General features: G+C 32.9%; 207 protein-coding genes, 3 tRNA genes and 3 pseudogenes (1 of these 213 cut by a window edge). 120 read left to right on the top strand and 93 right to left on the bottom strand.

Annotated elements, in window-relative coordinates; genetic code table 11:
• From rplO to ABD816_RS05835, 15 genes are all read left to right on the top strand, one after another.
• Positions 1-341, top strand: partial view of a 50S ribosomal protein L15 gene (rplO, locus tag ABD816_RS05905; protein WP_344925544.1) — the 3' portion only. It extends 112 nt beyond the left edge of the window; 341 of the gene's 453 nt are visible here — the last part of the coding sequence; its start codon lies beyond the left edge, outside the window; it ends in the stop codon at positions 339-341.
• A 10-nt stretch (positions 342-351) separates the two neighbouring features.
• Positions 352-1,707, top strand: coding sequence for a preprotein translocase subunit SecY (gene secY, locus ABD816_RS05900; RefSeq protein WP_344925542.1), 1,356 nt, complete (start codon positions 352-354; stop codon positions 1,705-1,707).
• Positions 1,707-1,922: a translation initiation factor IF-1 gene (infA, locus tag ABD816_RS05895; protein WP_344925540.1), complete on the top strand. Its 216-nt coding sequence runs from the start codon at positions 1,707-1,709 to the stop codon at positions 1,920-1,922. Before secY ends, infA begins: the two co-directional genes overlap by 1 nt.
• A 205-nt stretch (positions 1,923-2,127) precedes the next feature.
• Positions 2,128-2,244 carry a type B 50S ribosomal protein L36 gene (ykgO, locus tag ABD816_RS05890; RefSeq protein WP_013621733.1) on the top strand — a complete coding sequence of 39 codons (117 nt, stop codon included), beginning with the start codon at positions 2,128-2,130 and terminating at the stop codon, positions 2,242-2,244.
• 2 nt (positions 2,245-2,246) lie between these two features.
• Positions 2,247-2,621 (top strand): 30S ribosomal protein S13, encoded by a 375-nt coding sequence (gene rpsM, locus ABD816_RS05885; protein WP_344925539.1) that lies wholly within the window; start codon positions 2,247-2,249, stop codon positions 2,619-2,621.
• Between the two features lie 8 nt (positions 2,622-2,629).
• Positions 2,630-3,013, top strand: coding sequence for a 30S ribosomal protein S11 (gene rpsK, locus ABD816_RS05880; protein ID WP_344925538.1), 384 nt, complete (start codon positions 2,630-2,632; stop codon positions 3,011-3,013).
• Between the two features lie 131 nt (positions 3,014-3,144).
• The gene (rpsD, locus tag ABD816_RS05875) at positions 3,145-3,750 is read left to right on the top strand and encodes a 30S ribosomal protein S4 (RefSeq protein WP_344925537.1); all 606 of its coding nucleotides are present in this window, start codon (positions 3,145-3,147) and stop codon (positions 3,748-3,750) included.
• Between the two features lie 23 nt (positions 3,751-3,773).
• Positions 3,774-4,766, top strand: a complete 993-nt coding sequence (locus ABD816_RS05870) for a DNA-directed RNA polymerase subunit alpha (RefSeq protein WP_344925536.1) — start codon at positions 3,774-3,776, stop codon at positions 4,764-4,766.
• A gap of 61 nt (positions 4,767-4,827) precedes the next feature.
• Entirely contained in the window at positions 4,828-5,307 is a 480-nt protein-coding gene (gene rplQ / locus ABD816_RS05865; protein WP_344925535.1) for a 50S ribosomal protein L17, read from the top strand.
• Positions 5,308-5,607: 300 nt separating this feature from the next.
• Positions 5,608-6,723, top strand: a complete 1,116-nt coding sequence (gene carA, locus ABD816_RS05860) for a glutamine-hydrolyzing carbamoyl-phosphate synthase small subunit (protein WP_344925534.1) — start codon at positions 5,608-5,610, stop codon at positions 6,721-6,723.
• A gap of 187 nt (positions 6,724-6,910) precedes the next feature.
• The gene (gene eno / locus ABD816_RS05855; RefSeq protein WP_344925533.1) at positions 6,911-8,200 is read left to right on the top strand and encodes a phosphopyruvate hydratase; all 1,290 of its coding nucleotides are present in this window, start codon (positions 6,911-6,913) and stop codon (positions 8,198-8,200) included.
• 323 nt (positions 8,201-8,523) lie between these two features.
• On the top strand, positions 8,524-9,810 hold the full coding sequence (locus ABD816_RS05850) for a citrate synthase (protein WP_344925532.1): 1,287 nt from the start codon (positions 8,524-8,526) through the stop codon (positions 9,808-9,810).
• Positions 9,811-10,019: 209 nt separating this feature from the next.
• Positions 10,020-10,937, top strand: a complete 918-nt coding sequence (locus ABD816_RS05845; RefSeq protein ID WP_344925531.1) for a dimethylarginine dimethylaminohydrolase family protein — start codon at positions 10,020-10,022, stop codon at positions 10,935-10,937.
• Positions 10,937-11,872: a citrulline utilization hydrolase CtlX gene (gene ctlX, locus ABD816_RS05840; protein ID WP_344925530.1), complete on the top strand. Its 936-nt coding sequence runs from the start codon at positions 10,937-10,939 to the stop codon at positions 11,870-11,872. The genes ABD816_RS05845 and ctlX overlap by 1 nt, the downstream gene beginning before the upstream one ends.
• A gap of 51 nt (positions 11,873-11,923) precedes the next feature.
• On the top strand, positions 11,924-12,334 hold the full coding sequence (locus ABD816_RS05835) for an RrF2 family transcriptional regulator (protein WP_344925529.1): 411 nt from the start codon (positions 11,924-11,926) through the stop codon (positions 12,332-12,334).
• Between the two features lie 65 nt (positions 12,335-12,399).
• Here the strand turns inward: ABD816_RS05835 and ABD816_RS05830 are convergent, their stop codons facing one another.
• Positions 12,400-13,023, bottom strand: a complete 624-nt coding sequence (locus ABD816_RS05830) for a chromophore lyase CpcT/CpeT (protein ID WP_344925528.1) — start codon at positions 13,021-13,023, stop codon at positions 12,400-12,402.
• Positions 13,024-13,105: 82 nt separating this feature from the next.
• Positions 13,106-14,533, bottom strand: coding sequence for an SDR family oxidoreductase (locus ABD816_RS05825; protein ID WP_344925527.1), 1,428 nt, complete (start codon positions 14,531-14,533; stop codon positions 13,106-13,108).
• 108 nt (positions 14,534-14,641) lie between these two features.
• Here ABD816_RS05825 and ABD816_RS05820 point away from each other — a divergent pair, with 108 nt between their 5' ends.
• From ABD816_RS05820 to ABD816_RS05810, 3 genes are all read left to right on the top strand, one after another.
• Entirely contained in the window at positions 14,642-15,565 is a 924-nt protein-coding gene (locus ABD816_RS05820) for a M28 family peptidase (RefSeq protein ID WP_344925526.1), read from the top strand.
• Positions 15,566-15,775: 210 nt separating this feature from the next.
• Entirely contained in the window at positions 15,776-17,554 is a 1,779-nt protein-coding gene (gene argS / locus ABD816_RS05815) for an arginine--tRNA ligase (protein ID WP_344925524.1), read from the top strand.
• A 198-nt stretch (positions 17,555-17,752) separates the two neighbouring features.
• Positions 17,753-18,220, top strand: a complete 468-nt coding sequence (locus tag ABD816_RS05810) for a GNAT family N-acetyltransferase (RefSeq protein WP_344925522.1) — start codon at positions 17,753-17,755, stop codon at positions 18,218-18,220.
• Here the strand turns inward: ABD816_RS05810 and ABD816_RS05805 are convergent.
• The 3 genes from ABD816_RS05805 to ABD816_RS05795 form a co-directional block, all read right to left on the bottom strand.
• Complete coding sequence (locus ABD816_RS05805) at positions 18,217-20,721, bottom strand: TonB-dependent receptor plug domain-containing protein (protein WP_344925520.1); 2,505 nt, start codon at positions 20,719-20,721, stop codon at positions 18,217-18,219. The two genes, ABD816_RS05810 and ABD816_RS05805, sit on opposite strands and share 4 nt — an antisense overlap.
• Positions 20,718-21,623, bottom strand: a complete 906-nt coding sequence (locus ABD816_RS05800; protein WP_344925518.1) for a FecR family protein — start codon at positions 21,621-21,623, stop codon at positions 20,718-20,720. Before ABD816_RS05800 ends, ABD816_RS05805 begins: the two co-directional genes overlap by 4 nt.
• A 169-nt stretch (positions 21,624-21,792) precedes the next feature.
• Positions 21,793-22,308 carry an RNA polymerase sigma factor gene (locus tag ABD816_RS05795; RefSeq protein WP_344925789.1) on the bottom strand — a complete coding sequence of 172 codons (516 nt, stop codon included), beginning with the start codon at positions 22,306-22,308 and terminating at the stop codon, positions 21,793-21,795.
• A gap of 246 nt (positions 22,309-22,554) precedes the next feature.
• On the opposite strand from ABD816_RS05795, the gene ABD816_RS05790 reads away from it, so the two are divergent.
• The 4 genes from ABD816_RS05790 to ABD816_RS05775 all read left to right on the top strand — a co-directional run bounded on the left by ABD816_RS05790 (position 22,555) and on the right by ABD816_RS05775 (position 28,250).
• Positions 22,555-23,229: a hypothetical protein gene (locus ABD816_RS05790; protein ID WP_344925516.1), complete on the top strand. Its 675-nt coding sequence runs from the start codon at positions 22,555-22,557 to the stop codon at positions 23,227-23,229.
• Positions 23,230-24,247: 1,018 nt separating this feature from the next.
• On the top strand, positions 24,248-25,621 hold the full coding sequence (locus tag ABD816_RS05785; protein ID WP_344925514.1) for a fasciclin domain-containing protein: 1,374 nt from the start codon (positions 24,248-24,250) through the stop codon (positions 25,619-25,621).
• 224 nt (positions 25,622-25,845) lie between these two features.
• Complete coding sequence (gene ffh / locus ABD816_RS05780; protein ID WP_344925512.1) at positions 25,846-27,174, top strand: signal recognition particle protein; 1,329 nt, start codon at positions 25,846-25,848, stop codon at positions 27,172-27,174.
• Positions 27,175-27,365: 191 nt separating this feature from the next.
• Positions 27,366-28,250, top strand: coding sequence for a bifunctional 5,10-methylenetetrahydrofolate dehydrogenase/5,10-methenyltetrahydrofolate cyclohydrolase (locus ABD816_RS05775; RefSeq protein ID WP_344925510.1), 885 nt, complete (start codon positions 27,366-27,368; stop codon positions 28,248-28,250).
• Between the two features lie 755 nt (positions 28,251-29,005).
• Here ABD816_RS05775 and ABD816_RS05770 read toward each other — a convergent pair.
• The 3 genes from ABD816_RS05770 to rho form a co-directional block, all read right to left on the bottom strand.
• The gene (locus tag ABD816_RS05770) at positions 29,006-30,136 is read right to left on the bottom strand and encodes an SH3 domain-containing protein (RefSeq protein WP_344925508.1); all 1,131 of its coding nucleotides are present in this window, start codon (positions 30,134-30,136) and stop codon (positions 29,006-29,008) included.
• Positions 30,137-30,920: 784 nt separating this feature from the next.
• Entirely contained in the window at positions 30,921-31,589 is a 669-nt protein-coding gene (msrA, locus tag ABD816_RS05765) for a peptide-methionine (S)-S-oxide reductase MsrA (protein WP_344925506.1), read from the bottom strand.
• Positions 31,590-32,047: 458 nt separating this feature from the next.
• A complete protein-coding gene (rho, locus tag ABD816_RS05760; protein ID WP_344925504.1) occupies positions 32,048-33,784 on the bottom strand; it encodes a transcription termination factor Rho in 1,737 nt (578 codons plus the stop codon).
• Between the two features lie 201 nt (positions 33,785-33,985).
• Here rho and ABD816_RS05755 point away from each other — a divergent pair, with 201 nt between their 5' ends.
• The 7 genes from ABD816_RS05755 (at position 33,986) to ABD816_RS05725 (ending at position 40,036) form a co-directional block, all read left to right on the top strand.
• On the top strand, positions 33,986-34,396 hold the full coding sequence (locus ABD816_RS05755) for a DUF4293 domain-containing protein (protein ID WP_344925502.1): 411 nt from the start codon (positions 33,986-33,988) through the stop codon (positions 34,394-34,396).
• A gap of 478 nt (positions 34,397-34,874) precedes the next feature.
• Positions 34,875-35,420, top strand: coding sequence for a DUF4178 domain-containing protein (locus ABD816_RS05750; RefSeq protein ID WP_344925500.1), 546 nt, complete (start codon positions 34,875-34,877; stop codon positions 35,418-35,420).
• A gap of 1 nt (position 35,421) precedes the next feature.
• Positions 35,422-36,243 carry a hypothetical protein gene (locus tag ABD816_RS05745; RefSeq protein WP_344925499.1) on the top strand — a complete coding sequence of 274 codons (822 nt, stop codon included), beginning with the start codon at positions 35,422-35,424 and terminating at the stop codon, positions 36,241-36,243.
• 10 nt (positions 36,244-36,253) lie between these two features.
• A complete protein-coding gene (locus tag ABD816_RS05740; protein WP_344925497.1) occupies positions 36,254-37,132 on the top strand; it encodes a DUF350 domain-containing protein in 879 nt (292 codons plus the stop codon).
• Positions 37,120-38,697 (top strand): polyamine aminopropyltransferase, encoded by a 1,578-nt coding sequence (locus ABD816_RS05735; protein ID WP_344925496.1) that lies wholly within the window; start codon positions 37,120-37,122, stop codon positions 38,695-38,697. Before ABD816_RS05740 ends, ABD816_RS05735 begins: the two co-directional genes overlap by 13 nt.
• 14 nt (positions 38,698-38,711) lie before the next feature.
• Positions 38,712-39,023 carry an S-adenosylmethionine decarboxylase gene (locus ABD816_RS05730; RefSeq protein WP_344925495.1) on the top strand — a complete coding sequence of 104 codons (312 nt, stop codon included), beginning with the start codon at positions 38,712-38,714 and terminating at the stop codon, positions 39,021-39,023.
• Positions 39,023-40,036, top strand: a complete 1,014-nt coding sequence (locus ABD816_RS05725; RefSeq protein ID WP_344925493.1) for a potassium channel family protein — start codon at positions 39,023-39,025, stop codon at positions 40,034-40,036. The genes ABD816_RS05730 and ABD816_RS05725 overlap by 1 nt, the downstream gene beginning before the upstream one ends.
• A gap of 53 nt (positions 40,037-40,089) precedes the next feature.
• Here ABD816_RS05725 and ABD816_RS05720 read toward each other — a convergent pair whose 3' ends face one another.
• Positions 40,090-40,584, bottom strand: a complete 495-nt coding sequence (locus tag ABD816_RS05720; RefSeq protein ID WP_344925492.1) for a metallophosphoesterase family protein — start codon at positions 40,582-40,584, stop codon at positions 40,090-40,092.
• Between the two features lie 225 nt (positions 40,585-40,809).
• On the opposite strand from ABD816_RS05720, the gene truA reads away from it, so the two are divergent.
• A complete protein-coding gene (truA, locus tag ABD816_RS05715; RefSeq protein ID WP_344925490.1) occupies positions 40,810-41,559 on the top strand; it encodes a tRNA pseudouridine(38-40) synthase TruA in 750 nt (249 codons plus the stop codon).
• 1 nt (position 41,560) lies between these two features.
• Positions 41,561-43,324 carry an ABC transporter ATP-binding protein gene (locus ABD816_RS05710; protein ID WP_344925489.1) on the top strand — a complete coding sequence of 588 codons (1,764 nt, stop codon included), beginning with the start codon at positions 41,561-41,563 and terminating at the stop codon, positions 43,322-43,324.
• A 27-nt stretch (positions 43,325-43,351) separates the two neighbouring features.
• Here ABD816_RS05710 and ABD816_RS05705 read toward each other — a convergent pair whose 3' ends face one another.
• The 3 genes from ABD816_RS05705 to folP all read right to left on the bottom strand — a co-directional run bounded on the left by ABD816_RS05705 (position 43,352) and on the right by folP (position 45,824).
• Positions 43,352-44,131 (bottom strand): DUF3667 domain-containing protein, encoded by a 780-nt coding sequence (locus tag ABD816_RS05705; RefSeq protein ID WP_344925488.1) that lies wholly within the window; start codon positions 44,129-44,131, stop codon positions 43,352-43,354.
• Positions 44,132-44,908: a diadenylate cyclase gene (locus tag ABD816_RS05700; protein ID WP_344925486.1), complete on the bottom strand. Its 777-nt coding sequence runs from the start codon at positions 44,906-44,908 to the stop codon at positions 44,132-44,134. It lies immediately after the preceding gene.
• A 73-nt stretch (positions 44,909-44,981) separates the two neighbouring features.
• Positions 44,982-45,824 (bottom strand): dihydropteroate synthase, encoded by an 843-nt coding sequence (folP, locus tag ABD816_RS05695; RefSeq protein ID WP_344925484.1) that lies wholly within the window; start codon positions 45,822-45,824, stop codon positions 44,982-44,984.
• A gap of 81 nt (positions 45,825-45,905) precedes the next feature.
• On the opposite strand from folP, the gene ABD816_RS05690 reads away from it, so the two are divergent.
• The 8 genes from ABD816_RS05690 (at position 45,906) to ABD816_RS05655 (ending at position 55,153) form a co-directional block, all read left to right on the top strand.
• Entirely contained in the window at positions 45,906-46,442 is a 537-nt protein-coding gene (locus ABD816_RS05690; protein ID WP_344925483.1) for a DUF1599 domain-containing protein, read from the top strand.
• 93 nt (positions 46,443-46,535) lie between these two features.
• Positions 46,536-48,200 carry a BT_3928 family protein gene (locus tag ABD816_RS05685; RefSeq protein ID WP_344925482.1) on the top strand — a complete coding sequence of 555 codons (1,665 nt, stop codon included), beginning with the start codon at positions 46,536-46,538 and terminating at the stop codon, positions 48,198-48,200.
• On the top strand, positions 48,200-49,279 hold the full coding sequence (locus tag ABD816_RS05680) for an ABC transporter permease (RefSeq protein WP_344925481.1): 1,080 nt from the start codon (positions 48,200-48,202) through the stop codon (positions 49,277-49,279). The genes ABD816_RS05685 and ABD816_RS05680 overlap by 1 nt, the downstream gene beginning before the upstream one ends.
• A gap of 35 nt (positions 49,280-49,314) precedes the next feature.
• A complete protein-coding gene (tpiA, locus tag ABD816_RS05675; protein WP_344925479.1) occupies positions 49,315-50,067 on the top strand; it encodes a triose-phosphate isomerase in 753 nt (250 codons plus the stop codon).
• 76 nt (positions 50,068-50,143) lie between these two features.
• Positions 50,144-50,983, top strand: a complete 840-nt coding sequence (gene prmA / locus ABD816_RS05670) for a 50S ribosomal protein L11 methyltransferase (RefSeq protein ID WP_344925478.1) — start codon at positions 50,144-50,146, stop codon at positions 50,981-50,983.
• A 57-nt stretch (positions 50,984-51,040) separates the two neighbouring features.
• The gene (locus ABD816_RS05665; protein ID WP_344925477.1) at positions 51,041-51,316 is read left to right on the top strand and encodes an ATP-dependent Clp protease adaptor ClpS; all 276 of its coding nucleotides are present in this window, start codon (positions 51,041-51,043) and stop codon (positions 51,314-51,316) included.
• An 897-nt stretch (positions 51,317-52,213) separates the two neighbouring features.
• Complete coding sequence (locus ABD816_RS05660; protein WP_344925476.1) at positions 52,214-53,056, top strand: M57 family metalloprotease; 843 nt, start codon at positions 52,214-52,216, stop codon at positions 53,054-53,056.
• Positions 53,057-53,866: 810 nt separating this feature from the next.
• On the top strand, positions 53,867-55,153 hold the full coding sequence (locus ABD816_RS05655) for a S8 family serine peptidase (RefSeq protein WP_344925475.1): 1,287 nt from the start codon (positions 53,867-53,869) through the stop codon (positions 55,151-55,153).
• A 305-nt stretch (positions 55,154-55,458) separates the two neighbouring features.
• Here the strand turns inward: ABD816_RS05655 and bamG are convergent, their stop codons facing one another.
• The gene (bamG, locus tag ABD816_RS05650; RefSeq protein ID WP_344925474.1) at positions 55,459-56,706 is read right to left on the bottom strand and encodes a BamG family beta-barrel-assembly machinery protein; all 1,248 of its coding nucleotides are present in this window, start codon (positions 56,704-56,706) and stop codon (positions 55,459-55,461) included.
• A complete protein-coding gene (locus ABD816_RS05645) occupies positions 56,699-58,030 on the bottom strand; it encodes a DUF4270 family protein (protein ID WP_344925473.1) in 1,332 nt (443 codons plus the stop codon). The genes bamG and ABD816_RS05645 overlap by 8 nt, the downstream gene beginning before the upstream one ends.
• 259 nt (positions 58,031-58,289) lie before the next feature.
• On the opposite strand from ABD816_RS05645, the gene ABD816_RS05640 reads away from it, so the two are divergent.
• The 5 genes from ABD816_RS05640 to ABD816_RS05620 all read left to right on the top strand — a co-directional run bounded on the left by ABD816_RS05640 (position 58,290) and on the right by ABD816_RS05620 (position 62,371).
• Positions 58,290-59,147: a DUF6268 family outer membrane beta-barrel protein gene (locus tag ABD816_RS05640; protein ID WP_344925472.1), complete on the top strand. Its 858-nt coding sequence runs from the start codon at positions 58,290-58,292 to the stop codon at positions 59,145-59,147.
• A 3-nt stretch (positions 59,148-59,150) separates the two neighbouring features.
• Positions 59,151-60,164 carry a Kelch repeat-containing protein gene (locus tag ABD816_RS05635; RefSeq protein ID WP_344925470.1) on the top strand — a complete coding sequence of 338 codons (1,014 nt, stop codon included), beginning with the start codon at positions 59,151-59,153 and terminating at the stop codon, positions 60,162-60,164.
• A 79-nt stretch (positions 60,165-60,243) separates the two neighbouring features.
• The gene (locus ABD816_RS05630; protein WP_344925468.1) at positions 60,244-60,594 is read left to right on the top strand and encodes a DUF4907 domain-containing protein; all 351 of its coding nucleotides are present in this window, start codon (positions 60,244-60,246) and stop codon (positions 60,592-60,594) included.
• 84 nt (positions 60,595-60,678) lie between these two features.
• Complete coding sequence (locus ABD816_RS05625; RefSeq protein ID WP_344925467.1) at positions 60,679-61,641, top strand: sensor histidine kinase; 963 nt, start codon at positions 60,679-60,681, stop codon at positions 61,639-61,641.
• Position 61,642: 1 nt separating this feature from the next.
• Complete coding sequence (locus tag ABD816_RS05620; RefSeq protein ID WP_344925466.1) at positions 61,643-62,371, top strand: LytR/AlgR family response regulator transcription factor; 729 nt, start codon at positions 61,643-61,645, stop codon at positions 62,369-62,371.
• Positions 62,372-62,417: 46 nt separating this feature from the next.
• Here the strand turns inward: ABD816_RS05620 and ABD816_RS05615 are convergent, their stop codons facing one another.
• The 3 genes from ABD816_RS05615 to ABD816_RS05605 form a co-directional block, all read right to left on the bottom strand.
• Complete coding sequence (locus tag ABD816_RS05615; RefSeq protein ID WP_344925464.1) at positions 62,418-63,185, bottom strand: patatin-like phospholipase family protein; 768 nt, start codon at positions 63,183-63,185, stop codon at positions 62,418-62,420.
• Positions 63,186-63,503: 318 nt separating this feature from the next.
• Positions 63,504-63,686 carry a hypothetical protein gene (locus tag ABD816_RS05610; RefSeq protein WP_344925463.1) on the bottom strand — a complete coding sequence of 61 codons (183 nt, stop codon included), beginning with the start codon at positions 63,684-63,686 and terminating at the stop codon, positions 63,504-63,506.
• Positions 63,683-63,967 (bottom strand): heavy-metal-associated domain-containing protein, encoded by a 285-nt coding sequence (locus tag ABD816_RS05605; RefSeq protein ID WP_344925462.1) that lies wholly within the window; start codon positions 63,965-63,967, stop codon positions 63,683-63,685. The genes ABD816_RS05610 and ABD816_RS05605 overlap by 4 nt, the downstream gene beginning before the upstream one ends.
• Before the next feature lie 152 nt (positions 63,968-64,119).
• Here ABD816_RS05605 and ABD816_RS05600 point away from each other — a divergent pair, with 152 nt between their 5' ends.
• From ABD816_RS05600 to ABD816_RS05585, 4 genes are all read left to right on the top strand, one after another.
• Positions 64,120-64,968 carry a universal stress protein gene (locus tag ABD816_RS05600; protein ID WP_344925459.1) on the top strand — a complete coding sequence of 283 codons (849 nt, stop codon included), beginning with the start codon at positions 64,120-64,122 and terminating at the stop codon, positions 64,966-64,968.
• Between the two features lie 115 nt (positions 64,969-65,083).
• The gene (hpf, locus tag ABD816_RS05595; RefSeq protein WP_344925458.1) at positions 65,084-65,386 is read left to right on the top strand and encodes a ribosome hibernation-promoting factor, HPF/YfiA family; all 303 of its coding nucleotides are present in this window, start codon (positions 65,084-65,086) and stop codon (positions 65,384-65,386) included.
• 290 nt (positions 65,387-65,676) lie between these two features.
• Positions 65,677-66,069 (top strand): DUF302 domain-containing protein, encoded by a 393-nt coding sequence (locus ABD816_RS05590; protein WP_344925457.1) that lies wholly within the window; start codon positions 65,677-65,679, stop codon positions 66,067-66,069.
• Between the two features lie 153 nt (positions 66,070-66,222).
• A complete protein-coding gene (locus tag ABD816_RS05585) occupies positions 66,223-66,678 on the top strand; it encodes a pyridoxamine 5'-phosphate oxidase family protein (protein WP_344925455.1) in 456 nt (151 codons plus the stop codon).
• Between the two features lie 36 nt (positions 66,679-66,714).
• On the opposite strand, the gene ABD816_RS05580 is transcribed toward ABD816_RS05585, so the two are convergent.
• Positions 66,715-67,596, bottom strand: coding sequence for a sterol desaturase family protein (locus ABD816_RS05580; protein ID WP_344925453.1), 882 nt, complete (start codon positions 67,594-67,596; stop codon positions 66,715-66,717).
• A 423-nt stretch (positions 67,597-68,019) separates the two neighbouring features.
• Between ABD816_RS05580 and ABD816_RS05575 the strand changes: the two genes are divergently transcribed.
• The gene (locus tag ABD816_RS05575) at positions 68,020-68,856 is read left to right on the top strand and encodes a universal stress protein (protein ID WP_344925451.1); all 837 of its coding nucleotides are present in this window, start codon (positions 68,020-68,022) and stop codon (positions 68,854-68,856) included.
• A 104-nt stretch (positions 68,857-68,960) separates the two neighbouring features.
• Here the strand turns inward: ABD816_RS05575 and trxA are convergent, their stop codons facing one another.
• The 6 genes from trxA to ABD816_RS05545 form a co-directional block, all read right to left on the bottom strand.
• On the bottom strand, positions 68,961-69,260 hold the full coding sequence (trxA, locus tag ABD816_RS05570) for a thioredoxin (protein WP_344925450.1): 300 nt from the start codon (positions 69,258-69,260) through the stop codon (positions 68,961-68,963).
• Positions 69,250-69,870 carry a DUF998 domain-containing protein gene (locus tag ABD816_RS05565; protein ID WP_344925449.1) on the bottom strand — a complete coding sequence of 207 codons (621 nt, stop codon included), beginning with the start codon at positions 69,868-69,870 and terminating at the stop codon, positions 69,250-69,252. Before ABD816_RS05565 ends, trxA begins: the two co-directional genes overlap by 11 nt.
• A 16-nt stretch (positions 69,871-69,886) precedes the next feature.
• Entirely contained in the window at positions 69,887-70,777 is an 891-nt protein-coding gene (locus ABD816_RS05560) for an RsiV family protein (protein WP_344925448.1), read from the bottom strand.
• Positions 70,778-70,859: 82 nt separating this feature from the next.
• The gene (locus ABD816_RS05555) at positions 70,860-71,156 is read right to left on the bottom strand and encodes a chaperone modulator CbpM (RefSeq protein WP_344925446.1); all 297 of its coding nucleotides are present in this window, start codon (positions 71,154-71,156) and stop codon (positions 70,860-70,862) included.
• A 14-nt stretch (positions 71,157-71,170) separates the two neighbouring features.
• Positions 71,171-72,055 (bottom strand): DnaJ C-terminal domain-containing protein, encoded by an 885-nt coding sequence (locus ABD816_RS05550; protein ID WP_344925444.1) that lies wholly within the window; start codon positions 72,053-72,055, stop codon positions 71,171-71,173.
• Positions 72,056-72,107: 52 nt separating this feature from the next.
• Complete coding sequence (locus tag ABD816_RS05545; RefSeq protein ID WP_344925443.1) at positions 72,108-72,512, bottom strand: hypothetical protein; 405 nt, start codon at positions 72,510-72,512, stop codon at positions 72,108-72,110.
• A gap of 101 nt (positions 72,513-72,613) precedes the next feature.
• On the opposite strand from ABD816_RS05545, the gene ABD816_RS05540 reads away from it, so the two are divergent.
• The 15 genes from ABD816_RS05540 to ABD816_RS05470 all read left to right on the top strand — a co-directional run bounded on the left by ABD816_RS05540 (position 72,614) and on the right by ABD816_RS05470 (position 85,731).
• On the top strand, positions 72,614-74,128 hold the full coding sequence (locus tag ABD816_RS05540) for a sensor histidine kinase (protein WP_344925441.1): 1,515 nt from the start codon (positions 72,614-72,616) through the stop codon (positions 74,126-74,128).
• A gap of 2 nt (positions 74,129-74,130) precedes the next feature.
• On the top strand, positions 74,131-75,186 hold the full coding sequence (locus ABD816_RS05535) for a response regulator (protein WP_344925787.1): 1,056 nt from the start codon (positions 74,131-74,133) through the stop codon (positions 75,184-75,186).
• A 93-nt stretch (positions 75,187-75,279) separates the two neighbouring features.
• A complete protein-coding gene (locus ABD816_RS05530) occupies positions 75,280-76,122 on the top strand; it encodes a universal stress protein (RefSeq protein WP_344925439.1) in 843 nt (280 codons plus the stop codon).
• Positions 76,123-76,576: 454 nt separating this feature from the next.
• Complete coding sequence (locus ABD816_RS05525) at positions 76,577-76,726, top strand: hypothetical protein (RefSeq protein ID WP_344925438.1); 150 nt, start codon at positions 76,577-76,579, stop codon at positions 76,724-76,726.
• Positions 76,727-76,946: 220 nt separating this feature from the next.
• On the top strand, positions 76,947-77,792 hold the full coding sequence (locus ABD816_RS05520; protein ID WP_344925437.1) for a universal stress protein: 846 nt from the start codon (positions 76,947-76,949) through the stop codon (positions 77,790-77,792).
• Complete coding sequence (locus ABD816_RS05515; RefSeq protein ID WP_344925436.1) at positions 77,789-78,688, top strand: universal stress protein; 900 nt, start codon at positions 77,789-77,791, stop codon at positions 78,686-78,688. Before ABD816_RS05520 ends, ABD816_RS05515 begins: the two co-directional genes overlap by 4 nt.
• A gap of 27 nt (positions 78,689-78,715) precedes the next feature.
• On the top strand, positions 78,716-79,567 hold the full coding sequence (locus tag ABD816_RS05510) for a universal stress protein (RefSeq protein WP_344925434.1): 852 nt from the start codon (positions 78,716-78,718) through the stop codon (positions 79,565-79,567).
• A 252-nt stretch (positions 79,568-79,819) separates the two neighbouring features.
• Positions 79,820-80,668: a universal stress protein gene (locus ABD816_RS05505; RefSeq protein WP_344925433.1), complete on the top strand. Its 849-nt coding sequence runs from the start codon at positions 79,820-79,822 to the stop codon at positions 80,666-80,668.
• Between the two features lie 62 nt (positions 80,669-80,730).
• Positions 80,731-81,582: a universal stress protein gene (locus ABD816_RS05500; RefSeq protein WP_344925431.1), complete on the top strand. Its 852-nt coding sequence runs from the start codon at positions 80,731-80,733 to the stop codon at positions 81,580-81,582.
• A 198-nt stretch (positions 81,583-81,780) separates the two neighbouring features.
• Positions 81,781-82,194, top strand: a complete 414-nt coding sequence (locus tag ABD816_RS05495; RefSeq protein ID WP_344925429.1) for a hypothetical protein — start codon at positions 81,781-81,783, stop codon at positions 82,192-82,194.
• 299 nt (positions 82,195-82,493) lie between these two features.
• Positions 82,494-82,937, top strand: a complete 444-nt coding sequence (locus ABD816_RS05490; RefSeq protein ID WP_344925426.1) for an Hsp20/alpha crystallin family protein — start codon at positions 82,494-82,496, stop codon at positions 82,935-82,937.
• A 181-nt stretch (positions 82,938-83,118) separates the two neighbouring features.
• Positions 83,119-83,562, top strand: coding sequence for a hypothetical protein (locus tag ABD816_RS05485; protein WP_344925425.1), 444 nt, complete (start codon positions 83,119-83,121; stop codon positions 83,560-83,562).
• 9 nt (positions 83,563-83,571) lie between these two features.
• Positions 83,572-84,078, top strand: a complete 507-nt coding sequence (locus ABD816_RS05480) for a hypothetical protein (RefSeq protein WP_344925423.1) — start codon at positions 83,572-83,574, stop codon at positions 84,076-84,078.
• Positions 84,075-84,734, top strand: coding sequence for a hypothetical protein (locus tag ABD816_RS05475; protein ID WP_344925421.1), 660 nt, complete (start codon positions 84,075-84,077; stop codon positions 84,732-84,734). Before ABD816_RS05480 ends, ABD816_RS05475 begins: the two co-directional genes overlap by 4 nt.
• Positions 84,715-85,731: a 2-hydroxyacid dehydrogenase gene (locus ABD816_RS05470; protein ID WP_344925420.1), complete on the top strand. Its 1,017-nt coding sequence runs from the start codon at positions 84,715-84,717 to the stop codon at positions 85,729-85,731. The genes ABD816_RS05475 and ABD816_RS05470 overlap by 20 nt, the downstream gene beginning before the upstream one ends.
• Before the next feature lie 4 nt (positions 85,732-85,735).
• Here the strand turns inward: ABD816_RS05470 and ABD816_RS05465 are convergent, their stop codons facing one another.
• The 4 genes from ABD816_RS05465 to ABD816_RS05450 form a co-directional block, all read right to left on the bottom strand.
• Positions 85,736-86,281, bottom strand: coding sequence for a phospholipase D-like domain-containing protein (locus ABD816_RS05465; RefSeq protein ID WP_344925419.1), 546 nt, complete (start codon positions 86,279-86,281; stop codon positions 85,736-85,738).
• Positions 86,282-86,343: 62 nt separating this feature from the next.
• Positions 86,344-87,156 (bottom strand): phospholipase D-like domain-containing protein, encoded by an 813-nt coding sequence (locus ABD816_RS05460; RefSeq protein ID WP_344925417.1) that lies wholly within the window; start codon positions 87,154-87,156, stop codon positions 86,344-86,346.
• Positions 87,157-87,183: 27 nt separating this feature from the next.
• Positions 87,184-88,020 carry a universal stress protein gene (locus ABD816_RS05455; protein WP_344925416.1) on the bottom strand — a complete coding sequence of 279 codons (837 nt, stop codon included), beginning with the start codon at positions 88,018-88,020 and terminating at the stop codon, positions 87,184-87,186.
• Positions 88,021-89,012: 992 nt separating this feature from the next.
• Entirely contained in the window at positions 89,013-90,200 is a 1,188-nt protein-coding gene (locus tag ABD816_RS05450; protein ID WP_344925414.1) for an OmpA family protein, read from the bottom strand.
• 143 nt (positions 90,201-90,343) lie between these two features.
• Here ABD816_RS05450 and tnpA point away from each other — a divergent pair, with 143 nt between their 5' ends.
• Entirely contained in the window at positions 90,344-90,781 is a 438-nt protein-coding gene (gene tnpA / locus ABD816_RS05445) for an IS200/IS605 family transposase (RefSeq protein ID WP_344925785.1), read from the top strand.
• Between the two features lie 131 nt (positions 90,782-90,912).
• On the opposite strand, the gene ABD816_RS05440 is transcribed toward tnpA, so the two are convergent.
• From ABD816_RS05440 to rimK, 13 genes and pseudogenes are all read right to left on the bottom strand, one after another.
• The gene (locus ABD816_RS05440) at positions 90,913-91,167 is read right to left on the bottom strand and encodes a hypothetical protein (protein ID WP_344925412.1); all 255 of its coding nucleotides are present in this window, start codon (positions 91,165-91,167) and stop codon (positions 90,913-90,915) included.
• Positions 91,168-91,414: 247 nt separating this feature from the next.
• Positions 91,415-92,005: an SET domain-containing protein gene (locus tag ABD816_RS05435; RefSeq protein WP_344925409.1), complete on the bottom strand. Its 591-nt coding sequence runs from the start codon at positions 92,003-92,005 to the stop codon at positions 91,415-91,417.
• 1 nt (position 92,006) lies between these two features.
• Complete coding sequence (locus ABD816_RS05430) at positions 92,007-93,539, bottom strand: carbon-nitrogen hydrolase family protein (protein ID WP_344925406.1); 1,533 nt, start codon at positions 93,537-93,539, stop codon at positions 92,007-92,009.
• A gap of 155 nt (positions 93,540-93,694) precedes the next feature.
• Complete coding sequence (locus ABD816_RS05425; RefSeq protein ID WP_344925404.1) at positions 93,695-94,057, bottom strand: VOC family protein; 363 nt, start codon at positions 94,055-94,057, stop codon at positions 93,695-93,697.
• Positions 94,058-94,392: 335 nt separating this feature from the next.
• Complete coding sequence (locus ABD816_RS05420; RefSeq protein ID WP_344925403.1) at positions 94,393-94,686, bottom strand: hypothetical protein; 294 nt, start codon at positions 94,684-94,686, stop codon at positions 94,393-94,395.
• Positions 94,687-94,690: 4 nt separating this feature from the next.
• Positions 94,691-95,671: a deoxyhypusine synthase family protein gene (locus tag ABD816_RS05415; protein WP_344925401.1), complete on the bottom strand. Its 981-nt coding sequence runs from the start codon at positions 95,669-95,671 to the stop codon at positions 94,691-94,693.
• Positions 95,655-96,603 (bottom strand): annotated as a pseudogene (gene speB / locus ABD816_RS05410) (agmatinase). The gene ABD816_RS05415 and the pseudogene speB overlap by 17 nt, the downstream one beginning before the upstream one ends.
• Before the next feature lie 26 nt (positions 96,604-96,629).
• A complete protein-coding gene (locus tag ABD816_RS05405) occupies positions 96,630-98,099 on the bottom strand; it encodes an arginine decarboxylase (protein ID WP_344925399.1) in 1,470 nt (489 codons plus the stop codon).
• 608 nt (positions 98,100-98,707) lie between these two features.
• Positions 98,708-99,574, bottom strand: a pseudogene (locus ABD816_RS05400) (cation:proton antiporter domain-containing protein).
• A gap of 220 nt (positions 99,575-99,794) precedes the next feature.
• A complete protein-coding gene (locus ABD816_RS05395) occupies positions 99,795-100,040 on the bottom strand; it encodes a hypothetical protein (RefSeq protein ID WP_344925397.1) in 246 nt (81 codons plus the stop codon).
• 260 nt (positions 100,041-100,300) lie between these two features.
• Positions 100,301-100,990 carry a hypothetical protein gene (locus ABD816_RS05390; protein WP_344925395.1) on the bottom strand — a complete coding sequence of 230 codons (690 nt, stop codon included), beginning with the start codon at positions 100,988-100,990 and terminating at the stop codon, positions 100,301-100,303.
• A gap of 92 nt (positions 100,991-101,082) precedes the next feature.
• Positions 101,083-102,054 (bottom strand): succinylglutamate desuccinylase/aspartoacylase family protein, encoded by a 972-nt coding sequence (locus tag ABD816_RS05385; RefSeq protein WP_344925393.1) that lies wholly within the window; start codon positions 102,052-102,054, stop codon positions 101,083-101,085.
• Complete coding sequence (gene rimK / locus ABD816_RS05380) at positions 102,044-102,919, bottom strand: 30S ribosomal protein S6--L-glutamate ligase (protein ID WP_344925391.1); 876 nt, start codon at positions 102,917-102,919, stop codon at positions 102,044-102,046. Before rimK ends, ABD816_RS05385 begins: the two co-directional genes overlap by 11 nt.
• 520 nt (positions 102,920-103,439) lie before the next feature.
• Between rimK and ABD816_RS05375 the strand changes: the two are divergent.
• A pseudogene (locus ABD816_RS05375) lies at positions 103,440-104,318 on the top strand (IS982 family transposase).
• Positions 104,319-104,653: 335 nt separating this feature from the next.
• Here the strand turns inward: ABD816_RS05375 and ABD816_RS05370 are convergent.
• Positions 104,654-104,727: transfer RNA gene (locus ABD816_RS05370), tRNA-Arg, on the bottom strand.
• 250 nt (positions 104,728-104,977) lie between these two features.
• On the opposite strand from ABD816_RS05370, the gene ABD816_RS05365 reads away from it, so the two are divergent.
• Complete coding sequence (locus ABD816_RS05365; RefSeq protein WP_344925390.1) at positions 104,978-105,490, top strand: adenine phosphoribosyltransferase; 513 nt, start codon at positions 104,978-104,980, stop codon at positions 105,488-105,490.
• A 67-nt stretch (positions 105,491-105,557) separates the two neighbouring features.
• Here the strand turns inward: ABD816_RS05365 and ABD816_RS05360 are convergent, their stop codons facing one another.
• Entirely contained in the window at positions 105,558-106,370 is an 813-nt protein-coding gene (locus tag ABD816_RS05360; RefSeq protein WP_344925388.1) for a hypothetical protein, read from the bottom strand.
• Positions 106,371-106,801: 431 nt separating this feature from the next.
• Here ABD816_RS05360 and ABD816_RS05355 point away from each other — a divergent pair, with 431 nt between their 5' ends.
• From ABD816_RS05355 to ABD816_RS05330, 6 genes are all read left to right on the top strand, one after another.
• Complete coding sequence (locus ABD816_RS05355; protein WP_344925386.1) at positions 106,802-107,758, top strand: calcium/sodium antiporter; 957 nt, start codon at positions 106,802-106,804, stop codon at positions 107,756-107,758.
• A gap of 350 nt (positions 107,759-108,108) precedes the next feature.
• Positions 108,109-108,432: a hypothetical protein gene (locus tag ABD816_RS05350; RefSeq protein ID WP_344925384.1), complete on the top strand. Its 324-nt coding sequence runs from the start codon at positions 108,109-108,111 to the stop codon at positions 108,430-108,432.
• Between the two features lie 206 nt (positions 108,433-108,638).
• A complete protein-coding gene (locus tag ABD816_RS05345; RefSeq protein WP_344925382.1) occupies positions 108,639-108,962 on the top strand; it encodes a hypothetical protein in 324 nt (107 codons plus the stop codon).
• 185 nt (positions 108,963-109,147) lie between these two features.
• A complete protein-coding gene (locus ABD816_RS05340) occupies positions 109,148-110,263 on the top strand; it encodes a sensor histidine kinase (protein WP_344925381.1) in 1,116 nt (371 codons plus the stop codon).
• Entirely contained in the window at positions 110,253-110,978 is a 726-nt protein-coding gene (locus ABD816_RS05335; RefSeq protein WP_344925379.1) for a LytR/AlgR family response regulator transcription factor, read from the top strand. The genes ABD816_RS05340 and ABD816_RS05335 overlap by 11 nt, the downstream gene beginning before the upstream one ends.
• Entirely contained in the window at positions 110,978-111,463 is a 486-nt protein-coding gene (locus tag ABD816_RS05330; protein ID WP_344925377.1) for a peptide-methionine (S)-S-oxide reductase, read from the top strand. The genes ABD816_RS05335 and ABD816_RS05330 overlap by 1 nt, the downstream gene beginning before the upstream one ends.
• A 77-nt stretch (positions 111,464-111,540) precedes the next feature.
• On the opposite strand, the gene ABD816_RS05325 is transcribed toward ABD816_RS05330, so the two are convergent.
• The 8 genes from ABD816_RS05325 to ABD816_RS05290 all read right to left on the bottom strand — a co-directional run bounded on the left by ABD816_RS05325 (position 111,541) and on the right by ABD816_RS05290 (position 121,238).
• Positions 111,541-112,719, bottom strand: coding sequence for an AIR synthase related protein (locus tag ABD816_RS05325; RefSeq protein WP_344925376.1), 1,179 nt, complete (start codon positions 112,717-112,719; stop codon positions 111,541-111,543).
• A gap of 78 nt (positions 112,720-112,797) precedes the next feature.
• Positions 112,798-114,294, bottom strand: a complete 1,497-nt coding sequence (locus ABD816_RS05320; protein ID WP_344925375.1) for a carboxypeptidase regulatory-like domain-containing protein — start codon at positions 114,292-114,294, stop codon at positions 112,798-112,800.
• 22 nt (positions 114,295-114,316) lie between these two features.
• Positions 114,317-115,792, bottom strand: coding sequence for a CsgG/HfaB family protein (locus ABD816_RS05315; protein WP_344925374.1), 1,476 nt, complete (start codon positions 115,790-115,792; stop codon positions 114,317-114,319).
• Between the two features lie 6 nt (positions 115,793-115,798).
• Positions 115,799-116,206 (bottom strand): curli production assembly/transport component CsgF, encoded by a 408-nt coding sequence (locus tag ABD816_RS05310; protein ID WP_344925372.1) that lies wholly within the window; start codon positions 116,204-116,206, stop codon positions 115,799-115,801.
• A 15-nt stretch (positions 116,207-116,221) separates the two neighbouring features.
• Positions 116,222-116,944, bottom strand: coding sequence for a CsgE family curli-type amyloid fiber assembly protein (locus ABD816_RS05305; RefSeq protein WP_344925371.1), 723 nt, complete (start codon positions 116,942-116,944; stop codon positions 116,222-116,224).
• Positions 116,945-116,947: 3 nt separating this feature from the next.
• Positions 116,948-117,463 carry a hypothetical protein gene (locus ABD816_RS05300; RefSeq protein WP_344925370.1) on the bottom strand — a complete coding sequence of 172 codons (516 nt, stop codon included), beginning with the start codon at positions 117,461-117,463 and terminating at the stop codon, positions 116,948-116,950.
• A 91-nt stretch (positions 117,464-117,554) separates the two neighbouring features.
• Positions 117,555-118,730, bottom strand: coding sequence for a hypothetical protein (locus tag ABD816_RS05295; protein WP_344925368.1), 1,176 nt, complete (start codon positions 118,728-118,730; stop codon positions 117,555-117,557).
• 324 nt (positions 118,731-119,054) lie between these two features.
• Positions 119,055-121,238 (bottom strand): glutamine synthetase III family protein, encoded by a 2,184-nt coding sequence (locus ABD816_RS05290; RefSeq protein WP_344925366.1) that lies wholly within the window; start codon positions 121,236-121,238, stop codon positions 119,055-119,057.
• 219 nt (positions 121,239-121,457) lie between these two features.
• On the opposite strand from ABD816_RS05290, the gene ABD816_RS05285 reads away from it, so the two are divergent.
• Complete coding sequence (locus ABD816_RS05285; protein ID WP_344925364.1) at positions 121,458-122,468, top strand: glutamine synthetase beta-grasp domain-containing protein; 1,011 nt, start codon at positions 121,458-121,460, stop codon at positions 122,466-122,468.
• A 90-nt stretch (positions 122,469-122,558) separates the two neighbouring features.
• On the opposite strand, the gene ABD816_RS05280 is transcribed toward ABD816_RS05285, so the two are convergent.
• On the bottom strand, positions 122,559-124,952 hold the full coding sequence (locus tag ABD816_RS05280) for a T9SS type A sorting domain-containing protein (RefSeq protein WP_344925363.1): 2,394 nt from the start codon (positions 124,950-124,952) through the stop codon (positions 122,559-122,561).
• A gap of 54 nt (positions 124,953-125,006) precedes the next feature.
• The gene (locus tag ABD816_RS05275; RefSeq protein WP_344925362.1) at positions 125,007-125,903 is read right to left on the bottom strand and encodes a hypothetical protein; all 897 of its coding nucleotides are present in this window, start codon (positions 125,901-125,903) and stop codon (positions 125,007-125,009) included.
• A gap of 297 nt (positions 125,904-126,200) precedes the next feature.
• On the opposite strand from ABD816_RS05275, the gene prfA reads away from it, so the two are divergent.
• A complete protein-coding gene (prfA, locus tag ABD816_RS05270) occupies positions 126,201-127,277 on the top strand; it encodes a peptide chain release factor 1 (RefSeq protein WP_344925361.1) in 1,077 nt (358 codons plus the stop codon).
• Positions 127,278-127,520: 243 nt separating this feature from the next.
• Here prfA and lgt read toward each other — a convergent pair whose 3' ends face one another.
• The 4 genes from lgt to folE all read right to left on the bottom strand — a co-directional run bounded on the left by lgt (position 127,521) and on the right by folE (position 131,149).
• Positions 127,521-128,456 (bottom strand): prolipoprotein diacylglyceryl transferase, encoded by a 936-nt coding sequence (gene lgt, locus ABD816_RS05265; protein WP_344925360.1) that lies wholly within the window; start codon positions 128,454-128,456, stop codon positions 127,521-127,523.
• A gap of 48 nt (positions 128,457-128,504) precedes the next feature.
• Positions 128,505-128,780, bottom strand: a complete 276-nt coding sequence (gene yidD / locus ABD816_RS05260) for a membrane protein insertion efficiency factor YidD (RefSeq protein ID WP_344925783.1) — start codon at positions 128,778-128,780, stop codon at positions 128,505-128,507.
• A gap of 18 nt (positions 128,781-128,798) precedes the next feature.
• Complete coding sequence (cysS, locus tag ABD816_RS05255) at positions 128,799-130,295, bottom strand: cysteine--tRNA ligase (protein ID WP_344925359.1); 1,497 nt, start codon at positions 130,293-130,295, stop codon at positions 128,799-128,801.
• A 185-nt stretch (positions 130,296-130,480) separates the two neighbouring features.
• A complete protein-coding gene (gene folE / locus ABD816_RS05250; RefSeq protein WP_344925358.1) occupies positions 130,481-131,149 on the bottom strand; it encodes a GTP cyclohydrolase I FolE in 669 nt (222 codons plus the stop codon).
• Between the two features lie 317 nt (positions 131,150-131,466).
• Here folE and ABD816_RS05245 point away from each other — a divergent pair, with 317 nt between their 5' ends.
• Positions 131,467-133,014: a T9SS type B sorting domain-containing protein gene (locus ABD816_RS05245; RefSeq protein WP_344925357.1), complete on the top strand. Its 1,548-nt coding sequence runs from the start codon at positions 131,467-131,469 to the stop codon at positions 133,012-133,014.
• A 113-nt stretch (positions 133,015-133,127) separates the two neighbouring features.
• Positions 133,128-133,658, top strand: a complete 531-nt coding sequence (locus tag ABD816_RS05240) for a hypothetical protein (RefSeq protein WP_344925355.1) — start codon at positions 133,128-133,130, stop codon at positions 133,656-133,658.
• A gap of 45 nt (positions 133,659-133,703) precedes the next feature.
• On the opposite strand, the gene ABD816_RS05235 is transcribed toward ABD816_RS05240, so the two are convergent.
• The gene (locus ABD816_RS05235; RefSeq protein WP_344925354.1) at positions 133,704-135,215 is read right to left on the bottom strand and encodes a transporter; all 1,512 of its coding nucleotides are present in this window, start codon (positions 135,213-135,215) and stop codon (positions 133,704-133,706) included.
• A gap of 36 nt (positions 135,216-135,251) precedes the next feature.
• On the bottom strand, positions 135,252-136,334 hold the full coding sequence (locus ABD816_RS05230) for a hypothetical protein (RefSeq protein ID WP_344925353.1): 1,083 nt from the start codon (positions 136,332-136,334) through the stop codon (positions 135,252-135,254).
• Positions 136,335-136,433: 99 nt separating this feature from the next.
• On the opposite strand from ABD816_RS05230, the gene proS reads away from it, so the two are divergent.
• From proS to ABD816_RS05205, 5 genes are all read left to right on the top strand, one after another.
• Positions 136,434-137,912 (top strand): proline--tRNA ligase, encoded by a 1,479-nt coding sequence (gene proS, locus ABD816_RS05225; protein ID WP_344925351.1) that lies wholly within the window; start codon positions 136,434-136,436, stop codon positions 137,910-137,912.
• An 80-nt stretch (positions 137,913-137,992) separates the two neighbouring features.
• Positions 137,993-138,064: transfer RNA gene (locus tag ABD816_RS05220), tRNA-Glu, on the top strand.
• A gap of 69 nt (positions 138,065-138,133) precedes the next feature.
• Positions 138,134-138,205: transfer RNA gene (locus ABD816_RS05215), tRNA-Glu, on the top strand.
• A 34-nt stretch (positions 138,206-138,239) separates the two neighbouring features.
• A complete protein-coding gene (rpsT, locus tag ABD816_RS05210) occupies positions 138,240-138,488 on the top strand; it encodes a 30S ribosomal protein S20 (RefSeq protein ID WP_344925350.1) in 249 nt (82 codons plus the stop codon).
• A 135-nt stretch (positions 138,489-138,623) separates the two neighbouring features.
• The gene (locus ABD816_RS05205; protein WP_344925348.1) at positions 138,624-139,139 is read left to right on the top strand and encodes a DUF4442 domain-containing protein; all 516 of its coding nucleotides are present in this window, start codon (positions 138,624-138,626) and stop codon (positions 139,137-139,139) included.
• Positions 139,140-139,160: 21 nt separating this feature from the next.
• Here the strand turns inward: ABD816_RS05205 and ABD816_RS05200 are convergent, their stop codons facing one another.
• Positions 139,161-140,747 (bottom strand): oleate hydratase, encoded by a 1,587-nt coding sequence (locus ABD816_RS05200; protein ID WP_344925346.1) that lies wholly within the window; start codon positions 140,745-140,747, stop codon positions 139,161-139,163.
• A 157-nt stretch (positions 140,748-140,904) separates the two neighbouring features.
• Positions 140,905-142,140 carry a glycosyltransferase family 4 protein gene (locus ABD816_RS05195; protein WP_344925345.1) on the bottom strand — a complete coding sequence of 412 codons (1,236 nt, stop codon included), beginning with the start codon at positions 142,138-142,140 and terminating at the stop codon, positions 140,905-140,907.
• Positions 142,141-142,558: 418 nt separating this feature from the next.
• Between ABD816_RS05195 and ABD816_RS05190 the strand changes: the two genes are divergently transcribed.
• Complete coding sequence (locus tag ABD816_RS05190) at positions 142,559-144,526, top strand: hypothetical protein (protein WP_344925344.1); 1,968 nt, start codon at positions 142,559-142,561, stop codon at positions 144,524-144,526.
• Between the two features lie 33 nt (positions 144,527-144,559).
• Positions 144,560-144,943 (top strand): hypothetical protein, encoded by a 384-nt coding sequence (locus ABD816_RS05185; protein ID WP_344925342.1) that lies wholly within the window; start codon positions 144,560-144,562, stop codon positions 144,941-144,943.
• Positions 144,944-145,337: 394 nt separating this feature from the next.
• Here ABD816_RS05185 and ABD816_RS05180 read toward each other — a convergent pair whose 3' ends face one another.
• Both ABD816_RS05180 and ABD816_RS05175 read right to left on the bottom strand, forming a co-directional pair.
• Positions 145,338-146,114, bottom strand: a complete 777-nt coding sequence (locus ABD816_RS05180) for a zinc ribbon domain-containing protein (RefSeq protein ID WP_344925340.1) — start codon at positions 146,112-146,114, stop codon at positions 145,338-145,340.
• Positions 146,115-146,117: 3 nt separating this feature from the next.
• A complete protein-coding gene (locus ABD816_RS05175; RefSeq protein WP_344925338.1) occupies positions 146,118-147,212 on the bottom strand; it encodes a Nif3-like dinuclear metal center hexameric protein in 1,095 nt (364 codons plus the stop codon).
• A 101-nt stretch (positions 147,213-147,313) separates the two neighbouring features.
• Here ABD816_RS05175 and lpxK point away from each other — a divergent pair, with 101 nt between their 5' ends.
• Complete coding sequence (lpxK, locus tag ABD816_RS05170) at positions 147,314-148,321, top strand: tetraacyldisaccharide 4'-kinase (RefSeq protein ID WP_344925336.1); 1,008 nt, start codon at positions 147,314-147,316, stop codon at positions 148,319-148,321.
• A gap of 85 nt (positions 148,322-148,406) precedes the next feature.
• On the opposite strand, the gene ABD816_RS05165 is transcribed toward lpxK, so the two are convergent.
• From ABD816_RS05165 to lipA, 3 genes are all read right to left on the bottom strand, one after another.
• The gene (locus ABD816_RS05165; protein WP_344925335.1) at positions 148,407-150,557 is read right to left on the bottom strand and encodes a tetratricopeptide repeat-containing hybrid sensor histidine kinase/response regulator; all 2,151 of its coding nucleotides are present in this window, start codon (positions 150,555-150,557) and stop codon (positions 148,407-148,409) included.
• Positions 150,558-150,638: 81 nt separating this feature from the next.
• On the bottom strand, positions 150,639-151,643 hold the full coding sequence (gap, locus tag ABD816_RS05160; RefSeq protein WP_344925333.1) for a type I glyceraldehyde-3-phosphate dehydrogenase: 1,005 nt from the start codon (positions 151,641-151,643) through the stop codon (positions 150,639-150,641).
• A 28-nt stretch (positions 151,644-151,671) separates the two neighbouring features.
• Positions 151,672-152,547 (bottom strand): lipoyl synthase, encoded by an 876-nt coding sequence (gene lipA, locus ABD816_RS05155; RefSeq protein ID WP_344925332.1) that lies wholly within the window; start codon positions 152,545-152,547, stop codon positions 151,672-151,674.
• Positions 152,548-153,033: 486 nt separating this feature from the next.
• Here lipA and ABD816_RS05150 point away from each other — a divergent pair, with 486 nt between their 5' ends.
• Entirely contained in the window at positions 153,034-153,255 is a 222-nt protein-coding gene (locus ABD816_RS05150) for a hypothetical protein (protein WP_344925331.1), read from the top strand.
• Between the two features lie 260 nt (positions 153,256-153,515).
• On the opposite strand, the gene ABD816_RS05145 is transcribed toward ABD816_RS05150, so the two are convergent.
• The 4 genes from ABD816_RS05145 to ABD816_RS05130 form a co-directional block, all read right to left on the bottom strand.
• Positions 153,516-154,088 carry an RNA polymerase sigma factor gene (locus ABD816_RS05145; RefSeq protein ID WP_344925328.1) on the bottom strand — a complete coding sequence of 191 codons (573 nt, stop codon included), beginning with the start codon at positions 154,086-154,088 and terminating at the stop codon, positions 153,516-153,518.
• A 32-nt stretch (positions 154,089-154,120) separates the two neighbouring features.
• Positions 154,121-154,327: a membrane or secreted protein gene (locus ABD816_RS05140; protein ID WP_344925327.1), complete on the bottom strand. Its 207-nt coding sequence runs from the start codon at positions 154,325-154,327 to the stop codon at positions 154,121-154,123.
• 83 nt (positions 154,328-154,410) lie between these two features.
• Entirely contained in the window at positions 154,411-155,424 is a 1,014-nt protein-coding gene (murB, locus tag ABD816_RS05135; protein ID WP_344925325.1) for a UDP-N-acetylmuramate dehydrogenase, read from the bottom strand.
• An 83-nt stretch (positions 155,425-155,507) separates the two neighbouring features.
• A complete protein-coding gene (locus ABD816_RS05130) occupies positions 155,508-156,737 on the bottom strand; it encodes a pyridoxal phosphate-dependent aminotransferase (RefSeq protein ID WP_344925324.1) in 1,230 nt (409 codons plus the stop codon).
• A 181-nt stretch (positions 156,738-156,918) separates the two neighbouring features.
• Between ABD816_RS05130 and ABD816_RS05125 the strand changes: the two genes are divergently transcribed.
• The gene (locus ABD816_RS05125; RefSeq protein WP_344925323.1) at positions 156,919-158,223 is read left to right on the top strand and encodes an aspartyl protease family protein; all 1,305 of its coding nucleotides are present in this window, start codon (positions 156,919-156,921) and stop codon (positions 158,221-158,223) included.
• A 104-nt stretch (positions 158,224-158,327) separates the two neighbouring features.
• Here ABD816_RS05125 and ABD816_RS05120 read toward each other — a convergent pair whose 3' ends face one another.
• Positions 158,328-158,723: a DUF1573 domain-containing protein gene (locus ABD816_RS05120; protein ID WP_344925321.1), complete on the bottom strand. Its 396-nt coding sequence runs from the start codon at positions 158,721-158,723 to the stop codon at positions 158,328-158,330.
• Positions 158,724-158,850: 127 nt separating this feature from the next.
• Between ABD816_RS05120 and ABD816_RS05115 the strand changes: the two genes are divergently transcribed.
• Entirely contained in the window at positions 158,851-161,481 is a 2,631-nt protein-coding gene (locus ABD816_RS05115; protein WP_344925320.1) for a valine--tRNA ligase, read from the top strand.
• A gap of 119 nt (positions 161,482-161,600) precedes the next feature.
• Here the strand turns inward: ABD816_RS05115 and ABD816_RS05110 are convergent, their stop codons facing one another.
• The 6 genes from ABD816_RS05110 to rsfS form a co-directional block, all read right to left on the bottom strand.
• Entirely contained in the window at positions 161,601-161,867 is a 267-nt protein-coding gene (locus tag ABD816_RS05110) for an acyl-CoA-binding protein (RefSeq protein ID WP_344925319.1), read from the bottom strand.
• 5 nt (positions 161,868-161,872) lie between these two features.
• A complete protein-coding gene (locus ABD816_RS05105) occupies positions 161,873-162,520 on the bottom strand; it encodes a phosphatidylserine decarboxylase family protein (protein WP_344925317.1) in 648 nt (215 codons plus the stop codon).
• Complete coding sequence (locus ABD816_RS05100) at positions 162,498-163,313, bottom strand: phosphatidate cytidylyltransferase (protein WP_344925316.1); 816 nt, start codon at positions 163,311-163,313, stop codon at positions 162,498-162,500. Before ABD816_RS05100 ends, ABD816_RS05105 begins: the two co-directional genes overlap by 23 nt.
• A 1-nt stretch (position 163,314) precedes the next feature.
• Positions 163,315-163,926 carry an LUD domain-containing protein gene (locus tag ABD816_RS05095; RefSeq protein ID WP_344925315.1) on the bottom strand — a complete coding sequence of 204 codons (612 nt, stop codon included), beginning with the start codon at positions 163,924-163,926 and terminating at the stop codon, positions 163,315-163,317.
• A 115-nt stretch (positions 163,927-164,041) separates the two neighbouring features.
• Complete coding sequence (gene ftsH / locus ABD816_RS05090; protein ID WP_344925312.1) at positions 164,042-165,991, bottom strand: ATP-dependent zinc metalloprotease FtsH; 1,950 nt, start codon at positions 165,989-165,991, stop codon at positions 164,042-164,044.
• 11 nt (positions 165,992-166,002) lie between these two features.
• Positions 166,003-166,374, bottom strand: a complete 372-nt coding sequence (gene rsfS, locus ABD816_RS05085) for a ribosome silencing factor (protein WP_344925311.1) — start codon at positions 166,372-166,374, stop codon at positions 166,003-166,005.
• 87 nt (positions 166,375-166,461) lie between these two features.
• Here rsfS and ABD816_RS05080 point away from each other — a divergent pair, with 87 nt between their 5' ends.
• The gene (locus ABD816_RS05080) at positions 166,462-167,193 is read left to right on the top strand and encodes a biotin--[acetyl-CoA-carboxylase] ligase (protein ID WP_344925309.1); all 732 of its coding nucleotides are present in this window, start codon (positions 166,462-166,464) and stop codon (positions 167,191-167,193) included.
• Between the two features lie 163 nt (positions 167,194-167,356).
• Here ABD816_RS05080 and ABD816_RS05075 read toward each other — a convergent pair whose 3' ends face one another.
• Positions 167,357-167,749 carry an SRPBCC family protein gene (locus ABD816_RS05075; protein ID WP_344925308.1) on the bottom strand — a complete coding sequence of 131 codons (393 nt, stop codon included), beginning with the start codon at positions 167,747-167,749 and terminating at the stop codon, positions 167,357-167,359.
• A gap of 13 nt (positions 167,750-167,762) precedes the next feature.
• Complete coding sequence (pyrE, locus tag ABD816_RS05070; protein WP_344925307.1) at positions 167,763-168,404, bottom strand: orotate phosphoribosyltransferase; 642 nt, start codon at positions 168,402-168,404, stop codon at positions 167,763-167,765.
• Positions 168,405-168,411: 7 nt separating this feature from the next.
• Between pyrE and ABD816_RS05065 the strand changes: the two genes are divergently transcribed.
• From ABD816_RS05065 to ABD816_RS05050, 4 genes are all read left to right on the top strand, one after another.
• A complete protein-coding gene (locus ABD816_RS05065; protein WP_344925305.1) occupies positions 168,412-169,020 on the top strand; it encodes an NUDIX hydrolase in 609 nt (202 codons plus the stop codon).
• 87 nt (positions 169,021-169,107) lie between these two features.
• On the top strand, positions 169,108-170,142 hold the full coding sequence (locus tag ABD816_RS05060) for a hypothetical protein (protein ID WP_344925304.1): 1,035 nt from the start codon (positions 169,108-169,110) through the stop codon (positions 170,140-170,142).
• A gap of 5 nt (positions 170,143-170,147) precedes the next feature.
• A complete protein-coding gene (locus ABD816_RS05055; RefSeq protein ID WP_344925303.1) occupies positions 170,148-171,065 on the top strand; it encodes a hypothetical protein in 918 nt (305 codons plus the stop codon).
• On the top strand, positions 171,062-171,742 hold the full coding sequence (locus ABD816_RS05050) for an ATP-binding cassette domain-containing protein (RefSeq protein WP_344925302.1): 681 nt from the start codon (positions 171,062-171,064) through the stop codon (positions 171,740-171,742). The genes ABD816_RS05055 and ABD816_RS05050 overlap by 4 nt, the downstream gene beginning before the upstream one ends.
• A gap of 2 nt (positions 171,743-171,744) precedes the next feature.
• Here ABD816_RS05050 and ABD816_RS05045 read toward each other — a convergent pair whose 3' ends face one another.
• A complete protein-coding gene (locus ABD816_RS05045) occupies positions 171,745-173,490 on the bottom strand; it encodes a M14 family metallopeptidase (RefSeq protein ID WP_344925301.1) in 1,746 nt (581 codons plus the stop codon).
• Positions 173,491-173,638: 148 nt separating this feature from the next.
• Here ABD816_RS05045 and ABD816_RS05040 point away from each other — a divergent pair, with 148 nt between their 5' ends.
• The 4 genes from ABD816_RS05040 (at position 173,639) to ABD816_RS05025 (ending at position 181,804) form a co-directional block, all read left to right on the top strand.
• Positions 173,639-175,267 carry a SulP family inorganic anion transporter gene (locus ABD816_RS05040; protein WP_344925300.1) on the top strand — a complete coding sequence of 543 codons (1,629 nt, stop codon included), beginning with the start codon at positions 173,639-173,641 and terminating at the stop codon, positions 175,265-175,267.
• 562 nt (positions 175,268-175,829) lie between these two features.
• Positions 175,830-179,039: a VPS10 domain-containing protein gene (locus tag ABD816_RS05035; RefSeq protein WP_344925299.1), complete on the top strand. Its 3,210-nt coding sequence runs from the start codon at positions 175,830-175,832 to the stop codon at positions 179,037-179,039.
• An 11-nt stretch (positions 179,040-179,050) separates the two neighbouring features.
• Positions 179,051-181,000: a S9 family peptidase gene (locus tag ABD816_RS05030; protein WP_344925297.1), complete on the top strand. Its 1,950-nt coding sequence runs from the start codon at positions 179,051-179,053 to the stop codon at positions 180,998-181,000.
• A gap of 123 nt (positions 181,001-181,123) precedes the next feature.
• Positions 181,124-181,804 carry a DUF2490 domain-containing protein gene (locus tag ABD816_RS05025; protein ID WP_344925295.1) on the top strand — a complete coding sequence of 227 codons (681 nt, stop codon included), beginning with the start codon at positions 181,124-181,126 and terminating at the stop codon, positions 181,802-181,804.
• A 154-nt stretch (positions 181,805-181,958) separates the two neighbouring features.
• Here ABD816_RS05025 and ABD816_RS05020 read toward each other — a convergent pair whose 3' ends face one another.
• From ABD816_RS05020 to ABD816_RS05005, 4 genes are all read right to left on the bottom strand, one after another.
• Positions 181,959-183,152: a DUF1501 domain-containing protein gene (locus ABD816_RS05020; protein ID WP_344925293.1), complete on the bottom strand. Its 1,194-nt coding sequence runs from the start codon at positions 183,150-183,152 to the stop codon at positions 181,959-181,961.
• A 12-nt stretch (positions 183,153-183,164) separates the two neighbouring features.
• Positions 183,165-184,562 (bottom strand): DUF1800 domain-containing protein, encoded by a 1,398-nt coding sequence (locus tag ABD816_RS05015; RefSeq protein WP_344925291.1) that lies wholly within the window; start codon positions 184,560-184,562, stop codon positions 183,165-183,167.
• Between the two features lie 137 nt (positions 184,563-184,699).
• Positions 184,700-185,167, bottom strand: coding sequence for a pantetheine-phosphate adenylyltransferase (gene coaD, locus ABD816_RS05010; protein WP_344925290.1), 468 nt, complete (start codon positions 185,165-185,167; stop codon positions 184,700-184,702).
• 80 nt (positions 185,168-185,247) lie between these two features.
• Positions 185,248-186,225, bottom strand: coding sequence for a D-alanine--D-alanine ligase (locus ABD816_RS05005; RefSeq protein ID WP_344925288.1), 978 nt, complete (start codon positions 186,223-186,225; stop codon positions 185,248-185,250).
• A gap of 93 nt (positions 186,226-186,318) precedes the next feature.
• Here ABD816_RS05005 and ABD816_RS05000 point away from each other — a divergent pair, with 93 nt between their 5' ends.
• The 5 genes from ABD816_RS05000 (at position 186,319) to yaaA (ending at position 190,023) form a co-directional block, all read left to right on the top strand.
• Positions 186,319-186,906 (top strand): PASTA domain-containing protein, encoded by a 588-nt coding sequence (locus tag ABD816_RS05000; RefSeq protein ID WP_344925286.1) that lies wholly within the window; start codon positions 186,319-186,321, stop codon positions 186,904-186,906.
• Positions 186,907-187,032: 126 nt separating this feature from the next.
• Complete coding sequence (locus ABD816_RS04995; RefSeq protein ID WP_344925284.1) at positions 187,033-188,079, top strand: RluA family pseudouridine synthase; 1,047 nt, start codon at positions 187,033-187,035, stop codon at positions 188,077-188,079.
• 195 nt (positions 188,080-188,274) lie between these two features.
• The gene (locus ABD816_RS04990) at positions 188,275-188,466 is read left to right on the top strand and encodes a cold-shock protein (protein ID WP_024770737.1); all 192 of its coding nucleotides are present in this window, start codon (positions 188,275-188,277) and stop codon (positions 188,464-188,466) included.
• Positions 188,467-188,607: 141 nt separating this feature from the next.
• Complete coding sequence (locus ABD816_RS04985; RefSeq protein WP_344925280.1) at positions 188,608-188,934, top strand: hypothetical protein; 327 nt, start codon at positions 188,608-188,610, stop codon at positions 188,932-188,934.
• A gap of 327 nt (positions 188,935-189,261) precedes the next feature.
• Positions 189,262-190,023 carry a peroxide stress protein YaaA gene (gene yaaA, locus ABD816_RS04980; protein ID WP_344925278.1) on the top strand — a complete coding sequence of 254 codons (762 nt, stop codon included), beginning with the start codon at positions 189,262-189,264 and terminating at the stop codon, positions 190,021-190,023.
• A gap of 97 nt (positions 190,024-190,120) precedes the next feature.
• Here the strand turns inward: yaaA and ABD816_RS04975 are convergent, their stop codons facing one another.
• The 5 genes from ABD816_RS04975 to ABD816_RS04955 all read right to left on the bottom strand — a co-directional run bounded on the left by ABD816_RS04975 (position 190,121) and on the right by ABD816_RS04955 (position 195,758).
• Entirely contained in the window at positions 190,121-191,542 is a 1,422-nt protein-coding gene (locus tag ABD816_RS04975; RefSeq protein ID WP_344925276.1) for a TolC family protein, read from the bottom strand.
• Positions 191,543-192,901 carry an HlyD family secretion protein gene (locus ABD816_RS04970; RefSeq protein ID WP_344925274.1) on the bottom strand — a complete coding sequence of 453 codons (1,359 nt, stop codon included), beginning with the start codon at positions 192,899-192,901 and terminating at the stop codon, positions 191,543-191,545.
• A complete protein-coding gene (locus tag ABD816_RS04965) occupies positions 192,901-194,571 on the bottom strand; it encodes a peptidase domain-containing ABC transporter (protein ID WP_344925272.1) in 1,671 nt (556 codons plus the stop codon). Before ABD816_RS04965 ends, ABD816_RS04970 begins: the two co-directional genes overlap by 1 nt.
• Positions 194,572-194,757: 186 nt before the next feature.
• Positions 194,758-195,090: a hypothetical protein gene (locus tag ABD816_RS04960; protein WP_344925270.1), complete on the bottom strand. Its 333-nt coding sequence runs from the start codon at positions 195,088-195,090 to the stop codon at positions 194,758-194,760.
• Positions 195,087-195,758 (bottom strand): TetR/AcrR family transcriptional regulator, encoded by a 672-nt coding sequence (locus tag ABD816_RS04955; protein WP_344925268.1) that lies wholly within the window; start codon positions 195,756-195,758, stop codon positions 195,087-195,089. The genes ABD816_RS04960 and ABD816_RS04955 overlap by 4 nt, the downstream gene beginning before the upstream one ends.
• Positions 195,759-195,892: 134 nt before the next feature.
• On the opposite strand from ABD816_RS04955, the gene ABD816_RS04950 reads away from it, so the two are divergent.
• Genes ABD816_RS04950 through ABD816_RS04940 form a run of 3 tightly spaced genes read left to right on the top strand, consistent with a single transcriptional unit; the run spans position 195,893 to position 198,908 of the window.
• Positions 195,893-196,393, top strand: a complete 501-nt coding sequence (locus ABD816_RS04950; RefSeq protein WP_344925266.1) for a TRAP transporter small permease subunit — start codon at positions 195,893-195,895, stop codon at positions 196,391-196,393.
• Positions 196,394-196,396: 3 nt separating this feature from the next.
• Positions 196,397-197,743, top strand: coding sequence for a TRAP transporter large permease (locus ABD816_RS04945; RefSeq protein WP_344925264.1), 1,347 nt, complete (start codon positions 196,397-196,399; stop codon positions 197,741-197,743).
• A gap of 34 nt (positions 197,744-197,777) precedes the next feature.
• A complete protein-coding gene (locus ABD816_RS04940) occupies positions 197,778-198,908 on the top strand; it encodes a TRAP transporter substrate-binding protein (protein ID WP_344925261.1) in 1,131 nt (376 codons plus the stop codon).
• A 104-nt stretch (positions 198,909-199,012) separates the two neighbouring features.
• Here ABD816_RS04940 and ABD816_RS04935 read toward each other — a convergent pair whose 3' ends face one another.
• Complete coding sequence (locus tag ABD816_RS04935; protein ID WP_344925260.1) at positions 199,013-199,198, bottom strand: CsbD family protein; 186 nt, start codon at positions 199,196-199,198, stop codon at positions 199,013-199,015.
• A 294-nt stretch (positions 199,199-199,492) separates the two neighbouring features.
• On the opposite strand from ABD816_RS04935, the gene ABD816_RS04930 reads away from it, so the two are divergent.
• From ABD816_RS04930 to ABD816_RS04915, 4 genes are all read left to right on the top strand, one after another.
• Positions 199,493-200,029, top strand: a complete 537-nt coding sequence (locus tag ABD816_RS04930) for a TlpA disulfide reductase family protein (RefSeq protein WP_344925259.1) — start codon at positions 199,493-199,495, stop codon at positions 200,027-200,029.
• A gap of 46 nt (positions 200,030-200,075) precedes the next feature.
• On the top strand, positions 200,076-200,825 hold the full coding sequence (locus ABD816_RS04925) for a thioredoxin family protein (RefSeq protein WP_344925257.1): 750 nt from the start codon (positions 200,076-200,078) through the stop codon (positions 200,823-200,825).
• 294 nt (positions 200,826-201,119) lie between these two features.
• Positions 201,120-204,572 (top strand): pyruvate carboxylase, encoded by a 3,453-nt coding sequence (locus tag ABD816_RS04920; RefSeq protein ID WP_344925255.1) that lies wholly within the window; start codon positions 201,120-201,122, stop codon positions 204,570-204,572.
• A 441-nt stretch (positions 204,573-205,013) separates the two neighbouring features.
• A complete protein-coding gene (locus tag ABD816_RS04915) occupies positions 205,014-205,574 on the top strand; it encodes a hypothetical protein (RefSeq protein WP_344925253.1) in 561 nt (186 codons plus the stop codon).
• A 47-nt stretch (positions 205,575-205,621) separates the two neighbouring features.
• On the opposite strand, the gene ABD816_RS04910 is transcribed toward ABD816_RS04915, so the two are convergent.
• Together ABD816_RS04910 and ABD816_RS04905 are read right to left on the bottom strand one after the other, a co-directional pair.
• The gene (locus tag ABD816_RS04910) at positions 205,622-206,170 is read right to left on the bottom strand and encodes a hypothetical protein (protein ID WP_344925251.1); all 549 of its coding nucleotides are present in this window, start codon (positions 206,168-206,170) and stop codon (positions 205,622-205,624) included.
• A 57-nt stretch (positions 206,171-206,227) separates the two neighbouring features.
• Positions 206,228-207,220, bottom strand: coding sequence for a YHYH protein (locus ABD816_RS04905; RefSeq protein ID WP_344925249.1), 993 nt, complete (start codon positions 207,218-207,220; stop codon positions 206,228-206,230).
• Positions 207,221-207,496: 276 nt separating this feature from the next.
• Here ABD816_RS04905 and ABD816_RS04900 point away from each other — a divergent pair, with 276 nt between their 5' ends.
• Genes ABD816_RS04900 through ABD816_RS04885 form a run of 4 tightly spaced genes read left to right on the top strand, consistent with a single transcriptional unit; the run spans position 207,497 to position 212,744 of the window.
• A complete protein-coding gene (locus ABD816_RS04900; RefSeq protein ID WP_344925248.1) occupies positions 207,497-209,017 on the top strand; it encodes an SGNH/GDSL hydrolase family protein in 1,521 nt (506 codons plus the stop codon).
• On the top strand, positions 209,004-210,287 hold the full coding sequence (locus tag ABD816_RS04895) for a GDSL-type esterase/lipase family protein (RefSeq protein WP_344925247.1): 1,284 nt from the start codon (positions 209,004-209,006) through the stop codon (positions 210,285-210,287). Before ABD816_RS04900 ends, ABD816_RS04895 begins: the two co-directional genes overlap by 14 nt.
• The gene (locus tag ABD816_RS04890) at positions 210,280-211,938 is read left to right on the top strand and encodes an MBOAT family O-acyltransferase (RefSeq protein ID WP_344925246.1); all 1,659 of its coding nucleotides are present in this window, start codon (positions 210,280-210,282) and stop codon (positions 211,936-211,938) included. The genes ABD816_RS04895 and ABD816_RS04890 overlap by 8 nt, the downstream gene beginning before the upstream one ends.
• A 59-nt stretch (positions 211,939-211,997) precedes the next feature.
• Positions 211,998-212,744: a hypothetical protein gene (locus ABD816_RS04885; RefSeq protein WP_344925245.1), complete on the top strand. Its 747-nt coding sequence runs from the start codon at positions 211,998-212,000 to the stop codon at positions 212,742-212,744.
• A 150-nt stretch (positions 212,745-212,894) separates the two neighbouring features.
• On the opposite strand, the gene ABD816_RS04880 is transcribed toward ABD816_RS04885, so the two are convergent.
• A complete protein-coding gene (locus ABD816_RS04880) occupies positions 212,895-216,860 on the bottom strand; it encodes a T9SS type A sorting domain-containing protein (RefSeq protein WP_344925244.1) in 3,966 nt (1,321 codons plus the stop codon).
• Positions 216,861-217,030: 170 nt separating this feature from the next.
• Between ABD816_RS04880 and ABD816_RS04875 the strand changes: the two genes are divergently transcribed.
• The 7 genes from ABD816_RS04875 to ABD816_RS04845 all read left to right on the top strand — a co-directional run.
• Entirely contained in the window at positions 217,031-217,684 is a 654-nt protein-coding gene (locus ABD816_RS04875) for a uracil-DNA glycosylase family protein (protein WP_344925243.1), read from the top strand.
• 398 nt (positions 217,685-218,082) lie between these two features.
• Positions 218,083-222,840, top strand: a complete 4,758-nt coding sequence (locus ABD816_RS04870) for a hypothetical protein (RefSeq protein WP_344925241.1) — start codon at positions 218,083-218,085, stop codon at positions 222,838-222,840.
• 59 nt (positions 222,841-222,899) lie between these two features.
• Positions 222,900-224,945 (top strand): fibronectin type III domain-containing protein, encoded by a 2,046-nt coding sequence (locus ABD816_RS04865; RefSeq protein ID WP_344925239.1) that lies wholly within the window; start codon positions 222,900-222,902, stop codon positions 224,943-224,945.
• Between the two features lie 2 nt (positions 224,946-224,947).
• Complete coding sequence (locus ABD816_RS04860) at positions 224,948-228,373, top strand: T9SS type A sorting domain-containing protein (RefSeq protein ID WP_344925237.1); 3,426 nt, start codon at positions 224,948-224,950, stop codon at positions 228,371-228,373.
• Between the two features lie 7 nt (positions 228,374-228,380).
• Positions 228,381-229,754: a PKD domain-containing protein gene (locus tag ABD816_RS04855; protein WP_344925235.1), complete on the top strand. Its 1,374-nt coding sequence runs from the start codon at positions 228,381-228,383 to the stop codon at positions 229,752-229,754.
• Positions 229,755-229,802: 48 nt separating this feature from the next.
• Positions 229,803-230,264, top strand: coding sequence for a lipocalin family protein (locus tag ABD816_RS04850; RefSeq protein WP_344925233.1), 462 nt, complete (start codon positions 229,803-229,805; stop codon positions 230,262-230,264).
• A gap of 64 nt (positions 230,265-230,328) precedes the next feature.
• On the top strand, positions 230,329-230,686 hold a 358-nt coding region (locus ABD816_RS04845), incomplete at its 3' end, for a hypothetical protein (RefSeq protein WP_344925232.1).

The following is a 230,686-nucleotide window of genomic DNA, read 5'->3' as shown; positions in this document are numbered from 1 at the left end:
GAGCAAAATCTCGTTCTGGGTATTCTAGAAAGATTGGTTTTGAAGGTGGACAAATGCCACTTCAAAGACGTGTACCCAAATTTGGTTTCACTAATATCAATAGAAAAGAATATCAGGGAATTAATTTAGATACATTGCAAAATTTAGTTGATGCTGGTAAAATAACTGATGCGGTGGATCTTGACGTACTATTAAGTACTCGTCTTGCAGGAAAGAATGATCTAGTTAAGATACTGGGTAGAGGTGAATTGAAGGCTAAACTAAAAGTCACAGCTCACAAATTTACAGCCACTGCTAAGGCAGCTATTGAAGCAGCAGGTGGTGAAGCAGTAACCTTATAATTCACACTCCATGAAATTCATTGATACAATAAAAAATATTTGGAAAATCGAAGAGCTAAAAAGTAGAATCCTAGTTACGCTAGGTTTACTTTTAGTATATCGTTTTGGGGCGCAAGTAGTGCTTCCTGGAGTAGATGTGAGTGCTTTGGGTGGATTACAGGGTAAAGCCGGTGAGGCTGGACTGCTTGGATTGCTTAATGCATTTACTGGAGGAGCTTTTGCTAACGCTTCAGTTTTCGCTTTAGGAATCATGCCATATATATCTGCATCTATTGTAGTTCAGTTAATGGGTATAGCAATACCATATCTTCAGAAACTACAAAAAGAAGGAGAAAGTGGCAGAAAGAAAATTAATCAAATTACTCGTTGGCTTACTATAGCTATATGTCTTATACAGGCACCAGGATATTTGGCTAGTTTGCCTTCTCTATCAGGAGTGGGTGGTATGAATGATTTATTAGTAGAAGGATTTTCATCTACTACCTTCATTATCTCTTCTGTTATTATTCTGGTCACAGGTTGTGTATTTGCAATGTGGTTAGGAGAAAAAATTACAGATAAAGGTATTGGTAATGGAATTTCATTGCTGATAATGGTTGGTATAATTGCGACACTACCGCAATCCTTTATACAGAATTTTATAGGAAGAACTTCAGGTGAAGGAGGAGATATTATTATGGTATTAATAGAGTTGGTGATATGGTTTGTGATTATTTTGTTATCAGTTTTATTGGTAATGGCTGTAAGACAAATTCCGGTTCAATATGCTAGAAGAACGGCAGATGGTGGGTACGAAAAGAATGTTTTTGGATCACGTCAGTATATCCCTTTAAAATTAAATGCTTCAGGGGTAATGCCAATTATATTTGCACAGGCAATTATGTTTGTTCCTGCTGCGGTTGCTAGTCTTTCAGAATCAGAGACTTCTCAAAGTATTGGTGCAGCGTTTAGTGATATATTTGGATTATGGTATAACTTAGTTTTCGGACTTCTAATTATCATATTTACTTTCTTCTATACAGCAATTACGGTTCCAACAAATAAAATGGCGGATGATCTTAAACGTAGTGGAGGTTTTATTCCTGGAATTAGACCTGGTAGTGAAACAGGAGAGTATCTTGATAAAATAATGTCACAGATTACTTTACCCGGATCTATATTCTTAGCTTTAATTGCGGTTTTTCCTGCGATTGCTGTAAAGGTTCTTGGAGTTCAGCAAGGATGGGCATTGTTTTTTGGAGGAACATCATTATTAATTATGGTGGGTGTAGCTATCGATACTATGCAGCAAATTAATTCCTATCTATTGAATAGACATTATGATGGGTTGATGAAAACAGGTAAAAATAGAAAAGCAGTAGCATAATGGCAAAACAACCAGCGATAGAACAAGATGGTAGAATTATAGAAGCATTGTCTAATGCAATGTTTCGAGTTGAACTTGAGAATGACCATGTGGTTACGGCTCACATTTCTGGAAAAATGCGTATGCATTATATAAAATTATTACCAGGTGATAAGGTGAAGTTAGAAATGAGTCCTTATGATTTAAGTAAAGCCAGAATAACATATAGATACTAATAAATTTTAATATTAGTTAATTAAGATTTTTTCTGTACTTTTGCAGGCTGAAAATTGTGTTAATTATTTCTGGGTATAGTTTAAAAATGCTTTGAAAAGTACATATAAGATAAAACTGACACAATTAGAACGATTTGTTAGTTATTAATAAATCGTTCTTAGAGTCAAATATAGCTGACAGAGGAAAAAAAATAAGAAAAAACAGATGAAAGTTAGAGCATCAATAAAGAAAAGAAGTGCCGAGTGCAAAATTGTGCGTAGAAAAGGACGACTTTACGTAATTAACAAAAAGAATCCTAGATTTAAACAAAGACAAGGGTAATTATGGCAAGAATTGCAGGGGTAGATATACCTAAACAAAAGCGAGGAGTTATAGCGTTAACCTATATCTTCGGAATTGGTAGAAGTAGAGCTAAAGAAATTTTAGATACTGCCAAAGTAGATGAGAACATTAAGGTTTCTGATTGGGATGATGATCAAATTGGTCGAATTCGGGATGCTGTAGGATCTTTCAAAATTGAAGGAGAATTACGTTCAGAGGTTCAGTTGAATATCAAACGTCTTATGGATATAGGATGTTATAGAGGTATCCGTCATAGAGCTGGTTTACCATTAAGAGGTCAACGTACTAAGAATAATTCTAGAACACGTAAAGGAAGAAGAAAAACAGTTGCTAACAAGAAAAAAGCAACTAAATAATAAGTAGTATGGCAAAGTCAACTTCAAAAAAGCGTAAAGTAATTGTTGAATCTGTAGGTGAAGCTCACGTAACTGCATCTTTTAACAATATTATTATTTCGTTAACTAATAAAAAGGGAGATGTAATTTCCTGGTCATCCGCTGGTAAAATGGGTTTTAGAGGTTCTAAAAAGAATACTCCATATGCTGCGCAATTAGCTGCGGAAGATGCTTCTAAGGTAGCTATAGAGGCTGGCCTTAAGAAAGTGAAGGTTTATGTTAAAGGACCTGGAAATGGTAGAGAATCTGCGATACGTTCACTTCATAATGTTGGTATAGAGGTTACAGAAATAATTGATGTAACTCCAATGCCTCATAACGGTTGTCGTCCTCCAAAGAGACGAAGAGTATAAGTGTTTTTATATATTCTTTTTTTAAGGATGTACTATCAAATAAGTAGTAAAGTAATCAAAAGAGGAACTACGATTATCGAAGGAAAGAGACCTTAATTCATAATCACCTCTAAAAAACTAAATAAGTAATAATGGCAAGATATACTGGTCCAAAAACTAAAATCGCTCGAAAGTTTGGAGAAGCGATATTCGGAGATGATAAATCTTTTGAAAAAAGAAATTACCCTCCTGGACAACATGGGAACAACAGACGTAGAGGTAAGAAGAGTGAATATGCTATCCAGTTAATGGAAAAGCAGAAAGCAAAATATACCTACGGAATTTTGGAACGTCAGTTTCGAAATATGTTTGAAAAAGCTACTCGTTCACAGGGAATAACTGGTGAAGTTTTACTTCAGTTGTGTGAATCTCGTTTGGATAATGTTGCTTATAGAATGGGATTGTCAAATTCTCGTAGTGGAGCTAGACAATTAGTTTCTCACAGGCATATTACGGTTAATGGTGGATTGGTTAATATTCCATCTTATCAGTTAAAGCCAGGAGATGTCGTAAGCGTAAGAGAAAAATCTAAATCGTTAGAAGTAATACAGAATTCACTTGCTAACAATAGCAAGGTGTATGAGTGGATTACTTTCAATAATGATACAAAAGAAGGTACATATGTATCTGTGCCGGCAAGAATTCAAATTCCGGAAAATATCAACGAACAATTCATCGTCGAATTATATTCTAAGTAATAACTCAAAGAAGAAACAATAATATGGCAATATTAAATTTTCAGAAGCCCGATAAAGTTATCATGATCGACTCTAGCGAGTTTGATGGTAAATTCGAATTTAGACCATTAGAACCAGGCTATGGATTGACAGTTGGTAACGCTTTACGAAGAGTTTTGCTATCTTCTTTAGAGGGATTCGCTATCACTTCATTAAGAATGGAAGGGGTGGATCATGAATTTTCTACTGTTTCAGGAGTTGTGGAAGATGTTACAGAAATCATTCTGAACCTTAAACAAGTACGTTTCAAGCGTCAGATAGAAGATATAGATAATGAATCCGTTACTATATCTATTTCTGGTCAAGAACAACTAAAAGCTGGAGATTTTCAGAAGTTTATTTCTGGTTTTCAAATCCTTAATCCAGATTTAGTAATCTGTAACATGGATAAGAAAGTAGCACTTAATCTTGAGATTTCAGTTGAAAAAGGAAGAGGTTATGTTCCTGCTGAAGAAAATAAAAAAGCAAATGCTCCTATCGGAACAATCTTTACCGATTCTATATACACTCCAATAAAGAATGTTAAATATAGTATTGAAAATTATCGTGTTGAACAAAAAACAGATTACGAAAAATTAGTTTTTGAGATCGTAACTGATGGTTCAATTCATCCTAAAGATGCATTAACAGAAGCTGCAAAAATATTGATTCATCATTTTATGTTATTTTCAGATGAGCGAATCACTTTAGAAGCTGATGAAATAGCACAAACTGAAACATATGATGAAGAATCATTGCATATGAGACAGTTGTTAAAAACTAAATTGATTGATATGGATCTTTCTGTGAGAGCATTGAATTGCTTGAAAGCCGCAGAAGTAGATACATTAGGTGATTTGGTTTCTTATAATAAAAATGACTTAATGAAGTTTCGTAACTTTGGTAAGAAATCTTTGACTGAGCTAGAAGAGCTTGTAAATGTAAAGGGACTTAACTTTGGTATGGATCTTTCTAAGTATAAACTAGATAAAGACTAATACATCATATTTTGCGCCTCAAAGAGAGTTGATGCAAGATGATGATTAAATTTTAAATGTCATGAGACACGGAAAAAAAGTAAATCACTTAGGTAGAAAAACTGCACATCGTAAAGCGATGTTAGCTAATATGGCTTGTTCTTTAATTGAACATAAAAGAATAAATACTACGGTAGCAAAAGCAAAAGCTTTAAAGCAGTTTGTTGAACCTTTAATCACAAAATCTAAAGAAGATACTACACATAATCGCCGTTTAGTCTTTAGTAGATTGCGTAATAAAATTGCAGTTACAGAATTATTTAGGGATGTAGCTGTTAAGATTGGTGATCGTCCTGGAGGATATACTCGAATTATCAAGTTAGGTAATCGACTTGGAGATAATGCTGATATGGCAATGATCGAATTAGTTGATTATAATGAACTTTATAATGCAGGGAAGCCAACTAAGAAAAAGTCAACCCGTAGAGGTAGAACGAAAAAAGCTGACGCTGCTCCAGTAGCACCGGCTGTAGAAACTTCTAGTTCTGAAGAAGAAGAATAAATGAAAAGTTATATTCTCAAATAAATTAAAAAGGATAGGCGTTTAACGTTTATCCTTTTTTTTTGAATAATTTTGGAAATTTAAATTAGTATCAGAATTGGACGGATAGTTTATTAGTCTCATTTAGTTGGATACGTTGTTTTTCTCAAAGAGAACAAAATTCTGATATAAGGATGAATGATTTAGTAAATCATTCATCAGAACTTTCTGGAACTTGGGTTACAAGTGAAGAAGAAATTAATAGAATTAAAAGTTTATAAAAATATCACTAGAAATACCATTATAAAATTTTAAAGTAAAATGAAATATCAATCGAAGAAAAAGGCTATAGTTTTGCTGGCAGATGGAACTATTTTTTACGGAAAGGCTGTTGGGAAAGAAGGTACCGCATTTGGTGAAGTATGTTTTAATACTGGAATGACAGGATATCAAGAAATTTTTACAGATCCATCTTATTATGGACAATTAATGGTGGCGACCAATGCTCATATAGGTAATTATGGAGCTAATAATGAAGAAGTAGAATCAGACTCTATTAAGATAGCTGGTCTTATTGTAAAGAATTTTAGTTATGAATTCTCTAGAGATAATGCACACAGCTCATTGCAGGAGTTTTTAGAGCAAAATAATCTTTTAGCTATTTCTGATGTGGACACTCGTGCACTTGTTAGTTATATCAGAGATCATGGTGCAATGAATGCTGTGATTTCTACAGAAGTAGATTCAATTGATAGGTTAAAAAAAGAATTATCCGCTATTCCTGATATGAAAGGTCTTGAGTTAGCCTCCAAGGTTTCAACAAAGGAACCTTATTTCTACGGTAATCCGGATGCAACGTATAAGATATCTGCTTTAGATATAGGAATTAAGAAAAATATACTTCGAAATCTTAGCTTACGAGATGCGTATATTAAAGTTTTTCCCTATAATACAACTTTTGAGGAAATGAGTGAATGGGGACCAGATGGATATTTTTTATCTAATGGCCCCGGAGATCCAGAACCATTAACAGAGGCAATTGAAACGACAAAAGAAATTATTAAAAGAGATCTTCCATTATTTGGAATTTGTTTAGGTCATCAGGTAATAGCCTTGGCAAATGGCATTAGTACATATAAGATGTACAATGGCCATCGCGGGATTAATCATCCAGTGAAGAATTTAATTACAGGAAAAGGTGAAATTACTTCGCAAAATCATGGATTTGCCATACAAAGAGAAGAAACTGAAAATCATTCTGATATAGAAATTACTCACATACATCTTAATGATAATACAGTAGCAGGTATACGTATGAAAAATAAGAATTGTTTTTCTGTACAGTATCATCCTGAAGCAAGTCCCGGACCTAATGATTCTGTGTATCTTTTTGATCAGTTTATAGAAAATATTAAAAATGTTACTGCAGCAGTATAATATTGGTAATTTTAGTAATGGTTTGTGGTTATATCAGTAAGTAATCTACTTATAACGTTATAGTTGATAACTTAACGTTTTGATAATCATTTAAGCAATAAATTAAGAGCTTTTAGCTAGTATTAGAATTTACCCGTTTCGTATATTGCGAACAATTTAAATTATCCAACAACATTAAATCAATAACATGAGTGTAATTATTAATATTCACGCAAGACAGATTTTAGATTCACGAGGTAACCCTACAGTAGAAGTAGATGTAGTTACAGAAAACGGAGTTTTAGGAAGAGCGGCAGTTCCGTCAGGAGCATCCACAGGAGAACACGAAGCAGTTGAGTTGCGAGATGGAGGTGCTGAGTATATGGGTAAGGGTGTTAGTAAAGCTGTTGAAAATGTGAACACAGTAATTGCTGAAGAATTATTAGGCTATTCTGTATTTGATCAGAATTTACTTGATTTAACTATGATTGAGTTGGATGGAACACCTAATAAATCTAAGTTAGGAGCTAATGCTATCTTAGGAGTTTCATTAGCGGCGGCAAAAGCGGCAGCTAATGAATTAAATATGCCATTATATCGATATATTGGTGGAGTAAGTGCAAATACACTTCCTGTTCCTATGATGAATATCATTAATGGAGGTTCTCATAGTGATGCGCCGATAGCATTTCAGGAGTTTATGGTGATGCCGGTAAAAGCTAAAAACTTTACACACGCTATGCAGATGGGTACTGAGATTTTTCACAATTTGAAAAAAGTATTACATGATAGAGGATTAAGCACTGCGGTAGGTGATGAAGGGGGATTTGCTCCAACATTAGATGGAACAGAGGATGCATTAGATTCTATTGCTTTAGCTGTAGAAAAAGCAGGATATAAACTTGGAGATGATGTTATGGTTGCATTAGATTGTGCTGCTGCAGAGTTTTATGTAGACGGAAAATATGACTATACCAAATTTGAGGGTGATACAGGAGTCATTAGAACCAGTGAAGAACAAGCAGATTATCTTGCAGAGTTAGCTTCTAAATATCCTATTATTTCTATAGAAGATGGTATGGATGAGAATGATTGGGAAGGATGGAAATATCTTACAGATAAAATTGGTAACAAAGTACAGCTTGTGGGCGATGATTTATTTGTTACAAATGTGGAAAGACTTTCCAGAGGAATTAAAAATGGAATCGCTAATTCGATACTTATCAAAGTAAATCAAATAGGGACGTTAACAGAGACTATAGCCGCGGTTAACATGGCGCATAATGCGGGATATACTTCAGTGATGTCTCACCGATCTGGCGAAACAGAAGATAATACCATTGCAGATTTAGCAGTAGCATTAAATACTGGACAAATTAAGACAGGGTCTGCATCTCGTAGTGATAGAATGGCAAAGTATAATCAATTGTTAAGAATAGAAGAAGAATTAGGAGTAGTAGCTTATTTTCCTCAAGAAAACGCGTTCAAAATAAAGTAACACGCCAAATGTTTTAAAGAAAGCTCACATTAGATTGTGGGCTTTTTTTGTTTTTCATCAGAAATGAGATGTAGCCTATTCTTAACTATTTTAGTATTGCTTACTCCGTTTTAATACTTTATTACTCTTTGATAATATATTGATTATCTATTTTAAAATAAATGTTATAATTTGAATAAGGATTTTCAATAAAACCGTATTTTTTTGCTAATAACCGTAAAGTGATGTGGGTTCGTAAAATAGATAGTATGATAACAGCTTCTTAACACTATATTTTGTAATTTAGCAACCCTTATGTTAATAGAAAAATTTTAAATAATCGCATGTCAAAAATAGCTACGTTAGAAATAGACGGTAATAAATATGAGTTCCCAATTATTGAAGGAACGGAGAAGGAATTAGGAATAGATATCAAAACCTTGCGTACAGCGACTGGTGGTGTAACTACCATTGATCCTGGATATAAAAACACAGGAAGTTGTGAAAGCGCCATTACATTTTTGGATGGAGAAAAAGGTATTTTGAGATATCGTGGGTATTCTATAGAAGAATTAGCAGAAAAAGCTGATTTTTTAGAAGTAGCATATTTATTAATTTTTGGCGAGTTGCCAACTGCCGCGCAGTTAGAGAAGTTTGATCAGGACATTAAAGAAGAATCTCATGTAGATGAAGACATGAAAAAAATTCTTGATGGGTTTCCTAAAAGTGCTCACCCTATGGGCGTGCTTTCTTCGCTTACAAGTGCTTTGATTGCATTTAATCCGGGGTCAGTTGATGTTGATTCAGAAGAAGAAATGTATGATGCTATCGTTAAGATTATGGCTAAGTTTCCTGTATTGGCAGCCTGGACTATGAGGAAAAGAAAAAGCCTGCCATTAGATTATGGAGATAGTTCTTTAGGGTATGTAGAGAATTTGCATAAAATGATGTTCTCAAGACCTAATAAGACGTATGAGCCAAATAAAATTGTATACGATGCATTAGATAAATTATTAATTCTACATGCAGATCACGAACAAAATTGTTCTACTTCTACTGTTAGAATTGTAGGGTCTTCACATGCAGGATTATTTGCTTCAATATCTGCAGGAATTTCTGCTTTATGGGGGCCATTACACGGGGGTGCCAATCAAGCTGTTATTGAAATGTTAGAAGCCATAAAGGCAGATGGAGGAGATACAGCACGATATATTAATAAAGCAAAAGATAAAAATGATCCTTTCCGTTTGATGGGATTCGGACATAGAGTATATAAAAACTTCGATCCAAGAGCTAAGATTATTAAGAAATCTGCGGATGAAGTATTAGGAGATCTAGGGATAGAGGATCCTGTTCTTGATATTGCAAAAGGTTTAGCTGAAGTAGCATTAGAAGATGAGTATTTCGTGCAGAGAAAACTATATCCTAATGTAGATTTTTATTCAGGAATTATCTATAGAGCTTTAGATATACCAACAGAAATGTTTACTGTAATGTTCGCGTTAGGAAGACTACCAGGTTGGATTGCACAATGGAGAGAAATGCGTCTACGTAAAGAGCCTATTGGACGACCAAGACAAATATATACTGGAGAAAATCATAGAGATTTTAAACCAGTTTCAGAACGTTAATATCTTAGATAAAGAAAGAAAGAATGGCATTGAAGAAATTCAATGCCATTTTTTTTATGAAATCATTAAAAAATATAATGTATTCTAGAGGTAATTTATGAATTTGACATTAATCTGATATTTTTTTTGAATAAAATTGGTATTTGCAGCAGCTGTCTTCCTATATTTGTTTTGTTCTAATTTTATTTAATACTACTAAGAAGAGACTATTGAAGCTAAATATTAAAAATGAAACATCGAGATTACGAGCGGTAATCTTAGGTAGTGCAGTGAGTAATGGACCTGTGCCGAGAATTGAGGAAGCTTATGATCCTAAATCTATTGAGCATATCAAAGCAGGGACATACCCTTTGGAGTCTGATATGATTTTAGAAATGGAAGCTGTAGCAAAAGTTTTAAAAAAATACAATGTTACCGTATATAGACCAGAAGAGATACAAGAATATAATCAAATTTTCGCACGAGATATTGCATTGGTAATTGAAGATAAATTTATTCAATCTAATATATTACCTCGAAGAGAAAAGGAGATTAAAGCTATTCAATATGTAATCGATCAAATACCTTCGGAAAATGTATTTAAAGCTCCTTCAGAGGAAATTCATTTTGAAGGAGGAGATATTATTGTGCATAATGATCATATTTTTATAGGTACTTATAAAGGAGAAGGGTATAGTAATTGTATTGTTGCAAGAACGAATATGAAAGGAGTTGATTATATAAAATCTCTTTTCCCCAATAAAATAGTTAAGGAGTTTGATCTGAATAAGTCAATGGAGAATGCGAGAGATAATGCATTACATCTTGATTGTTGTTTCCAGCCAGTAGGAAGCAATATGGCAATTATTCATAAAGAAGGATTTAGAGATGTAGAAGATTATCAATATTTAGTTGACTTTTTTGGGTACGAAAACCTTTTTCATATTGATAAAGAAGAAATGTATCAGATGAATTCTAATATTTTTTCTATTGCAGAAGATATCGTGATTTCAGAACAAAATTTTACAAGATTAAATACTTGGCTTCGTAGTTTAGGCATGAAGGTAGAGGAAGTTCCATATGCTCAAATAGCTAAACAGGAAGGACTTTTACGCTGTTCTACAATGCCATTGATAAGAGATAAATAATGAAACAAACAACCAATACGATTGTAATGATTCGTCCTGTGCAGTTTAGAATGAATGAACAAACTGCAGTAAATAATTATTATCAGAATGATGGTGCTATTAGTAGTAAGAATGCTAATAACCTTGCCAAGACAGAATTTGAAAATCTTGTATCTGTTTTAAGAGATGCTGGTATTGAGATGATCGTAATAGATGATGACCCTGCATTAGATACTCCCGATTCTATATTTCCAAATAATTGGATTTCTTTTCATGAGAATGGCACCGTAGGACTGTATCCAATGTTTGCTCATAATCGTAGAAAAGAAAGGCGCTCAGAAGTTTTGGAGAAAGTAGAGAGTAAAGGTTTTATTATTGAGCATGTACTAGATTATACTTCAGCAGAAGAGGATGATGTTTTTCTGGAAGGAACGGGTAGTATGGTGTTAGATAGAGCACATAGAAAAGCATATTGCGCTTTGTCTCCGAGAGCTAATGAGGAGCTTTTTATTGAGTTTTGTGAAGATTTTGAATACACTCCGGTAATTTTTAATGCATATCAAACTGTTGAAAATGAGCGATTATTGATTTACCACACAAACGTAATGATGAGTGTTGCTGAAACTTTCGCTATCATATGTCTGGAGTGTATTGATGATAAAAAAGAAAGAAAGAATGTAGTAAAACACTTGAAAGAGGATGGTAAGGAAATCATAGCTATAACGGAGCAGCAAGTAGCTAATTTTGCAGGAAATATGCTGCAAGTTATAGGGAGTGATAATCAGTCTTGTTTAGTAATGTCCAGTGCTGCATATCAAAGCCTACGAAAAGATCAAATTGCAAAAATAGAGAAGCATAGTAAAATAGTTCATAGTGATTTAACAACCATAGAAACTTTAGGAGGTGGAAGTGCTCGTTGTATGATGGCCGAAGTTTTTCTCCCAAAAAAGAATTAAATATGTATTTTTATAAAATGAATATTACACTTAATAACTCATAATTGTAGCGTGTTATCAAAGAAAACAAAATATGGATTAAAAGCACTAACTTATATTGCTAGAAAGCGATGTGATCATCCTGTTTTGATATCTGAGATAGCTAAAAGCGAAAATATTTCCCAAAAATTTTTAGAAAGTATTTTATTAACGCTTCGTAAGAATAGTGTTTTAGGATCTAAAAAAGGAAAGGGAGGAGGCTACTATTTAGTAAAGGAACCACAAGATATTTCTATGGCATCAATTATAAGAGTATTAGAAGGTCCTATTGCTATGCTACCGTGCGTAAGTTTAAATTTTTATGAGCGATGTGATGACTGTCCTGACGAAAACGCTTGTGCTGTACACGAATTAATGATTGAAGTGAGGGACAATACGTTGAAAGTATTGGAAAATAAGACGTTAGCAGATTTTATGATGTAAAAAACCATAGTTGTTATTTTATTCTTTGCATTTATGAGAAGGTAGTTAAATAGAATATTAGGAGTTTAATTAGTTATTCTTTTATACCTATAAGGTCCTTGTATCTTTCCCCAGACTTGCTTTCCCTGCATGCTGTATCCTCTATCCCAAGATGTAATTTTATCGGCACTAATTACTAAATGACTTGTAATATATGTAGGTTTATTTCCAGAAGAACTTATGCAATTTTTGTCTTTAGTTTTTCCTTGGTAAATAGAAGATGTTTTTTTTTCAAAATATACATCACATCCATCTCTGATTTGAAGACTGTCAATAGATAAAGTATCAAAAATCGAAATGTCTTTCCATCCATTACTATATTTTTTTTTATTTGGAATAACATAACTACTAGTACTAAAAAGAACGCTATCTACTTTCTTAATATTAATAATTCTTTGATAATAAATAACAGTTGGATTGTCCTCATTGTGTAGTTCTTGATAAAGCCAATGTCCAGGTTTATTTTTCCAAATAGGCACCCCTACAAAACATACTTTACTGTAACTAGAATCTTTTTTTGCCTGCTCACTAGAAGAGAATTTTCCAGACAATAATGAGATAAAGTCTTCAAGCTCGGAGTGTTTATTTTTCCTTGTGTTACATCCTAAAAGGAGTGTCACGGATATAAGAAATAATAATAACTTCTGCATAAAAGGCTTTTAGTAAAAATACTAATAATTTGTCTAAAAAATGTAATTTGTCGGTAAAATCAAACGTTTTGTCTTAGTGTAATTAATTTTTTGAGACTATGTTCCGGATCATACCTCCAAAAATGAAATAGTGAAAAGGGATCATTGAATACCAGTATAAGCGTCCCCAGATCCCTCTAGGTCTAAAGGTAGCTGTTTGATGAAGTACATTATTTTCGTCAATATCAAACTCTAACCAAGCTTCACCAGGAACTCTCATTTCAGCAAAAAGTAAAAGGCGTTTTTCCCCACGATCAGCTACTAGAACTCTCCAGAAATCCAAGGCATCACCAGAGTTTATTTTAACGGGATTCGTTCTTCCTCTCCGTAATCCAACTCCACCTACTAGTTTGTCTATATATCCTCGTATTTTCCACATCCAATCTCCGTAATACCATCCTGTTTTTCCTCCAATAGCCCAAATATTTTTAATTACCTGATCAGGGTTCTTAAGTTTCATTACTTTTTTATCAGTTAAACATCCATGTTTTGGTACCGTAACATATTTCTGAATATCTTTTTTAAAACGACCGCTGACCATAGAATCTTTCCAACTGGATACTACCTGATTCTGTTCAATTTTTATAAATGCTAATTCTAGCGCTTTCATATAAGTCATAGTTGAGATCTTCAGTATTTCCTGTAGCTCATTATTTCTTGCGACTACAGGAATTCTCATACTATCCACTAGGTTGAGTGCGAGTTTATAGGAAGTAGATGTAACAAAGTATAACCAGTAAGAAGAAAGTTTTGGAGTCATAACAGGAACCGTGAAAATATAAAGCTTAATACCTCTGGCTTTTGCATATAGTAAAAGCATTTGTTTATATGTTAGTACATTAGGTCCACTAATATCAAACGATTTATTAAAACAGGATTGATTGTCAATAACTTCAATCATAAAGTTAAGAACGTCTCTTATAGCAATAGGTTGCGTTTTGGTGTTAACCCATTTTGGAGTAATCATTACAGGCAACTTTTCACATAAATCTCTGATGATTTCAAAAGATGAACTCCCTGAGCCCACGATAATTCCCGACCGCAAAACAGTAAGTTTATAGTTCCCTTTGTATAATGTTTCTTCTACATTTTTTCGGGACCACAAGTGTTTAGATAGATTCTTTTCATTAACAATACCGCTTAGATAGATGACTTGTCTTATGTGAGTAGCATTGACATAAATGTTGAAATTTTGAGCCGAAATTTCTTCTTTTTGATCAAAGTCACTTGTAGAAGAGCTCATAGAATGTATAAGATAGTATGCAATATCTATGTCTTTGGGTAATAAACTAAGATTTGGAGAATTAAGAAAATCGATTTCTACTATAGTAACTTGCTTTCGCATATCGCGATCGATAGATAATCGATCTTTATCTCTCACACAACAAATAACGTCGTGGTTATCTTTTAGTAATAAAGGTAATAATCTCATACCAATATATCCATTAGCACCAGTAAGTAGAATACGCATTTTTTATTGATAAGTTACGAGAAATTTAGGATTAGAGACAACTATTTGGAGTAGTAATTTGTAAATTTAGAAAATGATTACATTTTTTTAACGAAAACAATCTGCCAAATGCGATTTTACCTGATCCTATGTATGTTATTAATAGTGATAACAAGCAGTGCTCAAGATATTAGGAAACCCAGTTCTTCATTAGCATCCATAGAAACACATTTGCAAGAAATCACAAAAACTGAGAAGAGTAGAAACTATAAAAATATAAAAACTTTAAACTATGTTGCGGATTATATCCATAAGGAGTTTTTAAAACATTGTGATACTGTTTATACGCAACCTTATTTAGTCAATGGAGTAACTTACAAAAATGTCATTGGGGTGCTACATCCAGATATCGATGAGCTGATTGTCATCGGTGCTCATTATGATGTTGCCGGAAGTCAGGAGGGAGCGGATGATAATGCCAGTGGTGTTACCGGACTTTTAGAACTCTCCAGGCTGCTGGCTAGAGAATCATTAAACCATAGAATTGAATTTGTAGCTTACACTTTAGAAGAGCCTCCTTTCTTTAGAACTAAACAAATGGGAAGTTACGTTCATGCTAAACATTTATTTGATAAAAAAAGTAAAGTTATAGGTATGATTTGTTTAGAAATGATTGGTTTTTTCAGGGATGAAGAAAATTCACAACAATACCCAATACCTTCGATGAAATCATTATATGGAAGTATAGGAAATTACATCACCGTAGTGCATAAAACGGATAACGGAACTTTTGGAAAGTATTTTATCAAAAGGACAAAAGAAAATCAACTCTTGGAAACAAAATCCTTTCTTGGAATTCCTGGTGTTTCTGGAGTAGATTTTTCTGACCACCTTAATTATTGGAATTTTGGATATAGTGCCATTATGATTACGGATACAGCTATGTTTCGTAATATGAATTATCATAGGGAATCAGATACAATGGAAACTTTGGATATTAATAAGATGAAGTTAGTAATCGATCAATTATATCTTACTGTAAAAAGTTTATAATTCAATAATTATACAATTTTCTCATGAATAAACACTTCAAATACTATTGTTCAGTTAACAATAGTATTTGTTCCTGCAATAGGATGTTATTAATTTTCTATACTACTAAGCAAATTTATCTCGACAACAAATAATCGATAACTTTTTAACAGCCTTAATATTTCCAGTATCTTTGCAGCCTGATTTTTTATATCACAAAAGATTTTTAAAATGATAGTACAACAAACCATTTCTGAACAAGTAAAAGTAGCTGTTAACAGATTATATCAAACAAATCTTGAATCGGTAGAACTACAGGATACGCGTAAGGATTTTGAAGGTGATATTACAGTAGTGATTTTTCCTATGCTACGAGCGATAAAAGGAAATCCAGTTACTATTGGAGAGGCTATAGGAGCCTATCTTGTTAATGAAGTAAAGGAAATTATTTCATGTAATGTGGTCAAAGGTTTTTTAAATCTTGTAATTTCCGATCAGTATTATCTGAACTTTTTTGCGGAAATTAAAGAAATTAAATCATACGGGTTTGTTGCTCCATCAAAAGAAGATAAATCAATACTAGTAGAATATTCTTCTCCTAATACTAATAAACCACTTCACTTAGGGCATATTAGAAATAACTTGTTAGGATATGCTGTGTCCGAAATTATCAAAGCGAGTGGAAAAAAAGTATATAAAACACAGATTATTAATGATAGAGGAATCCATATCTGTAAATCTATGCTTGCATGGCAAAAATTTGGACATGGAGAAACACCAGATTCTACTGGTATTAAAGGAGATAAACTGGTTGGTAATTATTATGTAAAATTTGATCAGGAATATAAAAAGCAAATAGCACAATTAAAAGTTGCAGGTAGAACGGAGGATGAAGCAAAAAAAGAAGCCCCTTTATTAATTGAGGCTCAGGAAATGCTTAGGAAATGGGAAGCAGGAGATAAAGATGTTGTTACACTGTGGAAAACTATGAATGGCTGGGTATATAAAGGTTTTGAAGAAACATATCAGGCACTTGGTGTTGATTTTGATACATATTATTATGAAAGTGACACCTATCTTCTAGGAAAAGATATTATAGAAGAAGGACTAACTAAAGGTGTTTTTTATAGAAAAGATGATGGATCAGTTTGGTGTGATCTTTCTCATGAAAATTTAGATGATAAACTAGTATTGCGAAGTGATGGTACCGCAGTGTATATGACACAAGACATTGGTACAGCTATACAACGGGTAAAGGATAACCCTGATGTAGGAGGGATGATTTATACGGTAGGGAATGAACAGGATCATCATTTTAAAGTATTGTTTGCGATACTAAAAAAATTAGGATATGATTGGTCTTCTAATTTACATCATTTAAGTTATGGGATGGTTGATTTACCAAGTGGTAAAATGAAAAGTAGAGAAGGGACAGTGGTGGATGCAGATGACTTAATTGTAGAAATGGCAAGTACAGCAGAAGATATCTCTAAAGAATTAGGAAAACTAGATGGTTATTCTGAAACAGAAAAGAGGGCAGTATATAATACTATAGGTTTAGGTGCATTAAAATATTTTATTCTAAAAGTTGATCCTAAAAAGAGAATTCTTTTTGATCCAAAAGATTCTGTGGATTTCCAAGGAAATACAGGACCATTTATCCAGTATGCTTACGCAAGAATTCAAGCAATTTTGCGTAAAGCATCTTTTGATTGGAATAAGCCAATTACTACTATTACCTTAGACATAAAGGAGAAGGAACTTATAAAAGTACTAGAAATTTATCCAGAAATTATCCAGCAAGCTGCTAAAGGTTTAAGTCCTGCCATAATTGCTAATTACACTTATGATTTAGTAAAGAGTTATAATTCTTTTTTTCAGACCGTATCTATTTTCGGAGCGGATACAGAGGAAGAGAAGATGTTTAGAGTACAACTTTCTGAGATGGTAGGAGTGACAATAAAATCCGCTTTTGGATTGCTAGGAATTCAAGTTCCGGATCGTATGTAACATACTAAGAAATAGTATCTAAGTTTTGTGAAAGAATGATAATATATGTTTTTTAATAAGCTCTATTTCTAAAGTAAATTTTATAGAATGTTAATAAATTAGTTCTTTTTTAACGTTAAGTTTACATTATCCTTTGATTTTAGTTTTTTTTTAACTAAAATAGTGGTTTGTAAAAAAGAATTTTCTCCTTGACTAAATATGAAGTATCAGATTTCTAAAGCTACTAGTGGTGATTTACCTTTAATGCAACGATTGTTTTACCAGACAGTCACTATGTACGGGGCTAAATTATTTACCAAAGATGAGGTTAAAATGTATTCCAAACTAGCAATCAATACTAAATATTGGGAGCAAAAATTTCTATATGATTTAGTATATAATGCGAAACTCAATGGAGAGGTTATAGGTTCTTTTTCTTTAACCAAAGAGGGTTTTATAGAATATATTTTCGTGCACCAGAATTATCAAGGAAAAGGAATAGCAAATAGCTTATATAAGGCATTAGAAAATGCTGCAAAAGAATCGGGTTTAGTACGATTAACTACTCGTGTCAATTCTTCAACAGGTACTTTTTTTAAAAAAAATGGTTTTGAGGTAGTAAAAGAGATCAAAAAGGTAGCTGGAGGCGAAGAGGTAGTACATATCGTGGGAACTAAAGAAATTTAAAAATTCAACCGAAATACTATATTTGGCGTAGTTCTTAAACCAGGTTGAGAAATTTCTTCTATTGTATTTTCATCCATGATTCTGTAATATTGATTGTAGATATTTTCTTGGTCTAAAATATTCCACGCAGAGATACCAATAAAAGCTTTGATTTTTTCATGAACTTTAAATTCATAAGTAGTTGAGATATCTGTTCTGATATAATTGTCTAATCTTGAGCTGTTTGGTTTTTGATAATTTATTTCGTTATTATTTGTAATAGCTTCATCAAAATCAGGTAGTGTTGTGGGTTTTCCGCTGTGCCAATTAATACCACACGATAGTTTAAAATTACCTAAACTATAAGATGCTACAAGGTTTATTTGATGCTTAATATCAACATTGTTAGGAAAGTTACGTTCTGGTAAATTATTAAATTCATAGTCATTATTTGCAAAAGAATAACTTAACCAAGTACTAAAATTTTTAAAACTTCTGTTTATTAATAAATCAATTCCAGTCACTGTGTAGCTACCATGGTCATTACTAAACTCGTATTGATTTTGGAAGCCTTGACTTCGTGTAATAATTCCATCTACATTTTTATAATAAAAATCGCTACTTATCAGCCAATTGGCATGATTATAACTTAGTCCCATAGATGCTTGTTGACTTTTGATAACAGGAATATCATCGTTGTTAGAAAGTATCCATCTTCTACTTTCTATGCCTAGAAAATCATTCTGAAGATCAATTATTTGTGAAGTGGTTTGACTTTTTATCTCTCCTAATAATTCTAATGAAAAATGATTTGCGAATCTTTTTTGAAAACTAATTCTTGGTTCCCATGAATATATATTAAATTTTTCAAAATAATTGAGACGAACACCTACATTCAAATGATTTTGATCATTCTTAGAGGTGTGTTCAATTTCAGAATAGAGACCATGTGTTCTGATAACTTCTTTTGTACGATCTCTAAAAGTAGGGTTATTAACATCCCGAAGATTAGAAATACCAGTTTCATTGAATTGATATCCATTTTTAAATATTGTATTAGGCTGAATCTTATATGAGGTCTTTACCTTTAATCCGTTCTCAAGTACATCATTTTCTTGTAAAAGACGTTGGTTATTTTCTATATCAGAATTTATAGCTTCTAGTCGGTAATTAGTTCCATATAATAATACATCACTCAGAAAAGCCGAGTTCCATTTTCTTTGATACGTAATACCACCAGAAGTGTTGCTTTGAGAAACCTTACTTTCTCTGGATACATTTGTTTGATCTACTTGCGAGTTTTCTTGAAAAACCAGATTATTACGCATTAATATGCCATTTACTTTTATAAAGTCCTTTGCTGATAATTGATATATCCATCTAATACTAGTGTCATAAAAGGAGAACCGTTCATCAGAATTAGAGCCGTTTATAACTTCAGAATTTTGAAATGCTCTATCAAAATATTGAGAGTAAGTAGGAGTCTCTATTAGATCATTTATCGAATGTCGAACTGCTAACTGCAATGAAGATTTTTCTCCAATTGCTGTATCAATATATCCATCAGCACTAATTAAATTAACTCCAATACTTCCATAAGTGTTTTTATTTACCTTGTCGTCTGTACGCATAGCTATTACACTAGAGACACCATCTCCATATTCACTTGAAGAACCGTTTTTAACAAGTTGTACGTCTTTAGTGAGATAAGGGTTGAATGCAGAAATGAGCCCAAAAAAATGACTGGATTGATATATCTTTATACCATCCCACATCATTAGATTTTGATCGTTAGTTCCTCCTCGTACGTTTAGATCAGAGACTGTTTCATTTACACTAACTATTCCAGGAAGTGATTGTAAGGTTTGTAATACGTCAGGTTCTGTTAAACCTGGTAAAATTCCAAAATTAGTGTAATCTATTTTTATAGATCCGTTACGTAATTTATGGATTCCTTTAATAAGATAACTTGGTAAAATAACCTCATTGAGGTATTCGACTTGAGGTTTTAATTTAATTTTTTTACAATTAGATGTATTAAAGTCTTTTGCTGACATTGTAATTGATACGTATCCTAAATAGTCTATAGAAATAGTATCGTCAGGAGAATTGAGCGCTAATTTAAATTCACCCTGCTGATTACTTATCGTTTTTTGACTGTTACTTTGAATTGAAGCATTGGAAATATTTTTATTGTCATGGTTTTTGATAATTCCACAAATTTCTAATACTTTATTTACAGTACTTATAGCAATTGTTTTTTCTTCAAGAAAAGTATATGTAAAAGATGTATATTCTTTTAAATGATCAATTGCCTCACCCAATGTTTTAACATTGGGAAGATCAGGTATTGTTTCTTCTGATAATTCGTTGTCGACATAAGAGAAATTATGTCCAAATTTTTTTTGTATTTTTTGTAGTACAAAAATAAGTGGTAATACGTCTTTCTCTGTTTGTCCATGTACTTGAAAAACGGAGTACGAAAATAAGATAAGGAATACGAGAATTTTTGTTTTGATCACTCTCTGTACAAGGTTATATTTTTGGTATCAATCTTATATTGCAAACGCATTGGTATTGTAATTGATTTTAATGCGGTTTCAATATCGGAATGTACAAAAATACCTGTAAAAAGTGTTGTTTTATCAATGTTTTTTGCAATAATAGTTACATTATATTGCCTTTCAAATTCTTCAATTATCTGAGAAAATGGAACGCTTGTAAACGAACTTCTGTTGTTTTTCCAATCCGGTAAAAGTAGGGTGGATGCAGTTTCTTCTATATTACCTTCTATCATTGTAAATCTGTTTCCGGCTGAGAGTTTACGTACTTTATCATTGTAAGAAACACTTACTAAACCTTCATAACAAGTAACCTCAAAATAGTCTTCTCTTTGTTTTACATTAAATTGCGTTCCTAAGACACTTACAGTGCCTGAGGTCGTTTCTACATCAAATTTTTCACCTTTGGCAACCTTAAAATAAGCTTCTCCATTCAATGCAATACTGCGTTGATCTACCCAATTCTTTTTGTTATATTTTATAGATGATTGAGCGTTTAATGCTACAATTGATGCATCAGGCAGTTGTATGGTAGTTTTCTCACCAGCTATTGTAGCGATGGTCGTAGTGTATTGATGGAAAAATGAAAAGTAAACGCCAATACCCAAAACGAATATTGCAGCTACTCTCATCAAATTAACTATAAAATAGTTCTTTTGATTCGTTGTTTTACGATCAGATAATCTAGACTTTAAATTCTCGAGATTTTCTTCCGTGTCGAAGCTTGGCGGTTTAATTTTTTTGGCAGTATCAGCAATTCTCCTATAGGAGTCAAAAGCATCCATTTGTTGAAATGCTTCTGACTCCTGCTTAGTGAGTTGCTCGTTATTAAGCCATTTTAATATAAGATCTTTCTTTTTCATAATCAGATTCTTAAATGTATAACAATTTGCTTTTAAAAAGTCCTACCCTTATGTTGCTTTTTAACATATATTTCTTTTCATAAGCTTTGTAGCTTTATTCAATATTTCCATCTTGAATTTTATAATTTTTCACTTATAACACTTTAAACTCCAAGTTTTCATTTTCGGATTAAATACCGTCTATATCTTTCTTTAATTTTTTTAAAGCTCCATATATTCTTTTTTCTACCGCTTTTTTAGAGATTCCTAATAGTTCTGCAATTTCTCTGTGCTTTTTACCTTCTATACGATTCAATAAAAATGCAACTCGCTGAGGTTCTGTTAAATTAGAAATAGCCCTTTGATATTTTTGTAAATATTCCTTTTCTTCTAAAATATATTCGGGAGTTTCATTAGTTCGATCTTTTATTTCTTGTTGTTGAAATTTTAATTTTACTTTATCGTGTTTGATTTCATTTAGTGTGAGATTGTTGGCTACTGTAAATAAAAAACTTTTCGCTTTAAGAAAAGTAACTTTTTTGCAATTGTCCCAAAGTTTGATAAATGCCTCCTGTACTTGATCCTTTGGATTGATGTGATCTCCATATTTGTAATAAATGAAGTCGTGTAGGTTTTTAGCATGCATTTTGAAAAGTTCAGAAAATAGTCTTTCCTCGCATACATCTTTGTGAAGATCTTCTGGCATTGAACTCATCTTGGTTTTTTGTTTTGGAAATGAAAATTATGATTTTATGCAATAATGAGCTATTTTTTTGATTTGATAACTTAATTATAAAGTTAAAAAAAATATAAAATTAATTTGTTTGTTTACGAGAAGTATAATTTTTGAAAAGGGTTTGAACTTGAATTGCAATTATTTTTTATTAAAAATATCACTTCCAGGTGGGAGTTTTTGCATTTAAATTGTTATACTATAAAGTAAAGTTGTGGTATGATTAAAATAATAAAGAATATAGGAATACAATGGATGGTAATACAAGTCGTTTTTTTATTAATCTCATGCCAGGAAGAGGAGCGTGAATTAATTGACCCTACGATCGATGATACAATCACTCAGGATTCTACCCTAGCTGGATTGATGAAAAATGTGGTGACTCACGACGGATCTTTTGATGATTTAGTTGATAAAGGAAATTGCTACAGCATTAATTTCCCTTATTTTATTTTGCATAATGGAAATTTAAAGGAAATAACACATACAGCTGATTATGCAGAAATTCTTGATTCAGATACTATTCAAATACAATTTCCAGTGACTGTAACTACTTATGAATACAAGGAGGAATTTATCGAGACTAGTACAGAATTAAATGCGTTAGCATCTTCTTGTTTATCAGACGACGAGGATATAGAGTGTATTGATTTTGTGTATCCATTTAACCTCTCTACCTTTAATGCTAACACAAATCTGTTAAATACAATAGAAGTACTTCACGATGCTCAGGTATATAAATTTATGGATGAAATGGACGATCAAACCGTTATGTCTATTAATTATCCTATTCAATTAGTATTGCACAATGGTGATCATACTACCTCTGGCCATAATGAACAATTAGTAGCTACCATTCTTGATTTTATAGAATCTTGTAATGAAAATGATTAAGGTGAAGCTCATTTTATTATTGATTATTTCACTCATTACATGGTAGTTACATAGAATAAACAATTTAATGGATAGAATTGCTAGGAGCTCTGTCTCTGGTGTAGCTCAAAAAATCAGGATAAAGGAGTCTTGTTTCCTGATTCTCATAGCTAAATGATCTTGTTGTTGATATCTGGTACTCTTATATCAACGATAGTTTATTAAAAGTTTTTAACGGTAGTATTTTTATTTCGTTTGTATATGAATGATATAAGTGTTAATAACAACAAGTCTTCTTTTATTTTTCTGAATGTATATTTTAGTTTTTAATACTTTCTTTTTGATGATTTGAACGATCTGTGTTTTTATTAATAGAGTTAATTATACTCATGATAACTCCACTTAGTTTTATCTCTTTATTTTTATTTATCTTTTTTTATTTCTAAGCATGTAAATAGCATTTTTATATAGATTATGTTTTTAAAGGATGTTAAGCACGGTTATTAGTTTTATAATATAGCAAAGTTTATGAAACCATTTATATAAGAACTTTGCTTTAGGTGTATTTGCTTTAAAGTTTCCCGTAAACATTTTGTCTTCTAAAGACTCTAAATAAAACTTGTACAAAAAAACTATCACTATGTGTAGAGTTTTGGATGATAATAGGCAACTTGATTTTTATTTTGAATACTCATAATTAAATATACTGTTACTCTGTAAAAAGTCTGTCAACGTTAGCGTAAAATAATTTCAATCGTATCTCCTTTTATTTTTGATATTAATATTTTTTCCGGTGCTAACATGACTTAAAAAATGATGTATGTTTATTGTCTGTTTTTTTGACTACTTTAAGAACTCATTTTAAACCATAAGGATGTATGAGTGTCCTAATGATACTTTAAGTTTTGTTTATGATTTTTATAAATAAGTAGAACAAAAAGTTAAAAATATCCTAAAGTAGGAGGGTAGGGTTAGAATTTTCTTTGTTGTGTTGTTTTATCAACAAACAAATTAATTATAAATAAACAAATCATTAGAAATGAAAAATTTTATCAAAAAAGCAGTCTTAGTAGTTTTAGTAGTTTTTGTCGCTTCTTGTAGTGATGATGACGATGGTACATTCACACCTGATTCCATGACAATCGCAGATTTTGTTGCTGGAGATGCGAATTATAGTTCATTATTAGCAGCATTGCAAAGAACAGAATTAGACGTAACCTTAAACGGAACTGGAACATTTACAGTATTTGCTCCTAATAATGCTGCTTTCGAAGAGTTTTTAGATGGTGCTGCGTTAGCAGATGTGCCAACAGATGTATTAAAACAAATTTTATTAAATCACGTTTTAGGAACTACAGTAACTTCATCAGAATTATCTACAGGATATACTACCAATCTTGCTACAGAAGAATCAAGTGGTGCTAATTTGAGTACTTACATTGATATATCAGATGGTGTTGTTATAAACGGTGTGTCCACTGTAACAACTGCAGATATCCAAACCGATAATGGAGTAATCCATGCTGTTAGTAAAGTAATACCATTACCTACCATGTTAACATTTGTAGCATTAGACCCTGATCTTTCTAGTTTAGCAGGTGTAGCTACTACAACTGAAGGTTTTACCACTGATTTTGGAGCTGTATTAAGTGCAGATGACAGTAATATTACATTATTAGCACCAGATAATGATGCTTTTGTAGATTTAGGTGATATTTCTGGATTAGAAGTCGCTTCACTGGAACAAATTCTGCTGAACCATGTAATAGGAGGGGTTAATGTTTCTTCTGACTTAACAACAAGTTATGCTAATACCTTAGCAACATATGGTGCTACAACTAATAATTTAAGTATCTATATCAATACAGATAGTGGTGTTTCTTTTAACGGAATCTCTGATGTTAATGAAGCAGATATCGTAGCAACTAATGGGGTTGTTCACAAAGTTAATGCGGTAATCACATTACCTACAGTCGTAACCTTTGCAACTGCAGATGCTACTTTTAGTAATTTGGTAGCAGCGCTTACCAGAGATGATCAGGCTGATCAAAATTATGTAGATATATTATCAACACCAAACGGAACATCTCCGGCTCCATTCACTGTTTTTGCACCAACAGATACCGCTTTTTCAGATTTATTAACAGAATTAAATGCATCTGAATTAGCAGATATAGATACAGCAACACTTACTGCAACATTGAACTTGCACGTGGTAGCTGGATCTAATGTTACTGCATCAGATCTTATGACTGGAGAAGTTGAAACACTGGGAGGTGATATTTCAGTAGATGCTACTGAAGCAACAATTACAGATGCAAATGATCGCGTGAGTAATATCATTGTTACTGATGTACAAGCTGCTAATGGAGTTATACATGCAATCGATACCGTGATTCTTCCTGAGTTATAGAAAGTCATATAAAATAGTAGTACATACATTTTATAAATGAAATTAGCTTTAAAAGCTTTTACATATACCCTTGGTGAGGTGTATTTGTAAAAGCTTTTTTGTATTTAGGACGGTGTTGATAGACTTTGATAATTCAATTCATCTTCCTTTATTAATACATTTCAAATCCTTAAATTTGCAGCTATCTATTAAAATAATGGATGTTCAAAACCTGAAGAAAGTATATGTTTGATAATTTAAGTGATAAGTTAGATAAGGCGTTACATATCCTAAAAGGCCACGGTCAGATAACTGAGGTAAATGTTGCAGAAACGCTTAAAGAAGTGCGTAGAGCATTAATCGATGCGGATGTAAATTATAAGATAGCTAAAGAATTTACGGCAAGAGTAAAGGAAAAAGCATTAGGCCAAAATGTTTTAAAAAGCCTGAAGCCAGGTCAGCTAATGGTTAAGCTCGTCAAAGATGAGTTGACAGAGCTTATGGGTGGAGAGGTCGTAGGGATTAATGTTTCTGGGAATCCTTCTGTGGTTTTGATGTCTGGATTACAAGGGTCTGGTAAGACCACTTTTTCAGGTAAATTAGCAAATTTTCTTAAGAATAAAAAAACAAAAAAACCACTTCTTGTTGCTTGTGATGTATACAGACCGGCAGCGATTGATCAATTACATATCGTAGGGGATCAAATAGGAGTAGAGGTTTTTAGTGATAAAGGGAATACTGATCCAGTAGCAATTGCTACCGCTGGAGTTGCTCATGCTAAAGCAAATGGATGTAATGTGGTGATCATTGATACAGCCGGTCGCCTTGCTGTGGATGAGGTGATGATGAATGAAATTGCAAATATTCACAAAGCGATTACTCCGCAAGAAACTTTGTTTGTTGTGGATTCTATGACAGGTCAGGATGCGGTAAATACTGCAAAAGCATTTAATGATATCCTTAATTTTGATGGTGTTATCCTTACAAAATTAGATGGTGATACTCGTGGTGGAGCTGCTATATCTATAAAATCAGTAGTAAATAAACCAATAAAGTTTATAGGTACTGGTGAAAAGATGGAAGAAATTGATGTTTTCTATCCATCTCGTATGGCGGATCGTATTTTAGGTATGGGAGATGTTGTGTCTCTGGTAGAGAGAGCTCAAGAACAGTTTGATGAAGAAGAGGCTAGAAAATTACAGAAAAAGATAGCTAAAAATCAGTTTGGTTTTGATGATTTCTTAAAACAAATCCAACAGGTTAAGAAAATGGGTAATATGAAAGATCTTATCAGAATGATTCCTGGTGCTGGTAAGATGATGAAGGATGTAGATATCGATGATGATGCTTTTAAGCATATAGAAGCAATTATACACTCTATGACACTTGCAGAAAGGTCAAAACCTCAGATTATAAATTCAAGTAGAAAAAAACGTATAGGAAAAGGGTCAGGTACATCTGTACAGCAAGTAAATCAATTGCTAAAACAGTTTGATCAAATGAGTAAGATGATGAAAATGATGCAAGGTGGTGGAGGTAAACGCATGATGCAGATGATGGGTAAAATGAAGTAAGCTCTTAGTGAGATTAACTTTGTTTATATATAGGTTTGGTGTGCTACTTCATTTATTAATATAGAATTTTTGTTTTATAAAGGACTATAAGTGGTGTTTGTAATTTCTTCATGATTATAAAATAATAATTATAGTTTTTTTATTTAAATATTGCCATAGTGTAATTCAATCACAGTAAAGTAATAGTCAGTATGAAAGTATTAGATGGGAAAAAAGTAAGTAATGACATAAAAAACGAGATCACTGAAGAGGTTCAGAAGATGAAGGATCGAGGAGAGAAGGTCCCACATCTTGCGGCAGTATTAGTGGGTAATGATGGAGCAAGTCTTACGTACGTAGGTAGTAAAGTTAGGGCTTGTGAACGTATAGGTTTTGAGTCTACATTAGTTAAAATGCCTAGTACAACTAGTGAGGTTGAGCTATTAGCTAAGATCAAGGAGCTTAATGACAATGATGATATTGATGGATTTATTGTTCAGCTTCCATTGCCTCCCCAAATTGACACACAAAAAGTATTATTAGCAGTGGATCCAGATAAAGATGTAGATGGTTTTCATCCAATGAATTTTGGAAAAATGGCACTGGATATGTCTACGTTTATTCCTGCAACACCCTTTGGAATCTTAGAGTTGTTAGAACGATATGATGTAGAGACTAAGGGAAAGCATACAGTAGTTATAGGTCGAAGTCATATTGTAGGGCGACCGATGAGTATTTTGATGGGTAGAAAAGGATGGCCGGGTAACTCTACTGTTACTTTAACTCATAGTCATACAAAAAATATTACACAGATTATTTCTCAGGCAGATATTGTGATTTCTGCATTAGGTGTTCCTAATTTCTTAAAAGCGGAAATGGTTAAGGATGATGCAGTTGTTATTGATGTTGGTATTACCAGAGTAGCAGATGAGTCCTTAGAAAAAGGATATAGGATAGTAGGAGATGTGGATTATGAGCATGTAAGTAAAAAAGCTTCTTTTATAACACCTGTACCTGGAGGTGTAGGACCTATGACCATAGCTATGCTTCTTAAAAATACATTACTGGCGCGTGAAAGACATCGCAGCAATAAATAGAATTTAATTTTACTATGTTATTTTGAAAAAAGCACTATAAATTTTTCTTATAGTGCTTTTTTTATGATCAATTTACTCATCATAAGTGGTAGTATGTAGTTGCCGCGTATCTACAGAACCTTTACTAACTATTATATAAAAAATAATATAAACTGAATGAATTCAGACGGGAGGAAAAAGTTAAATAGAGTGGATTGCTACCTTTTCTTTTATCTCGTAATATGCATAAGAAAAAATGATTCTAGTAAGTGATCTAATTACATAATAGTATTGTTGGGGTTTGATGGTAATGGCATTGAGTTATACAAAAACATCTATTTTAGTTGCTTTACTACGTAAGAATTTAACTTAGGTTAGTATTTAAAAATAAGTGGGCTCATTAAATATACCTTAGGTAGATATGATATTGCGAGGAGTATTATAATTAAGGAGTGCTCGATTATCCTCTGATTTATATATTGATTATATAGTGATTTATCATAGTTTGGTTTCGGTTACATTATTAACATTATAACTCTTGTGAATATATCATCTTACCAACCCAAATTTTTGTTAAGATAAAGGGGGCGAATTTAGAAGATATAATAGTAACAATCAAAATTAATCCTAAGATATTATACAAGAAAAAGAGACTGTCTTTTACAACAGTCTCTCTTCTTACATTTATTATTTGGTGATAATAAATTTTTTAATTTTTAAGATAATATCAATTAGTATACGTTTCAACCTAATCGATAATACCTAATGTCTATATCTTAGAACTTATTAAATGCACTTGGAGATATATCATCCGAGTAATTTTCATCCTGTAATGTTCCATTAGGAAGTAAATCTAAAGATAAGCTGTATGAAGGTACATTGATACCATCACTGGTTTTAATAGTGTAGAAGTTTAATACATCTTTACCTCTTTCATATAATGCATTTTTAGTAAATGTACCATTGTTTGTACCTGCTTCTTCTCTCCAGTCTTTACCGTAAGCGATTACACAGTAGTACTCTCCTTCAGGAATATTTCTAATGAACTGAGTTTGATTACTGTTGATATAAACAATTCTTACTGTCTCATCATCACTTGGAGTTTTTCCTTGCTTAACAAGTTTTACAACAACATCAGTATTTTTACCTACTTCAATTTTTAAGTAGTTATCTAACTTATATTCATACTTTCCTTTAAAGTTGAAGGATTTTGGTGTAGCACCATTCTTGTATGTCTTTTTAGTCCAAGAAGAATAATTATTTTCTCTTGTTACATTAGTAGGAGCAGCTTTAGCTTTGGGCTTGTTTGAGCTTCCAGCGTTAGAAGTGCTCTTATCTGGTACAGTACCACTTTGAGCTACATTACCTTGGTTCTTTCTTAAAGCTTCTTCAGTTGCTTGTAATTCAGCTAATCTTCTTTTCTCAGCAGCATTTAAGTCTTGCTTTGCTAAAAGTAATTCGCGCTCCGTTAACTTCACCTGAGTTTGCGCTTGCTCTTGTGCTAATTTTTCTAATCTTTCTGCTTCAGCAATCGCTTTTCTTGCATTTTCTTTAGCAACTGCGATGGCTTGTTGTGCAGCAAGCTGTGCTGCTTTAATCTTATCTTGAGCTTCTTTAAGCTTTCTTTCTTTTTCAGCAAGACTGTTATCTTCCTTTAAAAGATTAGTTAATACAAAACCATTTCCGTTTTTGTATTGAACTGTAGACCATTCTCCGTATCCGGAAGTAATAACATATACCTGAGTGCCCTGTGGGATCTCTCCGATAATATTATAATTTGCACCTGGTCCAGAACGAAGTTCAAGTTTTGCGGTGGATAGTAAATAACGCTCCAGCGTTTGTATTTGTGCAGTAGCTGTAGAACTACCTATCACCAAAAGTAGAATAAATGTAAAAATTGATTTCATAATATATATGTTTACGTATTTAAATTCAATATTAAGTTTTCTTAAAAACATATTAATTGTTTTTTACGGATTCGCTTTTGTCATTTTAAAGCTAAAATCTATATGTTTTTAAAAGAACGTATTAATCAGTAATATATTGTTTTTCAGTTAATTGGGGTTTTTTAGTTTAGTAAAACTTTAATTATTTTAATTAATCAACTGAACTGAAAACTTTTATATACTATACAAATGTAATATATTAATATGAATAACACAATAAGATTTCATTTTATTTTATCAAAAAGAAGGTTTTTTTTTCATGAATTTGTGTAATTCAACGAATTATTTGTGTCTTATGTCCGATTTACATGATGTTTGTGATTCATTTAGTCGGTTAGTTACAGGTTCAAAATCATGTCTTTTTAATTCAGATTATTTAAAGTCCTGAATTAGTGGTTTTTTGCACTTAATTTTATATGTTTTTTAACTTTGGATACTACTGAATTATATTGAGAAAAGGGAAAGTGGAAATGGTTAGCCTACAGTTTTACTGATGTTGGACTTTATTGAGGAGATATTTTTTGTTAACTAAATCCTAAATAGCTTTTTGCTATTTTTTATTAAATAAATGTTAATTGCTATAACGGATAGATGGTGTTAGAGGTGGAAAAAACCCTTTTTTATAAGGGCTTTTTTTACTAATTATGGTAAAAATAGATTTATTTTTAAAATTATTATGTACGAACTTACCTAGAATTCGATTGTTTAGGACTAGTATGCGTACTCATATGGTAAGAAAATGAAATTAGTGGTTTGTTTTTAATATTTCAGGGAATTTGGACTTGAATTTTTGTAATCTAGGAATGGATATATTTTGGATATAGCGATTTTGAGGATTTCTTTTTTCATAATCCTGATGATATTCTTCTGCTTTCCAAAATTTAATAAAAGGGGTTATTTCTGCTGCGATTGTTCTATTTAATTTTTTAGAGAGTGTTTTTTTCTTTTCTGTTATTATCTTTTTTTGGTCTTCATTTTGATAAAATATAATAGAGCGGTATTGGGATCCAGTGTCAGGGCCCTGACCATTTATTTGTGTAGGGTTCTGTGAGCCAAAATATGCATCTACGAGAGAGGAAAAAGATATAATTGAAGGGTTGTAATAAACCTCTACTGCTTCTGCATGACCAGTACGACCTGTGTTGCTTGATTCATAGGTTGGGTTTTCTGTATGACCTCCAGAGTATCCTGAGATAACTTCATCGACCCCTTCTATGCTTTCATAGATGGCTTCTACGCACCAAAAGCATCCGCTTGCAAAATATGCTCTTTCTAGTCCGTTTATAGGTTGAGTCTGTACCGGTGTTTCATCTTTCTTTTGATTGTTCTTTGATACTGAATTGGTTTGGCTATTGCCTTGACAACTTGTTAGAAGCAGGGATAGACTTAAAATACTGTATAATACTATTTTCATCTTTTTTTTAGGGTATTAGTCTTTATCTTTTAGGATTCCTTTCAGTGGTGTTGAAGTTCATTTGTAATTTTTGATTATGTTACAAAGATAAGAATAGATTGAAGTGATAGAGTAGTATTATCTTCTTTTAGGAAAAGTTGCTTGTTTGGGGAGGGCAAACGTTTCTATTGTCTAGGTTATTTTGTTGGTCTATTGAGTTGGCTTAATCTAATGTATAATGCTTGTTGTTTTTAGTTTCGTAAACTGAAGAGTTTGTTTGTTAAGTATAATTGCAAGATTGTAGAGGTGTATGTTTAGAATTATAATTAATGTCAATTTCGGTTATAAAAATGAACGAATACTTGAGCTTATTTTTAGTATAACTATAATAAGGTATGTTTTTAAGTTTTAAAAAAATAGCTATCATTATTTTGATAGCTATTTTCGTTGTGTTTATATATAATGTATTTAGTTTGTTTTTATCCATTCATAGATATAAGGAATTCATCATTGTTACGAGTTTGTTTAAATCGTTCATTAATAAATTCCATTGCTTCTACCGGATTCATATCAGAAAGGTATTTTCTCATAATCCACATTCTCTTTATTGTCACATCATCTAATAAAAGATCATCTCTTCTTGTGCTACTCGATATGAGGTCAATTGCAGGGAATATCCTTTTGTTAGATATACGACGATCTAATTGAAGTTCCATGTTACCTGTACCTTTGAATTCTTCAAATATAACTTCGTCCATTTTAGATCCGGTATCAGTTAAAGCAGTTGCGATAATTGATAATGATCCTCCACCTTCTATATTACGTGCAGCACCAAAGAAGCGCTTAGGTTTGTGTAAAGCATTCGCATCTACACCTCCACTTAGAATTTTACCACTGGCAGGTTGCACAGTATTGTATGCTCTTGCTAATCTTGTGATTGAATCTAGAAGAATAACTACATCATGTCCACATTCTACTAATCTTTTAGCTTTCTCTAATACTATATTTGCAACTTTAACGTGTTCGTTAGCTTCTTTGTCAAAAGTAGAAGCAATTACTTCACCTTTTACATTACGTTGCATGTCGGTTACTTCTTCTGGTCTTTCGTCAATAAGAAGTATCATTTGATACACTTCTGGGTGATTTGCAGCGATTGCATTAGCTACATCTTTAAGTAGCATGGTTTTACCAGTCTTGGGCTGTGATACGATCATTCCACGTTGTCCTTTGCCTATCGGGGCAAAAAGATCCATTATTCTTGTGGAGATTGTACTTTGTCTTTCGGCTAGTTTAAATTTTTCTTGCGGGAAAAGAGGGGTGAGGTGTTCAAAAGAAACTCTATCCCTTACAACCTGAGGGTCTAATCCGTTAATTTTATTTACTTTAATTAATGGAAAATATTTTTCACCTTCTTTAGGAGGTCTTACTTGTCCTAAAACGGTATCTCCTGTTTTTAGTCCAAAAAGTCTTATTTGAGATTGTGATACGTAAATGTCATCAGGAGAGGATAGGTAGTTATAATCACTGGATCTAAGGAAGCCATATCCATCTTGCATGGTATCTAGTACTCCTTCACTTTGGATAATAGCGTCAAATTCATAGTCCGGTTCTTTGTAGCGATTTCTGTTGTCTCTGTTTCCGCTATCTCTATTGTCCTTTTTATTGGTATTTCGGTTCTGATTTTTATTAGGCTGTTTGTCTGTATTTCTATTTCTATTGTCTTTTCTGTCTTCCGATTTTTCCTCTCTGTTTTTCTGCGGCTTTCTTTTTTCTTTATTTACTGAAGAAGGCGTATCGGTTTTTTTGTGTCCTTGTGCAGGTGTGCCACTCTTTTCCACATTTGTTTTCACCTCAGATTTTGGCTGCGTTTGAGGTTTATTTTGAGTTGTAGGGTTTTTTGTTTCCGCTTTAGATTGTTCACCAGTAATGTTAGGTGTGTTTGTAACTTTTTTAGCCCTGGGTCTTTTGTCTCTTGGCGTTGGTTTTGTTTTAGCGACCTTAGTTTCTGGTGTTTTGGTTTTAGCAGTTTTTGCTTCAGCAGGTGCGTCTTCAGTAATAATTTCTTTTACTTTATTAGGGTTTGCCGCTTGGTAATCAAGTATTTGATAAACCAAGTCCAGTTTTTTCATGGTACGAAATTTAGGTACATTTAAATTTTTCGCCATTTCCTGTAGCTCAGGAAGCTTTTTTGCTTTTAATTCAGAAATTTCTAACATTTAAATTTGTTATATAATTTGAGTTCTGGTGTTAATTTTCAAAAGAAGAATTCTAGGAAAATTTTATTTCGAAGGTAAGTATCCTAAAAAGAATAGGTTACAAATTTGTTTTGCAATGATACAACTTTATTTTTGATTTTTTGCATTTATTTGTAAAAAGAAACCCCTATTTTTGTCTTTTGCAAAAGTGTAAAGAGTGTAATGATACAAAGAATTCAAACTATTTATTTATTACTGGTAGCGGCTCTTTCTGGTGGAATTTCGTTCTTATTTCCATATGGGATAAGTCAATCAGGAGCAGTTTTATTTATTCAGGATAATATGACGGTCTTAGGAATATTTGTAGGTTCTGCTTTTTTATCTTTACTAACAATTTTTTTATTTAAAAATCGAAAGCTTCAATTTGTATTGGGGCGTATCAATATCTTATTAAACTTTATTTTACTAGGAGTATTTGTTTATTGGTTGCTACCTGTATCTGGAGAAACTCAGGTTTCAGAGAAAGATATTGGGATGTTCATTCCTGTTATTTCTATCGTTTTATTAGTGATAGCCAATAAGGCTATCAAAAAGGATGAAGATCTCGTAAAATCAGTAGACCGATTACGATAAACCTAAAATCTTAGTAGTATTAGTGCGTTAAAACCCGAAGTATGCCAACTTCGGGTTTTATTTTATATGTATGATATAGTGTTGTTTTATATTGAAAACAGGTATTGATTTAATTTGGTTTTTTTTCACTGAATATAGGGTGGGTTCTTTTTATTTTGTATGTTATATTTGTGTCCTTGTAATATAAGTTTTATGCTTGCTAGAAATAGGGTTTTAGAAACCAACGTAATAGTGGGGCAAACTTTTTAACTTTATTTGTAAGATGAAAGTAATCTGAATACGAGTGTGTGTTTTGCTTATTATTTTGGATATTGCATTTGCTAAAAATATAATACATATTTCTTCTATATAAATGAACGTTTATTTTGAGTTTATGTATTAATTAATAGAAAGACTCTATATATAGAACTTTTATTATGAATAATAATGTAACAAAATGTAAAATTTAGTTACCTATATATTATATATAAAACATACAATGGGATTATTTGATATTTTTAAAAAGAAAGAGGAGGAGCGTCATTATGATGCAACTAATATTAGAGTGGTTGATTTACAACCAAATTTTATTTTAGATTATGATCTGGATTCTTGGATTGTAAAGAAAATGTATGAATATGATTGGGGAGATAATTTTTTTACCAGAGAATTTTTAATAAATAATGGTAAGAGTAATTTATACCTACATATCGAAGAGGATGATGAATTAGAAATAGCGATCACTAAAAAAATTGGACTAAGGGTATTAGGAGAACATATTTCTGATGTCATTGAAGAGACTGGTAAACCTCCAAAAAAAATCACATATGATGATGAAATATATTATAGAGATTCTGAAGATATGGGATATGTAAGGAATGTTGAAGATGATAACTGGAGTGAGTTAATCAGTTGGACATACCTTACTAAAAATGAAGAAAAGTTAATTAATATAGAGCAAACTGGAGAAACTAATTTTGAAGCTTCGATAGGAGAATATATACAGGAGTTTAAAATAAGTAATATTTTGCCACAAAATAATTAGAATGAGAGAAATAAAAAAAAGTTTTTGTTATTCAGCATTGCTGTTACTATTGGTTTTGTTTGCTTCCTGTTCCTCAGAAAAGACCAAAGTGTATAAGAAAACACCAGTAGATGAATTTATTACAAAATATCTGGATGAACCAAATTTTAGCGTGATTCTGGCTGATATGGATTATAAAGAGGAAGATAAATCTTATTATCATAAATATCGTGTGCTGATTGAAAAACCTCAGGTTAAGGTGGATGCTTCTACTTTAAATGATTCAACTAAAGTAGCAGATGATGTAAAGGTAATAGACACAGAGTGGAGGAAGGTGAGTGATATTTTTTTTGATTCTAATATCAATAATCTGGGGATGACAATTGTTTCTAAGAAAAATGGTGTAGTTGATAAAGAAACATCTCCCGCAGGATATGATAATTATGTAGGTAATGAACGATACGGGAGTTGGAGGACCAATTCTTCTGGTGGATCTTTTTGGGCTTTTTATGGTCAGTATCATTTTATGAGTAGTTTGTTTTATGGATCTTCTCATAGGTATTATAGAAGTGATTATAGAAATTATGATACGAATTACAGAGGTAAAACAGGGTATTACGGATCGGGAACAAATAAATATGGTACTACCTCTACTACCAATACAAAATCTTCATGGAATAGTAAGCCTAATACTTTTAAAAGTAAGGTGCGAAATTCTGTAAGCAAAAGTGCAACTGCTAGTAGAAGTAAGTCTTATAACTCATCATCAAAAACTCAAAGAAACTCTTCTAGATATTCTAACTCCTCATCGAGTAGATCAAGATCAGGAGGATTCGGAAAATAATATACTTTTTATGGAATTTTTAGATAACAACCCGTTTGTATTGGATTTATTAATGTCTATCAGCTATGTGGTAGAAGCAATACTTGTTTTTGCAATTGGCAAATTTTTGTATCAGTTATTGAATTCAAAAATTAAAATAAATGAAGAACTGGTTATTAAGGATAATCTGGCATTCTCATTTACATATGTGTGCTACTTTGTAAGTTTATTAATCGTTATCGGCGCTTCAATTATTGGAGAATCCACGGGATGGGTAGATGATCTTTTGATTATCGCTTATTATAGCCTTATAGGTGTTGTTTTGTTGAATATTTCTGTTTGGATTAATAATAAAGTTATTTTAACAAAATTCAATATTAAAAAAGAGATTATAGAGGATCAAAATGTTGGAACTGGTGTAATAGAAGGAGCTATTCTGATTTCTACTGCATTGATTTTATATGGAGCTATTACAGGAGAAAGTACTGGTTTAATAGAAGGTACGATCACTGCAGTGGTATATTGGGTGTTGGGATTGGTAATTATGATTATTACCTCTAAACTATATAGTGCAGTTGTAGGATATGATGTCCATGATGAGATTGAAAAAGATAATGTGGCAGCTGGAGTAGCTTTTGCCGGAGCAATTCTTGCAATTTCAATCATTGTAATGAATGCATTGCTTGGAGAGTTTGAAGATTGGAAAACTACATTGCTAGACGTATGTGTCCAGACTATATTGGGGTTAATTGTGCTTCCTATAATGAGAGTAGTTGCAGATAAAATTTTGCTTCCCGGACAAAGACTTACTGATGAAATCGTAAATCAGGAGAAACCAAATGTTGGAGCAGGACTTGTAGAAGCTTTTGCATACGTAGGGTCGGCTATTTTAATTGCATGGAGTATTTAAATAAGAAATCCAGCAGGAATTCTACGATTCTTAAAATAGCAATATTTGCCACAGGTTTTGCTGGTATTGTGGCAGAATATGTACTATCTACATTAGCTACTTATTTTATTGGAAATTCTGTGCTTCAATGGACAATGATTGTGTCTCTAATGCTCTTTTTTATGGGTGTCGGGGCAAGATTAAGCCAGAGAATATCCAGAAATTTGCTAAGTAAATTCCTAATGTTTGAGGTAATCCTCTCATTGTTGGTTTCTTTTTCATCTATTTTGGTCTATACGGTAGCTGCTGTTAGTTCTTATTATGGTATAGTAATTTATTCTTTATGTATCATTATCGGACTATTGATTGGTTTGGAAATACCAATTGTTATGAGGATGAATGAAGAGTATGAAGAACTGAAAACCAATATATCTTCTGTTTTAGAAAAAGATTATTATGGTAGCCTGTTAGGAGGCGTTTTTTTTGGATTTATTGGATTGCCATTTTTAGGATTAACCTATACTCCTTTTGTATTAGGGTTTGTTAACCTTGGAGTTGCAGTTATCGTGGCTTATATGCTTTATAGTAAGTTAAGTCAAAATGAATCTAAAAAAGTAGTGGTAGCTATTAGTACTGTAGCTATAGTAATTTTCCTGGGATTATTTTATACGAATCCAATAGTTCAGTGGGGAGAACAACAAAAATATAAGGATAAGGTTGTTTTCTCTGATCAGACTAAGTATCAGAAAATTGTAATGACAGAATGGAAAGATGAACATTGGTTGTATCTCAATGGAAATCTTCAATTTTGTTCTTTGGATGAAGAGATGTATCATGAACCGCTGATACATCCGGCAATGGGTTTATATCCTAATGTAAAAGACGTATTGATACTAGGTGGTGGAGATGGATGTGCAGTGAGAGAATTGTTAAAATATTCTGGTATTGACAAGATAGATTTAGTGGATCTGGATCCTAAGATGACATCGCTAGGAAAAGAGAATCCAATATTATTAGAAATCAATAAAGGTTCTCTAAATGATAAAAAAGTCACTGTTTATAATGCAGATGCATATATTTTTTTAGAACAACAGCAGGCGCATCGTTTTTATGATATAATCATTGTCGACCTGCCGGATCCTAGAAACGTAGAATTAAGTCGTCTGTATAGTCATGAGTTTTATACAATTTGTAAAAGAAAGTTAAGGCCTAATGGCGTGCTAGTGACACAGGCAGGAAGTCCTTATTTTGCTACAAAAGCGTTTCAATGTATTGATAAAACCATGCAATCAGCAGGATTTATAACTGCACCCATGCATAATCAAGTGATTTCTATGGGAGAATGGGGATGGATTTTAGGTGTAAAAAGTCAGGAAATAAATAAGGAGCTATTAGTAAATAGATTACAATCTCTGCAATTTTCTGGTATTAAAACAAAATGGTTAAATACAGAAGCGATGAAATTAGTAACTTCGTTTGGAAAGCATAGTTTTTTAATATCCGCAGAAGATACAGTAGAGATTAATAAAATTCATAATCCGGTTTTGTATACTTATTATTTAAAAGGCAATTGGGATTTATATTAAGAAAGGATAATGATATGGAGGTACAAGCGAAAACAGTCAAGGCAAATATTTATAGCCATACATATTGGATAAGAGATACCGATGCTGATACTATTAGAAAAAGATGTCAAGATCAGTTGTTAAAATCTGGTTTTACCATCGTAAAGTTTGATGAGTATCATTTTCCGGTTAAGGGGTATACCTGTTTCTGGTTATTAGCAGAAAGTCATTTAGCAATACATACGTTTCCGGATGATGAACGTTCTTATGTAGAGTTGAGTAGCTGTAATCAGGAAAAGTTAGATTGTTTTGTATCTTTAATTAATCAAGAAGAACAGGTGAGTTGATGAAAAAGAGAGTTTTTATAGTAATTATTTTTTCAATTATATCGTACAATCTATCGGTATATTTATTATATATTTTTGAATCGACCTCTGCAGACGGTAATATTTTGAATCTTAGAGATTCTTATTGGTATTCGATCGTCACCTTAACTACAGTAGGGTATGGAGATTTTTATCCAGTTACGTTTTGGGGTAGGACTATTGGTTTTCTTTTTATATTAGGAAGCCTTGGGATTTTGGGACTATTGATTTCAGAATTAAGTTTAATTATTTCTAATTATAGACAAAAAAAGAAAGAAGGATATTTTGGTACAACTATGGAAAAACATTGTGTAATTATAGGTTGGGATGATTTTTCTCAAATGGTAGCGGAGCAAATTATAAATGCTAATAAAGAATTAGCAATCATTACTGATGATAAAGAGGATATTGATCGAATTAATTCTAAATTTCCTCAGGATCATTGTTTTGCTTATTTATCTAATTTGAAGAGTTATTCCAAATTTGAAAAAGTAAATATTGATAAAGCAGAAAGGGTATATCTTAATTTTAAAGATGATTCTGAAACGCTGGTTTATACTATAAATTTAAAAAAGGCCTATCCAAATGCTACTTTTGTAGTTGCTCTTAATAATATGGAGCTGGTGTCTACTTTTAATTATATGGGAGTAAATTTTGTAATCTCTAAAAATGAGATTGCTTCAAAATTGATTGCAAGTTATGTTTTTGAGCCTAATGTAGCATTATTTGCTGAAGATTTACTAAGTACATCAGAAGGAGAAGATGAATTGGATATTTGGGAGAAGGAAGTGCCAGAAGACAGTCTGCTTATTGGTCAGAATTATATTGATGTCTTTGTGGATTTAAAAAAGAAACTTAATATTATTTTATTAGGTGTTTGCAGAGATGGAGTGCAATATAAAAATCCTGATAACCTGTCCATAGAATATAATGATATTCTGGTTTTTATAGGTGGTAGTAGCTCTTATGCTGATCTTAATGAGTTTTTATATTAATACGCTGTCGATTATTAATTATCTGTGTAGCGAGTAATAAGCTAAAATCTTTTTTATTTTTTTCCTAATTCGATCATTTCTAAATTTTCGATTTTACCGGTATCTAGTGTAAATCTAAGCATAGTTCTTACCTTATGAAATCCGTGTGTTCCTGCAGCACCTGGATTCATATGTAATACTCCGTTTTTTTTATCCGGTATTACTTTAAGGATATGAGAATGCCCACAGATAAAAAGTTGAGGAGGATTGTTTTTGATTTCATCTCTGGTTTTCGTGTTATATTTTGGAGGATATCCGCCGATATGCGTCATCCATACAGAAACCCCTTCGCAAATAAACCGTTGGTGTAAGGGGAATGAAACTCTGGCTTTATCATCATCTATATTTCCATAAACAGCCCTTAATGGCTTTAATGCTTCGATAGAATCTGTAACACTTAGATCTCCTATATCGCCGGCATGCCAGACTTCATCAGCTTCTGCTACATAGTGTAGGATACGATCATTTATGTAGCTATGCGTGTCGCTAAGTAGTAATATCTTTTTCAAATGAGTAGTTGCAAGTGGTTTATGTTTTTATCTCTAATAGAAACTAAATATGATAGATCACATCTCTGTTATTAAAAGTATATTTGCACTTAAAATTTTGAGTAAAAATAAGTAAAGCTTTATAATAATACTATAGGTACTCAATTTTGATAGCGTTAATGTTTTGTTATGGAGATTAGAAAAGAAACCTAATGGTACTGGTTGCGCTGAGATAAAAATGATAGCATGCGATATTTTTTAGAACTTTCATATAATGGGGCTTCCTATCACGGTTGGCAAAGACAACCAAATGCGGTATCTGTACAAGAGGTGCTCGAAAATGCTTTGTCATTATTATTGAGGACTGATATCAATACTATCGGTGCAGGGAGAACAGATGCAGGAGTGCATGCACGACAAATTATGGTTCATTTTGATTTTTCTTCTTTTTTAGATACCGATCAATTTATCTATAAAATGAATGCCTTTTTGCCTGTTGATATTGCTGTACAAAATGTGCGACTAGTAAAAGAAACTGCGCATGCACGTTTTGATGCGCTAAGCAGGTCATATCAATATTTAATTAGTTGCCATAAGGATCCATTTAGTATCAATAGTGCTTATCATGTAAAAAAAGAACTAGATATAGATTTGATGAATGAGGCTGCTAAATTACTGTTAAACTACTCCAATTTTAAATGCTTTAGTAAGTCTAAAACCAATGTAAAAACGTATAATTGTACGATAACCAATGCCGTTTGGGAACAAACAGGAGAACTCTTGGTTTTCAATATTTCGGCTAATCGATTTCTAAGAAATATGGTGCGTGCGATTGTAGGAACGTTGATAGAAATAGGAACGCATAAGTTAAATATGGATGATTTAGTACGCATTGTTAAAAGTGAAGATCGCAGTGAGGCAGGCTATTCTGTTCCTGCGCATGGACTTTATTTAACAAAAGTTGATTACCCTAAAACAATATATTTGAACGTATAATATGGCAAAAAAAAGTGGTAACGCCTTTGATTTTGGATTGTTTAAAAGATTGGTCGGTTATACGAACCCGTATCGATTTACATTCTATTTTGTTGGATTAGCGGCAGTATTATTATCAATCTTTGCAGTGGCAAGACCTTATCTGTTACAACAGGCTATTGATACAGGTTTTGTGCCTAAAAATGAAAACCTGATATTAGAATATGTTGTTCTGATGCTCGTCGTTCTATTTTTAGAAGTTATTTTTCAGTTTTTATTTATTTATTTCGCTAACTGGCTAGGGCAGGAAGTAATTAGGGATATCCGAGTAAAACTTTTTGATCATATGATGTTGTTTAAAAAGCAATATTATGATCAATCTGCAGTAGGTAGATTAGTAACCAGAGCCGTTAGTGATATTGAAACCATTGCCAGTATTTTTAGTGAAGGACTCTTTATGATTTTTAGTGACTTACTAAAAATGATAGTTATTCTTGGTTTTATGACCTATAAGAGTTGGCAACTTACCTTAATTGTACTAGCAATACTCCCTTTAATCTTATATGCAACCAGAGTTTTTCAGAAGAAAATGAAAACCGCTTTTGAAGAGGTAAGAACACAGGTTTCTAACCTAAACTCATTTGTGCAAGAGCGTATCACAGGGATGAAAATCGTTCAGTTGTTTACCCGAGAAGAAACAGAATATACTAATTTTAGATCGATTAATGAAAAGCATAAAAAAGGATGGGTTAAAACGGTATGGTATAACTCTATATTTTTCCCAATTGCAGAAATGTCAAGTTCTGTTACTATCGGTTTGATTGTTTGGTTTGGAGGATTACGAGCAGCAGAAGGAGACGTGATAACATTAGGAGTAGTGATTGCTTTTATAGAACTGTCTCAAATGTTGTTTAGGCCATTACGTCAAATTGCAGACAAATTTAATACACTGCAGATGGGGATGGTAGCGGCTAGTCGTGTTTTTGCTATTTTGGATACAGATGCTAGAGTTGAAAATAAGGGAACAATACAGCTCAAAAATATAAGCGGAGCCATTGATTTTGATGAGGTACGTTTTAGTTATTTGGAGGGAGAAGAGGTGCTAAAAGGAGTTTCTTTTTCGGTTAATTCTGGAGATACTGTGGCTATCGTAGGGGCAACTGGAGCGGGTAAATCGACAATTATTAACCTGCTGAATAGGTTCTATGAAATCGATAGCGGTACCATTCTTATAGATGATAAGGATATTAACACGATTGATTTAAAATCTCTGCGTAGTCATATTGCAGTGGTGTTACAAGACGTGTTTTTATTCGCTGATACGATTCTAAATAATATAACGCTTAATAATCCGGATATCACAGAGCAACAAGTGACTGAGGCTGCTAAAGAAATAAAAATTCACGATTTTATTATGAGTTTGCCTGATGGATATCATTATAATGTAAAAGAAAGAGGAGCGATGCTTTCTTCCGGGCAACGGCAATTGATCTCATTTTTAAGAGCTTATGTAACCAATCCGGAAATTTTAGTATTAGATGAGGCTACCTCTTCTATTGATTCTCATAGTGAGCAGTTGATCCAAGATGCAACAGATAAGATTACAGAGGGCAGAACTTCTATGGTGATTGCACATAGATTAGCTACAATTAAAAATGCAGATAAAATAATTGTGATGGATCGTGGTTTGATTGTAGAACAGGGAACTCACACCGAATTATTAGAAATTGATAACGGATATTATAAGAACCTGTATGATGTACAGTTCTCTACAGTTACAGAATAAATAAAATGATTGTGAAATTCAGGTAGTTTAAGGTGAAGTAGGAATAGTATTGGTTAGTATCATCACTAAGGCTGTTATAATGCTAAAAACACAAAAAAGTACAAAACCTATTGTGAGAAATAATAAACTTTTTAATATTAATTGCAAAACAGTAAGTTCATACAATCTTTTTAAAACATAGCCATTGTAGATTATATAAATAATTGCTGGTGCAAAAGAAACAATCCATAAGTCATCAATCAAAAAAGATATAGGAAGTGTGAGTAGTGTTGTAAAAACAACAATATGCGAATATGCATATAAGTAAATCACAAAATGCTCTGTAAGATTATATTTTTTATAATTGTAAAAAACAATACGCGAGATAATGGCAATCAGCGGGATGAACAGAAAGCTGATTAAGGTTTGGTATTGACTGGTTATGTCAAATCCTACTTGTCGCGCTTTTAATTGTTCTTCCGGAAGTGAAGTGGCAACTAGTAATTCTTTATATCGATCTTTAATTAAAAACCAATAAATTCCTGTCACAGTTACCGATATTGCAAAATATCCAAAAGCATCAATATATCTTTTCCGTAGTCCATGGATATAGCCATCTATAACTTCTTCTGGTTTAGAAAATAGATGAAAAGCAGTTCTAAAAACAGAATTATCTAAATTCAAAAATCGATTCGTAAATTCTGCAAGTAAGTTCTTAAAAGTGATTCGTTTTGTGATTTTCTTGGCACCACAATTGGGACAGAAATTATAATGACCTATAGATTGAGTACAGTTTTTACAGACAAATGTAGATGGTATTTCGCTCATTTACACCAAATCTTTTTTAATTTTAATAATCAATTCCTCAAAAGTCTCATACATCACAAATTTACCATTTTTGATATAAGATAGCTTTCCCGTTTCTTCACTTAATACTAATGCTAATGCATCTGTTTTTTCAGTAATACCTACAGCAGCACGATGTCTAAGTCCAAACCGTAATGGGATATCGCGATCATTCGTTACGGGCAGTATAACTCTGGTGGCTACGACCCTATTATCCTCTATGATCATTGCACCATCATGTAATGGGCTGTTTTTATAAAAAATGCTTTCGAGTATTGGAGTTTTTATTAAGATGTCCTGAGTATCTCCAGAAGTCTTTACAAAATCAAGTGATGTATTTCTTTTGATGACAATGAGTGCACCTGTAAAGGTTTTCCCCATTTTTATACAAGCATCAATAACCGAAGCAACATCTGTAAGGCTATCTTCTGGTCGATCCCGAATAAATTTTAATTGCCTTAAAAAAGAACGTCTTCTACCAAAATTGGTAGAGCCAATAAGTAATAAAAATTTACGTATTTCTTGCTGAAATACAACAATCAAGGCAAACATTCCAACACCTATAAATTCACCTAATACGCTGCTTAGCATTTCCATAGCCAGAAACTGAGTTAGTTTCCAGACCAGATAAATCATGACAATCCCAATGAAGATATTGATAGCAGCTGTTCCCTTAACTAACTTATAAATATAGTATAGTAGCATAGCTACAAGTACAATATCTATAACATCTAATATTCTAAGATCAATTAAATCCAAGCGGAGTAAGTTTTTGTAAAAATAGGAAAATTAAGATAACACAGGAATTAAATTTACTCAATAGGATTAATGCTTATTGATTCTGTATAATTGGTGAAGAAAATCTATCTACTAGTTTGATGCATTCCATTGCTTCTTTTACATCATGAACTCTTAGAATCGAAGCTCCATTTAATAACGCTACTGTATTTAATACGGTTGTTCCATTTAAAGATTGCTCTGGTTGGATACCCAGCGTTTTGTAGATCATTGATTTTCTGGATATTCCAGCTAATATTGGTAACCCCTGTAATCCCAATAGCTCCATTTTTTGAAGTAATTCAAAGTTTTGATCTGTATGCTTAGCAAAGCCAAAACCAGGATCAATGATAATATCGTGAACCCCTTTTTTTCTGGCTTCTGCAACTTTTTTAGAAAAATATAATTGTATTTCATATAGTAGATCAGTGTATTGATCTAATGATTTCATTGTTTTGGGATTTCCTTTCATGTGCATCATAATGTAAGGAACTTGTAACTCTGCTACTGTTGTCATCATACGATCATCTAATGACCCTGCAGAAATATCATTAATTATTGCAGCACCGGCAAGGATACATTTTTCTGCTATCATACTCCTAAATGTATCAATTGATAAAATACTATCAGGAAACTGCGATAAGATCAACTTGATAACTGGTAGGATTCTTTTTTCTTCTTCTTGTTCTGTAATATGATCAGCACCAGGTCTGGAGGAATAAGCTCCTATATCTATTAAGGTAGCTCCTTCTGTGAGCATTTTTTCTACTTGTTTTAGAATTTGAGATTCATTTTTATACTTACCTCCATCATAAAAAGAATCAGGTGTAAGATTAAGAATTCCCATAACTTTTGGGGTAGAGAGGTCAATTAATGAGCCGGTACAATTGATCGTCATTGAGCAGTGAGATGTTTTTTTAGATTTTAATTGGTATAATTAACATAATAAAGCGAAATTTACGCAAAATTGAACAGTTCTATGCAAGATACGTCGATACAATATGACGCAGTCATCACTAAGTGCCGAAATCTTTTTATAAAAAAAATGAAAGATTATGGTAGTGCCTGGAGAATTCTAAGGCTTCCCTCTTTAACAGATCAGATTTTTATCAAAGCTCAGCGAATCCGTGGATTACAAGAAAATGATGTAAGAAAAGTAGATGAAGGAGAAGTTGCTGAGTTTATAGGGATTATTAATTATAGTATAATGGCATTGATCCAGATAGAACTTGGTATTGCAGAGCAACCTGATCTTTCTACTGATGAGGCGATAGATCTTTATGATAAGCATATAGAAATAACCAAGACATTAATGATGAATAAGAATCATGACTATGGAGAAGCTTGGAGAGATATGAGAGTAAGTTCATTAACTGATTTGATTCTTCAGAAATTGCTTAGAGTAAAGCAGATCGAAGATAATAAAGGAAAGACAATCGTGAGTGAAGGTATTGATGCTAATTATCAGGATATGATTAATTATGCAGTTTTTGCTATGATTCATTTGGGAGAATAAGCTATGAAGTTTTTATAAAATACTGTTAAACTAAAAGAAACAAGGTAAAACGATACTATCTTGTGGGAATACATTAAAACTCATATTAATATAATGAAAATACTTGTTGGCTTTTCTAGAATATTTGTTGCAGCACTTTTTCTTTTTTCGGGATTTATTAAGTTAAACGATCCAATAGGATTCTCATATAAGCTTTCAGAATATTTTGGTGAAGGTGTTTTGAATTTAGAATTCCTGATTCCATTTTCATTATTGATTGCTGTTTTTTTAGTGATTTTTGAAGTGATTGTAGGGATTACCTTAATACTCGGGTACTTGCCAAAATTTACTGTATGGTCTCTGCTATTAATGATTGGATTTTTTACTTTCCTTACTTTCTATTCAGCATATTTTAATAAGGTTACAGATTGCGGTTGTTTTGGCGATGCATTGCCATTAACACCTTGGGAGTCATTTACTAAGGATGTAATTTTATTAATATTGATATTACTATTGTTTTTTGGCAGAAAATATATCACTCCTATTTTACCCATTACAAGTCATAAGTGGATTGTCTTTGTTTGTTTTACCGGCTGTCTAGGTTTTGCGTATTATGTATTAATGCATCTACCGGTTTTTGATTTTAGAGCATATAAAATTGGCACCAATATACAAGAAGGTATGTCTGTTCCAGAGGGTGCTCCAGAAGCAATATTTGAATACAACTGGAAGTTTAAGGTCGATGGAAAAGAAACTATTGTAACGACTAATGGGGATTACCCTACCGTAGAAGGAACCTTTGTAGATGTGGAAACCAAGATGATTGATGAAGGGTATATCCCACCTATACACGATTTTGCAATAGAAAAAGATGGAGAAGACTTAACGGTAGAATTTCTTAACAAAGAAAACCTGATCCTGATTGTACAGTACAATTTATCTAAAAGTGAGTTAGAAGGAATGGGTGCGGTAAAAGCTTTGACTGATAAAGCTTTGGCTCAGGGATATGATGTTATAGGACTTACAGCATCATTACCTAAGGATATGTCAGAAATGAAGCAGCGTTTTGATCTTAATTTTGATTATTATAACACAGATGAGACTGCATTAAAAACAATATTGCGTTCTAATCCAGGTATTGTGCAAGTGAAGAAAGGTACTATTGTCGAAAAACTACATTATAATGATGCAGATCAATTAATACTTGAAAAGGTAGCGCCATCAAAACCAAGAATCAATATCCAATTAAAATCTGCCCTTGATAGTATTATGAAATTAGATCAAGCGGGAAGAAATGCAGGAGATATTTCATGGGAGGAACAACAAGTTATTGATAGTACTAATACATTGTTTATAGAAGAAGTGATTAAGAAATACGGATATCCTGGTAAGACATTGGTGGGAGAAAAAACGAGTAGAGCGGCTTGGTTAATTCTTCAACATTCTGACAAAATAGAAACATATTTGCCGCTAATTAAGGAGGCAGGAGCAAAAGCAGAGCTTCCTCTGACTTCTGTAGCTATGATGGAGGATCGCTATTTGATGCAGCAACACAAAGAACAGTTATATGGTACTCAAGGAAAAAAGCTCCATGCTGGTACAAAAGAAGAACTCCCAATTATTTGGCCTATACAAAATGCAGATTCTGTAAATGAGAGGAGAACTAAAGTCGGTTTTGAAGCTACAATAGAAGAATATTGTCAACATTTGCTGGGGGTTGAATACAAAAAATATACGCTAGATGAGATAACAAAGTTAGAAGCAAAGATTCCACAATAATGATCGGATATTTAAGTAAGTTTGGCTATGCATTAATTACATTATTTGGAGTAATTACGGTCATCTTTATGCTTTTTACCATCCTGCCAGGTGACCCAGCTCAGATGATGATGGGGCAGAATGAAAATAAAGAGCAGCTAGCTATTTTGTACAAGAAATATGGATTTGATTTACCTCTTACTACCCAATATAGATATTATCTTAATGATCTTTCACCTATATCTTTTCATAGTACTGAAGAAAATGATTTTTCATATTTTGATACTGAAAAATATTCAGGAATAAGATTATTTACCTTAGGTACTACGGTAACAGTTTTTAAATATCCATATTTACGTGAATCCTTTCAGAAAAATGGAAAAAAAGTAAGTGAAGTTATAAAGGAAACCTTACCTAATACGGCTGTATTGGCAATTTTTGCAATATTGATAGCGATTTTTCTAGGAGTTTCTATGGGAGTAGTTAGTGCACTAGCTAAGGATCGATGGCCAGATAAATTAATTCAGTTAGTAAGTACGATAGGTATGAGTGTACCTTCTTTTTTTAGTGCCATCATTTTTGCCTGGTTGTTTGGTTTTGTGTTACACGAATATACTGGTTTAAATATGACAGGAAGTTTATATGAGGTGGATGATTTTGGTGAAGGATCGTATATTCAATGGAAAAATTTAATACTACCAGCAGTTGTTTTAGGAATACGTCCTCTGGCAGTGATTACTCAATTGATGCGTAACTCATTATTAGAAGTTATGAGTCAGGATTATATAAGAACAGCAAAGGCAAAAGGTTTATCATTGTTTCAGGTGATCAGAAGGCATGCATTAAAGAATGCTTTAAATCCCGTAGTGACTGCTATTTCAGGATGGTTTGCTTCTATGTTAGCAGGTGCTGTATTTATTGAATATATTTTTGGATGGAATGGATTAGGAAAAGAGATTGTAGATGCTTTGAATACTAAAGATCTTCCGGTTATTATGGGAGCTGTTATTGTTATAGCTTCCTTATTTATAATCATCAATATACTGGTAGATGTCATTTATGGTTGGCTGGATCCTAGAATACGCGTTTCATCATCTTAATTTAAATATTAACCACACAACTAAATAAAATAATAATGAGAAAAAAAATTGTAGCAGGAAACTGGAAAATGAATAAAAATCTGGCAGACACAGGAGTTTTGCTTTCAGAATTAAAAGTAAAATTTAAAGAGCAGCCGACTGCAGAAATTATTGTAGCACCCACATTTACTAATTTATACTATGCTTTTGAAGAGTTAAAGCAATCCGGTATTAAGGTAGCTGCTCAAAATATGCATCAGGCAGAAAGTGGTGCATTCACAGGAGCGATTTCTGCGGATATGCTAAAGAGTATTGGTGTTCAAATTGTAATCTTAGGGCATAGTGAGCGCAGAGCTTATTTTGGAGAAACCGATGTATTATTAGCAGAAAAGGTAAAAACTGCATTAAAACATGAGATGACTATCATTTTCTGTTTTGGAGAGGAATTAGAAGACCGTAAAAGTGGTAATCATTTTAAGGTAGTTGAAAGTCAATTAAAAAATGCACTATTTGATCTTGATGCATCTGACTGGAAAGTAATTGTTTTGGCATACGAACCAGTATGGGCGATAGGAACGGGAGAGACAGCAAGCCCGGAGCAAGCTCAGGAAATGCATGCATTCATACGTAAAACTATTGCAGATACCTATAATACAGAAACAGCAGATGAGGTTTCTATTCTGTATGGTGGGAGCGTAAAACCTGCCAATGCTAAAGAAATTTTTGCTAAGCCTGATGTAGACGGTGGATTGATCGGAGGTGCAGCACTGGATGCAGAAAGTTTTGCAGCAATTGCCAATGCTTTTTAAATTTAGGTAGTAAAAAATATGTGAATACATACTCATAGAAAATCTAATTTTTATGTATTCACTCAAAATGTAAAAAATGTCTACACCCATCTATATTGGTTACTATTTTACCATTGACCCATTACAGCCAGCATCAGAGATTCTCATTGCAGAACTCGGATATGTAGGTTTTGAAAGTTTTGTAGAAACAGAGAAAGGAATTGAAGCATTTATTCAAAAAGACGATTGGAATGATCAAATTCTTGATGAAATACATGTGCTTACCTCAGGAGAGTTCGCTATCACATATACCACTAAAGAAATAGAGCAAGTAAATTGGAATACAGAGTGGGAAAAAAATTTTACTCCCATCATTGTAGACAATCTGTGTAGTGTGAGAGCTCCGTTTCATGAAAAACCAGACACTACCTATGATATTGTAATAGAACCAAAAATGTCATTTGGTACGGGACATCATGAAACAACACATATGATGATCCAGCATTTGTTAAAGAATAATCTACAGGATAAGAAAGTCCTGGATATGGGATGCGGAACGGGAGTTTTAGCAATTTTGGCAGAAATGAGAGGAGCCGGACCTATAGACGCGATTGACATCGATAATTGGTGCTATCTTAATACTATAGAAAATGTAACTCGCAATCATTGTAAAGAAATAACAGCTTATGAAGGTGAAGCATCTCTATTAGAGGGTAAATCTTATGACGTTGTTATTGCTAATATTAATAGGAATATATTATTAAATGATATTGCTAGCTATGCTAAGACACTAAAATCAGGAGGTATGCTGTTTTTGAGTGGGTTTTATAAAGAAGACCTGAACATAATTACAAAAGCATGTACAGGTAATAATTTAGAGTTTTCTGAGCATAAAGAACGAAATAATTGGATAGCAGCTTGTTACACGTTAAAATAATCTTAGATTGAATACAGATTTCTATTGTAAATATTATATTTGCATAAAATTAATAAGATGAGTACGCAGGAAGAAGTTTTAGAAAAAGTTTTAGAAAAGACAGTTGAGCAAGGTACGAGCGAAATTGTTTTATACAATGATGATGTCAATACTTTTGATCATGTGATTGAAACTTTAATATATACCTGTGAGCATACGCCGGTTCAGGCAGAACAATGTGCAATGCTTGTACATTATAAAGGAAAATGTACTGTTAAGACTGGTGTGTATGAAGAGTTAGTGCCTAGATGTTCTAAATTACTTCAGGCGGGGCTTAGCGCCGAGATAGTTTAATGATTTCTGAATTCTTTTAAGAATTATACAGTTTAAATTTTGATATTTACTAAAAAACCAATCTCAAGATTGGTTTTTTTATGGCGTTGAAAGTTGTTAATATTTTGTGTCTTTTTTTACTGTATAAAATTGTCAATAAAAATTCTGTATATGTGATTCTTTACAGGTAGAGTTTAAGGTTTTCAAGTACTTTTCATAAGTATATTCCTTTGTGTTTTGTTATATTTTTGTTTGGTTTTTTACTTTATTATTCAATAAAATTCAGGTAAATATTTTTTTAACACTACAGAAACATAAATTTATAATTTGTAAGAAAAGTACTTCATTTTTTTGATTTCATTCTTTCTAAATAATCTAGTCGCTTTTTTCTGAAATTTTGATGAAGCTAATGAAACGTTCTTTAGTAAATTCTTTTGTTTTATAGTGTTCTAATGCATAATTGATATTTCAATTTTTATAAAATAGTTTATTGATAAATAATCATTTTAAACTCGTAAGTTATTACGATAATGTTAAGAATTTGTCATATCTAATAATAGAGCTAACTTACAGTTGTTAGTAGCTAATTTGAAGCTGTTAACTTGTCTGATTATATGTATTTTAAATAACTTTTTTAAATACAGTAGTGCATTGTGTATTTTATCGATAATATTGAGTAATTTAAAGATAGACAATTGTTAATGTTTATTCATTTTTGTTAAATTTAGTGTAGTGGATATAACTAAACCATAAGAATAGTTTAAAGAATTAACTGATTTTTATAAATAATTATCATATCTTCATCCCGCTTAAAATTAAAAAGGTTCAAAGCTTTTTACTAAAAATAATTAAAATATAGTATATCATGTAGTAGGTATATTATACTAATAGTAACTACACAAACTCAACTTTTTAAAAATGAAAAAAATCAAATTCCTTGCGCTATGCGCTATCGCGGCTGGTGTTGTAACATCTTGCCAAAAAGACGAAATTTCTAACGAAGTACAGCCAGAATCATCTGCTGAAGTTACAGAATTACAAAAACAAGCTCTATTAGATGCAGGTGTTAATCCGGCTGGAGCAGAATTAGTTACCATAACACATCCTGGTGAGTCACCACAAGAATATTTAATGTCTGGAGACATATTATTACCTACAGATGTTAAAGAATTAGCAAAACAAGCTTTAGAAGATGCTGCTGATGGATTTAATAAGCAGTATAGAACATCAAATTTAGTATCAAGTAATAACTACAATATTTCTGTTATTGGATATACTGGTAGTGGATTTGCTCTTACAAGTACAATGCAAACTGCATTACAATGGGCAGTAAATAATTACAATAGATTAAACATAGGACTTAATTTTACGTTGAGTTATGCTGCTAGTACAAACGCAGATATGGTAGTATATAATAATGGTGCTTCTGGTGGTGGAGGTTCTGCTGGTTTCCCTAATGGAGGACAGCCTCATAAATTTATCCAGATCAATGCTGGTACGGATGCTTTTGGTACAAATGTAGTAGAGCACGTAATTACTCACGAAATGGGACACTCTGTAGGATTCCGTCATACAGATTATGCATCTCGTCAGAGTTGTGGATCTAACCAGAATGAAGGTCAAGCTGGAGTTGGAGCAATTTTAATTCCTGGAACTTCAGGATCTGATACTACTCCATCTATAATGTTAGCTTGTTTTGGTGGTAATGAGGATGGAGAATTCGAAAATTCTGATATCACTGCATTAGAATTTATGTACTAGTAAAATCTATAGTATGTAATAAGTAAGCTTTGAAACTTTATATAAATCAACCATCCCGTGACCGGGATGGTTTTTTTATGCGAATTTTTGAGATTAGAGATAAAAGTTATGCGTAAGTAAATAATTATATTAACCTAGACATGAAAATTTAATTATGATACAATGTATTTAGAGGATTAATTTTAGGTAAGGTGTATTGAATCTTCCTTTACATAATAATTACTTTAAGCCATATTTAAAAGCTGATGATGTTACCTTCTTTATGTTACTAAATTTTCTGAGACTATACCTTGTCTATTACGAACACCATAGTGCTATCTATAAAGAATCATAACTTTGATAGTAAATTTAAATGAGTATAGTCTTTTTTCTTAACTTTTGTAATGCAGTAATCCTTTATCAGATACTTCATAATATTTAGATCTAAGTAGCTCAGGATTTGATAAAGGTATAATTGGTAATTTAAAAAATTGATTTTGTTCCATTAAACATAAATGCACTAATGCATCTTTGTGGCTTTAGTCGATTAAAAGTGAATTTGGAAATTAAAGTAATGTTAAAAAATAAGGTTAATTAATTGCTTTTTTAACATTGTAAAAGGAACATGAAAATTTTAAATTTTATTAAAATTAGTTCTTTTTCATTTTCATCATCACTCACGCTGATTTTGAAGGGTTTTTTAAGATAAAACATATATTAAGATTTTATTAAGATTTCGTGTAAAGAAAATCGTACAAGTAAAAAACGATGATATTTTTGTGAATATTCTTTACTTACATTTGGGTTTACAAATCACAAACTCAATAATTTATGAAAAATTTAAAAAGCTTATCAGCATGTGTGCTGTTAACAGGATTGTTATTTACTTCTTGTCAAGATGACAAAGTTGAAAATGATGTAGTTGAATCTATCGTGTCACCTATCGAAATTGAAGGTGAGATTGTTCAGGGAAGCTATATCATTATGTTTGACGACAAACAAATCAAATCAACTTCTGAGCAATTAGTTAATAAATCGTTTACGGATAGAGCCTCTAAGGCTAAATCTTCCAGAGAGCTTGCGGGAGAATCTATAAAGAAAATTAATGCTACACTATCAGTTTCCGACTTTGATATGAACAAAGTTTCAGCGTATTATACTTCGCAGTTTGCAGGGATATCAGTTAAAGATCTTTCTGATCAGGAATTAGTTGAATTATCGAAAAACCCGTCTGTCGCTTCAATTCATTATGATCAGATTGTACCAAACCCTATTGACGATGTTATCGAGGAAGAAGGTGATACTAAAGGTTCTGTTGCTAATAAATTTGCTCAGCAAACTCCTTGTGGAATTCAGAATGCTGGCGGTTTTGTAGATAGTTCTGGTGCTGATTCATGGATATGGATTATTGATACAGGAATCGATTTAGATCACCCTGATCTTAATGTAGTTACTAATACTGATTATGCTAGATCCTTTATAGGAGGTACTCCTGATGATTGTAATGGTCATGGAACGCACGTGGCTGGTTCTGCCGCAGCTATCAATAATGGGGAAGGTGTTGTAGGTGTTTCTGCAGGTGCGCCTGTGGTTCCACTTAGAGTTTTCGGATGTAGTGGAGGAGCTTCTTCATCTTCTATCTTAAGTGCATTAAATCATGTAGGAGCAAATGATATTGCCGGAGATGTTGTGAATATGAGTTTAGGTGGATTCGCAGGATCACAATGTGCAACCTCTTCTCCGTATCGATCTGTTCTTTTATCACTAGGAAACAGTAATACCAGAATTGCATTGGCAGCTGGTAATTCTTCCAGAGATGCTTCGACAGATTCACCAGCTTGTATCAACGGTACGAATATCTATACGGTTTCTTCTATGACCTGTACGGGAGGTTTTTCTAGCTTTTCTAATTATGGTAGATCTACTGTGGATGTTATAGCTACAGGAAGTAGTGTGACTAGTACGTGGCTTAATGGTGGTTATAGAACTATCAGTGGTACTTCTATGGCCTCTCCTCATGTAGCAGGAATATTACATGCCAGAAATGGAGCTCCATTGACAGCAGGTTCAATATCTTTTAGAGGTGAAAGCTATCCAGTAGCTGTTGTTAGAAATTAATATTTCTAAAAAAAATGTAATGAGAGGGTCATTGATTTAATCAATGACCCTCTTACTTTGTTTTAACATTTCGAATTTATGATTACTTTCCAGATTTTAATATTTATTTACCAGTAATGTGTAGAGAGTAGTTTTATTACTTATTGTAACTATTTTCATCTTAGCATAGCAATGCACTTGTATCCACAATACAAAATATCATTAGTGAAGCTAAAAGATTTAAACAATAGGTTTAATTTAATTATGGTATGTATTTAGACTAAAAACAATTTGGAAATTTTTAGTAAACTTTTAATCCGTAAACTTTATTTAAAGAAGATTCTTTGAAACCAAGTATCTTTCAGACTTAGGTTTACATTTATTAGATTGTAGTTTTCCTGTAAAAGAAGCCCTGATACACTACCTCTTTGTCCTGTAGTATATGATATATTAAGCATAGAAGTACCTTTTCTGTTGATAGGAAGCCCTAGTCCGGCAGAAAAGCCATAATTATCAATGACTTTATTATTTACTTTTAAATATCCGGTATCATAATTGATTCCTGCTCTAAATTCTATATGTTGCCAGTATTTGAAGCCTCTTTCATTAGCTTTATATTGAGCACCCAAACTAACAATAGATTGATTTACAAATTGCCCAATGTTATCACTTTGTTCTGTTTGTCCCCACATATTCATTTTATAATCAGCATTAATAGTAATAGTATTGATAGGTTTTGCACGTATTCCAAAACCAATTTCTAATGGTAACTTAAAATTAGTTACAAACAAATCTTCTTCATTCTCTACTGTTATTAGCACATTATCCAATGTTTTTTCTACTAACCGATCCTGAGAACTATGTAATGAGGTAGGTAAATCTGTCGTAAGACCCATTGAATATGAATCATTAATATCAAATTGAAATCCTACACCTAATCGAAGACCATTATAATAATTTTCTTCAATAATATCTAGATAAGAATCTACTGTTGTAATATTTTCAGTTTCGAGAATAGACCCAAAAATATAGGAAGCACGTATGCCGACCCTCACATTATCAAATATGCGATACCCATAATTAATACGTATATCACTAAGTCCACCAGAACCTGTAATACTGCTAATGAATTCATCCTGTGAGCCTTCAATATTACTGGTGATACCCACTAGAGAATACCCAACATCAGTAAAGGGAACAATAGACACTCCTAATCCGGAGGAATCATTTATGCTAAAAGCAAAGGCAAGATTAGAGAAACTAGCAGCCAGTCTAGATTCATCACCATTACTATTAGAAATCGTATTGAATTCTCCTAAAAATCCAATATCAAGTAAAAAGCTTTGCTCAGGAATAGATGCAAAAGATGCAGGGTTATAATTGTTGATCATATTCTTACTTTCTAAAGCAATTCCTCCCTTTCCTAAAGCACTGTTTGTACCAATATTAGAGTTAGATTGAACTCCTAATCCAAACAGTGAATAAGGGGAGCGAGTTAATGTATTATCACTTGTTTGTGCAAATAATATACTACTCAAAAATAAAAAGGGTATGCATACTATATATCTATTCATTCTCATCATATATGGCGTAGGTAATAATCAATTCAGCTTCAAAATCATCACTGTTTTCTCCTTCTAGTACAATTTGGTCAACAGTGTTATTGAAATTTTGAGGGAAAATTGCAATAGCATTTTCAATTTCAGGGGTTTCAGATAATTCATCTTCTACGTAAACTCCTAAAGGGATTTCATAAACAATCTCATTAAACTCTTTATTGCTTTCATTGAGTAATGCATAAACTTCACCATTACCATTGATTAGTTGAGCTCCTATATCATTGTTTTGATCTATTGTATTGACAAATAGAGAATCTGATATTGGTTTAAGATCATCATATACCTGTGGAGGTGGTTTGATAGTTAATGCAGCACTCATCAGCGTTCCGGTTCCCGAGATTTGATAAATATTTTTAATAGAAGGAAGTTCGATTTTGGTAATTAATCCTACTCCTGCTTGTATATAGCTCCTATTGTTGGCATCAGAAGAAGGTAGATTTATTTCTTGATCAATTAGAGGTTCAAAATAGGTGCCTTCTGAAGCACTGCTAATCGCATTAAAATACGTGGGATACGTCTCACTAGAATTAATAATAAGATCATAAGTTTGCTCGTCTTCTTCAAACTCACTATCTACAATTGTATAAAAGAATCTAAGATAAGTTTCTTCATTACCAATACTAAAGCCAATTACAGAAGAATCATCCGTCTCCCCAGGAAGTAATGCTAAGCCTTTAAGCTCATTACGTAAATCTATGTCACTAGTAATGCTATTATCCCGTATTTGATTAAAAAGTTCTTGACCTAAGCCTATAGGTATAGAAATATGGAGTGAATCCTTACCATAGGGTCGCGGATAATAATTCACGGATGAGATTGGAACTTCTTCATATGCGATTGTACTGGTATTATAAAAAGCATCCTCCTCTGGTACTACTTCATCGCTTAATTTGTGTACGTGTATAGAAGATACTTTTGTGGTATCACTATAAAAATAACCATCATAGTTAAGTACTAATGCAATGCTATCCAGTTCTGCATCATCTGGAATATCATACTCTATTGGTGTAAATTCTAAATAACTACCTGATTTGACTGTGCCAAAAATAGCATCGGTGTATTGACCGATCAGAAGTCTGTTAGTTGATGAAGTAATAACACTGTCCAGCTTATATGTGGATAGTTCTACAGAGAATGTATCAATAGACATTACCCTGATATTAGAATTAGTAAAATCTTGACCTACTTCAATTACCGGAATACTTTCTTCTTCTGAAGAACAAGAAATAAATATGATCACAATACACACTATGGATACAAAACAAGCTATACTTTTCATTTCAGACTATCTAATTCGTAAAGAGTGCTACAAAAGAAATAGAGAGGCTCTTAGATTAAAAATATAGTATACATATGCTTATAAAGAATAGACTAAACCTGGTTTTTTCAAGATGAAAAAGATTCTTGTCAATTGGTAGATAAAAAAGATTGTTTTGTCTATACAGTTCAGTCTCTGGTATATCTTTTTTTCTGCCGCTCAGGTAACTGAATACTTTCATCAAAAAATTTGAATGCGAGATCATTTTAAACTCATTATTTTGATATTTAGTACAGTGAATATAGGATTAGGTCAGGATGTAGGTCAGGAACTTTTTGGGTTTGATTATTCTACTATACAAGGTATAGGAGATACTAGTATAGAAAAATATAGTATAGATACGTATTTGGATACTGATTATAAAAAAACGAATATAGGTTTTGGTTTTATATATGACAATTATAATTTTCTTTTTACCAATGCGCCGTTTTATACAGGATCAGAATTGTATACAGATTTACATACCATAGGAGCAAAACTATCATATACTTATTTAGTAAATGACACCTGGTCAGCTAATCTATTTGTTTTGCCAATGATATCATCTGATTTAGAACAAAAGATAACTAATGAGGATATAGTGATTAATGCTAAGGCAACAGTTACTAAAAAATGGGGGAGTGGGATGAATTCATCTAGTCTGCTATTGGGTATTGGTTATGATACCACTTTTGGAGTGCCTCAATTAATACCTCTTATTTCCTATCAGAAGCGGATAAATTTACAATGGGAGTACATCTTAGGTTTTCCAGAAACCTATATAAATTTTCATCATAATACAAGACATATTATATCTGCAGCTACAGCTATTACCGGACTATACGGTAATTTATCTTCGCCATTTTATGATGAAGATATCAGAATGATAAGCAATACAAAGTTGACATATAAAACAGCAGCTACTAGTTTAGAATATAAATATAGGATTCAGCCTCATTGGACCACTGTGGTTAAAGCAGGATATTCTTTCTACAATGAACTAGCCATTTTAGATAAGGATCATACCACTATATATGATTTTAATACGGATAGCTCATTTTTTATAACGATGGGATTAAAGTTTAATTTAAATAAATAACAAATGAAAATAAATAATAGACCAATACAATTAATGTTACCATATATCAAAAGTGCTTTATGTATTTTGATTACTATTAATCTATTGAGTTGTTCTGATGATGATGATGATGATGAGATAGGTAATTGGGTAGATAGCTCAGTTTTTGACGGCACTTCCAGAAGTGGTGCTATAGCTTTTACAATTGGTAATAAAGGGTATATGGGTACCGGGTATGATGGAGATGATTATCTAAATGATTTTTGGTCATACGACATAGAGGGTAACTATTGGAGTCAGTTAGCAGATTTCACAGGAGTTGCACGTAGCTCTGCAGTAGGTTTTACTGTTAATAATGTAGGATATGTTGGAACTGGTTTTGATGGGGATAATGAGTTAAATGATTTTTATAAATATGACCCCGCAACAAATAGTTGGGATGTAATTGCAGAGTTTGCAGGTACAGCCAGATATGGAGCTGTAGCATTTAATTCTGAAACCTCGGGATATGTAGGAACTGGTTTTGATGGAGATAATGATGGAAAAGATTTCTGGAAATATATTCCGCAAACTAATACTTGGGAAGAGCTAGTAGGTTTTGGAGGTGATAAGAGACGAGAAGCAATGACTTTTACCATCGGTGATAAAGTATATATGGGTACAGGAATATCTAATGGTTTGGATCTTGAAGATTTTTGGGTATTTGATACCACTACTGATGTATGGAGTTCATTAGAAAACCTGAATACAGATGATTATGATGTTACTCGCAGTAGTGCCGTTGGTTTTAGTATCGGCAATAAAGGGTATCTGGTAGGAGGATCCATAGGAGGAGGAGCTACGGGCACAGTATGGGAATATGATCCCATTACTGACGAATGGGATGAAAAAACAGCACTCGAAGGGGTAGGCAGGCAAGATCCAATTGCATTTTCTAATACATCCAGAGCATTTGTAGCGCTAGGAAGAAATGGCACCTTATATCTTGATGATAATTGGGAATTTTTTCCTCTTGATGAAGAAGACGAAGATGATTAATCACTTTTCTATCTAGTATAATTTCGTTAAGAATCAGTTAGCTCCTACACTTTTTTAATAAACATAAAATCAAGTATTAATGAGAATGAAAATGAATTATGTATTGATTTTTGGGATTATAACTTTTGGAGTTTTATTTGGAACCTGTTTTGTAAGTATGGGGCCGGGTTCTGATCCATATTCTAAATATTATAGTTTAGAAGTTAAGGAGCTTTCTGATCATTACGGATGGTATTATGAAATTTATATAGATGATACTTTACTTATTAAACAAAAAAATATTCCTGGAGCGTATGGTTATCAATTTTTTAAATCAAAAAAGGACGCTAAGAAAATAGCACTTTTGGTTGTAGATAAATTAGTGCAAGAAATAACACCTACGATTACCAAAGCAGAATTAGATAGTTGTAACATAGATTTTGTAAAGTAGTTATTATAAAAAAGAATTAAAACAGTAGATATCAAAAAAATTTGGATTCATATTATTTCTTGGATTTGCCTAATGTCATTTCCTATGGGATTCTCTCTTATTCAGATGGGAACGGTGCGGTTACATCCGGATTTTTTTATTCAGTTTTTGTTTAATCCTATTGTATTTTATGCTAATTATTCTTTCCTGGCACCCAAGCTACTTCTAAAAAAGAAGATGATACATTATATTATTGCATCTATTATTTTTTTGATAGCTATTAATTATTTGGTGAGTGAAATTCCTATAAAAAGTCCATTTAGAGAGGCACTGGATTCCATCAGATTTAAAAATGATTTTAATAGAGTACAGGATTTAAAAAATATGGTCCGAGGTATTTTTTTCTTTGCTTTTTTCTTATTGGGTGGTATCTTTTGTTTGATTTTTGATTTTTATAAGCGTGATAAGATTTCAAGTGAAACTGAAGTACAAAGAACAGAAACAGAACTCCAATTTCTCAAGGCACAACTAAACCCACATTTTTTATTTAATTCACTAAATAGCGTTTATTCTCTGGTGCGTACTAAATCGGATGATGCTGCAGAAGCAGTACTGACCTTATCAGAATTGATGAGGTATATGTTGTATGAAGCGAATCAAAAAATGGTGCCCTTATTAAAAGAAATAGATTACATTAAAAATTATGTTTCGTTACAAAGATTACGATTGTCCAATAGTGAAGATGTAACCTTATCTATAAAGGGAGAATATGAACACAAAAGTATGTATCCCTTGCTTCTTATTTCTTTTATAGAAAATGCTTTTAAATACGGAACGGATTATAAAGGTGTGACTGACATACAAATTAAAATAAAGGTCGAAGGAGACATACTTATGTTTACTGTAAGTAATATTATAGGAATTTATAAAAAGAATATTGATAATTCAGGAGTGGGCCTGACTAATATAAGAAAGCGACTAGAGCTTTTATACCCTAATCTACATATGCTGACCATAAAAGAGGGGCGTGAGCGATATGTAGTTGATTTAACTTTAACGCTTACATGATATGAGATGTATTATTATAGACGATGAACCGTTAGCGCTTGGTATTATAAAATCCTATTGTGAAGATATAGGTACTCTTAATGTGATAGGCGCATTTATGAATCCTCTAGAGGCCATATCGGTTTGTAATAAGACACAAGTAGATTTGATTTTTTCGGATATCGAAATGCCTCAAATTAGCGGAATCGATTTTATCAAATCCTTAAATCAGAAACCACTTTTTATTTTTACAACAGCATATTCTCAATATGCATTAGAAGGGTTTGAGATTAATGCAGTAGATTATTTAGTGAAGCCAATTCCTTTTCCCAGATTTATTCAAGCTGTAAATCGGGCAAAAGAGATATATGAGCTTAAAAAAGAACAAGTAAAGTTTTTTCGCTCTGCAGTATCAGATACAATCGTAACGACTGGAGGAGATAAGTTTATTTTTGTGAAATCAGAATATGGTACTGTAAAGATTAAGCTTAAAGATATTAAGTATATCCAAGGGCTAAAGGACTATCTAAAAATTCATATTGCTAATGAAAAACCATTATTAACACTCATGACTTTTAAAGAAATTCAGGAAAAACTACCTGAGCATCAATTTATGCGGGTACACAGATCTTACCTAATTAATGTAAGTGTAATAGATTCTATCCAGCGTAGTAAAATTGTGGTAGATACTACCAGAATTCCGATAGGAGATAGTTATAAAACAGAATTTCTAAGACGCATTGGGATGTAGTGTAATTGTTGTAATGTATTCTAATTGGTTAGCGTGGGATTTATGACTATTTAACAAATAGATCTAATTGTTTTTTTGCTTCCTGATACCCCACATCATATACTTTATCCAGATTGCTGCTACTAAAAAGACCGTAATTAATCAGTTCTTCAGGTTGGATGACAAGGTCACAATGTTTAAATTTTGCCATAGAATTGGGGGTAGCACGCAAGTAATATGCACGTAGCATTACATTATAGGAATGTTTGAAATCGGATATTTTGGGCTTTTTTAAAGGTGTAACATCAATACCGATAATAGTATCACAAGCTTCTTGTAGAGGTTCTATAGGAAAGTTGTTTAAAATTCCTCCGTCAGAATATAAGTGTCCATCGATCAATACAGGGGAGAACATACCAGGAAATGCGGCAGATGCCAATACTGATTTTATTAAATCTCCTTCACTAAATACTCTGGTAACGCCTTCAATAATATCTGTAGCAGTTACAAATAATTTTTTATGAAGACTCTCAAACGAATTTTCCGGGAAAAACCGTATGAGATCATCATAAAATTTTTCTGAATCCAAAAACCCTGCTTTTTTTCTTGTCAATCGATGAAAATTAAACAGTGATGTATTATTAAAAAAATCTTTGATTTCTTCAGCACTATGACCACCTGCATATAAGGCTCCTACAATAGAACCGGCACTAGTGCCAGAAATAATATCCGGAACAATGCCCGCTTCTTCGATAGCTTGTATGGCTCCAATATGAGCTACTCCTTTAAAACCTCCGCCAGAGAGTACCAAGCCTATTTTATGTGATGTATTCATAAGTGGATTTTTGCAGTATAGCTTTCGTGTGTTGCTAATACTAAAGTAATGAATGATTCTATCAAAACTTATAAAGTTTACTACCTAATATCAATTAGGCTATTAATTTAAACTAATTATACGATTCTTATACTCCTATTTCCTGTATAGAGCACCAAACCATATCCAAGGCAATATCTGAATTTTACACCTTGATTCAGAAAAAAATGAATTATTTAAGTCTGCAACAACAATAAAGTGATGTGATTGAATATATAATTTCATTGAGATTTTAGCGTATAGCGTATAGAATTATAATAAATGAGTCTTGTTTTTTATCTATGCTTTCAAAAATGTTAACGTTTCATATACCAGAAAAGTAGGCCAAACGAATGCTTTAAGAACTCCTAGTAGACCCATGCAAAAACCAGTGGCTTGACTTATAAAGTAAACCATTGCTCCAATAATTTCCAAGCCATAAATGAGATTTGAGGATGCTCTTTTTTGTACTTTTTCTTTCATTTTTGATGGTGTGATTTGTTAATCCTACCAATTGCACAGTTTAGATAAGATGTGATTTTTGTTCCAATCTTGTTCCTATTTCCTTCTAATGGATATCCTAATTTAGTAAGCTCTTTCTCTACGGTTTCGATTCCGTTATCGGTTTTATATGAAAAAGAGATGGTACAGTCATTTAAATTGACTGAGATATCACGAATTCCTTTTAGTTTGTTTAATCTTTTTGCAATAGTACTTTCACATCCTGCACATTTTAGATTTTGTACTGAAACGACTGTTTTCATATTTTCTTTATTTGTAAAATATAAAGGTACCTGTGTCATAATCATTGATCTATGATAATTATCAGTTCTGTGAAAAGTAAACCTGATTTAAATCATTTATAGTTATCCAATTATGAACTAGTTTTATTCTTAATGATTAAATCAATATACTCATGAAAACTATTCTTTATGCCACAGATTATACAGATCACTCGCTATCTGCTTTGCACTATGCCTATGACCTAAGTAGTAGAGTAGGGGCAAAACTTATCATTTTACATGTTTTTGATATCCCTTCTTTCTCTGGAACTACTATGATCAGTCCTTTGCGTAAAACAGTAAAACGTGCATACGTAGAGCAAAATGCTGTTTTAAAGGAATATTGTAAAAAACATCTGGGTAATGATTTAGAAAAGCTGAATGTACAAACTACTGTCGCAAAAAGTATTTCTATCTCAGAAGAAGTATTGGTACAAACAAAAAGATATAAAGTTGATTTGGTCATTGTAGGGGTTAAAGACAGTAATAGTAAAAGAGGATTTTTTGAGGGTGATATAGCAAAAACACTCTTAACTCAACTACCTTGTCCGCTATTAGTGGTTCCTGATCATAGCAGTGCTAAGAAAATAAATACGATTGTATATGCAACAGATTTTGAAGAAAGTGATGTCTTTGCTATTCAGGAATTGACAGCATTAGCTACTTGGTTTGAAGCGACTATACACGTAGTACATGTCTCAACTCAAAATGATACTGATGATAAAGAACAGATTGAATGGTTTAAGGAAATGGTGAGTCAAAAGGTAAGTTATTCTAATATAGAATATGATGTCTTATTGGCGGATGATGTGTATACCAAATTAATGAATTTCCTAAAAAGTATGGATGCAGATATGGTTGTTTTACTAGAGCGCGAAGAAAGAGGGTTACTTAAGAAATTATTTCATAAAGATTTGGTAAAGCAAGTAGAGGCTCATACATCCATACCATTGCTAAGCTTTAATAGTAAGAATCAAAAATGATAGATACTTTCATTTTAATAATAGCCTGTTTACGTTTGGTTAAATTTACATTGAGATAGAAGAAAAAAAGGATAGAAAGCAGAAAATATCTTTGATAATAATTAAAAATAGAATTATGAAAATAAACATTCAATTTGTACAAATGCCTACAAGCGAATCTATGGAGCGTTATGTAGATTCAAAATTAGAAAAATTATATAAAAAATATGACTGGATCATCAAAGCAGATGTCTTTTTTAAAAAAGAAAATGATCCTAAAGGAAATGGGAAAATCTGTGATGTAGAATTAAGTTTACCAGGGCCTAAAATATTTGCCACCTCTAACGAGAAAAATTATGAATTAGCTTTTAAGGAGACCCTTAGCGATCTGGAAAGGCAACTTAAGAAACGAAAACAAGAAATGAAACCTTATATTTAGATAATACAGTTTTAGGAGCTATGTTTAGAGATATAGCGTATATAATTAAAACATTTAGATTCAATAACTTGTGTAAAGCGGTCTTGTTTCTGATATCAATATTTTTGTATCCTGATAGTTCATACTAAATAATATTTGGGGTCTCTTATGAATCGTAAATTATTTATTTTCATAATTGGATCATTTGTTTTAGGTCGGGTATTTAAAACTGCTTTCTGATATTTATCATACTATAGTAGTCAAAAAGTATTTACATTCATAGCTGATTTTAATTAAAATATTTATCAGGTATGAAGTATTATTTTAATACCATCTTGAAGAATTTAACTTTTGATGAAGCTATCGCAAGAGTGATTCACGAACTAAAAAATGAGGGGTTTGGAATATTAACTGAGATAGATATACAATCTATTTTTAATATAAAACTACAAGTAGATTTTTACAATTATAAAATACTAGGTGCTTGTCATGCATCTTTTGCCTATAAAGCATTACAAGTGGAAGATAAAATTGGTACGATGCTTCCGTGTAATGTAATCGTACAAGAAAGAGAAAAAGGGGTAATCGAAGTTTCTGTAGTTGATCCATCGGCTTCTATGGCCTCTGTAGAAAATAAAGCGTTAGTAATTATTGCAGAACAGATACGAGTAAAGTTAAAAAAGATTATCAAGAATTTAGAATAATTCATCACTGTTTATGACCTCGTTTTCTACAAGTTTTGCTCACACTTCGATTAAAAGAATTCAGGTTTTTCCGATGTTGAATGATTGATATCATTTTTGATCTTATGAGTTTCGGATATATCTGGGATACAATCACTTTTTGAAACTATAATTATGATAAAAAATATAGAAATAACAGAGAGTATACAGTTACTAAGTGATAACTATATTGGTCGTTTGGCATTTATCTCAGCAGGAAGTCCTTATGTAATTCCGGTCACTTATCATTATAATAAAACCAATAATGCAATCATTAGTTATTCTGGGGTTGGTCATAAAATACAGGCAATGCGCAAAAATAATACTGTCGCTTTTGAGGTGGATGAAATTACTTCTCTAAGCAACTGGAAGTCTGTATTGATACAGGGTGTTTTTGAAGAGATTGTAGGAACGGATGCAAAATATATCTTACATGAATTTGCAGAAGGGGTGAAAAATAATATACATCGTAAAAAGCAGGAAGAACATAAGTTTCTACCTGAATTCTCAAGTAAAATAAAAACGAATAAAGCTCCGATAGTATATCAAATAAAGATTATAGAAGTCACCGGTAAGTTAAGGTATATATAAGTTTAGCCTGTCTTTATTAGGACAAGAATGTTTTTATTATGTATTCTGTTTTGATGGTCTAAAGCCATATATGAGCTGTCCAAAAAAGCTTTTAGGAACTTTTTTATCTCCAGGAAATCCTATTTCAATAGTACCACTATCTTCCGGAATATAATTGGTTTTGAAAATATAATCCCATATACTCAAGCTAATCCCAAAGTTAACACCATAAGAATTTTTAGGTAACACATACGCGTGATGATATAAGTGCATTACCGGATTATTAAAAATGTACTTTAACGGTCCCCAAGAAATCTTAATGTTAGCGTGATTAAAATGCCCAATTGTGATTGCAAGAAAATGTACAATATAAGCTTGTTCTGGTTCGAAACCACCTAGAATCATCACACCAATTGTTTTTAAAGGCTTATAAAATATATTTTCCATCCAGTGATACCGGAGATGTGCTGCAAACCCCATTTCTTTTACCGAATGATGAATCTTATGAAACCTCCATAAAAAAGAATATTTATGAAGAAGCACATGGGTAAACCATTGTACAAAATCTAATATAATAAAAAATATGATGAGCTGAGTCCACATAGGGAACCCTGAAATATCTATAATAGTAAAGCTTTTTGTATGCACTCCCACATTAGTAAAAAGAACTTCTAATAGTGTATAGAAACCCTTAATGATGATAGAAAAGACAAAGAAATTGAAAAACATATAGAATCCGTCTAACCAAAAATCCTTTCGAAAAATGGATTGTTCTTTTCTCCACGGAAAAACTATTTCTAAGCCCCAAACTAATAACGAAATAGTTATGAGACCCCAAAAATAATTACTGTACCAAGGTACTTCAAAAACTATAGAGTTCCATGTCCAATCTACAATACCTGTAAACGATTCTATAAAGGCTTCTATATATTTTTTCATACTTAATTATCGTTACTTACGATCTTATATAATAGTGCGGTTTATTAACTATTTAAGTGTTTGTTTTTATAACTATACTATAACTTATTCATTAGTCTCCGTTCGTAGATAATCTTACAAATTAAAGAAAGATATCTAAATTATATGTATTCAGAATTCTTTTAGTAAAGAAGCCTTATCTTAATTGCTAGATGATTTATCTAGGTTTCGCTATGTAGATGCTGCTTGTGGGTAGTTCTTACATGTATTTAAAATGATATCTACAAAGAGATGCAATCATCATTTTGTCTTTGTTAGTCATTCTCATAATTTGCGTTTAATTACTTAAATCTACTGAGGAGATCTTACATTTTCAATGATATATGTCATAGTTTTTAGATTGAATCTGTGGTACTTTTATAATTACTAAAAAGAAATTTACCTATGAAAAAAATTCTTGTACCTATTGATTTTTCTGAATATTCAGAATATGCATTAAAGGCATCAGCATTAATTGCTAAACAAATGAATTCAGAAATTATTGTATTACATATGCTTGGTTTATCTGAAGCAATTCTAACTAAAGATGAAACTCAGGAAACCAGAGAAGCAATTTATTATATGAAACTTGCAGAAAAAAGATTTGCTACTTTTCTGGATAAAGATTATCTAAAAGGTATTAAGGTCAAAGAAACTGTGCAGAATTATAAAATATTCAGTGAGATCAATGAAGTCGCACAAGAAAATGAAGCGGATCTAATTGTGATGGGGTCTCATGGTAGTAGTGGATTGAGCGAGGTTTTTGTTGGATCTAATACAGAAAAAGTAGTTCGCACATCCGATATACCTGTATTGGTAATCAAGAGACCTATAGACGAATTTAAGATTAAGGAAGTTGTATTTGCATGTGATTTTAAAATGGAAAATATTAAGCCTTACCACGAAGCTTTACAATTATTAGAATTATTTAAAGCAAAGATACATTTAGTATATATTAATCTTCCTGGGGAACGGTTTAGAAGCTCTTTACAAATAGAAGAAAGGATTAAGGAATTTCTTCTCAAAGCAACCTCAGGTAATGTAAAGAATTTTGATAAAGTGGCGATAGAAAATGATTATTCTGTAGAAAGTGGGATTTATAATTATAGCAAAAAAATAAATGCCGATATGATAGCGATCCCAACCCACGGTCGCAAAGGGTTATCCCATTTTTTTAATGGAAGTATTGGAGAAGATGTAGTTAATCATGCAAACAGACCTGTACTTACTTTTAAGATATAGTAATATTAGTGGTAATATAGCTCTGAATTTAAAAATGCCTTTTGGAAATGCTTGTTTCCAAAAGGCATTTTTTAAACATAAAACTCTTTAATTTTAATTATTTGCTATTGATGTGCATGTATGATTTCTACAATATCTGTTTTTTGTAACACTCCGGATTGACGCCAAAGAAGTTTTCCCTCTTTAAATAGTATCAAGGTAGGCACTCCTTTGACCTGATATTTATTAGCTAATGGTTGGTTCTTATCTACATCGATCTTTACAATCTTGATAGTGTCACCTAGCTCATTTTTTACCTCTTTCAGAATAGGGGCTAATACTTTACAAGGTCCGCACCAATCAGCAAAAAAATCAATTAATACAGGTGTTTTAGAGGCTATAATATTACTAAAGTTATCTTTCATTTTTCTTTTTATTAACCAGATTAAAATACTCTTTTTTTGAGAAAAGTAAGTCATAATACTTAAAAGAATATAAGATCCACCCAAATGCTATGATAAATATACCTCTTTGATATAATCCACTATATGGTGCATGTATAAACATAGAGTATGATAGGATAAAGGTCGTGATTCCTACTATAATTGCCAGTATTTTCTGTTTTCTCCAGCGAGCAATATAACTTATGACCAAACAATATATAAAAAAGCTAACCCCGGTAGTTGTAGAAAAAATAGAATGCATCTCATCTTGAAATGAATCAAAAGGCAGTCTGCGATAAATAGGTGCAGATAAATAGATGCCCGTTAATAATAAAGAAGTACAAAATATGAATAACACTATGATCTGTAATGGATGATTTCCTAAAATTTTGAAACCATGTATTAAAGTGATAAAACTTAATAAGATAAAAACAAAGTTCATCATCCAGTTGTTTGGCGTGTTTTGAGCACCCAATTCACTTAATGTATGCGATATTATAGAATATCCGGGAGCTGTATAAAAGGGTAAAAGAAAAGAAACTAATATTAGTACAATATATACAACCAATAAAAGAAAATAACTTGATTTCATACATGATGTTTTAATGTTAACCTATCAGGGGTTTATTATTATATTTTTTAATAAGATGCATTACTTTTTTAATTGGAATCTTAATCGAATAGGTTCCCGTGTACGACGGACAAATAATACAGTCATCAAAGTAGTACTCTACATGATCATCATTAATGACAAAATTATTTTTATATGCTTGAAAATCTCCTTGTGATAACTCCCAGCAATCCAGATAGAGTTCTCCAGAATTGATTTGCTCTCTCACTGTAGCATTGATAATTTCAAAAATCTCTTTTTCTGAACCAGGGATAAAGAAATCCTGAAAATGTTTAAAACCATACTTAGTAAGATCATAGTTGAGACATTCAAACATATAGGTAGAATGTTTCATGCCAGAATAATAATTTTCTTTGTAAAGTACCATACTAATTAGTTCCTCATTTACAGCATATATCTTGTAATCAATTATTCTTTTATCCATACACCTGCCCACGCCAATACTATCACAATACACATATTTATCTTCCAGAATTTCATTTTCTGTAGCCTCTATATTCAGGTAATTTTCTGTAAGAAAATTGTTGAAGCTAGTATATCCTTCATCTAGTTTTTCGTTAAGAAAAGGATATTTATAATCAAGGATATACATATCTTCTTCTTTATAAAATTCTTTAGCAATAACTAATGTAGAGAGCTGAAATTTGTCATCAGGAGCATTAATGAGTATCTGTTTTTTTAAAGGCTTGGTTTTTTCAGTAGTAAACTCAAGAGTTTCTTCATCTAAGAAAGCAACAGTGTCCAGGATTGTATCTTGTTGTGCCTTATTACTAGTTTCCTTATCGTGATGCAGTGAATTTGATTCTGATGATGGGTTTTTACAGCTTAGAACTAAAACTAAGCATAATAAGGATGTAAGAGTTCTCATAATATGATATTTAATATAGGGTAAAACTAACAGGATATTAAACGTTTAACTATGATGAAAATCAGTTTTTAAAAAAGATCGATCAGCCTCTTTCATAGAAACCAAGTTTGTTTCTGAGTATATTCATTTCTTCCTGGATTGTATTAACTTTTTTTAAAAGCCTCATAATTACCTCGACACCCTCCAGATTAATTTCCAGTTCTCGATGAAATAATAAAATTTGCTCCAGTTTTGGTAGTTCTTCATTTCTTATGAATGATGTTTGCTGAGATGAAATGATACTAATAAGTCCCATCTCACCTAGCGTATGTATAAATGAGAATTCTAGCTCATGATATACACAAAAATCTTTTAATGATATAAGATGTTCTTCAGTCATTATACTTTGTTTTTTTATAGTTTGGATAATTCGCTGAATAGCTCTTTTTGCTTTGCAGATAATTTTTTAGGAATGTTTACAGTATACATAATATATAAGTCTCCAAATTGTCCTGCGTGCTTGTATACAGGAAAACCTTTGCCTTTTAATTTCACCTTTGTATTATTTTGAGTTCCTGGTTTTACTTGTAATTTTACTTTTCCAGTAAGGGTGTTTACTATGATGTCACCACCTAAAACAGCTGTATATAAATCAATCTCTTTATGATGATATAGATCCGCTTTGTCTCTTCTAAAAGGTGTATTGTTTTCTATAGCAAAAGTGATATATAAATCACCATTGGGTCCACCACGACCTGTTCCTCCATGACCTTTTATTTTGATCGTTTGTCCGTTTTCTACTCCGGCAGGTATATTAATTCTTAATTTTTTGTTATTAACGGTTAATGTCCTTTTTTGAGTCCTATATACATCCATTAGACTAAGGCGTAATTCTGCATTATAATCTTCGCCTCTATATTTTACCTGACTACTTTTGTAGCCTCTACCAGACCTTCCAAACATGGATTCGAAAAAATCAGAAAAATCACTTTCAGTAAATTTTTCCTGATGATGCTGTCTATCTGATTCAGTATAATGATGCTGTGATTGTCTAGCTTTTTCAAAGTCTTCAGCATGTTTCCAATCCTTGCCATACTGATCATATTTTTTTCGATTTTCAGGATTACCTAATACCTCATGAGCTTCATTAATTTCTTTAAACTTTTCTTCTGCTTTCTTATCATTAGGGTTGAGATCAGGATGATATTTTCGAGCTAGTTTTCTATATGCCTTTTTGATATCATTATCTGTAGCATTTTTTGTGATCTCCAGTGTCTTATAATAGTCGATAAACTCCATATGAATAAATAGATTAACTTTTAAATTGTAGCTAGAATTGAGAATAATTATGTTAATCTTCAAAAATTAGTTGAAGTTTACCCAGTAGCATCAATTCAGATTTATTTTTACCAGAGAATGCATTCGCGATACTATTTGCTGTGTCCCAGATTAATTGTTTAAAAGACTTTGTAAAAAACTTTTTGTTTTCTTTATAATAGTTTTCAAATTCCTCAAAACAACCTGTTGCCTCAAGAGAGGAATGATCCAGCCAATCAAAGACGATTTCGATCTGAAAAGCAGCATCAACACCAAATTCATCTTCTAGATCATCAACAGCTAACCAGGATGTTTTTACTAGTTCCTTAAGTGTATTATATTCTGATGTACGAACCACTTTATCTGCTGCTGCAATGGCATAGAATAACTTTCCTAAACTCTGATAACATTCGATTTCTATTTTTTGTGTTTTACTCATAATAAGATACTTGATATGATGATAAAATTAACACATCATTTTAGAGATTTTTATGACATTTGTCAGTTTATAGAACGTGTCAAAATCATTACATTTGATTGATGAAGGTTTTTGAAAAAAACGAGAATATTTTTAAAATTCTTTCTGAAGCAATTTCAGAAGGAATTGTAGTGGTTAATAAAGAACAAACTATTGTAGCTACTAATGGATCTGCTAATGAAATTTTTGGATATGAAGTTGATGAATTAACAGGAGAACCGCTTCATAAATTAATTCCAGGACAATATCATAAGCAACATAAAACTCATTTTGACAACTTTGTAGATGATCAGGAGAAACGAACAATGGGGCAGGGTAGAGAACTGTATGGATTGTGTAAAGATGGCACAACATTTCCTGTAGAAGTAGGATTAAACCCTTTTACAATTTATGACAGTGATTATGTAATGGCATTAGTTATTGATATTTCTGAACGAAAACAATCAGAACAAGAATTAAAACATTGGGCAAAGATTTTTGATGAATCCCTCAATGAAATTTTCATATTTGATGCTCATTCTTTACAATTTTTGGATGTGAATAGTGGTGCGTTAAAAAATATAGGATACAGTCTGGAAGAAATTAGAAAAATGACTCCTCTGGATATCAAACCTAAATTTACAAAGATTAAATTCCTGGACTTAATAGAACCTTTATATCAACGAACCAAAGAAAAACTTCAGTTCGAGACGGTGCACGAGAGAAAAGATGGTTCTACCTATCCTGCAGAGATACATTTACAATTATCTGATATGGGAGCTGATCAAGTATTTGTAGCTATTATATTAGATATAACAGATAGAAAAAGTTATACAGAAAAATTAGAGAAAACGGTTCAGGAAAGAACAGAAAGATTACAGGAAGCCCTGGCAAAAGAAAAGGACTTAAATGAATTAAAAACTAAATTTCTTTCTCTGGTATCTCATGAATTTAAGACACCACTTAGTGGCATTCTTACTTCTGCTGCGTTGATAGAGAAGTATACAAAGGCTGATCAACAAGAGAAGAGAGATAAGCATCTGGCAACCATTAAGAATAAGGTAAAATACCTCACTAATATCCTTAATGATTTCTTGTCTGTAGAGCGTCTGGAGAGTGGTAATGTAAATTATAAGTTTACTAAATTTCCGCTAAGTAAAGTAATTAATGAGGTAATATATGATGCTAATATGTTACTTAAAGATGGTCAAAGAATAAAATATCCAAAGGATATCGGTGAATATATTATTGATTTTGATGAGAAAATATTAGAATTGGTGTTGACGAATTTAATTCGTAATGCTATAAAATATTCTGGAGAAAACACTACAATTGATCTACAGGTGAACTATATAGATGACTTGCTTACTTTTTCTATTATTGATGAAGGTATAGGGATTCCAGAAAAAGAGCAGGTATTTATTTTTAAACGATATTTTAGAGCAGAAAATGCTTTGTTAGATCAGGGAACAGGAATTGGACTTAATATTGTAAAAACTCATTTAGAAAATCTGGGAGGAACGATCACTTTTAGTAGTGAAGAGAATAAAGGGTCAACTTTTACAGTGCAAATACCAGTTACTAATATACATAGCTAATGATGAAAACGATTCTATTGATTGAAGATGATACCGTATTAAGAGAAAATACAACCGAACTTTTAGAGCTTTCTGATTATAGAGTTATTTCTTCGCCTAATGGAAAAATGGGGATTTCTAAAGCAAAAGAAGAAAAGCCCGATATTATAATCTGCGATATTATGATGCCTGAGATAGATGGTTATGGTGTGCTAGAAGCATTATCAATTAATCAGGATACCAATCAGATTCCGTTTATATTTTTATCAGCTAAAACAGAACATAAAGAGATTAGAAAAGGGATGGATCTTGGCGCAGATGACTATCTTACTAAGCCTTTTGATGAAGAAGAGTTGTTGAGTGCTATAGAAAGCCGTCTGGCAAAAGCACAGTTAGTTTCAAAAATTATTACTGAACAGACTTCTGGGGCAAATCAAGAAACTAAAAATAGTCTCCGGAATTTACATGAACTTAAGAATTTTTTTGATGATCATGGGGATTTTTTTCAATACAAAAAAGGAAGTGTAGTGTATCAAAAAGGCGATCATACCAATATGATCTATTTAATTTCAAAAGGTGTTGTGAAAACACATAAAATGGATGAAAGTGGTAAAGAACTGATTACGGCTTTATTTAAAGAAGATGATTTCTTAGGGTTTACTTCACTTACAGACAATACACCATATCAAGAATCGGCAACCGCTGTTGATGATGTAGAGCTATCAGGCATTGCTAAGAGTAAATTAAAAGATATATTGGAGAAAAGTAATACAATCTCTCTGGAACTAGTGGAACTACTAACCAATAATCTTTCTGAAATTAAAGAACAGTTATTACAGATGGCATATAGCTCTGTGCGAAAAAAAACAGCGCATACGATTTTACAGTTTGCTCAGGTTTTAAATAAAAAACCGGAAGAAAGTATTAAGATATCCAGAAATGATCTCGCTAGTGTGGCAGGAATCGCTACAGAAAGTTTAATACGTACATTATCCAGTTTTAAAAAGGATAAACTTATAGAAATTGAAGGACGTACGATTAAAATAATAGATCTTGATGGACTGCGATTAGTAGAATAAATCAGAGCTACTAAAAGATGAAATATCTAAACTGATTTTTATCATTCTTTTCATACATACATACTAATATATTTGTTTTATTAGAATGTATTAATGATGAAAAATATCCTGATTCCAACAGATTTTTCTGAAAATTCATGGAATGCTATTACCTATGCATTATCATTTTTTAACAGAGTAAGGTGTAATTTTTATTTTTTACATGTTTCTCCCTACAAAGAAATAATCAGGAATGATTCTTTGTATCATTCAGAGCATACGATTTCAGAAAAGATTAGAAATAATGCAGAAATGCAAATGCAATTATTACTTAAAAAAGTCGAAAAATTACCTCTTAATATAAAGCATCATTTTTTTAGTATGTACAAGCAGGTTTTTTTTATTGATACGATTAGAAAAAGTATCGAGGAAAAAAATATTGATTTCATAGTAATGGGAACTAAAGGAGCTTCTGGAGCAAAAAAGAAAACCATAGGAAGTAATACCGGAGATGTAATTACAAAGGTTAAATGTCCGGTATTGGTAATTCCTGAAAATGCTAAATACTCTAAGGTTCATGAGATTGCATTTCCTACAGATTATAATATCTATTATAAAAGTAATGTGCTAAAAACCATTCATGAAATTCTCTCTCTCAGTCATGCAGCATTACGCGTATTACATATTTCTAAAAAAAATCAAGAACTTACCGAACTACAAAATAATAATAAAAATTTTCTTAATGAGCACATAGCAGATACTATAGAGCATAGTTTTCACTTTTTATCAAGTTCTAATATCGAGGAGGCCGTACAATGTTTTGTAGAAAGTAGAGATATAGATATGATCACCATGATTGCTAAAAATCTTAATTTTTTCCAACGAATTTTATTTTATCCTACGGTAGAACAGATAAGTTATCACACAGATATCCCCTTTTTAATATTACACGAGTAGTCTAAAAATAGAATAAGTGTAATCCTATTTCATTGAATTACACGTTTAAGACATCTTTTTTGTTAAAATAAGTTAAAATAGTACCTTTTTATACATAGTACTGTAACGAAAGTTTAGTTCTCGTCGTCTAGTAGATATATAACAATCAAAAAACAGAAATTATGAGAACATTAGACAGTAATCAAATCACAAAAAAATCAGTAAACAGTAATGGGTATATCTGGAACTCTAAAAGAAGATACAGATAGAAACTTGAGCTATTCATTCATCACATCAAAAACAAAAATCATGAGAACATTAGACAACAATCAAATCACAAAAAAATCAATAAATAGTACCGGGTATATCTGGAATTCGAAAAGAAGATACAGATAAAATTTTAGAAAATACATCAATCAATCAAATCAAGCCTGTCTTCTATGGACAGGCTTATCAGATACATATAAAAGGAGTTATGAAAACACTAAGATCAATTAGAAAATCAAAACGAATAGCGGTTACAGAAAAATTGAACAGATTCCTCAACGTTACAGAATTGATTCGGGGAAATGAAGTAGGTATAGTTTCTTCTCGTAGACGGTATGGATATGAAATGGAATTTTAACAGTCGAGTACCGGTTTTTATTGTTCTAATATGAGTTTACTCATTTTTTGTAGTAGTATTAAACATTAGTGATCTCTTCTAATTGAAGATAAGTATATACAAATAGTGTAAACAAATCATAACAGGTAGTATCTAAAGAAAAGCTAACCTTTTAAGCTGATAAAAATCATAGTTTCCCATCTTTTTGCTAAGTAGCTTTGATAGATAGAAACTCAAGGCTATGCGAAAAATAATAATTCCAACAGATTTTTCTGAAAATGCGATGAATGCAATTCAATTTGCAGTGGAGCTGTTTAAATATGAGCGTAGCGAATTCTTATTAGTTCATGCTTATGCAGATGAAGTGTATGACCATGATACACTGGTTTCTCGTGAGGTTTTTGGGAAATTGAAAGCATCAGTTCTTAAATACTCTGATACAGAATTAGAAAATATACTGGATCAGATCCAAAAGATTTCTCCAAATCCAAAACATCAGTATAAAAAGCTTTCAGCATTCGGCACTCTGGTAGATGAAATCAATGATTTAGTAGATCTGGAAAATATTGATATCGTGGTGATGGGTACAAGAGGAAAGACAGATGATCGGACATTGACTTTTGGGAGCAATACATTACAGGTTCTTAAATATATAAAATGTCCTGTTTTGGCAATTCCAGCTACTTGCAGGTATAAACAACCTACACATATATTGTTTCCTACGGATTATCGTTTTCCTTATAAACGACGAGAACTAAAATTAGTGAATACTATGGCTCAAAGTTTTCGATCTACCATTACTACTATGTATTTATCCAATTTCACCACATTGTCAATCAGACAAGAGGATAATAAAGCATTTCTTACAGCATGTTTGCCAGATGCTACTTTAGCATTTAAAACGTTATCAGCTAATGACCTAACGACAGCTATCAACGAGTATGTACTAAACCATTCTATTGATATGTTAGTTATGATTAATTCCAGACATTCTTATGTAGAGAACATGTTATACCAATCTACAATTGATAAGATTGGTCTTCATATTACAATTCCATTTTTAATCCTTCAAAATTTAAACCGATGAAAAATATTTTGCTACCTACAGATTTTTCAGAAAATGCATACAATGCAATACGATATGCGGTACAATTTTATAAAAAAGAAAGGTGTACTTTTTATATGCTAAATACATTTACTCCTATCAGTTTCAATGCAGGATATATGATAGAAAACCCAATGCCTTACGGTATGGAGGATGTTGCGATGATCAATTCTAAGAAAGAAACAGAAGAACTGGAAGAAAAAATAAAAGAGGAGTTTAATAATCCTAGACATATCTTTAAGAGAATTTCGGTTTTTAATATGTTAATCCCTGAGATAAAAGATGCCGTAAAAAAATATCAAATAGATCTTATCATAATGGGAACCAAAGGAGCCACAGGAGCCCGCGAAATTTTTATAGGTACACATACTATGTACGTTATAAAGAAAGTAAATTGCCCCGTTCTGGCAGTTCCCTCTGGTTTCGAATTTGAAGAGCCAAAAGAAATATTATTCCCTACAGATTATCAATTTTCTGCAACCAATCCGTTTTTGTCATTTTTAAAAGAGATATGTACTCTTCATATCTCCAGAATTCATATACTCAATGCATATTATGGAGTTCCATTAACTACATATCAAGAAGAAATACGTGCATTTTTGGATATATATTTTGAGAAAAATGCACATATTTTTCATATAGCCGATGGGATGGATGTATTAGAAGCAATAGAAGATTTTCAGAAAAAAAATAATATTAATCTTCTTGTTATGGTTCATAATAAGCATTCTTTTTTCGAAAACTTATTGTTTAAACCAGTGATCAATCAGATAGCGTATCATACCAATGTTCCTTTTTTAGTGATTCCTTCAGAAAAAAGAATAGGAGAAACAATAGAAAAAAACATGGAGCAACATAGAGAAAAAGAGGTTGGTTAATGTTCTAGTTTTTAAAATGATAAACAGATGAAACGAATATTAATTCCCACAGATTTTTCGGATAATGCATGGAATGCCATACTTTATGCTATTGAATTATTTCATCATATTCCTTGTGAATTCTATATATTAAATGTCTATACCTTAACTTCAACATCATTAGTAACTACAATAAGTTCTCAAAAAGTAGGGCAGATGTATGATACGGTTAAAAAAGAATCAAAAAAAGGGTTGGTCAGTATACAGGAAAATCTTAAAAACTCAAAGGTATATTCACACCATCATTTTATCAGTGTTTCAAAACAAGGAGAACCTGTTGATGAAATCAGGCAGTTTGTGATAGAGAAACGGATGGATTTGATTATAATGGGTACACAGGGAGCCACAGGAGCAAAGGCTATTTTTTTAGGAAGTGTGACACACAAGGTAGTTAAAACCATTAAAAGTTGCCCTGTATTAGTGATACCCCAAGGCTTTTATTTTGATAGACTCAAAGCTGTAGGATTTGCTACTAATTTTAAAAGAATCTTTTATAAATCTGAGATAGATCCGATCATCAGTTTAGCAAATATGTATGGTGGAATTATAAGGATGATCGAAATATATAAGGAACCATCTTTAAGTCCTACACAAAATTATAATGCTAATTCTTTAGAACATTATTTTAAGAATAAACCGCATGAGTTTCACGTACTACCCGACTTTGATACTATAGAAAAAGGAATTCAGGCATTCATCGAGGAATTGGAAATCGATATGCTGGTCATGATCAATTATCAGCATAGCTTTATCGAACGATTAACAAGAGAGCCTGTGATCAAAAAAATGGTTTTTCGTACAAAAGTTCCGTTAATGGTAATTCCAGCAGATGAATATTAAATTTAATTCACAGAGTTATTAAGGCTCAACCTCAGATGTGGTTTATAGAATCAAGGCATGTAGACTTAAGAATCAGAATTGTATAGTTTTAAGTATAATATTGCAAGGTCATATAAGTAGAAACTATATTTTTTACTAATCAAGAATGATATGAAGATAGAGAGGCTTATTTGTTTTTAAATATGAGAAATATCATTGTACCGGTTCGGTATTCATTATAGTTTTAAGGGATCATCCTTAAAAAAGAAAATAATGAAACGAATACTAGTTCCTACAGATTTTTCTAATAATGCATATAGTGCTTTATTCTATGCCACATGCCTTTTTGGAGAAGAAGCATGTCAATTCTATATTCTACATACATATGAGGTAAATACCCCCGTGTTGACCAGTAGAATAGATACTGATAAAGGAAATCGATTGTATAAAAAACTAAAGGGATCTTCTGAAGAAAAACTTGCAGAAACGTTGCATGCTATTGTTAGAGATACAGAAGAACTGAAACATTCTTTTGAAACGATATCAATTTCTAAAAACTTACTGGATAGTATTAGAAAAACAATCAGAAAAAAGGAAATAGATGTAGTCGTAATGGGAACTAAAGGAGCTACGGGAGCTGCGGCTTTTTTTATGGGAAGCAATACAGTCCAGGTTATTCAGGAGATACACGAATGTCCCATATTACTAATACCAGATCAATATGTATATAGAAAGCCTTCAGAAATTGGGTTTTCAACAGATTTAAAACGTTTTTATCTTGAAAAAGAAATAAAACCATTGGTCGATTTTGCTACTAACCTTGATACTGCTATTCGTATTTTTCATATTAATGAGAAAGAAAAGCTAGATGAGATACAAGAATATAATTATACAATACTGTCCAGGTATCTTAAAGGTCTTAAGCATACCATACATTGGATATCAAAAATGGATTCAAAAACTAAGTTGATCCAGGATTTCATCGGTCACTATGATATTGATTTACTCGTAATGATTAATTATAAGCATAGTTTTATAGAAATGATAACCCATGAACCAATTATTAAAAAAATTGGATTTCAAGCAGCAATTCCTTTTCTGGTGATTCCTGATGCTAGCTGATAATAGTCATAGTTTTTTATAAGTTGCAATCCTACATTGTGTAAACGTTAAAAGCCTGAGTAATGAAAAAAAAGATATTAGTACCCACAGATTTTTCCAAAAATGCTTGGAATGCGCTAACCTATGCGACCAAGTTATATAAAAATGAATCATGTGATTTTTATATACTACATGCGTTTCATGCTACAGGATATGCATTAGAAAGTATGATGGTTCCGGAGCCTGGAGAGAAATTTTATGAAATAGCCAGAGAAGCTTCTGAAAAAGGGTTGGCAAAGATAATGACACAAGTATCATTGTTAGAGGAAAACGAAAATCATAGGTTTCATACAATTTCTAGTTTTAGTGGATTATTAGAAGCAATAAAAAATACTATTGAAAGAGTAGATATAGAAATGGTGATTATGGGGACTAAAGGAACCACAAACTCCAGTGATGTTATCTATGGAACGAATACCATATTGGTAATGGAAAAATCCAGAAATTGTCCTGTAATGGCAATTCCGGAAGGAGTATCCTATAAGGAGCCTAAAGAAATTGTTTTTCCTACAGATTACAGAATGAACATCAAGCGTAGAGAACTTCAATACGTAATTGAATTAGCCCGAATAAGTAATGCTACAGTATGTATTCTGTATATGTCTAAAGGAGATGAGCTGGATCGGGAACAGAAAGAAAATAAAAAACTTCTCGAAGAATATTTTGATGGTTTAGAATATTCCTTTCATACCCTGCATGATGTAGACGTAAAATCGGGACTAAGTAGTTTTGTAGAAAGCAGAGGAAGCGATTTAATAACTTTTATCAATAAAAAGCATAGTTTTTTTGGAAGTATATTTTCACGACCTATGGTTAAAAATCTGGGATACTATTCTAAAGTGCCAGTATTAGCTTTACATGATCTGAGAAACTAAAAACGAATTAATACTAAGCTAGAGAAATGAAGACGTCTTTTCAAAAAAGTATAGATTATTTTCTAATCTGAGGAGAATACTTTGATGGGTAAGATCTTTCTAGGTTTTTTAAAACCTTATGATTGTCATTTTATTAGCCTTAATTAAGGATTAGTTTAGAATGGCTGCATCTTTATATAAATTTAAACCTTCAAAGAAATGAAAATGACGTTAGATATTTCAGAAAAAAAAATAGAAGAAATTCATTTTGATAACCTTACTTGGAAATCTCATATTGATTTTATAGAAAAAGAATTGCAGTTTATAGAACGATTAATAAGCTCTTATGTTTTTGAACCCACTACTCCTAATCTTTTCGAACGATTACATGAATATAAGAACGATATTACTAATGTCAAAAATCAAATATATTCTTTACGAATGGATTTAATAAAACATGAAAACGATATGGGGGGCATTCTAGAATGTGATACAGTTTCGTGCGATACTTTTTTTTATCAGCAATATAAAAAAATGACACAAAAATTTGCTGATTTTCAAGTTGAATTTAGTAATCTAAAAAATAATGTGTTTAAGTATGCCGGAGGTGTGTTGAAGAAAAATAAGAAATAGTTTTAATGTATAACAGTTTAATTTTAAAAACTGATATGCCTCAAAAAAAGATTGATAGTTGCCTAAATGAATTCACAAGGACAATTTTTATCCATTTAATTCTGAAAAACCACACTAATCTGTATCATAAAATTTGCGTTACATGATTTTACTTCATACAAGCAAACGATATTTTTTTTGATCATTTCTTTAATAATACAAAACCTGTTATTAAAATCCTCAATAACTGATAATTATCATTTTTCCCTGTAAAAGAGTACTGTATTTTTAAGTATTAATAACCTTAAAATTATAGTATTATGTCATTAATTAAATTTAACAAAAACGGATTTCCATGGTTCAATGATAGAATTGCTAATTGGTTGTATACTGATAATTTTTTTGCGGATGATTTTTATGTAAGAGATAGGTTTTTACCAGCAATGAATGTGAAGGAAAATAAAGAAGACTTTGAAATAGAATTGGCTGTGCCTGGTTTTTCAAAAAAGGATATCGAAGTTTCTATGGAAAATGATGTATTGCATATCTGTGCAGAGCACAGTGAAGAAGATGCAAAAGATACTGATGCGTATACGCGTAGGGAGTTCAACTATAGTTCTTTTGATAGAAAAATGCAATTGCCAAAAACTGTGGATCAGACTAAAAAGGTGAAAGCTATTTATAAAGATGGAATTCTTTCTTTAAACCTAACCAAAAAAGAAGAAGCAAAAATTCCACCTAAAAAAGTGATTGAAATAGCGTAATCCTGGATTTTCTAACCTATAATCTGGGTCACCATTAAAAGGCAGAAAATTTTGGGGGTTTATTTTTTCTGCCTTTTACACTAGTAATATTAAAAAAATACCCCAGACTTAAGCTTATAAATCTGTCTAGGCTATTCAGGCCGGGTAATGTTAAATGCGATTATTAATAATATATAAATAGATGAAACCAATAACACCAAATACTAAATATATAGCATGGAGAAGCTCCGAAGAATTACATGAAGCTTGTCTTCAATGGATTTCTGAACTCAAATTTAGTAAAGATGAACAACACTTTCTTGATGAGTTGATCAAAGATTATACATTACCGTTAATCACCAATCAAAATTTTGAAAAAAGTAGTGAAATTATAAATCGGTTGTCTAAAAAGCAGCAGGAATTAGAACCATTGATTAAAAAAATTATTAGGCATCAAAATGAGCTAAATATTTTGATAGACGGGGTGGATCAACCTAAAGAAGAAAAAGAATATAAGAATATGCACAGCGCGCTGCTGATAGAGGTAAATCTATATTTTAATGAGTTTAAAAAAGTAAAGCGTGATATTTTTGATATGATTAGAAATAGTATGAAACAAAGCAAAAAAAAACGACTTTTAACTTAAAGCAATTCTATGAAATTGTTTAAAGGTTTACTAGTACTATTGATCATTATTTTTGCCAGTTTCTGGGCTTGGTATCAATATACATACAATATGGATACAGTAATTCCTCTTCATTTACATGATTCTGATGCTGACACAAAAGTTTTAATAGCTTCTCAAGGAAGCAGGTTTAAAGATTCTTTGGTTAAAGGAATTCTAAGGCATTATGAGCAGCAGGATACCATTTATTTTAAAGTTATTGATGCTTATACATTATTTACAACTAAAATTGATACCTGGGATGCTATCGTTATTATAAACTCCTGGGAGTATATACATCCTCCAAAAAATATAGTGACTTTTATTACTGATCATCCTGATAAGGTTGATAAACTCATTATTTTATCAACTGTAGGGAGTAGTAATAAAGCTTTACAGGATATTGATGTCATTTCTGGAGAATCCATTATAGAAAAAATACCGTATTATACAGAAATGGTGATTAAAAAACTGAATCAAATATTAACAAAAACATGAAAATTCTTTATACTTATATCATGATCCCTCTAATATTAAGCTGTTCTTCAAGCGAATTAGTAGAGAATTGGAAAAATCCCGAAATAGATACTTTTGAAGCACAAAAAGTCTTAGTTGTTGGGATTACTTCTGATGTTAAAGGGAGAAACATTTTTGAGAAAAAATTAACTACATCATTACAAAAAAATGGAGTATTAGCGATCAAAAGTCTTGATTTTTTTGATAATTCATTTACTACTTCTCCTAAAAGTGGAAAAGAATTACTAGCTATGGAGAGCAAGCTCATTGCAGCTGGTTTTGATGCTATCCTGATTTCTAAAATTGTAGGAGAAGAAGATCGAGTTTCTGTGGTGCAGGCATACAAAAATATGGATAAAACTTTTGGTAGTTTTAGAGAGGACTACTATAAAAATCAACGTATCTATTATGAGGATAATTATTATGAAAACTATACAGTATATCTTGCAGAGACTTCGCTTTATTGTATTTGTTCAGAAAAAGATCGTGAATTGATATGGAAAGGATCTATAGAAATTACAGAACCTGATAATGTTGCAAAAGCAGTAGGAGACTATGTAAAAGTATTGATCTGGGGACTTAGAGAACAACAATTATTAATTATAGAAGAAAAGCAAGATGAAGATATTGATTTATAGTGCTAAGGATTTTGAAATCCCTTTTTTAGAAAAAGCGAATAGTGATAGGTATGCGGTAAAATATTGTACAGATAGACTAACCGCAAAAACTGCTATGATGGCTATTGGATTTAATGCTATTTGCATATTTTCTGCTGATGAGGGATCCTCAAAAGTGTTAGAGCTTCTATGGGATTTTGGAGTTCGGTATATCGTATTGAGATCTACTGGTTACGATAACATACATCTCAGAACGGCTGAAAAACTGGGATTCAAAGTAGCAAATGCTCCGGATTATTCTCCTAATGCCATTGCAGAGCATGCCGTAACATTGATTCAGACAGTAAACAGAAAAATAATCAAAGCAAACAGTCAGGTTCATAACTATAATTTTTTATTGGATGATCTTATTGGATTTGATTTATTTAAAAAGAAAGTAGGCGTCATAGGAACCGGAAAAATCGGAAAGTTAATTGTGAAAATTATGTACGGTTTTGGTTGTGCAATCCTTGTTAATGATATAAAAGAAGATCGTTTTTTATCAGAGAAATATAATGCACAATATGTTAGTTTAGAAAAGCTATATGCAGAGAGTGATATTATTGTAATTGCAGCGCCATTAAATACTCAAACACATCATCTCATAAATGCCACTGCTATAAATTTTATGAAAAAAGAGGTGATTGTTGTTAATATTGCGAGAGGTGCTATAGTCAAAACAGAAGATATTATTACAGCATTAGAAAGAAAAAGAATAGGAGCATATGCTACAGATGTCTACGAATATGAGAATGGACTGTTTTTTTATGATCAGTCTAAAAATAAACGGGTGGATGAATTGCTAATAAAACTTATAAATCTACCTAATACCCTTATCACGCCACACCAGGCTTTTGCTACCCAAGAAGCACTTACTAATATTGCCAGAACGACATTTAATACTTTCCAAAATTGGAATTTAGGAAAATCATCCCCCTATGAACTGAATCAACAGCACATTAAAAAAACTACCTTTTAGAAGGTTACAAAACCGGACTCCATATTTTAGCCAATCCCTCTTTAATTTTATGCCACCACGGTCTATTGATAAATGTGTGATAATCTAATAGATTACCTCTATTAAAATCATGAAGTAGGTTATTCTTCAGTGCTATTGCAAAAGCATCATCATAGATTACCATATTCACTTCATAATTCTGTTCAAAACTACGAATATCAAGATTCGTTGTGCCTACGGTAGAAACGGTATCATCTGCCACAATTATTTTACTATGTAAAAAACCATCTGAAATTAAATATATTTTAACTCCGGCTTGCAATAGGGTTTCAAAATAAGATCGTACACACCAAGTAACAATATTATTGTCTGATTGATCAGAAAGTAATAACCTGACATCTACTCCGCTTAATGCTGATACTTGTAATGCTTCAATAATACTTTCTCCGGGTATAATATATGGGTTAGCAATATATACATATTCTTGGGCTTCATTGATCAGGGAAAAATAAAGTTGTTTGGTAGCAGAAAAGTCTTCATCGGGACCACTATGAACCGTTTGTACAGTCATGGCACCTTTGATATGAGGCGTGGTAAGAAAGAGTGCATCTAATATATTCTCTTTAGCACTGGTTAAATACCAGTCTTTAAAAAAATAGCCTGTAGACTATATACTGCCGGACCTTCTATCTGTAAATGCATGTCATGCCATATTCCCAGAGTGGGGTCTCCAATTACATATTTATCAGAAACATTGATTCCACCGGTGAATGCGATCTTATTATCGATAACAATAATTTTACGATGATTACGATAATTGACTGAGGATAAAAATTGTCCAAAACGGATAGGCAAAAAGCTGTAAATTTCTACACCTATTTTTTTAAGTTTTTTAATATAAGTTCTACTTAATGATCTACTGCCTATACCATCATAGAGAATGCGTATCATCACACCATCTTTTACTTTGTGTTTAAATAACTCCAGCAATTCATCGGCTAATTTTCCTTCTTCAAAAATATAATATTCTAAATGGATGAAATGCTTTGCCGCTTGTAATGCATTAAATATAGCAATGAAGGTAGCATAGCCATTTTTTAATAAAGTAACATTATTTTCTGTGCTTGGAGCAGAACCACAATTTTTTGTAATCATATGAATCAGTTTATTGTGTTCGTTATATTCTATGGAAGTTACGGGAGTATGTTGGTTTTCAATTTTCTTCAGGTATTCAGTGATTTCTTCGAATTTTTCACGACCATATAACTTCTGTTTTCGACGGTTTCTCCCTAATATTATATATAGTAATATACCACCAATAGGAATTGTAAAAATAGCAAGTAACCATGCCAGTGTCTTAGTAGGTCTTGCTCCATAGAGTATTAATTGAAAGATAATGAGCAATGCAATCAGAAAATAAAGTGTAAAAAAAATTATATAAATCATCACTGAGTGGATGCGTTGAGTATAATTTTATTTTCTAAGTATTAATAGAGGAACTCTGGTTCCATAACTGAGCTTAGAAGTATCTGATCTTTGAAAAAATCGATCCAAAAAGGTTTCTTTATGTACATATAAAGCATTCAAATCCACACCCATGATCTGGACAAAACTATCTATTGCGAGTGTAATAGGAACGTTTGTAATCATATGGAATGTATGATTGACATCTTTAAAAAAATGATTCATCTGTTTTTTATCATCAAATTCTGATACGGTAATTGTATCATCTTCTTTGATCTTAAGAATTTTTAGAGATGCTTTAAATTTTATTAATAAATCAGTCAAGGGTATGATGCCTTCTGTACTAAAATGATCATTGTCATCCAGTGTATACAGGATTTTTTTAGGAGTTGCAAATACATATTCTTGAGGAATTACAAGTATGGGACACTCTACATAACGAATTACATTAACAGTGTTACTGCCAAAAATTACTTCTTTTGCTCCAGTAGCTCCATTAGTACCCATAACGATGAGGTCAATATTTTTAGAAGTAACAGTTTGTTTAATCGCATCAGTAAACACATCGTAATCTGTAAGAGGGTGAAAGCTGTAATTTTCACCAATTGTTTCTTTTTCAAGCGCTTCAATTACCATTTTTAGTTTTTCTTTAGATTGACTGGTAACTGTTTGATGAATAGATCTGTTGGCTGGAGAAACAATTAAATCATCTGTGGTATAGCCAGTTGCTTTTTGTACATTCAATACATAAAAAGTACAAAGTTCATTTTTAAAAAGCTCCATAGCATAGGAGATAGCATTTCTGGAGTTTTTAGAAAAATCCGTAGGTAATAAAATATTTTTCATAATCACAGGTTTTGAAATCTAAAAGTAATGGAGAGTAGATTAGTAAACTATGATATTTATCAATCAAATTAGGGTAGGGGAACAGGCGATAAAGTTTTAGATGACTAAGAAGCTTCAAAATAATTATTAATCAGGAGTGAACTTACACGGGGTCTATTGGACGTCATTATATCAAAATAATTTTTTTGATATTTATGGTTCTATGGATATTTCTTTGGGTAATATTTTCACTTATGTAAAACCAGCTGTTAACTTTCGTTTAGGGAAATTTAATAGCGTATCCAGTAGTGTTGTATATCCAAATGCTATTCTTATTAATAAGTCAAATAAAGATTTTTTTTAGATGGTGGAATAGCTGTTAAATAGCTGCATTTAATGTTACTATTCAAGGAAATGAAATAGGTGAATTTAATTTTATAAATAGTGATATGATTAACAATCTCTTTTTTTATGTTCAGTTAGGATGGTGTTATGTATCAAATAAGTAAATGATTGGGGCAAAATATTGGTTTTCTAGTGGAGAATGAAAGGATAATGACCACCAGAGGTATGCGATGTTTACTTTTTTTGCTAAGTTTGATTAAATCCTATTGATTTGGATTATAAATAGTTCAATTTCCTTGTAAATCACTGAAAACTTACCGCAAAAGGTTTCTGATATTTTTCTTACTGAGCTCTATAAAACCTCTGCTGGTTTTCATAGAAAACTCCGAATATGATCTTAATTGATTCTTCTTGATGATATCTTATCTAGTGTTAATGTATTCTTTGAACACAAATTATATACAAATCAAATGAGTTACAGTGATTTGTTTCTGTAACTCATTTGATGACACTATCTGTTAATAAGATCTCAAAGAGAAATAATAAGAGTGGTAGTTTTTATTTTTTTAATAGTACTTGCTACTAATTGATTTAGTGTTTTTAAATCATACCATCCAGAGATTCAATTTTTTTTTGGTTAAAGTAATTAATTGAAAAAAAGGGTATAGTTACATCTTAGTAATAATAAATTCTGATCTTCTGTTAAGTTGATGATTCGATTCTGAACAAGGGACATTATTACTGCATGTATTGATCAATTGTGTTTCGCCATAACCTATAGCACTTTCTATTCGATCTGATACAATTCCTTGTGAAACAATATATGCTTTAGTTGATTTGGCTCTTCGATCCGAAAGTGCAAGATTATAATCTTCTGGCGATCTTGAATCCGTGTGAGATTCAATTTTAATAACCATGTTAGGATACTGTAACATTAATAAGACAATTTTATTAAGTTCTACGGAAGCATCATTTCTGACCGAAGATTTATCTAGATCAAAATATATAATCCCTATTTTAATTTTTAGTAATCCATTTTCTTCAACAATTAGTTCACTTACAGTATCAAGCCCTAACGGTACCTCTGTTTTACCTGTTTGTCTTGCCGTTTTAAATTCTTTGTCATTTGAACTGTAACCTTGTTTTTTAGCAACGATTTTATATTTTTCTGCACAATCAAACGGAGTAATAAAATTATAGTCTCCATTTATATCTGTAGTAGTTTCTTGTATTTGCTCTCCAGAGCTAGTAAATAAAAGTACTTTAACATCTGTAATTCGTTCGCCAGTTTTATTATTGGAAACATGACCAAAGACGTTTTGAGAACATTTTTCTATAGGAATTCTTTCAAATGAATAAATATCATCATCACCTTTTCCTTGTTTCCTATTGGAACAAACAAATCCAGTATTTTTATCTTCTTTTACTATAAAACCGAAATCATCTAATTTACTATTAAGTGGAGAACCTAAATTTACTGGAATTTCAAAATAATTATTAACCCTATAGTAAGATTCAAAGACATCTAATCCTCCAAGACCCAAATGTCCGTCTGATGCAAAATATAATTTTTCTTTAGTTATATAAGGAAACATTTCTCTACCATAAGTATTAATTTGGTTTCCAAGATTTCTGGGTTGGGAATATTCATCATTATCCAATATATCAACTACAAATATATCTGTGGCACCTATAGATCCAGGCATATCGGATACAAAATACAGTTGCTTTCCATCTGGGCTTACTGCTGGATGCCCCACAGAATAATCTTCACTGTTAAATGGTAATTCTTTAATATCTGTCCATACTTCTTTTCCTCTTTCCTCTTTTTTTAGAATAGCGCTATATAATTTCAAATGATTAACACCTTCCTCATCCCTTTCTAAATTTCCATTATAATTATTACGGGTAAAATAAATTTTATTGGTCTTAAAAATAGTTAAAACTATGCACTTTAGTGCATTTCGCTTTAGCTTCTAAAAACCATTATCTTTGGTTTATGGGAGATCAAAGGAGAAATGGACATACAGTTTCGAGATTGACAGCTCATTTGGTTTGGAGTACTAAGTATAGGTATTCAGTTCTTCAAGGAGATATTCAAATTCGCTGTCGTTCATTACTAATTCAAATATGCGAATCAGAAGATGTATTGATATTAAAAGGAGTTGTATCTAAAGGTCCTATTCATATGCATATCGAATATCGTCCAAGTTTGAGTCTAAGTTATCTTGTTAAAAAATTGAAAGGAAGAAGTTCTAGGAAATTACAGCAAGAGTTTCCCAATCCTAAGCAAAAGTACTGGGGTCGTCATTTTTGGGCTATTGGCTATGGTTGTTGGAGCAGTGGTAATATTACAGAAAAGATGATTAATGAATACTTGGAACATCATAGAAAGCCTGAAGATGGGGATTTAAGTAACTTCATTTTAGAGAAATGACCATTGGGTGACTTTAAGTCACGAGCTTGAAACTATGGACTTCAAGTCCATAGTGGTTCATTATATATATACTTAAAGAAATACTGTTTTCTAGTATTCTAAACTTTTGACACATAATTCGTAAAAATCTTTTATATCAGTTCTAATTTTTCAATCTTGTACGATACAAAATTTTCATCCTCATTTTCACTATATTCTGAATAAGTAATTTCAAAACTCTTATTGTGAAATTGGTTAGATTTAAGATCAATTCCTTTACTGGCTGATGGTGAAAGTTCTTCAAAAACTAACATATCTCCAGTATCCATTAAAAATTGAAAATAACCATCGTAGTATTTCTTAAATACTCCATATTCAACATTCTGATTAACAATAATACCCTTCATCTGTGTTGTTTTTAGTGATTAAACTTACAAAGTTTTAAAAGTCCTTTTTATCTAAATTGCTCAAGAATTTTAAAGAATACACCAAATAAATTAATACTCCCCGTTTTTATATACATAAATTTATGTTGTAAACCCAGTATTTAAAATATATCCTTAAAATCTAATAAATCATGATTTACCATTATGTTTTTTTACTTTTGAACTTTACTATTAATTGATGTGAAAAAACAGTATTTATTTCATTGATCTATTTTTCTTTTTGATAATAATTTAATAAGATTGATTCCATTGTTTTTTCTTCTTTACTAATCTTTACTGCTAATTGCCATCTTTCTTCATCTAACATACTTAGTAAGGGTTGATTTACTTTTGATATATATTTAAAAGCTTTTTGTAATTTTTTATCCCAGGATTTATGATATTTAAGCAAATCATCCGGATATACAATCTTTCTCCTAGTTCCTTCGTCTATTCCTCTAAAAGGTTTATCTATATTAAGATACCCATAATCATCTGTTAATTGTTCTCCTGGTAATATATCCCGTATTGCTAATTCAAAATTATAAGCCGTCGTAAGGCAATTTGCATTAAAACTGTGATTTACAAACCTAGCATTATCCCAACATAGTACAAGATTACCCAAGTTATTCTTGTAAGCATAAGTTTCTAATATGTTCTTATAAATTGGTTTTAAATCATAATACTGGCTTGGTGTAAATTCACGGTCAAATTCGTCTAGAACCCAGGTGATAGTTCCCTTTGGAATCAATTCTTTAGCGACTACACCATAACCAATCTCTTGGTTTATATATTTTATTTCGGTATTTGGGTGTATCATCTTATTTTACTTTCATTTTTAGTTCAAAAAGATCAGTCCTTCTGTCTTTAAGATTTTTAACCGCTCCAAATTGATTTAACTCTCTCAATAAATCGATATCTACATCTGCGATCAAAATCATTTCTGTATTAGGTGTAGCTTCAGCTTTGATTCCATTGGACGGAAATGAAAAGTCACAAGGAGTAAACACCATCGATTGGGCGAATTGGATATCCATGTTATGCACATTTGGTAAATTGCCTACACTACCCGCAATAGCTACATAACATTCATTTTCTATTGCTCTCGCTTGTGAACAGTTACGTACTCTGGAGTATCCATTTTGTGTATCAGTAAGAAATGGTATAAATAAAATATCCATTCCTTCATTTGCCAGCAGTCTACTTAATTCAGGAAATTCTGAATCATAACAGATTAAGATTCCTATTTTTCCACAATCTGTATCAAATGCTTTTAATTCATTACCTCCCTGCATACCCCAAACTTTTGCTTCATCTGGTGTTACATGAAGTTTTTCATATCGTTCGATTGTACCATCTCGTTTACATAAATACCCTACATTATAAAGTCTACCATCTTTAATTTCTGGCATACTACCAGAAATAATATTAATGTTATAGGAGATAGAAAACTCAGAAAATTTCTGAATTATAGCTTCTGTATGTTTTGCTAACTTTCGTATAGCATCTGGTTCGGACAAATGATTATCATCTGCCATTAATGGAGCATTAAAAAACTCTGGAAATAATGCAAAGTCTGAACGATACCCTGCAACTGCATCAATAAAATATTCTGCTTGTTGTAGTAGTTCCTCTAAGTTTTTATAAGGACGCATTTGCCATTGTATTAACCCCAGGCGGATAATTTTTTTCTTAGTAGCTGCTTTTTTACTCGGTTTTTCATAGTAAATATTATCCCACTCCATCAAGACCGCAAATTCATTTGAGGCTTTATCTCCTTCCAGATATCCTTTTAAAATTTTTGCAGGATGAAAATCGTTAGAAATCTGAAAATTTAATACAGAGTCATTGATCTCTTTTCGTTTAACCTTGTCTATATATTCTTTTGGGCTCAAAGTATCTGAAAATTTATGATATTCGGGAATTCTTCCACCAAAGGCTATACTTCTTAGATTTAATTTTTCGCAAAGTTCTTTCCTATAATCATATAAACGTCTTCCTAACCGTAAACCACGAAATTCTGGTTTAATAAAAACATCAATGCCATATAACACATCACCATCACTGGTGTGGGTTGAAAATGAGTAATTTCCCGTAATTTCTCTATACGTATGACTATTATCAAACTGATTATAATCCAGAATTAATGAGAGTGCGCAACCAGCAATCTGCCCGTTTACTTTAATAACAATCTGACCATCAGGAAATTTCTTTATTAAAGATTCAATCTGATCTTCTTTCCAATAGGCATTAGGCATCGTTGTATATGCTTGTATCATTGCTTCTTTGAGCTCTTGGTAATCAGTAAGGTCTAAAAATTTTAATTCTATATTTTCTATATCCTGTATATTCATATATTGATTCTCTAAAATGTTTTTCTATACTCTGTAAAGCAAAAAGGTATTACATTTAAAAATTTATATTATTTATAGTTAGCTTCTTAATTATTGTCATCATCGTTTTCAAAAACTTCATTTATATTCTTAAAGCTTTTGAACTCGACCATATATCAGTCTGGATCTTTAACAAAAAAAGAAAGATGTTCTCCGGTTTTATCGGGAAAATAGGTTGTTTCTGTTGTTACTTCCAGATCCATAGAGAATAACCTCGCATATAATTTTCCCCAGGTCTCTACATCTACAATTACACCATAGTGAAATGAGGGTAGCAACTGGCCATTTAAGCGATAATTCTTAAAATCAAAACTAAATGCACCCGCCTGAGTGAATGTAAGTTGATTACCATATAGATTAATATCAATCCACGCTTCTGTATTTCTTCCTTGTTTAGCTCCTAATATATACACATAAAAATCTTTGGTTTTTTGTATATCTTCACAAGGAAGTGCTAAGTGAAATTGTGCTTTTTTCATAACGTTACTTTAATTTTAGTAAAGATTTATTATTCTAAAAAGTGGTATAGCTATAATAATAAAAAATTCATATTCTTCATCAGATTCATTAACATCTGTTTCGATTCTATTAGTCACAACAAATATTTTATATATAATTAACTTCTAATAAGTTGTATTATTATGTTGTTTCATCCGCAATATGATCGAACTTATTACTTTTTTCTTTGTTATCAGTAACGAAATAAATTCCATCATGGTCAGCATCAACAGAAGCTTAAATAGTACTACATCCTAGTCAGTTTTAGTTGCTATAAATGAACTTAGTATAATTAAAAGAATTAAGATTGTTTTAATTATACTAAATCAGATTCTTCTGGTATTTCGTTCCCATCATCTCCATTACTATCTTCATCATAATCTTCCATCGCTGCAACTAAACGCTTACTTATTTTTACCAGATAGAAAGTGTCATCTGTTTTTACCTCAACACATTCTACGACTTCATTTTGCGCATTTCTAAACACTATAATATCATCTTCATTATATCCATCAGGATATTTTGCAACCAATAAATCCATAATAGTGTTTGTAAGCTTCTTGAAGTCTACAATAACCCTTTTCAAATTATTGTTTTTTGATGTTTTCATATTCTTACATATTTAATAAATAAGCAAATATTAATGGTGCAACAATTGTGGCATCAGACTCGATAATAAATTTTGGAGTATCAATATCCAATTTCCCCCAAGTAATTTTTTCATTAGGTATCGCCCCACTATATGACCCATAACTTGTTGTTGAGTCACTAATTTGACAAAAATAATTCCAGAAAGGGGTATTCGTGCGTTCCATATCCTGATAAAGCATGGGTACTACACATATTGGAAAATCCCCAGCAATACCGCCACCAATCTGGAAGAACCCGATACCGCTTTTAGAATTATCTGTATACCAATCTGCTAAAAAGGTCATATATTCAATACCAGATTTCATAGTACTGGCTTTTAATTCCCCTTTCAAAACATAACTGGCAAATATATTACCCATGGTACTGTCTTCCCATCCTGGGACAACCATTGGCAGATTAGCTTTTGCTGCAGCATACATCCAACTGTCTTTACTATCTATTTCATAGTACTGTTCTAACACTCCGGACAATAGCATTTTGTACATAAACTCGTGTGGAAAATAACGTTCGCCAGCATCTTCGGCATCTTTCCAGATCTTAAAAATATGTTGCTGTAATCTTCTAAACGCTTCTTCTTCTGGTATGCATGTATCTGTTACTCTATTTAATCCTTTTTCTAGTAAATCCCACTCTTGTTGTGGAGTAAGATCGCGGTAATTGGGTACTCGTTTATAATGACTATGAGCTACAAGGTTCATTATATCTTCTTCTAAGTTAGCGCCAGTACATGAGATAATGTGTACCTTACTCTGACGGATTATTTCTGCAAAAATTTTACCAATTTCTGCAGTACTCATTGCGCCTGCTAATGATACCAACATTTTTGATCCAGAGTTTATCTTTGATTCATATTCCTTAGCCGCATCAACAACTGTTGCCGCATTAAAATGCAAATAGTACTTTTCTATAAAGCTTGATATAACTCCTTTATCCTTCGTATTCATGGTCGTCAAATTTTAAGTGGTTAGGTTTGTTACTTTCCTCATTGGTATATAGATTTTCATTATCATCACCTACATCTTGTTTTCTGAACTTGTAGCTTAGCATTTTGTAATACAGTTTAGCTGCAGCAAAATCAGAAGATCTATCAACTTTATTTGGGCATAATTCTACAATATCAAATCCCACTACATTTTTTTTTTTCAAATATTTTTTTAAGGAACTCTAATGTTTCATACCACAATAATCCTCCGGGCTCTGGTGTTCCTGTAGAGGGGAGGATAGAGGGGTCTAATGCATCCAGATCAAAGGTGATATATACAGTATCAGTCATTAATTCGATCGCATTGTCCATCCAATAATTATCAATTACCATTTCGTGAGCAAAGAATACTTTTTCTTTATTCATTACTAATCTTTCTGAAGCATCCATACTTCTAATCCCAACCTGAATAAGATTGGTGTTTTGATTAGCTTCATACAATACACAAGCGTGATTGTACTTAGAACCTCCATATTCTTTCCTTAGATCGGCGTGCGCATCTATTTGCACCACCGTTAAATCCATGAAACATTCATTAAAAGCGCGTATAGCTCCTATAGAAATAGAATGTTCTCCCCCGAAAAGAGTTACAAACTTGTTACGCTTTATACTAGATTTGACAATATCATGGACTGTCTCCACCATAGTTTCTGGAGAGGCACTGTCTGTCACAGCTTCAGTAAGATAAATCCCCTGTTTGTATACTTCACTATCTGTTTCTATGTCAAATAGTTCCATGTTTTTGGAAGCCTGCAAAAATGCTTCTGGCCCCTTATCAGCTCCTTTACCCCGCGTACTAGTTCCATCATAGGGAACAGGGATAAGAACAATTTTTGATACTTCTAGGCTAGCATATTTTTGGTCGATGCCAGCGTATGTTTCAAGAATATTCATTATTAATATTTTGTTATTGATTAGATTTAGTAAGATTCTTTTATCGCTTCAGCTACTTCATTAGGTATCATTTTCGCTCTCTCTGAAGCAGTATTAATTCCATAATCATAACCCAGAATAGAAAGTAGTTGTTCAGATGTTTGCTGTTCTGCAAAAACAGAAGTAATTACATTTCCATTTTCGTCACGATCAATTAAAATATGTTTTGGTGTAGGGATAAGACAGTGTTGTAATCCTCCAAATCCGCCTATAGTCTCCTGATATGCTCCAGTATTAAAAAAACCAATATATAATGGCTTTTCTTTGGTGTATTTTGGAAGGTAAATACCATTCATATGTTGTTCACTGTTATAATAGTCATCACTATCGCAGGTAAGACCACCAAGTAAAACACGTTCGTATTCTTTTTGCCAACCATTTATCGCCAACATTACGAATCGTTTATTAATTGCCCAAGTGTCAGGCATGGTAGTAATGAATGATGAATTAATCATATTCCATTTTTCACGATCGTTTTGTTGTTTTTGATATAACACTTCGTAAATAGCACCGCCACTTTCACCTACTGTAAAGCTCCCAAATTCAGTAAAAATATTTGGCACATCAACATCCGCTTCATCACAAGTTTGCTTAATTTGACCAATAATTTCATTTACCATATAGGCATAATCATAATCGAAAGCAAGTGAGTTTTTTATTGGAAAACCGCCTCCAATGTTTAAGCTATCTAAGCTATTACATACTTTTTTAAGTTTTACATACACTTTCATGCACTTTAACAATTCGTTCCAATAATATGCTGTATCACGAATGCCGGTATTAATAAAAAAATGTAACATTTTTAATGTTACTTGTGGATTATCTTTGATTTCTTTGTTATAAAAAGGGATAATATTTTTATAACCTATTCCTAGTCGAGAAGTATAAAACTCAAACTTTGGTTCTTCTTCAGAAGCAATGCGGATACCTACTTGAAAATCTTTATTTATTACCTCGCTTAATAGGTTCAGTTCTTCGTAATTATCAATAATTGGGATGCAGTTATTATGTCCACTATTGATTAGCCTAGCAATGTTCTGAATATATTGATCACGCTTAAAACCATTACTAATAATAAATGTATCATTAGTAATTTTTCCCTGCATCTTCAAGTTTTCAACAATATTTATATCAAAAGCGGAAGAGGTTTCTATATGAATATCATTTTTAAGAGCTTCATCAAGTACATGCTTAAAATGAGAACTCTTTGTACAATAACAATAGTTATAGTTACCTTTGTAGTTATGTTCTTTTATTGCATCTGCAAACCAACCTTTTGCTCTGTTGATATTTTCAGATATTTTAGGAAGGTATGTGAATTTAAGTGGGGTTCCATATTCTTCTATAAGTGCTGTTAAATCAATTCCATGGAAGTGTAATTGATTGTTTTTTAATGTGAACTCTTCCTGTGGAAAATCAAAAGTCTGATCTATGAGATCAAAGTATTTTGTCTTCATTATTAGTGTATTTGAAAAATTTAAAAATAATTAGAATGTATATATATACGGGATAGTTATTGATTGTTTCAAATACGTCTAATAGCAGAAGTAGTAGAGACAATGATATTTTGTCCTAACAACAGTATACGTACATTAATTTCAGAAGTCAGCCTGAGAATTCGGTTCCCCATCCATGAGGTAGCTTTTGGAGTAGACTTCTTTATCCTCCTAAGCCCGAATCTGAAAAAAAAATTCATGTATGTAGGCAATGTGTTCTTTTAATAGAACACATCATCAATATATCAAATGTAATAAAAAAGTAATATCAAAAATAATAATAATAAAAAAGATATGAAGCTCTATTTTTTAGTAAACTCCTCTTGATTTTTACTAATCCCAGGATTGATAACTTTTTCTATTAGTACTATCCAAAAAGGACTTATAATTAATGTTAAAGAAATTAAGCTAATTGTAAATTTATAGACAAAATCGTTAATGATATCTAAGCTTAATGCCGCAAAGCTAATCAAAAAGCTCAATTCTCCAATCTGAGATAAAAGTGCTCCCCCTAATAATGCCTCTTTCCAGGTACACGAAAATGCTTTTAGAATTAAAGAATTGATAAACTAATTCGTTAGATATACCGTGAGAATAGTTAAAGAAATTACCCATAAATTCTCATAGATAAACAATAAATCCATCTGTAACCCGATACCTATAAAGAAAAAGGATACAAATAAGACCCTAAAGGATTGTAACGTATCGTGAATCCAGTGTGCTTCTCTCGCGGCATTTATGATAATACCTCCCGTAAAAGCTCCCAGTGCAGTGGAGAGTCCGAAAAAGGAAGTGAATAACGCTCCGGCGAAACATAAAAAAATTGCAATAAAAACCTGAAGTTCATGATCTCTTACAATTCGTTTGGCTAGAGGAAAAGATATAGTTCCTTTAAAATAAACATATAAGAGAACCAAAATTGTTACAATCGCCCCAAATGTCATCATCAAAATCTCAGAAGGGGTCTGTATTTTGCCCCCAAGTTGCGCTATAAAAATAAGCATCGGAACAAAGATAACATCTTACGTTAGTAATATGCTTAATACATTTTTTCCAACTTCGGTGTTAATTAGGTTTTTATCTTGTAATAATTTAATAACAACAGCAGAACTACTTAATGCAATCACGAACCCTATTACTATAGATCGAGCAAATGTCCAATCAAAAAAATGTCCAATCACAAAAACTATTAGGACACTGACAAGTAATTGAGTAAGTGTTCCTAAAAGCGCAATTTTCCATTGCTTCATAAAGTCGACTAAATTAATTTCCATTCCTATAAAAAACAATAATAGAATGACTCCTAACTCTCCAAAAAGATGTATCGATTCTGTATCTTCTATTATTTTGAGTCCATTCTGTCCCAAAACAATACCCACCAAAATATACCCTATGATATAGGTTTGGTTTAATTTTCTTAAAACTAAACTCAGCATAATTATAAAAATGGCTATTACCGAAACCATACTAATTATGGGATCTATTACAGAAATTAATAGCATAGAAAAATTTTGATAAATATAATTTATTAATATTTTAGATTGCTTTTAAAAGAAAAAAAATGACATATAAAAACCGAAAGGATGTGCTCTCGGTTTCACCGCTATATGCAGATAAAATTATTATGTTATTATCGTTTTCAACAGATGATTCTTTTTATAGATTACCAAATAACCATATTATTAGAAAAAGAGTAAACATAAGTACCAACAAGTAGGAAATAATATCCCAATATCTTTTAATAAAAATCATCAAATTAAGGTAAAAAACATTCGTTTTATAAAGCACATCATCCATATCATTTCCTGTAGGGTGTAATAATAACCCTGTTTTTAATCTCTTTTTAACCTTATTTGTAGTAATTGCTCCCGAGTAAGGCTTAAACACAGAAGTCTTATTCAAATTTTTTTTATTTAATGTTACCATAATGTTTTATTATCTTCATAATAGGGCCGTAAATAGAAGAATCAACGTAATGATGATGAATGAAATTACTATTTTATTAGTCTCAATAAAATTTCTCATCCAACTGTATCGTTCATTTGTATTTAACATAATATCGGTACCTGTACTTTTAATGGTATCGATAGAACCATCTTGAGAACTCTTATAGTAGTTATCTGTTCTCTTTTTATTCTTTTTGAGATATTTAATTTTATTCATTAAAGAGGGATCATATCAACAATTAGCTCTACATCAAAATTTGAAACGTGTTTAAAATCACGAAACCAATAAGTGGATGTAATTATTTCGAAAACAAGCGTATTTTTCTGAGTTTCCTTTGCAACCTGCCATAAAATATCTTTGGCTTCTTTAAACTCACCTCCTTTTAATTGATTGGAATACAATCTTTTAATCAGGGTGTTATCAGGCATTCCTTTAGTTAAGATACGAATTAAGGATGCCTCTGTATTATTTTTGAAAATTGAAAAATTATCCCTATCAGTAGTTGATGTTTTCACACTAAATTGTAACGCTTCCGGATGAGGGAATTTTCCGTTATACGCATTGTATAACAACTGATGGGCATTAAAAAAGTCCTCATGCATGGTAACATCCGCATATTCTTCCCACATTTTTTCATCCTGCATTTCGTGAGCAAGATTTTCAATTTGACCTATTGTTAATCTATCATTAAAAACATATGTTAAGACAATGGCTGCAGCTTCCTCAGGATCAAGATCCGATAATGCCATTAGGCACATATCTTCTAATTCTTCATTTGATATATCAGATACCTCATCATAATCCATTGCGATCAGCAAGTCCTTATATTTATTGCTATCCCAAGCATTTGGTAACACTTCAATAGTTTTGAACTTTAAAAGTTCAACGGTGAATTTTGTCTTCATAACCCAAAGAGTATTTAATTGTAATAAATAAGACACCAAAATTAGTATAAGTCACCACTATTTTTTTAAAAAAAGTAATAAAGCATACCGATTTAATTTTTCTCAAACGAAATATGAATGATGGCATCTCCCTGATTCACAATTGGAGATTGATTAATACATATTATATATCCTGAATATGAAGCTTTTATATATTTCTCAAAGTCTCCAAAAGGGTCAGAAATACTGCCTATGATAGTTCCTTTATGTATATAGCTTCCCAGTTTTATTTGGGAATGAAACATCCCAGAGTATTTTGCTCGTATCCATATAGAGTTAGAAATTAAAGTAGGTTTTATAAATGGGCTCTCGTTCTTTTCTAGTTCTTTGGGAAAATCTCTCATTCCGAGATGTTGCATGACTCTAAGTGCTCCAGCAACTCCTGCTTTTGTAATATCATCATCCAGAAACAAGGTTTTTCCTCCTTCAAAAAGCAATACTTTTTTTCCTAATTTCCGTAAGGTTTCTCTAAAAGATTTCTCCTTATTTTTGGATTGTAATATAAAAGGCGCTCCGAAAATTTCTGCCAGCTTCATGCTTTCATTATCCCCTTGACTGACCCGTATTTGCGGAGCATTGAAACGACTATCTCCACCAGTATGGTAATCTATACAATACTCTGCTAACGGTGCTATTTCTTTAATAATGTGATAGGCAAATCTGCTTGCCAAAGAGCCACGAACACTTCCCGGAAAAACTCGATTCAGATCTCTTCCATCCGGGAATTTTCTAGTTTGGTTTAAGAAGCCGAAAACATTTACTACCGGAATGCAAATAACCATTCCTCGTTCGGGCTTATTAAAGCCCTTGGCGACTAATTGGCGTACTATTTCTATTCCGTTAACCTCGTTCCCATGAATACCTCCTGTGATTAGTAATGTTGGACCATCTTTCTTAGCTCTTTCGACAATGATAGGAACTTCAATTTTGGTGCGGGTATGTAATTTGGCAATATCCAGATTCACTTGAACGCCTTTTCCGTTGGAAATAGCATGCCCTAATATTTTTATTTCATTATTCAGCATTTCTTTCTATGTATCGTATAATTTGATTGGCAATATCTTTTCCAGTAGCCGCTTCAATTCCCTCTAGTCCCGGAGATGAATTCACCTCTAATATCAGGGGACCACGTTCTGACTGCAGCATATCAACTCCTGCAATACCGAGTCCCATTACTTTTGCCGCTTTTAATGCCGCATTCTCTTCTTCATCCGTTAATTCTATAATATCAGCAGAACCACCTCGATGTAGATTTGATCTGAACTCGCCTTCTTTACCTTGCCTTTTCATAGCACCAACAACAACACCATCTACAATAAATACTCTGAGATCCGCACCTTTAGCCTCTTTTATAAATTCTTGTACAATCACACGGGCTTGTAAACCGTTAAAGGCTTCAAGAATAGACTCTGCCGAATTAGCATTATCGGCCAAAACAACTCCAATACCTTGTGTTCCTTCCAGGAGCTTAATTACTAGTGGTGCTCCTCCTACTTTATCTATAATACTACCAACATCTCTGGAATAATTACTGAAAACAGTTTTAGGTAATCCCAAACCAGCTCTGGATAGTATCTGTAGGCTTCTTAATTTATCTCTTGATCTTACTAATGCTTGCGATTCTGTAGCTGTAAAAACCTTCATCATCTCAAATTGCCGCACCACAGCAGTCCCAAAAAAAGTAACTGACGCTCCAATTCTTGGAATCACTCCGTGAACACCTATAATCTCCTCACCCTTATAAATAATACCTGGTTTCTTCTTTTCTATAACCAAATTGCATTTGGTATGATCAATGACCAACATTTCGTGACCTTTCTTTTTGCCGGCTTCTACCAGTCTTTTTGTAGAATATAATTTCGGATTTGCAGATAATACTACTAATTTCATTATTAAGAGTTTAAAAATTAAAAAATGTAATTGATATGTGTGATTCAGTATAAAAGTATTCCAGAACAAGAATAAATTCAGAGATATTAAAGACCGTAAAATTAACTTAATTTTGAACAATAGTATAGTATTCCAAAATAATAATTTGTCAGTCTATTTTTTGACACAAGAAAAGCTTTTTAGTCACTTTATTCTTTCCTTTCAAAGGATACTCAATTGGAATGTAATAATAAAGAAATTATTTAGTTTTCTTACTTTAGTAAAAAAATGGATTAGGCTCATAGGTAAATTTGAAACAATTTTAGTAATATTATTTATCCTATTAAGTATAAAATAAAAATAGTACGAGTAGTATACTACCTTTTTATGTATATATTAAGGAGATTTATAGAATCATTAAGAGACTTAACATCAATCTTAATGTTATAAAATTTTATTATGTATAACCCGTTGTGCATTTAGAAAAAGTTGTGCAAACTGCTAAAAGGCAGTAAATTGTAGTTACCACACTATAATTTATATGCACAACTTTCAAGCAAATTACGATAAAATACTCAAGGTTTTAAAAGAATTAGGTTCAGAAATGGATTATTTACATCAAATACGTAAACCTAAACTAAGAGATAAAGAACTTATTGCTATTGATTTAGCCTCAGAATATATGAGTATTGACAGTGAATGTCAGCTATTTCGAATTTTACCTGCTGATTTATCTGATAAAATAGAGCGTAGTGTTTACAATAGAAGAAAGCGCAAATTATTCCCTTTTAGAGAATCGCTTCGCAAAGAATTGGTATTGAGGTTGAATCGGTTTCTGCGCTGTTATAGTATTGACAGTATGCCTGTAGAAGTTTGTAAATTATCAAGAAGCTCCAGAAGTAAAATATGCAAAGATCAAGACTATAATTTACCTGAAAAAGGTTATTGTGCCAGTCAATCAAGCTATTAATATGGTTATAAACTTCACGCTGTTTGTTCTGTTCAAGGTGTTACAGAGAGTATGGATATTAGCTCTGCTTCTGTACACGATATTAACTATTTGAAGGATGAAAAACATCAATTAAAGGATTGTGTACTACTTGGTGATAGAGGGTATTAATTAGCACAATATCAACTAAACCTATTTGAACATCATAATATTAGACTTGAAACTCCTATGAGGGTTAATCAAAAGAATTATAAATAACAACCTTATATTTTCAAGAAATCCAGAAAACGTATTGAGACATTATTTTCTCAACTTTGTGATCAATTTATGATTCGAAGAAATTATGCTAAATCTTTTGAAGGGTTTAAAAATCGAATCTTATCTAAGATCACTGCAATGACAGTTATTCAATACATCAACAGGTTTGAATTCAATAGAAACATCAATAATTTGAAAATTAATATTGTCTAAATGCACAGCGGGTTTGAAATTCTATTATTTATTAAATGTAATTAGAGTTGTAAGGAGATTATTTAAGGGTAATTGATCAACTAATTTAAAACGACATTTCCGTGCAAATTTTGTACAAAAAAAAAGCGTTACAGTAATTTTTTATATAACAATTTGATTATCAAGTGACCTCGGCAGGATTTATTTTCCTTTTGAGCTCCCGCCTTGCAATAGCAAGTTCAATTGTTATCACAATTGTTTTCTATTTTCAATCCATTTACAAAAGCGGATGGCTTTTGACATTTCTTAAAAACAAAAAATCCATCCGCTTTGACGGATGGACTTGCTGCTCTAAGTGACCTCGGCAGGATTCAAACCTGCAACCTCTTGAGCCGTAATCAAGTGCACTATTCAGTTATGCTACGAGGCCGTTTTGCGGGTGCAAATATAGTCGTTTTTTATAATGTAGACAATATAAAGATTGTTTTTTATTTGTAATATTAACTCCATACTATATTTTAGAAATAAAATCTTAGAAATAGACCGTGCTACTGGATTAAATCATACTAAATTTATGTAATATTAACTGACTGATAGAACTTTTATCAGACTTTTCATTTGTTCAATAGTTTAGTAAAAACTTTTTGGTAAGATTCTTCGATTTTTATTTATTTGTGAATATGAATATAGAAAAACTGATAAGAGATGTTCCTGATTTTCCAAAAAAAGGAATTGTATTTAAAGATGTTACACCACTTTTAGCAAATAGAAAAGCATTGGTGCAATGTGCAGATCAATTGGCAGCATTAAGCCCTAATGATATAAAAATAGATAAAGTTATTGGAATAGAAGCAAGGGGTTTTATTCTGGGAGGAATGATTGCGGAACGGTTAGGAGCAGGTTTTGTTCCTGTCAGAAAAAAGGGAAAGTTACCATCAGAAGTAATTTCTAAGAAGTATGGATTAGAATACGGTGAAGATACATTACAAATTCATACTGATGCTATTGTAGCCGGGGAGCATATATTAATTCATGATGATGTTTTGGCGACAGGAGGTACGGCAAGTGCAGTATGCCAGTTGGTTGAAGAATTAGGAGGTATTGTAGTACAATGTAATTTTATTATGGAATTGGACTTTCTTAAAGGTAGAGATCATTTGATAACTAATGTTGCTTCCCTAATCAATTATTAGTTAATACATAAAGTGCTTTTCATATTATTGAAAAGCACTTTATGTATTAATTTGTGTAGTCTTACTTTTATTTTTTGGTAGTTGCAATAATGGCACCATCTTTTGCTTTTTCTCCATAAATACTAATTGCGGTATCTGATTTAAGAAAATCTACGGCTTCCAGACCATCTAAAATGGCTAACTCATTTAAAGTTTCAAAATCTGATTCTTCACCATCAATAATAATTAACTTCTCTATATCAGGATCGTTGATAAAGTTGAATTTTTTTGAATGATTTCTCTTAGGAGAAGATTGTTGCTTATTGAAATTAAAACTTCCATCCTCATCGCCCATAAACTGAAAAGATTTTAGTATCTGATCTCTTAACTGGTCGATATCCATATGCTCTCCATTAAAAAACATAGAATTATCCATATCATCAAAGCTAAAGGCGAAATGTTGCCCATTAAATATACTATCCATAGCAGCATTTGGACCACTAAAATTGCTTTGATTTTTCCAGGAATCAATATCAAACATTCCAGAGTTGGTGATGTAAAGATTACCATTTTTAAAACCTAGCTCTATATCAGGAATAGGTGAAGTAGACGAGGCAGAGTATTTACTTTTAGTAGTTCCTTTTTTTAAAGTAATACTTAATCCTGTAATCTCATTTGATTCATTGTATTTTAATCTATCAATTATAAATTCAATATCGTTTTTAGCAAAGTAGGCTTTGAGGTCTTCTAATTCTTTCTCTGTAGTATTTTTATCAAATACTGCAGTAATATCATTGTATTCTGTGTTATTTTGAAAGTAGTATGGATACGTCTTACTGGTAAATGCTGATAAGGTAAGAATACTAAGTATACATACTTTTAAAATGATCCATTTTTTCATATCAATCCGGGTACTAAAATTTTAATAAATACTACCGTAAAGACGAAAAACGTATAGAAGTGTTGCAAAAAAAAGTCTTTTTATCTATAAATTTATCCTAAAGCCTTTTTGGTTACATATAACCTCCAACCAAAAATTAATAGTTGTACTTTATTGGCCTTACTTAAGTCTAATTGTTTTTTTGAATAACTAGGTAAGATTAGTTTATTCAGTTTAGATAAGAAGATAAAAAATGTTTTTTGCATGAGGCAAAGATATTAAAAATTCAGAGTATCGATTCATATAAAGTTTTCAATAGATAAAGATGAATGGATATGTTTTTAATATATTGCTTTTGCTATCAATTTATTTTGGATTTCTTTTAAAAAAAAATACTACTATATGGACTTACGGGATACTTATTCTATATTCGCTAAATAAAAATTTAGTAAATGATTCAAAGTATAATTTTTGTTATTCTAGGGTTCGTACTTCTTGTAGTGGGAGGTGAGTTTTTAGTACGTTCATCAGTAGCATTATCTTTTAGGTTAAAGTTATCCAAAATGGTTATCGGTCTTACTGTCGTGTCATTTGCGACCTCTGCTCCAGAGTTGTTGGTAAGCCTTCAAGCTGCGTTAGAAGGCTCTGCAGATCTTTCTTTGAGTAATGTTATAGGTTCTAATATAGCAAATATAGGTATGGTGCTAGGAATTACAGCACTTATTGGTCCATTAGCTATTGATAAAGATTTTTATAAATTTAACTGGCCGGTAATGATATTATTATCATTGGCATTATATCTTTTTGTGGATAATGATGGTACCCTTACCAGGATGGAAGGAGGCATATTATTACTCTCTCTGTTAGTGTATCTATTTTTGTTATTAAAAAGAGCAAGAAAGCATACAGGTACTATAGTAGAGGAGGTGGATGATGCATTAGCAAAAGTTTCAAATTTTAAAATGATCCTTTGGCTGATTATAGGTGGGTCTGCGTTGTATTTTGGATCTGAATTATTAGTGTCAGGTGCAAAATTTATAGCAAAATCTGCTGGGATTAGTGAAGCCGTAATTGGTCTTACTATGGTAGCCGTGGGAACAAGTGTTCCTGAATTGGCAGCCTCTGTTATTGCGGCATTAAAACAAGAGAAAGCGATTTCTCTGGGAAATCTTATCGGTTCTAATATCTTTAATATCGCTTCTGTTTTAGGAGTAACTTCTTTGATTCAGCCCATTACTTTAAGCGATACCCGATTAATGGAGATTGATATTTTCTGGATGCTTGGTTTTGCATTGGTATTACTACCATTAGCTTTTATTCCTAAAAAGATGATATTGGGAAGAATAAAAGGGTTCTTTATTTTTGCAGCTTATTGCGTTTTTATAGCTTTAGTTTTTATTAAACAATAGTGATTAATTTTCAGGTAGTAGTATAAGTTAGTATCGATAATTGTTAACCGATAATAAAATTAGTATAATCTCTGTGACTTTTTATGTGCTAATACATTAGGTTGAAAGTACTACTTGATTTTATCTTCTTTGATTCTAAAATCATATCATATGATGAAGCCTGTTTCTGATACCTTGACGTTCTAAATTATAAAGTTGTATAGTTTTGAGACACTTTGTAACATATCATTGTATTTACCAAACCACTTATCATATCAATTTTACCGCTCATCATAATTTTAAATTTTGTAGTTGTCTTTCTGAATACTTTTACATCAGAAAATAAATATTAATTTAAAAAACAAGAGATTATGAAATATGCAGAATATATTATTGATGCTAATAAAGTAGAATTTTTTAATTCGGTTATTGGAGTGGAAGAAGTATTTATAAATAATGAAAAGATTTCTAGTAAATTCTCGCTTTTTGGAAAGCAACATTTTTTTACCATAGGAGATGATAATTATGGGGTTAACGCACAAATAGATTTGACAGGTATATCTGTTAAGGTTCATAAAAATGGAGTGCCTGTGGAGCTTAAAAACAAACATAAGATAGGTATTTTACCTCTTATTGCTCTGGGTATTTTTGGATTTGTAATAGGGATAGCAAGTGGTTATTTTTTAATGCATTAAAAATCTAAGTTTATGATTGTAGTTGTAAAAATTGTTATTCATTTTATGTTCAGTTTTATTACAGATATTCATGGGGCATTGAATCAATTATTCTAGATGCATGGTTCGTCTCAATCCATTAAGAAAAACCTTAAATATAAAATCATCTCTTATTCTGGTTTTTTTAATAGAAGATTTAAATTTTGATGATATATACTAATTTAATTATGAAATACGCTCAATATATAATAGCAAACGATAAAGTAGAAGTTTTTAATTCTATTACTGGTATGGAAGAGATCTATATCAATAATAAAAAAATTTCAAGTAAGTTTTCTGTCTTTGGAACTGAACATTTTTTTAGACTTAAAAATAATCAATATTTGATAAAATCGTATCTGGATTCAAATCTGATTGGAATGTCTTTTGAGGTCCGTAAAAATGGAGTGCCAATAGATTTAGAGAATAGGTGTAAAATAAAAACAATAGATAAAATAGGACGATTTCTACTAGCAATCATATTTGGTGTTGGACTTGCTTTTATTTTTTAATTATTTAATTGTTGATTGTATATCTTTGAAAAACAGTGTTTAGTTGTATGCTTCAATTGAGTTTCTATTGTTAATGTTTTTGAGGCTTCTTTTTTTAACTTTGATATTAAAATATTTTTTAGAATGTATAAACAATCAATTATTCTAGGTAGTTTTTTTACCAGGAATATATCTTCGGAACTTGTATGGTAGCTATAGAAAATTTTATTTTAAAACATAAATGGAACTTTATTTTCTGGAGCCTTCAGTTAGAATTCTGGAGTGTTTTTTGTACATCAGTATATTCAGTGAATATGATGGTCAATCAATTACTGGATAAACCAAATGAAACAGAACTGCTTCCTATTGTATATGCAATTGGTTTGACTGTTTTAACCGCTTTAGCAAGAGCTTTTATTAATAGAAAATTTTCTTTAGTAAATTCAGATTCCAAAAGCATATCAAGAATAGTTATTGGTATTGTGCTCGTAATTAGCTCTTCATTAATGCTGATTGGCTTCTGTGCAGGTTTTTTAGATGGTTTATTAGACGGTGATGGTATTAAGGTAAAATTGGAAAATGGATTGGAGTCTGATCATATGATTAAAGTTGTCAATGTACTCCAGGTTGTTAGTGGATTGTTTGCCATACTTTTATGGATAGGGGCTTATATTATTGCGAAAATTATTATTAATTATGTAGTAGATCAATTAAACAGATCTCGATTAAATGCCAATTTAAAACAAGCACAGCTTAATACATTAAAAGGACAGATTAATCCCCATTTTATGTTTAATAGTCTCAATAATATTCGTGGTTTAATGCTAGAAGATGTTCAGAAATCAAGAGAGATGATTACCAAACTATCAGAAGTACTTCGGTATTCACTTAATAGTCATAAGTTAGATACAATACCATTGCAAGAAGAAATTGAGACTATAAATAATTACATTCAGTTGTCAAAAATTCAGTTAGAAGATCATTTACAATATCAAGAAAATATTACTGCCGATGTATTAGATGTAGAGATTCCTCCAATGATAATACAGATGCTAATAGAAAATGCTATCAAACATGGTATTGCTGATCAGGTAAATGGAGGTAGGGTGATTTTGTCCATTCAGCAAAATCAAGATAGTTTGCATATTGTGGTGAATAATACCGGAAGGCTAAAAGAGCATACTACATCTTCTACTAAAATAGGAATAAAAAATATAAAAGAAAGATTACAACTACTGTATGGGGAACACGCATTCCTTACCTTAAAACAATTAGATGGTAGTGTGGAGGCTTCACTTAAAATACCTATATATGAAAACTAACACAGCGGTCATTGTAGAAGATTCACGTTTAGCACGTAATGAATTAAAAGAATTACTTAAAGCCCATCCTACTATAGAGATGATCGGCGAAGCAGAGAATGTGGACAAGGGTGTTGAATTAATTAAAAAAACACGCCCTGATATTCTATTTCTGGATATTAATATGCCAGAAAAAAATGGGTTTGATTTATTAGAGTTATTAGACGAAACGCCTCTGGTAGTTTTTACCACAGCCTATGATGAATATGCCATTAAGTCTTTTGAATACAATGCATTTGATTACCTTTTAAAACCAATACCTCAGGAACGATTTTCTAAAACAATAGAGAAAATAGAAAAAGAAATTGCACAGAAAAAAGTAGCAGAATCAGAAGAAAAACTATCAGAGACCAGTCAGATTTTTATAAAAGAGGATGAAAAATGCTGGTTAGTCACTATTGCGAAAATTAAACTTTTTGAAATCGTAGGAAATTATACCAGAGTATATTTTGATACAAATCAACCTTTAATTTATAAGTCACTGAATCAAATAGAAGGAAAATTACCTTCCAAAACATTTTTTAGAGTTAACAGGCAGCAAATCATTAACCTGAACGCTATTAAAAAAGTTACTCCGTGGTTCAATGGAAAACTAAAAGTTGAGTTAGAATCTAATTTAGAAATAGAAATATCAAGAAGACAATCTATAAAGTTCAAAGAACAGCTTGGATTGTAATGGGTATTTACAAGTTAGGATTAGGAGGGGGATGCCATTGGTGTACAGAGGCAGTTTTTCAATCATTACATGGAGTTCTCACAGTAGAGCAGGGGTATATTAGCAGTATTGATGAAAACATATCATTTTCTGAGGCAGTTATTATACATTATGAACCCAGTATCATAGTATTAAAAGATCTTATTGAAATTCATTTGTATACCCATCAAAGTACTACAAATCATAAGTTAAGAAAGCGATACAGAAGTGCTGTGTATTTTTTTTATGAAGATCAAAGACAGCAGAGTAAAGAAATTCTTCAAGAATTACAGCGTGATTTTGATAAGAAGATACTCACGCAAGTGCTTCCATTTAAAACATTTAAATCTTCAAGACCTGAACTTTTAGATTATTATAAAACGAATCCCGAAAGACCTTTTTGTAAAAGTTATATTCATCCTAAATTATTAATGCTAAGAGAAAAATATTCAGAAAAACTAAAGTAATTTTTACAAAACAGACGATTAAAGGCTGTTAGAAAAGACTCTTAGTTTTCAGTTGGTATAGTAGTTAAGAAATTAGCTTAATATATAAAAGTACCAAACTCAGAAATAATAGTAAGTTTCTTATCCTCTGAGGCCTCTACCTTACCTATAATCTGAGCGTCTACATCAAAACTTTTAGAAATCTCAATGATGTCATTTGCTACCTCGGGAGAAACATATAATTCCATACGATGTCCCATATTAAATACCTGATACATTTCTTTCCAATCAGTACCAGAGTTTTCCTGAATCAATTTAAACAATGGAGGGACATCAAATAAATTATCTTTAATAATATGTAACTGATCAATAAAATGTAAAATTTTAGTCTGTGCTCCACCACTACAATGCACCATACCATGAATCGTTTTACTATCAAACTGAGATAATATTTTCTTTATAATTGGGGCATATGTTCTTGTAGGTGATAAAACTAGTTTTCCTGCATCAATAGGTGCATCTTTTACAGGGTCAGTCAATTTAGTTTTACCAGAGTATACTAGTTCTGATGGTACTGCAGCATCAAAACTTTCTGGATATTTTTCTGCGAGAATTTTACTAAATACATCGTGTCTTGCAGAAGTAAGACCATTACTACCCATACCACCATTGTATGATGTTTCATAGCTTGCCTGACCAAAGGATGCTAAGCCTACGATCACATCTCCTGCTTTTATATTGGCATTATCAATGACTTCACTACGCTTCATTCTGGCGGTCACAGTAGAATCAACAATAATAGTTCGTACCAAATCGCCAACATCGGCGGTCTCGCCTCCTGTAGAATGAATGGTTACCCCAAAACTTTTTAACTCTGAGAGTAGCTCTTCAGTCCCATTAATAATAGCAGAAATCACTTCGCCAGGGATTACGTTTTTATTACGTCCTATGGTAGAAGATAACATGATATTATCAGTAGCTCCAATACATAATAAATCATCAATATTCATAATAAGTGCATCCTGAGCAATGCCTTTCCAAACAGAAATATCTCCAGTCTCTTTCCAATACATATAGGCCAGAGAGGATTTTGTTCCTGCACCATCAGCATGCATAATTAAGCAATACTCAGGATCACCAGTAAGGTAATCAGGTACAATTTTGCAAAAAGCTTTAGGAAAAAGTCCTTTGTCTATATTTTTGATGGCACTGTGTACATCTTCTTTAGATGCAGAAACTCCACGCTGAGCATAGCGTTTACTGATTTCTTGACTCATTATTCTATTATTATAGGTGGTAATAAGCAACAAATATAATCCAATTTCAGAACTCAGAATTCAGAATTCAGAATTATCTTATTCCCAATCTGCCATGGAGGCATTTTCTATTACAATTTCTCTGGTACTAGGTTCTGTTAACGATTGTGTTTGTATATTTTTTTGAGAAATACCATCATTTGACGTATTAGAAAAAATAACCCCAGCCTCGTTGGGTGAAAAACGAGCATCGAGATCATTAGTACCAGCAGGTTTTTCTGTGGAGAGATCTAATCTCGAACTGTCGCTAAAAGAATATACAAATAGATGTGTATCTAGTTGTCTATAAGTACTATTCTCAAAACCAGAAACATCATAAGAGTATAGTAATTTACCACCATCTACAGAGAGATTAATGCTACCAGCAGCTCCGGAGACACCGGATAAAACAGTTTCTATTACCACTCCAGAAGTGTTAATAGTGAAGATTTCTACATTATAACCGTTAAGATCATTTGTTTTTAATATTAAAGTACTGCTATTCTCATTTTTGTCAACCTCTGTAATTAAATTACCTGTTGTTGTTTGGTATAATAAAGAAAGACCACTACCATCCGTATTGATACTATATAATTTGTCTTGATTAGGGAATATTAATTTTGCGCCATTTTCTGCCCAGCAAAAATCAATTTCTTCCAGATTAAAACCAGCTACAGAAACAGAAGAAGTTACTTGTGCAATTTCAGAACCATCTTGATTCATGGTAAACAGATGAGTTTGTCCTCCTGTAGATTGTAAAAATGCAATTTTACCAGTATTAGTATTCCTTCTTGGTCTAAAACTGTTTTTAGCTGTAGAAGTAAGTTTGATTTCTGTTGTCCCATCCTCATCAGCAGAATACAGAACACTATTCCCTTCTACAGATCGTGCAAAAATAATTCTGTTGTTAGGAGGGCTTACTGTCTCAAAAACAAAAGGTGTACTATTAACAGCGTTATTAATACCATCAGAGCTGCTAACCTGCCATGTATAGGTTACATTATAGGATAAATTATTCAATGTAAAGGTGGTATCAACTATATTTTCAAAAATTTCGACAGTTGTATTCTTATCATTTCTGAGATTGATAGTATATGTGAGATCATCATTGTCGGGATCACTACTTCCTGTCCAGATAAGGTCTATATCTATAAGTTGGTCAATAGCATTGTCTGATGGTGACAGGAGAATAGCAGCTTCAGGTGGTCTGTTCCCTGCCGTTTCGACTTCCATTTCAAAAACAATCTCTATTTCTTTATCAGCAAGTACAGAAACTGCTTCAAATTGCGCTAATAAGCCTTCTTGTTGTGCAGAAAGAGAATAGTCGCCTACAGGAACATTATTCAGAATATACGCACCATTGTCATCGGTAAACACAGTACTTGTAGGAGGATTAGTTGCTATTTTAACATTTGGCAATGGTTCATTTGATCCGTCTGATACTACTGTACCTTTTATACTACCTAAACCTTCTAAATCAATAGTGTCCTCACTACATGCTATACTAAAAATAGTAGTGATAATATATATGAATGTTTTTATAATATGTTTCTTCATTTTTGCGAGAATTTTTTAGGTCTCAATTTTTTGGGATGTTGTCATTTTCTATGACCGCTCGGTTTCTTTTCCGCAATTTTTTAATTTCTTGCTCTTCTTGATGTTGTTGTTTTCTGAGTTTTTTATCCATTTTGATAGGATTTTTAAAATACCAGTTCAGTCCCAATGAAAAATTAAAATATTGATCATCTCTTTTTCCTTGGGCAACTCCGTCCAGCTCGTCATCGATAACGAGATTATGTGTAGCATTTAAAGAAATACCCAGTTGATCAGACAAAAGGTATTCTATGCCTCCTCCATATTGGAACTTAAAAAATGAATTTTTGAAGTCATCCGTATTTGCAGTTCCAACACCTCCAAAAAAGAAGGGTGTTAATTTTTCAAAAGGCAATAAAGTTAACTCTGCATTAACATCCACTGCATTAAAACCTTCAGAGAATGCTTCAGAATTAGTGAGTTCGAATTTACTTAAGCTTATATCGGCGTTTAGGTATGGATTCAAATACCATTTAGCTCCCATTTTTGCAAAATAAGATACATCTGCATTTGTATAGTCACCGCTGATAAGTGCAGTGCCTCCATGAGCAAAAACTCCAAATTTTCCTCGTCTTTCTTTAAAATAACGTTCATATAACCCAGTATTCTGAGCTTCATTTTTTTCAGAATTATATGTATCTACTAATGCGGTAACCTCTTCTGGCGCTGCTTTAGCACTCCATAACTTATCTTCTATTCCTTCTACGATTAATGAGGCTACTGCTTTTTCAATTGCATCAGAAATAGCAATTTGACCAGGTTCATTTTTAGTAAAACCGGTTTCTGCTTCTAACAATCGACTAAATTTAACATATCTAAAAAAACTTGCATCCAGTGCTTGAGATAGAATAGTTTTGGAGACATATACCGTTTTGAGAATTTTACCACTGGATGTTGAGACGGCACGTAAATATACAGTGATTCTATCTTGTCTGTATTGTGTAGACCCTCCAACACCAAAATACCTTGCACCCAATCCTCCTGTTATTATATTAGAATCATAAGATACAATGCCTCCTTCCAGAATAATACCTGCGTATAATAAAGGTGGTAACTGAGGTTCATTTGTATTATTGGTCTTTCTGTATTCTTTTCGTGTTGAACGTATGATGTTTCGTTCATTTAATAAATTACTTAAGTTCTCCCGCTCAATGGGTACAAACCACTTAGAATCTTCTAGTGCTTTTATTAATATGGTGGTAGCTCCCTGTGTCACCGCGGTACTAAAGGTGCTTCCTGATTCTGTGGGTTTATATTGACCTGTTTGATCTCTGAATTTATATACTCCAACCACCACGGGTTCTACAGGAGGAGGGAAGTTTTGTAAGATCTTTGTGGATTTAGTTTCTTCTCCAATTCGTGCTTGTTCTATGGTAATGGGCTGATTAAAATATGTACCGCATCCTGATAATAATAATGTAAAAGAAAATAATAGGATACCTTGATAAACCGTATGACGCATTAAAAATTAATTAGGAATTATTATTTGGGATTGATCTCCAGTACTAGTGTCTAAAATATCAATAACTAGACCTTCTCCTGATGGAAAAATCTCTATAAATAAGGTGCCGAAACTAAAGGTACCTTCTGTAAGTTCACCATCTCCGAATTGTTCTGTAAATAATGTTCTGGAGATCTGACTTAATAACTGACTGTTTAGGCTTTCGGTAAACCTTTCCAGGTCAGTGCGGTCATCAAGATTTGAATCAAAATCCTCAGTAAAAGTGTTTTGAGCCTCGGCAGAACTTAGTAACCATTGATAATTAAAAGTGTCACCTCCAAAAGCAGGATTTTTTGGTTGGTATACTAAATCTTGCCCATAGCTAACACTGTAACTCATAAAGACAAAAAGTATAATTGTAACTATTGATCTCATATTATATGTAAAATTTTAATACTGAAAAATATCATTTTTTTGGTTCTTAAGATTTTTAAAATACGCATACACTTTACGAATAGCTGTTTTAGACATCTGTTCGAGATATTCCTGATCTGGTTTTCCCAGAAATTCGATAATAAGCTGATCTTCTATTTTTACTTGTATGATAGTACTTCTTCCAAAACTAAGTTGCTCATACACACCTACTATTTTATTTCCATTAATCCTATTAAGTGTATAAGAATTATAAAAGAATTCATAAAAATCTTTCCCGGGTTTTGTTTTTGTTTCTTCAATCACAATGCCTCTTAATTCTATCCCATCACTAGTTGTGTTTTCCTCTTGCAACGGGTTCTCTTTTTCAATTTCATTAAAAGCAATACGATCTTTACTGATAATACTGTCTTCTTCATAAATTAATAATAGAATGACAATTTTATCACTTTCATCAATTGCCACAGAAACAGATGTAAGGCTTTTCTGTTCGTTTGCTTCTAATGTGAATCGGTCTTCCTGATTATTCTTTACCATATCACCATTCTCATCTGTTCTGAATACCGAAAGAGTGTATTTCAAACTCTTGTAAACTTCTGTTTCATTAATAGCTTCTGCAGTGATTACGGTAATATCATCTATAGTGGAGGTCTTAAGTTTAGCAATGATCTCTGTATTAGTTGTCTGACTTTGAGTGAATGATGAAATACATATAAAACAGATAGCCAATACCAATTTCATAACTTAAAAACTTCTGATGATAATAGAGCGATTACTTCCTGTCATTTTGAATTGTAAATTTTTTGATAATTCATTATTACCAAATCTTTCAAAATAGAGATTATTTCCTTCTTGTATAAGTTCTAGATTTGTAGATACATCAGGGTTAAAAGAGAAGTCAGTTACAGTATTGTAATTGCCACTCTGAATGATTATTTTTTCTATACCCTTAGCCGTTTCATTAATATCAATTAAGTTCTGTTCGCCGTTTTGTTGAATACTGATGTTTGATGATTGAGATGTTATTGAAGAGTAAGTGACATTATTGACGCCTGTCTGCTGTATAAAAATGGTACTCATTTCTGAAGGAGTATTTTCTCTTTTAATCTGAGTGATGTTGTTTTCTAACTGAGATAATGTAATTAACTTTTCCTGAATTTCTGAAGTTACCGATCTTTCATCTTCTGTGATTTGAGAAAACGTAGTTCCAAAAATAAATAAGCAACAAAGTATGCTATAGTATGAGTTATTTTTTTGCATCAATCAACAGTTTTACAAGCATTAAAAGAGTTATATCAAAAAAACAAATTTGATATAACTCTTTATGAGTATTATTATTTATGCGTTCATTCTAATTATTCTGAGTGACAATCGCAGCATTTCCATTTCCGCTTTGAAAAATTATGCTGTTATGAGACATTCCTGTTTGAGTGACAAAAGTAGTGTTAGCTGTTCCAAACTGAGTGTCTTCTGCTGTATTCGCATCACCTACTTGAAAAATATCACTGACATTACTAGCCCCATATTGCGAGCTTACAGCTACATTATCATTTCCTATCTGTCCTTGTAATACTACGTTATTTTCTGCAAATATACCCGTGTCACCCTCTTGTTCTGATGATGCAAGATTACCATTTCCTTCTTGATATTGTTCTGTATAATTGTTTCCTCCAAAGTACAGTAAATTTTGAGTTGCTCCAGCTTGATTACCATCACCTAATTGAGTTTGTATAATCGTGTTGTTTGCTTCCTCGTGTTGCGCGTATGCTAAGTTTTCTTCACCAGCTTGGTATTGATCTACAAATCCTTCAGTAGAATCAAAGAAAGAGCTACCTTGTAAAGAAATAGCTGTATTTCCATTACCTATTTGTGTTTGGAATAAGGTATTATTAGCTCCCCATTGTTCACCTTCTGCCATATTAGAATCTCCTGCTTGATCTTGTACAGAAAGATTAAGATCACCCACTTGTGCCATAGTTCCTGCGTTGAAGTTACCTGTCTGAAATAATAAACTAAAATTTTCTTCACCTCCTTGGGACGTAGATGCAGTATTTCCGTCACCTAACTGATATTGTCCAGCGTTATTTAAAATTCCATCCCCAAAAAATCCTGATCCTTCCTGAGAGATAATGGCTACATTGTTATTTCCTTCCTGGATTTGCTCAGCTATATTATCCCCACCAAAATTAAGTAAATTCTGAGTGGCAGAAGCATTATTTCCATCTCCAACCTGAGTTTGATAGACAGCATTTCTATCTTCCTCGTGTTGAGCAAACGCGATGTTTTTGTCTCCGGTTTGAGTTACTTCTACAATTCCATTTCTAGAAGCGAATGAAGCACTTCCTTCTATAATTTCTGCATTGTTTCCTGATCCTGATTGAACAGCAGTAGAAGAATTTTCTAATCCTACCTGAGTGACATTAGCTGCATTGGCATCTCCTGATTGCTCTACATTACTGATGTTTGATTGTGCAACGATAGTCGCTGCACTTAATAAAGTTGCTAGTGTGAAAATTACTTTTTTCATATGAATATCTATTAAAAAATTGATTAATAATTTTGATTTCAAAGAATTTTAAAAGTCTTTACAACACAATACAGTGCCAGACTATTTTAACAATATCTTAATTTTTTGGGGAAAAAATCTCTAGGGTAGATACCAATTGTATATTGATGAGGTAAATTTAATGAATTATAGAAGGTGTTTTTGCTGTATTTATGGGGATTCGATAAAATACACTGCGGAAAAACCGTAATATTTACGATTCTTGCAGTTGCTGCTTTGGTTTGAAAAATGTTATTATTTTGTTAAAAAAATGACAGTTAATGTTTTAGTAAGTGAATTCTTACCTTATCGGGTAAAAAGTAGTTCTCTATATTTAGTAAGTGGCCATAACTCATCATCAATTAATAGTTCTAAAGCATCACAGTTATATCTTATATCAGCAAATAATGGCTTTACTTTATTACAATAATTACTGGCTTTTTTCTCTATTGATAAAGTCTCAGCTTTCTTACGCTCTTCGATCATTTTATTGATGTAAGTATTGATATCACCAATATGTCTAGAAATGCTTTCTATGATTTCCATTTGTTCTTTAGCATATTTCTTGAAACCGGTACCATAAAGATTTTTTAATCCGGTAACATTATTAATCATCATATTCTGATACTTAATAGCAGTAGGGATTACATGATTTCTGGCAATATCTCCGAGTACACGTCCTTCTATCTGAATCCTAATTACATATTCTTCAATTTCTATTTCATATCGCGAGGTACATTCTGTTTCATTCATTACATTCATTTCGCTAAAAAGATCCAATGATTTTTTAGAGATTTTTGCTTTTAATGCCTCCGGAGTAGTTCTATTATTGCTTAGACCTCTTTTTTTAGCTTCTTTTTCCCATTCAATACCATAGCCGTTTCCGTCAAAAAGAATATTTTTTGATTTTTTGATATATTCTCTTAATATATTAAAAATTGCTTCATCTTTCTTAAGACTTTTTTTATCAATCAATTGATCAACTTCTATTTTAAACTCTTTGAGTTGTTTAGCAACAATAGTATTTAGAATGGTCATAGGATTAGCACAATTGGCTTTAGAACCCACGGCTCTAAACTCAAATTTGTTTCCTGTAAATGCAAAAGGAGAAGTTCTGTTACGATCAGTATTATCCAGTAATATTTCGGGTATTTTACCCACAACATTCAATTTAAGATCCGTTTTTTCTTCTGGAGATAGTTTCCCATCAGTAACACCTTCCAGTTCTCTAAGTACTTCTGTAAGTTGCCTCCCTATAAATACAGACATAATTGCTGGAGGAGCCTCATTAGCACCTAATCGATGATCATTACTGGCAGAAGCAATACCAGCGCGCATTAATTCTTCGTTTTCATTAATTGCTTTGATTGTATTAATAAAGAATGTTAAGAATTGGAGATTACTCATTGGCGTTTTACCTGGGCTCAAGAGATTGACTCCAGTACTGGTAGCTAGTGACCAGTTATTGTGTTTGCCAGATCCATTAACTCCTTCAAATGGTTTTTCGTGCAATAATACTTTTAGATGATGTCGTGAAGCAATTTTTTCCATTACATCCATTAATAAAGCATTATGATCAACAGCAAGATTAGTCTCCTCATGTATAGGTGCTAGCTCAAATTGATTGGGAGCTACTTCATTATGCCTGGTTTTTACAGGAATCCCTAATAACATACATTCTTTTTCTAGGTCCATCATAAAAGATAATGCTCTTTGAGGAATACTACCAAAATAATGATCGTCAAGTTGCTGCCCTTTTGCAGGAGAATGACCTAGTAAAGTTCTACCCGTAATAACCAGATCTGGTCTGGAGTTCACTAATGCTCTGTCAATTAAGAAATACTCTTGTTCCCACCCCAGAGAAGCATTTACTTTTTTAACATTTTTATCAAAATATTTAGCAACCGCTGTGGCTGAGGTATCTACTGCGTGTAATGCTCTTAGTAAAGGAGTTTTATAATCTAAGGCTTCTCCTGTATAGGCTACAAATACAGTGGGAATACACAAAGTAGTACCATAAATAAAAGCTGGAGAAGTTGGATCCCAGGCTGTATATCCTCGTGCCTCAAAAGTATTTCTAATGCCTCCATGTGGAAAAGAAGAGGCATCGGGTTCTTGTTGTACTAATTGATCTCCACCAAATTTTTCCATTCCTCGATCATTTCCGATGGTTTCAAAAAAGGCATCGTGCTTTTCTGCGGTGGCACCAGTCAATGGTTGAAACCAGTGTGTATAGTGAGTTACTCCTTTTGATAATGCCCATTCCTTCATGGCTGAAGCAATTTGATCAGCAATTTTTCGGTTAATTTTAGAACCATTTTCAATAGCATCAAGAACACTTACGTATGCATCCTTAGTAAGATATTGAAGCATCGTGTCATGATTAAAAACATTACTTCCAAAAAGTGTTGATCTTCGTTGCGTTTCTGTAACCTTAATTACATTTCGGTTTAAGGCTTCTTTTAACGCTTGGAATCTAATTGTGGACATAAACTCATTAATTTTAATGCAAATATACTAGAAGTTTTTTTTGTTGATAATAGGGTTAAGTACTTTAAAAATTAAAAAAAAGTAAAAATACCCTGTTAAAAAGTAGGTACTTCGCAAAAATTTGACTAAAAACTGTTTTTAACCCCTTGTTTTTTTTTGATATCATAAATTAAAATTATTTTTGGGAAATTAAGAGTTCAAAATTATAACGTATTAATTATGAGTAAAACTAAATTAGAATATATTTGGTTAGATGGGTATACTCCAACTTCCAATCTAAGAAGTAAAACAAAAGTAGAAGAAGATTTTGGAGGAAAACTAGAAGATTGTCCGGTTTGGTCATTTGATGGGAGTTCAACAAAGCAAGCTGAAGGAGGATCTTCTGATTGTCTTTTAAAGCCAGTTGCTATTTATCCGGATCCAACAAGGAGAGATGCATTTTTGGTAATGACCGAGGTTTTAAATGCTGACGGAACACCGCATGTGTCTAATGCAAGAGCTACCATCGATGATGATGATAATGATTTTTGGTTTGGTTTTGAGCAAGAATACTTTATAATGGACAAAAGGACAGAGTTGCCTCTTGGATTTCCTTTAGGAGGGTACCCTGGACCACAAGGTATGTACTATTGCTCTGTAGGAGGAAAAAATACACACGGTAGAGATTTTGTAGAAGAACATGCAGATCTTTGTATTGATGCCGGACTTAATTTTGAAGGAATTAATCAAGAGGTTGCAAGCGGACAATGGGAATTCCAATTGTTTGCTAAAGGAGCTAAAAAAGCAGGTGATGAAATTTGGATAGCACGTTATCTATTAGATCGTCTTACAGAAAAATATGGATTCTATATAGAATATCACCCAAAACCTATAAAAGGGGATTGGAATGGTTCAGGAATGCATGCTAACTTTTCTAATACAACACTTAGAACTTGTGGTTCTAAAGAGGTATATGAAACTATATGTGAAGCATTCAGACCCGTTACAAAAGAACACATTGCTGTGTATGGACAATATAATGATCAGCGATTAACAGGAGATCACGAAACTGCTTCTATCAATGATTTCAGTTATGGAGTATCTGATAGAGGAGCTTCTATTAGAATCCCAATTATTACCGTAGAGAAAGGATGGAAAGGATGGTTAGAAGATCGTCGTCCTGCATCTAATGGTGATCCATATAAAATTGCAGCAAGAATTGTGAAAACTGTTAAAACTGCAAAAGTTTAATTAGTACTTTTAAACACTTATACTAATTTTGTTAAACGCAAAAGCACCTCTGGAATTTAATTTTCAGAGGTGCTTTCTTATGATAAACTTTTAGTGTTTAATGACTCTTTGTGTTGCTAGTACTGTTCCTTTATCTGAGTAGATTTTTACAAAATAAATTCCAGATGCTTGGATACCCGGTTGAATCTTAATTGCAGTATCATTTTCATTCGTTGATAAAAGATGTTGATTGTAGACCATCTTACCACGAACATTATAAATGGCTACATCAAAATTAGTAAATCCTTCTGGAATATTAATATGTAATGTCATATCAAAAGGATTGGGATAAATCTCAAAGTTTGATTTTACATTAGTATTGTTTATACTCAGTGTTTTTGGACTATACGTGTATGTATAAACTAAACTGGGAGCGTATTCAGGACTAGAATCATAAGAATCTCCCACACGCTTAGCATCCGTACTTGTTAAACTAACTCCTGTACCTTCGATCATAAAAGCCATACTGTTTCCCGGAGTCCAGTCATTTTTATCTATTATTAATTGTAATAGTTCTTTAATGTCTGATGTTTGTTGTTCTATACCTGTTAAACCAGAATCAGTCCACGAATCAGGATTCCAAGCTACTGTAGTTTCCATTTTATCTCTACCAGAGATATTAGCGCTACTGCTGTTTTCAAAAGGAGCTGAATTGTTACTGTCTTCTACGGTGATTAAAAGTGCTGCCGCATCTGTATTGTCTTCATCAGATCTAAACTGAATATAAGCATTATCAATGGTGGCTCCTTGAGGTATGTTCACATTTTGGAAACGTAACCCTATTTTCTGAAATCCATTTTCAATGTCTGAGATATAGTCGTAACTATCATATGTCATTTCTAAATCACTACTATCAAAATATACTACACCTGTTTCAGTTTCTTCAATATCATCATTACCTTCAGCGATAGCTATAGATTCAGAAAAAGAATAATCTCCAACACTAATATATAATGTAGTTGCGTCAATTTGATTATCTGTAGTGGTTGCGATGGCTTCTATCTTATATGAGCCGCTAGCATAGGAGTCTGTTAAACTATACGGAGAATCAGTGTCTGTTTCTCTCAATACATCATTAACATAAAAATCAATGGTAGCAATTCCGTTTCCTTCGCTGATGACATCAATAGTAAGTGTAATTTCACCAGCTTCTTGATACTCTGTGGGTGTGCCTGATTCAAAATTAATTTCTGGAGCAACAATTTCAGTGCCAGGTAGAATTGTGATTACATCACCTTCAGATGGATTCCACACATCCAGATTAGCTGGTAATGTAAATGGATCTTCATTGGTTACAGATGCGACATCGGCAGCATTATCTACTGCAATTGTTCGTAATTCTATTTTGGAAGTCTCTACAAAAATTAATTTAAATTGATTAAATGATCCTGAGTTACGTGTCCATTCTTTATCATCATCATTAGATCTTAGTGGAGCTCCCCAGCACCCCTCTCCTGTATAGACAGTACCGTTTATATCATCTCTTATGAACCCTTCGTCATTTCCTGAAGCAGATGAGGGTTGTACTGGCCATGTGGTCTTTACCATATGCGAATCGCAATCAACTACTAAACGCACACCTTCCTCATAAAAAAGTTCAGCCCAGGCGTTATATTGTGAGTTGCCCTCAGATTTACTAGCCGTATGAGGTCGCATAGGTTTATGATATTGAGCTGCTTTCCATCGCACAGATGCATTAGCTGTTAAATCATTTTCTAACCAGGTTAATTGGTTTCCAGATACTGAAATTTCACTATTCAATGTGTATGTTCGAAAAAGATTATTTCCAAAGGTTACTGCATAATACGAATCATCAGTAGGGGTGTCAAATAGATTATAGATAACAGTTGCCCCTTCATGATTACCTCGTGTTGCTACAATAGGGAACATGCGTCCATCTGTAGCAGTGGTTAATTGCCAATCATCAAACCAATTTTGCCATTCACTATCACTATCATCATCTGTCATATCTCCACCAAATAATACTGCATGTGGCTTTAATTTGGAAACTAATAAATTAGCTTGTTGTCTGGGAGTTCTATTGTTTCTAGAGTCACCACCTGCTATGAAAGAGAGTCTGCTTTGATCATTAGGTGCTGTTTTAAACCAAAAGCGTTCACTTTCACCTTCACTATCGTGAATTACAAAGTAATACGCAGTATTTGGCAGTAAGTCCGTTAAGCGTGCAAATTGATTTTCCATTCCGCGATAAGAAACAGAACGATCCACAGTTTTAGAATTTTCATATTGGATATAGTCAGTTCCAAAATCGGTAGTACCATAGTATAAGATTGGATTAGTTCCTGTGATTTGATTCCAACCAATGGTAATGGTGGTAGCGGGATCGGTATTAATAATGAGTCGGTACTTATCTGTATTACCGTAACTTATTGAAAAAATACAGGTAAAAAATAAAACAAGGATAGTGTGTGTTGTGTGTTTCATTGGGTAATTTTTTTAATAGTTTTTGAATTTTAAAGTCATAAATTTATTTGATATTTATTGTGATCTTTTTAATAGTGGATTGTTCAATGGATCAGTTATGGGATGTAGAGCGCTACCTTTTTTAAAAGATTTGTACACGTAATCCAAATAATAAATTAGTAGCGGGATGACCCCATGTGGTATTCTATAAACTACCAAATAGAGTGATTGATGCAAAGATGAATCAATAAAGTCTACGTTAAAATTAGCAATAACTCTCGCTGAGGCGGTAATCAAGCCCCAGAAGCAGGCATAAATTAAAGCATATTTGGCTATTTTGGGAACAAAGATTAAGATAGAAAGGACAATATCAAGTATACCCACTATATATAGTAATAGTACAGCGTTATCTTCTGTAACTCCAATAGAATTAATTGTCATATCTATAAAAGTTCCTGGTACTGGGTAGTACCCTAGCGCATATAGACCGTGAGATGTAAAGGTAGTGGCTACTAATATTTTTAATACAAAGCTTACTTTTTTAATAGTATTTTCTTTTTTAATGGCAAAAAGTAAAACAAACGGAATCCCAAATTGTATAGCATGTTCAAAGAATTGTCCATAATGATAAAATTTTTCTTTAGCAGAAAGTAGAGAAAGCAGGATTAGTAGAACCCCAGAAATGAAAATAGGAAGTTTGAGGAATTTTATGTTTTTATGATGTATAGCGAGGCTGGAAATTGCTGAGAATAAAAAGAGTAATCCATTACATTGGATGATACGTTGAATCCAGATATTAACGGTAGGATTAGTCACATATTCATTCCAGGGGGTGTTGAATATGTTCTCTATAATGTCTTGTAGTAAACTCTCATCCCATAAAAATGCACGAAAAGGTGCATCAAAAAAAAGATACTGATAGGCTCTTCCAATAAAAACCAGAAAAACACATATTTTAAGAATTTTAGTCATTTGATAAAGATGTACAACAAAATGTTGAACTATTTGTTTTCAATTGATGGCTGAAATTTACTCAAAATAAAGGTACAAAGTATTGTAAGTGATTAAGTTAAGGTTAATAAAATTTTTGAAAAAATAACAATAATTAAACATGGAAATTGTAGGATGAATATATTTTAATTTGTAAATGTCTTTAAATAGGTCTCTTATAAAAGGTGTGTTTTTTATAAGAAGTTGAAAAGGTCCATTGCTGTTTTTTTGACAAAAAAGTGTACTTTTGTAGACTACACGGATAGGACAGATAGCACTATGATTGATAAATTAAATATTGTAAAGCAACGGTTTGATGAAGTAACTGATTTGATCATTCAGCCTGATATAATTTCGGATCAAAAAAGATACGTACAACTTAATAAGGAGTATAAGGATCTCAAAGCGATGATGGATGAGAGAGAGATTTATATCGAACTTACAGATAATCTTAAAGAAGCAGAGGAGATCATAGCCGATGGCAGCGATGAGGAGATGGTGGAAATGGCAAAAATGCAATTGGAGGAAGCTAAAGAAGAATTACCTAAGTTAGAGGAAAAAATACGATTTATGTTAGTGCCAAAAGATCCGGAAGACGCAAAGAATTGTGTGATGGAGATTAGAGCGGGAACAGGAGGGGATGAGGCCAGTATTTTTGCAGGAGATTTGTTTCGTATGTATACAAAATATTGTGAAGGTAGAGGTTGGAGTACTAGTGTAGTAGATCTTAATGAAGGAACCAGTGGTGGATATAAAGAAATTATTTTTGAGGTTAATGGAGAAGATGTATATGGTACTTTAAAGTTTGAAGCTGGTGTGCATCGTGTGCAACGTGTTCCTCAGACCGAAACTCAGGGACGTGTACATACCAGCGCGGCTACAGTAATTGTTTTGCCAGAGGCAGAAGAATTTGATGTAGAATTAGATATGACCGAGGTGCGTATCGAGCGTACTACTTCTACAGGGCCAGGTGGGCAATCCGTAAATACAACCTACTCTGCCATAAAACTGCATCATGAACCCACAGGAATGATTGTAAGTTGTCAAGATCAGAAATCTTCTCATAAAAACTTAGAAAAAGCGCTTAAAGTATTGCGCTCTCGCTTATATGATATAGAATTAGAAAAAAAGCAAGCAGCTGATTCTGAAAAACGTAAAAGTATGGTTTCTTCTGGAGACCGCTCTGCAAAAATAAGAACCTACAATTATTCGCAAGGTCGCGTTACAGACCATCGTATTGGTTTAACCTTATACGATTTAAGTAATATTATCAATGGTGATATTCAGAAAATTGTTGATGAACTTCAGTTAGTTGCTAATACTGAGAAGCTAACGGATTCTGGAGAGGTATTCTAAGTTCTAAAAAAACAATACTAAAGCTTAAAAAAGATGAGGCAGACTTTACTAAAGTCTGCCTCATCTTTTAGAGCAATAATTACAGTAATTTTATTCTAGAAAAGTTATACTCATTTACTTTTTGATACAAGTATGATCATATGATCCTTTTCATCATAATGAAAAGATAGTAATCATTTTTGAATACATACAATTACTTAAGATATCAATAAACTGAGTTATCTTTTAAAAAGTAAGCTTCAATTATGATGATTTTTCGGTAACTTTTTTAGCAGTTACGATAAAATAGACACCAACTAATACAAATGGGATGCTCAACCATTGACCTGTAGATAGCATTTCTCCTAGTGAATCCTCAAATCCTCCCTGACTTTTCTTAACATATTCTACGATAAAGCGAACAATGAATATTAAAGCTAGGTAACATCCAAATAGAAAACCTCTATTGTTTCGTTTGTCCGTTTTCCAATAGAGAAATAATAGTATAAAAGAGACAAATATATATCCAAACGCTTCATACAATTGAGATGGATGACGATATGGAATGGATTCCAGTATATTCGAAAATTGAGGATTGTCCACTATAGCAGCGTATGCATCATTTACATTTTTAATTCCTGTTTCTCTAACGGCTTCTCCCTTACTCAATCCTTCACGTACAAATCGCACACCAAATGGAGAATCTCCCGATTCTTTACCAATAATTTCAGAATTAAAGAAATTACCTAATCTAACAAATATACCTCCGAATGCTGCAGGAATAGTCACTCTATCCATAATCCATAAGGGGTGCTTATGTAGTACTTTTTTAGAGTAATAATACATAGCAATAATAAATGCAATAGCGGCGCCATGACTTGCTAATCCTTGAAAACCTATAAATTCAAACGTTGGATTAAATCGGATAGGGAGTAAAATTTCGAGAAGATTATTTTTGTAATAATCCCAATCATAAAAAATGACATGTCCTAATCTGGCACCCAATAATGTTCCTACAACCGCATATATGAAAACAGAATCTAATTTTTCTAAAGAAATTTTTTCCCGGATATAAATCTTTTTCATTAAAAACCAACCCAAAGAAAATGCTACAACAAACATTAAGCTATAAAACCGGATCATAAAAAAGCCAAGATCTATTCCTTCTACTGGATTCCAGGTAATTTTTGAGAATATCATGTGAAAAATTATTTTTTTAGGTAGTAAATATAGGTATTAATCAGTGATTTAATGTTTCATTTCTTCATTGTTTCGCTTCCCCATTATTTCGTCAGTACGAGGCACTGGATCGTACCCACTACCTCCCCATGGGTGACAACTACCTATACGTTTGATAGCCAGCCATCCTCCTCTCCATAACCCATGTTTTTCTAATGCTTCCACTGTGTAATGAGAACAGGTGGGTTGATATCGACAGGTGGCAGGAGTCAATGGTGAAATTATTTTTTGATACAGTTTCACTAAACCAACGAATGGCAAAATCAATACTTTTTTTAAAGTCAATCTTGAGCCCAAAATAAATTAATTGAGTGTAAAACTAGTGCCTTCACGACTATCCTTTAATTGAATACCAATAGATTGTAGTTCATCTCTGATTTTATCACTGGTAGCAAAATCTTTGTTAGCTCTGGCTTCTTTTCTGAGCTTAATAAGTAGCTCTAGTGCTCCAGAAAGCTTATCGCTAATGTCAGAGGAAGCTTCATTGATATTGACTAATCCTAGCACGTCAAAAACAAACTCGTGGATCGTTGTAGTGAGTAGTTGATGATCAGTAGTGGATACTATAGCATTGCCTTCTTTTACTGTGTTAATAAATTTTACAGCTTCAAATAATTTTGCGATTAGAATTGGGCTGTTAAAATCATCATTCATTGCATCGTAACACTCCTGTTTCCAGTTTTGTATATTGAAGCCGCTGGTAGTCTTATCAGTCTTTAGGTTTTCTAGCGTTTGGATAGCTTCCATAAGCTTATAAAAACCTTTTTCTGAAGCCTCTAATGCGTCGTTAGAAAAATCTAGAACACTTCTGTAATGTGCCTGTAGCATAAAGAAACGAGTTACAGAAGGAGCAAAAGCTTTGCTTAGAATTGTGTTTTTACCTGTGAATATTTCTGCCGGAGATATACTATTTCCAGTAGATTTAGCCATTTTTTTACCATTTAAGGTAAGCATATTGGCATGCATCCAATAATTTACAGGTGTTTTTCCACAAGCTGCCTCTCCTTGTGCTATTTCACATTCATGGTGTGGAAACTTTAGATCCATACCACCACCGTGAATATCAAATTGTTCACCGAGATATTTAGTACTCATTGCCGTGCATTCCAGATGCCATCCGGGAAATCCATCGCTCCATGGAGAAGGCCAACGCATGATATGTTGTGGTTCTGCTTTTTTCCATAAAGCAAAATCTTGTGGGTTCTTCTTATCACTTTGCGCAGCTAATTCTCTTGTATTGGCAATCATATCCTCGAGATTGCGACCGCTTAGCTTACCATACTGATTATTTTCATTAAATTTTTTAACATCAAAATAAACAGAACCGTTGGCTTGATACGCAAATCCATTGTCAATGATCGTTTTAATGATTTCGATTTGTTCCACAATATGTCCCGTTGCTGTAGGTTCAATACTAGGAGGGATGTTATTGAATTTTGATAAGATGTTATGAAAATCAAGTGTATATCGCTGTACAATTTCCATAGGTTCGAGTTCTTCCAGCCTTGCTTTTTTTGCAACTTTATCTTCACCTTCTTCTGCATCATTTTCCAGATGACCAGCGTCTGTAATATTACGCACATACCGAACTTTATATCCTAAATGAATTAGATATCTGTATATTAAGTCAAAAGAAATAAAAGTGCGACAATTTCCTAAGTGAACGTTGCTATATACAGTAGGACCACAAACATACATCCCGATATTACCCTCAATAATGGGGATGAAAGGTTCTTTTTTTCCTGCAATAGAATTGTAAATTTTTAGTTCCTGAGTTTTGTGCAAGGGCGCTACAGCCATAATATAATGAATGCTAAGAATTAGTAAAATGGTGTCTGTGTCAATTCAGTATAACACAATACCTGCTTAAAAGAGTTTGAATTCCATCTCTCAAACATTAAATAAAGAGATCTTGCAAACATAAATCGAGAGGTATTAGTATGCTAAGAAATTTAGAGCACCAGTTGTCAAATGTAAAGATAAAATTAAAAAGTAGTATCTAATTTAATATAATCAAGAAATTCCCTTCTTACTGCGTTTTCTTTGAATTTTCCACCAAATTCACTGGTTACTGTACTGCTTTCTATATCACGGATTCCTCTGGAATTGACACATAAGTGCTTTGCATCAATTACACAAGCGACATCTTTAGTACCTAATACAATCTGAAGATCTTGTACAATCTGCATCGTTAATCGCTCTTGTACTTGTGGTCTTTTAGCATAGTAGTCCACGATACGATTCATTTTTGATAGTCCTACTACAGTGCCATTTGAAATATAAGCAACATGCGCACGACCTACGATAGGAAGTAAATGATGTTCACAAGTAGAATATAATGTGATATTCTTCTCAACTAACATTTCTCCATATTTGTAGTTATTGCTAAATGTAGAAGCATCTGGCTTTCTCTCTGGATGTAATCCGGAAAAGATTTCGTTTACAAACATTTTAGCTACACGTTGTGGAGTTCCTTTAAGACTATCATCTGTCAGATCAAGTCCCAGTGTTTCCATAATGTGCTTTATATCTTCTCTGATTGATGCAATTTTTTCTTTGTCAGTTAATATAAAAGCATCTTTTCGTAGTGGGGTTGTTGCACTGGTAGATACATGATTATCACCAATTGCTTCAATAGCCTTGTCTGTCTTCACAAGTTTTAATTTTTGTAATTATAACACTTTATGGGTATTCATTATAGTATGAATATTCCACCTTTATTCTTTTTATTAAATTTGAAAGTAACTTTATGTACAAGAAGCTTTCTATTTTTTCTTTCCAAAAATTACCAATAACAAATTTTATAGCTAAATCATATAAAAATTGATAGGTAATGGGGTGCAAAGATAAGGTTTTGTCTTTTTACAGGGCACAAGCTACATAACTATTATACATAATACGATTTCATTTACTATATTAGTCCAAATTAAAGTACAGATAAGAAAATAGATTAACTTACGTTATACAATATATGACAAAATTACTGCCTCGAATTTCGTTATTTTTTGTTTTGATTTTTTTTCAAAACACATGTTTTTATGCTCAGGATTTTGATACCGCCTGTCAGACTACCCAACCCTTTTGTTCAGATGCTTCTGAGGATCTAACATTTCCTAATACTACTGGAGATATTGATGGCCTAGGCGAAGTAGGTTGTTTAAATACCACACCTAATCCTGCTTGGTATTTTATTTTAATTGATGAGCCTGGTCAGTTGGTTTTTGATATAAAACAATGGGTGGATGAGGATGGAGATAATCGTAGAGATAGCAGAGAGCGCTTACTGGACGTGGATTTTATTGCTTGGGGACCTTTTCCTACTTCTTATATAATTGATTGTGGTGATCAGTTATCAAGAGGATGTGATCTTAATGCAGATGGCGATAATATTCGTCCGGCAGAATGTGTTAATAATGCAGATGAACCGGATTTTTATATTGACGATTTGGATAATACAAACATAGTAGATTGTAGTTATGCCAGAGCCATGTTAGACGATGATACAAATAAAATCGAGACATTTACCCTGCCAGAAGCACAATCAGAAGAATATTATATTATTCTTATCACCAATTTTTCTGATGAAGCAGGAGTAATCCAATTAGAGCAAACGAATGTAGGTGAGGATGGCGCGGGTACTACAAACTGCAGTGTTTTAGAACCGGGGATCGCACAAGATAGAATTGCGGTCTGTGGTCCTGGTTCTTATCCAATAACTGTAGAAGGAAGATTTCCTGGTTCTGCAGGACCACCAGAAGTATTAGCGGCAGTTGATTTTCAATGGTCCAGAGCAGATTTAGGTAGTGATACATTTACACCATTGCCTGGAGAAACACTTCCTTTTTTAGAAGTAAATGGAAATGGAGTCTATCGTCTACAAGGTTTTGATAATACAGGAGCAGAAGTGCCTAATTCTCCAGATCAGGTTTCAGTGCTTGATGTGACTGGTATCACCTATGAGATTGGATATAGTATAGCAGAATCTTCGTTTTCTGGGAGTTACACAATAACTGCAGAGGTTACCACAGATCCGATTACGGAGTCAGAAGGGTTCACTGATTTTGAGTATAGTCTTTATAGGGATCTTAATAATGGGAATGGATTTTTTGAATATCTGCCTTATCAATCATCACCTGTTTTTGAGGATGTTCCTCCTGGGGATTATCAGATTATAGCAAGATATGCTAATTGCCCTGATAGTGAATTAGAGGATGACGAAATTATTATGATTCTTGGATATCCTAAGTTTTTTACGCCTAATGGAGATAGTTTTCACGATACCTGGGATATTATAAACCCAGAAGATCAACCCACTGCTGCAATTGTATACATATTTGATCGATACGGAAAATTATTAAAACAAATTATTCCGGGTGGTTCCGGATGGGATGGCACCTATAATGGAAGTCCTATGCCTTCTTCTCAGTATTGGTTTAGGGTAGAATTTAACGAGCAAGAAGATCGGGATGTAGAACGTACCAGAAGAGTATTTAAGGGAAGTTTTTCATTGATTAGATAAAGTTTTGTAGAATTTTAACCGGGATGCATACTGGGTTTTATAGTGTTGGTTTTTTTGGACGGTTAAATAAATGATTTTATTATCATATAAGATTAAAAAATGAATTCTTTTTTATGAGAAATACTTTTGTTGTCATAGTATCAATTTTGATACTTACTGCTGTAAATGCTCAATCCCCACTTATGACAGATGAATTCTCACATATCCCGAATGCAGAATACGCAATAGTAACTTATGATTCAGCTATAAAAGCAACTGTTTTAAGTTATCATTACCACGATTTATGGGATATAGACAATGATGGTATAAAAGATGTCATTTCTTTTGTAGGTAATGGTGCAGCTCATACATATTATCAATTTCAGGTTCGTTTAAGTTCCAGTGATACTTGGTATATTTATCCAACATTTCAATTGGATATGCCTTACTATCAGGGAAATAAAAATATTAAGGAATTAAAAGAATCGCATCCTCAATTTTTGGTTTCTGATTTTGACCATGATCAGGTTGATGAGATATATCTTAATCTCGAAAATCCATTTGGTTCCATTCCCGAAGAACTGACTGCAAAAGGGGTATTGTCCAAACGTATTCTTATCGAGTTTGAAAATGAAAAATTAATAATTAGGGACTTTAATGGGTGAATAATATGTAAAATTAGATAGTATTGTCTATTTAAATTAGTTAGATCAAAGATTTAATCCTAAAGTAAAAGTTAAGTTATCCCTGTAACTATCGATTGCTACCGCATTAGAAAAACCAGAATTAGGAAAAAACTGATCGCTACGTTCTTGATAAGAAGTATCATAAGCAACATCAAATCTTGCTTTTCCAAAATTATATCCAATACCAAAAGACAATCCTACCGTATCACTCAATATTTGATCATTTTTATAGGGGCTTTCTACATAGCTACCACCGGTTCTAAAACTCCAGTTACCATTTCTTAATTCTCCTCCAATTTTGATAGTCGATGCACCTTGTAGATTGTTTGTTATTGCTTCATTTTGATTAGAAAAATCAATACCTTCAAATGAGCTGAACTCTGTAGTGCTATAATCCTTGTATGAATAATCAATACTAATCAACCCGCGTTGACCAAATAGAATAGCAGCACTACCTGTAGCTTTTGCTGGTGTTTTTAATTCATATTCTGGAAAGATATTGATGACATTTGGAGCTACTAAAAATTCTCCATCCGCATTGCTAAAAGTTTCTATAGCCTGTGTAGTTTCCTCTTGTATAGAATACCATGTAGGTGACTCTAAGGAGATTCCTAAACGAAACATTTCAGATACCTTTGCAATCATACCAATTTGAGCAGAAAATCCAGCACCAATAGTGGATAGCGTATTACTAAATACTACTTCATTAATATAACTGCCAGCATTATTGTTAAATTCTAAGAAATCTGTGGTTCTATCGTAATTAATAAAATGTGAGTTAATGTTAACGCCTATGAAGAAATCATTATGAATCTGAGCTCCCAGATTTACAGAAAATTTACCGTTAAGACCTGTGCTTTCATAATAATATTCCTGATCAAAAGAGCCAGAAGCTACATTAGAAAAATAACTAGTATTATCAAGGTCATTAAGATCATTAGCTTCTATAAGAAGAGATTCGTGACCCAAAAATGCTTGTTGAGTTCCATATCCCTCAGAGTTTCCTAAAAAATTATATAGAGAACTATTACTCTCTCCCGATCTCCGCGTAATAAGATCTAACGGAACCCCTTGCGCTTCTGAAAGAAAATAGGAATCAATAGAATTCGTACTTCTGCCAAAAGCAGTAAAAGAATCTACATTATCTGTAGTTTGATCATAAGTAACTCCAAAAGAAATTTTATTTAATAATGAAGCTTCATTATAGCTGTCATAGACAAATACAGTTCCTAATTGATTTAAATTAAAATTGCTGGACGAAGTAGTTGTAAGATCATTAAAATAACTCGCTTCATTATCAATAGAAGCGTTAGAAAGTGTGAGTGATCCAGAAGAATTTGCAAAAACCGCTGATCCTGCAGGATTAATGTGTAGGGCAGAAATGTCTCCTCCCAGGGCTCCAAACGCGCCACTCATTCCTCTGTAACGGGCTGTACCTAAAATATCCTGTTGGCTATATCTAAGAGCATCTGTAAGATCCTGAGCGCTCAAAAAAGACATAGATAAGACACCTATGAATAAAAACAACTTTTTCATATTATACTGTGTATTCTATTAAACAAAATGATTTTTTTAGCCTCTTCCTCTACTACTGCTACTACGAGAAGAAGATCTGCTACTTCCACTACTGGATCGGGATCCACCACTACTTCTACTATAACTGCTACTCCCAGAGCTTCTGCTTCTTGAACCAGAATAGTTCCCTGAACTAGATCTACTACTACTAGATCTTGAGCTATTTCCATAAGATCTAGAACTACGACTGCTGGATGAACCTGATCTGGAATAGTTACCACTATTAGAAGATCTGTTTCTTGTGGAATAATTAGAAGATCTGGTTCTGCTATTATTGCCGGCAGAGATACGATTTCTGTTGCTATAAGCACTAGTTCTGGATCTGCTATTGTACGCGCTACTTCTTGACCTACTATAGTTACCACTATTTCCTGATCGATTTACAGATGCAGTACGACCTCTGGAATTGAAGTATGCATTTCTGTTTCCTCTATTATATGCAAAGCCTCTGTTTACACCTCTAAAGTTATTGAAAGGAGGGCAGTAAAAGCCTCCGTAAAATCCATATCTACCAAATCCATTAAAATAAGCATTGTTCCAAAATGGTCCTCCTCCAAAACCAAAGCCCCAACCATTACCATAGAATCCACCGCCCCAGCCTCTGCCATAGAATCCGCCACCCCAGAATGGGTCATAGAATCCACCGCCCCAGAATGGGTCATAAAATCCACCGCCCCAAAAAGGTTGGTTCCATCCATTATTATAAACATTTACTGCAACTTCATCGTAATCGCTTCCCCAGGCAGGTTGACCGGTATTATAATCAAAAGCTACATCTGTAGAATCATTCTGAACATAATCATCACTAGCATAAGAGTCAATATCTGTAAATACTTCTCCCTGCTCGGCAATGTTGTCATATTGTGCCGATTTCTCAGCAAAATAACTGGAATAATATCCCTGATTATCATCTTGAACAGGAGTTGGAGCTTCCTGATTCGTTTGTCGACCAGATTCACCATAGATTCCATCTTCATAACGTACATACTCATAGGAGCCACAAGATGTCAACATAAGTAGACTAGCTATGAGAGAAACTCCAATAGTATTTTTTTTCTGAATATAATTTTTAAGTCGCATATCTCCTTATTTTATTGTTGAACAATACAAATTTAGTTAGTTTTGCGCTAACTATTTTTTATTTAACATAGTCACAAATTTTGTGCCAAATAGCAGTATATGAGTAAAAATCTAACAAAACGTAGTGAAGATTATTCCAAATGGTATAATGAACTGGTGGTCAAGGCTGATTTAGCTGAGAATTCGGCAGTAAGAGGATGTATGGTGATCAAGCCTTATGGGTATGCTATTTGGGAAAAAATGCAGGCAGAATTAGATAGGAAATTTAAGGAAACAGGTCATCAGAATGCTTATTTTCCTCTTTTTGTTCCTAAAAGCTTATTTGAAGCTGAAGAAAAAAACGCAGAAGGTTTTGCTAAAGAGTGTGCGGTGGTTACTCATTATAGATTAAAGACAGATCCCAATGATTCTTCTAAATTAATTGTAGATCCAAAAGCAAAATTAGAAGAGGAGTTAATTGTTCGTCCTACTTCTGAGGCTATTATATGGAGTACTTATAAAGGATGGATTCAATCATATAGAGATTTACCTATTCTAATTAATCAATGGGCAAATGTTGTGCGATGGGAGATGAGAACACGACTGTTTCTTAGAACAGCAGAGTTTTTATGGCAAGAAGGGCATACTGCGCATGCAAATAGACAAGAGGCAATTGCAGAAACAGAGCAAATGAATAATGTATATGCTGATTTTGTAGAAGATTTTATGGCTATCCCTGTTATCAAAGGGAGAAAAACAGAAAGCGAACGGTTTGCAGGTGCAGAGGACACCTATTGTATAGAAGCATTAATGCAGGATGGAAAAGCATTGCAGGCAGGAACTTCTCATTTTTTAGGACAGAATTTTGCAAAGGCTTTTGATGTGAAGTTTACCTCAAAAGAAGGAAAGCAAGACTATGTATGGGCTACTTCCTGGGGGGTATCTACACGATTGATGGGGGCTCTGGTAATGACTCATAGTGATGACAAAGGATTGGTTTTACCGCCTAAACTGGCTCCAATTCAGGTAGTGATTGTGCCAATTTATAAAGGACAGGAGCAACTGGATCAAATAGCAGAAGTGGCAGATGAGTTAGTAAAGGATTTAAGAGCTAAAGGGATATCTGTAAAGTTTGATAATCGTGATACACATAGGCCTGGTGCTAAATTTGCACAATATGAATTGCAAGGAGTTCCATTGCGAATTGCTATAGGACCTAAAGATCTGGAAAAAGGTACTGTAGAACTTGCTCGCAGGGATACCCTGACAAAAGAGTTTGTAGAGAAAGATAATGTAGTTGCTGTCATTGATTCTTTGTTAATTGAAATTCAGGAAAGCTTGCATCAAAAAGCAACTCGATATAGAGATGAACATACAACTGAGGTTGCTTCCTTTGAAGAATTTAAAGAAGTTTTAGAAAATAAAGGAGGCTTTATATCAGCACATTGGGATGGTACTGGAGAAACAGAGCAAAAAATAAAGGAAATAACGAAAGCAACAATACGTTGTATTCCTTTTGATGGTGCAGAAGAAGAAGGAAGCTGTGTATATAGTGGTAAACCTTCTAAAATGAGAGTGTTATTCGCAAAGGCATATTAAGTTTTAAAAAAAATAAAATAACACTTGCGCCATTGAAAAATAGTTGTATTTTTGCATCCGCAATTAGGTAAGCAACTAATGGCCCGTTCGTCTATCGGCTAGGACGCCAGGTTTTCATCCTGGTAAGAGGGGTTCGATTCCCCTACGGGCTACTAAGTAGGAAAAAATTATTGCAGATTTAAAGTGAAAGCTATAGATTTGCAATTCCTTAAAAAGGAAATGGCCCGTTCGTCTATCGGCTAGGACGCCAGGTTTTCATCCTGGTAAGAGGGGTTCGATTCCCCTACGGGCTACAAACGGATAGTAAAAAATTTAATTAAAGTAAAGATGGCAAATCATAAGTCAGCATTAAAGAGAATTAGAAGTACAGAGACAAAGCGTCTTAGAAATAAATATCAGCATAAAACTACACGTAATGCTATAAAAAAATTACGTGAGTCTGATAAGAAAGAGGCTGAAACATTGTTTCCTTCTGTAGTTTCTATGATCGATAGATTAGCAAAGCGTAATATTATCCATGATAATAAAGCTGCTAACCTGAAGTCTAAGTTAGCTAAACATGTAGCTGCTCTTTAATAAAGATCATTTATTATAAAAGAAAGCTTCTTCACAACAGTGGAGAAGCTTTCTTTGTTATGTTGATTTAAAAAATCCGTGTTCCTAAAATAAATTGTAACTTCAGGTTTAGTATCGTTAGTATAGTATCACATTATGAAATGGTTTGTAAATTTTATTAAGACTCAATTTAAAAACCCTTGGTTTTTTAAATGGGCTTTTAATATCTCGCCAATGTATCGAAGATCCGTTGGGAGGATTCTTAGTGTTTCAAAAGATCTGCATATTGTCAAAATTAAAATTCCTTTAAATTATAAAAATAGAAATTATGCAGGTTCTATTTTTGGGGGTAGTCTGTTTTCTGCAACTGATCCAATTTTAATGATTCAATTGATTCAGATTCTTGGTGATGATTATGTAGTTTGGGATAAAGAAGCTACGATAAAGTATAAAATTCCGGCAAGAGAGAAGGTGTATGCTATATTTAAGCTAGAAACACAAGAAATAACTGAGATTAAAGAATTAGTGAGTGAACAGAATGAGATTGATTTTATAAAGAAAATTAATATTCAAAACAAAAGTTCTAAAGTATATGCAGAAGTCACTAAGGTAATGTACATAGCTAAGAAGACACATTATTTAGAAAAAATGAAGAGAAGATCACTTCGCTAATTCCCTATATGATGTTGATGCTTAGTTAGATTGTCTTTTAGCAAACCTGCTAGGATATTCCTGATTAACTTTTTGAGGTATCGAGAATTCATCAAAAATATTTTGTACCACCGCTTTGGCGGTTTCACTTGTTAGTTCTAATGTCGGAGTCTTTATATAGGAGTACTCTGTTTTAACAGCTTCTCCACAGAGATAGATATGCTTGCACTTTGTCGTTTGATCTAGCGGAGGTGTCTCAGGAGATGCCGTATATATGGGAGCATATAATCTCCATCGGTAATCCTCCTTGTTTTTGGGTCCATACAGTGAGAATTTATCTTCTGTAGATTCATTTACATATTCAAGATTGTCACAAAACTTTGCATTAGAGATTATATCTGGAATTTCATTTTTATGAATTCCGATTTGTGTCAAAATTTCATTTAGAGCATCTTGAGGGTTGCATTCGAAGAACGTTTTATCAGTAGTTCCCTTTTTATCTAACCTACTAGCTACTACTTCTAAAAAATAATTATATTCTTTAGGAAAAGTGATGTCATTACTCCATAACCCTCCATCGCTTTCTTTACACCAAATGACAAAAACTATTGCCCATTCAGAATCCATTACCGCAGTAACGGATTTTTTAGAGATTTTTTCCAAAGATTTAGGAATAGATGTTATAGGGAAAATAACACCAATAGACCATTCGTTATTAAGAGGTTGATGTGTGCGTCCAAAACCCAGATTTTCAATAACTTTATTATTTAAAGCAAGGATATGTGCATCAGCCTCAACCTCTATATGTTCATTTAGTTTAGCTATTGTTTTATCTCCCTGAGTTTTTTTGAACCCGGATAACCTTGAGTTGGTATGTAAATGGACATTCCGTTTTTGTAATTCTGCTATAAATGGAGGGATTAATCTATCTCCTAAGGGGCCATCAATTACCCAACTTCTGAATTGTATATACTGATTTTCTTGAAGATGGTTCGATCGATGGGTTCCAATAAACATTTTAGACATTAAATCCATGCCCATACTTGCCATAGAATCAGCTCTGGCTGCAACTGTAATTCCTAGATATGTGAATAAGAAATCCTTTGCTTTGTCTGATAGATTATATTTTTCAAAATATTCTTTGATAGAAACACGCTTTTCTTCCAGGTCTTTAATTTCATCCTCGTTAAGAATTCTGAATGCCTTTATGGCTTTTGCTACTTTTATAATATCTTTTAGGCGTAGGCGGAATGTAAATAAAGCAGCTCTCAATAATTGTATATTCCCAATAAAACTTTTATTTATTTTTCGATGAACCTTATGAACTTTGTTTTTGGATGTGGATGAAAAATTAAAATAATAAATGGGTGACCACCTGTCCAGAAGCGTTTTGTTATCAACCGTTGGGATTCTACTACATACATCAGCAAAAGCAGGGTAGTATTCAGATATTAGTCGAATAGCATGGGTAGAAATTTTATCTTTTTCAGAAACCGTTCCTGATACTTTACCTCCAAAATTAGTAGAGGATTCATATAAATGTACTTCACAATCACTGGATTCACTAGCTTCTAACGCGGCTGTAAGCCCAGACCATCCTCCTCCCCAAATGCATATTTTCTTTTTCATAATTCAATATAGTTATTAGATGTATGTATGTTAGGTCTCTTTGGTATTAATGTTATTTGGTAGGATAGGCTGATCTAATTTAATGATTTAATTTAAAATTAAAAAGAGAACAATTCCCTTTACTGCTCGTTTTGTTAATTAGTCAAAATTTATAGGGCTATTTGTTTTTTTCTTCAATCCATCGAGACATATATTCTGTGCTTTTGAGGGTGTGATGTTGTAGCATAGCTCCTATAAAATTTTTGGATCGATGTTCTTGGAGGTTTTCTTTTATTATACATATACAATCGATTAAGTCTTGATTGAATTTTTCTTTTTGAAAACGAGTGTTTATAATTTCTATTCCTTTTTGTTGCGCTTGTTGCCAGATAGATTGGTTTTTATATAATTTCAAGGCATTTTCTGCAAATTTCTTGGGGTCGTCTGTGACAAATCCATTCCAGTCTGATTCTTTACTACACATGCCTTCAATACCAATTGTTGTGGTGATGCTGGGAGTTCCGTTACACATTGCTTCTGCAAGTTTTCCTTTGATTCCTGCACCAAAACGTAGTGGAGCTAAACAGATACGGGCTTCTTTCATAACTTTTGTAGCATCCTTTGCCCATCCTTTGATATGAAAACCTTGCTTAGGATTGTGTAGTTGCGTGGCTTTAGGAGGGGGATAGGCTCCGTAGATGTGAAGTTCGACATCAGGAAGCTGTTTTCTGATGAGAGGCCAGATAGTTGTTTTAAGATATAAAACACTGTCCCAGTTAGGCTCATGACGAAAATTTCCTATAGTAATGAAATGATTGCGAAGATTATAATCAGGCCAATTCTCTGTTGTTTTTGATGTGATAGGGTCAAATAAAAATGGAAGATAGAATAATTGTTCATTATCTATTTTGATATGTTTATTTAACAGACGAATTTCAAAATCCGAAATCATAAGAGAGATATCAGAACGGTATATACTGGCAATTTCTCTCTTTGCTATGTCACTCTGTAATAAATCCTGTATCTGAAACTCTTTTCCTGATTTTACTATTTCTTGTCTTGTTTTGCGTAAGCTATGGAGATCTTCGGTATTTAGAATTTTTAATGCTTGGGGACAGTGATTGGTAACTCTCCATCCAAACTGTTCCTCGGTCATAAATCGGTCAAACATCACGATATCCGGTTGTAGTTGTTTGATAAATTCGTCAAAACTAGGGTGGTTTAGTTGAATAGTAATTCTGGAAACTCCTAAAGATTCAATATCATACATATGATTGCTGTCAACCGCTGCACAAGCAAAGGTAATTCTCCATTTTTGGGATCTGAAAAATTGAATTAATTGAAGCATTCTACTTCCTGCGGCAGAGGAGTTTGGTTCTGGCCACACATTTCCTATAATTAAAATATGATTCATGAATTACTCATTTTTTTAGATCTATGATAGATTTTACATATATGTATTACAGGTCTGTAAAATTATATTAAGTGATGATCATTAATCGCTTATCAAATGTAATGATAATAGTGAGTTTTTGTAACCAGATTCTTAGTAGTACTTCTAAAAAAAGTCTTAATGTATATCCATGTGAAATGCTTATTTTAAAGAAATTTCCAAGTTCACCGTATCATATTTCAACTATAATAGTATTATAAGAAACAAGAATCAGGATAATGGGATTCTTATTTCTTGATTCGTGCAGCGAAGCGATCTTATTTTAGCTACCTGCGTACCATTTGATAGTGATTGTTTATGAACACTATCTAAGCAAATAGATTTGTAGTAGGGTGTAATAATTTTTTAAAATTGATACGACATCTAGTATCTTTGAACTATGAAAAAAAATGTTCTAATCCATAGTTTTATATTTGTGTTACTACCCATGCTTGTACTGGGTCAAAAACCAAAACAAAAGATTTTTTATTCTTATTCTTGGAATTTTCCGACGGTATTAACATCACAATCCAAATTAGGAATTCTTATTGATGAGACATTAGTACCTATAACTGTTATGTCTGAAGGGGTTTCTAATGGTATAGACGGTCAGTATGCTGAAATGTTTACTAAAATTGAGATTGCATCCAATACTTTTATGGAGCAGTTAGATATTAGGAGTTTTGAAATTGTTCCCATCGAGCAAGCAGAAATAAGATTAAATATTATTCCAAAACCAGGTTTGTTTAAGATCTACGCAGAAGAGTTTAATAGTGGAACTCCAACTTCACCGATTAAAGCATTTTCAGGAAATATTCAATATTCTTATGGAGTAGAAATTAAGATAGAGAATGCTGAAAATGAAATTGTTTTTGAAAAAAAGATTACTAAAAAATCAAATTTATTAAAAATTGAAAGATATAATAAAGCGTTGATACCGTCCGCAAATCAAGCCTTATCGCTTGCTAAGCAGGCTTTTTTATCTAGCCCTACTAATTATGTTCAAAGTGGTAATGGCGAATTTAAAACCATGCTGTATGATGATGTTATAGAGGAAATTCATCAGGCACTGGATGTTCGATATGAGCGCGAAAAATTCTATTTGTATTCATTTAACAAAAAGAAAGGATTTGAACTGGAAGGCATAGCTGCTTCAATTGAAGAATTAGAGGTTATTAATGATTGGAAAGAATCAGAGGATTATGAACAAAAATTACGGGAGATTTTATTGCCTAAAATAGAATTTTGGACACAGGAATCTGCAAAATATAATCCTCAGGATAAAAAGGGGAAAAAAGTTTATTGGGGATTGATGGCAAATATTTCCGGAGCTTATTATGCGCTTGGAGAGTTTCAGAAAGCATTGGATATATATGAAAAACTTAGTGTGGTATCTTACAGGAATGATTATTTATATCTAAAAGAATTTCCTGAAGATAAATCGATTAATAAGAAAAATTATATAGCAAAGGATCAAAATTTTTATAAAAACTATAAAAAGATAGATTTTAGAGGGAATCATAACCCGGATTTTATTGCATATGTAGATAGGAATGAAAACGGCGAAAAAATTGAAAAACAGCAAAAGACAACTGAAGAGCTGGAGATTATAAACAAGAAAATCAAAGTAATATCACAAATCATTACATTAGATTACTATTTCAAGCTATTGGCAGGATCGATACAAAAATTTACTGATGAAAATAAAGAAGGAGTAGGATTTGTTGAAAAAGATGCTTTTTACGTAGAGTTGATAAATCGAGTTTTTGAAGAAACAGAAAAACTAAAAGTAACAGATATTAGTTTTTATGATATGGATGAAAAAATTCTGGTAACTGAAACTATTGAAGCCTTAGTAGAAAGAGCTGAACCGTTGCAAAGAGAATTGGCTATAGAGGATGCAGCTGCTGATCTGTCTACCAAAAATACATTTGAACTACTAGATATGCTTATCGTATCAGTGTCTAAAAATATAGATACAGAAACTCAATTAGTAGCAATATTAGAAAAAAATATCCCTTTATTAACAAAAAAAATCTTCAGACTCTATCCGGATGGTGTCGCAAGGCTATGCTATATGGAGATGTTAGTAGACGAACTTACGACAGGGGGTAAGCTTACATATGCTGATAATACAAAGCTTTATAAGCACGTTTTTAAAGAGTTTAAGAGAACCTATACCTCTCTTTCTTCTTATAAGCAATCTCTTACTAGATATTTACATCACAGTGATGAATATAAGTTAGATAAATTCTTAAAAGTGTACGCAAGTATGTATTTTGAAGATGTTGAGAATATCAATACTAAGTTTAAAAATTCACACGATGAAAAAAGAGTTCTGGATATTTTAAACTTATTCATCAAATAAACTTACTGTCAAATGAAAAAAATAAGTATTATCATGCTTCTGCTTGGAATGATTAGTTGTGGGTCATATGTATACCAGGGAGGTAATAATTATAGTCAAATAGGTAAACCTAATCCTATTATCGAAAAATTTGACTTAGAGGTTCGTGTCTTGAAAATAGAAGAAATAAAGTCAGGTCAAAATAATAAAATTAAAGTTGACTATGAAGTTATTAATAATTCAGAATTATTATTTGAAAAGCCTAAAAAAAGGCATAATATTTTTTTTACGATAACAACAAAGTCTAATAAGGAAATTGGTCATACAGAAAGAATTTATGGAAGAATACCAGCCGGAACATCAATGATAAAAAAAGAAACTATCGATTTATCTATTTATGAATATGCCAGTATTTCTGCTTCTATCTATACGGACTGATTGCATGTAAATTATCATTATTTATGATATTATCTTTTGATAGATTTTATTATGAATGAATTACTTTTATTGTATTATAAACAAATCTGTTAATTCGTGAAGTGAGGTTTTATGTTGTATGTTAATAATAGAAATAATATGTGGCACTAATTCTACTATTAATTTAAGCCCATATTCTCGATGCTTTTTATACTATTTTTTCATTATAAAATAAAATCATAATTATAGCTAACTAAATCTATGCTTGAATTTTATGATTTTAACTAGTAAAAAATTGTTAAAATTATGTAAGTCGATACCAAAAATAGAACAGCTATACGTAGAAGTTCTTGAAGTTTTGAGAATAAAAAAGCCTTAGCAATCGCTAAGGCTTGTATTTTGTGGTAAACAGATGTTATAATTTAGCGAACATGGTTTCCATTTTTTCCTTTTGCTCTTGTGCAAGCTCTTGATCTACTAAAATACGACCACTGTGTTCATCTGTAATAATTTTTTTACGAGAAGCAATTTCCATCTGAACTTGTGGTGGAATTGTAAAGAAAGAACCTCCTGATGCACCACGCTCAATAGGAACGACTGCCAGTCCATTCTTTACATTATTTCGGATTCTTTTGTAGGCAGCGACTAATCTATCTTCTATCTCGTTTTGATAATCTTCTGATTTAGCTAATAAAGCTTTTTCTTCTTTTTCAGTTTCAGCAAGAATATCATCCAGTTCTCCTTTTTTGTGAGAAAGGTGCTTATTTCTTTCTCCAAGACGATCTTTTGTTTGAGTGATGATTTCGTTTTTCTGAATAATCTGAGCCTTAAATTCTTTGATGTGCTTATCCGCCAATTCAATTTCTAATTCCTGAAATTCCATTTCCTTGCTTAGAGAATTGTATTCACGATTATTTCGTACGTTTTTCTGTTGCTCTCCGTATTTTTTAATAAGTACTTTAGCCTCTTCGATTAGATTTTTCTTAGCTTTGATACTTTCATCAATAGTTTCCAGATCTGTATCTAATTTTTCTAATCTTTTATTTAATCCGGCTACTTCGTCTTCAAGATCTTCTACTTCTAATGGTAGTTCTCCGCGTACATTTCTGATCTCATCAACTCTAGAGTCAATTAATTGCAAATCATATAATGCTCTTAATTTTTTCTCAACAGTAACTTCTTTCTTTGCCATGTTTTATATGTATTGAATGGGATTGGTGTTTTTATCCGATAAAATGATTGCAAAATTACTGATTTTTTTTCTAAGATAACTAACAATTAAATTTTTTGTGTACTGTTCGCTCTCATAATGTCCAATATCTGCTAAGATTAGACTTCCTTCTGCTTCATAAAATTGATGATATTTTAGATCAGAAGTAATAAAAACATCTGCTTTTTCTAACTGGGCATTTTTAATAGCAAAACTCCCACTACCTCCTAATACAGCAATTCTTTGGATAGGTTTGCCAAGTAGTGCAGAATGTTTTACACATCCGGTTTTAAAAACTTTTTTTATATGTTTTAAAAAATCGATTTCATCCATCGGCTCCGTAAGATCGCCTACCATACCCATACCAATGTTTTGATTTTTATTTTCTAATGTGATGATTTCATAAGCTACTTCTTCGTAAGAATGGTTTTCAAATAGTGCTTTAAGTACCATACGCTCTGTATGCTTTGGGTAGGTTACCTGTATTTGTATTTCTTCTTCTTGATGTACTTTACCAATTTCTCCAATAGAAGGGGTTGCTTTTTCTGAGGCTCTAAACGTTCCGGTTCCTTTTGAAGAAAAACTACAGTTGTCATAATTCCCGATACTTCCTGCTCCGGCTTCAAATAATTTTGATAATAAGTTATCTGCTTCCGCGATAGGAGCATAAGTGGTTAGTTTTTTTATAGTACCCGATTGAGGAATTAGAATTTTACGATTTATAAGTGACAATTGCTCACACATCATATCATTTACTCCATGCAGCGCATTATCTAAAGCGGTATGAATAGCAAAAATGGCAATATCATGTTTAATAGCTTTTATCACTACCCGTTCTACATAGTTACTACCATTAAATTTTTTGATCCCTTTAAATACGATAGGGTGAAAGCTTACAATAAGGTTGCAATTCTTTTCTATTGCTTCATCTACAACGCTTTCTAATGTATCTAATGTTACCAGAATACCAGTTACTTCTGTATTTTTATTTCCTACTAATAACCCGATATTATCAAAACCTTCTGCGTAAATAGATGGAGCGAGTAATTCTAGGTGTTTTATGACTTCTTTTATTTGCATATATACTTTTGTTTTAAGCTAAATGGAATGTAAAAAAACTTTTGCCAATAATCAAAGTTTCGTTTTATACATTTGTAATTAAGAATACTAATTAATCTGCATTGAATTTATTAAGAAAAATACTCTTACCCTTTGTTCCTTTATATTACTTTGTAACGTGGATCCGAAATCAATTATATGATTTTGGTTTTAAAAAGTCAATATCATATGAGTTTCCGGTAATAGCGGTTGGGAATTTAAGTGTGGGAGGAACCGGAAAATCACCAATGATAGAATATCTGATCAGATTGCTTCGTGAGAAAACAAGATTAGCTACTTTGAGCAGAGGGTATAAAAGGGAGACTAAGGGGTTTCAACTGGCAGATATTCGTTCTACGGTAAAAGAAATAGGGGATGAACCATTACAGTTTAAAGTCAAGTATACAGATGTACTGGTCGGAGTAGACTCTGATAGGCGTAATGGGATAGATAGGTTAAGAAAGCAGAATCCTATGCCTGATGTAATCCTATTAGACGATGCATATCAACATCGTAAAGTAAAAGCGGGTTTGTATATTTTACTAACCGCTTACTATGATCTATATAGTGATGATATTATGTTACCAACAGGTAATTTAAGAGAACCAAAATCCGGAGCCATCAGAGCTGATATTATAGTGGTAACTAAATGTCCAAAAGATATAACGATTCAGAATCAAAATGAAATAGTTAATAAACTAAATATACAACCAAATCAGCAGTTGTTTTTCTCCACTATTGAGTACGGTCAGCAACTGATGAATACATCAGGTAAACTATCTATAGATAGTTTACAGCAAACTCCATTTGTATTAGTCACTGGTATTGCGAATCCATCTTCATTAGTATCATATTATACTTCTTTAGGACTTAATTTTAATCACATAGAATACCCTGATCACTATAATTTTACTAAAAAGGATCTAGAGTCTTTACAAAAGCATTCTTTAATTATAACCACCGAGAAAGATTATATGCGACTAGCTTCTGATTTTTCTGATCAGGTTTTGTGGTATCAACCTATAGAGATGAAGTTTATTGATCAGCAGATGGCATTTGATACTAAAATTATGGAGTTTGTGGAGTGTTAATAAGAAACAGTGTTTAATAAAGAGGCAAGTTTAATTAGCGATATTTTACAGAGCCAGATAAAAGCTAATAAAAATGTAGAGTGTTTTATGAAAGCGCTTTATGTAATTTAGTAAAGAATTCCTCTGTCTTATAAGGTTTTGGTATAATGTCATTAAAGCCATTAGTGTAAAACTCATCTAAGTTGTCATCTAAGGTTACTGCTGTAAGTGCTACAATTGGAATTTCTTTGTCAAATTCCCGAATTAGCTTTGTTGCTTCTATACCGCTGATTCCAGGCATATGAATATCCATAAGAATTAAATCAAATGTATTATTCTTAGCCTTGTTAACTGCCATATCTCCATTGTCAGCAACATCACAGATCATTTTACTTTTTTCTAATATTTTTCTGGTAATCAATTGATTTATCTTATTGTCTTCGACAACGAGTATTCGTTTGTCTACCATGACATCATAATTAATCTTTTTAGCTTCCTCCTGATAGTTAGAAGATTGATCTTTAAAAATTTCAAATTTAAGATCAAAGCTAAATTTAGATCCCTGACCCAATTGGCTTTCCAATTTAATTTCACTATCCATTAATGAAAGTAAATTTTTAACGATGGATAAACCAAGACCTGTACCCCCAAATTTTCTGTTTATTTGAATAGAACCTTGAGTAAAGTTTTCAAAAATACTTTGTTGTTTTTTGTCAGAAATACCTACTCCATTATCTTGAATTTCAAAATTAAGGAATACTTTATTTTCTATTATATTAATAAGTTTTACACGTATCCATATATCTCCATTTTGTGTGAATTTTATGGAATTTCCAATGAGATTAATGAGAATTTGCGAAATTTTTAGCGGATCACCTTTTAGCTTAGATGGAATAGACTTATCAAATTCATAGTGCAACTTATTATTTCTGTCTTTTACAGACTTTCCTAATGCAATTAAAACATCATTAATTCTTTTTTGTAAATTAAATGAGGTATTTTCTATTTCTACCTTATTTGCTTCCAGTTTATTAAGATCAAGAATATTATTAATTAAGGAGAGTAAATATTCACCTGAAAATTTTAGAGAATTAAGATGTTCTTTTTGATTAGGGGTTGGGCTTTCTTCCAGTAAAAGATGTGTAAGTCCGGTTACCGCATATAATGGTGTTCTTAGTTCGTGTGTAATTGTTGATAAAAATTGAACCTTTGCAGCACTTGCTCTTTCAGCATTTTCTTTTGCTAGCATAAGTTCATTGTTTTTATTCTGTAGTAATTCATTTGCTCTGGCCCGTAAGTTATTGTTTTTGTATAATGATAACGTAAGAAGTGATAATATGGTAATTAGTGCAATACTTAAAATAGTGGTTAATCGCCCTAATTTTAATGATTGTTGTTGTTGTTTGTTCTCTTCAGTTAGTTCCTCTATAATAACTTTATTTTCACCTACATTTAGTTTACCCTTCGCGTCCTGAGCAATGATTGTCTTATTAATTTTAGATAAAGAATCCTTAAATCGTTGATGTGATTTCAGATTTTGGAGTGAGGTTTCAAATTCCTTCTTTTTTTCATAAATTTTACTAAATAATTTGAAGCTTTCTGATTGTATCTCAAAATATCTATTTTTTTTACTAATTTCCATAGCAACCTCATTTGTAACGATCGATTCGTCTAAAAGGTTCAATTTCATTTGAGCTATCGCCTTATTGTTGAATAATTTGGCTTTATAATAGAATTGATTAAGGGAGTCAATAGTAGGTAATCCATTATCAAAATATTCAATTGCTTTTTTGGGATCGTCCATAGAAAGTGCTAAGATTCCCAGATTGAGTTTTACAGGACCTTCTAAATCTTTAAGGCTATTTTTTTTAACGATTGTATTAGCTTTATTCAGATAATTCTCTGCAGATTCAAAATTCTTATTCTTAATAGAAATGTACCCAAGTATATTTAATGAATTAGCTAATGCAATATCATCATTTTCTGCCTGTTGTATACTGATAGCATTTGCAATTTGTTCCTTTGCACTTTTTAAATCACCAAGTTCTGTATATAATTCTGCTAATACCTGATTTGTTTTAGCAATATAGATTCTGCTCTGTGCTTGTTGCGTTAGCTCTTTGGCCAGGGTAATATTTTCTAATGCTTGTGCTAATCTGGCTTTGTTTAAAGATTCTGAAGCCTTATTCAGGTATGATTGGATAGAGTCATTTAACAATGTATCCCTAGCAATCTCTTTTGTTTGTGCAGAAATCATTAGGCTACATCCTAGAAGGATTGAAATTATGAAATGTCTGATCTGGATCAAAGTTTTTGGGTTAAATCTCAACTAATATAGTTATTTCTTACAAATGTTACTCATTAAATCAATTATTCTGGTACTATAGGCAGCTTCGTTATCATACCAACCTATAATTTTTACCATTTTACCAATAACGGATGTCATCAGTGAATCAAAAATACAAGAATGAGGGTTGCCTATAATATCTACAGATACTATGGGATCTTCTGTATATGATAAAATTCCTTTTAAATATGATGCTGAAGCTTGTTTAAAAGCATTATTAATTTCTGTTATAGAGGTTTCTCGTTGAACATTAAAAGTAATATCTGTTAGTGATCCATTAGGTACAGGTACTCTGATACCACATCCTCCAATAACATCACTAAGCGTTGGAAAAATTTTAGTTAATGCTTTTGCTGCTCCCGTAGTTGTGGGTACAATTGATTGTCCGGCTGCTCTGGCGCGTCTTAGATCACGATGAGGTTGATCGTGTAGGCTTTGATCTGTGGTGTAACTATGTATAGTAGTTATATATGCTTGTTCTATACCACATAGGTCATTAACAACCTTAATCATAGGCGCCGCATTGTTTGTAGTACAGGAAGCATTGGAGATAATCGTCTCTGATCCATCTAGCATATCATTATTTACGCCCATCACAATTGTTTGTATGCTGTCCTCTAGAGGAGGAGCAGAAAGAATTACTTTTTTTGCCCCAGCATTGATATGTTTTTGAGCGGTCTCTCTGGTCTTAAACTTACCAGTAGCTTCTATTACAATATCAATATTGTATTTTTTCCATTTACAATCTTCAGGTTTCTTATCGTTTAATAGAGGAATTTTTTTGGTGTTGACAACTATAGAGTCTTGGGTATAAGATACATCATGTGTCAATACTCCATGGATACTATCATATTTAAGAAGATGGCTAAGCGTTTTAGCGTCTGCAAGATCATTGATGGCAACTACTTCAATGGTTGGGTGGTTAATCAATAGTCGAAAGAGTGTACGACCTATTCTTCCAAAACCATTTATGGCAATTCTTAGAGGTGTGTCCATTAAAAAGTACTTAATTTATAGATAGTAATTAGGTAAGGTGTTTTTGAGCCTTGTATGATGAGCGTACCAAAGCTCCACTTTCTACATGTCTAAACCCCATCTCAAGCCCTATTTTCTCATATTTCTGAAATTGATCCGGAGTAATAAATTCTTTAACAGGTAAATGTTTTTTACTAGGTTGAAGATATTGACCGATAGTAATAATATCTAATTTGATAGCTCTTAAGTCCTCCATAGTTTTAATAACTTCTTCTTCTTTTTCTCCAAGCCCTAACATTATACCACTTTTAGTTCTTTCAATTCCGTTGTCTTTAAGATATTTAAGAACTTGTAAACTTTGTTCGTATTTTGCTTGTATACGTACTTCTCTGGTTAATCTTTTCACAGTTTCCATATTATGAGAAACAACCTCCGGTTTTACAGCTATAATTCGATCTATATTTTTGATCTTTCCCTGAAAGTCAGGAATAAGAGTTTCTAATGTAGTATTAGGATTCATTCTTCTAATAGCCTGAATCGTTTCTGCCCATATAATAGAACCTCCATCAGCTAAGTCATCTCTGTCTACAGAGGTGACAACGGCATGTTTGATATTCATAAGTTTAATGGATCTGGCAACTTTTTCTGGTTCTTCCCAGTCCACCGTTTCCGGTCGTCCGGTTTTTACTCCACAAAAACCACAAGATCTGGTGCAAATATTACCTAATATCATAAAGGTAGCAGTACCTTCGCTCCAGCATTCACCCATATTAGGACAGCTACCAGATGTACATATAGTATGAAGGTTATATTTGTCTACTAAGCCTCGTAGTTCTGTGTATTTTTTTCCAGTAGGTAATTTAACACGTAACCATTTTGGTTTCCCTTTAGAGATAGTTGTTGTTTGCTGGATATCCGTATTCATATTCAGTGCTTTTTTAGCAAAAATACGAAGAAAGCATCTATTAGTAAGAAGTTTTATGTAAACTTAAAACATTATGATAGCTCACGGGAATAGTTTTTTTAAAAATCGTCGATTTTTGCATGATTAATTAGGGTATGCTCCCTTTGTGTGGTTCGTTTATTCCCTGATATCTTAGTTTAAAAGGGTGAAATAATTGATTTTACTAATGGTATAGTAATTATTTTTCTCAGTATGAAGAGGATGTGTGTTTTGTTTTAAATATTTGATTTACAAATAGTTATTTTGTTTTCTAAGGCTGATTATATTTATGTTTAAAATAAAATTACGGTATAACCGTATTTTTATTAAGGTTTTTGTATTGTTATTATGATTTCTTTTATTATTTTTGACTTATATACTTATAAGCACATATGCTTTAGGGAATTATCAAAGTTAACGTAACCCCATTTTTTTTATTATTTAGAAAAAAGTTAAAAGTTAAAAATCATGTCAACAGATCAGAAACAATTAGAGAAAAGTAGAAAAAGAGTAGAGAAGTGGTTAATGAATAACAAAGCATTCATTAATATCACAGGAATTGAAAAACATATATCCGCTCCAAAAGGATTGGTGCAAAAGTTTATCAAATATGATAAAAAAATTAATGATAAGTGGATAGAGCCTTTACACGGAGTTATAAAAGAAATCTCCTCTTTTAGTCTAAGATAATTATAAAATTTTAGAGTAAGGATTTCATTCTTTTTAAAGTTGTTATTCAGGGCTTAATGTATTCTTAAAACATTATAACTATTATGTGTTTAAGTGAGAAGTGTCGCAAGATGTAAGTTTTGCGGCATTTTTTTTACCTAAATATTTGTAGAATTTCAGTAGTCTTGATAATAATTATTTTGGCTTTACTTAAGTTTTGTTTTTATTTAAAACGGAACCAGACTGGTATATGAGAATTAATTTTTGTGTAAGATTGATATTTAGTTAGCCTTTTTGTTTGTGATTATTTCTGATAGTAATTTTCTAGCTCTTAATAGTTTTATTTTTACATTATTCATAGGCTCATCAAGCACTTCAGCAATTTCTTTATAGCTTAATTCCTGAAAATATCTAAGGTTAATTATTTCTTGATAATGTGGTTTTAGTTGTTTAATGTATCTAAGTAATTGAGCAAGATTTTGTTCTGTAATTAATTTGTCTTCCGGAGTAGGAGTGTCATCTATTATCTTATATACTGTGTCATCAACTACCAAAGTGGTTTTAGAGCGTATAGAGGCATTCTTTTTTCTTAGTAAATCAATATGGATATTTTTAGAAATCTGAATTATCCAGGTTTTAAACGTGTATTTTTCGTCAAAACTATCTATTTTGTCAAATGCTCTGGAGAAGCTTTGGATAGTAATATCTTCTGCTTCATATTCATTTTTAGTCCTTTTTAATTGAAAATTATAAACGTCGTTCCAAAAAGTATCTAATAAATAGTTGAAAGAAGACTGTTTACCTTGCTTGGCTAAAGTTATATGTTCTAATAAGGATGTAGGCTCTTTTTCCAATAGATTACTGTTGAAGTATAAGTAAATACTTCTTAGTTAGCGTGTTCATCTTCATTACAATTAGCATATTGATCAGGAGTTTTGCCGCATAGAGAACAGGATTCTCCTTCCGTATTTAAAAATGGACTTTGGCTAGCGCAGGTGCCAGCAAATTTTCCATCTTTTTTTGCCCATATTTTAATGGCAATTCCCGCAACGGCAAGTAATAAAAGAATTATAGTAAATAATATCAGTTTCATGGCGTACTATATCTAAAATTTATGCAAAGATACAAAGAAAATATTGGTGTAATGAAAGCATGCAAAATCGTATGGGAAAACATTTATATAATATTGACTTCGATTTCTAAAGTAATATTAAATTTCTCCAGAATGGTTTTTTGAATTTTTTTAGAAAGTTCTAAGAGTTCATTGCCTGTAGCATTATTGTAATTTACCAGAACCAGTGCTTGTTTGGCGTGCACACCAGCATCTCCCCATCGTTTTCCTTTAAAACCACATTGCTCAATTAACCAGCCAGCAGGTACTTTGATAGTTTCTTTATCTATTTTATAAGAAGGAATATCTGGATAAGATGCTTGTAATACTGAAAATGCCTGAGCAGAAATGACAGGATTTTTAAAAAAACTCCCACTATTCCCTATTTCTGATGGATCCGGAAGTTTACTTTTTCTTATACCAATAACAGTATCGGCAATATCCTTAATTGTTGGATTTATAATATTTTTATCAGTTAGTGCTTTTTCAATTGCACCATACTGGGTATTTAGGATGTGGTTTTGAGTAGTGAGTCTAAAGGTAACTTTGGAAATAATGTATTTTCCTTTTACCTCGTTTTTGAAGATTGAATTACGGTATCCAAAGTTGCAGTCTGCATTAGAAAATATTACTTTATTACCTGATTGTATATCAAGTGCCTCGCAACTTACAAAGGTGTCTTTAAGTTCAGTACCATAGGCACCTATATTTTGAATAGGAGCACTCCCTACATAACCAGGGATTAAAGATAAGTTTTCTAAACCTCCATAATTATGTTGTATACAGAATTGCACAAATTCATGCCAGTTTTCACCGGCATTAGCAGTTACAAGCACTGTTGTGTCAGATTCTAATTCTGTAGAGATTCCTTTGATCGCAATATGGACTACTAACTTGTCAAGATTTTTAGTTAGCAACATATTGCTCCCTCCGCTTAGCACAAAGATTTCCTGACTTCGAGAAGAGCTTAAAACATTAATAAGTTCTGCTTCTGAGGTAATCGTGTTAAATTCTGAAGCGATTACGTCGATTCCAAAAGTATTATAAGCTTTGAGAGATTTTTGATACTCTGTTTTCAAATGAATTGATTTAGGTTATCATTAATTTTTAAATAGTGTGATACAAATTTAAGATTTCTAATTTATGCTGATTGTGATCATTTTTATGTAAGTAATGTGCTCTGTGTTGTTACAGTAGATTCCTGGAGGGTATATTTTTCTAACCCTAGTTTTAATATATGAACTGCTTTTTTAAGATCTCTTCTGTTTAAAACATAAGCAATCCTTACTTGATTCAACCCTACATTCGCACTGGAATAGAATCCAGAAGCTGGAGCAACCATAACAGTCTGTTTATCCACATCAAAATCATCTAATAACCATTTTGCAAAATGATCCGCGTTTGATACAGGTAATTGTGCTATGCAATAGAATGCCCCTTTTGGCATAGCTACTTTTACACCAGGGATTTGTCTTAATTCTTGCACGAGGGTGTTTCTTCTTTCTTTGTATTTGTCTATAGTGTCCGTATAATAAGAATCTGGAGCTTCCAGAGCAGCCTCACTTGCAATTTGTGCAAAGGTAGGAGGGCTTAGTCTTGCCTGAGCGAATTTCATAGCTGTTTCCATGACACTTTTGTTTTTACTAACCAGGCAACCAATTCTTGCACCACACATACTATATCGCTTAGATACAGAATCGACTACTATCGCATGATCATCTAATTCTGTCTCTTGTAGTATAGAATAATGTTCTGAACCGTCATATACGAATTCTCGATATACTTCATCAGATATTAAGAATACATCATGCTTAATGGCTAATGCTGCTAATTGCTTAATCTCATCCTTACTATATAGGTACCCAGTAGGATTGCCAGGATTACAAATTAATATGGCTTTTGTTTTTGGAGTAATTAATTTTTCGAAATTCTTTATTGGAGGTAATGCAAAATCATCTTCAATTTTAGAAATAACAGGAACCACTGTTATAGTTGATTGTGTTGAAAAACTATAGTAATTTGCATAAAAAGGTTCTGGGACAATGATTTCATCTCCTGGATCAGTGATACTGCCCATAGTAAAAATCAATGCTTCACTACCACCTGTAGTAACTAAAATATCATCTGATGAAATAGTGATATCATGTTTAGCATAATAGCCAGCAAGCTTATCTCTGAAACTTTCAAAACCGGCTGAATGACTATAAGCAAGTACTTCTAATTTGTGATTTCTCACAGCTTCCATCGCTTCTGTAGGTGTTTTTATATCAGGTTGACCGATATTAAGATGATAGATGTGTTTGCCTTCTCTTACGGCTTTTTCTGCAAAAGGAGCTAATTTACGAATCGGCGATTCGGGCATTGCTTTACCTTTTCTTGATACAACAGGCATTCGTTAGTTTTTAAAAATTTCAAAATAGTGACAAATTTCCAAAATAATTTAGTATTTAAGTTTATTATTCTCAGGAATTTTCAACTATTTTTTTATATTTAGTATAATGAAGATTTTATACTTGAATTTTTATCATTTTCTTAAGACAAACACCTTTATTCTATTTTTAATGATCTCTTTTATGTGTTATACACAAAAAGGATTCGAATTTCAAGAGAAGATAAGGAAGGATAGGTTTAAATTTACATTGGTCAATAATCTAATTATTATTCCGGTTACTCTCAATGGCTTGGAGTTATCCTTCATTTTAGATACAGGCGTAGGTGGTACTATTTTATTCAGCTTAGATAAAAAGGAGTCTTTAGAATTAAATAATGTATCAAAAATATTTATAAGAGGGTTTGGGAATGATGATCCTGTAGAAGCTATCAAATCAACAAATAACAGATTAAGTATTGGAAATGCGATTAGCAGTAATCATACCGTGTATATGGTTTTTGATGATTCTATTAATTTTTCATCCCAGATGGGGTTTCCTGTTCACGGTATTATTGGATATGATTTTTTTAAGGATTTTGTTGTTGATATTAACTATACAAAGAAATTAATCAAAATCCATGACCCTGAAACTTATACTTATAAACCTTGTAAAAAATGTTATGACACAGGCTTAGATCTTACTCACGGAAGAAAAAGACCTTTAATACAGATGAGGTGTAAAACGAATGAAGGTATTACAGATGTAAACCTCTTATTAGACTCTGGTTCTGGTTCTGCATTGTGGTTATTCGAAAACAAAAAAAGAGGTATTCATATCCCAAAAAAATCTTTTGATGATTTCTTAGGGAAAGGTTTTAATGGAGATATATATGGTAAAAAAACAAAGATAGACCGTTTTTATATTGGTGATTTTGAGCTTAAAGAAGTGACAACTTCTTTTCCTGATTCTCTTTATACTAACGGTGTTTATTTACACAATCGCCATGGTTCTATAGGAGGAAGTCTTCTAAAAAGGTTCAACCTGATCATCGATTACCCTAACAGTAAAATTTCATTTAGAAAGAATAGTGGCTTTTCTAAGCCATTTTATTATAATATGAGTGGATTAACAATAGAGCATAGTGGAGTAAGGGTATTAAAAGATTATAATATCCGTAAAGCTACCTCACGCCCATCATTAGAATTTCTTAATAAAGAGGAGGGTAAAATAATAAAAGAAGTACTCAAGGCAGATGTAGGAGGTTTTATATATGCATTGCATCCAACATATAAAGTATCAGATGTAAGACCGGATTCTCCTGCTGATATTGCAGGTCTAAAAGAAGATGATGAAATTTTGGAAATAAACGGTAAAGCATCTCATCATTATACATTATCCGCTATAAATGATCTTTTTTATTCTGAAGCAGGAAAAAGGATTAAAATAAAAGTTCAACGATTAGGAGTAATCATTAATTATACATTTAGATTAAAAAAAGTGATATAAATAAATCAATGGTATGTCAACTTATTTCAGGATGGGACATAATGATATAAAAAAAAGTCTTACCGGCTGCAGTAAGACTTTTTCTATAAATTTCTAAGTACGCTTTAATTCTTTTTTTCTAGTACACTTTTACTATCTAAAATAGTTCCCTTAATCTTAAGAGCTAAGGTTTCTTCTGATGCATTAGAGTATACAGATATTGTTTTACGTATAGGACCTACTCGTTTTGTGTCATATTTTACTTCTATAACTCCACTTTTACCTGGTGCTATAGGTCCTTCGGGCTTTTTAGGAATTGTGCATCCACAGCTGGAATATACTCTAGAAATAATTAAAGGAGCATCTCCTGTATTGGTGAATTCGAATTGACGAACACCATTACTACCTTTAGCAATCTCGCCATAATCTACTACTTCTGATTTAAATTCTATTTTAGCTTTCTGAGCATTTATAGTAGCTCCAAGAAGACCTATACATAAAATCATCATAATTTTTTTCATAACCATCGGTTTTAAATAAAGTGTAAAAGTACTACTTTTTATCCAACTGCAAAATTGCAAAAGACTTTCACGTTGTCGGATATAATAATTACTTTTGCCTTTTAAAAATCAAAAACCAGACCAAAGTATGGGGTTAGAAGGAAAATACGATTCGCAATCGGTAGAAGAAAAGTGGTATAAATACTGGATGGAAAATAATTATTTTCATTCTGAAGTAGATGATAGAGAAGCGTATACAATAGTCATTCCTCCTCCTAATGTTACTGGTGTTTTGCATATGGGTCATATGCTTAATAATACAATTCAGGATGTATTAATAAGAAAAGCACGACTTAAGGGATTTAATGCTTGCTGGGTGCCAGGAACGGATCATGCTTCTATTGCTACAGAGGCTAAAGTAGTAGCCAAATTAAAAGAAGATGGTATTGATAAGAATGATCTTACCCGAGAGGAATTTTTGGAACATGCATGGGAATGGACTCATAAACATGGTGGGATTATTCTGGAACAGCTTAAGAAACTAGGAGCATCTTGTGATTGGGATCGAACGGCGTTTACTATGGATGACAATCTGTCTGCATCTGTAATAAAAGTATTTGTAGATTTGTATAAAAAAGGGCTGATTTATAGAGGTTACCGCATGGTGAACTGGGATCCTGAAGCAAAAACTACATTGTCTGATGAAGAAGTTATCTATGAGGAGAAACAAGGCAATCTTTATTACTTAAAATACAAAATAGAAGGAAGTGATGATACGTTAACAATTGCAACGACGCGTCCTGAGACTATCATGGGAGATACTGCGATATGTATTAATCCTAATGATGAACGTTTTACTCATCTTAAAGGTAAAAAGGCGATAGTACCAATTGTAAATCGTTCTATCCCGATTATAGAAGATGAATATGTGGATATTGAGTTTGGTACAGGTTGTCTTAAAGTTACTCCTGCTCATGATATAAATGATAAAACATTAGGTGATAAGCACGGGTTAGAAGTTATTGATATTTTTAATGAAGATGCAACGCTTAATTCTTTTGGGATGCATTATGAAGGTAAAGATCGCTTTGTAGTTCGTAAGGAGATTGTAAAGGAATTAAAAGAGATAGGAGTATTAGAAAAAACCGAAACGCATCTTAATAAAGTAGGAACCAGTGAACGTACTAAAGCCGTAATTGAACCTAGATTAAGTGATCAATGGTTCTTAAAAATGAAAGATTTAGCACAGCCAGCACTAGATGCTGTTCTGGAGCAAGACGTTCGTTTAGTTCCGGAAAAATTTATAAGTACGTATCGGTATTGGATGGAAAATGTGAGAGATTGGAATATCTCACGTCAGCTATGGTGGGGACATCAGATTCCAGCTTATTTCTATGGAGATGGCAAAGAAGATTTTGTAGTTGCAGAAAGCCGATCAGAAGCTTTGCAATTAGCAAAAGAAAAAACTAATAATGCTGCCTTGACAGATGCAGACCTGATACAGGATGCGGATGCGCTGGATACGTGGTTCTCTTCCTGGTTATGGCCAATGAGTGTTTTTAACGGAATTCTGGAACCTGATAATAAAGAGATTAATTATTACTATCCAACAAATGATTTGGTAACCGCTCCCGAGATTTTATTCTTTTGGGTGGCACGTATGATTATCGCTGGTTATGAATATAGAAAAGAGAAACCTTTTACTAATGTATATCTAACAGGTATTGTAAGGGATAAGCAACGACGTAAAATGTCTAAATCTCTGGGCAATTCTCCAGATCCATTAGATCTGATAGCTCAATATGGCGCAGATGGTATCCGCGTAGGTATGTTATTGAGTTCTCCAGCAGGAAATGACCTGATGTTTGATGAGGACCTCTGTAAGCAGGGGAGTGCTTTTGTAAATAAGATATTTAATGCTGCAAAGCTAATTACCGGATGGGAAGTAGATAATACAATAAAACAGCCTACGTCTTCTGCAATTGCTATTACTTGGTATAAGGCTAGATTCCAACAAGCTTTAGTAGCTCTGGAGGATAATTATGATAAATATCGCATCAGTGATGCTTTAATGATTACATATAAGCTAATATGGGATGATTTTTGTAGTTGGTTTCTGGAGATGATCAAACCAGCGTATCAAGCTCCGATTGATGCTACATCATATCAAGAAGTACTTGCAATTTTAGAAGATAATTTAAAAATTTTACATCCCTTTGTCCCTTTTATTTCAGAAGAAATCTGGCAACACATTGATGATCGTACGACAGAAGAAGCATTGATCATTTCCAGTTGGCCGAAAAAAGCTGTGATAGAAGAGGAGTTTATTCAAGAATTTACGATAGCTGCAGATGTTATTTCTGGAATTAGGACGATCAGAAAAGAGAAGAATATTTCGTTTAAAGAAACTATAGAATTATCTGTGTTAAATCACGATAATACAAATGATAGATTTGATCCAATTATTACTAAACTTGGGAATCTTTCATCTTTGGATTATGTAGAAAAAAAGGTAGAGGGAGCACTTTCTTTTAGGGTAAAATCTAATGAATATTTTATTCCAATTACGGGTGCTATAAATGTAGAGGAAGAAATCGAAAAACTGACTAAAGAATTAGTTCGGGCAGAAGGATTTTTAAAATCGGTACAAAAGAAATTACAGAATGAACGTTTTGTAAATAATGCACCAGAGCAGGTAATTACTTTAGAGCGAAAAAAACAATCAGATGCTGAAGCTACCATAGAAACATTAAAATCTAGTTTAGCGAGTCTTAAGTAACTGATGTTTTAAAGTTGCAAAGTTGAGAGCGTTTTTTTAAAGACTCTTGATTTTGCGGCTTTATTCATATGGTTTAGCAATTAAGGTTGTCTAAAACGCTATGATTCTGATAACTGGATCTAGTCGGTAATGTATTGATTGACAAGCTCAATGTATTTAAGCTTGGCCTCGTCTGGAGTAAGGTTTTTTACCTGTAGTAAGGCATTAAGCTTAAAAGCATTTCTAAGTTCTATATTTCCTGATGGGGTATAGAAATCTTCTGTATGAGTGCCATGTTTATAATATGCATAGAAATGAAGCATAATATCAGGAGGTAATTCAATAGCAGTATTGCTCGCTTTTTCGAAAGCTTTTAGGAATTCGATATGTAGTTCCTCTTTGTTCATACATATTATATACTAGCAATAATGCTTTCTCCTCCTTTTACTTTTTGATGCAGAGCTACTTTTATTTCTGTCCCTATGGGTAAAAACACGTCAACTCTGGAGCCAAATTTGATAAAACCACTATCCGCTCCTTGAATTACTTTCTGACCTTCCTGAGCATAATTCACAATTCTTTTGGCAAGTGCTCCTGCTATTTGTCTGTATAGAATTTCTACTTTGTTGTTTTTTACAACTACGGTAGTTCTCTCGTTTTCTTCAGAGGCTTTAGGATGCCAGGCAACTAAATATTTGCCAGGATGGTATTTGCTGAATTTTACTTCTCCAGCTATAGGGTGTCTGGTCACGTGTACATTAAGTGGCGACATAAAGACGGATACCTGAATCATTTCTTTTTTAAAAAATTCTTTTTCAAACACCTCTTCAATTACAACTACTTTGCCATCTACTGGTGATACTACGGTAGCTTCATTTGTGTTTGTTTCCCTTTTAGGATTTCTAAAAAATTGTAAAATAAGTATCAGAAAAGCTAGTGTGATCAGAAAAATCGAAAAAATCCAGTAATCTAATTGAATAGCGACATAAGAAGCCACATTAATACCTAAAAAAAGTACTATTGCAATTGATATTATTTTATAACCTTCCTTGTGAAACATACGTAATTATTAGTAAAAATAAATATAGAAACGGACTTGCAAATATAATGCTATCTAATCTGTCAAAGATACCACCGTGTCCTGGCATTATTGATCCGCTATCTTTAACTCCTGCTTGTCTTTTAAATTTAGATTGTATAAGATCGCCTAGTGTACCAAAAATACTCATAATTAAGCTTATAATCAACCAAATTGGTATGGATAATGAATCTGTGTAGAGAGCAATAAGATAACCTGCTATTAATGTGAAGCATAAGCCCCCTACAAACCCTTCTATAGTTTTCTTGGGAGATATCCGTTCTAATAATTTATGTTTTCCAAAGTTTTTGCCAACCAAATAAGCAAAAGAATCATTAATCCAAATCATAAATAGGGCTGTTACAATAATAGTCCGATCGTATACTCCATTATAAAAAGGGATTAATGTCAAAAATACAATAGAAGTCATCAGGAAAAATATACTTGTTAGGTATTTCCTTTTTTCAAACATAGGGATGATCCTGATGGTTACCAGATCTCTGACTAAAAATAATTGTGTAATGATTGTAAATGCGAGTAATATAATCGTTACAAATAAAGGTACCTTTACTAGATGAAAAAGCGCTAAAAATCCAAGAAAAACACCGTACAGCCATAATTTTTTAAGATGTATTAGTTTCTGAAATTCATATATACATAGAATACCAAATAATAAGAATACTATTATAAAAGTATATTCTGATAGGTATATGGACGTAAGTAAAATCGTGATGTAAAGTAATCCCGATAAAGATCTTGTAAGCAGTTCCTTCATATTATAAGTCTTCCAGCAGGAGCAAATATAGATTTTTTGAGGTACTTCCATAACTTAAGAAGTCTTTTTCTTTCTGTGGCTCGAAGTTTTTAATGGTGGTAATGTTTGAAGGAATGGAGTTCTTGTTTTTCTCTTTGATACCCTTGAGTCCCTCCCCGATATTACTAACTATTTGACTAGTTCCCGCCAGGATAATAAAACTGTCCGGGAGTTCTGTTAGTTTTTTTTCACGAAGTTGATTAGAAGATATAAGAATAGACCCGCTGTCTGCAATTAAATATTCGCAGGTAGCAAGGAAAAAAGAGGCTGAATTGTTTTTAATGTAAGTAAGGTTGAATCCAGAGAATTTATGCTCTAGCCCTATGTCAAAGCAACAGACGTCTTTTTCATACCAATCATTTTCAAGAAGAATCTTATCAAAAGAATCAAGAATTTCTTCATCGGTATCACAGTATAAAAATTTACCACCGTTGCGTTTGAAATTAATCATAAAACTTTCATCAACCGGTAAGTTGATTTCTGGCATATATTTACTACGGTCATCCGAGTGACGCTCCTTACTCTTTTGGTCTGATTTAGATTTTGAGGAAAATAATCTTCTAAATAGACTCATTTTTTATTTTCAATTGGGGATTATGTATTCACATTACCTACAAAGGTAAAAAATCTTCACCTAATATAGTTGTTAGATGAAGATTTTTTTGGTATACTCTTAGGAAACTGATTCTCTATGATGGCTCTATTAACGTCTCTTCTTGTTTTCCAAAAGGTCGTTTTCCAAAAATCTTTTCCAGGTTATCTTTAAAAATAACCTCTTTTTCTAATAAGACTTCTGCAAGCTCGGTTAGTTTATCCTTATTTTTCTCTAACAAATCGATAGCTCTTATATATTGTTGCTCTATTATGTTAGAAATTTCTTTATCAATAAGTTCACTGGTCTGTTCGCTGTAAGGTTTTGTAAAACCATATTCATTTTGACCTGAAGAATCATAATAAGTTAAATTCCCTATCTTGTCATTTAGTCCGTAAACAGTAACCATAGCACGGGCTTGTTTTGTTACTTTTTCTAGATCACTTAGAGCTCCTGTAGATATTTCATTGAATATTACTTTTTCTGCTGCTCTACCTCCTAGGGTAGCACACATTTCATCCAGCATCTGATTAGGTCTTACGATTAACCTCTCTTCTGGAAGGTACCAAGCTGCACCCAGGGATTGCCCTCTGGGAACAATAGTAACCTTGATAAGAGGTGCTGCGTGTTCTAGCATCCAGCTTACTGTAGCGTGACCCGCTTCATGAAATGCGATGGCTCGTTTCTCATCTGGAGTGATAATTTTATTTTTTTTCTCCAGTCCACCTACAATTCTATCTACTGCATCCAGAAAATCTTGTTTTCCTACCGCTTTTTTATCTTTTCTTGCAGCAATAAGTGCCGCCTCATTACATACATTGGCAATATCTGCACCAGAAAATCCCGGAGTTTGTTTAGCCATAAACTCTGTGTCTAGTTCGTTTTCTACTTTTTTCAGAGGTTTTAAATGTACTTCAAAAATCTCTTTACGCTCACGAATATCTGGTAGATCTACATAAATTTGACGATCAAAACGTCCTGCACGAAGTAATGCTTTATCCAGTACATCTGCACGGTTCGTTGCAGCGATCACTATAACATTTGTGTTAGTTCCAAAACCATCCATTTCTGTAAGAAGCTGGTTTAGTGTGTTTTCTCTTTCGTCATTAGATCCTGAGAAATTACTTTTACCTCTGGCTCTACCTACCGCATCAATTTCATCAATAAATATGATAGCAGGTGATTTTTCTTTGGCCTGCTTAAACAGGTCACGTACACGTGAGGCTCCAACTCCCACAAACATTTCAACAAAATCAGAACCTGATAAAGAGAAGAAAGGTACCTTTGCTTCACCAGCAACTGCTTTTGCAAGTAAGGTCTTACCTGTTCCCGGAGGACCTACTAATAAAGCTCCTTTTGGTATTTTACCTCCTAAAGAAGTATATTTTTCAGGGTTTTTTAAGAAATCTACAATTTCCTGTACTTCTTCTTTAGCGCCTTCAAGTCCAGCAACATTCTCAAAAGAAACTTTTACCTCTGTATTCTGGTCAAACAACTTGGCTTTAGATTTTCCAATATTAAAAATCTGTCCACCTGCACCGCCACCAGCGCCGCCACTCATACGTCTCATTATAAATATCCAAACACCTATAATCAAAGCAAACGGTAGTAAGGTAATCAAAATATCTCCCCACATGTTGCTTTCTGTATCATAACCTACTTCCGTTGATAATCCATTTGCATCTTTAATTCTGGCGATTTCATTTTCAAAATTCTGCAAATCACCAAATTCAAACTCATAATCCGGGTCATTAGGACTTTTAGGTAAAATAGAATTGCTTTTGCTCTTTTTATGCTTTTCCTGTGCCTTTGCTTCAGAAGTAAGAAAAACCTGAGCTTTACGTCTGTTAATAATTAAGATACGTTGTACCTCACCATTACTTAAAAATTTATTGAAATCAGAGGGGTTAGTTTCTGGTGCATTACCTATACCACTTCCTCCTATAAAATTTAAAACTAAGAATCCAACAATGATAATACCATAAATCCAATAGGAGCTGAATTTCGGTTTTTTGTTTGGGTCTGTCTTTTTATCTTCTTTAGCCATCTATGCTTTTTTTAATAATTTGTTTCGATCGTTGTTGTTTTTGCATCTCCCCATAATTCTTCTATATCATAGAATTCTCTAATATGCTTTTGGAAAACATGGACAACTACATTTACGTAATCAATTAAGACCCATTCTGCATTTTCACTACCTTCTGTATGCCAGGGCTTATCTTTAAGTGCTTTACTAACTGTCTTTTGAATAGAACTAACAATTGCATTTACTTGTGTATTAGAAGTTCCGTTACAGATTACAAAATAACTACATACCGTATTTTCGATTTCTCTTAAATCAAGAATAGTTATATCATTACCCTTTACTTCTTCAATACCTTTTATAATTTGCGTTATTAATTGATCATTATCGATTTCTTTTTTTATCATGCATTTTTTTAATTTGCGTAAAGTTATTACTTTTTATGAGTATAATGTTCGTATTTACGGACATTTGTAAAAACTTTCATATCGTTTATGCATATAATCAAAGTTAATGCCATTGACTCCACAAATTCTTTTCTTAGAAATTGGAATCGTGAGAAATATTTAACCACTCCTGTTTGCGTGGTTGCTAAAGAGCAACTAACTGGTAAGGGACAAATGGGAACCACCTGGCAAAGCAATGCGAATGAAAACCTTACCTGTAGCGTGTTTATGCCAATTAATTCTATAGAAGTAATGGATCAATTTTACATTTCTATAGCGGTATCCTTAGCGGTTTATGATACATTGAATTCTCTGATATTACCTAAATTATCTATAAAATGGCCTAACGACATTCTGTCAGATAGATACAAGGTATGTGGAATTTTAATAGAAAATATATTAAATAGTGGCAGATTAAGGGGTGTCATTATTGGAATCGGAATTAATGTAAACCAATTAGAGTTTGATAATCTTCCTTTTGCGGGATCGATAAAACAACTTACGGGTAAAAATTTTGATATTGATGAGGTCTTGCAAGTGTTATTGTCAAAATTAAAAAATCGGTTTTCTGAGTTAAGTCAAGAAAATTTTGATGTATTAAAAGAGGAATATGAGTCTCTTTTGTTTAGAAAAGATAAACCCTCAACATTTGTAGATGTAAAGGGTGATTCTTTTGTAGGTATTATTAAAAAAGTAAGCAATTCTGGGAAACTTCAAATCTTATTAGAAGATGAAGTTATCGGAGACTTTGATCTTAAAGAGATTAAATTATTGTACTAATTTAATCAATAGAATTCCCTGAGGCCATGACTTGGTAGCACATAAAATCAAGGGAAAAAAGTCTTGTTTCCCGTTCTTTAAGCGAAGAGGTCATGTTCTTTTGACACCTATTACCTCATAATTTGAGGTAGTTCATTTAGTGAGTTTATGCTCCACGTACTAATTATAGTTTGCTAATGTTTTCGCTTAGGGTATTAATGAAATTCTGGATTGGATTTTTGATCATCATTCCTACCATCGCATTAAATTCTCCTTTAAATAATAATTGAGTAGTGCATTTTTTATCACCTATATCTACAATGTCAGCAGTTAGTGTAAAGGGAAGTTTTTCACTGGCAGCTCCAAGTACTACTTTGTTATAGGCTGTTTGGTCTTTTTGTTCTAACACAATTTCTGGCATCCCTTTTAATTGAAAAAGAAATCGAGCATCATTTATTTTTTCAAACTTTTGTTTGCTCTCCGGCATTAATTGTTCAAAGTTTTCCACTTTGGTTAAAAATTCAAATACTTCTTGTTGAGTTTTTTCTACAGTTACTGTAGTGCTTTCTAAATTCATCGAGATATTGGGTTTATTGATTCCAAGTTGCTGGATTTGTTCTCCAGTCTTTTAATGTAGTTTCTTCTTTTTGAGTTATATAATTGGTGTCCAAAGCTTGCTCTAAAAGGTTCTCATAATTACTTAAAGTATGTAGGGATAGCGATGCTTCCTTAAAGTTCTCTGTAGCAATATCAAAGCCATAATCAAAAATAGCCACCATACCTTTTATAGTAGCTTCTGCTTCTCTAAGCGCTTTTACTGCATTAAGGCTACTTTTACCAGTGCTGATAAGATCTTCTACGACTACTACATTTTTTCCTTTAGGAATAATGCCTTCTATTTGGTTTTTTCTTCCATGAGATTTGGCTTCTGGTCTTACGTATATGAAAGGTAAGTTTAATTGCTCTGCAACCAGCATTCCAATGCCTATAGCCCCAGTGGCTACACCTGCAATTACATCTGGCTTACCATAGGTTTCTTCAATAAATTTGGCTAGGTTTTCTCTTAGATAATTCCTAATGACTGGATATGAAAGCGTGATACGGTTATCACAGTATATTGGAGATTTCCATCCAGATGCCCAATTAAAAGGTTCTTGCGGTTGTAATTTAATTGCATTAATTTGCAAAAGTAACTCAGCAGTTTTTTTTGCTGTATTTTTATCAAAAATCATAGTGCAAATGTATAAAGTTTTTGTGAATAATACGCCAATTATTCTCTCTACAAAAAAGAGTATTGATGAATTTGAAACAATTCATATTAAAGAGGTGGAATTTTCCACAGTGATAAAAGATATATTAAAAAAAGAAGATCAGGGAAAGGAAGCAAAATATCATTTTTATCATAAGTCAGAAGAAAAACTTCTAGAGCACTTGTACTCTAAGTTACCTGTCGTGATCGCTGGAGGGGGTAAGGTATATAATGCTAATAAAGAGATTCTTTTTATTAAAAGAAATGGAAAATGGGATTTGCCTAAGGGTAAAGTTGAGAAAAAAGAAGATATAGAATCAACTGCTATACGTGAAGTGGAAGAGGAAACAGGGGTAAGCAATTTAGAAATCACTAAATTCTTGTACAAATCTTATCATGTTTTTAAAAGGAATGGGCAATTTAAACTTAAGGTAACCTACTGGTTCGAAATGAAAACTGATTATAGTGGAGCGTTGATTCCTCAAAAAGAAGAAGGGATTATGAAGGTAAAATGGAAAGATACTCAGAAATCAAAAAAGGCATTAAAAGACTCTTATGCTAATATCAGACAACTGTTTTCTCATAAATATTTATCTTAAAAATGTAACTTTTTTACTCCAATTTTGTCTTATTAATAGATGAATCTGAAGGAAAGCGTTCTTCTTCATTAATTTGATTATGATATTTTGAAATTAAATACAGTATTTATACTATACCTTACATTGATATATACTGTAAGTGGACAGTCATATAAAGAGTATCCTCCGGTAATTGAAGATATTAATAAAGACAGTGTCCTTGATACATTGTTTTCTTTTTACGAAAGCGGTAGCACTTTTGGTGGAACTGATTTAAAAATTAGGAATGGTAAAACCAAAGAGGTTTTTAAGTTTAGTACATATCGCTGCTATTGTGGCATACAAAATGTATTTTTAGTTCCTACTGCATTGAATGCTGTAGAAAACAAGTTTTTCTTAAGAAGAATACAAAAAGAATTATTTCCTAAAATGAAAGATACACCCGATCCTTCTTTACAATGGATTATCAGTGGTTATTTTTCAAATAAAAAAATTAAAGGAAACACTTATTTTGAAACGTTAATTTATCCAGATATACCTTGGGATACCGTTAAAGTGGAAATGCCTGATAATTATTCACTCCTCATTAAAGGAGATACCTTAAAAACATTGTATAATACTAATGAATCTGATACTGATACGTTTCAGATTGTTGAAAAAAGTAATGCATTTTTACTTTATTGCGGTTCTTGCGTTTCATATAATAATAGTTCTTTTGATGTTACTATTTCTAATGATTTATATAAAGTATATAGAACTTCTCATGGAATATATATCGCTAAAGGAGAACTTCAAAAATGGATTTTCATTAGTGATTGGGGTCTTACAGGGAGTCCGGAGAAGTTACGGTGGGATTCTATAGGAGAAATAATTCTGAGAGGTTCTTATCTGATTTTTCAACATCAAGTTCCTCCAGATACAGAGGATAATGTATTTGTAGTAAATTTAGAATCAGGTGTCTTAGGAAAATTAAAGTATCAATTTGATCGTGTTAATTATAATGTAAAAGCAGATTACTTATTAGATGACCGTCTTCAGTTTATCACTGGATATAAGGATGAAGATCCGATTATTATATTGTATGAGGATCTGTTTTTAGAATTAGAGAAACTATATAAAGAATTGATACATCAAAGGGATTAACTGCTATGAAGTTTTATTTTTTGCTACAATATAGACGCTTACATAGACATATTAAGGACTTTGGAGTGTCACCTATCATTGCTTATTTGATAATTTCAATTTTGTTTTATTGGGCGTCTACTTCTTTTTATAATAAGGTGATGCAGCCAAATTACTTTTATCCTGCAATCGCCGTTTTGGTACTGTTTTTTATGGGCTCTAGAAAACATTCGATGCTAATAAAACAGCATTTTTCTACTTCGGATTATAGAAAGATTATATGTGCTAACCATGTATTATTAGCAATCCCTTTTTTACTATTTATGTTGTATAAAAGCAATTATACAGAAAGTTTATCAGTATTGATTGCGGCTGTTGTACTTTCTTTTATAAAAAAAACCAATACATTTAATTTTGTACTACCAACTCCTTTTTACACGTGGCCGTTTGAGTTTGCCATTGGATTCCGTAAGACATTTTGGGTGTTCTTATTAGCATATGGATTGGCAATAATTGCTGTTTATGTGAATAATTTTAATTTAGGGATCTTTTCTGTTATACTAAGTTCTTTAATCTGTTCTGGTTTTTATGGTACATCAGATCCGTTATACTATATATGGATTCATAATATGAAGCCAAAAGAGTTTCTGATATATAAAATGAAAATTGCTGTGATTTATAGTTTTTTATTAGCCTTACCTATTATTTTGATCTTAGCTGTGGCATTTTGGAATCAATTATTTATAGCCATGGGATTTGAAATTTTAGGAATTATCTTTGTGTTGTTGTATGTATTATTAAAATATGCCTTTCACGGAGAAGGAGTAATACTATTACAAGGATTAGTTGGAGTATTGTGTTTACTTTTTCCTCCAGCCTTATTGATTGTGGTTCCTTACTTTTATACAAAGGCGATACGTAATTTAAATACGATATTAATATGATTAGTGTAAATCTAATTAGTAAATCATATGGCGCTAAGCAAGTTCTGAACGCTATTAATGTATCTTTTAAACCGGGAGAAATTAATGGAGTTGTGGGAGAAAATGGTGCTGGTAAAACGACTTTGTTTTCTTGTATTGCAGGATTAGAAGCATACAAAGGACAGATTGATTATAATCAGGTCTCTATAAAGAGCCGTGTGGGTTTTTTACCTACTAATCCACATTTTTTATCTAAAATTACCGGAAAAGAATATCTGCAATTAGTTTGTAATGCCAGAAAGGTTAAACTTACTGATTTTAAAGAGCAAAATATTTTTGATCTTCCATTACAACAATATGCAGAAACATATTCTACAGGTATGAAAAAGAAACTAGCACTTACCGGTATTCTTTTACAACGTAACGATATTTTTATTCTGGACGAACCTTTTAATGGTGTTGATATCCATAGTAACATTATGATTAATCAGATAGTAATGAGATTAAAGGCGTTAAATAAGATAGTCGTATTGTCCTCTCATATTTTTTCGACACTTCATGAAACTTGTGATTACCTTCATTACTTAAAACAAGGAAGTATCATCAAAAGTGTAGATAAAACAGCATTTGATACAATCGAAAAAGATATGAAATCATCTGGAATTGATGCCAGAATTGATGCACTAAATTTGAAGTGAAGTTATTTCATCAATCGATACACAGGGTATCTCATATGCGCGTTTTCATAATGATCAGATTGTTTGTGTAACCAATCTAATTGCGCATATTCATTTTTAGAAAAAGCCGGATCTTTTTTCTTTTCTTCAAATTCGTTTCTTACTTCTGAATTCTCTTGTAGTAATTCATATGCTTTATCCTCCCATACATAGGGAGAAAAGCCTTCTTTTTGTTGTAGAATAGTATCAAAAAAATTCCAATTAAAGAAAGAATCAGTTGCCTGAGGTTCTAGGGTTTCCATCAAGTACCTAAAGCCACTTTGATCCGTAGGGATTAAAAAATCTCCTTTCTTACATACTATTTGTCGGGTACTTTTCTTTATTTCTGTTTCCTGATGTATATAATGCCCTTCAAAAGGTTCTTTTTTACTTTTAAAATTGTGAATACGATATTCTTCAACAGTGAATGTGGTATCTTTTTGCAATACTTTATAAGTAATTTGATTCAATTGAAGCTTTTTGATGATACGCCACCATCCTTGCGGGATGATATAGGCCTTTGGTATGGTAATTTTTGTGCTTGAGGTAAAATAATTCTGATAAGACACTTCTCTTGTGTATGGCTTGTTTGAATCATATTTTAATCGTTTTCCTCCCGTTATTTGACTGTTTATATACTCGCCTTCATATCCTTTAAAATTAAATGTAGTAATATTGGTAGTATCAACTTTCCAATGGATTTCATATGTCTTTTGTTTGGGAAGTTCTGAAAAAGATTTTTCTCTGAGAGACCGTATTTTTTTTCCATCTTTTTCTGTAATTTCAATCATTGATTTTAAGAGTTCATATGTTCCTTCTACTCTTTGTTTATAGGGTTTGAGCATATGTGTTTCTATCATCATTCCTAAGGTATTCCATAGGGTAGTGTATCCTGTGGAGTATCGGGGAGAATCCATAAATTGTTCCCAGCCTTTATCAGGTGTAGTACCCCAGACATTAACGTACGGTGTGATATCCCAGTTTTTTTTAGATAACAGGTTTTCTAATTGTGGCTGCAATTCTGTATGTAAATAGGTACCTAGTGCACCACCTAATTTATTGTGTTGAGTGAAAAGGTGGGTCAATGTATACTGGTAATCTGCCCCATTACTTACATGTGTATCAATAAAAACATCCGGTTGAATGGTATGAAAAGCTTTTGTGAAAGCTTCAGCATTTTTAGTATCGTTTTTGATAAAATCACGGTTGAGGTCATAGTTACGGGCGTTACCACGGAATCCATAGGATAAAGGACCATTCTGATTGGTTCGTGTTCCTGAGTTACGATTCAAAGCACCTCCTATATTATATACCGGAATTGTGACAAGGACTGTATTTTCTGATGCATTAATTACTCCGGTAGCAAGATCTCTGAATAGGAGCATTGTGGCATCGATACCATCGCTTTCGCCAGGATGAATTCCATTATTGATCAGTACAATTCTTTTGTCTTTTCTAATAGTTTTAAAATCAAATTCTCTATCAGGATTTAGCGTTACAATATGTAATGGATACCCACTATCTGTGGTTCCTACTTCCTGGATATTAATTTCTGGAAATGCTATGGCAAGTTGTTGGTAATAGAGAATGACTTCTTTATATACAGGAGTTTCTTTACCATTACTTTTTTCAAAAACTGTAGTGAAATCAAAATTTGAACTATCGGTTTTTTGAGCAAGAACAACGATGTTTATTAATAAAGTGCTGATAATTAAAGGGATGGTGCGCATGTGAAAGCTTTTAGCGTATAAATATACTAATATCAATGATGTAAACATCCTATAACGTTGTAGTTTGTAATTCAGCTCTGATTCTGGTCCTATTTACTTGTCAGGCTTTAAAATAACTGTATTTTTGCAGCCTGAAAATAGATTGATTATGACTGAGTTTGTAAGAAAAATTATTCCGAATGCTAAGGATGATGTATTAGCTGGTATTACAGTATCATTAGCTATGATACCAGAAGTAGTGGCTTTTGCATTTGTTGCTCAGATAGATCCTTTGATGGCATTATCCGGAGCTTTTATCATAGGGCTGATTGCGGCAATTTTTGGAGGTAGACCTGGTTTGATATCAGGAGCCGCTGGAGCTGTAGCAGTAATTTTTGTACATATGATTTCAGAGGGACATGCAAAAGGATTAGCATTTGATACGCCCATAGATAATATGGGTTTTTATTACTTATTTGCAACTGTAATCTTGATGGGGATTATTCAGATAGGAGCAGGGGTTTTAAAATTAGGAAGGTTCGTAAGATTAATTCCGCATTCTGTGATGATGGGTTTTGTAAATGGATTGGCGATTGTAATTTTTATAGCACAAATAAAGATGTTCTCTCATAAGAAGTTAGAAATAACTGATGGAGTTAAAAAATACCTGACAATACCTATGGAGGGGTCTGAATTGTATTTGATGATAGGATTGGTTTTGTTAACCATGGCAATTGTTTGGTTATTGCCTAAATTAACAACAAAAATTCCTGCTGCTCTTACAGCAATATTGGTAACTACAGCGGTTGTGGTTATAGGAAAATTACCGGCAAGTACTGTAGGTTCTTATATTAGAGAAGGTGGAGGAAAAGGACTTTCTGGAGAGTTCCCTACGCCAAATCTGGAATTGTGGGAATATCTGCCTTTTACAACTGATACGCTTACTTTTATTTTGCCATATGCTTTTTTAGCAGCTTCTGTAGGGTTAATAGAGTCTTTAATGACGATGAATTTAGTTGATGAACTTACAGAATCCAGAGGAAATGGTAATAGAGAGTGTGTTGCGCAAGGGTTTGGAAATGTATTAAGTGGTTTGTGTGGAGGTACTGGTGGCTGCGGTATGATAGGTCAAACAGTTATTAATATCAATGCAGGAGGTAGGGGTCGACTTTCTGGAGTGATGATGGCATTGACGTTACTGACATTTATTTTATTTGCAGATACTTATATAGAGCAAGTTCCTATTGCTGCATTAGTGGGAGTTATGTTTATGATGGTCATAGAAACCTTTGCTTGGTCGAGTTTCAGAATTCTTAGAAAAATTCCAAAAGCAGATGCAGCCGTATTAATTATTGTTTCTGCGGTTACCGTTATTTATGATTTAGCAATTGCAGTATTCGTAGGTGTAATTATTTCAGCCTTAGTTTTTGCATGGGAAAATGCAAAAAAGATACGTGCGAGAAAACATATTAAAGAAGATGGAACTAAAGTATACGAGATCTGGGGTCCCTTGTTTTTTGGGAGTATACAGGCATTTAATAATAAATTTGATGTAACTAATGATCCAGAAAGTGTAGAGATTGATTTTATGGAGTCTCGTGTAAGTGATCACTCTGCACTAGAAGCGATCTTCAATTTAGTGGGTAAATATGAAGAAGCAGGGAAAAGGATCAGGATTAAGCATCTTAGTGAAGAATGTCAGGGGCTAATGATTAAAGCTTCACCCAGATTAGCAAATGTAATTGAACATGCAGTAGATGATCCACGATATCATGTAATGGCTAAAGTGATGAAATAACCATTGTTTACAGCTTTATACATGTTTACACTAAAGTACCGTTGTACTTTTAAAATCAAGCTTTCTGATTTACTTCCGGAGGAAAAACATGCCGTTTATTTTTTTCCAATTAAAATGACCATCTTGTATTAGATAAGTAGCTCGATTCTTTTCTATTATTAAATATGCAATTGAATAGCTGTCTTAAAAGTGTAGTATGATAATCCTTTAATTTATTAATGCGAGTTCTTCAGCGTATTATCATATTTCTTCCTCCTTTTACCTTAACACCCCTTTAAGAGTTTCGTACTTGCATTTTCTTAACTTTAGGCTCACAATCAGGTAATCAATCAAAAAATGTTAAAAAATGATTTTCTTTTTAACACAGCTATTTCTTAGAATCTTTGACTTTTTTCAAAAGAAATTATCTTTCATACATACGGGGAATATGGGTGTTTGTATTGCGCGTGAACAATCTTATGTTCTGATTGATAGATTGTATACTTCATTTGGTGATGATCATCTTTTTCAGTCATCGACATTAATTCACAAATACAATTATATTTAATCGACTTATCACAAAATGAAAAGATTACTATTTCTAATAACTTTAATGTTATCGTCAATTATTTTGGCTCAGGAGTTTTCCATGGATCTTGTAAAAAATATGAATCCACGTAATATTGGTCCTGGTGGAATGAGTGGGCGAGTAACATCTATAGATGTCGTTACTGCAGATCCTGATATTATCTATGCAGGAACTGCGTCTGGCGGATTGTGGAAATCTACTTCTGGAGGTATTACCTGGAACCCTGTTTTTGACAAAGAAGTTACTGCATCGATAGGTGCTGTAGCCATTCAGCAATCTAACCCTTCTGTTATCTGGGTAGGAACAGGAGAGGGAAATCCTAGAAATAGTTTGAATGGAGGCTATGGAATTTATAAATCCTTAGATGGAGGTAAAAATTGGAAATTAATGGGGTTAGAAAAAACCCGGCATATACATAGAGTCATTATAGATCCTACAGATGCTAACACGGTATATGTAGCAGCAATCGGTTCGCCATGGGGAGAGCATCCAGAAAGAGGGGTTTTTAAGACTACAGATGGTGGAGAAACCTGGAGCAAAATACTCTTCGCTAATACTAAAACTGGTGCCGCTGATCTGGTAATGGATCCTACTAATCCTAATAAATTGATTGCTGCTTTGTGGGAACATAAACGTGACCCCTGGTTTTTTAAATCCGGCGGTAAGGGTTCTGGATTATTTATTACTCATGATGGAGGAAAAACCTGGAAAGAAAGAACAGATAAAGATGGATTACCTGAAGGAGAGCTGGGGCGCATGGGAATTGCAATCTCTCGACATAAACCCAACATCATATATGCATTAATTGAAGCTAAGAAAAATGCATTGTATAAATCTGAGGATGGTGGGTTTAACTGGAAAAAAATAAATGATAAAAAAGATATTGGTAATCGCCCATTCTATTATTCTGAAATATATGTTGATCCTCAAAATGAAAACAGAGTGTATTCGGTTTTCACTTATGTGAACGTTTCGGAAGACGGCGGTAAGAATTTTAAACAATTAATGCCTGCTTATGGAGTGGATAATGGCGTGCATCCTGATCATCACGCCTGGTGGATACATCCACAAGATGGAGATTTTATGATTGATGGTAATGATGGAGGACTAAATATCACACGCGACGGAGGAAAAACGTGGAGATTTATTGGTAATCTGCCTGTTGCACAATTCTATCATATAAATGTCGATAATGAATATCCTTATCATGTTTATGGTGGTATGCAAGATAATGGTAGCTGGCGTGGTCCGGCATATGTGTGGAAAGCTCAGGGAATTAGAAATTCTTATTGGCAAGAAATTTCTTTTGGTGATGGATTTGATGTAGTGCCAGATAAAGATGATGCCAGATATGGGTGGTCTATGAGTCAGCAAGGATTTGTAAGTCGTTATGATTGGATGACAGGTAATAATTATACCGTTAAACCAACACATCCAGATCCAACAGTAAAACTTCGCTTTAACTGGAATGCTGCGATCAATATAGATCCTTTTGATAATAAAACCCTGTATTTTGGAAGTCAATTTGTGCATAAAAGTAAGGACAAGGGGCTAACCTGGGAAATCATCTCTTCTGATTTATCTACAAATAACCCTGAAAAATTGAAGCAAGCAGAAAGCGGGGGATTAACTATGGATGCAACTGGAGCAGAAAATCATTGTACTGTTTTAGTGATAGAACCTTCCCCATTAGAACAAAATATGCTATGGGCAGGAACTGATGATGGCCGTGTGCATATGACTCAAAATGGAGGAACGAGCTGGACTGATGTTTCTAAAAATATAAAAGGTTTACCTACAGGTAGTTGGATTGTGCAGATCAAAGCTTCTAATAAGAAAAAAGGAGAAGCATTATTAGTAGCTAATGATTATAGAAGGTTTAATTATACCCCATATGCCTATAGAACCATTGATTATGGTAAAACGTGGCAACGTATTGTAGATGCTAATGATGTAAAGAGCTATGCGCTTAGTATTGTAGAAGACCCAATAGAAAAAAACTTATTGTTTTTAGGAACAGACGATGGACTATATATTTCTCTGGATGCTGGAAATAAGTGGATAAAATGGACCTCAGGTTTTCCTACAGTTTCTGTAAAAGATCTGGTGATTCAACCGAGAGAGCATGACTTAGTGATCGGCACTTTTGGCAGAGCTGCTTGGGTATTAGATGATATTAAGCCATTGCGGGCATTAGCAAAAAACAAAAGTATTTTGAATCAAAAAATACATGTTTTTAGCCCTCCCGTAGCTTATCAGGCAGCCTATCAACAACCTACTGGCAGTCGTTTTGGTGGTGATGCTTTGTATAATGGAGAAAACCGTGAGTTTGGAGCACATATTTCTTATTTTGTGACTATAGAGGAAAAGAAAAAAGAGGAACCTAAAAAAAATGAAGACGAAGATGAGGAAGATGAAGAACGTGAAGAAGGTGAAAACAAAATAAAATGGGATTCTATTCATTTAAAAATTTATGATAACACTCGATTGATCAGAACATTGAAACAAAAAGCACCAGATTCTACAGGAATTCATAAAATGCAATGGCTTATGGATGAAAAAGGAGCAGATCGTCCATCCAGAACAATCCAAAAATCTAAAGAAGAGCCAGGAGGAGTGCCAGTTAAACCAGGATTTTATAAAGTGGTTGTGGAGTATGGAGATCAAAGATCTGAAACTAACATCGAAATACAATCGGATCCCAGATTACAAATTTCTCAGCAAAATATTGATGAAATCTATACTGCTTCTAAAAACCTGGAATTGATGATGCAGACTGTCGCAGATGCTGTAAAACAATTGGCAGAAAGTAAAGAAGTTGCTCTAAAATATAAGAAAGAACTAAAAATACTGGATAAAGAGAAGTTTAAGAACGAAATAAAATCTTCTAAGGAAATTGTTAAAAAAATTGATTCTACTGCAGCTATGTTTATAGGAAAAGAAGATAAAAGACAAGGGATTACGCGCAATCCAGAGGTGACTATCATGCAACGATTGAGTACTGCAGAAAGATATGTTAGTAGTCGCCAAACAGGGTTGACCGCTACTGAAAAAACTTTGATAAAGCAAGTGGAAGATGCTTTAACAGATGCATTGGAGAAAACTAATAGTTTCTTTAGTGATGACTGGAAACTTTATCAATCTACGATAGAAAAATTAGAATCATCCCCTTTCAAAGAAATAAAGAAGTTCACAATCAAATAAAACAGTCGCACATGAAAAAACTAATTATTTTAGGACTTGGAGTATTTATATTCTATGCCTGCAAAAAGGAAAAGAAAGAAGAAATCCCTCAATCAGTTGCAATAGCAGAATATTCTATTGAACAATTTATGGATAATGAAAACGCATTTGCCAATGGTTTTTCTAATGATAAATCCAAAGTGTTGATGACCAGTAATCGTTCTGGTATCTATAATGTATATACAACATCGGCTAAGGGTGGAGAACTTATCCCGGTGACTAAATCGGATAGTTCTTCCGTTTTTGGGATTTCATATTTTCCAGAAGATGATAGAATTCTATTTAGAATGGATGGTAATGGTGACGAAATATTTAAAATCTTTCTCAAAGATAGTTCTGGGATTAAATGTCTGACTCCAGAGAAAGATGTGAGAGCCTTGTTCAGAGGGTGGTCAAAAGACGGTAAAAGCTTTTTTTATGGTAGTAATGAAAGAGATCCGAAATATATGGATCATTATGAATTAAATATAGCTGATTTTACATCTAAAATGATCTATCAGAATACTGAAGGAATGAATTTTGGTGGAATGTCTGATGACAGAAAATATATTGCACTAATCAAATCAGTAACGACTAATGATGATGATCTATATCTTTTGAACACAGAAACAAAAGAAAAAATCAAAATAAATGATACCATAAGCGGTAATTCTCCAGAAGATTTTTCTCCGGATAATGCAGCATTTTATTATACTACAGATCATAATGCTGAGTTTAGTTATTTAATGAAATACAATCTTGCTGATGGGACCAAAGAAAAGGTGATAGCAAAAGATTGGGATATTACTTCATTTTACTTTACCAGAAACGGAAAATATCAGGTAATGTTTACTAATGAAGATGCTAAAACGGTAATGGATGTAAAAGAGGTAGCTACTGGAAAAAATATTGTTTTTCCTGAGATAAAGGATCAAACAATCAATCGTGCCAGGTTCTCAAGAGATGAATCTATGGCTCTTCTCAATATTGCAGGATCAAGTACACCTACAAATGTATATTCGTATGATCTTAGTTCAAAAGAGCACCATCAACTAACCGATGTACTTAATAAAGATATCAATGCAGATCATTTGGTAGCATCTGAGGTGGTACGTTTTAAATCATTTGATGGATTAGAGGTGCCAGCTATATATTACAAACCAAAACAGGCTACTGCTGACCATAAAGTTCCTGCGTTGGTTTGGGTACACGGTGGTCCCGGAGGGCAATCAAGACAAGGATTTAGCTCCCAAATTCAATATTATGTAAATCATGGATATGCTATCCTGGCCGTCAACAATAGAGGTAGTAGTGGTTATGGAAAAACATTTTATAAAATGGATGATCAAAACCATGGAGACAAGGACTTAAAAGATTGTATTGCTGGAAAAGATTGGTTGGCACAACAAGATATAATTGACGCTGATAAAATCGGAATCATTGGAGGTTCTTATGGTGGCTATATGACTATGGCAGCACTTACTTATGCACCAGAAGATTTTAAAGTAGGTGTAAATATATATGGAGTAACTAACTGGTTAAGAACATTAAAAAGCATACCACCATGGTGGGAATCATTTAAAGAAGCTTTGTATATAGAAATGGGAAACCCCAATACGATTGATTCAGTTAGACTTCGTAAGATTTCTCCATTATTTCATACAGAAAAAGTGACAAAACCATTAATTGTATTACAAGGAGCTCAAGATCCACGTGTATTAAAAGTGGAATCAGATGAAATTGTAGCAGGAGTTAAGAAAAATGGTGTACCTGTAGAGTATGTCTTATTTGAAGATGAAGGTCATGGTTTTGTAAAAAAGGAAAATCAACTTGAAGCATACAGTAGAATTCTAAAATTCTTAGATACTTATCTAAAAGGATCTGGATCAGAAATCATCAAGGACCAAAAAGCCGAAACTAAACCAGAAGAAACAACACCATAAAACAAAAATCAATTCACCCTTATGCATATATGCTGAAACTTAGTTCTTATCACAAAATTCTAACAGAATTTTACTAAGACTAACGATTTTTGGTCTAATTGCATACAGGGTGGTTATTATACTATGAAAAGAATTATTCTAGTTATTGCGATTCTAATATCGGTTACACATACCAATGCTCAAGAAACAGGTGAAAATGATCCAGGTGCTTGGTATATGTATTTTGGTACGAATCAAATCTCAGATAAATTAAGTATTCATTCTGAAGCGCAATTTAGGTTTTATGAAATGGTCAATACTTTTAATCAGCTATTATTACGAACAGGTTTAAATTATCATCTTAATGAAAATGCGATTGCTACCATGGGATATGGATATATTAATACCGATGGAACTTTTGAAGATATTTCTGGAGAAGAAAACACTAATGAACATAGATTATTTGAGCAATTCATTCTTAAGAATATTTTAGGTAAAATAAAATTTGAACATCGATATCGACTGGAACAACGTTATATCAGTACACAGCTGGATGATTTTGTAGAACATAGAGCACGTTATAGATTGCAACTAACATATCCATTAAATAATAAATGGTTTCTAAATGTATATGATGAAGTTTTTATCAATCTACAAGAACCTATTTTTGGTCAGAACAGATTATATGGAGCAGTTGGTTATCTGGCAAAATCAAATTTAAGTATTCAACTAGGGTATCTGAAAAATCATTTTACTGGACAAAATTTTGATAGATTACAGTTGGGCATTATTTTTAATACAGATTTCAGAAAAGACAAATTTTAATTATAATAGTGTCAAAAAAGGACCACTCAGTTCATCCTGTTGTATCGGGTTCAGAAGGATTTAAGGATATTGTACGTCAATATGATGACGCATTATTCTTAAATGAATATTGAGATAAACCAGAGAGAAAACATTTCATCAATTTTTGAATTATTCATATAAATTGTAACTTCTCAAAGCTCTTATTCAGTACTGTTTTGTCATTTACTTTTAACCAATTAGAAAGAATAGTTGCATAGACACTTCTAAAATCAATACTATATTTTAGATCACCATTTTGATCTAAGTCAGACAAATTAGGTAATTCATTATAAACTCCTGCTTTTTTTAAAGAGCCTCCTATAGCAATTATATTATTAGCAGATCCATGATCTGTACCACGACTTCCATTTTGTTTTACTCTACGTCCAAATTCTGTAAATGTGAGAATTAATGTATCTTTAAAACGATCGTTTTTTTTGAGATCTTTTACTAAAGCACCAACACCCTCAGCATAAATACCCAGTAATCGATCCTGACTATTAAGTTGGTTTACATGGCTGTCAAAACCACCCAGAGAACTATAATAAATTCTTGTTTTAAGGCCAGAAATAATAAAATCGGCAATAGTTTTTAGATTTTTAGCAAATGCTGATTTCGGATATACCGTATTTGTTTCGTAAATTTTAGAAGTTTCTTGAATATAGGATGCGGAAGAATAAGTTTCTAGCATCGTTTTATAGAGATACCCTTGATTATTTTCGTCAAGCATTTCTTCATTAGTTTGATTAACTATAGAATTAAAAAAAGGTTCACGAGTAGTACGATATAATTGGTTAGGGTCAGAAACAGCAATTCCGTTTTTAATATTTCCTTTTAGTGATAGTGATAAGGAGCTGTCTACCTCTATAGCTTCATATGGATTTTGACAATTGGCATCCAGATATCGGCCTATCCATCCTGTGGCAAGATACTCGTTAGTGTTACTTGCTGTCTGCCAAATGTCAGCGCTTCTGAAATGGGATCTATTGGGATTAGGGTATCCTACATTATTAATAATACTGACTTCGCCTTGATCATATAATTCTTTTATGGCCTTTAGGTTATTATTAAAAGCCAGATCATTTGTGATTTTTAAGGTTTGATCCGTTTTCTTTGCAATCGTTGGGCGCAGACTGTGATAAATATCATTGCTGATTGGTATGATCGTATTAAGTCCGTCATTACCTCCTGATAATTGGATGATGATTACATTTCTATATCCGGATAGTTGATCAGGAGTGAGTAATTCCATACCTTTTAAAAAAGAAGGGACTAAGGTTACTCCAGATGCAAATATTGATTGTTTTAAAAAATTTCTTCTGTCCATCTTCTACATGTTTTAACAAAGTTGATATTCTGGTAGGCTTAGTAGTTCTATTGTTAGATCTTTGGTGTTAGTCTCACCTAATTGAGCAATGACAGTTGTCGCTCCATTAGATAACTGAGGTTGTATTAAAAACTCAATTAATGCGTTTTTGTCTTTCTGTTCCAGTAGAGTTATAAATTGTTGCCAATCAGGAGTAGCTTTTACTTTTTTCTCTATTTGGGATTTCATTTTTTTATTGAATTCCATTTTCATTAATGTATCTTCTGGCATATCTCCTTTGTCAGTCCATTCGATCACTCCTTTATTAAGAGTTACAGATGCTAGTTTAAGGCGTAACATTAATGTAGAGTTATCAATCCAGTATGTACCTCCTGGCCACCCCGCAACATTAGGAGGGTAAAATAATGTTTGATTAAGCTTACGTTGTAAGTATAATAAAACTTTAGGGTTTTCATAGGTCACATAAAACTGTCTGCTAATACCCGTTATTAATTCAATCGGAGATTTTATTTTTACTCCTATATTAGACGCTTTGTAAAACCAATCACTAGAAAATAATGTTTTGAATAGTTGTTCTAAGCTATAATTGGAGGTATAGAAAATGTCCGTTAGTTTTTCAATATGCTTTGTGTCTGGAGTGTCATTTACAAAATGAGTATACACTTTTTCTGTAATGTATCTGGCAGTTTGCTTTTCTTCTAATAAAATTTTAATAATATCCTCACCTCTAAAATTCCCGGTTTTTCCTAAAACAGTTTTGCTTCCATCATCGTGCTGATTTTTTTTAAATACAAAGGCTCCTGTTTTGTCAAAATTCCATCCTGTAAATGCTCGCGCAGCCTCTTTGATGTCTTTTTCTGTATATCCATTATCTCTTCCCAGAGTGAAAAGTTCCATAACCTCTCGTGCAAAATTTTCATTGGGACTGTTTTTTCTGTTTTGCCTATTGTTTAAAAAAATAAGCATGGCAGGAGATTTAGAGACTTCCATAAGCATGTCTCCAAAATTTCCCAAGGCATGTTCACGAACTACATTATTAAGGTGCAGGCAGGCTCTTGGATTTTTTAGACGAACGGCAAAATGATTATGAAAAAACAGTACAATCTTTTCTCGAAGTACCTGTTTAGTGTTAATTAGTTGTTCAATCCATAAGATATTGAGATCATATAATTTTTGATTCCGTACTTTTCTAAATTGTTTTTTTTCTTCTTGTGTTAGTTCTTTTTGATTTTTTTCAAGCATGGATAAATCCATTGACAAAGGGGTACTTTGTTTGCTTTCATAAAATAATTGATCAATGATTTTTTCTTTAGAGAAGGTTCTGATAGACGCTAATTCTTTTGAAGTTATGCCAAAACCAGCTCTCCAATAAAGGTGTTGTATTTGCTTATCGCTTAGGCTTTTCGTCATCTTTCTAGTCTTTATTATTAGACTAAAATAAGCAGAAAAGGTTTAATTTTTACCTATAAGGATATATGATATAAGTTAAAATTAATTAAAAAGTAAGAAATTATTGAATATTCAGTTAATATCGATTCTGAGAATATCTATTTTAAGAATGGTTTTACCTTAACAGTATCGGGAACAAGTCCTGTGTAATTACCGCCATTTCGGATCACATCGCGAACGATAGAAGAGGAAATGTAACTTTTTCCTGATGAGGTTAATAAAAATACAGTCTCTATCTCGGATAATTTTCTATTGGTATGTGCGATGGCTTTCTCAAACTCAAAATCTCCTGGATTTCTTAATCCTCTTAAAATGAACTGTGCATTTTGCTGTTGACAAAAATCCACTGTTAGACCTTTATAAGTCATTACTTTTATTCTTTCCTCATTTTTAAAAGCTTCTTTGATAAAATGAGTTCGCTCTTCCAGAGAAAACATGTATTTTTTTTCTGCATTTACACCAATAGCTAAGATAACCTCATCAAAAAGAGTGAGTCCTCTTTCGATAATATCGTAGTGTCCTAAGGTAATAGGATCAAATGAACCCGGAAAGACAGCTCTTCTCATAAGTATATGAATTTAGTAAGATACAAATATAGAATTCATAATCTATAATCAAGAATTCTGTATAATGAATTTCAATACACTTATTTGGTAATACATTCCTCAATTGTATTAGTCAGTAATTCCTGCAAGCTGATTCCAGCTGCAATTGCTTGTTGCGGTAAAATACTGGCTTCACTAAATCCGGGATTGGTATTCATTTCTACAAAATGAGGTTCACCATTATGAAAAATATATTCACTTCTTGAAAATCCTTTCATCTTTAAAAGTTGATACACTTTTAGTGCCAGCTTTTTTACTTTTTCGGTATCTTCTTTTGATAATCTTGCGGGAGTAATTTCCTGAGATTTCCCTAAATATTTAGCTTCATAATCAAAAAATTCATTTTCAGAAACAATTTCAGTAATTGGCAGGACAATATCTTCTCCTTTATAAGTGATCACACCCACAGATACTTCTGTTCCACTAAGAAAAGATTCGATAATAATTTCGTCATCTTCCTTAAAGGCTATGTCTATAGCAGGTTGTAATTCTTCTATCTTCTTTACTTTAGATACACCATAGCTGCTCCCAGCTTTGTTTGCTTTTACAAAACAAGGTAACCCAACTATTTCTAATATAGCTTCCGGATCGACATGATCTCCTTCATTTAGAAAATAGTTAGTAGCAGTTAGAATTCCATAAGGTCTTAATGTGCTGATACAATCTCGTTTATTAAACGTTAGAGCAGCAGGATAGAAGTCACAAGCGGTTTGCGGAATACCGATTAACTCAAAATATGCTTGAAGCAGTCCATCTTCACCAGGCGTGCCGTGTACAATATTAAAAGCAGCATCAAAAATGATTTTAGATTCATTAATGGTTAAAGAGAAATCGTTTTTATCAATAGGATGATGGTTACCTTCTTCATCAACATAAAACCATGCTTCTTTGGTAATATGTACTCTAAAAGGTAGGTATTTGTCTTTATCCAGATGTTTGTAAACGACATTACCACTTTTAATAGAAATATCAAATTCACTGGAGTATCCCCCCATAAGGATGGCAATATTTTTTTTCATTACTGTGGTTTACAAACAAAAATATCATTTATTGAATAACAAAAGCTAAAAACTTTCCGTTTTTATATATTTGCGTAAACTATTAATTGATTCATGGATTTTATCAAGAACTTATTTAGATTTATTTGGAGTAAGATGTTTCTTATTCAATTAGTAATTGCTGTAGCCCTTACCGCTATCTTTTGCTTTGTTGCCTTACAGTGGTTAAATAGTTCTACAAACCATGATCAACGTATTGTGGTTCCTAGTTTGAGTAAAAAAACGTTAGATGAAGTAGCTACAATACTTGAGGATAAAAGTTTACGATTCGAAGTTCAGGATTCTACTAATTTTAATCCGGATTATCCTAAGTATTCTGTTATAGAACAAAACCCTGTAGCGGGTAATATGGTCAAAGAAAATCGTAAAATCTATGTAACATTAAATCCTTCAGGTTATAGAAAAGTAGAAGTTCCTAATGTAGTAATGAGAACGCAACGGCAAGCAGAACCAAAATTGAAAGCACTTGGTTTTAAAATAGGTACTATTACTAAAGTGCCCGATATGTCTAGTTTGGTTTTAGAACTTAGATATAAAGGAAAAAAAATAAAACCAGGAGACAAGCTTACCAAAACATCAACAATTGATTTAGTAGTAGGTGATGAGAGTGGAAGCCGGGTTAATCTTTCATCGGATAATTAATAAGATACAAAATACAATAGTTTTAAAAGTTGTAAACTAATGATTGTGTCTATTTCTATAATTGTATAGTATCTTTTGCATACTCATTTAATTATAACTTGATATACACTAACAATTCATATTTTTTTGGAAGAGAACATAGATAACAGAAACGATGATCGTAATGAAGATGATCTATACGAGCACCATAATATTATAGCAAAACCGGGGCAAGTTCCGCTTAGGGTAGATAAGTTTTTGATGAATTTTATCGAAAATGCAACTCGAAATAAGATACAACAGGCTGCAAAAGACGGAAGTGTTTTTGTAAATGATGTTGCGGTAAAATCTAATTATAAAGTAAAACCCAATGATGTAGTTCGTGTTTTATTTGCACATCCGCCTTATGAAAACCTATTGACTCCAGAGAATATTCCGTTAGATATTGTATATGAGGATGATGCTTTATTAGTGGTGAATAAACCAGCGGGCATGGTGGTGCATCCTGGTCATGGTAATTATTCTGGCACATTAATTAATGCATTGATATATCATTTTGATAATTTACCTAATAATAGTAGTGATCGTCCTGGATTAGTACATCGTATTGATAAAGATACCAGTGGATTATTAGTTGTGGCCAAAACGGAGGAGGCAATGACCCATTTGTCCAGACAGTTTTTTAACAAAACATCACAACGAGAATATCTGGCAATTGTTTGGGGTGCTATGTCAGAAAATGAAGGTACTATAGAAGGAAATATAGGAAGACATCCTCAAAACAGGTTACAAAACACAGTTTTTGTAGGAGATGAAGCTGATAGAGGGAAACCAGCAGTAACTCATTATAAGGTTTTAGAACAGTTAGGATATGTTACCTTAGCTTCCTGTAGATTAGAAACAGGGCGTACACATCAGATCCGTGTACATATGAAATATATTGGTCATACTTTATTTAATGATGCTCGTTATGGAGGTGATAGAATTTTAAAAGGAACTACATTTACTAAGTATAAACAATTTGTGGATAATTGTTTTAAAGTACTACCCAGACAAGCATTGCATGCCAGAACATTAGGTTTTATACATCCGGTAACTGGAGAGAAATTGTTTTTTGAAGCTCCAATACCAGAGGATATGCAGCAATGTATCGAGCGCTGGAGGAAGTATGCTAAAAACCAATTAGAATCCTGATTTTTGAGTATAATTCATAAAAGAATACTGTAGAAATAAATACAACAATAAGTAAGCGAAGTGCTGATCAATGCTTTCCGATAAGTTGTTTTAATCCAGGTAAAGTATTAAATTAATGTTATTAAATACTTTATTTTTTTAAAATCTGCGGATACTAACATAAATAATATTATCTTCGCCCTTTAATTATTTACAATGAACAAAGGAACAGTAAAATTTTTTAATGACTCCAAAGGATTTGGATTCATCACAGAAGAAGGATCAAACAAAGATCATTTCGTACACATCTCAGGATTAATCGACGAGGTTCGCGAAGGCGACGAAGTAGAGTTTGATTTACAAGAAGGTAAAAAAGGATTGAACGCGGTAAACGTGAAAGTATTATAATATACATTTGACTCTTTTAAAAACACAAGCCCGTGCATTAGCATGGGCTTTTTTTTATTAGAACATTTTATTTGTTTTGTAACTAAGTTACAGATCAGGTTATTTTAAAAAAACGATACATTTAATGATATTTTTACCGCTATGATAGGTTTTTGGCAAACGCTCATATTACTCATACTAATTCTTTCAGTTTTTGTTTTCCCAATGTTTTTGGTCTTATATAAAAGAGAAGAACCATCACATGAGATTCCGTGGTGGGCAAAAATCATTTTGATAGTTTCCTCGCTTACATGGATCGGACTCCTAACCAGCTCTTATATAATTTTTAGAAAGAAAGAATACGAGAATGATAAAATGTATAAATTCAGTAAACCAACAAGATATTATGGGATTTTTCTTTTTGTGTTAAGTGTTTTGTCCAGCTTATTCTGGTTGCTAATTGGATATTATGGAGGAAATCAAGGATGAGTTTCCAAGGGTTGATATACACAAAACCAATTTCAATAGAATTTCCAGTGACTTTGTCTCGAGTGTAGCGCATAGCATTAACATAATTAGACCCAAGAATTAAGGTAATGAAGTCTTGTTTACTGATTTTTATAGTGAAACGATCTTATTTTTGATACCTCGTATACTTGGGGCAGGGTAGTTCATTCCTAAGTAATTTATACAAGTAGTTATTTTTAAATTAATATGATATAAATTTTTAAAATACCTGCATAAAAAAGAAATACATTGGCTCATTTTATTTGTCAAATTGCTATTGTATTTTTGAAAATCTAAAAGTAATAAAAAATGAAAATTGTAGTATCTCCTGCCAAGTCATTGGATTTTGAAACCACATTGCCAACTAAACAATATACAGAACCTGTTTTTTTATCATCGTCTGAGAAATTGAATACTGTTTTGCAGAAAAAAAGCCCTAAAAAGCTTTCTGAATTAATGAGTATTAGTGATAAGCTGGCGCAATTAAACTGGCAGCGTAATCAAGATTGGAAATTACCTTTTAATCCAGAAAATGCGAGACCAGCTGTTTATGCTTTTAATGGAGATGTGTATACCGGATTGGATAGTTATACTATCCCATCTGACAAATTGCCGATTCTACAAGATACGCTACGAATACTTTCTGGATTATATGGAATTCTCAAGCCATTAGATTTGATCCAAGCGTATAGATTAGAAATGGGAACAAAGTTAAAAGTAGGAAGTAAAATCAACTTATATGAGTTTTGGAAAAAAGATGTAACAGAATATCTCAATGATGAAATGGAAGCTGATGAGTTATTCATAAACCTGGCGAGTAATGAATATTTTAGTGTCATTGATAAGAAAACATTGAAAGTACCGGTAATCACTCCACAGTTTAAGGATTGGAAAGGAGATAAATTAAAGATTATAAGCTTCTTTGCAAAAAAGGCAAGAGGTATGATGGTGCGTTATATTGTTGATACAGGAGCTAAAACCGTGGATGACTTAAAAGGTTTTAACTATGATGGATACGGATTTAGTGAGGAGCATACAGTTAAAGCTAACGAATTGGTTTTTGTCAGGTAAGAAATAGAAATATATAGAATCTGAATTAAAAATTTTATGGATGAGGTTAAAATCGTATGACCAAATTTATTTTTGTTCGATAACTAAGGGTTTATAATCAATTCACCGTTAGATCTTCTGTAAGTCCTAAAGCATTGTATAAACCGGCATTAGAAGTCAATAATTTTACCTGAAGCTGATTTTCTTTGAGCTGAGCGTCTATTAATTTCCCTTCTCTACTATTGATAAGGAATAAGGAGCTTTCTCCTAGTGCAAATTTTCTTTCTTCTGCCATAACTAGTGCTGTATAATTTTGCACAACAGCATCAACTAAGTCATTTTGAAGTTCTAGCGAAGCTATTTCTGCATTCATAGCTTCTATTTTGTTCTGTATAGTTAATGCTTCAGAAGCACGCTGAAAATTAGCATCCTGTATCTTTAAATTAGATAATTTTAAATCTCCACGTTCTTTTCGTAAAAATAGAGGCACACTAAATGTGAGTGCTGCTTTATAGTTAGCTGTATTAAAAGTGCTTATTTGGTCATACTCTGTATTTAGGAAATTATATTGTAAGTCCAGACGTGGTAACAATTTGTTTCTTTTGAGAGATCGGTCTACATTCAGGCTTTCTATTTTATTATCCATTGCTCTTAACTTTGGATGATTTTCCAAAAAAGATGCTGTATTTGTAATACCCGTTAACTTTAAGGAAGATTCTAATATAGCTTGATCTGGAATCACAGGAGTAACATACTCCTGGATCTCCATAGGAATATTATTGATCCATAAGTAATTACTTGCTTTGAGTGTAGCTTTTCTTCTTTTTAATCGAGCTGCTTCTAGACTAAGCCGGCGGTTCTGGAATGTTATTTTGGCTTCAACAGAATCAATAGCTGCTTTGTCACCAACTTCTACACTACGTTTGATTGCGATAAATCTTTGATTAGCATTAGCGAGAAAAGTTTCATAAATACGTTGCTCATTGGTTGCTTCTAACCATTCAAAATAGACTTTACTAGCTTCAAAAATTAAGGTGTTAACTTGTAAATCACGCTCTGCTTTTGTTTGCTCTCTAAAGAATTTTGCCTTTTTTAATGTCGCCATACGGTCATTCATAAGAAATCCCTGAGCTAATGAAAAGGATACACCAGCACTGTATAAACCGTCATCGGGTACCGTAAGATTTGGATTTAAAAATGTTCCTGAGTTTTCTTCAAAATTGGCTTTGAATTCAATTCCGTACCAAGTTGGGATTTTGAAAGCCGCATTTAGCTCATCATAATATTCTGTGCCTTTAAATTTCTTTCGATCATAATCTACTTCAATTTTTGGATCAAAGCCACCTCTGGCTTTTAAAAGATTTGCTTCTCCTACACTTAGTGTTAATTCAGCCTGTTTAATTAATGGATGCTGTTGTTTCACATATCCCAGATATTCTTCAAATGATAATATTTCTTCCTGCAGTATAGCTTCAGATTGTCCATATCCAGAAATAGAGAGTATCAGTAATAATATCAAATATTGAATTCTTATATTCATTTATTTCTTTTCTTTAGTTGCCACATTTTTTTTATCATCTGGTGTATAATAATCTGGTGGGAAGCCATTAAGACGTCTCCAAAGCTCATACCAGATAGGAACATCTTTTAATAGAGAGATAGTATATGCTCCAGAACCTACTCTAATGTTTTCTGGCCATTCGTTTTCAGACTTGTCTGGAGCAATAAGGATTCTAAATTTTCCATTGTCGCTAATAAAGGTTTCTATGGCTACTACTTTACCACCATAAGTTCCAAAAGAAGCATTAGGCCATCCACTAAAAAATATTGCGGGCCAACCATCAAACTGAATTCTCGTGCGTTCTCCCAGGTGGATTAAAGGCAGATCTATTGGATCCACAAAAGTTTCTACAGCAAGTTCATAATTAGTTGGCATGATCTTAACTAATTTTTCACCTTCTTTAAAAGTTTCTCCGAGCCCACCAATTAATGCTTTATTAATAAACCCATCTTGTGGTGCTTTTATGTAATATAATGCATTTCGCATTTCATAATTAGTAGATTGATTGTCTAGCTTAGAAACTTGCGCTTCTGTATCATACTGATTAGATTCTGCACTGAATTTATCACTTTGTCCTTTGGCAATCTTGTCTGCATATTGCGCAGAGATTCTATTAATTTCTATAGTAGCATTCAACACTTCATTTTTGCTGGCTAACAATTTATTTTCCTGGGATATTAACTTAGCTTGCATTTCCTGAAGTTTTAATCGTTTTTCTTCTACATCAGTGATTGCTTTTAATCCTTCTTGTTGTAAAGTTGCTGTTCGATCATATTGCAATTGTGCAATATTAAAATTAGTTTTTACAGCTTCCAGATCAATACTGTCACTTGTCACTTTTAAGTAAGCTTGTTTCAGCTTGTTTTCACTTTGTTCTAATTTTAATATTCGCTCGCGGGATAATGCAGCAATCTGACCGTTCAAAGCTTTTACTTTTTCCTGATACGAAGTAACGGATCGGCTTTTGGCATCTCGCTGTATTTGAGTTCGCTCTAGTAAGAGTGGATCCTGATATTCATTTTTAATTTCTGAGATAAAGAGAATAGTATCTCCTTCTTTTACAAAATCTCCTTCCTGTACATACCATTTCTCAATACGTCCCGGAATTCTGGATTGTATAGTCTGTGGTCTTTGATCCGGTTTTAAAGTAGTTATAAAACCATTACCTGTTACATTTTGTGTCCAGGGCAGAAATAAAGTAATGAAGGCTAAAATTGCAAAAACAGCTAAAAAGCGATTAAAAAATTTATAGTGATTAGAAGTAAAAGCTTTCTTGAAAGCATCATATCCATCCAGCGTCACTTTCTGATTAAGTTTATTATTAGAGATATTAAGCATTACACGTTGTCTTTTATGGTTATGATACCTTCATTCAAATGAATTGTCCTATTAATGTCTATTTCCCAACATTCGTTTCTACTGGATACAATGATTCCCCACGGTCTTTCTGGAGAAGTCAGGAAATTAATGATTTCCTGCGCCTCTTCTTTTTCAAAATGATCTAAAGGATCCTTCAGAAGTAGTAGTTTAGGGGTATGTATAATTGCTCTGGCAAGAATGATTCGTTTACTGATTGTATATGGGATCTGTTGCCCTTCAGGATATAGTATTGTTTTTAGACCTAAAGGTTGTTTTTTTACAAAATTTAATAGTCCAAGATTTTTTAACACCCAATGAATTTGATCTTGTGGAATATCTTCTTTGCCAAATGTGATGTTTTCTAAGATTGTTCCTTCAAAAGGAGTTTGATCAGGAAGTACTTGTCCTATTTCTGCTCGGTATGCATTAGGCATAATACCTTTTAATGCAATGTCATTTACATACATAGCTCCATGAGTCGGGCTAATTAGACCAGAAATAATTTTGAGTAATGTTGTTTTTCCAGATCCTGAAGGTCCAGTTAATAAAATTCTATCTTTTATAGTGATAGTAAAACTAACATCTTCTAAAATTGTGTTTTGATCAGCAGTAATATACGTTATATCGTCTAATTCTACTCTGAAACTGTTTTTAGTATTAAAAGGATCGATACCTGTTTGTACGTCTAAATCTTTATCTACTACCTGACCTATTTTTTCTAAAGAAGTAAGTACATCATAAAATGATTCTAACCCTGCAATTAATTTTTCAACAGATCCAATTACTAATAATATAATAATTTCTGCGGCTACAAATTGCCCGATATTCATTTGTTGATTCAATACCAGTAATCCTCCGATGACCAAAAGCCCTGCAGTAACTAAAATCTTAAATACAATCATCAAACTAAATTGCTGTAATAAAATTCTAAAGTGATTTTCTCTAGCATTTAGATATGCTGTAGTGAGTTCATCATTGCGTGACATAGCGAGTTTAGTTTTTCCAGAAAGTTTAAAACTAATTAGAGAACGAGCAATTTCCTGAATCCAATGGGCTACTCGGTACTTACTTTTAGATTCTTTTAAACTGGTATCTAACCCTTTTTTTGCAGTATATTTAAATACGATATAGATCAATATGATCAATAGAAGTCCATAAATAATGAAAAATGGATGGTAAAAAGAGAGAAGCGCAAGTCCGAAGATGATTTGTAAAATGGCAGCCGGAAAATCAATAAGAATCTTTGATAATCCCTTTTGTACAGTTAGTGTATCAAAAAAACGATTCGCTAATTCTGGGGGATAATAATTGCGTAATTCAGACATTTTGATCTTAGGAAACCGGTAAGCAAACTCAAAAGAAGAACGTGTAAATATTTTTTGCTGAACGTTTTCCAGAATACGTTTTTGCATGATTTGTAAAGCACCTTGAAACCCAACTCCAAAAGTAACAAGAATGACGAGAATAATCCAGGAAGAGGATACTTGTGCACCCTGAATTAAATTGATAATTGCTTGTATTCCTAAAGGAAGCGATAGTGCTACAAGTCCTGCAAAGATGGCATAATAGAATATTTGCTTAATATCTTTTTTGTCCAGTTTTAAAAGACCTATAAATCGTTGCCAGGATGATAGAATGGTAGTATTCATTTAATTGGATGTTAAACGTGTTAAGGTTTTTGGTCTAATGTGAAATTCTATTGATTCTCAATTTTAAAATTAGTGATCTATTAACGCAAAACTGAAAGCCTTTTTTTAATAGAAAATAATAATACCAAACTAAATTTCTTTTTTTATTGACTTTGTCATTGTTTGGTATAGAAACTTAATTGATATTTATACGTAAAATGAACAGGAATGTTCTGGCGGTGGGATATGATTTTTTCTTCTAAAACCCTTATAATTGATATCACGATCAAAAAATGATGCTCGCTTATAATAATTACCTATATATAAAAATAATGGAGAAACAGGGTGTAATTCTATGTTTTGCAGATCGTTTTCTAGATTTTCAGAGATATCATTTTCTCCTTCTGTATCGTAATATTCAACTTCTGATTGTGAGTCCAAAGAAAAATCGAAAATAGGCTGTATAAAGATAGCAGCCGTTAAAAGAACAAGGATGATATGTCCTAAATGTTGACGTAAGTATTTGCTATCATCTCTCATGATGCAATTGTTTTAAACGTTAAATCGTTGTAAAATTGTATAATATTTTCTTTTCCTTTTTCATAATCCGTTAGTGCAGGTAAATGCTCTGAGAAATAACGCTGCTGATGAGATCCTTCTATTATGGTAGAGATCAACATATGAGGAAATTTGAAATCAGGGTTTATATCAATTACAAAATCGCTTACACGCTGCACTACACGTTTATAAGGTTTAAAAAAACCTTTTTTATTTTGTTCATCTACATCTTTTGTATGATATGCTTTAGACGATTCAGCTATAATAATACGATGTAATACAACTTCGTTGATATAGGAAAAAGCATTATCCTCCATTACTTTTTGCGTTAATATTCTAATAGCGGTTTGTAGTTTATCTTTTGCCTCAGGAATATTATTTGTTGCAAAAACCATTTTATACTCTACCCAACTCCAATACCAACACATTAAATAAATTAATAATTTGTGTTTGCTTTCAAAATATCTATAAATAGAGCTTTCATTAGAATTAATGCGTTGACCCAATTTTTTGAAAGTAAAAGCTTCAAAGCCTAATTCATCAATCATCTCAATACTATGAGAGACTATTCTACGTCCTAAATCAGAAGATTCCGGATTCTTAGTATAGAATTCTGATTCAATAGTGATCTGTATATTTAAGTTTTTCATATTTAGATTGCAAATTTAATAGTAATACTATCACATCCTAATAGTTTATGTTTTAATTAACAATTGTCAATTCTTATTTTAGGTGTATCAATTTTAGTATCTTCCCTTTCTAATTGACGCTTTATACCACGTGGATGCAAAAAATAATTAATTTTCTGGATTGGACTGGAGAGAAAATAGGTTCTGTAATTAGTTGGATTGCTTTGATTTTAGCAGTTTTGATTGGTATTGATGTTATCATCCGGTATGTGTTTCAGTTTACTTTTATTTGGATGATAGAATCCGAGATTTATCTATTCGGAATGTTGTTTTTGTTAGGTTCAGGATATACTTTTAAATATGGAACCCATGTTCGTGTAGATGTATTTTATGCTAAGATGTCTTTAAAAGGAAAAGCTTGGATAGATTTATTAGGAGGACTATTTTTATTGATCCCTTGGTGTTATGTTGTGATAGTAACTTCTTGGTATTATGGATTGGCATCTTTTATGATCCGTGAAAAATCTCCTCAACCTGGTGGATTGCCAGCACTATATGTACTTAAATTTAGTATTACAATAGGTTTTGTGTTCTTGTTGATACAAGGAGTGTCGCAGATACTTAAATCAATTCAGGTTATTTTTAATCAAAAATAGAGAATGGAATTTTTAGCAATTATATTATTTATTGTCATTTTTATTCTGATTCTCAAGGGGTATCCTGTGGCTTTTACACTAGGAGGTATTTCTGTTGCTTTTGCATTTGGTGTTTCTATCTTTTCTCCGGAATCTTTTACAATGTCTACCTTTTATTTATTACCCTCAAGAATTATGGGAGTTGTTAATAATTATGTATTGATGGCGGTTCCTTTATTTATTTTTATGGGCATTATGTTAGAGAAATCGGGATTAGCTCAGAGTTTATTAGAAACCATGGCAATGATGTTTGGTCGTATCCGTGGTGGTTTAGCAATTTCTGTAGTAATAGTAGGAGCCTTGCTGGCAGCATCTACCGGCATTGTAGGAGCTACAGTTGTCACTATGGGATTAATTAGTTTACCAACAATGCTTAAAAGAGGGTATAAAACAGAATTAGCAACGGGTGTCATAGCAGCATCAGGAACCTTAGGACAGATTATTCCACCTTCCATTGTATTGGTATTACTGGCTGATACTATTAATAGTGCTTCTAGAGGCGGTGCATCTGTAGATGTAGGAATGCTCTTTTCTGCAGCCATGCTTCCCGGATTATTATTAGTGGGGTTGTATATTCTATATATATTAATAAAAGCATATTTCTATAAGGAAGATGCACCGGGTATACCTACAGAAGAAATTAAAGCATTTAGAGGGGGTGATTTTGTAGGAAAGATTCTAAAAGCTTTGTTTCTGCCTGTGTTACTTATTGTCATTGTTTTAGGATCTATTTTTACAGGAATTGCTTCTCCTACAGAAGCTTCTGCAATAGGAGCAATTGGTGCCACCATATTAACAATATTACAACATAAATTTTCATTGAAGATAGTAAAAGAAGTAATACAAGAAACGACACGACTCACATCAATGGTGTTCTTTATTTTATTAGGAGCTACTACTTTTACCTTAGTATTTAGAACACTGGGAGGAGATCAATATCTACAGGAATTAATTGTGTTTTCTCAGCTAACACCACTGATGTTTTTATTGCTCGTAATGTTAGTAATTTTTATCACTGGTTTTTTTATTGATTTTATTGAGATTATTTTTATTATAGTACCTGTAGTAACACCTGTTTTTAATGCCTTGGATATTAATATGCTCTGGGTAGGTATTTTGATGGCGTTAAATTTACAAACTTCTTTTCTGACACCTCCTTTTGGGTTCGCTTTATTTTATCTAAAGGGTGTCGCACCAGAAGGAGTAGAAACACACCAAATATACAGAGGAATCATTCCGTTTATTCTTATTCAGTTACTTGTGGTAAGTTTAGTCTTGTTTTTTCCGGAGATTATCTTTATTTCTAGTTAAAGTTAAAATGTCATATCTATAAAAATAGGGTATAATGAGTTGTAAAAATATATATAAATATCAGGTCTTAAAAAGAAGTGTTCTTACATTGATATTATTCTTGATGGTTTCTTGTCTCGGAGATCCCCCGGCTGGTATGAATCCTGCTACCTATGCTGTTAAGAAACCTGATCAGGTTTTTTATTGGAAAATGACAACCACCTGGCCGCCTGATTTTCCTGTGGTAGGAGAAGTAGCGGAGAAATATGCTGCGTGGGTTGATGAGTTATCCAATGGTCAAATAAAAATTAAAGTATATGGTGGTGGAGAATTAGTGCCACCGCTAGAAGCATTTGATGCGGTCTCACAAGGTAGTATTGAGATGGGATGTGGCGCAGCCTATTATTGGGCAGGGAAAACTCCTGCAGCACAATTTTTTGCCGCAGTTCCTTTTGGGATGAATGCACAACAAATTAATTCTTGGTTAGAAGTGGGAGGTGGTTATGAATTATGGAAAAAAGCATATGCTAAATTTAATTTAGTGCCTTTTATGGGAGGTAATACAGGTGTACAAATGGGTGGATGGTTCAACCGGGAAATCAATACTATAGAAGATTTTAAAGGTTTAAAAATGCGATTACCCGGAATTGGAGGAAAAGTACTAGAAAAAGCAGGTGGAGCACCAATTTTAGTTGCCGGAAGCGAAATTTATACAAGTTTAGAACGAGGTGTCATTGATGCAACAGAATGGATCGGTCCTTATCATGATTATAAGATGGGTTTTCATAAAATAGCTGACTATTATTATACTCCAGGATGGCATGAAACAGGATCTCAGTTAGAATTCTTTATTAATAAGAACCTTCACGATAGCTTACCACCGCACTTACAAGCTGTATTGATGGCGGCTTCTAAAAGAGCACAGGTATGGGTACTGGCAGAATTTGACAAACAAAATGGAATTTATCTGGATAAACTGGTACAAGAAGAAAAAGTAGAAATCCGGGAGTTTTCTAAAGAAACGTTGGATATTTTAAGAGGGTATACGAATGAAGTATTACAAGAAATGATCGGAGAGGATCCGTTATCCAAAGAGGTATATGAGAGTTATGCTGCTTTTCAAAACAAAATGAATGCTTGGTCCAAAGTTACAGAAAAAGCATATTACAATAAGATAATGGATTGATATTTTGGGTCAATTGTAATATAATGAAAAAAGGTATTTCGGATTTTATTCCGAAATACCTTTTTTCTTAAGATACTAAAAGTTTCTATAGGAATCTCATTTAATTACATAGCATCGATCTCGTCTTTTAACTGCTCCTTTGTTTTACCTGTTTTTTCTTGTAGTTTTCCAAGCATTTCATCAAACTTGCCTTCTGCATAAGTGACATCATCGTCTGTGAGATCCCCATATTTTTGTTTGAATGTCCCTTTTATCTGTTTCCACTTTCCTTCTAATTGATCACTATTCATGACTATTGTTTTTTGTGTGTTAAACTTGTTTTTGATAATAACAAGATAGGTATAGAAAATCATTCGATTTAATCCTTTTGAACAGAATAATATCGTAAAAAAATAAAATAAACATAAATAAATGTGAAAATGATTCTATTAATTAAACCTTCTTCTAAAAGAACAGTTAAAAGAGGTATGTTTCTACATAAAAAGAAATAATTTTAGCGTAATAAAGCTATTATTTTATAGTCTTTATAAAAAAGGAACTTAATTAAAAAAAATAACATCGTGTTTTATAGAGTCTATGTACTAATGCTAGTTGTGATATGTTTCAGTTGTAAAAAAGAAACAACAGAAACAACAGAAACCGCAACAACCAACCAAACGATTACAGCTTCGGATCATGAGAAAAGTAATAAAGCTGAGATTCCTGTTTATAATTTTGAAGAATTCGAACCATTATTGTATACAGATACAGATACTACCTACATCATTAATTTTTGGGCAATGTGGTGCGCTCCCTGCGTAAAAGAATTACCTTATTTTGAAACTTTTAGTGAAAAGAATAAGGATAAAAAAGTAAAAGTTATTTTAGTAAGCCTTGATTTTCCTGATACGATTGATAGCAAACTTATCCCTTTCCTGAAAAAGAAAAATATACAATCAGAGGTTGTTTTACTGGATGCTCCTGATCAGAATAGCTGGATTAATAAAGTAAATCCTGATTGGTCGGGTTCTATACCTTATACTATCGTATTTAATCATAAAAACAGAGCACATTTTGAGCGCTCTTTTGAAAACCTGCAAGATCTGGAAAATGTAATTGCAGAAACGATAAATAATGAATAACAAATTTTTAAAAATTAAATTATAAACCCTTAATCACATATCAAAAATGAAAAAAGTAAGTTTTTTAATTATGATGATTGTACTATCTGCAAGTACCTTTGTTTCTTGCAAAAACAATCCAGAAGCGTCTAAAGAAAAAGTAGATGAGAGTTCTTCTGTTGCAGGAGAACACCCAGAAAGAAAAGGACCACCTCCCGGAGGTGATAGAAAAGGACCACCTTCGGGAGATAGAGCCCAGCAAACAAAAACCTTAGAAGAAATTGGTGGATATAAGATAGGAGATGTTGCTACAGATTTCAGTCTTAAAAATGTTGATGGCTCTATGGTATCCCTTGCATCTGTAGAGAATGCAAAAGGTTATATAGTAACATTTACCTGTAATGAATGTCCGTTTGCCAAAATGTATGAAGACAGACTTATAGCGTTGCACACTACCTATGCACCAAAAGGATATGCAGTTATTGCTATTAACCCTAATGTTTCTGTGGGAGGTAAAGAAAGTTTTGAAGCAATGGTAACAAGAGCAGAGGAAAAGAGTTTCCCTTTTCCATATCTGGCAGATGAGAAACAAGAGATATATCCACAGTATGGTGCTGTAAGAACTCCTCATATCTTTTTACTGGATAAAGAGCGAAAAGTACAATATATTGGTACTATAGATGATAATGCTAAATCTCCGGAAGATGTAAAGGTTAAATACCTCGAAAATGCAATAGAGGCATTAGAAAAAGGAGAAAAACCTAATCCTGATTTTACAAAGGCAATTGGTTGTCCTATAAAAGCTAAGAAAGCATAATACAACACATTAAAAGATGTATCACTAATACGTTTTTGATTCCTATCTTCCGTTTTTGGGAGATAGGAATCTTTTTTTTTAAATGTAAACTGTATTACTGACATTACATTTCGCACATCCTAATATCTAAGATAATTTACGTTTTTATTAGTTTTTTCCTAAGGATACATTCAAAAATCAGATAATAATCCTGTTTCTTTAAATAAAAAATAATAACTTCTTAGCAAACCTGTTGCAAGAAATCTGTCATATCTATATCTTGGGAGCTAAACGCAAAATAGCAAAAATAATATGATGAAGATCAAAAAAGTTTTAGTAGCCAATAGAGGAGAAATAGCCATTCGGATTTTCAGAGCATGTACAGAAATTGGTATTGAGACGGTAGGCGTTTATACTTATGAAGATCGGTATTCATTACATCGCTATAAAGCAGATGAAGCATATCAGATAGGCGCTAATAATGAGCCATTAAAGCCATATTTAAATATGGATGCCATTATTAAGGTTGCAAAAAAGAATGGTGTAGACGCTATTCATCCCGGTTATGGTTTTTTATCAGAAAATGCAGAATTTGCTAAAAAGTGTGGGGAAAGTGGAATCATTTTTATTGGCCCTAAAGTATCTGTATTGCAGTCTCTGGGTGATAAGATTATGGCAAAAGAAGTGGCTATTGCTAATGATATTCCCATTATACAAAGTAATAGTGTTGATCTTACCGATGTCAAAATTGCAATAAAAGAAGCTAAGAAAATAGGGTTTCCAGTCATGTTAAAAGCAGCTTCTGGTGGAGGAGGAAGAGGAATGAGAGTGATCAGAAGTGTCGAAGCCTTAGAAAAAGCGTATCCTGAGTCTCAACGGGAAGCACTCAATGCGTTTGGTGATGATACTGTATTCTTAGAGAAATTTGTAGAAAACCCTAAGCATATTGAAGTACAGATTGTTGCCGATCATCACGGTAATATGGTACATCTTTTTGAACGGGATTGTTCTGTACAACGACGTTATCAAAAAGTAATTGAATATGCTCCTTCTTTTGGAGTAGAAGAAGAGATTAAACAGCATTTATATGAATATGCTATAAAAATATGTAAAGCAGTAGATTATAACAATATAGGTACAGTAGAGTTTCTGGTGGATGAGGATGATAGTATTTATTTTATAGAAGTTAACCCACGAGTGCAGGTTGAACATACGGTAACTGAGGTTGTGACAGGTGTAGATTTAATTAAAGCGCAGATTTTTATTGCCGGAGGATATAAATTATCTGATGAGCAGATAAAAATCGGAAGTCAGGAAAGCTTATCAACTAATGGATTTGCATTACAATGTAGAATTACGACAGAAGATCCTGAGAATGATTTTAAACCAGATTATGGAACCATTACGACCTATCGTAGTGCATCGGGATTCGGAATCCGATTAGATGCTGGTAGCGTATATCAGGGAGTAACGATTTCACCTTTCTTTGATTCTATGCTGGTTAAAATATCTGCTAATAGTAGAACACTGGACGGGGCATGCAGAAAAATGCGGAGAGCACTTTCAGAATTTAGAATCCGCGGTGTAAAAACAAATATGCCATTTCTGGATAATATATTACAACATGATACTTTTAGAAAAGGTGCAGTAACTGTCAATTTTATTCGGGATACCAAGTCGTTATTTACCATAAAAGAATCACGTAACAGGGCAACAAAGTTGGTGAATTTTTTAGGAGATGTGATTGTCAATGGTAATGTAGATGTAAAAAAAGTTGATATACATAAAAAGTTTGTTACACCTGTAATTCCTGCATTCAATGAAGATGAGGCCTATACAAAAGGGACAAAAAATTTATTAACAGAGTTAGGACCGGAGAAGTTTTCAGCATGGCTAAAAAATGAAAAGAAAGTTCATTTTACAGATACTACGATGCGTGATGCACATCAGAGTTTGCTGGCAACACGGATGCGGAGCTATGATATGCTAAAAGTAGCAGAAGGATTTGCTAAAAATCATCCAGAAGTATTTAGTATGGAAGTATGGGGAGGAGCCACCTTTGATGTATGCCTTCGGTTTTTGAGAGAAAATCCGTGGGAACGATTACGGTCATTGCGAGTTGCTATGCCTAATCTCTTATTACAAATGCTGATTCGTGGATCTAATGGAGTAGGATATACTGCCTATCCCGATAATCTTATTGGCAAATTTGTAGAGCAGTCCTGGGAAAATGGTGTAGATGTATTCCGTATTTTTGATTCGCTTAACTGGATGAAGTCATTAGCCCCGTGTATAGAACATGTGAGAACACGTACCCAGGGTTTAGCTGAAGGTTCTATCTGTTATACAGGTGATATTTTAGATCCAAAACGAACAAAGTATACCTTACCATATTATATACAATTAGCCAAAGATATTGAGAATGCCGGAGCCCATATTCTGGGGATTAAGGATATGGCTGGTTTATTAAAGCCATATGCAGCATATGAGTTAGTTTCAGCGTTAAAATCAGAAATAAATATTCCGATACATTTACATACGCATGATACTTCTTCTGTGCAATCCGCTACCTATCTAAAAGCTATTGAAGCCGGGGTGGATGTCATTGATGTTGCACTAGGAGGACTTTCTGGATTAACCTCACAACCTAACTTTAATTCTATAGTAGAGATGATGAGGTTTCATGAACGAGAGAATAAGATGGATATTACCAAATTAAATGAGTATTCTAATTATTGGGAATCTGTACGTGAATACTATTATGCATTTGAATCTGGTCTAAAAGCCGGAACAGGTGATATATATCAACACGAGATCCCTGGTGGACAATATTCTAATTTAAAACCACAGGCAGAGGGACTAGGATTGGCAGATCGTTTTCATGAAATTACAAAGATGTATGGAGAGGTAAATGAGCTTTTTGGAGATATCGTAAAAGTAACACCTAGCTCTAAAGTAGTAGGAGACATGGCGCAGTATCTGGTGAGTAATAACCTAACTATTCAGGATGTAAAAGAAAGAGGAGATACCATTTCATTTCCATCCTCTGTAGTCAATTTATTTAAAGGTGAATTAGGACAGCCCGTAGGAGGATTCCCTAAAGCTTTACAGAATTCTATCCTCAGAGGACAACAACCATTTACAGATCGACCTAATGCCCATTTAGAACCCGTGGATTTTGAAGAAGCGTATAAGGATTTTGTAAAAGTCTTTAAAAAAGGAATGGGAAGAGAACTGGATATTACTGATTTTCTTTCTTATAAATTATATCCACAAGTATTTACCGGGGCTTATAATCACCATATCAAATATGGGAATGTGATGAATATCCCTACCAAAAACTTCTTCTATGGAATGGAGCCGGAAGAAGAGATCATTATAGAGTTAGATCAGGGTAAAATCTTATTAGTGGAGTTGATCTCTGTAGGAGAACCTAATGATGAAGGAAAAGTAACTGTTTTCTTTAAGGTAAATGGCCAGACACGTAATGTAGAGATACAGGATAGTTCTGTTAAAGTAACAAAAGTTGTTCATGCAAAAATAGAAAAAACTGATACTAAGCAGATTGGAGCACCTCTACAGGGATCACTATCTTCTATATTAGTAAAAACTGGTCAGGAAGTAAAAAAGAATGAACCACTTTTTATCATAGAAGCAATGAAGATGGAAACGACTATTACTGCGAATGAAGATGCTATTATTAAGAAAATAGTATTAAAACCGGGTACAATGGTAGAGGCTGATGATTTAGTAATCACATTAAAATAGGTGTAAAAAAGTTTGATGAATTTTAGGATTAGAAATAGAAACTAGATCATTTTTTTGTAGTGACAGCTGTTAAAGTGGTCTTGTTTTTTTAGGAAAGATATAATTTATCTTGCCAGAAAATTCTACAGTAATCTTACTGCTTACGGGTATGCTATTTTATTAGATTCTAAACTTTTGAAACAAGTAGGATTTCCTTTCTTTTGGTAGACGATGTGATATTTGTTTAAAACAAAAAGGATGAATCACTAATCATTTCTTTTTGCCTACTTTTACCAAATGTATTACTACTATCTGATAATTGCCTTACAAGGTTTCTGTATTTATCACGTGATAAAAAATAAAAATGAATATTACTGGTATTTTGTAATTTTCTTCTTACCCCTTATAGGGTGTATTATTTATCTGTTTACACAGGTATATAGTAAAAAAGATCTTGATGTCGTGCAAAATGAAATTGTACATGTATTGAATCCAGGTAAGAAGGTAAAAGATGCTCAGGAGCGAGTGGCATTTGCTGATACTTTTCAGAACCGGGTACTACTAGGAGATACGTTCTTTGAGATACGAGAGTATCAAGCAGGTATTGCTGAATATGAAACTGCATTACAAGGTAATTATACTCAGGATGTAGGAGTCGTTAAAAAATTAATAGAGGGCTACTATAATATCAATCAATATGAAAAAGTAATTATTTGCGCTGAGAAAATTAAAGATAAACAGGGGTTTAATGGTTCCAGAGGGCAATTTTTATATGGGCTATCCTTAGAAGAACAAGGTAGATCAGAAGAAGCAGAAGAGAACCTGAAACCTATTGATAAGCGATATTCTAATTATGAAGAACGTTATATTTTAGCGCAGTTTTTGATTAAAAATGATAAAAAGAAGGAAGCAGAAGAGATTCTAATGGATATTATTGTAGAATCTGATCATATGTCAAAGCCTAATCGAATTGCATATAAAAATGTGGTAGCGGATGTGAAAAAGCTGGTAAGTACATTGTGATTTTACTACTGACTCTTAAAGTTTTCATATTTTAAAGAAGAAATAAACTATCTTTTTCTCTTCTTTAATTGATAAACCAATACTAATAAGACAAATATAATAATAGTTCCGCCGATTAAATAGTATATCAAAGGTGTACTATTTTTTTTAATTTCTAAGTTAAATACCGGTGACTGAATGTTCGTAATGAACTTTGTTTCTTTGCCCTTAGGATTGGAATAGGTATGATAATTTTGTTGAGATTGTAGATGTTCTAATAGTATTAAGTTAGATATTTTAACAACATCTGTACCTTCAAATATCAATGTGTAATTTGTAGAATGACTATGATCCGGGTTTTTAGTAAGTATCACTTTTAATAAAGGTAAAACCTTTCCTTCAGCATTGAAAAGCTTTAATTTATCTTGTATATAGTTAAAGAATATGAGATTAATATCTTCTTCTGTTTTTGCATTTTTAAAAGAGTAATCATAATTGATTAATGCATTGCGTATGCTCCACGAAAATTCTGCCTGTATGATGGTAGTTTTTTTCTCAGTTATGATGTTAAAATAGGCTTTATCAGCATCATGTGCATATCCTACAGACAGGCACATGAAGACTAACAGTTTTATCACAAACGGGTGCATATAGGGGGAGTATAAAAAAATATTTTAATTAGGGCCACCGTTTCCGCCACCTAATGTAAAATCATCAGAAGGGGTTCCAACAAAATACCTAGGGATACTTGGGAATTCATCACCATCGGTTAATATATAATAATATGTTCCTTCTGGAAATTCTGGAGTAACTCCTGTCCTTCCATTTGCTTCATCTAAGGTGCCTTGCCCTTCAATATATTCAAAATCGGCAGCATAAGCTCCATTATATTCTGAGCATGGAGCGGTCACACCATCACCAGGTCTATCTCCTTCTTTTAGTTCATAGCTCGAACTCATAGCGACAACCTCAGAACTACTATCATCAGCTGTACTATAGGCATATTTGTAGTAAATAGGAAACCCATCTGCAGCCCATCCAATATGAACCATTTCACTACCATCTGCATTTGCTATAAGATCATATAAGGTAGCAGCTCCATGATAATGATATTGCCCGGTAGGCTGAACGTGCCCGTAATTACAATCCAGCCCAATTCGCACATTTAAAGCTTCTAAGTTCCAGTTCCAGTTAACATCCGGATCCATAATTCCTAAATCGCTATGCGGCCAGGGCTCTGCGGCTATGGGGTCCAATTCGACACCATTTAATAATATACCAAACCTGTATACGGGGCCGGTATCACTTTGTAAAGATATTAGATTACCAGTTTCTTCCGGACTTGTAGTAATGGTGTACCTTTCATCCTGTGCAGATACATCAGCATTTGGGAATGTGCCTACCATATGTTCAGGAATGTTATTTGCTGTAATGACTCTATTCTCTCCTTCAATAAGGATTAGGAATTCTGGAGCGATATCAAGTGTTGTATTACAAGTTCCTGGACCGTCAATTACTTCATACTGTTCACAATCTACAGTACCACTGTCATCATCATCAGACGAGTCATCTGTATCATCAGTTCCACAAGATTGCAATCCATGAAAAAGAAAAATGGACAGGAAAAGTATTATGACTGGTAATGATTTATTTGCTGGTTTCATCATAATTAACGTTTTAAATATGTGATCTGTTATACTCAAAGTTAAGTAAGTATTATTAAAACGAGTAGGCTTAAGATTATATTTTAAGGGAAACCTCTTTAATTTTCAGTTAAATAGTGCTAATGAATGGGTAAATGTCTAATATTTGACTTTGGAGAGGAGATGTTTTATGAATTTTTTATTGTAAAAAAGAGATCTTACTACTATAAGAATATAAAAAACTTTGGATTTCAAAGAATCTTTCTATTTTTACAAAGAACAAATCTTTTTCTATTTATCTTGAAAATCAAACCGATCCAAATAGCATTATTCTTACTACTTATTCTAGGAGTTTTATTTGGAATTATGTTTATCAGTGAAAAAGGAGGAATCAAAAAAGCGCAAACAGAGGAAGATGGTTTTTCATATGAAGGACTTTCTATTAAATACCCTACATATAGAAGGTTTTTGCAGTTAGACAAGGATACAACCTTGTCTAAACAGGATTTTCTACAAGTGACACAGACTGTAACTCCATTAGCAGAAGAAACTGAAGGCGAACAGGCAAAGACTGATGTTTCTGATACATTGATACAACCAGAGATCCAACAAAGACCTGATTTTTCTAAAATAGATACGACACAATTAGTAAGAATACGATATCCCGATAGCAATCCTAATTTTGCTAATGAGTTAAAAAAGAAACTTTCTTCCAGATCCTGTAGAATTATTCATTACGGCGATTCACAATTAGAAGGAGATAGAATTACAGGATATTTAAGAAATCGTTTACAACGGATGTATGGAGGTAGTGGTCCTGGGTTTATTCCTGTAAAACCAGTATATAATCAAATCAGTGCCCTGGTAACCCCTAGCGAAAATTGGTTGAGGTATGCAAAATTTGATCCTACACAAGCTAAGTTTTCGCATAAAAAGTATGGAGCATATATGTCAGTTTCCCGATTTACAGAGTATAATGCACAAGTATTAGATAGCACAAAAGTAGATTCTTTACCAATAGTAAAGGCATCCGTAACGATTAGTAAATCAGATAAAACATATGCTAAATTCAGGCAATTTACCCGTATAGGATTACATTATGGTCATTGTAATTTTCCAATAAAAATATCGGTTTATAATGATGGAGCATTGATCCAGCAGGATAGTCTAATATCCGATGGTAAATATCATCATTATAAGATTAAAACCGTTACCTCACCAACCAATCTGAAAATCGAATTAGAAGGAAAAGTAAGTGCAGATTTTTATGGATTAACATTAGATGGAGGATCAAAAGTACAGATAGATAATGTAGCAATGAGAGGCTCATCGGGTACTATTTTTTCTGGAACCAGTGCTACTACCTATAGTCGCATGATGGCAAATCTTAAACCTAAGATTGTCATTATGCAATATGGAGGGAATACGATTCCATATCTAAAGGATTCTACAGAAGTAGATAACTATGCTAGATATGTGGTAGGCCAGATCAAATGGATGAGACGTCGTGCTAAGAATGTTAATTTCGTATTTATCGGTCCTACAGATATGTGTATTCCGGTAAACGGTAAGATGGAAACTTATCCCTTGTTACCTTACCTCAATGAGAAATTAATGGAGACCTGTCTGGCGAATGATGTAGCATATTGGAGTATGTATGATGCCATGGGAGGGAAGGGTTCTATGGAATTTTGGGTAGAGGAAAAGCTGGCAGGTAATGATTATACTCATTTTACACGCAGTGGAACTAAAATTATTTCAGAATTATTTTTTACAGCCCTATACCTTGATCTTAAAGAAAATATAAATGACGATACATAAACTAGTAACTTTTTGCTTTGCCTTGATTAGTTTTTCCTCGATGGCACAGGACTATACATTATTGGATAGTATACAATCCAGATATCCTTTTATTAATTGGAAGGCAAACGAAATTAAGTTTGCAGAAGATGCACCCTCTTTTAAAAAATTGTATCAAAAATTAGATGCTATTGCTAATGGAGAAGAAGAAGATGTACATATTTTTCATATCGGTGGATCGCATATACAGGCAGATATCTATTCTAATAGATTACGTACCTATTTACAACATATGAATGCTACAGCCAAAGGACAACGTGGATTTGTTTATCCCTTTAAGCTGGCGGGAACAAATAATCCCAGTAACTACAGTATAACAGCTGATGGTGCATGGAAAGGATATCGTTGTTCAATCAAAAAGGATAGTGTTGCATGGGGATTAGCAGGGATTTCAGCTGTTTTTAAAGATTCTGTATCTAATATTTCTGTAAAAGCAAATCATAGAGGGTATGATCAACAACAGTATGATTTTAATAGAATTCGGGTTTTTTATGATGATTGGAGTACGGATTACGAAATATCATTTAAGGAAGCCTCATTAATAGCGGATATCATCGTTAATAAAGAGGCACATTATATTGAATATGCATTGACTAAAACAGTAAAAGAAATTGATTTTTGTGTAAAACGGATGACTGATGCTCCGGAATCAGAGTTTTTAATGATGGGACTGGAGTTAATGAATGATAACCATGGGGTTGAATATACATCGATTGGAGTCAATGGAGCTAGTTTTAATTTTTATAATAGATGTCGATATTTTAATGATCAACTGATGTTATATACACCAGATCTGTTCATCGTTTCTGTAGGCACTAATGATGCCTATCATCCGGATTTTGATCCAGAAGCGTATGAGATGTTTTATGAAAAACTTATGATGGATGTACAGAAGGCAAACCCTGACTGTGCAATTTTATTAACTGTACCTAATGATTCTTATTATAAAAGAAAAACACCCAACCCCCGAACCAGAGTAATGCAAAAAATTATTTACAAGCTGGCAAAAAAACATCATATGGCAGTTTGGGATTTTTATGAAATCATGGGAGGATTTAATTCTTCTATGGATTGGTATAAGCATAAATTGATGCCATCGGATCGAATCCATTTTAAACAATTAGGATATCGCATTAAAGCTGATCTTTTATTACAAGCATTAGCTAATTCCTGGGAACAATCATTAGGATTAGAACATAACACTGTTTTGAATCGTATTATTCATGAATAGATTACAAGACATATTTGCTTTTTCTGAAGATTTCCCTTTGGTGTTTACGCAAGCAGATTTTTGGATTTTCTTTGCTGTATTATATTTTATGTATGCGATTGTATATCGTAAAAAAAGTGTGCGAAGTGCATATCTTTTTGCAGTCAGCCTACTGTTTTACTATAAAACAAGTGGTCTTTTTATAGGTATTTTGTTATTTAGTACAGTCAATGATTTCTTTCTGGGAAAAGCCATTTATCAAAGTTCTTCTCAACTGGTGAAGAAAACATTAGTTTCTATTAGCGTTATTATCAACTTGGGAACACTTTGTTATTTTAAGTATGCCTATTTCTTTACAGATTCTTATAATAGTCTTTTTGATACAAAATATGAAGTAGTTAATTATCTTGCTCAATGGGCAAATACTTGGGGATCGGTTGATTACTTTACGGTAGATGCGATTATTTTGCCAGTGGGTATTTCTTTTTATACGTTTCAGACGATTAGTTATAGTGTAGATATTTATAGAAAGCAACTAAAGCCACTGGATTCGATCATTGATTTTGGGTTTTTTGTAAGTTTCTTTCCACAGTTAGTAGCAGGTCCTATAGTGCGTGCTGCTGATTTTATTCCGCAAATACATAAGGAGATTCATATTACCAAAGCGCAGTTTGGCAATGCCACTTTTATGATACTGAAAGGCTTGATAAAAAAAATGCTATTTGCAGATTTTATTGCTATGAATTTTATGGATCGGGTTTTTGATATGCCTGAGATGTTCTCTGGATTTACCAATATTATGGCATTATTTGGATATTCATTACAGATCTATGGCGATTTTTCCGGATATACTGATATTGCTATAGGGTTAGCATTGCTTTTAGGTTATAAGTTACCTGTTAACTTTAATTCGCCTTATAAGGCTATTCATTGTGGGGATTTCTGGAAACGATGGCATATATCACTGTCTAGTTGGTTAAAAGATTATTTGTATATTCCTATTGGGGGTAACCGTAATGGAACCGTTTTTTCTTATGTCTTTGTTTTGGTTTTTGTTTTTCTGGGGAGCTATGCAGCCCTGGGGTATGCCATTGCATTCTATATTGCGGTAACCATGGCAATATTACTTATAGTTACTTTATTCTCTCCTAAACTTGCATGGCATTTTAATAGGAATATTAATATTATGATTACCATGCTTATAGGGGGGCTATGGCACGGTGCTTCCTGGAAATTTGTTATTTGGGGAGGATTGAATGGTTTGGGTGTCGTAGCGTATAAATATTGGAGAAAGATCAGTCCTTATGAACATGCAACCGTTTGGTTAGCGACTGTATGGAAGATTGCAGTCACATTTTTATTCATCACTTTTACACGTATTTATTTTAGAGGAAATAGTATGGATCATATTGATCGGTTTTATCATGCTGTACTAACCAATATGGATTGGACAAATGCACTCATTGTATTATGGGAATATCGACTGGTATTTATCGTGATGTTGATTGGATATATTACCCATTGGTTACCATATAGAACCAAAGATTGGTTAGAAACTCAATTTACAAATAGTCATATTGTGATTAAAGGTTTAATATCTGTCATTGTAGCAATTATTTGTTATCAAACATATGCGGCAGACTTTCAGCCCTTTATTTATTTTCAGTTTTAAATAATTATATAGTTTACTTATAACCATTTGCTAAAAGCTAATACATAGATAAAAGATTCTTGAGAGTTTTAAAAAGTATTGAAGTGTATGCCAATCATGAAGTATCGGCAAAGAATATAAATACGTTACTCCCGGATCAACTTATTCAATATAATCGGGAAAAAAGGAGAAATGGAGAAGATTGGATGGAAATTTTTCTTGAGAATAATAAGAAGGCGTATATCAAAAAAGATACAAGCGCATTCAGTGTATGTGATAAAGTAATACTCGATGATGATAGTGCTTTAGGGTTTGGTTATAGTCAAAAAACAGAACCGCAACTATCTATTGATAAACTGTTTTTTCCACAGGGTTATTTGACTTCTTCGGATCATGAAATTGGAACGGTTGAAATGAAAACTGTTGAAAATTTTGAAGAAAAAAAAATGATATCTATTCATCTTGAATATCTGGAAGAAGTTGTAGATGTTAAAAGAATTTTCTTTGTAAAAGAAGAAGAGTTTTACATTATCAATCGATTTTCTCCATTCATAGAGGTAGACAATTTGAAAGGTAAAAAAGGATTGTTATTAGATAAAACGAATAGCTCAAGTGCATACGACAAATTTATTCAGAATGTTGCAATTATTATTGCCATAGTAACTGTTTTGGCGATTTTTCTTGGATTTCTGGCAAATGGTTGGATTGTAATTAGTAAGCTGATGGTTATTGCTGGATTTGTGGTAGCCATAGTAGCTATTTTTATTCTGCAAGCTATACTGATGGCTTTCAAAGAAATCTTTGAACAGATCCGCAAACGATTTTAAAAATAAGTTTTTTTTAAAGTTATATAAAATTATGAATCTATCAGACATAGGTAATGTGTTCCTATATCTTATAGATTCATAACATTTTGGATACATCAACGATGTTCTTTCTGGATTGGATATTTGCTAACATCCTTTTAATTAGATACCTTATTCTTTAATTACTTTTTCAACTAGAACTTGCTGTTCGTTTACAATTTTAACAAAGTAAATTCCGGATTCTAGTGTATTAAAATTTAAAGTATTATTTCCACTTTTAATAGCCGATTTAAATACAATTTGCCCCGCAGTATTGATTACTCTGGCTTCTGCATCTTTTGATCCGTAAAAATCAATAGTCAATATGTTAGAAACAGGGTTTGGATAGATCACCACTTCTGATGTATCATTTAAGGAGGATACCTTATTAGAGTTATCAGTTAATCTCCATTGAGACCAAGTTCCTTTCCAATTGGTTGTGCCCACGGATATCTCATTTGTTCCACTAGATAATCTTGAACTATGTGCTTTATTATCTATATAATAATAATTACCAATTTTAGATAATTCCCATTTTACCCAATCACCAGTATTAGTGTTATCTACAATTTTAACACCTGCTTCACCAGATTGACCTGTTCCTTTCAATTTCATGTTATTTGCTACATTTTCTATATAAAAATAACCATCGCCGGTATCCGTAAATTCCCAAAGACCTCTCCAGCCTGAATCACTAGTATTAGCGTCTATTACATCAGTATTTGATGCATTCGTTTTTAGACGCCTATTAGCACCCACATTATCTACATAGTATTTTGAACCCTTAAGTTCTTCTACCAATGAATTAGTTAATGTCCATTGCGCCCATGTTCCCGTCCAATTTGTAGAACCAGCAGTAATTTCATCCGCAGTATTATAAAGCCTAATATTATGCGCTTTATTATCTATATAATAATTATTACCAATTTTAGTTAATTTCCACTGTACCCAATCTCCATCAAAAGTATCGGCAACAATTTTAACTCCTTCAGAGCCACTTGAACCGTTAGCGTGTAATCTCATAGAATTGGCGACATTTTCTATGTAATAATAGCCATTACCTGCATCTATTAATTCCCATTTGCCTAGCCAACCCAGGTCAGTAGGTCTTTGAGCAGGTTCAATATCTGTACCTCCTGAATTTGATTTTATTCGATTATTAGTAGCTACATTATTTATGTAATACGCAGTATTGTTAGAAGTAATATTCTCTAAATTAATTTTGAATGTATCAGTGGTAGTAACTCCGTTAGTAGTATATTTTACCGTATAGGTTCCCGCATCTGCAGCACTTACATTATTAATTCTTATAACACGCCCCGACTGGCTAAAATCGTTAGGTCCGGTCCAACTCCATTTGTTTTCGACACCAGTACCAGTAATTCCATTTTCTTTAATTTGTGGAGCTAAAATTATTAAATCGTCATCTTCGGGTTCTAATACATCATCTGTAGTATATGGGTTGTCTCCTAATTTTGATTGAAGTACAATAGATAGTTCAGTCACTGCAATATTATTTCCTAGTCTATAGCTTATGGTAGCCGTTTCATCATCAGTAATATCTTGATTCACATTATAAATCAAATCAAATAATCCCGTTTTTGGGTTGTTATATATTTGCCAAAAATCTTTTCCGTGGAAGGACTGATTAACAGTTTCCCATGTACTGCCGTCTACAGATTTATAAAGTATTGGATTTGTAATATTAGTAAGTCCACTAAATACTAAAGGAATATATCCAGCTCCTCCAGTAATGGTTACCATACCAGAATTCCCTATGGTTTCTACAGTTAGTGGATAATCTGTAGATATATTATTTGTGGTCGATGTAGCATTAATTTCATTTTTAACCGCTTCACGGTATAATATTTCCCAAGAATTTTCATTCAAAGCCAAAGCATTTTTAAAATTGGTATTTGGACCATAATAGTCTCCGGCTCTACGAGGAAAAATCATCGCTTCTATGGTGAATTCAACAACATCTCCCGCGGCAAGGTTGTTCACATCCGGAGGAGGAACTAAGCAGTAGGATACTGGGTTGTTTCCTGATCCAGCACCAGTAGAAGGTCTTTCTCTAAAATAAGGTGTGTTCTTTCTAACTCCTCCAAAAGTAGCTTTATAATCTCGTATGATAAAAGCTGTATTTGCTCTGGTTTCTTTGTTAGCATAATTCTGTCTAAAAGGTTCGCCATCACCTGCCCACACCCATGGATTTTTGCCGGTTAGTGGTATTGGATCTGTTGTGTAGCTACTTAATACATTAGTATGCGTAGCATCAAATTTACCTGTTAAACCTTCGCTGTTGCCATAGGCTACATCATGCGTTAGGTTTTTGGCATACTGATCACTACCTAATTGAAAAAAATCATAACGATTGAACGAGGCAGTTTGTAAGGCTTCTATTTTTACTTTATAATATGTTCGCATAAAGTCATCAGATCTGTTCAAAAAATAAGTATAAGTAGTACGTATTTTTCTGTCAGCAGAATAAAAACTTACACTTGTTTCTGTTAAATTAGGCCCATATTTATCAAAATTAGTTTTCACTTCACTTTGATAACTTTTTCGTCCAGAAGAATTAAAATAGTTAGAAAAATCGATGCCTCCCACATTACCCGTCCATCCACATCTATTTGAAGAACCTCCATAATAACTATTTGTTGTAAGGAAAGGTCTCCAATCAGTACCATTAGCCATTCCATACAGGTAATCTGGAGAATGACATATATTTTCACCAAAACCTCCTAAACTCGCTTGTAGCCACCCCATACTATCCCAGCCTTCAATACCTACAAGACTTAATTGATGTGAAGAGGCTGCATAAGTTTCTCCCCATTTAGCTCCTACTTTTGTATAGTCAAAAATTATGGTAGATTGTGCAGGTACTATAATTTCGGTATATTCCTGTAATTGATTCCCACCAAATTGTTGTACAGCTGAGTTTCCGTGCCAGTTTTTAGATATTTGTAGTATATGACCAGATGGATCTCCATTGTTATTACGAAGCATCCCAGTAAAACCAATATGACTAGAACTATTAAATTGTTGAAAGCAAAGTCTCACCTTTTTATCAATAGAGGTAGTGTTCGCTAATTTCATATCAACATTTTGCAAAACATTTGACTTTGTACAATTATTGTACCCCTGTGCATATCTAGGAGTTTCTAAATAATAAATTCCCTCATCACTGTCATAATTTACAGCTATACTTTGTGAGTCTGGAGCACTTTGCGCTGCTGTAACGGTTACCTCACCTTCTTCTGCATCTGCTGTTTTATATTTGTTTTCGATATTACTATCAATAGGGTAAAAAATTAAACTTAGTTTATAGGAGTTATTAGCTACCAGGTTTGTTTGGTTTGTTTTGATAGTTATAGTGTTTCCACTAACATTTACTGAACCAACAGTTGTACCTGCTTTTAATGCAAACCCTTTGTTTGAACTATCGGCAAAACTATACATAGTTCCATTATTTAATTTATTAGAATATTCATCAGGCATTTCTATCGCAAGTTGTAACTGTCCATTAGTAATAGTAACAGTGGGTCTTACATGAAATGTAACCTTAAAACGATCATGCCAATTGGTAAATTCAATTCCTGTAAAATTATCTTTAGTAGGAGCATTATTTGTAAAACCAAGATGATCTATCATTCGACGATTACACCAAGTTCCAAATTCTGGTAATTGTGTATATGAGGCTCCTTTATCGGTTAATCCCATTCTTGTAGTTGGCTTTTTATGGATTACAGCACCGTTTTTTAAAATAGCATAACTAATGTTGCCTGATTTTGGATTTGCAAATAGTTCAGAATCTTTTTTGAGGTAAGCATCTGCAGGCGATAAATTTGTTTCATTTATACTTAGTGAATGAAAAGAAATCGTTTCATAATTTACAGACATTAAATATTTTTCTGTATAATTATTAAATCGTAAATCGGATGCAGTTATAGTTTTATAATTATCGTTCCAATTAGTATAATTGTAAGAATTTTTAGAATTGTCATAAGATTCTTTATTTATCTTATATGTTGTGGATTGTGCGATTAATACTGCATTTATAAAAATTACACTAAGTAGGGAAATAATTTTTTTCATAGTTGTTGGCTGTAAATTGGGTTTACTGAATGATAATTTTTTTTAATTTTCCAGATTTTTAATTATGACGTGCCAAATATAAAAATGGTCGATTAACTTTGGTGAATACTTCTAGTAAGTGTAGGAAATCAAATAGAATTCGAAATATAAAAAACAATGAATTATAACTTATGTTTTTACATACACATCCATACGAAACTTTTTTTCCAAAAGGAGCTACAAAATTGATAGTTGGAACCCTCCCGCCACCACGTTTTACATCAGGTCAATTAAAAAAAGGAGATGTTAATTTCTGTTATGGTAGTATTAGTGGTTTATTATGGCCAGTATTAGATCGGATTTTTAATTTAAATCTGAAATTCGAAACTACGCAGCAAGCAGTAGATCAACGAAAGCATTTTCTTGCTTCTCGCAACATAGGAATTTGCGATATTGTACATAGTTGCGAACGAGAAAAAATAGATGCATCCGATCTGGGAATGCAAAATGTACAGCTTAGAGATATTATTTTTTATCTTACTAAATACCCTAACATAGATACGATACTTTTTACAGGTGGTAATAGTAAAAATGGTCCGGAATATTTCTTTAGGAAGCATCTTAAGACATATGGATTGTCCCTGGAATTGGTTTCTAATGAGATTCCAAGAATACATCGGTTTCAGCTAGGACAGAGAAGTATCAAAACTGTATCACTAACAGCACCTTCAGGAGCAGCAAATCGTGCTATAGGCAGTTTGCAAAAATATAAAGATTTAAAAAATGTAAACCCCAAATTTAATACGATTGATTTTAGGGTATTGCAGTATCAGGAATTTTTTTGATAATTATAGGATAAAGTTAAATTTTGATGTGTTTTAGTGGTAGTAATTAAAAAAAATCAAATAAATAGGGTAACAAAATGTCAACTACTGACACTATAAGGTAGAAACATATAACTGAGATGAATAATTCTGGTAACCAATTCTGGGGTTTTAAAAACTACGTAACAGACCAAAGTAAGTAGGGGAGTATACCAATTATAGGGATGTCGCTTTGTCGACATTCTAAAAGATCGTTAGTTAGAAACAATATAAGGAGTGTGTTTTGAAACAGTCGTATGGAAAAAGAATCATAGATTTTCAATAAATTTACTGTAATTCAGTATTTTAACATTGTTAAAATTATGCTAATACAAATTTTGTATGTATTTTTGCGCTCCCTAAGTCTCAAAATAAAACCTATGCAAATAAAACTACTTTTTGCTCTTTTTTTTAATTTTATTTATGTGTTTGGTTCTACAACTGAACCTACAGATTCATTGCAGGTGGATACTAAAAAAACCACAGAAGCAAAATACGTTTTTCTCCCCGAATTGGATAATAAATTTCCCATTCCCACCTCAAAAAAGGCAATTTCTTATGCAGAATTCACTTTTGACAGACTTGCAAAAGAATTTCCAGCTACCCCTACTTATATAAATGATTCGAAAGCAGAAGCAGAAGCTGGTTTTAGAGAGATTGATAGCACAGGGCGATGGATTGGTTCTTTTCGTAATGAGGATATTCAGGTATTACCCGTGGGGATTAAAAAGGAAATCAGTGGTGTAGAATATCAATTGGGATTTACCAAAGCACGTTTTAGTAAAGATTATACGGAGTTGACAGTATTTGTCAAAATCATTTTACCACAATCAGATGAACAAGGAAAGCCTATAGAATTATTCTTTGGGGCTAATAATGTAAAACTATCACATCAGGGGGGAATCATAGGAGATGCTAATCTGGTATTGCTTGGTGATATGTTTATTCCTTTTAATGGAGGAAATTGGCTTTTAATTTTAAAAGGAGGTTTTGATTATAAAACAGGCAATACGGCTAATAGAACTTTTGTAAATATTACCTGTAATGGGGTTAAAGAAATGGGTATTGAAGGCGAACTTCAATTTTCAAGAAATATAATTTTACCAGTAGGAGCAGTAGGAGAAACCCTACCAGAAACCAGAACGTATCAAGGAGCATTAAAAGAACCTATTCAAATACCTAATCGGGTGAGTGGAGCATTTAGAGCGACGGCTTCTGATTGGAATGATATGATCGTAGAGATCAATCTAACACCTTTTGTTATTGCTAGTCAGCCGGATAAATTTATGTTTTCTGTAAATCAAGCGATTTTTGATTTTAGTGATCTCCGAACAGAAAATGTCCAGTTTCCTCAGTATTACCACGATCAGGGATTATTATTACCTAATGCAGAAACCTGGAGAGGGGTCTACGTGCAATCTCTTGATGTTAGCTTGCCGCAAGAATTTAAAACAGAAGAAAGTATATCAACTAATGGAAGAGTATCTTTTCAAGCGGCTAATTTATTGATAGATAGTTATGGAGTGTCAGGTTTTTTTTCTGCAACAAATGTAATTCCGTTAGAGTCCGGTCGGACTTCAAAATCTAAAGCGTGGGCATTTTCATTAGATAAAATAGAAATAGAGGTAGCTGCCAATCGATTAATAGGTGCAGGATTCGATGGAAGATTAGTGTTGCCTGTTTCTAGTTTAGAAACTACTAATGATTCTGGTAAGCTCGGTCTGGGATATACCGGGATTATCTCAGAAGAAGAATATTCATTAACTGTATCCACCTTAGATACCATTAATTTTGATGTCTTTAAAGCAAAAGCACAGTTATTACCTAACTCGGGAGTTCAGCTTGCGGTAGTAGATGGTAATTTTTTGCCTAAAGCTGTCTTAAATGGCAGATTGGCTATTACTGCCAATCAAAAGGAAAGTCTGGAGAATGAGGGAAGCCGTGATGATGAAAAAACAATTCAATTTAAAGGAATAGAATTTCAGAATTTAACGATACAAACAGTATCCCCTATTGTTGATGTAGATTATTTTGGATATAAGGATGAGGTAAAGCTAGCTAATTTCCCTGTATCTATTGCCGATATGGAATTGATTTTCAATGATCAGGAAGCGGGATTAGCATTTGATCTTGCTATTAATTTAATGAGTGAAGATAGCAAAGGTTTTGGAGCAAGTGCACGGTTGGGGATTTTTGGTAAGTTTAGTGAAGAAGGATATCGACAAAATTGGAAATATGATCGTATCGATATTAGTGCGATTGGCATAGAAGCAAAATTAGGAAAAGTAGGTTTTTCAGGTAGGGTTGAAATTTTTGAAGACGATGTAATCTATAATGATGGTTTTACAGGGCAATTATCTTTGGATCTCTTTGATGTAGAAGGATTAGTTGATGCTAAAGGATTGTTCGGTAATAAAGATGGGTATCGTTATTTTTATGTGGATTTTATAGGAATTTTGCCTGCTACTGTGCCCATCGCACCACCGGTAGGATTAAATGCCATAGGAGGAGGGTTATCCTATAATATGGAACGCGTATCCAATGATTTTGTGCAAACAGCACAGGGTAATGCCGCTATAGATAATAAGGGATTATCATTATCTGGTATTGTGTACGAACCAAATAATGAAATAGGGTTAGATTTGCGAGCTGTTGGGTTTTTAGGTATACAAGGGTCACAAGCATTTACAGGTAAAATTATGTTAAGTATGCTCTTTGATAAAGAGACCGGTAGAATTGATAATATCAGTTTTGATGGGTATGCGGAGCTAATGGTATCTGCCAATCTTGACCTCTCTGTTAGTCTGGATCTCGAAGCTCTAAAAGAGATGCTGGGAGTACCTCAGTTTTTATCTAAAATAACGCCTAATGAAGTCGAACTGTTTCAGGTAGGTTTAAAAGAAGAATTTGCTAAATCCAGTGTAAAAGGTGACTTGAGTATTGTATATGATTTTGAAAATAAAACACTTCATGGGGAGTCTAATATTTATATTTCATTAGTAGATGGTATAGTTCGTGGAATTGGTGCAGAAGATCGCGCTGGTTGGATGGTGTTTCATGTATCACCAGATGAGTGGTATCTTCACCTTGGTTCCCCTACAGATCGCTTAGGACTCAAAATGGGAATAGGTTCTTTTAGCTTAGAGACAGGTGCTTACTTTATGATGGGAAGCCGCATCCCCGGGAGTCCTGCTCCACCACAAGAAGTAGCAGATATTCTAGGAGTAGAATTAGATCAACTTGATTATATGAGAGATCTTAATGCGCTGGGAGACGGAAAAGGATTTGCCTTTGGCGCAGATTTCAAAATTGATACTGGTGATCTTAACTTTTTAATTTTATATGCTCGTTTTCAGGCAGGGGTTGGTTTTGATATTATGTTAAAAGATTACGGAGATGCCAGTTGTGTCAATACAGGTAAAAAGGTAGGAATCAATGGTTGGTATGCTAACGGGCAATCGTATGCATATTTACAAGGTGAATTAGGGATCAATATCAAACTCTTTTTTGTTAGAAAGAAAATACCAATTATTAAAGGAGGAGCTGCCATCTTATTACAAGGTAAAGGACCTAATCCTTTTTGGTTTAGAGGGTATGCAGGTGGATATTATGACCTGTTAGGAGGATTGGTCAAAGGAAGTTATCGCATGAAAGTAGTGATAGGAGAAGAATGTGAACTAGATAATGCATCTCCGCTAGGAGGCATCAAAATGATCACGGATCTTTCCCCTAGAGATGGAGATACAAATATCGATGTTTTTGCTGCACCACAGGCAGCCTTTGCTATGAAAATTAATCAGCCTATCATCATTCCTGAGGATGATGGTGATAAGACATATAAGGTGATTTTGGAGCGCTTTCAGGTAGTTGATGCATCACAAAAAGAAATTATTGGGGAGTTAGAGTGGGGACAGATGAATGACCGTGCTACTTTTATTTCAGAAGATATATTACCACCGGATACGAAACTGACGGTAACCGTAGAAGTGAGTTTTCAGGAAAAAGTGAATGGCAGTTTTAAAACTATCTTAGAAGACGGACAAAAAGCGATAGAAAAAGAAGAACGGACCTTTACTACTGGTGGAGCACCGGATTATATACCATTACATAATATACAGTATGCATACCCTGTGGTAGATCAACAGCTATTTTATCCGGATGAATATGACACGGGATATATACAATTGCAACGTGGACAGGATTATCTTTTTGATAATACACAATGGAAAAGTACCGTAAAATATATCAGTGAAACGGGAGCTTCAGAAGAATCCGTTTTTTCATATAATACATCTGATAATAAAGTAAGCTATGCATTGCCAGACGTAGATACTGAGACTGCTTATATGATGACAATTGTAAGTGCATCAAAAGCAGCGGGGAGCACTTCTACAGGAGAGACAACCAGAACAACACAAAATTATGATGATGAGAATACATCAGAAATCAGACAAAATCAAGCAGAAAATGTAGTAAATGAAGGAGAAATTGAGCGTCTTAGTTATGAGTTTACATCCAGTGAGCATAAAACATTTCGAGCTAAAATAAGAGACCTTAATGTAAGTGATCATTTATGGGGATATATTAATTCTACAGTTGTTTTCCTTTCTTCAAAAGTGGAGTCGAATGAAGGTTTTGATTTAGTAGAACTGGTTGGGAATACATATACAGAAAATACACCATTAGTCATACCAGAATCTGATCTCGAAGATAAATACTTTGGTACTGATATTAATCCTGTTATTTATCAAAAATATCAACTCGGGAGTACATATAGTATTTCCAGAGACCCATCAGTCTATGGGTATGTTCCAAAAAGAGCGTTGCCTATTATATCCAGTTATATTACTAACCTTGAAAATAGTACTAATTTGAATTTAATCGCTACCCGTTTTCCTTTTAGGTATAATTTACCAGATATTTATTATAAAGACTATTTGGATGTGAGAGATCGAGTTATAAATGATCGTGCCAAAGGTGTTTTAGGAGCTAATGCTCCAGAGTTAAGCATTGTTTCAAAACCATATGAATTTATGCGTTATGGAGATTATACCATCAAATTAATTTATACACTACCAGGGGGAATTAAGGGTACAACTGGATTATATCAATATAAAAACACTATAAATATTAGATAATATTGTTAAGTTTTATGTACAATAAGAAGAGCATTACATACTTTCTAAAATATATACTCTTGTTTTTTGGGGGAGTTCAGTTTTCCATTGCACAAGACGCGACTGTAATAACTAATGAAATAAAAGTAATTACCAGAGTACAAGAGGATGCTATTCTTTTGCGATGGGCGGCAACTACACCTGTATCTTGGCTGAAAGGAAATAACTTTGGATATCAAATTGAACGATTTACTATTTCTAGAGATGGAATGATGTTACAAACTCCAGAAAAAAAAGTACTTACTCAGACACCTTTAAAACCAGCTTCATTAGAAAACTGGGAAAATATGGTTAATGATAATGACTATGCAGCCATTCTTGCGCAAGCATTATATGGAGAAACATTTGCTGTAGAGCAGACACAAGGAGGATTAGCTCAAATTATAAATACAGCTAAAGAAATCGATCAACGGTTTGCCTTTGCTTTATTTGCTGCAGATATGAATTTTGAGGCAGCAAAAAAAGCAGCCATGGCATATACCGATAGTAATATTGTAGCCAATGAAGAATATTTATACACTATAACTTCACAAATTCCAGAGGAGATTTTAAGTGTTAAGCCTGGGTTGGTAACTGTTAAGGTTACAAAACCAGAACCGTTACCTGTACCTTTAGATTTATTTGCAGTGCCAAAAGATAAAAATATCCTACTTACCTGGGAATATCACTTATTTAAAGGCGTATTTACCTCTTATTATATAGAACGTTCAGAAAATGAAATCGATTTTAAGCGATTAGGAGATACCCCTTTGGTTAATATGAATGATAAGCCAAATGCTCCAGCTAGAAGAATGTTTTATATAGATACCATTGCTCAAAACGATACCACCTATTCGTATAGAGTACAAGGGATTTCTCCATTTGGAGAATTAAGTCCTTATTCTGAGGTTGTTTCTGCAGCGGGGATAAAAAAGTTAGAGGCGGTTGCTCATATTAGCGGACATTCATTTGATGATATTGGCGGGGTTGATATCACCTGGGAATTTCCGAAGGAAGCAGAGCAGGAGATCACAGAATTTCAATTGCTAAGAGCACCACAGGATCAGGGACCTTATAGTATCGTGGCAAAAGAGATTGCACCAGATGTACGTACTATCAATTGTCAGGAACTATATCCTTCTAATTATTTTAAAATAACAGCGATCGGAAAGGGGAAAGAAAAAACCACTTCATTTTCCTCTTTTGTACAGGCTATTGATTCTATTCCGCCTATTGCTCCTGTTGGGATGACAGGTACTGTGGACACCTTGGGTATAGTAAGGGTAACATGGCAACATAATCCAGAAAAAGATTTGTTAGGATATAGGGTATTTCGTGGTAATCTGGCAAAGGAAGAGTTTATACAGTTGACCGTTGCTCCTATAGAAAAAGCCTCCTTTATTGATACAGTGCAGGTAAAATCATTGAATGCTCAGGTGTATTATAAAATAGTAGCTGTAGATAAACGATATAATATGTCTCCCTATTCTGAAGTATTAACGCTTAAAAAACCAGATGTAATACCTCCTTCTTCTCCCATTTTTAGGACCTACAATGTGAGTACAGAGGGTATATTATTACAATGGATTAATAGTAGTAGTGAGGATGTATCCACTCATCAGTTATACAGGCAACAAACAAAGGATGTGTCTAGAGGATGGTTGCCTATATTTACTACAGATACTGTCAGTAGCTATATAGATAAGGCTATCATACCAGAAACCTCCTATCGCTATGCCATTTTTGCAGAAGATCAGAGTGGATTGCAATCCAGTCCTTCTACGCCAATTACCGTGACCAGCCAGCAAACTAAAGAAGAAGGAGTAAAAAGATTAAATACTATAGTGGATAGAGTACAAGGAAGTATTACCCTTTCCTGGAAACTACCCGCAGATGATATTGTAGAAATTAGCATCTATAAATCTAAAAAAGAGGAGCCACCTGTATTGTTTAAGCAATTACCAGGTACGATAAAAGAAGTAATAGATACAGCGGTATCACCTAATAACACCTATATATATCAGATAAAAACTGTGACCAAAGGGGGAGGTCACAGTTCTATACAAACTAAAGAAGTAATTTTTTGAATATGAAGAAGATTTATAGTGTCTTAGTGTTTTTAATAGTATCAGTTTCTTTGTTTGCCCAAGGGTCTAAAGTGGAGATAACGAACCTTAAATTCAATATTTGGGGGGACGAAGCTATATGCAGTAATGTTATACAGCTTGACGTTAATTTTACTGATGGGAGTTTTGAACAGATATTTTATGAAGATGAAAAAGGGGTGCCTTCTCCTTTTGGAGGATTTTATTGGGATGATGGCGATTATTTCTATGATGATATTACTGTTTATTACACAAATAAGGTAATACGATCGATTCGTGCCAGAGTAAATACACATGAAAAAAGAGACGGTAGGCGATGCAGTAGCGGAACAGGAAGTTTTATATCACAAGATTCACAAGAAGATGGACCTATAATCATAAGCTATGACCCTTGTGACTTTGGTTTTTACGATGAATTCAGGAGAAATGGAGGAGAAAAGGAAGTAGAACATACTTTGTCTTTTAATTGGAGAGTATCGCCTACCCCTGTTGTATCCAGAATAGGTTCAGGTATTGCAGGCTATTCTCATAACCTTAGGGCAATAGCAAATGGTAATTTTAATGACTCCGTATATGGATGGGAATATCAAATTACCGATTTTGGAAGTACGCCTAATGCTAGTTCATGGAATACAATTCCTGGAGCTTCTAATGATAAAGAACTCTCAGTTCGATTAGATTCTTTTTTACCAGTTTCTGTGGTAGGCAAATCAATTCACGTTAGAGTAAAATCTTGTTTTTATGCAGAACCGAGTGATTCCAGAGATTATCTGATTCGATATTCTGCACCTAATATTATCAAAGCACAAACTGCAACTACGGATGTAAGTTGCTATGATAACGAAGACGGTGTGTTAGTACTTACCTTTGACCGGGCATTAGACCGATCCAGAGATTTGTTCGATTATTCTATTCTAGACCTAAGTGAAGGGATAGTCATAGCAACTGCTCAAGTACCAATTACCACTTTTGAGACCGGAAACAGATTAACGATTACAGGTTTGCCTCCAAGTAAAACTGCATTTCGATTTAATATTCTAGGGAGCTATAATGGAGAGGTTTACTTTACAGAAGGAGTAGATCATACTGATGAGTTTTCTATTGGTAGAAATGACTATGTCCGTTTTATTGGCGAACCTCAGGACAATGTAGTGAATGTATGGTGTCATAATGGAGAAGATGGGGAGATAAACTTAGAAGCTTATGGTGGTATCGGTAATTATGAATATCTAATCAAGAAGAAAGAAGATGTCTGGTCAGATGATTGGCAACCATTTGATAATGGTACTAATCATACCATTAGAGGACAAAAAAAGGGAACCTATCTTATTAAAATAAGGGATGTTAATAATGGAGTGTTTTGCGTGGCTAAAAAAGCCACTATGGGTGCTGATGGAGAAACTGTGTTAGGTATTGAGGTAGAAAAAGAAGTAACCATCACAGAGCCTGAGTTCCCAGTTTCGGTTGAGGTTAACCTCGTTAATGAACCCAGAGCTTATGACTTTGAGGATGGAAGAATTCAGGCAACGATCCGCGGAGGTACCGCTTATGCTGATGGGAGTTATATCTTTGAGTGGGTGGATAAATCTTTGAATCCAGTGACAACAACTAGTACTTCCTACAATGACGATGGTGATTTTGTAGTAGCTCTACATAGTATTGGACAAGGTGAATATACCATTATAGTGAAAGATGCTAATTTTGATAGTGCAATAACAGAAGAAGGATGTACCACGACCAGCGCATCATATACCTTAAATCATCCCGAGCCAATTACTGTTAGGATTGAAGTACTTAACGAAATATCTTGTCATCGGGATAATTCATATTCTAATGGGATTGATGATCAGCTTCCTTTTAATGAACCAGATCAGTTTCAGGATGGAGTATTGGTCGCGTATGTGAGTGGGGGCGTATCATTTGCCGAAACTCTTGCAGAAAATGATGAGTGTAGGGCTAATTTCATGCCTTATTGCTACCGTTGGACAAAAAACGTAGCAGGTGTTTGGCAGGACCTTGCGATCAATGATAGTATCATCAGTAATCAAAGCGAAGGTACTTATGCCCTCAATATAGAAGATCAAAACGGGATTGTATTAGGAACTTATCTTCCAGTAAGTACACCTACCGGGCAAGAGTATGTGTTGGAGCAAGCTATCGATAGTACACTATATCTTGCACAACCCGATCAGCTGTTAGTATCATTTAATAGTACCGCAGTAACTTGTGACAGTGGCGCTAATGGATCAGCGACCGCCATCGTATCGGGTGGAACACCTCCATACACTTATCAATGGAATACCAGTGCGACGACCGCAGAGATCACAGATTTATTAGCTGGAAAATATACTGTGGAGATTATTGATGCTAAAGGTTGTGAAGTGAAGGGAACAATTACTATTAACCAACCTAATGGATTGGAGATAGAAGCAGTAACATACATTGCTCCCACATGTTTTCAGGGAAATGACGGACAGATCGAACTAGCGATTCAGGGAGGAGTACCTCCCTATTCACTTGCCTGGGATACAGGAGATACTTCAGCAACACTCACAGCACTAACAGCAGGAATCTATAGTGTAGAAGTAACGGATGCACAAGGATGTAAAGCGGTGAAAGAATTTATTTTGAACGATCCTGATCCCATTGTAGTGATACTAGAAGAAAAAAGGGCAATTTGTGGCGATCAATCCTTATTATTAGATATCACAATTAATGATCCGGGTGCTACTTATGAGTGGTCTTCTGTAAACGGGTTTACAAGTAGAAACAGTAAGGTAGAAATTACAGAGGCAGGACAATATACAGCAACCATCACGAGTAGCCTGGGCTGTATAGGTACGGGTACGATTGATGTGGATGTGTTTACGACTCCTATTGATGCTGATTTTTTATTGACCACACAGGCATATACTAATGAAGAAGTCATTTTAGTAAATGTAAGCGCTCCTATGGGTGAACGTGTGGTATGGACGATACCCGAAGGAGCAACACTGGTTTCAGAATCAGATGAGCAATTAATTCTGATGTTCGAAAAAGAAGGCCCATATGATGTATTGCTTACATCACTGCAAGGGGATTGTTATGAAGAATATGTTAAAACCATCTTAGTGCAGCCAGCAATAGAAACCGCAGCAATCAATATATCTTCCTCCAATTTTATAGAAGAGTTTATTGTTTATCCTAATCCAGCTAGTGCTAGTTTTAAAGCAAAAGTGACCTTAGCAGAAGATGCTAATGTGACGCTAAAAATTGTAAATTTAGTTACAGGAGTTACGATGAATGAGCAGACAGGAGATGGCAATAGAGAATACTTGATGGAGTATACAATGCAGCTACCTACAGGTATATATTTGATGATGCTGGAAACGATACAAGGAACGGATACCCGTAAATTAGTGATTGAATAAAAGAGTTATGCAGATAAAAGATTTCAGACACTTACCCTATCCAATGATAGCACTACTTTTTTTACTAGGCTGTGCCAGAGAAGAAGCAGTGCCAGTTAGTGTAGACTTTGATTATGAGGTGTTTAATGAAGACTTCTCGATCCCAGTACAACTCGTGTTTTTTAATAAAACAGAAGGAGCAGATGAGTATGAGTGGATTTTTGAAGGAGCCACCCCTTCACGCTCCGTCAATCGTAGTCCTGGTGTAATAGAATACACAGAAAAAGGGATTTATGCGATTACCCTTTCTGCGAACAATCAGGATGGAGAACAAGATACGATGACGGTAGAGATTCAGATTGATGCTCCTGTACTAGTCGATTTTGAAGTAACCAACCTGATCGATACTTTTTCGCCAGCTACCTATACAATACAAAACAATTCGTCAGGTGCCGATCGTTTTTCATGGATTTTTGAAGGAGGAACACCAGCAACATCATCACAAGAATCCCCTGGTGATATTATTTTCGCACAGCCCGGAGAACACCTGATTACCTTAGAAATCAGCAATGGAAGAGAAACCTATACACAGCAAAAAACGATTACAGTTGCGCCCTTTTTAATGCCAGATTTTGACTATGAGGTGGCGTTTATAGACAATGATTTTCAGGTGCCGGTAACCATACAATTTCAGAATAACTCTGTAAGTGCTACCGGATATCAATGGAGTTTTGAAGGATCTCCCATGAGTACTTCTATAGAAGAACATCCAGAGGTCACTTTTACCACCCCGGGAACCCATAATATCTTGCTAGTAGCAACTAACGGTAAAGAAACGCAACGTATCCAAAAAGAGATTACTTTTTTTACAGACACCAATCTACGGGTGTTAGAAGATATAAAACTAGGGATCAATACTGCACATACCGCTAGTAGTGTTGGTAGCTTTTATGATCTGACCCATCGTGTAGTATACACTGCTGCAGATATAGAAGCAAATCCATCGTTAGGAAGGACTATAGAGTTGGTATTTTATGGATTAAGTAATGCTTTTACTACCAATAGTTTCGTTAGTCCTGATGATTTAAGTGAAACAGCTTTTTTAGAATTGGAAAACGCTCAACAAACAATTGTTATCAATTCACAGGAATTATGCAACTGTTCAGCTTCTTTAACCGTCGCACAGTTTGATGAGATGCAGGAGGATAGTCCGCTGGATGTATTGACGATAGAAGAAACGGCAGGAGGAATACAGGATTTTGATAACACGATGATGCCAAGAGTGGTTCTTTTTCAAACGGAAGCGGGGAAAAAAGGAGCAATTAAAATCAAAGAATTTGTGATCGATGGACAAAATTCTTATATATTAGTCGATATCAAGGTTCAGAAAGTTGAATCGTAAAAATTAATAATTTAATTTAAATCAATTTAATATTTAAAACTCAAAACAATGAAAAAACTATTTTTAACCAGCTTAGTAATCGTATTGTCAATAACAACTATAAGTTGTGGTGATGACGATGGAGGAAGTGTAGAAGAAACACTAACAGGTGGCACGTGGAAATTAGTCAGTTTAGAAGTTAATGGAAATGATGTGACCGCTACAGAACTTGATGCATGTGATCTGGAGGAAACCTATGTGTTTAATAATGACAATACATTTGTGTTTACATCAAATCGAACTGATGACAGCACTGACACTTGTGTTGAGAGTACGGTAATTGGGGCATGGGAAGTCAAACCTTCTAATAATACCACTGAATTTATCGCAGCTTATGATGGTGATGATATTACTAATGAAGATGATCAATTAGATTTTAGAATTGAAGATCAGACTTTAGTAGAGATTATCGAAGAACCTGTTGCTAGTGGGGGTTCTGATAGTTATAGATATCGTTATGAAAAACAATAATATATAATAAAAAGGATTGGCAGGCTTTTTTAAACAATAGCCTGCCTTTAGTACTTAAGACTATATGAAAAAACATTATTTTAAAAATAACAGGAATACCTTGATAGTAAGGATACTAACATTCTTTTTATTGGGTACACTTTATGTTCATTCACAGGTATTTCCTGTTAATGTTACCCCACAGGTAGTACCACCTTATAGTCTAAAATTATCAGAATACAATACCGCTGTTACAAATAAACTGGTTCTTAATTTATTGCTCACAGATATTACAGAAGCGAACCGACAGGTACGGCTTAAGTTTTATCTGGAGAATAATTCGGGAGTATCCGTACAGAGTAGTGATGTAGTGATAGGCGCAAATCCTATATTTCTGGATGGTGGCATCCCTACACGACTCACCAATCTGGACCTGCAGGCTT

The sequence above is a fragment of the Aquimarina addita genome (assembly GCF_039539305.1).
Taxonomy (GTDB): Bacteria; Bacteroidota; Bacteroidia; order Flavobacteriales; family Flavobacteriaceae; genus Aquimarina; species Aquimarina addita.
The sequence above is the reverse complement of the archived record's forward strand: the minus strand, read 5'-3'. Positions and strand labels throughout refer to the sequence as shown.

What these genes read in the sequence shown, in the direction of transcription:
- ABD816_RS04940 (WP_344925261.1), top strand. Translation starts at nt 197,778, where the DNA reads ATGAGTTGTAAAAATATATATAAATATCAGGTCTTAAAAAGAAGTGTT.
- carA (WP_344925534.1), top strand. Translation starts at nt 5,608, where the DNA reads ATGAAATATCAATCGAAGAAAAAGGCTATAGTTTTGCTGGCAGATGGA.
- bamG (WP_344925474.1), bottom strand. Translation starts at nt 56,706, where the DNA reads ATGAATAGATATATAGTATGCATACCCTTTTTATTTTTGAGTAGTATA.
- ABD816_RS05550 (WP_344925444.1), bottom strand. Translation starts at nt 72,055, where the DNA reads ATGGAGTTTATCGACTATTATAAGACACTGGAGATCACAAAAAATGCT.
- ABD816_RS05125 (WP_344925323.1), top strand. Translation starts at nt 156,919, where the DNA reads ATGTGTTATACACAAAAAGGATTCGAATTTCAAGAGAAGATAAGGAAG.
- ABD816_RS05320 (WP_344925375.1), bottom strand. Translation starts at nt 114,294, where the DNA reads ATGAAGAAACATATTATAAAAACATTCATATATATTATCACTACTATT.
- ABD816_RS05245 (WP_344925357.1), top strand. Translation starts at nt 131,467, where the DNA reads ATGACAAAATTACTGCCTCGAATTTCGTTATTTTTTGTTTTGATTTTT.
- ABD816_RS04955 (WP_344925268.1), bottom strand. Translation starts at nt 195,758, where the DNA reads ATGAAAAACTTAAATATACAGATCACTATTGAATCAGAATTCTATACT.
- ABD816_RS05065 (WP_344925305.1), top strand. Translation starts at nt 168,412, where the DNA reads ATGTATAAAGTTTTTGTGAATAATACGCCAATTATTCTCTCTACAAAA.
- ABD816_RS05625 (WP_344925467.1), top strand. Translation starts at nt 60,679, where the DNA reads ATGGGATTCTCTCTTATTCAGATGGGAACGGTGCGGTTACATCCGGAT.
- ABD816_RS04990 (WP_024770737.1), top strand. Translation starts at nt 188,275, where the DNA reads ATGAACAAAGGAACAGTAAAATTTTTTAATGACTCCAAAGGATTTGGA.
- ABD816_RS05200 (WP_344925346.1), bottom strand. Translation starts at nt 140,747, where the DNA reads ATGAAAAAGAAAATATGCATTTGGGGAGGAGGATGGTCTGGGCTTACA.
- ABD816_RS04905 (WP_344925249.1), bottom strand. Translation starts at nt 207,220, where the DNA reads ATGATGAAACCAGCAAATAAATCATTACCAGTCATAATACTTTTCCTG.
- ABD816_RS04975 (WP_344925276.1), bottom strand. Translation starts at nt 191,542, where the DNA reads ATGAATATAAGAATTCAATATTTGATATTATTACTGATACTCTCTATT.
- ABD816_RS05480 (WP_344925423.1), top strand. Translation starts at nt 83,572, where the DNA reads ATGAAATTGTTTAAAGGTTTACTAGTACTATTGATCATTATTTTTGCC.
- lipA (WP_344925332.1), bottom strand. Translation starts at nt 152,547, where the DNA reads ATGAATACGGATATCCAGCAAACAACAACTATCTCTAAAGGGAAACCA.
- ABD816_RS05545 (WP_344925443.1), bottom strand. Translation starts at nt 72,512, where the DNA reads ATGAGTAAAACACAAAAAATAGAAATCGAATGTTATCAGAGTTTAGGA.
- ABD816_RS05635 (WP_344925470.1), top strand. Translation starts at nt 59,151, where the DNA reads ATGAAAATAAATAATAGACCAATACAATTAATGTTACCATATATCAAA.
- ABD816_RS05360 (WP_344925388.1), bottom strand. Translation starts at nt 106,370, where the DNA reads ATGAAAAAATGGATCATTTTAAAAGTATGTATACTTAGTATTCTTACC.
- ABD816_RS05580 (WP_344925453.1), bottom strand. Translation starts at nt 67,596, where the DNA reads ATGAAAAAATATATAGAAGCCTTTATAGAATCGTTTACAGGTATTGTA.
- ABD816_RS05095 (WP_344925315.1), bottom strand. Translation starts at nt 163,926, where the DNA reads ATGAGTCTATTTAGAAGATTATTTTCCTCAAAATCTAAATCAGACCAA.
- ABD816_RS05735 (WP_344925496.1), top strand. Translation starts at nt 37,120, where the DNA reads ATGGAGTATTTAAATAAGAAATCCAGCAGGAATTCTACGATTCTTAAA.
- ABD816_RS05555 (WP_344925446.1), bottom strand. Translation starts at nt 71,156, where the DNA reads ATGACTGAAGAACATCTTATATCATTAAAAGATTTTTGTGTATATCAT.
- ABD816_RS05180 (WP_344925340.1), bottom strand. Translation starts at nt 146,114, where the DNA reads ATGGCAAAGAAAGAAGTTACTGTTGAGAAAAAATTAAGAGCATTATAT.
- yaaA (WP_344925278.1), top strand. Translation starts at nt 189,262, where the DNA reads ATGAAAATTGTAGTATCTCCTGCCAAGTCATTGGATTTTGAAACCACA.
- ABD816_RS05470 (WP_344925420.1), top strand. Translation starts at nt 84,715, where the DNA reads ATGAAGATATTGATTTATAGTGCTAAGGATTTTGAAATCCCTTTTTTA.
- argS (WP_344925524.1), top strand. Translation starts at nt 15,776, where the DNA reads ATGATAGTACAACAAACCATTTCTGAACAAGTAAAAGTAGCTGTTAAC.
- ABD816_RS05680 (WP_344925481.1), top strand. Translation starts at nt 48,200, where the DNA reads ATGATCGGATATTTAAGTAAGTTTGGCTATGCATTAATTACATTATTT.
- ABD816_RS04925 (WP_344925257.1), top strand. Translation starts at nt 200,076, where the DNA reads ATGAAAAAAGTAAGTTTTTTAATTATGATGATTGTACTATCTGCAAGT.
- ABD816_RS05605 (WP_344925462.1), bottom strand. Translation starts at nt 63,967, where the DNA reads ATGAAAACAGTCGTTTCAGTACAAAATCTAAAATGTGCAGGATGTGAA.
- ABD816_RS05665 (WP_344925477.1), top strand. Translation starts at nt 51,041, where the DNA reads ATGAGTACGCAGGAAGAAGTTTTAGAAAAAGTTTTAGAAAAGACAGTT.
- coaD (WP_344925290.1), bottom strand. Translation starts at nt 185,167, where the DNA reads ATGAGAAGAGCTGTCTTTCCGGGTTCATTTGATCCTATTACCTTAGGA.
- ABD816_RS05020 (WP_344925293.1), bottom strand. Translation starts at nt 183,152, where the DNA reads ATGGACAGAAGAAATTTTTTAAAACAATCAATATTTGCATCTGGAGTA.
- ABD816_RS05335 (WP_344925379.1), top strand. Translation starts at nt 110,253, where the DNA reads ATGAAAACTAACACAGCGGTCATTGTAGAAGATTCACGTTTAGCACGT.
- rplQ (WP_344925535.1), top strand. Translation starts at nt 4,828, where the DNA reads ATGAGACACGGAAAAAAAGTAAATCACTTAGGTAGAAAAACTGCACAT.
- ABD816_RS05740 (WP_344925497.1), top strand. Translation starts at nt 36,254, where the DNA reads ATGGAATTTTTAGATAACAACCCGTTTGTATTGGATTTATTAATGTCT.
- cysS (WP_344925359.1), bottom strand. Translation starts at nt 130,295, where the DNA reads ATGGCTGTAGCGCCCTTGCACAAAACTCAGGAACTAAAAATTTACAAT.
- ABD816_RS05795 (WP_344925789.1), bottom strand. Translation starts at nt 22,308, where the DNA reads ATGCCAGAAGATCTTCACAAAGATGTATGCGAGGAAAGACTATTTTCT.
- ABD816_RS04895 (WP_344925247.1), top strand. Translation starts at nt 209,004, where the DNA reads ATGACGATACATAAACTAGTAACTTTTTGCTTTGCCTTGATTAGTTTT.
- ABD816_RS05035 (WP_344925299.1), top strand. Translation starts at nt 175,830, where the DNA reads ATGAAAAGATTACTATTTCTAATAACTTTAATGTTATCGTCAATTATT.
- ABD816_RS05195 (WP_344925345.1), bottom strand. Translation starts at nt 142,140, where the DNA reads ATGAATCATATTTTAATTATAGGAAATGTGTGGCCAGAACCAAACTCC.
- ABD816_RS05420 (WP_344925403.1), bottom strand. Translation starts at nt 94,686, where the DNA reads ATGAAAACATCAAAAAACAATAATTTGAAAAGGGTTATTGTAGACTTC.
- ABD816_RS04855 (WP_344925235.1), top strand. Translation starts at nt 228,381, where the DNA reads ATGCAGATAAAAGATTTCAGACACTTACCCTATCCAATGATAGCACTA.
- ABD816_RS05560 (WP_344925448.1), bottom strand. Translation starts at nt 70,777, where the DNA reads ATGAGAACTCTTACATCCTTATTATGCTTAGTTTTAGTTCTAAGCTGT.
- ABD816_RS05435 (WP_344925409.1), bottom strand. Translation starts at nt 92,005, where the DNA reads ATGATACACCCAAATACCGAAATAAAATATATAAACCAAGAGATTGGT.
- ABD816_RS05475 (WP_344925421.1), top strand. Translation starts at nt 84,075, where the DNA reads ATGAAAATTCTTTATACTTATATCATGATCCCTCTAATATTAAGCTGT.
- ABD816_RS05310 (WP_344925372.1), bottom strand. Translation starts at nt 116,206, where the DNA reads ATGAGATCAATAGTTACAATTATACTTTTTGTCTTTATGAGTTACAGT.
- ABD816_RS05585 (WP_344925455.1), top strand. Translation starts at nt 66,223, where the DNA reads ATGATAAAAAATATAGAAATAACAGAGAGTATACAGTTACTAAGTGAT.
- ABD816_RS05190 (WP_344925344.1), top strand. Translation starts at nt 142,559, where the DNA reads ATGAAAAAAAATGTTCTAATCCATAGTTTTATATTTGTGTTACTACCC.
- ABD816_RS05115 (WP_344925320.1), top strand. Translation starts at nt 158,851, where the DNA reads ATGGGGTTAGAAGGAAAATACGATTCGCAATCGGTAGAAGAAAAGTGG.
- rpsM (WP_344925539.1), top strand. Translation starts at nt 2,247, where the DNA reads ATGGCAAGAATTGCAGGGGTAGATATACCTAAACAAAAGCGAGGAGTT.
- tnpA (WP_344925785.1), top strand. Translation starts at nt 90,344, where the DNA reads ATGGGAGATCAAAGGAGAAATGGACATACAGTTTCGAGATTGACAGCT.
- ABD816_RS05750 (WP_344925500.1), top strand. Translation starts at nt 34,875, where the DNA reads ATGGGATTATTTGATATTTTTAAAAAGAAAGAGGAGGAGCGTCATTAT.
- ABD816_RS05775 (WP_344925510.1), top strand. Translation starts at nt 27,366, where the DNA reads ATGAAAGTATTAGATGGGAAAAAAGTAAGTAATGACATAAAAAACGAG.
- ABD816_RS05105 (WP_344925317.1), bottom strand. Translation starts at nt 162,520, where the DNA reads ATGTTTCACAAGGAAGGTTATAAAATAATATCAATTGCAATAGTACTT.
- rpsK (WP_344925538.1), top strand. Translation starts at nt 2,630, where the DNA reads ATGGCAAAGTCAACTTCAAAAAAGCGTAAAGTAATTGTTGAATCTGTA.
- ABD816_RS05525 (WP_344925438.1), top strand. Translation starts at nt 76,577, where the DNA reads ATGAAAACACTAAGATCAATTAGAAAATCAAAACGAATAGCGGTTACA.
- ABD816_RS05465 (WP_344925419.1), bottom strand. Translation starts at nt 86,281, where the DNA reads ATGACTGTACAAACGGTTCATAGTGGTCCCGATGAAGACTTTTCTGCT.
- ABD816_RS05240 (WP_344925355.1), top strand. Translation starts at nt 133,128, where the DNA reads ATGAGAAATACTTTTGTTGTCATAGTATCAATTTTGATACTTACTGCT.
- ABD816_RS05495 (WP_344925429.1), top strand. Translation starts at nt 81,781, where the DNA reads ATGAAAATGACGTTAGATATTTCAGAAAAAAAAATAGAAGAAATTCAT.
- ABD816_RS05515 (WP_344925436.1), top strand. Translation starts at nt 77,789, where the DNA reads ATGAAAAATATTTTGCTACCTACAGATTTTTCAGAAAATGCATACAAT.
- ABD816_RS04935 (WP_344925260.1), bottom strand. Translation starts at nt 199,198, where the DNA reads ATGAATAGTGATCAATTAGAAGGAAAGTGGAAACAGATAAAAGGGACA.
- ABD816_RS05655 (WP_344925475.1), top strand. Translation starts at nt 53,867, where the DNA reads ATGAAAAATTTAAAAAGCTTATCAGCATGTGTGCTGTTAACAGGATTG.
- ABD816_RS04985 (WP_344925280.1), top strand. Translation starts at nt 188,608, where the DNA reads ATGATAGGTTTTTGGCAAACGCTCATATTACTCATACTAATTCTTTCA.
- ABD816_RS05600 (WP_344925459.1), top strand. Translation starts at nt 64,120, where the DNA reads ATGAAAACTATTCTTTATGCCACAGATTATACAGATCACTCGCTATCT.
- ABD816_RS05705 (WP_344925488.1), bottom strand. Translation starts at nt 44,131, where the DNA reads ATGAGCGAAATACCATCTACATTTGTCTGTAAAAACTGTACTCAATCT.
- ABD816_RS04860 (WP_344925237.1), top strand. Translation starts at nt 224,948, where the DNA reads ATGAAGAAGATTTATAGTGTCTTAGTGTTTTTAATAGTATCAGTTTCT.
- ABD816_RS05630 (WP_344925468.1), top strand. Translation starts at nt 60,244, where the DNA reads ATGAGAATGAAAATGAATTATGTATTGATTTTTGGGATTATAACTTTT.
- ABD816_RS04960 (WP_344925270.1), bottom strand. Translation starts at nt 195,090, where the DNA reads ATGAGAGATGATAGCAAATACTTACGTCAACATTTAGGACATATCATC.
- ABD816_RS05800 (WP_344925518.1), bottom strand. Translation starts at nt 21,623, where the DNA reads ATGAAAAAGAAAGATCTTATATTAAAATGGCTTAATAACGAGCAACTC.
- ABD816_RS05305 (WP_344925371.1), bottom strand. Translation starts at nt 116,944, where the DNA reads ATGAAATTGGTATTGGCTATCTGTTTTATATGTATTTCATCATTCACT.
- ABD816_RS05205 (WP_344925348.1), top strand. Translation starts at nt 138,624, where the DNA reads ATGAAATGGTTTGTAAATTTTATTAAGACTCAATTTAAAAACCCTTGG.
- trxA (WP_344925450.1), bottom strand. Translation starts at nt 69,260, where the DNA reads ATGAAAGATAACTTTAGTAATATTATAGCCTCTAAAACACCTGTATTA.
- ABD816_RS05790 (WP_344925516.1), top strand. Translation starts at nt 22,555, where the DNA reads ATGATTAAAATAATAAAGAATATAGGAATACAATGGATGGTAATACAA.
- pyrE (WP_344925307.1), bottom strand. Translation starts at nt 168,404, where the DNA reads ATGATTTTTGATAAAAATACAGCAAAAAAAACTGCTGAGTTACTTTTG.
- ABD816_RS05350 (WP_344925384.1), top strand. Translation starts at nt 108,109, where the DNA reads ATGAAATATGCAGAATATATTATTGATGCTAATAAAGTAGAATTTTTT.
- ABD816_RS05850 (WP_344925532.1), top strand. Translation starts at nt 8,524, where the DNA reads ATGTCAAAAATAGCTACGTTAGAAATAGACGGTAATAAATATGAGTTC.
- ABD816_RS04850 (WP_344925233.1), top strand. Translation starts at nt 229,803, where the DNA reads ATGAAAAAACTATTTTTAACCAGCTTAGTAATCGTATTGTCAATAACA.
- ABD816_RS05610 (WP_344925463.1), bottom strand. Translation starts at nt 63,686, where the DNA reads ATGAAAGAAAAAGTACAAAAAAGAGCATCCTCAAATCTCATTTATGGC.
- ABD816_RS05520 (WP_344925437.1), top strand. Translation starts at nt 76,947, where the DNA reads ATGCGAAAAATAATAATTCCAACAGATTTTTCTGAAAATGCGATGAAT.
- ABD816_RS05150 (WP_344925331.1), top strand. Translation starts at nt 153,034, where the DNA reads ATGTCAACAGATCAGAAACAATTAGAGAAAAGTAGAAAAAGAGTAGAG.
- ABD816_RS05755 (WP_344925502.1), top strand. Translation starts at nt 33,986, where the DNA reads ATGATACAAAGAATTCAAACTATTTATTTATTACTGGTAGCGGCTCTT.
- prfA (WP_344925361.1), top strand. Translation starts at nt 126,201, where the DNA reads ATGATTGATAAATTAAATATTGTAAAGCAACGGTTTGATGAAGTAACT.
- lgt (WP_344925360.1), bottom strand. Translation starts at nt 128,456, where the DNA reads ATGATATTCTCAAAAATTACCTGGAATCCAGTAGAAGGAATAGATCTT.
- ABD816_RS05080 (WP_344925309.1), top strand. Translation starts at nt 166,462, where the DNA reads ATGCATATAATCAAAGTTAATGCCATTGACTCCACAAATTCTTTTCTT.
- ABD816_RS05175 (WP_344925338.1), bottom strand. Translation starts at nt 147,212, where the DNA reads ATGCAAATAAAAGAAGTCATAAAACACCTAGAATTACTCGCTCCATCT.
- ABD816_RS05340 (WP_344925381.1), top strand. Translation starts at nt 109,148, where the DNA reads ATGGTAGCTATAGAAAATTTTATTTTAAAACATAAATGGAACTTTATT.
- ABD816_RS05040 (WP_344925300.1), top strand. Translation starts at nt 173,639, where the DNA reads ATGACTGAGTTTGTAAGAAAAATTATTCCGAATGCTAAGGATGATGTA.
- ABD816_RS05050 (WP_344925302.1), top strand. Translation starts at nt 171,062, where the DNA reads ATGATTAGTGTAAATCTAATTAGTAAATCATATGGCGCTAAGCAAGTT.
- ABD816_RS05100 (WP_344925316.1), bottom strand. Translation starts at nt 163,313, where the DNA reads ATGAAGGAACTGCTTACAAGATCTTTATCGGGATTACTTTACATCACG.
- rsfS (WP_344925311.1), bottom strand. Translation starts at nt 166,374, where the DNA reads ATGATAAAAAAAGAAATCGATAATGATCAATTAATAACGCAAATTATA.
- ABD816_RS05275 (WP_344925362.1), bottom strand. Translation starts at nt 125,903, where the DNA reads ATGACTAAAATTCTTAAAATATGTGTTTTTCTGGTTTTTATTGGAAGA.
- ABD816_RS05055 (WP_344925303.1), top strand. Translation starts at nt 170,148, where the DNA reads ATGAAGTTTTATTTTTTGCTACAATATAGACGCTTACATAGACATATT.
- ftsH (WP_344925312.1), bottom strand. Translation starts at nt 165,991, where the DNA reads ATGGCTAAAGAAGATAAAAAGACAGACCCAAACAAAAAACCGAAATTC.
- ABD816_RS05485 (WP_344925425.1), top strand. Translation starts at nt 83,119, where the DNA reads ATGAAACCAATAACACCAAATACTAAATATATAGCATGGAGAAGCTCC.
- ABD816_RS05825 (WP_344925527.1), bottom strand. Translation starts at nt 14,533, where the DNA reads ATGCGTATTCTACTTACTGGTGCTAATGGATATATTGGTATGAGATTA.
- rpsD (WP_344925537.1), top strand. Translation starts at nt 3,145, where the DNA reads ATGGCAAGATATACTGGTCCAAAAACTAAAATCGCTCGAAAGTTTGGA.
- ABD816_RS05830 (WP_344925528.1), bottom strand. Translation starts at nt 13,023, where the DNA reads ATGCAGAAGTTATTATTATTTCTTATATCCGTGACACTCCTTTTAGGA.
- ABD816_RS04920 (WP_344925255.1), top strand. Translation starts at nt 201,120, where the DNA reads ATGAAGATCAAAAAAGTTTTAGTAGCCAATAGAGGAGAAATAGCCATT.
- gap (WP_344925333.1), bottom strand. Translation starts at nt 151,643, where the DNA reads ATGGACACACCTCTAAGAATTGCCATAAATGGTTTTGGAAGAATAGGT.
- rpsT (WP_344925350.1), top strand. Translation starts at nt 138,240, where the DNA reads ATGGCAAATCATAAGTCAGCATTAAAGAGAATTAGAAGTACAGAGACA.
- ABD816_RS05345 (WP_344925382.1), top strand. Translation starts at nt 108,639, where the DNA reads ATGAAATACGCTCAATATATAATAGCAAACGATAAAGTAGAAGTTTTT.
- ABD816_RS05300 (WP_344925370.1), bottom strand. Translation starts at nt 117,463, where the DNA reads ATGCAAAAAAATAACTCATACTATAGCATACTTTGTTGCTTATTTATT.
- ffh (WP_344925512.1), top strand. Translation starts at nt 25,846, where the DNA reads ATGTTTGATAATTTAAGTGATAAGTTAGATAAGGCGTTACATATCCTA.
- ABD816_RS05575 (WP_344925451.1), top strand. Translation starts at nt 68,020, where the DNA reads ATGAAAAAAATTCTTGTACCTATTGATTTTTCTGAATATTCAGAATAT.
- ABD816_RS04945 (WP_344925264.1), top strand. Translation starts at nt 196,397, where the DNA reads ATGGAATTTTTAGCAATTATATTATTTATTGTCATTTTTATTCTGATT.
- ABD816_RS05405 (WP_344925399.1), bottom strand. Translation starts at nt 98,099, where the DNA reads ATGAAGACAAAATACTTTGATCTCATAGATCAGACTTTTGATTTTCCA.
- ABD816_RS04875 (WP_344925243.1), top strand. Translation starts at nt 217,031, where the DNA reads ATGTTTTTACATACACATCCATACGAAACTTTTTTTCCAAAAGGAGCT.
- ABD816_RS05185 (WP_344925342.1), top strand. Translation starts at nt 144,560, where the DNA reads ATGCTTCTGCTTGGAATGATTAGTTGTGGGTCATATGTATACCAGGGA.
- ABD816_RS05565 (WP_344925449.1), bottom strand. Translation starts at nt 69,870, where the DNA reads ATGAAATCAAGTTATTTTCTTTTATTGGTTGTATATATTGTACTAATA.
- ABD816_RS04890 (WP_344925246.1), top strand. Translation starts at nt 210,280, where the DNA reads ATGAATAGATTACAAGACATATTTGCTTTTTCTGAAGATTTCCCTTTG.
- ABD816_RS04880 (WP_344925244.1), bottom strand. Translation starts at nt 216,860, where the DNA reads ATGAAAAAAATTATTTCCCTACTTAGTGTAATTTTTATAAATGCAGTA.
- ABD816_RS05645 (WP_344925473.1), bottom strand. Translation starts at nt 58,030, where the DNA reads ATGAAAAGTATAGCTTGTTTTGTATCCATAGTGTGTATTGTGATCATA.
- ABD816_RS04910 (WP_344925251.1), bottom strand. Translation starts at nt 206,170, where the DNA reads ATGTGCCTGTCTGTAGGATATGCACATGATGCTGATAAAGCCTATTTT.
- ABD816_RS05355 (WP_344925386.1), top strand. Translation starts at nt 106,802, where the DNA reads ATGATTCAAAGTATAATTTTTGTTATTCTAGGGTTCGTACTTCTTGTA.
- ABD816_RS05110 (WP_344925319.1), bottom strand. Translation starts at nt 161,867, where the DNA reads ATGAACAAAGAGGAACTACATATCGAATTCCTAAAAGCTTTCGAAAAA.
- ABD816_RS05045 (WP_344925301.1), bottom strand. Translation starts at nt 173,490, where the DNA reads ATGCGCACCATCCCTTTAATTATCAGCACTTTATTAATAAACATCGTT.
- ABD816_RS05295 (WP_344925368.1), bottom strand. Translation starts at nt 118,730, where the DNA reads ATGAAAAAAGTAATTTTCACACTAGCAACTTTATTAAGTGCAGCGACT.
- secY (WP_344925542.1), top strand. Translation starts at nt 352, where the DNA reads ATGAAATTCATTGATACAATAAAAAATATTTGGAAAATCGAAGAGCTA.
- ABD816_RS05745 (WP_344925499.1), top strand. Translation starts at nt 35,422, where the DNA reads ATGAGAGAAATAAAAAAAAGTTTTTGTTATTCAGCATTGCTGTTACTA.
- ABD816_RS05425 (WP_344925404.1), bottom strand. Translation starts at nt 94,057, where the DNA reads ATGAAAAAAGCACAATTTCACTTAGCACTTCCTTGTGAAGATATACAA.
- msrA (WP_344925506.1), bottom strand. Translation starts at nt 31,589, where the DNA reads ATGAAAATAGTATTATACAGTATTTTAAGTCTATCCCTGCTTCTAACA.
- ABD816_RS04950 (WP_344925266.1), top strand. Translation starts at nt 195,893, where the DNA reads ATGCAAAAAATAATTAATTTTCTGGATTGGACTGGAGAGAAAATAGGT.
- ABD816_RS05365 (WP_344925390.1), top strand. Translation starts at nt 104,978, where the DNA reads ATGAATATAGAAAAACTGATAAGAGATGTTCCTGATTTTCCAAAAAAA.
- ABD816_RS05615 (WP_344925464.1), bottom strand. Translation starts at nt 63,185, where the DNA reads ATGAATACATCACATAAAATAGGCTTGGTACTCTCTGGCGGAGGTTTT.
- ABD816_RS05120 (WP_344925321.1), bottom strand. Translation starts at nt 158,723, where the DNA reads ATGAAAAAAATTATGATGATTTTATGTATAGGTCTTCTTGGAGCTACT.
- ABD816_RS05685 (WP_344925482.1), top strand. Translation starts at nt 46,536, where the DNA reads ATGAAAATACTTGTTGGCTTTTCTAGAATATTTGTTGCAGCACTTTTT.
- ABD816_RS05770 (WP_344925508.1), bottom strand. Translation starts at nt 30,136, where the DNA reads ATGAAATCAATTTTTACATTTATTCTACTTTTGGTGATAGGTAGTTCT.
- ABD816_RS05730 (WP_344925495.1), top strand. Translation starts at nt 38,712, where the DNA reads ATGGAGGTACAAGCGAAAACAGTCAAGGCAAATATTTATAGCCATACA.
- ABD816_RS05505 (WP_344925433.1), top strand. Translation starts at nt 79,820, where the DNA reads ATGAAACGAATACTAGTTCCTACAGATTTTTCTAATAATGCATATAGT.
- ABD816_RS05690 (WP_344925483.1), top strand. Translation starts at nt 45,906, where the DNA reads ATGCAAGATACGTCGATACAATATGACGCAGTCATCACTAAGTGCCGA.
- eno (WP_344925533.1), top strand. Translation starts at nt 6,911, where the DNA reads ATGAGTGTAATTATTAATATTCACGCAAGACAGATTTTAGATTCACGA.
- ABD816_RS05290 (WP_344925366.1), bottom strand. Translation starts at nt 121,238, where the DNA reads ATGTCCACAATTAGATTCCAAGCGTTAAAAGAAGCCTTAAACCGAAAT.
- rho (WP_344925504.1), bottom strand. Translation starts at nt 33,784, where the DNA reads ATGTTAGAAATTTCTGAATTAAAAGCAAAAAAGCTTCCTGAGCTACAG.
- ABD816_RS05710 (WP_344925489.1), top strand. Translation starts at nt 41,561, where the DNA reads ATGGCAAAAAAAAGTGGTAACGCCTTTGATTTTGGATTGTTTAAAAGA.
- ABD816_RS05870 (WP_344925536.1), top strand. Translation starts at nt 3,774, where the DNA reads ATGGCAATATTAAATTTTCAGAAGCCCGATAAAGTTATCATGATCGAC.
- ABD816_RS05455 (WP_344925416.1), bottom strand. Translation starts at nt 88,020, where the DNA reads ATGAAAAATATTTTATTACCTACGGATTTTTCTAAAAACTCCAGAAAT.
- folP (WP_344925484.1), bottom strand. Translation starts at nt 45,824, where the DNA reads ATGACGATCAATTGTACCGGCTCATTAATTGACCTCTCTACCCCAAAA.
- infA (WP_344925540.1), top strand. Translation starts at nt 1,707, where the DNA reads ATGGCAAAACAACCAGCGATAGAACAAGATGGTAGAATTATAGAAGCA.
- ABD816_RS05005 (WP_344925288.1), bottom strand. Translation starts at nt 186,225, where the DNA reads ATGAAAAAAAATATTGCCATCCTTATGGGGGGATACTCCAGTGAATTT.
- ABD816_RS05165 (WP_344925335.1), bottom strand. Translation starts at nt 150,557, where the DNA reads ATGATTTCTGCACAAACAAAAGAGATTGCTAGGGATACATTGTTAAAT.
- ABD816_RS05000 (WP_344925286.1), top strand. Translation starts at nt 186,319, where the DNA reads ATGGATTTTATCAAGAACTTATTTAGATTTATTTGGAGTAAGATGTTT.
- ABD816_RS05590 (WP_344925457.1), top strand. Translation starts at nt 65,677, where the DNA reads ATGAAGTATTATTTTAATACCATCTTGAAGAATTTAACTTTTGATGAA.
- ABD816_RS05385 (WP_344925393.1), bottom strand. Translation starts at nt 102,054, where the DNA reads ATGCTGAATAATGAAATAAAAATATTAGGGCATGCTATTTCCAACGGA.
- prmA (WP_344925478.1), top strand. Translation starts at nt 50,144, where the DNA reads ATGTCTACACCCATCTATATTGGTTACTATTTTACCATTGACCCATTA.
- ABD816_RS05285 (WP_344925364.1), top strand. Translation starts at nt 121,458, where the DNA reads ATGAGTAAAACTAAATTAGAATATATTTGGTTAGATGGGTATACTCCA.
- ABD816_RS05540 (WP_344925441.1), top strand. Translation starts at nt 72,614, where the DNA reads ATGAAGGTTTTTGAAAAAAACGAGAATATTTTTAAAATTCTTTCTGAA.
- rimK (WP_344925391.1), bottom strand. Translation starts at nt 102,919, where the DNA reads ATGAAATTAGTAGTATTATCTGCAAATCCGAAATTATATTCTACAAAA.
- ABD816_RS05620 (WP_344925466.1), top strand. Translation starts at nt 61,643, where the DNA reads ATGAGATGTATTATTATAGACGATGAACCGTTAGCGCTTGGTATTATA.
- ABD816_RS05440 (WP_344925412.1), bottom strand. Translation starts at nt 91,167, where the DNA reads ATGAAGGGTATTATTGTTAATCAGAATGTTGAATATGGAGTATTTAAG.
- ABD816_RS05785 (WP_344925514.1), top strand. Translation starts at nt 24,248, where the DNA reads ATGAAAAATTTTATCAAAAAAGCAGTCTTAGTAGTTTTAGTAGTTTTT.
- ABD816_RS05075 (WP_344925308.1), bottom strand. Translation starts at nt 167,749, where the DNA reads ATGAATTTAGAAAGCACTACAGTAACTGTAGAAAAAACTCAACAAGAA.
- tpiA (WP_344925479.1), top strand. Translation starts at nt 49,315, where the DNA reads ATGAGAAAAAAAATTGTAGCAGGAAACTGGAAAATGAATAAAAATCTG.
- ABD816_RS05390 (WP_344925395.1), bottom strand. Translation starts at nt 100,990, where the DNA reads ATGAAGACAAAATTCACCGTTGAACTTTTAAAGTTCAAAACTATTGAA.
- ykgO (WP_013621733.1), top strand. Translation starts at nt 2,128, where the DNA reads ATGAAAGTTAGAGCATCAATAAAGAAAAGAAGTGCCGAGTGCAAAATT.
- ABD816_RS05415 (WP_344925401.1), bottom strand. Translation starts at nt 95,671, where the DNA reads ATGAATACGAAGGATAAAGGAGTTATATCAAGCTTTATAGAAAAGTAC.
- ABD816_RS05325 (WP_344925376.1), bottom strand. Translation starts at nt 112,719, where the DNA reads ATGAGTCAAGAAATCAGTAAACGCTATGCTCAGCGTGGAGTTTCTGCA.
- ABD816_RS05130 (WP_344925324.1), bottom strand. Translation starts at nt 156,737, where the DNA reads ATGCCTGTTGTATCAAGAAAAGGTAAAGCAATGCCCGAATCGCCGATT.
- ABD816_RS04870 (WP_344925241.1), top strand. Translation starts at nt 218,083, where the DNA reads ATGCAAATAAAACTACTTTTTGCTCTTTTTTTTAATTTTATTTATGTG.
- ABD816_RS05235 (WP_344925354.1), bottom strand. Translation starts at nt 135,215, where the DNA reads ATGAAAAAGTTGTTTTTATTCATAGGTGTCTTATCTATGTCTTTTTTG.
- proS (WP_344925351.1), top strand. Translation starts at nt 136,434, where the DNA reads ATGAGTAAAAATCTAACAAAACGTAGTGAAGATTATTCCAAATGGTAT.
- ABD816_RS05460 (WP_344925417.1), bottom strand. Translation starts at nt 87,156, where the DNA reads ATGATTTATATAATTTTTTTTACACTTTATTTTCTGATTGCATTGCTC.
- ABD816_RS05510 (WP_344925434.1), top strand. Translation starts at nt 78,716, where the DNA reads ATGAAACGAATATTAATTCCCACAGATTTTTCGGATAATGCATGGAAT.
- hpf (WP_344925458.1), top strand. Translation starts at nt 65,084, where the DNA reads ATGAAAATAAACATTCAATTTGTACAAATGCCTACAAGCGAATCTATG.
- ABD816_RS05490 (WP_344925426.1), top strand. Translation starts at nt 82,494, where the DNA reads ATGTCATTAATTAAATTTAACAAAAACGGATTTCCATGGTTCAATGAT.
- ABD816_RS05500 (WP_344925431.1), top strand. Translation starts at nt 80,731, where the DNA reads ATGAAAAAAAAGATATTAGTACCCACAGATTTTTCCAAAAATGCTTGG.
- ABD816_RS05330 (WP_344925377.1), top strand. Translation starts at nt 110,978, where the DNA reads ATGGGTATTTACAAGTTAGGATTAGGAGGGGGATGCCATTGGTGTACA.
- ABD816_RS05230 (WP_344925353.1), bottom strand. Translation starts at nt 136,334, where the DNA reads ATGCGACTTAAAAATTATATTCAGAAAAAAAATACTATTGGAGTTTCT.
- ABD816_RS05025 (WP_344925295.1), top strand. Translation starts at nt 181,124, where the DNA reads ATGAAAAGAATTATTCTAGTTATTGCGATTCTAATATCGGTTACACAT.
- truA (WP_344925490.1), top strand. Translation starts at nt 40,810, where the DNA reads ATGCGATATTTTTTAGAACTTTCATATAATGGGGCTTCCTATCACGGT.
- ABD816_RS04965 (WP_344925272.1), bottom strand. Translation starts at nt 194,571, where the DNA reads ATGAATACTACCATTCTATCATCCTGGCAACGATTTATAGGTCTTTTA.
- ABD816_RS05315 (WP_344925374.1), bottom strand. Translation starts at nt 115,792, where the DNA reads ATGCGTCATACGGTTTATCAAGGTATCCTATTATTTTCTTTTACATTA.
- ABD816_RS04970 (WP_344925274.1), bottom strand. Translation starts at nt 192,901, where the DNA reads ATGCTTAATATCTCTAATAATAAACTTAATCAGAAAGTGACGCTGGAT.
- ABD816_RS04930 (WP_344925259.1), top strand. Translation starts at nt 199,493, where the DNA reads ATGCTAGTTGTGATATGTTTCAGTTGTAAAAAAGAAACAACAGAAACA.
- ABD816_RS05430 (WP_344925406.1), bottom strand. Translation starts at nt 93,539, where the DNA reads ATGAATATACAGGATATAGAAAATATAGAATTAAAATTTTTAGACCTT.
- ABD816_RS05140 (WP_344925327.1), bottom strand. Translation starts at nt 154,327, where the DNA reads ATGAAACTGATATTATTTACTATAATTCTTTTATTACTTGCCGTTGCG.
- ABD816_RS05530 (WP_344925439.1), top strand. Translation starts at nt 75,280, where the DNA reads ATGATGAAAAATATCCTGATTCCAACAGATTTTTCTGAAAATTCATGG.
- ABD816_RS05015 (WP_344925291.1), bottom strand. Translation starts at nt 184,562, where the DNA reads ATGACGAAAAGCCTAAGCGATAAGCAAATACAACACCTTTATTGGAGA.
- ABD816_RS05660 (WP_344925476.1), top strand. Translation starts at nt 52,214, where the DNA reads ATGAAAAAAATCAAATTCCTTGCGCTATGCGCTATCGCGGCTGGTGTT.
- ABD816_RS05725 (WP_344925493.1), top strand. Translation starts at nt 39,023, where the DNA reads ATGAAAAAGAGAGTTTTTATAGTAATTATTTTTTCAATTATATCGTAC.
- ABD816_RS05535 (WP_344925787.1), top strand. Translation starts at nt 74,131, where the DNA reads ATGAAAACGATTCTATTGATTGAAGATGATACCGTATTAAGAGAAAAT.
- ABD816_RS05030 (WP_344925297.1), top strand. Translation starts at nt 179,051, where the DNA reads ATGAAAAAACTAATTATTTTAGGACTTGGAGTATTTATATTCTATGCC.
- ctlX (WP_344925530.1), top strand. Translation starts at nt 10,937, where the DNA reads ATGAAACAAACAACCAATACGATTGTAATGATTCGTCCTGTGCAGTTT.
- ABD816_RS05820 (WP_344925526.1), top strand. Translation starts at nt 14,642, where the DNA reads ATGCGATTTTACCTGATCCTATGTATGTTATTAATAGTGATAACAAGC.
- ABD816_RS05810 (WP_344925522.1), top strand. Translation starts at nt 17,753, where the DNA reads ATGAAGTATCAGATTTCTAAAGCTACTAGTGGTGATTTACCTTTAATG.
- ABD816_RS05280 (WP_344925363.1), bottom strand. Translation starts at nt 124,952, where the DNA reads ATGAAACACACAACACACACTATCCTTGTTTTATTTTTTACCTGTATT.